The organism is Microbacterium croceum, assembly GCF_023091245.1.
GTDB classification, from domain to species: Bacteria; Actinomycetota; Actinomycetes; order Actinomycetales; family Microbacteriaceae; genus Microbacterium; species Microbacterium croceum.
Window position 1 is genome coordinate 1,695,221 of record NZ_JAHWXN010000001.1, and the last position, 227,937, is coordinate 1,923,157.

The window sequence follows — 227,937 nt, forward strand, 5'->3', positions numbered from 1 at the left end:
CTCGCGCGGCTCACGCTCGAGCTCGGCGGCAACGACGCGGGGATCATCCTGCCGGGCACCGACATCGAGGCGATCGCCGAGAATCTGTTCTGGGGCATCTTCATCAACACCGGGCAGACCTGCGCCGCACTCAAGCGCCTCTACGTGCACGACTCGCAGTACGAGCAGGTCGTCGACACGCTCGCCCAGCTGGCGCGCACCATGCCACTGGGCAACGGTCTCGACGAGGCCAACGTGCTGGGGCCGCTGCAGAACGAGAAGCAGTTCGACATCGTCGCCGCACTCGTCGACGATGCCAGGGCGAACGGCGCGCGCATCGTCGCCGGCGGCGCCGCGGCCCCCGAGCACGGTCCGCTCTTCTACCAGACCACGGTCGTCGCGGACATCGCCGACGGCGCGCGCCTGGTCGACGAGGAGCAGTTCGGACCGGTCATCCCGGTCATCCGCTACTCGGACGTCGACGACGCCGTGCGCCGGGCCAACGCCTCTGCACAGGGGCTCGGCGGATCGGTCTGGTCGCAGGACGTCGATGCCGCGACCGAGGTCGCCCGACGTGTGCAAGCGGGCACGGTGTGGATCAACCAGCACGGTGCGATCAACCCGCACGTGCCCTTCGGCGGCATCAAGGCGTCGGGTTACGGGCAGGAGTTCGGAGTCGCCGGGCTGAAGGCCGTCTCGGCGCCGAAGGTCATCCAGCGCTGAGAGGCGCAGGCGCGTGAGGGCGGAGGGATCGCTCCCTCCGCCCTCTCGCTGCACCCGCGCGATCCACACCGGGTCACTCCGCGGGGCGACGGTCGGTCGTCAGCGAGCGGCCGCGTACCTCGGCGACCACGTCGCCCGTGTCATCCGTGACCGTGATGTCGTAGACCCCGGCACGGCCGGTGACGGTGCGGCGACGCGCGTGTGCGGTCAGACGCTGCCCCGCGGTCGTCGATTTCACGAACACGATGTCGGCGCCGGCGGCGACCGTGACCCGCTCGTCTTCGTTGCAGGCGATCGCGAAGGCCGTGTCGGCGAGCGTGAACACGAAGCCGCCGTGCGTGATGGCGTGGCCGTTGAGCATGTCTTCGCGCACGAGCATCGAGACGACGGCCTCGCCCGGCTCGTCCTTCTCGACGGTCATGCCCAGCAGTGCCGACGCGCGGTCCCGCTGCATCATCGGACGCAGGGTCACGCTGCCGCTCCGGTCGAGGGCTGGGCGCCAGCGGGGGCGAGCTCCTTGGCGACCAGGGTGAGCACGTCGTACTCGGCCACCACCTCATCGCGTTCGTTGCGGATCACGGCGTCCCAGCGCACCTCGCCGTATTCGTCGGTCTCCCGCGGCGTGATCTGCTTCGCGGTCAGCGCCACCCGGATGCGGTCGCCCGGCGAGACCGGCGTGATGAAGCGCAGGTTCTCGAGCCCGGAGTTGGCGAGCACGGGGCCGGGAGCCGGATCGACGAAGAGTCCTGCCGCCCACGACACCAGCAGGTAGCCGTGCGCGACCCGACCGGGGAAGAACGGATTCGCGGCCGCCGCGGCCTCGTCCATATGGGCGTAGAACGTGTCGCCGGTGAAGTGCGCGAAGGTCTCGATGTCGGCGAGGGTGACCTCGCGCTCGGCGGAGTCGACGCGGTCGCCGATCCGCAGCTCGGCGAGCGACTTGCGGAACGGATGGGTGCCGGTCGCGTCGGCATCGGCGCCGGCGTGCCACACCCCGGTGATCGCGGTCAGCATGCGCGGGGAGCCCTGCACCGCAGTGCGCTGCATGTAGTGCAGCACAGCCCGGATTCCGCCCAGCTCCTCGCCGCCGCCCGCGCGGCCGGGGCCGCCGTGCACCAGGTGCGGCACGGGGGCCCCATGCCCGGTGGAACTGCGGGCGTCGTCGCGGTCGAGGAACAGTACGCGGCCGTTGAACGCGCCGATGCGCGAAATCAGCTCCGCGGCGGTCTGCGGATCGTGCGTCGCGACACTGGTCACGAGCGACCCTCCGCCGCGTCCGACCAGCTCAGCGGCCTCGGCGAGCGAGGAGTAGGTGAGCACGCTCGTGACCGGACCGAACGCCTCCACCTCGTGGGCGGCATCGGGGGCCGGGCCGTCGAAGCCGATCACGAGGGGGGAGAGGAAGGCGCCGTCCTCGGCCGCACCCACGGTGCCGTCGGCGCGCGTCACATCGGGGCGATCGGTCGAACCGATCAGCAGGGTGCCACCGGCATCCTGCAGCACGCCGACCTGGTGCAGCACCTCATCGCGCTGTGCGACCGATACCAGGGGGCCGAGGGTGACGCCCTCCGCGCGGGGATCGCCGATCACGACGCGCGCGTCCATGCTCGCCTGCAGCGCTGCGACCAGGTCGTCGCGGGATCCCACCGGCACGATCGCCCGGCGGATCGCGGTGCACTTCTGTCCGGCCTTGGTCGTGAGCTCGACCATCAGCTGACGCACGTAGGCGTCGAACTCGGGGGTGCCGGCGGTGGCATCCGGCGCGAGCACCGAGGCGTTGATCGAGTCCGTCTCGCTCGTGAACCGCACCGCCGGGTCGACCTGGCCACGCAGGCGCGCGGCGGTGGTCGCGCTGCCGGTGAAGCCGACCGTGTCGCCGAGCGTGAGCCGGCCGAGCAGATCGTGCACGCCGCCACTGATCAGCTGCAGCGAGCCGGCAGGCAGCAGTCCGGAGTCGACCAGGATGCGTACCCAGGCCTCGGCCACGTACGCGGTGGGCGTCGCGGGCTTCACGATCGACGGCACTCCGGCGAGGAAGGCCGGGGCGAACTTCTCCAGCGCCCCCCACATCGGGAAGTTGAACGCGTTGATCTGCAGCGCGACACCGGGCAGACGCGTGTAGATGTGGCGACCGAGGAACGAGCCGTCCTTCGACAGCGGCTCGATCGCGCCGTCGAGGTAGACCTGGGAGTTCGGCATCTCCCGGCGCCCCTTGGAGGAGTACGTGAACAGCACGCCGATACCGCCGTCGATGTCGTTGAGCGAGTCGCGCCTGGTCGATCCGGAGCGCGTCGACAGCTCGTACAGCTCCTCCTTGTGCGCCGTCAGCTCGATCGCGAACTGCTTGAGCAGCACGGCCCGCTGGTGGAAGGTCAGGGCGCCGAGGCTCTGCTGTCCGACCGTGCGCGCGTGGCGCAGTACCGCCTCGACGTCGAGACCGCGGGTGCTGATGGCGGCCACGGCCTCGCCGGTGGACGCATCGCGCACGACGGTGGCGTCGGGGTCGGTCTCGGGCGCCCACCAGGCGTCGCCGACATAGCTGGGCAGGATCGCAGTGGTCATCTCTCGTCACTCCAGTCGTAGAATCCTCGGCCGCTCTTGCGGCCCAGCTGTCCGTCGTCCACCATCCGGCGCAGCAGCGCGGGCGGAGCGAAGCGCTCGCCGAACGCGCGCTCCAGCTCCTCCGCGATGCCGAGCCGTACGTCGAGCCCGACGATGTCGGTGGTGCGCAATGGTCCGGTCGGATGCCGGTACCCGAGCTCCATGGCGGCGTCGATATCGGCGGCCGACGCAACGCCTTCCTCGAGCATGCGGATGGCCTCGAGCGCGAGCATCACGCCGAGACGGCTGGACGCGAATCCGGGGGAATCGCGCACGATCACCGCGGTCTTGCCGAGCTCCGCCACCCAGCCACGCAGCGTGTCGACGAGCGATGTCAGCGTCTGCGTGCCGATCACGACCTCGATCAGCGCGGAGGATGGCACCGGGTTGAAGAAGTGCATGCCGAGGAAGCGCTCGGGGAAGGAGAGCCCGCCGGCGAGATCGGTGATCGAGATCGACGAGGTGTTCGTGGCGAGCACCGCGTCACCCGCGACGACCGCCTCGATGCGCGACAGCGCCTCGGCTTTCAGCGCGCGATCCTCGGGAACGGCTTCGATGACCAGACCCGCCTGAGCGAAGTCGTCCACCGCTGTGCCGACCGTGAGCGCGGAGGTGAGATCGTCGAGAGACAGCGCGTCTCCGCTGCGCGCGACCGACCGCTCCAGGCTCTCGTGCACCCGGGTGCGTGCTGCATCCGCCGCATCCTGATCGCGCTCCACGACGTGCACGCGGGCGCCGGCGAGCAGGAACGCATGCGCGATCCCTGCGCCCATGCGGCCTCCGCCCAGTACCCCGATGTTCTGTGGAAGGCTCATCGGCTCCTTTTCCTCTCCAGGAACGCGGTCATCCGCTCGTGTTTGTCCGCACTGTCGAACAGCTCCGCCTGCACCTCTCCCACGATCCCGAGATGCTCGTCGGGCGGGGTGAGAAGCAGGCGCTTGGTGAGCGCGGTGGCGCGGGCGCTGTTCGCCGCGATGCGGTCGGCCAGGGCGTGCGCGGCGTCGAGCAGGGCGTCGGGGGCGTGCACGGAGGACAGCAGTCCCCAGTCCCGCGCCTCCGCGGCGTCGATCACCCGACCGGTCAGCAGCAGCTCGCTCGCGCGGGCGTGGCCCACGATCTCGGGCAGCCGCCAGGTCGCCCCCGCAGCAGCGATGATGCCCAACCCGGTCTCGGGGTTGCCGAGACGTACCCGGTCGGTGCCGATGCGGATGTCGGCCGCGTAGGCAAGCTCCGCGCCACCGCCCAGGGCGTAGCCGTCGACCGCGGCGATCACCGGCATCGGCAGACGGCGGATGCGGTCGAACACGGTCGCATTGATGCTCCTGCGCGCATCGGCCGATGTGCGGTCGCGCAGCTGCGCGATGTCGGCGCCGGAGGCGAAGACACCTCCGGCGCCGGTGAGGATCAGGATGCGCGGGGAGCGTTGGAGCGTCTCGCACAGCGCATGCAGTTCATCGACCATCGCCTGGTCGATCGCGTTGCGGACCTCGGGGCGATCGAGCGTCGCGACCACGCGATCGTTCCCCTCCTCGATGCGCACGGCCCGCTTCTCGGGTCCGGCGGTGTCAGGCATCGAGGCGCTCCACGATCATGGCCGAGCCCTGGCCGACGCCGACGCACATGGTCGCGAGACCGTAGCGGGCGTTCTCGCGAGCCAGGCGTCCGAGCAGCGTCACGATCAGGCGCGACCCGCTCGATCCGAGCGGATGCCCGAGCGCGATCGCCCCGCCGTCGGCGTTCACGATCTCAGGGTTCAGCCCCAGGCGTCGGATGCTGGCGAGCGACTGCGAGGCGAACGCCTCATTCAACTCGACGGCGCCGATGTCGCCGATCGTGAGCCCGCTCTTGGCGAGAGCCTTCTCAGACGCGGGTACCGGACCGAGTCCCATGATCTCGGGGGCGAGCGCGGCCGTCGCGGCCGACACGACTCGGGCCAGGGGGCGCAGCCCGTAGCGCTCGACGGCCGCAGCGCTGGCGACGATCACCGCCGAGGCGCCGTCGTTGAGGGAGCTGGAGTTGCCGGCGGTCACCACCTGACCACCGGCGACCACGGGGCGCAGACCGGCGAGCGCCTCGAGCGAGGTCTCGCGCCGGGGTCCCTCGTCGGTGTCGACCTGACCGCGCGGGGTGTCGACCGCCACGATCTCGTTGCGGAAGCGCCCCGCGTCGATCGCCGCGAGCGCCCGATGGTGACTGCGCAGGGCGAAGGCGTCGGCATCCGCACGGGTGATCCCGTCGAGGCGGGCGACCTCTTCCGCGGTCTCCGGCATCGAGAAGGTGGCCTTGTCGCGGGCCGCCAGGCGCGGGTTCACGAAGCGCCATCCGATCGACGTGTCGAACGCGGCGCCGGGCTTTGCCCACGCCCGTTCCGGTTTCGCCTGCACCCAGGGTGCCCTGGTCATCGATTCGACGCCGCCGGCCACGAGCACGTCGCCGTCGCCCGCGCGCACGGCTGTGGCGGCGAGGGCGATCGCCGTCATCCCGGAGGCGCACAGGCGGTTGACGGTGAGCCCCGGCACGGTGTCGGGGAGGCCGGCGAGCAGCACGGCCATGCGGGCAACGTTACGGTTGTCCTCGCCGGCCTGGTTGGCCGCGCCGAGGATCACCTCATCCACGGCCTCGCCGGGGATGCCCGCTCGGGAGACGGCATCGGCCACCACGAGGGCGGCGAGATCATCGGGCCGGACTCCGGCCAGAGCGCCGCCGTAGCGCCCCACCGGGGTGCGCGTTCCGGCGACGAGGTAAGCCTCGGACATCGTCATCCTCTCGTCCGCCCACATCGGCGGGTCTTTGCAGACCGATCGTTCAGGAATGATCGCAGATCGCGCCGCGCTTGGCAACCCGGCCCCGCGAGGGCAGCCGGTGCCAGACTGGGGGCATGGCTGCACACGACGACTCGCCCGCGCCCGCACGACGCGGACGACCGGGGTACGACCGCGAGCAGGTGCTGAGGGTCGCCGTCACGGTGTTCAACGAGCAGGGGTACGACGCGACATCGATCTCGGATCTCGCCGCGAAGCTCGGGCTGACGAAGTCCGCGCTCTACCACCACTTCGAGTCCAAGTCGGCGATTCTCGCCCTCGCTCTCGACGACGCCCTGGATGCCCTCGAGGCTGTGGTCGACGAGGCCGAGGCCGCGCACACCGAGGCGTCGGAGCGGCTGCGGTCGATCGTGCGTGGAGCGGTGCGGGTGCTCACCGCCAAGCTCCCCTCGGTGACGCTGCTGCTGCGGGTGCGCGGCAACAGCGAGGTGGAGCTGGCCGCACTGGACCGCCGCCGGGTCTTCGATCAGCGCGTGACAGCGATCGTGCGTGAGGCGCAGCGCGAGGGGCTGATCCGCGACGACATCTCGGCGGCGGTCGCCACCCGCCTGCTGTTCGGGATGATCAACTCCGTGGTCGAGTGGTACCGCCCCGGTGGTGCCGTGGATCCCGCAGAGCTCGGCGAGGACGTCCTGCGCGTCACGCTCGACGGGCTGCAGTCGCGCTGACCGACGCGGGGGTCCTGGCCGGCGGAATCGGAGCGTATGCTGTCCGTCACGCGATGAGGCGAGGAGGATGCATGCGCGACAGGACGAGTTCAGCCCTGGCCGATCGCGTCGTCATCGACACCGGTGCCGTGGCCTCGAGCGAGCGGTTCGAGATGTGGACGGATGCCGTCAACCGTAGTTTCGTTCCGCTGCGCGCCTGGTCGGCCGACCCCGAGACCAGGGCCGTGTTCGACGGTCGTCTGATCGCCCAGACCCTCGGACCGATGTCGGTCAGCAGCGTCGCAGGGTCCGCCGTACGCGTGAGCAGGACCCGGTCGGAGATCGCCCGCGATGACCCCGGGCACATCAAGCTCGGTGTGCAGCTGCGCGGGCACAGCACGATCATCCAGGACGGGCGCGACGCGGTGCTCGCGCCGGGGGACTTCGCACTGTACGACACCACGCGTCCGTACTCGCTCGACTTCGACTCCTCGTTCCGCATGCTGGTGGTGATGTTCCCGATCGAGGCGCTGCGCGTCGACCGCGGTAGGCTCCGCGGCCTGACCGCCTCGCGGTTCTCCGGGCAGAGCGGCTCGGGGGCGATCGCCTCCGCCCTGCTCCGCGCCTTCGACGGCACGCTGGAGGAGGGCACCCTGCAGAACCGGCTGCCGCTTTCGGACGCCGTGTTCGACATGGTCGCCGCCGCGCTCGGCGAGCGCCTCGACAGCGAGGGCGGTGTCGGTGAGGAGGCGCGGCGACGCTCGCTGCTGACGCGCGTCGAGCTGTATATCGCGGACCACCTCGGAGATGCCGAGCTCAGCGTGTCGCGGATCGCCGCCGCACACCACGTGTCGGTGCGCTACCTGCAGAAGCTGTTCGAGGAGAACCACGACACCGTCAGCGGCTGGATCCGCGCGCGTCGACTGGACGCCGCACGCCGGGACCTCGGCAACGTGGCGCAGAACGAGCGGCAGATCTCCGCGATCGGAGCGCGCTGGGGGTTCACGGATGCGGCCTCGTTCGCCCGCGCGTTCCGCCAGCAGTTCGGTGTCTCGCCGAGCGAGTTCCGCGCGCACTCGACTCCGGAGCGCTGACCGCGGGTCTGAGCCGATCGATCGCAGCGGGGCCGGACACATCCGTGCACGTGCGGCACATCGCCGTGCGCACCGGGGCGACCCGGACGGCGTCGCCGCACGGGATGCTGGCCTCGTCAGCGGGCGAATCCGACGCCTGCCGTTCGAGGAGGAACGAGATGACTGAGCTCACAGAGGTCGCCGACTACGTGATCGTCGGCGCTGGTTCGGCCGGCAGTGCGATCGCGCGACGCCTGGTGGATGCCGGCCGCACGGTGCACGTGATCGAGGCGGGATCGCCGGATGCCGACCCGAACATCCACTCGCCGCAAGGGTGGCCCGCGCTGCTGATGTCCGACGACGACTGGGCGGTGATGACCACCCCGCAGCAGCATCTGGGAGGGCGGGCACTGTACTGGCCACGCGGCAAGACGCTGGGCGGCTCGAGTTCGCTCAACGGCATGATCTACATGCGCGGCGACCGCACCGACTACGACGGCTGGGCCGAGGCCGGTGCGGAGGGCTGGTCGTAGGACGAGGTGCTGCCGTACTTCCGCAAGTCCGAAGATCACGCGGACGGCGCCGATGAGTACCACGGTGCGGGCGGACCGCTGCACGTCGAACGCATCCCCGAGGACCACCGCAACCCGGTCGCTGCGGCGTTCGTGGACGCCGCCATCGCCAGCGGCATCCCCTCCACCGACGACTTCAACCGCGACACCCTCGACGGTGCCGGGTTCAACCACACCACCACGAAGGACGGCAGGCGGGCATCGGCGTGGCAGGCGTTCGTCGCTCCGATCCTCGGCAGCACCGCGCTCGCCGTGACCACCGGCGCCCTCGTGCATCGCGTGCTCGTCGAGGGTGGCGCCGCGGTCGGGGTGGAGTATTCGGTGGACGGCATCGTGCACGTGGCCAGGGCGAACGCCGAGATCGTGCTGAGCGCGGGGGCGATCGGCTCGCCGGCCGTGCTGCTGCGCTCTGGCATCGGACCGCGGGCGCACCTCGACGAGCACGGCATCGACGTGGTCGCCGACCTCCACGGTGTGGGGGAGAACCTGCACGATCATCTGCTCGTCAGCGTGATGTACGAGTCGAACGATCCGGTGCCGGCCGGGCGCTGGAATCTGCTGGAGAGCCAGCTCTACGCGCGGTCCTCGCAGGTGGAGGGCACGGCGCCCGACCTGCAACCCCTGTTCATCCATGTGCCGTACCCGACCGACGGCGGCGCTGCTCCCGAGCAGGGGTATACGATCGCGGCCGGCATCGTGCGTCCCTACTCGCGCGGCACCATCCGTCTCGCCTCGCCCGACGCCGCCGTCCCTCCGCTGACCGATCCGAACGTGTTCGCCGACGAGCGCGACCTCGAGGCCATGGTCGACGCGATCGAGTTGGTGCGTGGAGTCGGCGCGCATGCGGCGTTCGCGCCGTTCCGTAAGGCGGAGTTCGCCCCGGGCCCGGAGGTGACGACGCGTGAGCAGCTGCGCGACTTCGCCCGACGCACGGTCGGCACCTACCACCATCAGGTCGGCACGTGCCGGATGGGCGTCGACGAGCTGGCCGTGGTCGATCCGCAGCTGCGCGTGCGCGAGGTGCGGGGACTCCGTGTGGCGGATGCATCGGTGATGCCGTTCGTGCCGAGTGCCAACACGAACGCACCGTCGATCATGATCGGCGAACGGGCGGCGGACTTCCTGCTCGCGCCGGCTGAACCTGCCGCGTGACCCGGGCCTGCCGTCCCGAGATGCGACCCGCCCGCCGGGGACGATTCAGTCCTCGGCGGGCGCCACGCGTGGCGGCCAAGACGTCGCCCCGAGCTCGCGGGAGATGTTGCGCGCTGTCTCGCGCAGCGCGTTGAGCACGGCGTCGGACGCGGGTGCCTGTGACGTCGGCAGCACCACCGCCACCGCGGCGACGATGTCGTTCGAGGCATCGGCGACGGGGGCGGCGACCGAGGACTCGCCCAGCACGGCCTCGTCCATCTCGCTCGCGCTGCCGCGTTCGGCGATCGCCGGCAGTTCCAGGATGAGTCGGGCGACATCGGTGATGGTGTCGCCGGTGAGGCTGCGCAGCGGCTGGTCGAAGACGCTCCGCTGGAAGTCCTGGTCGTAGGCGAGCAGCACCTTGCCCATCGCCGATGCGTGCGCGGGGATCGCGACGCCGGTCTCCAGCATCTGCTGGCTGTCGTCAGGGCGCAGGTCGTGATGGATCACGAGCACCTCGTGGAAATGCGGCGCGCCCAGGCGCACCGGCAGACTGGTCCGCCGCGCGAGCTCCTGCGTCCACCGCATCGCTCTGGCGCGCACATCGAGCGTGTCCAGGTAGACGTTGCTGAGGCGCAGCAGCGTGGGCCCGAGCATGTAACGCTGCCCGCCGCGTTCCTTGGCGACCAGTCCGTGCGCGCGGAGCGATTTGACGATGCCATGCACGGTCGACGGGGGAAGGCTCAGTGCTGCCGCGAGGTCGGTGATGCCGAGGTGGCGGGCGCCCTGTAGCAGTTCGAGCACCTTCGCGGCGCGGTCGATGGCCTGGATCACGGGGCCGTCCTCTCTTCCGGTTCGTCGTCGAGCCGGCGTCTGCGTCGGGCTTCCGGATAGATCTTGACAAGCCGACGAGCTCCGAGCATATTCGACATTAACGAATTGCTTTCGGATTTTCGCGAAAGAGATCAAAGGAGATCGCACGATGAAGAAGCTCATCAACGCCCCGGAGGACGTGCTGGTCGAGTCGCTGAAAGGCACAGCGCTCGCCCATCCCGAACTCTCGGTGGATCTCGAGACCCATGTGATCACCCGCGCCGTGCCCAAGGCACAGGGCAAGGTCGCCGTGGTCTCCGGCGGAGGATCAGGCCACGAGCCGCTGCACGGCGGGTTCGTCGGCCCCGGCATGCTCGACGCCGCCGTCGCCGGCGAGGTGTTCACCTCGCCCACACCCGACCGCGTGCAGGCCGCCACCAAGGCCGTCGATCGCGGGGCCGGGGTGCTGCACATCGTCAAGAACTACACCGGAGACGTGCTCAACTTCGAGATGGCGGCGGAGCTCGCGCAGATGGAGGGCATCGAGGTCGGCACGGTCGTGGTCGACGACGACGTCGCGGTGCAGGACTCGCTCTACACGGCCGGTCGCCGCGGCGTGGGCCTCACGGTGCTGCTGGAGAAGCTCGTCGGCGCTGCAGCGGAAGAGGGCCAGGATCTCGCCTCCGTCGTCGCGCTCGCACAGCGGATCAACGGTCAGGGGCGGTCGATGGGCATGGCGCTCACCAGCTGCACGGTGCCGGCGGCGGGCAAGCCCACGTTCGACCTGCCGGAGGATCAGATGGAGATCGGCATCGGCATCCACGGCGAGCCGGGGCGTCACCGCGAGCCGCTCGCACCGGCATCCGAGATCGCTCGCCAGCTGGTCGAACCCATTCTGGGCGACCTGGACTTCGCCGGTCCCGCGATCGTGATGGTCAACGGCATGGGGGCGACCCCGCAGATCGAGCTGTACCTGATGTACGGCGAGGTCGCGGCCCTTCTCGAGAAGGCCGGAGTGCAGATCGTGCGCAACCTGGTCGGCAACTACATCACCTCGCTCGACATGGCCGGATGCTCGGTCACCGTGCTGAAGGCGGATGACGAGCTGCTGCGGCTGTGGGACGCACCGGTGAACACCCCTGGCATGCGCTGGGGTGCCTGAAGAGAACACACGGACCCGTTCCGGTTGCGAGAGAGCACTCGTGCGGCGTCACGAGCGTCACTCTCCGCGCCCGGAACCGACAGAAGGACTGAACCTGCATGACTGACACCATCGGAACCACCACCCTGCTCGACTGGATCACGCGCTTCCGTGACGCCGTGGTCGAGAAGCGCGACTGGCTCACCGAGCTCGACTCCGCGATCGGCGATGCGGACCACGGGGCGAACATGGCGCGCGGTATGACTGCGGTCGTCGACAAGCTGGGTGGCGGCGTGCCCGCCACCGCCGACGAGCTGCTCAAGGGCGTCGGCATGACCCTGGTCAGCTCAGTCGGGGGCGCGAGCGGTCCGCTCTACGGCACGCTCTTCCTTCGCATGGGGATGACGGCGGGCGCGGTCACCGAGCTCGATGCGGCCGCTCTGGCCGCCGCGCTGCGGGCAGGGCTCGAGGGCATCGTCGCGCGTGGCAAGGCGGAAGCCGGGGACAAGACGATGTTCGATGCGATGTCTCCTGCGGTCGACGCCTTCGACGCTGCCATCGGCGGGGGAGCGGATCTGGCGTCGGCCTCTCGCCGCGCGGCCGAAGCGGCGGCGGCTGGGCGCGATGCGACCCTCCCGCTCGTCGCCCGGAAGGGGCGCGCGAGCTATCTGGGTGAGCGGAGCGCCGGTCATATCGACCCGGGCGCGGCCTCGACCGCGATCCTGTTCGACACGCTCGCCGCCGCGATCGCCGGCAGCTCCTGATGATCGGCATCGTCGCCGTCTCCCACAGTGCACGGCTGGGTGAGGCGGCCCTCGAGCTCGCCCTCCAGATGGTGCAGGGCGGCGGTGTGCGGGTGCAGGTCGCTGCCGGGGCAGGGACGGATGCCGACGGCACCCCCGTCCTGGGAACGGACGCCGTCGCTGTCGCTGCAGCGATCGATGAGCTGGCGGCAGACTGCGACGGGGTGCTGGTGCTGATGGACCTCGGGTCCGCGGTGCTCAGCGCAGAGCTGGCAGTGGAGCTGCGCTCCAGCGATGTGCCCGTGCGTCTGGCGCCCGCGCCGTTCGTCGAGGGGCTGCTCGCCGCCGTGGTGTCGGCCGCGGCTGGTGGTTCCCTTGACACGGTCGCCGCTGAGGCGTCGGCGGCACTCGGTGCGAAGACCGGTCAGCTCGACCCGGACGCGCCCGCTCCGGCCGCAGAGGTCCCGACGATCGCGCCGGGTGCGCGCGTGCGGCGCGTGCGGGTGAGAAATCCGCTCGGCATCCACGCGCGTCCGGCCGCCTTGATCGCGAAGGCGTCCGCGGGAACCGACGTGCGCCTGCGGCGTCTGCCCGACGGTCCGGAGGCATCGGCGGCGAGTCTCTCCCGTCTGCTCGTGCTCGGCGCGCGGCAGGGGGACGAGCTGGAACTCTCAGCGCACGGTCCCGATGCGGACGCGGCGCTCGATCGGCTCGCTGCCCTCTTCGACGACGGGTTCGGTGAGGGGACCGTGGCCGCTTCTGCTCCCGCCGAGTCGGTGTCGGTATCGGAGCCGGTGTCACACGCGGCCGCTGTGCCGCAGGAACCGCTCGCCGCGGGAACAGTCCTCCGCGGGCGCGGGGTGAGCCCGGGGAGCGTCGCCGCGCCGGTGCGGCACCTCGCCCCTGCGTTGCCGGAGCCGGACGCGGCCGTGACCATCCCGGTGGAAGAGCGCGAGACCGAGGCCTCAGCGATCGAATGGGCCGCCGTGACCGTCGCCGACCATTTGCGATCCCGCACCGCACAGGCGACGGGGGAGGCGCGGGCGATCCTCGACGCCTCACGGCTGCTGGCCTCGGACCCGGAGCTGGTGTCGGAGGCGACCGCACTGGTCCGCTCGAAAGGCCGGAGCGCGGCCAGGGCCGTCTGGGAGACGGCCGGCGCACACGCGAAGAGCCTTGCCGCGCTGGGTGGGCGGATGGCGGAGCGCGTCGCGGACATCCGCGATGTGCGCGACCGCATCATCGCCGAGATCCTTGAGATCGACATGCCGGGCGTGCCCGAGAGCGAGGAACCGTTCGTGCTGGTGGCTCCGGACCTCGCTCCTGCCGACACGGCTGCTCTGGAAGGCGGCCGGTGCGTCGCCCTCGTCACCGAGCAGGGCGGCCCGACCTCCCACACCGCGATCATCGCGCGATCCCTCGGGCTGCCGGCGATCGTCGGCGTCTCCGGTGCGACCGCAATCCCCGACGCGACCGTGGTGCTCGTCGACGGAGCTCGGGGCAGGGTCGAGGTCGACCCGGCGGAATCGAGTGTCGCTGCCGCACTCGCCGCGGCGACCGTCGTGCCGTTCGACGGCGAGGGACAGCTCGCCGATGGACACCCGGTGGCGCTGCTCGCGAACGTCGGCGGAGCCGCGGATGCGGTGAGCGCGGCGGCCGCGCACGCCGAGGGCGTCGGCCTGTTCCGCACCGAGTTCTGCTTCCTCGACCGTGTGGAGGCCCTGACCGTCGAGGAGCAGGTCGCGGCCTACCGCGGCGTGCTCGCGGCGTTCCCCGGTCGCAAGGTCGTGGTCCGCACGCTCGACGCCGGCAGCGACAAGCCTCTCCCATTCGCGAACGCAGATCATGAGGACAACCCCGCGCTCGGCGTGCGCGGTCTGCGCATCGCGCGACGTATGCCCGCGTTGCTCGACGATCAGCTCCGTGCGCTCGCGCGGGCGGCTGAGGCGGAATCCGCGGTGGTCGAGGTGATGGCCCCCATGGTCGCGACCGTCGAGGAAGCGGGGGAGTTCGCCGAGCGTGCGCGTGCGGCAGGGCTCACGCGCGTCGGCATCATGATCGAGACGCCGTCCGCTGCGCTGTTGGCGGCCGAGTTGTTCGACGTCGTCGACTTCGTCAGCCTGGGTACCAACGATCTGGCGCAGTACACGCTCGCGGCGGATCGACTGCTCAGCGAGCTCGGCGATCTCAACGATCCCTGGCAGCCTGCCGTTCTGCGCCTGATCGGCATGGTCGGTGAGGCGGGTCGTGCGGCCGGGAAGCCGGTCGGCGTCTGCGGCGAGGCGGGGGGAGACCCCGCGCTGGCTGCCGTGCTGGTCGGGCTCGGCGTCACGTCGCTGTCGATGACCGCACGGTCGCTGGGGCGCGTGGCCACGGCGCTGGCGGAGGTGACGGAGGATGACTGCCGGCGGGCGGCCGCAGCGGTCCTGGCAGCGAGAACGGGAGAAGAGACGCGTGCGGCGGCATCCGCCGCACTCCGCAACGCCTGAAGCGGCTGCTTGCCTTCGTCCGGTCGCGGGCTGAGGTCGTCCGAGCCGAGGCCGTCGTCGAGAATCCGCTCTCCGCATCGCGCCCTGCTCATCCTGGCGGTGCGCGTTCACCGGACGACCGGCCTTTGGCTGCTGACCGGTCGTCCGGTGCTCTTGTCATGGCCAGGACCGCAGCGCGAACCTGCGGCGGCCGGCTGCGGGCGTCAGACGGACAGATCGACGCCCTTCGTCTCCTTCACCAGCGAGACTCCGATGAGCGAGATCACGGCCGCCACGGCGATGTACACGCCGATAGTCCACGACGCCTGGAACTGGTTCATCAGCGCCTCGGCGATCATCGGCGCGAACGCTCCGCCGAGGATGGCGCCGAGGGCGTAGCCGATCGAGACGCCCGAGTAGCGTACGTGTGCGGGGAACATCTCCGCGTACAGTGCAGCCTGCGGGCCGTACGAGAGTCCGAGCGCGAACGTCATCACGAACAGCGCGACGAAGTACCACAGGACGTGTGCGGTGTCGATCAGGATCCACATGGGAATCGCCCACAACGCCAGCGCGACGTAACCGATCTGGAAGGTGCGGATGCGACCGAGCCGGTCAGACAGGTGCCCACCCCACAGCGTGAAGACGAGCCAGCCGAACGAGGCGAGCGTCGTCGCCAACAGCACAGGAGGGCGATCCATGCCGAGCGCCGTCACGGCGTAGGTCGCGAAGAAGGCGATGAGCAGGTACCCCGCTGCGTTGTTCGCGATGAAGATGACCGCGGTCAGGACGACCTGCTTGGTGTTCGTGTGGAACAGCTGACGCAGGGGCGCTGAGGCCTCCTTGCGTCGACGCACCAGATCTTCGAAGATCGGGCTCTCGTCGACGGCGCGACGGATGAGGTATCCGACGCCGATCAGTACGATCGACAGCAGGAACGGGACACGCCAGCCCCACTCGAGGAAAGCCTCGGGAGACATCGAACTGGTGAGTGCCCACAGGGTGAACGTCGCGAGGATCATGCCGATCGGGACGCCGATCTGCGGGAACGCACCGAAGAGACCGCGCCGTGCGCGCGGCGCATGCTCGACGGCCATCAGTGCCGCGCCGCCCCATTCTCCGCCGGCCGAGAAGCCCTGCAGGATGCGGAGCAGGATGAGCAGCACGGGCGCAGCGACGCCGATCGCCGCGTAGGTCGGCAGGACGCCGATCAGCGACGTCGACAATCCCATCATGATGAGCGTGAAGACGAGCATCTTCTTGCGCCCGAGCTTGTCGCCGAGGTGCCCGGCGACAATGGCGCCCAGTGGGCGGAAGAGGAAGGAGATGCCGATCGTGGCGAAGGAGAGCACCTGCGCGAGGCCGGGGGCCTCCTCGGCGATCGGCGCCAGGAAGAGCGGGGCGAGCACGAGTCCCGCTGCCTGGGCGTAGATGAAGAAGTCGTACCACTCGATCGAGGTGCCGACGAGTGTACCGGCGAGCACGCGTCGCTCCTCGGCGGGCATCCGCCGGGTCGGGGTGTGGCCAGAGACTGCTGACGTCATGCGAACTCCATTGTTCTGGTTCTGCGGAAGTGGACGGCGAAGCGTCCCGGGTCTTCATAACCGACTGTTCGGTCAGTAATTGCCGAGCGTACCGCATGACGAACACCGAATCGAGATCATGGTCAGCCCCTTCCGAGCGCGCGACGTGGATTCTCGTCCCGCTCGGTCCCACGATGAAGGACTTCCGCGGCGCACCCGTCACCGCAGATGCGGTGATCGAACATGAAGGAGAGCCGGGCGATTCGGCGCAGCCGCTCTGAACGTCGGGCCCGCCCTAGGCTGTGAATAACACGCGTCGATGGGGCGCGGACAGAGAAGCCGGGCAGTCGCTGTGGAGCGTCGGCGCACGTACTACCTCCTGGAAGGTCACGGACGCCGCGGACGCGCGGACGGGCTTCCTGCATGCGCTCGCTTTCGCGGACGAAGCGCAGGCACAGGCCCGGATGGACCAGCTCCTCGGGGCAGCGGAGCAGTGCGCGACATTCGATTACAACGGTCCCGCCACATTCGACGGCGTCGTTCGGGATCCCCGGGATGACGTTCGCGCGTTCTCGGGGACGGTGAGCGTCAATGATCTCGAGGGCGGGGGGAACACGTTCCACGCGTTCGCGTCGGTCGGCAACGTCATTGTGAACCTCTGGAGTCCGGTCGGAGACGGAACTGCCCCTGATGCCGACGCTGTCGCAATCCTCCTCCAGGATCGCGCGGAGCAGGCGCGCACGAGCCTGATCGACGAGCTCACGACGAACCCGCCCACGTCTGAGGATGTGCCTGAGGTCGACGCAGCGGCATCGTGGAGCGAGTGGGCCATCACCGGCGAAGGCGTCGGTCCGATCCTCCTCGGAGTCTCCATCGATGTCGCGCTCGCCGCGACTCCAGGTGCGCAGGTCGTCGATCCGGAGTACGACGGGGGCCCGTGGAAGGTCATGAGCGCTGACGGATCAGCCTCGCTGTCGATCACGGCCCAGGAGGAGGGCGGCACGACGGTCTCCGCCATCACGGTCGGGAACGATCGCTCGCTCGACGGCGCCCCGCAGGACGGCGTTGCTCTCCCCTCGCGAGGCGACGTGCGCGTCGGAGACCCTGTCTCCCAGGCTGTCGCAGCGTTCCCGGGTGGCACGTCGATCAGGATCGCGTCTTCCGGTGACCATTCGTACGAGACCGCCACGCGCGACGGGCGTCTGTTCCGGTTCCGCACCGACCGCGACGTCGCCGAGGCCGACGCCATGATCGTGGGGATCACCGTCGAGGACGCGACCGTGCGGCGGGCGCCCGACTTCGGCTGAGCCAGACGCGTCGCGCGACTCGACGTCGGCTGAGCGCCGCCGGGCGACTGCTGCTCACACCCTCCCGAACGCGCGAAGCGGATGCTCGATGAGTTCGGTCACGCGGCGGAGGAACCCCGCCGCGTAGCCGCCGTCGCACACCCGGTGGTCGAACACCAGGGAGAGCTGGGTGATGCGTCGGGCGACGATCGAACCGTCGACCACCCAGGGGCGTTCGATGATGCGGCCGATCCCGAGGATCGCGACATCGGGATGATTGATGATCGCGGCGGAGCCGTCGACGCCGAGTCCGCCGTAGTTGTTGAGCGTGAACGTGGATCCGCGCAGCCGTTCGGGTGGCATCGACCCCGAGCGCGCTGTCGCGGCGAGCTCGCGCAGACTCGCGTCGAGCTGTTCGATCGAGAGGGCATGCGCGCGCGGGATGACCGGCACCATGAGGCCGCGCTCGGTGTCGGCGGCGACCCCGAGATTGATGCCGTCGAAGGAGATGAGCTCGGCGCCGTCGTCGCTGAGACGCGAGGCGAGAACCGGGTACTCCTCGAGGGCGAGCAGCACGAAGCGGGCGATCAGCGCCGTCACCGACGGAGCCTTGCCGTCGACCGGTGCCATCTGCGCTCGCAGATCCCACAGCTCGGTGGCATCCACATCGACCCAGACCGTGGCCTCGGGGATCTCGCTCCGGCTGCGGCCGAGCTTCGCGCTCACGGCTCGCCGCAGCGGCGACATCCGCTCTCTCGTGCGCACGGTGAGCCCGTCGAGGATGTCGCCGGTGGGCGGGAGCAGGCGTGCGGCGTCGGTGTCGCGTCGATGTGCGGCGGCGCCGTCCACCGCATTGTCGACCGCGGCCCGCAGTACGTCGGCGCGAGTGATGGCGCCGTCGGCACCGGTGGCGGCGATCAGGTGCACGTCGAGGCCGAGATCGCGCGCCAGGCGCCGGACGAGAGGAGAGCGCACGGCCGCGGGGCGTCGATCCGCTGCGGGTCCGGTGGGAGTGGCGGCACCCTGCACCGTCGTGGTCGCGCCGGAGCCGATCCCTGTGGCTGCAGGTCGACGACGTCGTCCCTTCGACCTGCTCTCCGTGGTGCCGTAGCCGATCAGGACGTTGCCGGAGCCGGCGCGTTCCTCTTCGCGGTACGCCTCGTGCTCCACCTCGGTCGCAGGGACAGGCATCGGTGCGCCATCCGCCACCTCGAGTACCGGCGCGCCGACGTCGATCGTGTCGCCAGCCTCACCGTGCAGCGCCGTCACGGTGCCGGCGAAGGGCGAGGGCAGCTCGACGACGCTCTTGGCGGTCTCGACCTCGGCGATGGGCTGATCGGTCGTGATCGTGTCGCCGACCGCCACGAGCCACTGCACGAGTCCGGCCTCGGTCAGTCCCTCTCCGAGATCGGGCAGGCGGAAGACGTGCGTGGTGGTGCTCGGCGCGCTCATGCGTCCTCATCCCAGTGCAGGGTGTCGATCGCGTCGAGGACACGGTCGACGTCGGGCAGATACCAGTGCTCGAGTTTCGGCGGCGCGTAGGGCACATCGAAACCCGCGACCTTCCGCACCGGGGCCTCCAGGTACTCGAAGCAGCGCTCGAACACTCGCGCCTGGATCTCCGACGCGACGCTCACGTACCCCGGAGCTTCGGCGATCACGACAGCGCGGCCCGTGGAGCGCACCGCCGCAGTCACGGTCGCGTCGTCGAACGGGGAGAGTGAACGCACGTCGACGACCTGCACGCTGCGCCCTTCGGCGGCGGCGACCTCGGCGACCTCCAGCGCCAGCGGTACCGACGACCCGTAGGCGAGCAGCGTGACATCGGTGCCGTCGCGGGCGATGCGCGCGGAGCCGAGCGTGGCCGGGATCGAGGTGTCGACCTCGCCCTTGGTCCAATAGAGCTTCTTCGGCTCCAGGAAGATCACGGGGTCGGGCGAGGCGATCGCCGCTCGGAGCAGCGAGTACGCATCCTGCGGAGTGGACGGGCTGATCACCGTGAGCCCCGGCGTGTGAGCGTAGTAGGCCTCGGAGGAGTCGCAGTGATGCTCGACCCCGCCGATGCCTCCGCCGAACGGGATGCGGATCACCATCGGCACCCGCATCCCGCCCCGCGTGCGGTTGCCGAGCTTGGCGACATGACTGACCACCTGCTCGAAGGCGGGGAGCGCGAACGCATCGAACTGCAGCTCGACCACGGGGCGCATGCCGTTCATGGCCATCCCGACGGCGGTGCCGACGATGCCGGACTCCGCGAGGGGAGTGTCGAAGCAGCGGTCCTCGCCGAAGCGCGCGGTGAGTCCGTCGGTGATGCGGAACACCCCGCCGAGTGCGCCGACGTCTTCTCCGAACACCACCACGTCGGGGTCGTCAGCGATCGCATCGGCCAGAGCCAGGTTCAGCGCTGCGGCCATGCTGAGCGTGCTCACTTCTCGCTCTGCTCGGCCGGAGATGCGGATGTCGTCGTGTGCGATGGTCATCGGGGTCCTCCGGTCGCTGTCGATGCGGTCTCCGCGGTCTCGAGCCGTCCGCGCTCGATCTCTCCGCGCAGCAGGGTCCATTGCTCCTCCAGCTGGGGGGAGCGCGTCTCGGTGACGAAGCGGAACAGGTCTTCCGGGTCGAGATCCGTATCCGTGTTGAGGGCGGCGCGCATCGCGGCGGCGATCGTCTCGGCGCCGGCGGCGAACTGCCTCTCGGTCTCGTCATCGAGTGCGCCGATGCCGTCGAGGTAGGCGCGCAGGCGCACCAGCGGATCCCGTGCCATCCAGGCCTGCACCTCGTCACGCTCGCGGTAGCGGGTGTCGTCATCGGCGTTGGTGTGGGCCTGCATCCGGTAGGTGTGCGCTTCGACGAGCGACGGCCCGCCGCCGGCACGCGCACGATCGACGGCCTCGCCGAGCACGGCCAGCACGGCGGCGACGTCGTTGCCGTCGACCCGCTGGCCTGGCATCCCGTAGCCGATCGCCTTGTGCGCCAGCGACGGCGCCGCTGTCTGCCGGGACAGGGGCACCGAGATCGCGAACTCATTGTTCTGCACGAAGAAGACGACCGGCACGTGGAACACGGCGGCGAAGTTCATGGCCTCGTGGAAGTCGCCCTCGCTCGTCGCGCCGTCGCCGCAGAGCGCGAGCACGACCGTGTCCTCGCCACGATGCTTCGCGGCCTGCGCGAACCCGACCGCGTGCAGCAGCTGGGTCGCGAGCGGGGTGGTCTGCGGGGAGACGCGGTGCGCACGCGTGTCATAGCCGGAGTGCCAATCGCCCTTGAGGAGCACCAGCGCGTCGGCGGGGTCGACACCCCGGCCGATCACGGCGACCGAGTCGCGGTAGGTCGGGAACATCCAGTCGGTGTCGGCGATCGCCATCGAGGCTCCCACCTGGCATGCCTCCTGTCCGTGCGAGGAGGGGTAGACCGCCAGGCGGCCCTGACGCACGAGAGCGCCGGCCTGATCGTTGATGCGGCGGCCCTCGATCAGGCCGCGGTAGGCGCGCATCAGGGTCTCGGGGTCGGGCACGGCGTAGTGCTCATCCGCGACAGCGGTGCCGTGCTCGTCGATCAGACGCACCGGGGTGTCTCGTGGGAGCAGATCTGTGTGCAGCATCCGTTCGCCCTCCTTGCCGAACTCGATGGGGCAAGCTTGCCTCTCGCGCGACAGTCGTCCAAGAGGAAGCACGGAATACTGGATGAACAGTCGGGAATTGCTGTTTTTGCGGCCGAAGTGTCAGACTTCAGTGACAGAACGAGGGGGTTGCCATGGCGGTGCTGGACGAGGTCGACCACGCGATCCTCGAGGAGTTGCGCCGCGATGCGCGCGCCTCGATGACCGCGATCGCGGATGCTGTGCACATCTCGCGCGCCGGCGCGCACGCGCGCATCAAGAGGCTCACGGATGCCGGGGTCATCACCGGGTACTCGGTGCGTACGGATCCCGTGCTGCTCGGTCACCACGCCAGCGCCTACGTGACCCTCGCGATCGAACAGGCGACATGGCAGGACGTGAGCGCCCGGCTACGCGCCATCCCCGAGATCGAGCACATGGCATTGGTCGGAGGGGACTACGACGTGATCCTGCTGGTGCGCGCCAGCGACGCCCGCGACCTGCGCCGCATCGTGCTGGAAGACATCCAGGCCATCCCGTCGATCCGTTCGACCCGCACGATCCTGATCTTCGAGGACTTCACCCGGGCGTGAGGGTGTTGCGCTGTTGCGTTGGTGCCGAGTGCGCGGGTTGTTGCCGAGTGCACGGGTTGTGGCCGCGGATAAGCCGTGCACTCGGACGGATGCCGTGCATTCGGGGCTCTCGTGTGACAGGTTCGCGTGTCGGGTGGGTGGCTTGCAGGTGTCTGTCCGGGTCCTGTGGAGAGTCAGGTTCCGGGCGGCCCTGTGGAGAGGGAGTGAGCCAGGATCATATTCCGGAATACTCCTCTGATCTGGGGTGTTCTGCTTATTCGCGAGGGCGGAATGTCGGTGGCTGTCGGTTGAATGGGGGTATGAACCACCCCGTGGATGTGCTCGATCAGGTCGTGAGCGACCTGGACGGGGTGCTGCGTCCGGACACGGTGGCGGGGTTGTCGGATGCGGAGAAGCTGGAGTTGTTGCGCGCGGCGGGTGACGTGGTGCGGCGGGTGGAGGCGCTGGTGGTGGAGACGGTGGCGTCGGTGCCGGCACGACCGGCGGGGTCGGGTGATCCGGCGTTCTGCGGACAGTTCGGGTGCCGCAGCATGAGCGAGCTGTTGCAGCGGGTGCTGCGCACGGATGCGGCGGGTGCGGGGCGGGTGGTCAAGGCCGCCCGGCTGGTGCGCCGCGAGGTCGATATCAGTTCCGGGGGCTGGTTGCCGGCGTTGTGGCCGCAGTTGCGGGCGGCGTTGGTGGACGGGGCGGTCGGGATCACCGGGCTGTTGGCGGCGACAGGGCCGATCGAGCAGGCGCGCGGGCATGTCCCGGCGGCGGACCGACTGCGGGCGGATGCGGAGCTCGCGGCATGGGCGCGCGGGCTCGCCCACACTGAGCCCGGCGCCGACGCCGACGCCGACGCCGACGCCGACGCCGATGCCGTGTCGGATGCGCATGCAGACGGTCCGGACGCCGGGCCGGTGGCGACGCCGGAGGATCTGCGGATCCTCGCGCAACGGATCGTGATGTTCCTCGATCCGGACGGGGCGGAGCCGGTGGAGGAGATCGCGATGCGGGGGCGTGGGGTGATCCTGGGTCGGGCGAAGAACGGGCTGATTCCGATCCGCGGAGACCTGTTGCCGGTGACGGCGGGGCAGTTGCAGCGGATCTGGGACGCGTATCTGAACCCGAAAGTCGACGGGCCTCCCTTGCCGGGGGTCCGGTTCGTGCCGTCTGACGACGAGGATGCCGGGGACATGCAGGGTGCGCGGGACAGGGCGGATCGGGATGGTGGTGTGTTGCCGTCCGGGGATCCGGGTGGGCAGGTCGACACCCGCTCGCGGGCGCAGAGGCAGCACGACGCGTTGGCGGCGATGCTCGGCATCGCCGCCCGTCATGACGAGACACCGAAACTCGGTGGGGCCGCGCCGACACTGGTCGTGTCCGTGACCGCGGAGGACTACGCCACCGGGCACGGGTGGGCACACATCGACGGGGTCGACACGCCGACCACGATCGGCGCCGCCCGGCACACCGCGTGCGGAGGCACGATCCAACGGGTGCTGTTCGACCCCGAAGGTCGCATCATCGGCATCGGGAACACGGACCGCATCTTCACCACCCACCAACGGCGGGCGATCGCCCTCCGCGACACGGAATGCCTGATCCCCGGGTGCCATGTTCCGGCGTCGTGGTGCGAGATCCATCACGTGCAGGAACACTCCCGCGGCGGACCGACGCACACCGATAACGGTGTCACGTTGTGCTGGCACCACCACCGCACCCTGGACTCGTCCGGGTGGGAGATCCGCATGGACAACGGTCTCCCCGTCGTCCGCGGACCCACCTGGTGGGACCCCCACCGACGATGGCGCACACCACGACCATCGTCGACCTTCACGCGTAGGACCCGGCAGCCCACCGTACTCAGACGGTAGGGGTGCAGCGAGTGGGCACGCCTCAGACCCTGGGCGAGCGCGGCGTCCGGACAACCGCGGGCCGTGAGTTGCTGCGTGCTGGAGCATCCCTTCGCACTGGGACATCTGCGGCGCGCTCCTCGACAAGTGCGGGGGAAGGGTGCGATCGAGAATGAGAAGAAGACCAGTCTCTTCCCGCTGGCCGCACCCCGCTCGAAGGAGAGTCCCGATGTCCGAATCCGCCGCCTCCGCAGCTGCTGCGCTGCTCGACCGCATCCAGGCGCCGCAGGGCGCCGGACGTGAAATCCCGGATGCCGCGACGCGAGAGGTCATCGGTCGCGCGCCGGTGCACTCCGTCGCCGAGCTCGACGACGCCATCGCTCGCGCGAAGGCCGCGCAGCCCGCGTGGGAGGCGCTGGGCCATGCGAAGCGGATCGAGCTGCTGCTCGCCGTCGCCGATGCGATCGATGCGAATGCCGAGGGGCTCGCCTACCTCCTCTCGCGCGAACAGGGCAAGCCCCTGAACGGTCCGAATGCGCGGTTCGAGCTCGGCGCCTGCTCCGCCTGGCTGCGCACGAACGCCGCCACCGTGCTGGAGTCGCAGGTGCTTGTCGATGATGAGACCCTGCACGCCGAGCTCGTCTACAAGGCCGCCGGTGTCGTCGGTGCGATCGGTCCGTGGAACTGGCCGCTCATGATCACCATCTGGCAGATCGGTCCCTCGCTGCGGATGGGCAACACGGTCGTCGCGAAGCCCAGCGAGTACACGCCGTTGAGCGTGCTGGCCCTGCTCGCGGTGATGAACGAGCATCTGCCCGCCGACGTGCTGATCGGCATCTCGGGGGACCGCGAAGTCGGCGCTCGTCTGGCGGCGCACCCCGACATCGACAAGATCATGTTCACCGGATCGACCGCCACCGGGCGTCGCATCGTCGAGAGCTCCGCCGGCAACCTCGCCCGCCTCACGCTGGAGCTGGGCGGTAACGACGCGGGCATCGTGCTTCCCGGCACCGACGTCGCCGCCATCGCCCAGGACCTGTTCTGGGGAGCTTTCATCAACACCGGGCAGACCTGCGCCGCGCTCAAGCGTCTCTACGTGCACGACTCCGTGTACGACGAGGTCGTCGACGCGCTCGCGGAGATCGCGGCATCCGTTCCGATCGGCAATGGCCTCGACGAGGACAATGTGCTCGGGCCGCTGCAGAACCGCGCGCAGTTCGACATCGTCAGTCGCCTGGTCGACGACGCCAAGAGCCGCGGCGCGCGCATCGCGACCGGTGGCGAAGCCGCTCCCGAATTGGGTGAGCTGTTCTACCGTCCGACGATCGTCGCCGATATCGAGAACGACGCGGCCCTGGTGCAGGAGGAGCAGTTCGGTCCCGCGCTGCCCGTGATCCGCTACAGCGATGTCGATGAGGCGTTCGCGCTCGCGAACGCAGTCGACGTGGGCCTCGGCGCCTCGGTGTGGTCGAGCGACCCCGAGGCAGCGCGGGATGCGGCATCGCGCATGCAGTCCGGAACGGTGTGGATCAACTCGCACGGCGGCCTGCACCCGATGGTGCCGTTCGGCGGAGTGAAGAGCTCCGGGTACGGTTTGGAGTTCGGCGTCGAGGGGCTCAAGTCGGTCGCGGTCACCCAGGTCATCTCCGGTCCTGGCCGGAAGGCCTGACACCGCATCACGAACCTCCGACAGAAACCCCGCCTGCGAGTGCAGGCGGGGTTCTTTCGTGAGACAGCTCCGGGTGGAACGGCGTCGGCGCGTCAGGCGTCCCCGAACGTGGCGGGCTCGAGCTCCGGCGTGTGCAGTGTCGTCGAGAGCAGCCGCCCGTGCGCACCGAATGTGAAGTGCGTGGGCACCTCGCCGGTTTCGTCGAGCCCGAACAGCACACCGTGCGAGCGGATCGCGTTCACGTCGCGGTGGTCGGCGATCGTCACCGAGGCGCAGGGGATGACCTTCTCGCGCCACGCGAAGATGTAGATTCCGGGGCGCACCTCCCACACGCTGTTCTCATCGGTGTCGGCCAGGCCTCGCTCCGGCCCTGCCAGGCACTGCCACGAATACCAGCGTGGAGACAGGTACACGTGCTCGTAGGCGTGCTCGGCGCTGTAGACCCACTCGACGCGCCGCCCGATGAGCGTGGTGGCAGGCGCTGCCTCCCTGCCGGACACCTCGGCGCCCTCGATCACGCTCGGCGCGAAGACGTGCTGCACGCGGGTACGGCCCTTCTCCGGGGCGGGCAGGATGATCGAGAGGATCGCCAGTGCGCGTCCGTGGCGCAGGTCGACCACGAGCGAGACGGCTTCGTTCGGCAGGTAGCGGTGGTGGAACTGCACGAAGTACAGGTCCTCGTCGACCTCGAAGGCCTCGTAGTCGTCGGTGTCGGCGGCGGCCCCCGTCGGATCCTCGGCGCCGGGCTGATACTCCCAGGCGACCGTCGTGTCGGAGAAGCGGTGCACGATCCGTGTGCCTCTGGCGTCGACGACCGCGATCTCGCGACCGCTGAGCGCGGTGCTGTGCGGTGCCTTGTTGGCGTCGAAGCCGGGCGCGAGGCCCTCGAGTGGGAGCCAGGTGGACGTGTCGGCGGGGTTCAGCGTGGTCATGCGTGGTTCCTTCGGTCGGAGAAGACGGAGAGGTCGGAGAAGACGGAGAGGTCGGCGGGGTGGGATGCGGGGAGCGTCAGCGGTTGCTGAACTGCTCCAGGTCGGAGGAGAGACCTTCGTACACGGCCGGCTTCGCGCGCTGCAGGTAGACGCCGTAGACGATGCCGCCGATCACGGCCAGCACGAGCAGCAGCGGCATCAACCGGATCGCGAGCTCTTCGGACCCGGCGACGATGTTGAAGTTCACGATCGCGAGTACCGAGATCGCGGCGATGCCGAGGAAGCCGATGCCCGGCGCGATGAATGTGCTCCACCAGCGCGGGTCATGGGCACGGCGGAAGTGGACGACGATCGAGATAGCGGCCAGCCCCTGCAGGATCAGCACGCTCAAGGTGCCGAAGCCGAGCATGGCGGGCACAAGCGTCACGATCGGGTCGGCACCGGCGATCGCGAAGATGATCGCGACGATGCCGGCGAACGACGCCTGTACGATCCCGGCGAGCTGCGGGGCGCCGTTGGACCGGGTGCGGGCGAGTGACTGGGGCAGGATCCGTGCCCGTCCGAGCGAGTAGAGGTAGCGGGTGGCCGAGTTGTGGAACGCCAGCATCGCGGCGAACAGGCTCACCAGGAGCAGCACCATCATCACGGTCGTGAGCGGTCCGCCCAGGTACTGCTGAGAGAGCGTGAAGATCAGATCGCCCGTGGGCAGGTGTTCGAGCGCGGTCGCCTGCGCCTGCGCCACCCCGGTCGCGCTCACCACCGCCCAGGTCGTGACGCCGAGGATGATGCCGATCGCGATGATCGAGGTGTAGGTCGCCCGTGGGATCGTGCGCAGCGGCTGCTTGGCCTCTTCGCTGAACAGCGCGGTCGCCTCGAATCCGAGGAATCCGGTCGCCGCGAGGAGCAGTCCGATGGGGAGGGAGCCCGAGAACACGGCCTCAGGACTGAACGCGCCCAGGTCGTAGCCGGTCTGTACGAGCACCGAGACGTCGAACACGACCAGCATGAGCACTTCGAGCACGAGGCAGACCCCCAGCACCTTCGAGCTGAAGTCGACGCCGACGCGGGCCAGCACGAAGCACACGATGATCGAGAGCAGACCCCAGACGAGCCAGTGCACGTCGAGGCCGGTGAGGTCGCGGATGATCGTCTGCATGAAGAAGCCGCTGGTACCGATCGTGCCGACCACGAAGAAGTTGTAGCCGAGCGTGGCGATGAGCCCGGCGATCAGTCCGCCGGTGCGGCCGAGTCCCTTCACGACGAAGGCGTAGAACCCTCCGGCATTCACCAGCTGCTTCGACATCTGCGCGTAGCCGACCGCGAACAGCAGCAGGATCGCCGCGACCAGGAAGAACGACATCGGAGTGCCGCCGCCGTTGCCCAGCGCGATCGCGAGCGACGCCACGACGACGATGCCCGTCAGCGGTGCGACCGCCGCCAGCACGAGGAAGACGATGCCGGCGACGCCGAGGGCGCCCGGCCGGAGGGAAGTGTGGTTCTGCGTCGCGGACGCAGCTGTCGGGTCTGCCACGGCGGCTCCTTTGCTCGGTGACGGCCGTGCGTGCACGGCATCGACGACGAGGGGGATCGTCGATAGAGCGAGTCTGCTCGTGCCGGGGTGACCGCGCTTGACCCTGAGCGAAAGACGATGGTGTCAGCGCGCACAGCCCGCATGTGCCCGCTCGCCGCGGCCGGACCGAGGAGCAGGATGACGGAGAAGACACCGCCGTCCTCCCCACGCGTCATTCCGGCGCGGGCGTGGCGGTCGAAGGACACGATGGACCTCCACCTCACCGGTACGACCGCCCTCCTCACGGGCGCCGCCAGCGGCATCGGCCGGGCGACCGCGCTCGCGCTCGCCGCAGAGGGGGTACGTGTCGCACTGCTGGATCGGGATGCGCCGGCGCTGGAGCAGACGGCTGCGGCCGTGCGCGCACAGGGCGGTGCTGACGTGCTGCCGTTCGTCGTCGACCTCACCGCCGAAGAGGATGTGCAGGGCGCCGTCGATGCCGCGATCGCCGAGCTCGGGCACCTGGACGCCGTGGTGTGCTGCGCGGGGATCTCCGGGCCGGTCGGCCGGGGGATCGAGCAGACCGCGCTCGCCGAGTGGAACGCCGTGTTCGCGGTGAACGTCACCGCCGCGTTCCTCGTGCTCCGGCAGGCGCTTCCGGCCCTGCGTGCGGCAGCCTCGGCATCCGTGGTGCTGCTCTCCAGCGACTCGGCGTTCGTCGCCTCACCGGGCATGGCACCTTATGCCGCATCGAAGGCCGCGCTGGTGCAGTTCGCCCGCGCACTGTCGGTCGACCTCGGCGGTACCGGCATCAGGGTGAACACCGTGGCCCCATCGATCGTCGACACCCCGATGAGCCGCGGAGACCTCGGCGCCGAGGCATTCGACGCACCCGCGTTCCCCGTGCAGTCGGCGGACGAGGTCGCCGCGCACGTGGTCTACCTGGTGTCCCCACGCAGCCGGGCGATCTCCGGCACCACGCTCCTCAGCGACTTCGGATTCAGCGCGCGATCCGGATTCCCGGCCTAGCCGACAACGACCCCCTCGACCCCCGCGCAGACGCGGAAGAACAATACAAGGAGCAGACATGGGACTTGCGGTCGGATCGACGGTCTCCGGACGCGTCATCGTCATCACCGGAGGAGGCACGGGCATCGGCGCCGCTATCGCCGAGCGCTACGCGTCAGAGGGCGCGCACGTCGTGGTGGTCGGTCGGCGACCGGAGCCGTTGCAGGCCGTCGAGCGCGCCGTGGGCGCGCACCCTGTCGTCGCGGATGCGGCTGACTCGGCATCCGCGAAAGCCGCCGTCGCCGAGGTGCTGGCGACTTTCGGGCGCATCGACGTGCTCGTCGCCAACGCCGGAGGGCACGGCTTCTCGCCGGTCGCCGACACCGACGATGCGGGATGGGACGCCGCGATCCGTGCGAACCTCACGACAGCCTTCGTCATGGCCAGGGAGTCGCTGCCCGCGCTGCTCGAGTCCAAGGGGCAGATCGTGATCGTGTCGTCGCTCGCCGGGCTGTTCGCCGGCCCCTCGGTCGCGGGCTATACGGTCGGCAAGCACGCCCTGATCGGACTCACCCGCACGCTCGCGCGGGACTACGGCCGCCACGGGGTCCGCGTGAACGCGGTCTGCCCCGGCTGGGTGCAGACGCCGATGGCCGATGAGGAGATGGACGAGTTCGCCTCGCACGCCGGGCTCGACTCGCGCGAGGAGGCCTACGCGACGGTCACCGCAGATGTGCCGCTGCGGCGTCCGGCACGTCCGGCCGAGATCGCCTCGGTGGTGCGCTTCCTGGGGTCGGGGGAGTCGTCGTACGTCACCGGGGCAGTGATCGTGGCAGATGGCGGATCGCACGTCGTGGATGTGCCGACCATCGCCTTCGACCACGCCGGGATGTAGTGGCGTGGCTCAGCCGATCGCGAGTGCGAACCCGTCGCTGCGGGGAACCACGGCGACCTGCGTGAGGTCGTCCACGCGGTAGGTCGGGTTGTGCGCACCGGCGTGCGGTCCGACCCCGAGCACCCGCATGCCCGCAGCGAGGCCCGCCTGGATGCCGGCGCCCGAGTCCTCGAACACCACGCAGTCGGCGGGGTCGACGCCGAGCAGCTGCGCCCCGAGCAGGAACCCCTCCGGGTCTGGCTTCGACGCCGACACGTTCTCGGCCGTGACGGTGATGCCGGGCACGGCGAGACCGGCCGCCTGCATACGTGCGGTCATCAGCGCCACGTTCGCCGAGGTGACGATCGCGTGCGGGAAGGGCTGCAGTGCGTCGAGCACCGCGCCGGCCCCCGGGATCGTCACGACACCGTCGACGTCGCTCGCCTCGGTGGCCAGCATGAGGTCGTTTTCGCGCAGATTGATGGCGTGATCGCGTTCAGGGAGCATGATCGCCATGCTCTGGTGCCCCTGGCGTCCGTGGACCACGCTCAGCACGGTCGCCGGGTCGATCCCGTGCGGCTCGGCCCACGCCAGCCAGAGCCGCTCGACCACGGCAGTCGAGTCGACGAGTGTGCCGTCCATGTCGAGCAGGACGGCGCGGGCATTGATGGTCTGGGTCACCTCCTCAGGCTAACCCGCATGGATGCGGCGTCACGTCGCACGACATGCAGGAGAAGTCGCGGCATGCAGGACCATCCTCGGGAGATTGGTCCCGCAGGCCGCGCGTTCTCCTGCATCTGGCGCGCGTGGTCGAGCCGCGTCACGACAGCCGGTGATGCCCCCGTGGGACGGCGATCTCAGCGCGATGGTGATGTCAGCGGGCGGCGCGGTACTCGCTGGGGGAGACCCCGAACGCCGACTTGAAGGCGCGGCTGAAGTGTGCGGCATCGACGAAGCCCCAGCGTGCGGCGATCGCCGCGACGGGCCGATCGGCGAGCATGGGGTCGAGCAGATCGCGGCGGCACCGCTCCAGTCGCCGCGTGCGGATCCAGGTCGACACCGTCACACCCTGCTCCTGGAAGAGGCCGTGCAGGTGCCTCGTCGAGATGAAGTGCGCGGAGGCGATCGACGCGGGGCCGAGGTCGGTCGACGCGAGATTGCGATCGATGTAGGCGCGGATGCGCTGCACGAGGGCGCGGTGCGGATCGCCCGAGACCTCGTCGAGTCCGAGTTCGCGGGTGAACACGGTCGTCACCAGATCGAGCGCGCTGTGGGCGAGTCGTGCGCCAGTGGTGCCGGCGAGCTGATCGAGATTGCCGGCCAGCTGCGTGAGATACGGCACGACCATGCCGCCGAGGCCTTCGTGGCCCGAGATGCGCACCGCGGTGAGCTGGCCGATCATGTCGGAGGGCAGGCTGATCAGGTGCTTCGGGAACATCACGACCATGGTGCGGAAGTCCTCGTCGAACACGAGGGAATAGGGGCGGTCGGTGTCGTAGACGGCGAGATCGCCGGCCTGCAGCACGGCCTCGCGGTCGTCCTGGATCAGCAGCCCGGTGCCGGCGAGCATCAGGCTCACCTTGAAGTACGAGCGGTCGCCGCGGGCGATGAGCTCGGGGGTGCGCTCGACGACGTGGGAGGTCGCCCGCACCTCTGTCACGTGGACCTCGTCGACCGATGCGCCGCGGATCACTCCGCGGAAATGGTCGGGCCCGCCGCTGGACACCTGCAGCGGCACGAAGGACTCGGAGACAGCGGCACGGAACTCACTGATGTTGCGGGCGACAAGAGTGGATACCGATTCGGCGGGGGCAGCGGGTGCACCGTTCATGACTGATCACCTCGGGATGGTGGAACGACGACGTTGTATACGATCCGTTCCGCGATGGTATCACCGGGGGCGTCCGAGCGGGGCGACTTCTAGGATGTGGATCGGAAGGGTGGGCCATGAGAGCTTTCGGGGAGTGGGCCAGGCAGGTGCTGCGGCAGCTGCGGGGACCGGAGACGGCGGATGCCGTGTTCGAGGCGACCGCGCTGATCGTGGGCGCTGCATTCCTGGTGATCGGCGTGGCGATCGGCTGGCCGGTGTTCTGGGGTCATGAGATGGCGATCAGCGGCAGCGGATCCATCGGCGCCTTCGCGGCCTACGGGGGAGCAGTCACTGCCGCGGTCGCGTTCGTGCTCGGACGTTGGGCCGTGCGTCCCGAGGAGCGCGCTCCGGATGCCGTGCGCGATGGCTTCAGCGTGCCGGGCGACCGCCTGCGCTGGTACGACCTCGCGGCGATCGCATTCGCGCATGCCGCGATCGCGTACCTCGGCTGGCTCGGCGTCGCCAAGCTCCTCGAGAGCAGCTTCACGGATGCGCCGGTCTACCCGTTCCCCGGTGCGGTGCTGGTCGGGGTGGCCTTTGCGCTCACGGCCTACGTGTCATTCCTCAGCAGCGTCGCGCTCACGCCGATGGTGCTCTCACTCGTGCTCGCCGTGTTCCTCGTGGTCGGTGCCTTCGCGAGCATGCTCGCCTCGAACGATCCGCACTGGTGGCGCGACAACCTGTCGGCGCTCGGGATGAGCTCGAACAGCGCCTCGCTCGCCTTCAACGCCACCCTCGTCATCGCCGGAGTGATGGTCACGACGATCGCGCGCTATGCCACGGCGGGGCTCCCGGCCACCGCACCCGACGACCGCCGCGGTCGCTTCATCGTGCGCGGAGGTCTGATCCTGATGGGGATCTTCCTGGCCTGCGTCGGCATCTTCCCCGTGGACGAGTTCTTCCTGGTGCACAACACGGTCGCCACCGGGATGACCGTGGTGTTCGCCGTGGTCGTGATCGGACTGCCGTGGTTCGTGCGCACGATCCCACGGGTGTTCGTGGTGTTCGGCTGGGCGTACGTGCTGGTCATCATCCTGCTCGCCGCCTTCTTCGCCGTCGGCTACTACAACCTCACGGCGGTCGAGCTGATCGCGGCGATCCTGATCTTCAGCTGGATCATCGTGTTCCTCCGCACTGCAGGTTCGGTCGCATCACGGCCGGTGGGGGAGCGCGAGCAGAAGGCCATCGCCTGATCGGGAGGCGACGGCACCGGGCGACGGCTCAGTCGCGGCGGAGCGCCTGAGCGGCATCGGCCGTGCGCTGCAGGGCATGCACGGTGTGCGCGTGACGCTGCTGCGCAACCCCGACGAAGAGGCAGTCGACCAGGGCGAGCTGCGCGATCCGGCTGACCATGGCGCCGGCGCGGAAGCGCGATTCGCGCGCGTGGGTGAACAGCACGTGGTCGGCGACCGCTGCGAGTGCGGAGTCCGCCGCACTCGTGACACCGATCGTGGTCGTGCCTGCTGAACGCGCTGTCTGCAGGAACTGCACGGTCTCACTGGTCGTCCCCGAGTTCGAGAAGCCGATCGCGACCGTCTTCTTGGCGCCCAGTGCGGCGGCTGCACTGGCCTCATGGGCGTCGGAGAGCACGATCGCTGTGCGTCCGATCCGGAGCAGCTTGTGACCCAGATCGTCGGCGACCAGCCGGCTTGCACCGACACCGAACAGCAGGATCCGGTTCGCGTGGTCGATGGCCTCCACCGCGGTGGCAAGTACCCCGTAGTCGAGGTTGGCGACGGTCTCCTCGATCGCGAGCAGTTCGAGAGCCGCGACCTTTCCGACCGCTTCCCTGAGTGAGTCGCCCACCGCGATCTCCGAACCGAACCCGGACGGCGCACTGAACTGCACGGATTCGCGACCGAGCTCGGTGGCGAGGGCCATGCGCAGCGCCGCGTACCCGCGTAGGCCGATCGCCCGGCAGAAGCGCACGACCGACGCGACCGAGGTGTCGCACAGCGCGGCCAACTCGGAGATGGTGCTCTCGACCGCGGTCGTCGGGTTGTCGCGGATCACCCGGGCGATCCGCGCGAGCGAAGGGGGGAGAGTCTCGGCTGCGTTCGCTATGGTCGTCTGGACGCTCATACCTCTCCTTGTGATCTCGCGCAGGGCGTCTTGCGTTCCGCATCCGTGCGCACTTCTGATGGCAGCGGCCAAGACACCGGCTGGATGGACAATTGTTTCATGGATGCGCGGCGATGCGTAGACTATTTACATGAGTTCTCCGCACCGGGTCGTCGCGATCGACCTCGGCAAATCCCGTTGCCGCGTCGCCGTCGATGGTACGCGTCATGACGGCGTCGGTGCGCCCGGCCTGGCGGCGACCGGGGGAATCGCCGCGGCGCTCGCGGCGATCCGCCCCCTGCTCGACCGCATCGACGGTGACATCCCGCTGCTCGGCATCGGCGCCGCGGGTGCCTGGGCGGCACCGTCTGCGGCGCAGGAGCTCGCCGCCGCGCTCGCCGCATCGACCGGCGCCAGGGTCGCCGTCGCCTCCGATGTCGTGACCGCGCACGCCGGTGCGCTCGACGGTGGCGAAGGCGTGCTGCTCATCGCCGGTACGGGAGCCGCTGCCCTCGGCGTCGACGCGGACGGCGTGCGACTGGTCGACGGGTGGGGCCCGGAGCTCGGAGACTTCGGCAGCGGGTCGTGGCTCGGACGCGAGGCGTTGCGCGCTGTGCTGCGCCACTCCGCCGGCCTGTCTTCCGATACAGTGCTCACCGCGGCGATCGCGGACCGCGTCGGCGTCGCCTCCGAGGTTCCCGCCTGGCTCGCGCAGCCCGAACCTCTTGCCCGTCGCCTGGCGACGCTTGCGCCGCTCGTACTGGATGCCGCGGCAGACGGTGACCCGGTCGCCGGCGAGATCGCCACGGAAGCCGCGCGTCTGCTCGCCGCCTCCGCCGTCGCCGCCTCGTCGCGCACACTCGAGGTGGTGCTGCACGGCGGACTCACCGACCACGACTGGTTCCGTTCCGTCCTCGTCGCCGCACTTCAGGCGGCACCATCCGATTCGGCGCCGCGCCGTAGCGTACCTGCCGCCGGCGACGCGCTGGAGGGTGCATCGCTCCTCGCGCGCCGCACCGACCTCCCCCACGAAAGGTACGTGCACCGTGCTGAATGATGATGCGCTGAATGATGACACCCGCCTGACCGCTCTCCTCTCCGTGCTCGAAGGACTCGGTACGGAGGCATCGACCACCGAGCGCGGCGACCTCGATCTGTTCGGCACCGTCGAGCTGGTGCAGCGGATGAACGCGGAAGACGCGCGCGTCCCGCTGGCCGTCGCCGAGCGCACCGCTGAGATCGCGGCCGCAGTCGACGGCATCACCGCGCGCTTCCGTCGGGGCGGGCGGCTGATCTACATCGGCGCAGGTACCGCCGGCCGTATCGGCGTGCTCGATGCGAGCGAGTGCCCTCCGACCTTCGGCACCGATCCCTCGATGGTGATCGGGCTGATCGCGGGCGGTGAGACCGCCATCCGCTCTGCCGTCGAGAACGCCGAGGACGACGCAGACGCGGCCGAGGCCTCGCTGCGCGAACTCGCGCTCGCCGAGTGCGACACGGTCGTGGGGATCTCGGCATCAGGCCGCACGCCCTACGTCGTCGGCGGACTCGACTACGCGCGCAGCGTCGGCGCCCTGACGGTCGCGATCGCCTCGAACGCGGACTCCGCGATCGGTGCGGCGGCCGAGATCGCGATCGAGGTCGTCACGGGTCCCGAGTTCATCTCCGGGTCGACCCGCCTGAAGTCCGGCACCGCGCAGAAGCTCGTGGTCAACATGCTGACCACGCTCTCGATGATCAAGCTCGGCAAGACCTATCGCGGAGTGATGGTCGACCTGCAGGCGACGAACGAGAAGCTGCACGCGCGGTCGATCCGCACGGTCGCGCAGCTCGCGGGCGTCGGGGTCGACGAGGCCGCTGATGCACTGGCATCCGCCCGGGGATCGGTCAAGCTCGCCGTGCTGATGCTGGCGACCGGCGCGACGGCGGACGCGTCGGCATCCGCTCTCGCCGACGCCGACGGCATCCTGCGCGACGCGATCACCGCGCTGTCCTGAGCGCTTGCACCTGCGGTCAGTGGCCGCAGGCGCAGGTGCTCCCTCCGCCGCAGCATCCGTCTGACGTCGCGGATGCATGCGCCTGTGAGGACTCGGGGACGTCCATCGCGGGGTTCTGGTCGAGGAAGCCGTAGGGCTTGAACCAGAAGCCGGCGTAGTCGACGGGCATGATCGGCCAGTCCTCCGGGCGAGGGAAATGCGTGAGGCCGAAGGTGTGCCACAGCACGATGTCCTCGCCGTCGATCGACCGGTCGCCCGCGGTGTACTCGGGCAGGCCTGCGCCGCCTTGATGGGCGTTGGGGTAGCGTCCGGCCGGCCAGATCTGTCCCTGTTCGTGCTTCGTCGCCCAGAGGTGCTTGGTGGCGAACGCCGCGCGTGCAGCGACAGAGGAGGCCGGGTCGGCCATGAGCAGTGCGGTCGGCTCCGGTACCAGGTGGTAGGCGGTCGGGCGGCCGACGCGGTTGGTGCGCGAGGCGCTCTGCACCTCCCAGACACGCGCCACCGCGCTGTCGGCTTCGCGCTGCGCCTCCGACTCCGTGGCGAGGGTGGTCTCCGACCAGGTGAACGCGTTGCCGAACGGGTTGTCCGGGCCCATCGGCACGCGCTGGGCGTCGACCTCGACCAGGCGGTTGTCCTCGCCGTCGATCGCGACGTCGAGACGTGCGCAGAAGAGGTGCTGGTGCACGGGGGCGAAGACGCCGGGGGCGAGTTCGGTCGCGTGCTTCTGGCGGACACCCGGTTCTCCGGCGGCGGCGAACACGATGCCGGTGGCCTTCGCGACGACCTCGATCGATCCGTCCAGGTAGAAGTGCCAGTAGAAGCCGTAGTCGTAGTTGCCGATCGTGGAGAAGTACGACACCACGAAGCGGCGCGAGCGGCGCACATCGGCGCGTCCGGCCAGATCGGTGTGCTTCCAGAGGATGCCGTAGTCCTCCTCGTGCATGCAGATCACGTTGGGGATGCGCACCGGGTGGCCGTGGTCGTCGGCGACGTAGCCGTCGAGGTAGCGGATGACGCCCAGGCAGTCGCAGCCGAGCTCCAGGTGGTTGGCGTTCTTGCCCAGCAGGTATTCGCCGGCGTCGAAGTAGCTGATCCAGAAGCGGCCGGGGGCGGTGTCGCCGTAGGGAACGACCATCTCGGGCACGCTCGCGCGGCTCAGCACCGAGCGTCCGCCGAACGAGACGTCGTGCAGCACCAGGCCTTCGCGAGCGTTGAAGTCGACGCGCATCGACCAGCCCTCCCATTCCACGAGCGAGCCGGTGACGGCGAAGCTCGGACCCTCGGGCTGCGTGATCTCGATGGGCTTGAGGGTGGTGCGCGCCGCACCCTGGACTTCGGGGTAGTAGTTGCCGTGGCCGGCGGGAACCGGCACGTCGCCGTGATCCTCGACGCGGATCACGGCGTTCGCGGTGAGGTCGATGTGCACGATCAGACCCTCGACCGGGTGTGCCCACGGGGAGTCGTTCTCGTCGTACTTCAGGAACGTGAGTGAGCGGATGACGCGCCTCCCGACCTCATCGGCACGACCCGTGTAGCCGGGGGCGAGGGGGCCGCAGAACGCGAGCGCCATGTGCTCCTCGAGTCCGCGCCGTCGCATCGCGGCCTGCCATTCGGGCGAGGCCTTCGCGATGGTCTCGGCGCGCTCGTACTCCTCGAACAGGTACTGCGGCTGTCCGTACGGAGGGGCGTCGTTGGGCACGCGCTCGGTGCGGACGACTTCACCGCGGGAGATCGAGACGATGACCTCGGTGGCAACACCGGTGGCGGTGTCGAGCAGGGTCGCATCGATGCGGCGGTCGATCGGGGAGCCCGGCTGCCACGCGGCGAGCTCGTCTTTGGTCGGCTCATCGGGGAGCAGCATCGGTACGCGCACCGTCTCGGTGAGCAGGCCGGCGGCATCGAGCACCGCGCGGGCTGTCGCGATCTCGGCGCCGGTCAACGGGTCGAGCGGATGCGGGACCGCGATCTTATCGATCGACACGGGCTGCGGTGAGTGGTGGGACATCATCGACCTCACTGTTTTCGAGCGGGCGCTCAATAAAATTGGTTGGCACGATGGTACGACGGAACGACCGGGGTCACAAGAGCCGGATCGCGCCCCCGCGACGACGCGCGGTGGCGCGAGAAGGTGTGCTGTCAGACGCGCCAGGGGGCGAGGATGCCGTCGAGGACGGCGAGGTGCGCGACTGCGGGCTGCGGCTCCGTGACCTCGACCACCTGCTGTCCGTAGGTGATCGCGCGCAGCAGCGCCATCACGGCATCCTGTGGAGTATCGGGGCGGAGCTCGCCGTCGGTCACGGCCTCTTCGAGTGCCTCGCGGATGCTGTCCTGCCAGGTGGCGACGGTGGGTGCGCCGGCATCCGGTGTCGCGGCGAGGGTGGCGACGCGGCCCCAGAATCCGACGACGACGCGGGCTTCGGAGCGGGTGCGCTCATCGATGGGGAGGACTTCGCGCATGAGCGCGTGCAGGCGGGGGAGGCCGCGCAGTCCGACGGTGGCCTCGGCGATGCGGGCGTCGGTGCGACGGGTGACCTCGGCGGCGGCGGCGCGCACCACGTCGTCGAACCCGTCGAAGTAGTGCCACAGTGAGCCGGTGGCGACGCCGAGCTCCTTCGCGACCGCACGCGAAGACACGCTCTCGTGCCCGTCACGGGCCGCGACGGCGAGCAGCGCCTCGGCGATCTGCCGGCGCCGCTCATCATGGTCCACGATGCGGGGCATCTGCCCATCTTGTCGCATCCGCTCGGTGTGGCCGGTGCTTCTGAGGAATGTCTACCTATTTTGAGCGATTGATCAATATAATCCGATCCATGGGTGATCCCGCAGCGATGACGCTGATGGTCGCGAGTGCGATCATCACGGTCGCATGCTGCCTCGCGGCCGGACGCTCTGTGCCGTGGCAGGGGCGCCAGTCGGTGATCGTCATGGCGCTCGCGATGATCGGCATGGTCGTCGCGGACGGCGATCCGCGCATCTCTCTGCTCGCAGGAGTCGCACTGCTCGTCTCAGCGATGCTCGGCACGGCCGGGCTGCGCGGCGCGACCGCCGTGCGCGCGTGCTGCCACCGTGCGCTGGGATCGCTCGTGATGGCGGTGTGCGCGTTCGCAGGGGTTGCTCACGGGGCGGAGCCGGTCGAGGTCATGTCCGCACACGGCGCGCATCTGGGCACCGACGCCGTGGCCGTCGCCGCGACCGTCGGGGTGGCGCTGCTGCTGGCCTGGACCGTCGCCGACCGGCTCCGCCCGCACCCGCAGCGCGCTGCCGCTCGCCTGCTCGCCGTCGAGTCGTGGGCGATGACCGCGGGCGTGGTCGTGATGTGGGCGGGGCACTGATCCGAGACCCGGGACCGCCGTCTCCGGTACCGTGGCCGCATGCCCCTCGCTCTGATCACCGGTGCCGGGCGCGCCGACAGCATCGCCGCCGGCATCGTTCCTCGTCTGCGGGCGGCCGGCTGGACCGTCGTCACCAGCGACCTGCGCGACGCCGACCACCCGGCCGACCTCTCCACTCCCGACGGCCCGGAAGAGCTGATCGCCGCGGTGAACCGGGAGCACGGGACCATCTCGGCGCTGATCCTGAGTCACGCGCACGACGTGGAGTCCGGCATCCTCGACACCACGGCCGAGAGCTTCGACCTGCACGTCGCGGTGAACGCCCGCGCGAGCCTGCTGCTCATCGCGGCGTTCGCGCGGCAGGCGGGCGACGACGGCGGCGTGATCCTGGCGCTCACCAGCGACCACGTCACGGGCAACCTGCCGTACGGGGCCTCCAAGGGCGCGCTCGACCGGCTCGTGATCTCGGCGGCGCGCGAGCTCGGCCCGCGGGGGATCTCGGCGAACGTGCTCAATCCCGGTCCGATCGACACCGGCTGGATGGACGACGAGACGCGCACCGGCCTCGGCGACATGACCCCGCTCGGGCGTCTCGGCCGCCCCGCCGACGTGGCTGCGGTCGTGGAGTTCCTGGTCTCCGACGAGGGCCGGTGGATCTCGGGGCAGCTGCTCAAGAGCGACGGCGCGTTCTCAGCGCAGTACTGATCGGATTCGTCGAGAGTGATGCTCGGCTGAGGAACGCCTCGGTGGGGCACTCTAGGTTCTAGGGTGGCCGGTAGTGGGAGGCTCCCTGGAGCCGGGAGCACTGGTTGTCGGGCTAACGGATGGCCGGAGGTTGCAGTTCGCAGGGACCGTTACGCTGCGTCGGACCGCTCGTGCTCAGGCGCTCATCTTGAATGCGTGGACGAGTGGAATCGACGCTGACCGGTCTGCCCACCCGGCCAGCGGACCAGCTGCAGAGCGGGAAGCTCAGTGATTCCGCAGGAGTAAGCCCGCAGTGGCGACCAGCGTGGCCGTATGGAGGTAACGAAGCTTCTCGGAGCCGACGCTGGTGCGCACGCCGCGAATATTTGCGTAGGTGGGTCTCAGTGCCCGCCGCCGAACTCGATCATCGCGACGCCGGCCGCGATGAGGGCGACGCCGACGGCCATCAGTGCCGAGAAGTGGTCTTTGAAGATCACGCGTCCCAGCACCGCCGTCACCGCGACGCCCGCGGCCGCCCAGATGCCGTAGGCGACGCCCACGGGCATCCCCATCGCCAGGATCGTGCCCAGCAGGGTGAACGCGGCGAGGTAGCCGATGACGATCACCGGGATCCAGCGCTTGCGACGGAGCCCTTCCGAGGCGCGCAGGCTCAGGGTCGCGGTGACCTCGCTCGCGATCGCGAAGGCGAGCAGCAGCCAGGTCATGAGGCGACCTCCGGGGTGGAGGGCTGCGCGATCTCCCGCGTGCGCGAGCCCAGCTCGACCAGCAGCACGCCGACCACGATCACGCCCACGCCGATGATCTGCACCGGCCCCAGCAGCTCGCCGAAGAGCACGGTGCCGAGCACCGCCGTCGCCACGACGCCGATCGCAGACCAGATGCCGTACGCGACGCCCACCGGCATGCCGCGGTCGAGGACCACTGACAGCAACCACAGCGAGCCGCTGTAGCCGATCACCACGAGGATCAGCCACAGCGGATGCGTGAACCCCTCGGCGGCGCGCAGCGAGAGGGTCGCCATGACCTCCAGCGCGATCGCGACCAGGAGTGGCGGCCACGCCGAGCGGCGGGGGTGGTCTTTCATCGGGGGCCTTTCGGGATGCGTCCGTGAAGAGAACGTGTCGGATGCTCGCAGGATTCCCTGTCCGATGGGTGAACAGGCCGCGGTGGCTGTCGACTGGCGTTCGCAGACCGTGTCGCGCAGGCGCCTGGGGCATCTCTCGGCATGCCAGTATGCCGACATTTGTTCGAACATAGCTACGACACTCGGGGGTGGTCCGGGATAAAATGAGGTATGTCGAAACTGGTCGGGATGCACGAGGCGCTGGGTCGCCTCGAGGCGGCCTGGGCGGGGGCGGATGACGCGCAGGATCTGTCGCGGGAGCAGTTGGTCGCGGTCGCTGACGCGCTGGGCGTGCTGCGTCGGCACACGGATGCGGTGCTGGCGGAGGTCGCGGCGGGCATCGCCCGGGAGTCGCGGCCGGAGCTCGGCGCGGCGGGTCTGGCGAAGCAGCAGGGTTTTCGGAATCCGGCGGCGCTGATCGCGGCGGCGGCGGGGGTCTCGGCGGGGGAGGCGTCCCGGTTGGTGGCGGTGGGGGAGGCGACCGCGCCTCGGACGGATCTTCTGGGGGCGCGGTTGCCGGCGAAGTACCCGCGGGTGCGGGAGGCGCTGGTCTCAGGGGTGTTGAGCGCGCAGGCGGCTGCGTTGATCATCGGGGGTGTTGGAGCGGTGCCGGGTGGCCGCGGGGCCGGTGCGGATCGTTGAGGGGGAGCGGGTGCTGGTGGATGCGGCGGCCGGGCTGGCGGTGGATGCGGTGCGCAAGCTGGTCGTGCGGGCGGAGGCCTGGTTGGACCCCGATGGTGTCGCACCGCGCGAGGAAGAGGCGCGGGCGCGGCGGTCGGTGACGATGTTCGAGCGGGACGGGATGGTGCACCTGAATGCCCGCCTGGATGCGGAGAGTGCGGCGCCGGTGGTCACGGCGGTGCGGGGGTTCGTGTCGGCGGCGTTCGCGGCCCGCACGGACGCCCCGGACCCCGACGCCCCCGATGCGGATCAGCGCACGGTGGCGATGGTCCAGGCCGACGCGCTGGTCGCGTTCTGCGCGCACGTGCTCGGCTGTGAGGCGCGGGTGCCGGTGGCGGGGCGACGGTGATCGTGCGGATGACCCTGGACGACCTGGAATCCGGTACCGGGTCGGCGACGGTCGACGGGATCGAGACCCCGGTCAGTGTCGGGGCGGCGCGGCGGATGGCCGCCGGGGGTGGGGTGATCCCCTGGGTGATGGGCTCGGACAGCGAGATCCTCGACTGGGGGCGGGAGAAACGCCTGTTCACCCGAGCGCAACGGTTGGCGTTGGTGGAACGCGATGGCGGGTGTGCGATGTGCGGGTTGCCGCCGGAGATGACGAGAGTGCATCACATCCGATGGTGGCAGAGGGATGCGGGGCCGACGGACCTGTCCAACGGGGTGCTGCTGTGTGAGACGTGTCATCACCGCATCCACGACAACGACTGGGAGATCCGCGTCGACGGTACAGGGGTCACCGCCCGCGTCTGGTTCATCCCGCCCCGGTACGTCGACCCCGCCCGCACCCCGCGACTCGGTGGCCGAGGCCGCTTCGACATCGCCGCCTGAGCCTGTGTGGATCGATATCGCTGCCTGCGCGGCGCGCGGCTTCGCCGGCTGAACGTCCGGGTGGGCATCGACCGGGCGTGGGTCGGCAAATGTCGACGATTCGGATCACCGGGGCCTGCCCGCGTACGCTGGAGGCATCCCCCGAAGCTCACCCGGCAACCTGCGCGCCGGCGATCTCGGTGCGCGCTCACACATGCAAGGACGCAGATGAACGATTCCGCCGCACACGGCGACGACTGGACGACGCGAGAAGAACTGGCGGAGCGGATGATCCCGCTCATCGGCTCACTCAAGCGCGAGCACGACGTGGTCACGTCGCTGCACGGGCATCGGCTGCTGGGACTGTCGGCTACCGGCCTGGTCGAGGTGCACGAGCGGGTCGCCCAGCTCGGGCACGAGACGCTCCCGCTCGACGACACGCTCGCCGTGCTCGAAGCGATCCACGCGCTTGCCCCCGGGGCGTCGTCGCTCGATGTCGCGCGCCTGGCGGAGGGCCACGCGTCGAGCGATCTCCCGCTCGACGCCTATCTCGCGGAGGCGCTCGCCCCGGCGATCGGCGCTGTCGTGGCCGCGCCCACCGATGTCGTGCTCTACGGCTTCGGGCGCATCGGCCGCCTGCTCGCCCGCATCCTGATCGCCCACACAGGCGGCGGCAGCGGACTGCGACTGCGCGCGATCGTCGTACGCCGCGGCTCCGAGAACGATCTCGTCAAGCGCGCATCCCTCCTGCTGCGCGACTCGGTGCATGGCCGCTTCGCCGGCTCGGTCACGGTCGATGAGGAGGCCGAGCAGATCATCGCGAACGGCACCCGCATCCAGGTGATCTACTCGGCCGATCCCGCGACCGTCGACTACACCGCCTACGGCATCCACGACGCGATCGTCGTCGACAACACCGGACGTTGGCGCGACGAAGAGGGGCTCAGCCGTCACCTCGAGGCGAAGGGCGTCGCCCGCGTGCTGCTCACGGCTCCCGGCAAGGGGGCGCTCAAGAACATCGTGCACGGCATCAACGACGACACGATCGAGCCCGACGACCGCATCATCACCGCGGCCTCGTGCACCACGAACGCGATCACCCCTGTGCTCAAGGCGATCGATGAGGCCTATGGCATCGTGCGCGGCCACGTCGAGACCGTGCACTCCTTCACGAACGACCAGAACCTGATCGACAACTTCCACAGCGGAGATCGCCGCGGACGCTCGGCCGTGCTCAACATGGTCATCGCCGAGACCGGCGCGGCGAAGGCCGTCGCCCGGGCGCTGCCCGAGCTCGCGGGCAAGCTCACCGGCTCTGCGATCCGGGTTCCCACGCCGGATGTCTCGCTCGCAGTGCTGCACCTGAGCTTGGAGCGGCCGGCCCAGAAGGAGCAGCTCAACGACTACCTGCGCCGCGTGTCGCTGCACTCGAAGCTGCGCCAGCAGATCGACTATGTCGAGAGCCCGGAGGTCGTCTCCACCGACTTCGTCGGCTCGCACCGGGCGGGCATCGTCGACGGCCTCGCGACCATCGCGAACGACCGCGATGTCGTGCTCTATGTCTGGTACGACAACGAGTACGGATACTCCTGCCAGGTCATCCGCGTGCTCGAGGTCATGGCCGGCTCACACCCGGTCGTGCTCCCCGCCCGCCGTGAGGTCACGCTGCACAGCTGAGTTCCGCTGTGCGCCGGAAAACGCAGAGCGGATGTCGTCGGCGCGGCGTGCCGTGCCGTGCCGCCCCGGCGATGGGCTGATCGGTCTCCGTTTTCTCTCTCCATCGGATGCTCCGTGCATGATGGGGGCATGAAGAGCGCGACGCTGCTGTCCGAGCGACTCCGGTCGCACCGCCTCACGGCGCCGGCGCGCACCGTGACCGATGCGGCCGGGCACCTGCTCGCCGTGCAGAGCCAAGACTTCATCGCCGGCCGGTGGGCGCTGGCCGTGCGCACGCGCGGGGAACCGGGGCTGCGCGCGGTCGACCGCGCCTTCGACCACGGCGAGCTGGTGCGGGGCTGGACCATGCGCGGCACGCTGCACACGGTCGCGGCACGCGACCTGGGCTGGATCCTCGACGTCACAGCCGGTCGGCAGCGCCAGCAGGCGGCATCGCGTCACCGCGCCCTCGGGATCGACGACGAGATGGTCGCGGCGACCGTGCGCGCGCTGACGCCGGCGCTCCGCGGCGGCGGCCTGACGCGCGCCGAGATCTTCTCCCTGCTGGAGGACATCGGCATCGACCCCAGCGGGCAGCGCGGCATCCACCTGCTGTTGACGCTCACGATCGACGGGCTGATCTGCCAGGGGCCGGTGATGGTGCGCGACGGTGTGACCCGCGAGCAGCGCTTCGTGCTGGTCGACGAGCACATCCGCGAGCATGCGCGCCCCGACGATCCGCTGGCTGAGCTCTTCGTGCGCTACATCACCGGTCATGGGCCGGCCGGGGTCGCGGATTTCGCCTGGTGGTCGGGGCTCACGCTCGGCGTCTCGCGCGAGGCGGCCGCCCACGCCGCGCATCGCGTGGTCGAGGTCGAGACCGGACTGTTCGCGGCGACCACGCGCCCGCGTCGATCAGCGGATGCCCCGGCGGTCCATGCCCTCGGTGCCTTCGACGAGTACTACATCTCCTATGCCGACCGCACGGCCGTCTGCGCGCCGGAGCACCTCGCGACCATCGGCCCCGGCAAGAACGGCATGGTGCGACCGATCCTGCTCGCGCGAGGACGCGTGATCGGATGCTGGAGCCACGCCGGGGCCTCGCTCGGCGCTCCACCGGAGTTGTTCGAGGAGACGGACGACATCGACGCCGTCTCCGCGGCGATGGGACGCTTCACCCGGTTCCTTCAGAGCTGAGCTTCCGGCTACTCGCTGGCGTGACGTCCGAGGAAGTTGTAGACCTCGTTGTCGTCGACGCCGGGGAAGGCGCCGCGGGGGAGCGGCGAGAACATGTGCGTGTGCACGCGGGCGCTGGGCCAGGCCTTGCCGCTCCAGCGGTCCGCGAGCTCGGTCGATGGGCGACGGCAGCACGACTCGTCGGGGCAGGTCGACACGGCGCGGTCGCCGGTCTCGCGGCCGCGCCACCAACGTGCGTCGTCGAACGGCACGCCGACCGTGACCGAGAACTCGCCGTCGCTGGAGGATCCGGTCTGCGTCGAGCACCAGAACGTGCCGGAGGGGGTGTCGGTGTACTGGTGATGCTCGGTCGTGCGGTTCTGCTGCGTGAAGGCGCTGCGCGCCTGGAACTTGCGGCACACCCGCTGCCCCTCCACGGCGCCGGTGACGTCCATCGGCAGCGGTAGGTCGTCGTTCTCGTAGACCCGGGTGATCGCCCCGGTGGCATCGACGCGCAGGAAGTGCAGCGACATACCCAGGTGCTCGGTGAGCAGGTTGGTCATGCGCATGCCCGCTGCCTCGTGGGTCACCCCGAACGCGTCCCGGAAGTCCTCGACCGCGAGGTTGCGGTCCTTCTTGGCCTGCTGCAGGAACGCGACCGACGCCGCCTCCGGCATCAGGCACGCGGCAGCGAAGTAGTTGATCTCCAGACGCTGCTGCAGGAAGTCCGCGTAGTCGGTCGGCGGCGTGTGTCCGAGCAGTCGGTGCGCCATCGCCTGCAGCGCCATCGATCGCAGGCCGTGTCCGCCGGGGATGGAGGCCGGAGGCAGGTAGATGCGTCCGTTCTCCAGATCGGTGACCGATCGCGTCGAGTGCGGAAGGTCGTTGACATAGATGAGCTCGAAGCCGATCTTCTCGGCCATGATGCTGACCGTGCGATGCGTGAGCGCTCCCTGCACATGGCCCGCGGCGCGCAGGTGCTTCTCTGCCAGCTTCTCGATATCGGCCAGGTAGTTGTGCTGCGCGCGCATGCGCAGGCGCAGCTCGGTGTTCGCGCGTCGCGCCTCCTCCGGCGTGGCGATCGCCTCGCGCTCGCGTCGCTGCAGTTCGTTGTGCAGGCCGAGCAGTGACTCGATGGTCTCGTCGCTCATGCCCTTCGTGACGCGCACGGGGGCGATGCCGAGCTGACGGAACACCGGGCTCTCCTGCGCACGTTCGAGCTCGATCTCGAGTGCGGCGCGGCGGTTCGGCGGCTCTCCCGAGATGAGATCGGTGACCTCGGTGCTCGTGGCCTGCGCGATCGCCTGCAGCAGCGAGAGCTTCGGCTCGCGCTTGCCGTTCTCGATCAGGCTCAGCTGCGAGCCGGCGACCCCCACCAGCGCGCCGAGCTCGTCGAGCGTGTAGCCGTTTGCGAGTCTGTGGTGCCTGATGCGATGGCCGAGGGTCGTGAGGTGGATGCCGGAGGTCGCCATTCCTTGATCATAGCGAAAGAATCACACTTCTTAACGCAGAGAATGGCCGAAAGAGTCGCATAACCCGGAAGAAGATGGATGCAACGCCTCACTCGTCTAAGGAGCTGTCATGGCCATCGCTGAAGTCTTCGCCCCTCGCACATCCCCCGTCGCCGCTGCGCGTACGTTCGGTGCTGCGCCGAGCTACGACACCCCCGCGATGGCCGAGCTGGCTGCCTGGGTCGAGGAGATCCGAGCGCTCACCCAGCCGGACGCCGTGCACTGGGTCGACGGATCGCGCGCCGAGAACGACGCTCTGCTGCGCGACATGGTCGATGAGGGAAAGCTCATCAAGCTCAACCCCGAGTGGCGGCCCGGTTCCTACCTCGCCCGCTCGCACCCGAGCGACGTCGCCCGCACAGAGGGCCGCACGTACATCGCCTCTGAGCGCGAGGAAGACGCCGGTCCCACCAACAACTGGGCGGCCCCGACCGAGATGCGTGCCAAGATGACCGAGATCTTCGAGGGCTCGATGCGCGGACGTACGATGTACGTCGTCCCGTTCTCGATGGGCCCGGTCGGCGGTCCGCTGTCGCACATCGGTGTCCAGGTCACCGACAGCGCGTACGCCGTCGCCTCGATCGGCATCATGACCCGCGTCGGCGATGCCGTCACGCGCCGTATCGCCGACGGCGCCCCGTGGGTCAAGACGGTCCACTCGGTCGGCGCGCCGCTCGCGGAGGGCGAGCAGGACGTCGAATGGCCCTGCAACGACGAGAAGTACATCGTGCACTTCCCCGAGACGCTCGAGGTCTACTCCTTCGGCTCCGGATACGGCGGCAACGCGATCCTGGCCAAGAAGTGCTTCGCGTTGCGCATCGCCTCGGTGATCGCCCGCGACGAGGGCTGGCTCGCCGAGCACATGCTGCTCATCCGGGTGATCGACCCGCAGGGCAAGGCGTACCACGTGGCGGCGGCGTTCCCGTCGGCGTGTGGCAAGACCAACCTCGCGATGCTGCGTCCCACGATCCCCGGCTGGAAGGTCGAGACCCTCGGCGATGACATCGCCTGGATCCGTCCAGGCGAGGACGGTCGCATGTGGGCGATCAACCCCGAAGCCGGCTTCTTCGGCGTCGCCCCCGGCACGGGAGAGTCCACCAACGTCACCGCGGTCGAGACGCTGTGGGGCAACACGATCTTCACGAACGTCGCGCTCCGCCCGGACGGCGACGTGTGGTGGGAGGGCCTCACCGAGCAGGCTCCCGCGCACCTGATCGACTGGGAGGGCAACGACTGGACGCCCGACTCCGGACGCCCGGCCGCGCACCCCAACTCTCGCTTCACGGTGGCGGCGGCACAGTGCCCGCAGATCTCCGAGGATTGGGAGCAGGCGGTGCCGCTCGACGTCATCCTGTTCGGCGGACGCCGCGCCAGCAACGTGCCGCTCGTGGTCGAGGCGACGGATTGGACCCACGGCGTCTTCCTGGGCTCGAACATCTCGTCCGAGCGCACGGCGGCGGCTGAAGGGACGCTCGGCGAGCTGCGCCGCGATCCCTTCGCGATGCTTCCGTTCTGCGGCTACAACATGGCGGACTACTTCGGTCACTGGCTCAAGGTCGGGCGGGGGCTGCGCTTCGACCGCGCGCCGCGCATCTTCCAGGTGAACTGGTTCCGCCGTGGTGCCGACGGCCGGTTCCTGTGGCCCGGGTTCGGCGACAACTCGCGCGTCGTCGACTGGATCATCCGCCGCATCGCCGGCGACGTGCCCGCGGTCGACAGCCCGATCGGTCGCCTGCCCCGTCCCGAGGACCTCAACCTCGACGGACTCGACATCCCCGCCGCCGACCTCGAGGAGCTCTTCTCCGTCGATGCCGAGGCGTGGAAGACCGAGGCCGATCTGACCGAGGAGTTCTACGACACCTTCGGCGACAAGGTGCCGGCCGCTCTGCGCGCCGAGCTCGCGTCGCTGCGCTACCGCCTCGACAAGGCGTAGCCCCCAGACTGGCACCGGCTCGGGGGAGCCGGTGCCTTCACACCCGCGAAGGTGGGATGTCAGAGACGAACCCATGGCTGAGTGGTCTCCGGCATCCCGCCTTCGCGTTCCTTCTGGCCCCTGACTCCTGTCGCTGGGTCTCTGCGCGTACGGATGGGGCCCTGAGCGTACGGATGGGGCCCTGAGCCTGTCGAAGGGTGAGCCTCAGGCCAGCAGCTGATGGCGGGCGAGGTCGCGGTACAGCGGCGTCGACTCCACGAGCTCCGCGTGGGTGCCCTGCCCGACCACCACGCCGTCCTGCAGCACGACGATCAGGTCGCTGTCGACGACGGTCGAGAGGCGGTGCGCGATCACCACGAGCGTGCGGTCGGTGGAGACCGCATCGATCGCCTCGCGCATACGCTGCTCGTTCACGCCGTCGAGCGATGAGGTCGACTCGTCCAGCAGCAGGATCGGCGCGTCCGTGAGCAGCGCACGGGCGATCGCCAGGCGCTGGCGCTCGCCGCCCGAGAGCATCACGCCGTCCTCGCCGACTGGGGCGTCGAGTCCGAGCGGGCTGCGCTCGAGCACGTCACCCAGGTTCACGGCGCGCAGCACCTGCTCGCAGGCGGCGTCGGAGGCATCGGGGGCGGCGAGGCGCAGGTTGTCGGCCAGCGTGCCGGCGAGGGTCGGCGCATCCTGCTCGACGTAGCCGAACTGGGCCCGCAGCTCCTCGCGCGAGTAGGTGCGGGAATCGTGACCGTACAGGCGGATCGAGCCGCCCGTGGGGTCGTAGAAGCGCTCCACGAGCGAGAGGATCGTGCTCTTGCCCGCCCCGCTCGGCCCGACCAGCGCCACGCGGGCGCCGCGCGGCACGGCGAACGACACTCCGCGCAGCACCTCATGCGAGGTGACGGGTGTGGCGACATCGGTCTCCGCGCGATCCAGGTGCGCGTCGGCGAGCACTTCCTGCGCCTCCTTCGCGGCCGCACGTCGGGCGACCACGACGTTCTCCGGGTAGCGGAAGTGCACGTCGCGGAACTCGAGCGCGGGCGATTGCGGGTCCGGCTCGTCGCGGGTCACGGTCGCGGCGATCCTCTCGTCGTCCTGCGTCTCGGTGGGAAGATCCAGCACTTCTTGGATGCGGCCCAGTGCGCCGAGCGCCTGGTTCACCGAGGTGATGGCGCCGAAGGTGGAGGCCAGCGGCATCACGAGCAGGAACAGGAACATGATGAATGCGATCAGCGACGCGATCGTGATGGTGCCGGCCGCGACGCGGAAGCCGCCGACGCCCAGCACCACCAGCAGCGAGAGCTGCAGGGCGATGCCGGCGATCGGCACGACCAGCGACGAGATCTTCGCGATGCGCACCCCGATGCCATACGCGTCGGACGCGAGCTGCGAGACCGCGACGGTCTCGCGTTCGGTCGCACCCGAGGCGCGGATCGTACGGATGGATCCGACCGCGCGCTCGACGCCCGAGGCCAGCTCGCCGACCTTCTCCTGTTGCGCGGTCGACGCCGTGCGGATGCGTCCGCTCAGCGCCACGACCACCACGACCGAGACGCCGATCACGACCACGATCAGCAGCAGCAGGATCGGGTCGATCACCAGCATCGCGATGAGCGCGCCGAGGAACAGTACGACGTTGCCCACGGCATCCGCCAGGCCCTGCGTGAGCACGGCGTACAGGAGTGTGGTGTCGGTGCCGACCCGCGAGACGAGGTCGCCGGTGCGACGGGCGTCGAACTCGGACGTGGGCAGATGCAGGATGCGGGCGATGAGCTTGCGGCGGCTGGAGTACACCACCGCGGTGCCGGTGCGCTGCAGCAGGTAGTGCTGGAAGCCGGAGATGATCGACGATGCGATCACGAAAGCGACGAGGAGCCAGACCAGGATGCCGATGGTCTTCTCCGATTGCACGGCCTCGATGACCTGCCCGACCAGCAGCGGCTGCACGAGAGAGGTCGCCGCTCCGATGACGCTGAGCACAGCCACGACGACGAGCGTGCGCTTGTGCTCGAAGAGGAACGGGAGGAGCTGGCGGAACGTGGCGCGCGGACCTTCGTGCTGCGCGCCGCGTCCGCGTCGGCGGGGAGTCGCCGTGCGGGACATGGGTGACCTCGTTCTGGAAACAGGGGGTACTACGACCGTACTTCCTCTCCGCGCCCCGGTTCCCATCCGTGCGAGCTGCGGAGGGGCGGATGGCAGGTGCGCCGAGCCCGCGGATCAGGGGCCGTGGTCGATAGAATGACCGCACTGGGACACCGCGTGAACCCGCACGATCGGTGACCGGCCGCCTTCGCCGATGGAGCCTCCGTGGTCACGATCGACCCCCGACGTCTGCTGGTCCTGCGCGCCTTCGTGCTCTCGGATTCGGTCACCGCCACCGCTGCGGCTCTGCATCTCACCGCATCGGCCGTATCGCAGCAGCTCTCGGCTCTCGAACGCGAGGTCGGACAGGCGCTCGTGGTGCGCACCGGCCGCAAGCTCGCGCTCACCCCGGCAGGACGCATTCTGGCCGAGCACGCCGAGGAGATCAACACCCGGTTGAAGATCGCCGAGGCCGAGCTCGCCGCTCATTCGGGCGGACTGCTGGGGCAGTTGCGCATCGGCGCCTTCCCCACCGCGATCAGCTGGGTGGTGGCTCCGGCGATCGTCGAGCTGCGTCGCAACGCGCCGGGCATCGACGTGAAGGTCGTCGATGCGGAGGCGCACATGAGCCACCGCATGCTGATGCGTGGCGATATCGACGCGACCGTCAGCCTGGAGTACGAGTCCGACCCCGAACGCGATTCGCCCGACGTCGTGAAGTTCCCGCTCTACATCGAGCGGTTCAAAGCGGCCGTGCCGCACAGCCATCCGCTCGCGGGGTCAGACGGCGTGGAGCTGACCCAGCTCATCGAGGACGGCTGGATCATGCCCTCTCCCGGTAACCCCTCACGCACCATGGTGCTCCAGGCGTGCGCCGAACTGGGGTTCCACCCGACGATCTCGCACGTGTCCGACGACTACCGTGCCGCGGTCTCGCTGGTGGCGGCCGAGGCCGGCGTGTGCCTGGTGCCGGAGTCGGCGCTGTCCGCACGGGATACGGAGTGGGTGACGATCCTCCCGACGCGGGGGATCGCGCCGCTGCGCAAGGTCATCATGACCACGCGGCGCGACAACCAGGGCCACCCCGTCGTCCGCGCGGGCCTCGACGCGATGCGGACCGTGCTCGCCGAGCCCGACTCGGAGATCCACGGTCCGCTCGCGCGTTCCGACACGTTCAGCGTGGAGTGACGGCCCCCACCGAGGGAGCGTTCTCGCGCAGGAAGGCATCGACGTGCCGGTGGTATTCGACCGGCCGGTCTCGGCGCACGCAGTGGTGTGCGCCCTCGATCACGATGATGTCGAAGCCCGGAGCGACCGCGGTCAGGCGCTCGCGGGAGTGCTTGTCGACGATGACGTCGCCCGTGCCGGTGACCAGCAGCGCGGGCACCCCGGTCGGACCGACCGTGATCTGTCGTGCCGTCGGGGTCCAGATGCGACGCTTCTCGTGCACCCGCTGCTCCATGTAGGCGATATCGACCGCCTTCATGGCCTCGGCGAGCGGGCGGAGCTCCTCCTCCGGCCAGTGCGGCTTCTGCGCGCGCTGCATCTCGATGAGCTCGTCGACCGAGGCGGTGTCGGCGAAGTCGAAGGGATCCTTCTCCGTCTGCTCCACGCTGAGCCAGGGGTTGGGACCCGCCTCCGGCACCCACCAGGGCGGGTCCTCCAGCACGACACCGGCGACCAGGTGCGGTGCATCCGCGGCGACGAACGCCGCGATGCGGGCGCCCATCGAATGCCCGACGATCAACGTCCGACGGCCCGTCTCCTCGAGCAGGTCCTCCAGGATGTCGATCGCGTCCTGAACCATCACGTCGGTCGACGGCACGCCTTCGTGCTCGGGGAGGCGTCCGGGGGAGCGGCCGTGCCCCCGCGCGTCTGGCGCGACGATGTGGAAATCGTCCCCCCAGCGACGGATCGCGTCTCCGTAGCAGGCGCCGGACTCGACGGCGCCATGCAGGATCAGCACGACGGGTGCCTCGGCGGCATCCCGCCCGAACTCTCGGACGAACAGGTCAGTACCCACGTGTCCTCTTTCTGTCTCGTGCCGGGCCGGCTTCCGGCCGAACCACGGCGTCGTGGTCAATCGGTGAGTCATGGTCAAGATCGTCGCACGAGGGCGCACCTGCGCGCACGGGGACGCCATCATCAGTCGGGAGCTCAGCCTCCGGCGTCGCATCGACGAGCGACTGCGTGTACGGGTGCTGCGGGGAGCGGAAGATCTCATCCGACGGACCTGTCTCCACGATCCGCCCGCGGTTCATCACGGCGACGCGATCGCTGTAGAGGCGGATCACGGCGAGATCGTGGCTGACGTGCAGGAATGAGATGCCCTGATCGCGTTGCAGGTCGGCGAGCAGATTGAGGATCTGCGCCCGCACCGAGACATCGAGCGCCGAGGTGGGCTCGTCAGCGATGATCAGGTCGGGTCTGAGTGCCAGAGCCCGTGCGACGGCGACGCGCTGCAGCTGACCGCCGGAGGCCTCATGCGGATAGCGCTCGAGGTAGTCGGCCCCCAGCCCCACCGACGCGAGCAGGTCGATCAGCTCCGCCTTCGACGTCGTCTCGCCGTGCGCGCGGAAGACGTTCTCGAGTGTCTGCCGCACCGTCTGGCGCGGGTTCAACGACGCCAGCGGGTCCTGGAACACCATCGCGACGTTGCGCCGCAGCCCACGGAGCCCTTTCGCGCTGAGGCGTGCCACATCGTGGCCGTCGGTGACCACGGACCCCGAGGTCGGAGTGATCAGGCCGTTGGCCATCCGCGCCAGGGTCGACTTGCCCGAGCCGGACTCGCCGACCAGCCCCAGCGCTTCGCCGCGACCGACGTGCAGGGTGACATCGTCGACCGCGAGCACGGTCTTCTTGTCCCGACCGAACACACCGCCCGTGCGGTAGCGCTTGGTGACGTCGGTCATCACGAGGATCGGATCGCTCATCGCGCGGCCTCCTGCAGTTCGGGAAGGCGGTCGAGGTGGCAGGCGGCCCGGTGGATCGCTCCGCCGTCGTCCGCCCCGCGCAGGGTCGGCAGCGGGAGTTCGGTCTCGCAGCGCCCGTCGAGCTGCGCGGCGAAGGCGCAGCGCGGGGCGAAGGCGCATCCGGGGCCGGCATCCCGGAGCGAGGTGGGCACCCCGGGGATCGCGCGCAGTCGGGCCCGCTCGCCCTCTGCATCCAGTCGCGGTGTCGCGGCGCGGAGACCCGCCGTGTACGGATGGGCGGGGTGTTCGAAGATGTCGCGCAGGCTCCCGTATTCGGCCTCGCGACCGGCGTAGAGCACCAGGACGTCATCCGCCGCGCTCGCGACCACGCCGAAGTCATGACTGATCAGCAGCATCGCCATGCCGTACTCGTCCTGCAGGCTGCGCAACAGGGCCAGGATCTGCGCCTGCACGGTGACGTCGAGCGCGGTGGTCGGCTCGTCCGCGATCAACAGTGCCGGTCGGTTTACGAGCGCCATCGCGATCACGGCACGCTGACGCATGCCGCCGGAGAATTCGTGTGGGTAGCGGCGTGCGCTGTCGGCGGGGTTCGGGATGCCCACGCGATCCAGCATCTCCACGGCCCGTACGAGCGCGGCGCGCCGCGAGACCGAGGGATCGTGCAGCCGCACGGCCTGCACGATCTGCGCACCGATGCTGAGGTACGGGCTCAGCGCCGAGAGCGAGTCTTGGAAGACCATCGCGACGTCGGCGCCGCGGATGCGTCGCAGCGCCTTCTCGTCGGCGGTGAGCATCTCGCGCCCGGCGACGCGGATGCTGCCGCGGGCGCCCGCCGCTGGGGGCAGCAGGCGCATGATGGAGCGGCCGGTGATCGTCTTGCCCGAGCCGGATTCGCCCACCACGGCGAGCGTGCGGCCCTTCTCGACCGAGACAGAGACGCCGCGGACGACGTCGACGTCGGCGCCGCCCAGGGCGAAGGAGATGGAGAGGTCGTCGATCTGGAGCACGGGTTCAGGCACGGCGGATCCTCGGGTCGAGAAGCGGCATGAGCATGTCGGCGAGGAGGTTGCCGATGATGATGAGGAAGGCGGAGAACAGGGTGACCCCGACCACCAGGCTGAGATCCGACTCGTTCACCCCCGCGAGCAGGAGGTCGCCGAGGCCGTGCAAGCTGAACACCTTCTCGGCGATCACCGAGCCGCCCAGCAGCGCGGCGACGTCGAGGGCGAACATCGCCACGATCGGGATCATCACGCCGCGGACGGCGTGCGCGTTCACACGGCGGGGCGATGCGCCCCGCGCGGTCATCGCGACCAGGTGGTCGGAGGACAGCTCGCCGAGCAGCTGGGTGCGCGTCACCCTGATGTAGCCGGCCGCCAGGATGATCGACAGCACCATCCACGGGCCGATCAGATGCCAGGCCCACTCCCACGGCGACTCCGAGATCGGGACGAACCCTGAGTAGGGGAGCGCGTTCAGCATGAACCCGAACACCTGCACCACCAGCAGGCCCACGAGGAACGTCGGCACGGCGAGGCCGAACATCGCGAAGCCGGCGGAGAACCTGTCGATGAGGCCGCCCTTGCGGATGGCGGATGCCGCGCCGAGGCCGACGCCGACGAGGAGGCAGAGCACCGCGGCGCCGAACGTCAGCGACAGCGTCACGGGAAGGCGCTCGACGATGAGCGTCGTCACGTCGCTCTGGTTGGGGAACGAGTACCCGAAGCAGGGGGCGGCGCAGTGCACCTGCTGCGAACCGGAGCCGTAGGTGCGGCCGACGAACAGCCCCTTCACGAACTCGACGTACTGCCAGAGCACGCCCTTGTCGGTCTGCATGTAGGCGCTGACCTTGGCGAGGGTGTCGGCGGGGCAGGGCTTGCCGCACATGGCGCGAGCGGGGTCGCGCGATGCGCCGAAGAAGAGGGCGATCGTCACGAAGGCGATCGCGAGGAGCATGAACACCGCGGTGAACAGGCGGCGGGAGATGTAGCCGATCATGATGCGTCCTCCGTGCGCACATCGAGGACGTCGCGGAGCGCGTCTCCGGCGAGAGTGGCCCCGAATACGATGCAGAACACCACAGCGCCGGGGAAGACCATGTACCAGACGTCGGCGCCGCTGTAGATCCAGGGGAGGGAGTCGGACAGCAGCTTGCCGAGGTCGGGGACGTCGCCGCGCAGGCCGACGCCGAGGAAGGAGAGACCGGCGACCATGCTGACGTTCGCCGGGAGGGACATCGCGAACAGCACGACGACGAGTCCGAGGAGGTGGGGGAGCATCTCCCGGCGGATGATCTGCCAGGGCGGCGCACCGGTGGAGCGTGCGGCCTCGACGAACGCGCGGGCGTTCACGGCTCCGGCCTGGGCCCCGATGATCCGGGCCGGCACCGTCCAGCCGAAGAACGCGAGCACGAACACGAGCACCAGCTCCCGGGGGAACTCCGGGGGGACGATCACCATCACGGCGATCACGAACATCAGCCCGGGGAAGCCGAACATGAAGTCGATCACCCGTCCGGCGACCGCGTTGAGCCAGCCGCCGAAGTAGCCCATCGCGGTGCCGAGTGCGGCCGCGAAGACGATCGAGATGATGCTGGCCGCGAAGGCGATGAACAGCGAGGAGCGGATGCCGTAGACGATCTGCGCGAACAGGTCGATGCCGGTCACCGGGGCGACGCCGAGCCAGTGCTCGGCGCTTATGCCGCCGAGGGGGCCGAGCGGCCGACCGCCGTTCGGGTCGAGCAGCTCGGTGTGGAAGGAATACGGATCTTGCCCCTCGAGGGCGACCAGAGCGGGGGCGAACAGGCCGGCCAGGAGCGGGATCGCGAGCATCACCAGACCGATGACGGCCGAGCGCCTGCGGGTGAAGCGGCGGAGGACCGACGGGCGTCGGCCCTCCGCGCGCGTCTTCTCAATGGTCGACACAGGACTCACTCATCGATGCCGACGACCAGCTCGTTCGCGAACGGCGGGTAGGCGGGGATGAAGTAGTTCACGATATTCGATCCGGCGAGAGCCTGAGTGCGCTGCACCAAGATCGGGACGATCGGAGCATCCTCCATGATCTGCTTGTCGATCGCAGCCCACATCTCGCCAGCCTTGTCGAGGTCGGGCTCGGAGATGGCGGCGTCGATCGCCGCGTCGACCTCGGGGTTCGAGTAGTTCGAGGCGTTGCCGCCGCCGTTGCCGATCTCGCTGGATGCGAACAGCGGCTGGATCGTGCTCATGCCGCTGGGGAAGTCCGCGCCCCACCCGCTCGTGGTGAGGTCGTAGCCGTCGCCGCCGGACGAGATCAGCTCGTACCAGGTGTCGGAGTCGAGACCGTTGAGCTCGACGGTGATGCCGGCCTTGGCGAGCGAGTTCTTGATGCTCAGCGCCTCCTTCTCCTCGATCGCACTGGCATCGGCCGGGTAGGTCAGGCTCAGCGTGAGGTCCGTGACCCCGGCTTCGGCGAGGAGCTTCTTGGCCGTGTCGACGTCGCCCTTGTCGCCGCCGTCGTAGAGGTTGAACTCCTGGTACCCGGGCATGCCGGGCGTCATGATCGTGGAGCTGATCTCGCCGCCGAACTTCGGGCCGCCGTAGACGCTCTGCAACTCCGACTTGTTGAGGGCGAAGTTGAGGGCCTGTCGAACGCGCACATCCGCGAGCTCAGGGCTCCTCATGTTCAGCGCGATGTAGCGGAAATACCCGGAGGGACCGTTGGCGAGGCGGTCGGAGATCGATGTGTCCGACTCGATGCGCTGGAACTGCGACGGCGAGATGAGCGCATTGCTGATCGCGTCCTTGTCATCGCCCTTATCGTCGATCAGGCGCTGCACGATCGTGTCGTTGTTCAGGCCCATGTCGACGACGATCTTGTCGGGGCCGGCGAGGCGTACGTCGTCGGTCTTCTGGTCCCAGTGCGGGTTGCGTTCCAGCACGGCCTGCGAGCCCTTGGTGTACTTAGTGATCATGTACGGACCGCTCGCGACCGGGTGCTCGCCGTAGGTCTCCGGCTCCGTGTCGGCCGCCGCGGGCACGGGAGCGAACGCGGGCATGCTGACGATCCAGGGCCAGTTGCCGAACGGACGGTTGAGGTGGAAGACGATGGTGTGGTCGTCGACCACTTCGATCGAGTCCAGCTCCTCGCCGTCGTAGGGGCCTTCGTAGTCCTCCGCGCCGATGAGCAGGGTCTTGTGGTACCCCAGGCCGCCCTGGAACATCGGGGCGAACGAGCGCTCGACGCCGTACTTGACGTCCTCCGCCGTGATCGGGGTGCCGTCGGAGAATAGCAGGTCGTCCTTCAGGGTGAAGGTCCAGGTCTGTCCGCCGTCGTCCGTGGTGCCGGTGTCGGTGGCGAGGTCGGGGGTGAGGATCGTCTCCTTGTCGGGGAATGTCTGCCACGAAGTCAGCCCCCGGTGCACCCAGCGCAGTCGGCTCGTGGGGACCATCTGCGCGTTCGCGGTCTCCCACGACTCGTTCGCGCGGCGGGAGAGGTAGTGCAGCGTGCCACCGGTGGGGACGGACTCCATCGCCGTCGCCGTACCTTCGGACGTGGATTCCGTGGGGCCGGCGTTCGCGTTGCAACCGGACACCACGAGGGCGATGACGAGAGCGAGCCCTCCGAACAACACTTTCCGTGATCGATTCACCATTGATCGCGCTTCCTGTGAGGCGTGTCCCCCATCGGGTCGGGGGCGAGAGTGGTCTCTCAGGAATGCAGTCTGTCGGCGCGGCTGCGACGGCGTCCATCGAGCAGTTCTGCACGGGAAGTTTAAGAAGAACTTAACGATTGCAGGCGTTCGCCGAGATGACTCGAGGCGGGCGCCGCATGTGTGATCTGGTTCGCGTCCAATAATAATCGAACAAGCCCATATCCGCCAGGAGAACTGATCAGTGGCGGCCGAACCGGCGGTGCGCGGCTTGCTTAGACACGCCGAGTGCGCTGGCGATCGCCTGCCAGGAGTATCCGGCGTTGCGGGCGCGCCTGACCTGCACCTCTTCGGCGCGGGCGATGTCGATCCGGACTCCGGCGAGCCGGCTCAGTTCGGCGATCGGCTCGCCCTCCGGATCGACGGCTGATGCGGTGCGCATGTTCATGAAGACCTCCGTGCGTCAACATATATTGACACCTCTCGCGTTGTCAACATCCATTGACAATGCGCGGATCCATGTGGGGTCGAATGTGCTTCTCGCGCAGGCGCGGGGTCACAAAGGCATCCGCCGAGGCTGCGGCCGGTGCGCTTCTGGCCTCGCAAGGTGGCGCGTGCGGCTTGCGCCAGACTGGATGGATGCTGTCCGCACCGAAACTCCGTGCCGGCGATCGTGTCGCCGTACTGTCGCCCGCGTTCGCCGCGCCTGCTGTCGCCCCAGAGATCCACGAGCAGGCGCTGCGCAGACTCGCCGAGCTCACCGGACTCGTGCCGGTGGAGTACCCGACCACGCGCCTGATCGATGCGAGCCCCGAGGCGCGGGCGGCCGACGTCAACGCGACATTCGCGGACCCGAGCATCCGTGCCATCCTCGCCACGATCGGCGGCGACGACCAGATCCTCGTGGTGCCGCATCTCGATCCTGCGCTCGCGATGGCCGACCCTAAGCCCTTCCTCGGGTACAGCGACAACACCCACATGCTCAACTGGCTCTGGAGCTTCGGGATCACGGGCTTCTACGGCGGCTCGACAGCCGTGCACCTGGGTCCTGGACCGGGGGTCGACGACATCCATCTGCGGTCGCTGCGTGCCGCACTGCTCGATAGCGGCACGCACGAGATCACCGAGCCGGGGGAGTCGGAGGAAGTCGGGCGGCGGTGGACCGATCCGCGCGCCCTGACCGAGAACGGCGACCGCACGCCCCCGAACCATGGACCTGGGCGGGCCCGGCGCGACGGGTCGCCGGTCGTACCTGGGGTGGCTGCCTGGAAGTGGTCGACAGCCTCGCGCTCGCCGACCGGCTCCCCGCCGTCGCGGAGCTGGAAGGCGGCATCCTGCTGCTCGAGACCAGCGAGGAGCGCCCGTCGGCGAGCTGGGTGCGGCGCTGGTTGTGCGGGCTCGGGGAGCGAGGCGTGCTAGGTGCCGTCGAAGGCGTGGTGATGGCGCGGCCGCCGGTCAGCGACTTCGAGTTCCTGCCCTCCGCAGTCGAGGCAGCGTCGCTGTGTGCCGCCCAGCGCGACGCCGTGATCGACGTCCTCGCCCGGTACAACCCGGATGCGGTGGTCTGCGTCGGCGTCCCGTTCGGTCACACACGGCCGCAGTGGATCCTGCCCTACGGCGGGGGGCTGGTCCTCGACGGCGGCACGCGCACGATCACCGCCGACTACTGATCCGCGACCGGAACAGTCGGGTTCGGTCTACTCCTCGGTGTCGCCGAGCAGCAGTCCGGGCACGAGCTCCGCGTGCGGGGCGATCAGGTTCTCGAGCTCGAGCACCACGAGGCAGTTGTCGCCGGCTCGTGTCGCCGGAGACGGAACGAACAGCGTGCGCTGCGGGCCGTTGCGCCAGTAGCGTCCCAGGAAGAAGCCGTTCATGAACGCATAGCCCTTGCTCCAGGCTGCGGTGTCGAGGAACAGATCGCCGGGGGCGTCGAGCGGGATGTCGGCGACCCAGGCACTCGGTGCGGGGCCCGCCTCCGCGGCACCCGTGCGCGCCGCGACAGCCGCAGCGATCTCGGCGACGTCCAGCGGAGTCGAGCGCCAGCCCAGGAGCGGGGCGCCGTCGAGCGTGGGAGTGCCGATCAGCCCCTTCTCCTCGCCCAGACGATGGTCGTAGTTCACACGTCCCTGCTCTTCGACCAGGATGCTGAGGGTGCGTCCGGCCGGAATGCGCAGTGTGCGGTCGTGGCGCGTGCGCGAGAGCGTGCCGATCGGCTGTCCGTCGACCTGCACCCAGGCGAGGTCGCGCACCTCCTCGAGCGACAGCAGCCCGGGGCCGGCAGTCGGCGGTAGTTCGACGTCGTAGCGCACGAGCGCGCTGAGGTGGCCGAGCGCGTCGAAAGTCGCAGGGGCGTCGACCGCGACGGAGGATGCGGGGGCATCCGTCCACGCACCCACCGGGGTCAGCGGCACGGTGAGGGTCGGCGCCGGGCGAGCCGCGCTCGGCAGCTCCTCGGGAACCGTCGCGTACTTGGCGATCACCTCGCGGAACGCGAAGAACTTCGCCGTAGGGTTTCCGGCTTCGTCCAGCGGGGCGTCGTAGTCGTAGGAGGTGACGATCGGGAGGTAGCGGCCCTTGTGGTTGGCACCGTTCGTGAGCCCGAAGTTCGTGCCGCCGTGGAACATGTAGATGTTCACCGAGGCACCCGCTGACAGCAGCGCATCGAGGTCGGCGGCAGCGGCATCGACCTCGGTGGTGTGGTGCACACCGCCCCACCAGTCGAACCAGCCGTCCCAGAACTCCGAGCACATGAGCGGGCCGGTGGGCTGATGGATGCGCAGCGTCGCAAGCCGTTCGGGGGTACGGGAGCCGAAGGAGCCGGTCTTGTGGAGCTCGGGGAGGCTGCCGTCGGCGAGCATCTGGTCGACGGGCTGGTCGACCGTGGTGAGCGGTACCGTGATCCCGGCGTCCTTGGTGAGCGCGACCAGCGCTTCGAGGTACGCCTTGTCGGAACCGTAGGCGCCGTACTCGTTCTCGATCTGCACGAGCACCACCGGGCCGCCGCGGTCGATCTGCCGTGGCACGACGATCTCGTACACGCGGCGCAGGTAGGCGCTGATGTCGACCAGGAACTCCGGGTCGGACGAGCGCAGCGAGCGCTCGCCGGCGGTGAGCCAGTTCGGCAGACCGCCGTTGTGCCACTCGGCGCAGATGTAGGGGCCGGGGCGCACGATCGCGTCGAGGCCTTCGGCGTGTACCAGGTCGAGGAAGCGTCCCAGGTCGTTCCATCCGGTCGCGTCCCACTCGCCGCGGCGCGGCTCGTGCGCGTTCCAGGCGACATAGGTCTCGATCGTGTTGAGCCCCATCAGGCGCGCCTTGCGGATGCGGTCCTGCCACTGGTCCGGGTGCACGCGGAAGTAGTGGAGGGCACCGGAGATCACCTGATGCGGCTGTCCGTCGCGGAGGAAATCGGTGGCGCCGATGGAGAAGGAGGTCACGTCTGTGGGGTGCTTTCGATAGGGAGTGGCCGAGTCGGGTCCTGAGCTCTGGAAGTGGGTCCCTGAGCTTCTCGAAGGGCCCGACCCGGCCATCGGTGTTACTTGTTGACGGCGAAGCCCTGGGCGTTGCCGTACTCGACCAGCGCGTCCTGCCAGGCGGTGAGGCCGTCGTTCAGGTCGGTGCCGTTCTGGTAGGCCTGGCCCACGGTGTCTCCGAAGATGCTGTTGCCGTAGACCTGGTAGGGCAGGTAGCTCCAGCCTTCGACGACGTCGCCGGCAGCGGCCGCGAGGACCTCGTTGATCTTCTGGCCGCCGAAGTACTCGGGGGCGTCGGCGAGGAACTCGTCGCTCGCGAGCTCGGCGGTGGTCGACGGGAATCCGCCGCTCTCCAGGAACAGCGAGATGCTGTCCTCGGAGTTGTTCAGCCACCACAGGAATCCAGCCGACAGCTCCGGGTTCTTGCTCTGCGTGGTCACGGCCTGGCCGCCGCCGCCGTTCTCGGCGCTGGCGGGGGAGCCGTCGTAGGTCGGCATCGGCGCGACGCGCCAGTCGCCGGCGCCGTCAGGGGCACCGGAGATCAGGTTGCCGGGCATCCAGGCGCCGATCACGAGGGTCGCGATGCTGCCGTCGCCGAGGGCGCGGAACCACTCGTCGCTCCAGCTGCTGACCGGTGCGACCAGGTCCTCCTCGACGAGGCGGTTCCAGTTCTCGGTCCACTTCTTCGAGCCCTCGTCCTGCAGGTCGATGGTGACATCGGTGCCCGAGGTGCTGAACGGCTTGCCGCCGGCCTGCCAGATCATCGACGTGGCGAATCCGGCGTCACCGGTGTCGTTGGTGATGTAGGCGGAGGGGTTCGCGGCGTGGATGGCCTTGGCGGCCTCGTAGTACTCGTCCCACGTGGTCGGCACGTCGAGGCCCGCGGCATCGAAGACGGCCTTGTTGTAGAACAGAGCCATGGGGCCCGAATCCTGGGGGAGGCCGTAGATCGCGTCGCCGTCGGTGACGGAGTTCCAGGTCGAGGCGGTGTAGTCGTCCTCGAAGTCTGCGAAGCCGTACTGCGACAGGTCGACGAACGCGTCGGTCAGGGAGAACTGCGGGAAGGCGTAGTACTCGATCTGCACGACGTCGGGAGCGCCCGAGCCCGCCTTGATCGCGTTCTGCAGCTTGGTGTACTCGTCGTTGTTGGTTCCGGCGTTGACGACGTTGACCTTGACGTTCGGGTACTCCTTCATGAACGCCTCGGCCTGGGCCTCGGCCGAGGGGGTCCACGACCAGTACGTGATCTCGCCGCCCTTCTCGAGCGCGGCCTCGACCGAGTCGAACGACCCGTTGCCGGCGCCGGTGCTGCCGCCGTCATCGGTGGTTCCGGTGCTGCAGCCGGCCAGCGCGAGCGCGGCGACGGTTCCGGCTGCGAGCACCGTCAGGGTGCGGCGCGCAGCGGGGTGAGGGAGGTGCTTCATTGCTGTGTCCTTTCGGGGGTGCGGTCCAGCATCGGACCGACGGGGGTGGAACGGGGGCGACTACTGCTTGACGCTTCCCGCGGTGAGACCTGACTGCCAGAACCGCTGGAGCAGCAGGAAGGCGATGACGATCGGGATGATCGTGAGCAGCGAGCCCATGATCACGAGGTTGTAGATCGGCTGGGAACCTGCGCCGATCGCCTGCGAGCTCCACTGGTTCAGACCGACGGTCAGCGGATACCAGTCCGGATCCGAGAGCATGATCAGCGGCAGGAAGTAGTTGTTCCAGGTCGCGACCACGGTGAACAGTGCGACCGTCACGATGCCGGGTGCGAGCAGGCGCATCGAGATCGTGAAGAACGTGCGGAACTCTCCGGCGCCGTCGATGCGTGCGGCTTCGAGCAGCTCGGTGGGCACAGACTCGGTGGCGAACACCCATATCAGGTAGAGGCCGAACGGGCTGATCAGCGACGGGATGATGACCGCCCAGGGAGTGTTCGTGAGTCCGAGCTCGCTGAACAGCAGGAACGTGGGGACGGCGAGGGCCGTTCCGGGCACGGCGACCGCGCCGAGCACGATCGCGAACACCGCAGGGCGACCGGGGAAGCGGTACTTGGCCAGGCCGTAGCCGGCCATGGTCGCCAGCAGCGTCGCGCCGCCGGCGCCGACCACCACGTAGAGCAGGGTGTTGCCCAGCCAGCGCAGGAAGATGCCGTCGCGGTAGGCGAAGGTCGCTGCGAGGTTGTCGAAGAACGCGAAGTCGTCGGCGAACCACAGCCCGAACGAGCTGAACAGTCCGGACTGCGTCTTGGTCGAGCTGAACAGCAGCCAGACGAGAGGCACCAGCGTGTACAGCGCGTACACGACCATGACGATCAGCAGTGTCTTGGACGACCGCGGGTTCATCGGGTCGTTGCGGCGGTGCGAGGTGCGGGCAAGGGGGAGTGCCATCTCAGCGCACCTCCGACTTCGAGCCGCGCAGTTGCACGACATAGGCGATCACGGCCGTGATGACACCCATGATGATGGCGATCGTCGCGGCGTAGTTGAACTGTTGTCCCGCGAACGAGAGGTTGTAGGCGTACATGTTGGGCGTGAAGTACGTGGTGATCACGTTGGGGGCGAGCGGGCGCAGGATGTTGGGCTCGTTGAAGAGTTGGAAGCTGCCGATGATCGAGAAGATCGTCGCGATCACGAGGGCACCGCGCACCGACGGGATCTTGATCGAGAAGATCGTGCGCCACGCCCCGGCCCCGTCGAGGGAGGCGGCCTCGTACATGTCGGTGGGGATCGTCTTGAGCGAGGAGTAGAAGATCAGCATGTTGTAGCCGACGAACTGCCAGGTCACGATGTTTCCGATCGAGACCAGGATCCAGTCTCGGGCGAACGGCGTGAAGAAGTCGCTGCCGAGGAAGTCGTTGATGTTCGAGGTCAGCCCGAACTGGTCGCCGTAGATGTACCCCCACATCAGCACCGCCACGACCGCAGGCACGGCGTAGGGCAGGAAGATCAGGATGCGGAAGAATGAGGCACCGCGCAGGCGCGCGCTGTCGAGAGCGAGTGCGGCGCCCAGAGCGAGGGCGAGCATGATCGGGACCTGGACGACCAGGAACAGGATCACGCGGCCGAACGCCTCCCAGAACTGCGAGTCGCCGAGCGCGCGGATGTAGTTGTCGAAGCCGACGAACGACGTGCCGCCGATGAGCTTCTCCTGGAAGAAGCTCAGATACAGCGCGTAGGCGAGCGGTGTCAGGAACACCAGGGCGAACACGATCATGAACGGGCCCACGAAGGCCCATCCTCTCCAGTCGCGCTTCTCGCGGCGGCGGATGCCGGCGGTGCCGGGGGCCGCAATGATTTCAGTCGTCATCGACGAGACCTTCTCCAAGTCCAGGCGCTCACTGCGCCGTGTGTCTACGTCAACATATTCGATGCGCTGCTAGTGTGTCAACGTCAACACATGAATGGATGATGACCCGTGACCTTGGAACCTTCGACAGAGCAGTCGCAGCGCCGCAGAGAGCCCTCGATGGAGGATGTCGCCCGCGAGGCCGGGGTGTCCGGCCAGACCGTGTCGCGTGTCGTCAACGCCCGCGGCTATGTCGGCGCCGCCACCAGGGAACGCGTCGAAGAGGCTATGCAGCGCCTCGGCTACCGCCCCAACAGTGCGGCCCGGGCACTGCGGTCGGGCCGATTCCGCACGTTCGGCGTCGTGATGTTCTCCTTCAGCTCGTACGGCAACCAGCGCACGCTCGACGCGATCGCCGTGCGCGCGGCGCAGCTCGGCTACGCGCTCACCCTCATCCCCGTCGAATCCAGCGCCAAGGACACCGTGGTGGGCGCGTTCCGCCGGCTCGAAGAGCACGCGGTCGACGGCATCATCATCGTGATCGAGGCGCATCAGCTCGACGAGGCCGACATCGAGATCCCCAGCGGCCTCCCGGTCGTGTTCGTCGACTCGAACCGCACCGCCGAGCATCCCTTCGTCGACACCGATCAGGCACAGGGCGCACGACTGGCGACTGAGCATCTGCTCGAGCTCGGGCATGAGACGGTGTGGCATGTGACGGGCCCGGCGCAGTCTTACTCGGCCGAGCGCCGCCGCGAGGCGTGGCAGTCGACGCTCGAGGCTGCGGGACGCCGCGTTCCCGAGCCGATTCCCGGCGACTGGAGCGCCGCCTCCGGGTACGAGGCGGGTGTGGCTCTTCGCGAGATCGACGGGGTGACGGCGGTCTTCGCGGCCAACGATCAGATGGCGATCGGCGTGCTGCGGGCGTTCCGTGAGGTCGGACGGGCGGTCCCGGATGACGTGAGCATCGTCGGCTTCGACGGTCTGCCCGATGCGGCGCAGCTCTGGCCGCCGCTGACCACCGTGCAGCAGCACCCCGAGCGCGTCGGCGCCTTCGCCGTGGACGCGCTCGTGGCCGAGTTGGATCAGGGGGAGCGGCTGCAGACCCCGCTCGTGGGCACCGAGCTCATCGTGCGCGCGAGCACGGCACCGCCGCGGCAGCGCTGATCCGGCGCGCTCGCCCTCGGACGCGGAGGAGAACTCCTCGTGCGGAGGAGGGGCTGAACGGATTCCTCCTCCCGAGACGGTGACCTCCGCCCGAACTACGCCCCGGCGGCGCCGAGGCGTGACGAGAGCTCTCGCGCGGCGCGCGACACGAACACGCCGAGGGCGTCGAGGCGGTGCCCGATGCGCGCCTTGGGTGCGCTGACGTTCACCGCCGCGACGATGCGCCCCGTGAAGTCCGTGATCGGCGCCGACGCGGCCACCACGCCGAACTCCAGCTCCTCGTCGGAGAGCGCGTAGCCCTGCTCGCGGATGCGGGCGAGCTCGGTGAGGAGGCTGTCGAGATCGGTGACGGGGGCGTTGCCGGGGGGTGGGGCGTCGAGTACCGGGAACACCGAGGGGTCGGCCTGGTCGAATCGGCCGACCAGTGGCTGGTCCTGGCCGTGGTCCTCATACCAGCGGGCGAGCGACTCCTCGTCCCAGTCGCTCAGCAGGGCGCGGCCGGAGGGGGTACGCCACGCGGCGGTGGTGGTGCCGGCCCATCCGGTCGTCCGCACATCGTGGGGGCTGAGCTCGCTCAGCAGCGTGAGCACATTGCCGCCGCGCAGCACGCAGAGGTGGCTGGTCTCCCTTGTCGACTGCACCAATCGGCGCAGGATGCTGCGCGAGGCGTGCACCAGCGTGGTGCTGGCGGTGTGGGCGGCGAGTGCGTACAGCCGCGGTCCCAGCAGATAGCGCAGGGTGTCGTCGTCGCGTTCGACCAGGCCGCTCTCGGCCAGCGTCGCCAACGTGCGTGACACCACCGCCTTATCGCGCCCGGTCGACTGCGCGACCTGGGAGACGCCGAGCCCTCCCGATCGCAGCGCCTCGTCGGTGCCGAGCAGCTCGAGGATCTCGATGTCGCGCCCCAGACCGGAGGAGTTCCGTCGGGGCGTGGGGGGAGTCGTCGGGGTGTTCACGGGGCGAGTCTATCTCGACTGGTTGCCATATTCACAACACCCTTTGACGAAATGGATACAGAGGCTACGGTGAATGACATCCCGGTGCCGGCCTCAACGACGAGACAGGAGCCCTCTTGACCGGATTCAACTGGGAAGACCTCATGGTCTTCCTCACACGTCGCGCAGACGACATCCTTGAGCTCACCCGCGATCACCTCGTCGTCGTGCTCATCTCCGTCGCGCTGGCCGCCGCCATCGGGATCGGACTGGGCATCCTCGTCCGCAACCGACGCGTCGCCCGGACGACGGTGCTGACCGCCGCCGCCGTGGCGATCACCATCCCGTCGCTCGCACTCCTCGCCCTGCTCAGCCCCGTCCTCGGCCTCGGCTGGCTGCCGACCGTGGTCGCGCTCGTCTTCTACTCCCTGCTCCCGGTCGTGCGCAACACGGTCGTCGGTCTCCGCGAGGTGCCGGTCTCGGTGCTGGAGTCCGCACGGGGGATGGGGCTCAGCCCGGCGCGGGTGCTGTTCACCGTGCAGCTGCCGATCGCCTGGCCCGTGATCATGACCGGCATCCGCGTGGCCGCGCAGCTCACGGTCGGCATCGCGGCCATCGCCGCCTACGTCGCAGGGCCCGGTCTCGGCGAGTACATCTTCAAGGGCCTGTCCTCCCTCGGGTCGAAGAACGCCCTCAACTACGCGCTCACCGGCACCGTCGCCGTGATCATCCTCGCGCTCGTCCTCGACGGCATCCTCGTGCTCATCGCCCGCCTCACCACCTCAAGGGGTCTCCGTGCCTGACATCACCACGAACACCGGCGTTCTCACCTCTCTCGCCTCGCAGCAGGGCGGCGTCGACATCGTCCTCGATCACATCACCAAGCAGTACCCCGGGCAGTCGACCCCCGCCGTCGAGGACTTCTCGATGCGCATCGAGCCGGGCGAGCTGGTCATGTTCGTCGGCCCCAGCGGCTGCGGCAAGACCACCACGATGAAGATGATCAACCGCATCATCGAGCCCTCGTCGGGATCCATCCGCATCAACGGCGACGACGTCCTGTCGCTCGACGGCAACGAGCTGCGCCGCCACATCGGTTACGTGATCCAGCAGATCGGGCTGTTCCCGCACTTCACGATCGCCGAGAACATCGCGGTCGTCCCCAAGCTGCTCGGCTGGTCGAAGGCACGCACCGCGGCCCGTGTCGAGGAACTGCTGAACACCGTGCAGCTCGATCCCGGTGTCTTCGCCGACCGCTACCCTCGTCAGCTCTCCGGCGGACAGCAGCAGCGGGTCGGCGTCGCCAGAGCGCTCGCGGCCGACCCGCCCGTGATGCTCATGGACGAGCCGTTCGGCGCGACCGACCCGATCACTCGCGAGAAGCTGCAGGCGGAGTTCCTGCGGCTGCAGGCCGACATCGGCAAGACGATCATCTTCGTCACGCACGACTTCGAAGAGGCCATCCGGATGGGCGATCGCATCGCCGTGCTGAGCGAGCGCAGCCGGATCGAGCAGTTCGACACCCCGGCACGCATCCTCGCGAACCCGGCCAACGAGTATGTGCGATCGTTCATCGGCGAGGGGGCGGCGCTGAAGCGGCTCGCTCTCATCCCCGTCAGCGGCGCGACTGTCGGCTCACCCGACTCCAGCGCTCCTTCGGCCACGATCGACGAGGAGACCTCGTTGCGCGAAGCGCTCGACCTCCTGATTCTGACCGGGGCCCCGCGCATCAACGTGACGCGTGGGGGAGCCGTGGTCGGTTCGATCGATCAGGCGGCGATCTCCGCCGCGCTCGGAGCAGCCGCAACCGCGCGCCGCACGGAGGGCGAGTGACCATGCAGGCGCCCGACCTTGTGCCCTCCGCGACGACGGTCCTGCAGACGCAGCCGGCGGAGCGACGCGGCATGCCCGTGCTGCTGCGGCGCATGATGCCGCTGATCGTCGTAGCGGTGGTGCTGCTGATCACCTTCCTCTGGATCTCGACACTCGAGCTCGACTCGATCGAGCAGCGCACGCTCAACGCCGACTACATCACGGCACGCATCGGCGAGCATCTGATCCTGTCGATCACGGCATCGATCCTGGTCGCGGTGCTGGCGATCCCCGCCGGCATCGCGGTCAGCCGATCCTCGTCACGCGTCTTCCGCGGGATCGTGATCGGCGTCGCGAACATCGGGCAGGCGACACCCGCCATCGGCGTCGTGATCCTCCTCGCCATCGTGTGGCAGACCGGCTTCACGACGGCACTCGTCGCGCTCGTCATCTATTCCTTCCTCCCGGTGCTCCAGAACACGATCGCGGGCCTCGCCCAGGTCGACCCGAACATCCGGGAATCCGCGCGGGGCATGGGGATGACCTCCGGCCAGGTGCTGCGCCGGGTCGAGCTGCCGCTCGCCTCGCCCGTGATCCTCGCCGGACTCCGCACCGCACTCGTCTTCGCCGTCGGTGTGGCGACCGTGGCGACCTTCATCAACGCCGGCGGCCTCGGCGACATGATCATCAACGGTCTGAAGCTGCAGCGCTACCCGGTCCTCATCGTCGGAGCGGTCCTCGTCGCCGCGATCGCGGTGCTCATCGACTGGGCGGCCAGCGTCGTGGAAGACATCGTCCGCCCCAAAGGCCTCTGAATCAACGACCCTCGCACTCCCTCCCGAAAGGAATCTGCAATGACATCGCGCACCATCGCAACAGCAACACTCGCGGCACTCGCCGCCGGAGCCCTCCTCCTCACCGGCTGCACCGCAGGCGGTGCCGGCGGCTCCGGGGCGAAGGGCGACGAGCTCGAAGGTCTCACCGGCGAGATCGGCTCCAAGGACTTCTCCGAGCAGTACATCCTCGCCTACATGACCGCCGAGCTGCTCAACGCCCACGGCGCCGACGTCGAGGCGAACACCAAGCTCGTCGGCTCGGCGAACGTGCGCCAGGCACTCGAGAACGATCAGTTCCTGGGCTACTGGGAGTACACCGGCACGTCCTGGATCACCTACAACGGCAACACCGCTCCGGTGCAGGGCGCCGAGGCGCAGTTCGAGGCGGTGAAGCAGGCCGACGCCGAGAACGGCATCGCGTGGCTCGATCCCGCCCCCTTCAACAACACCTACGCGTTCGCCATCCGCCAGAGCGAAGCCGACGAGCTCGGCGTGACGACGCTCAGCGATGTCGCGAAGCTCCCCAGCGCCGACCAGACGTTCTGCATCGAGAGCGAGTTCTCGACGCGTGACGACGGATGGCCGGGACTGTCCGCGGCCTACGGGTTCGATGCCCCCGCGGCCAACGTCACCATGCTCGACACAGGGGTGATCTACACCGCGACCCAGAAGGGCGACGACTGCAACTTCGGTGAGGTGTTCCAGACCGACGGCCGCATCCCCGCGCTCGACCTGGTGGTGATGGAGGACGACAAGGAGTTCTTCCCGAGCTACCAGGGCGGCTTCACCCTCAAGCAGAGCACGCTCGACGAGCACCCCGCGATCGCCGATGTGCTGGCCGAGCTCAGCCCGCTGCTCACGACCGAGGTCATGCAGACCCTCAACGCGAAGGTCGACGTCGACGGTGAAGACCCCGAAGACGTCGCGATCGAGTGGCTCGAGGACCAGGGGCTCATCTGATGACCGCCGCGGTGCAGCTCGGCGAGAGCTTCGTCGGCGACGGCGTGAACGCCGCGCACATCAACACCGTCCTCGGCCACCGTGACGGGCCGGCGGGGACGGCGTGGGCCACCGCCCTCGCCACCCCCAGCCAGGGCCACGTGCCGTTCGTCGCCGTGCTGCGCCCCTCGCTGCCGGTCAAGCCGATGACGCTGTTCGTCACCAAGGCCGCGCCCGCCGGCGACGAGCACGGGCTCCTCATCTGGGGCCCCGCGCAGGCCGGGGTCGCCGCCGGCGTCGCGGATGCCGTCGCCGACGGCGTCATCCCGCGCGAGGCCGCAGACACCCACGCGGTGATCGCCGCGGTGTGGGTCAACCCGGCAGCCGACGATGCCGAGACGGTCTACCGCAACAACCGCGAGGCGACGCGCACGGCGCTCGCGAACGGGGCGGAATCCCTCCCCGCCGTCGACGAGGTGCTCGCTGCCCGCGAACGCCCCACCAATCCCTTCTTCACCCCGCTCTCCACCACGAAGGACACGTAAGACCCATGAGTTCCCCCACGCCTCCGCTCGCCGAGGCACTGCCCACCGTCGGGTTCATCGGACTCGGCAACATGGGATCCGGCATGACGAGGAACCTGCAGGCCGCAGGCTTCCCCCTCGTCGTCACCGATCTCCGCCGCGAGTCGGCAGCAGAGCTCATCGCCGGTGGCGCCCGGTGGGCCGAGACACCGCGCGAGGTCGCCGCCACGAGTGACCTGGTCATCACCATGCTGCCGACGCCGAAGCACGTCGCCGCTGTCGCGGCAGGGGCAGACGGCCTCGTCGCCGGGCTGCCGGACGGCGGCACCTGGGTCGACATGTCGACATCGGTTCCCGACGTGCTCGAGGTCGTGCGCATCGAGCAGGCGGGGCGCGGACTGCACTTGCTCGACGCGCCAGTGAGCGGGATGTCGGTCGGCGCAGCCGCCGGCATGCTGCAGATCTTCATCGGGGGAGACGCCGCCGATGTGGCCCGCCTCCGCCCGGTCTTCGAAGCGATGGGAGACCCGGAGCGCATCCTCCACGTCGGGGGACACGGCGCGGGATACGCCGTGAAGCTCATGATCAACCAGCTCTGGTTCTCGCACCTGGTGGCCACCGCCGAGGTGCTGTCGGTCGGCGTCGCCGCCGGGGTGGACCTGGGGGTGCTGCGCGACGCGCTCATCGCCAGCCCGGCCAACAGCACGTTCGTCTCGCGCGACGTGCTCTCGATCCTCGACAACGGGGACTACGACGAGGGGTTCGCGATCGCGCTGGCCTGCAAGGACCTGGGCCTCTCCGTCGACCTGGCGCGCTCGGTCGGGATGCCGGTCGAGCTCTCCTCGCTCGTCGAGCAGATCTTCCGTCGAGCACGGGCGCAGTACGGCGATCGTGCGGGGGAGATGACTCCGGTGCGGCTGTACGAGGAGCTCCTCGGACGCGACCTTCGTCGGGAGGTGGCCGCATGAGCGCCGCCCGTGAGGCCGAACTGCTCGCCTCCCTCCCCACCGGCCTGTTCATCGCGGGGCAGTGGCGCGACGCGCACTCCGGGGCCACCTTCCCGGTGCTCGACCCCGCCACGGGCGAGGTGCTGACGCACGTCGCCGACGCATCGCCGGAGGACGGTGTCGCCGCCCTCGACGCCGCCGCGGCCGCGCAGTCGGCATGGGCGGCGACCGCTCCGCGTGAGCGCGGCGAGATCCTGCGCCGGGCGTTCGAGCTGGTGACGGCGCGCGCCGAGGACTTCGCGCTCGTGATGACGCTGGAGATGGGCAAGCCGCTGGCCGAGTCCCGCGCGGAGGTGGCTTACGGCGCCGAGTTCCTCCGCTGGTTCTCGGAAGAGGCGCCGCGCATCTCGGGGCGCTATGCCACCGCGCCCGACGGCCGCAACCGCCTGCTCGTCGCCAAGCGCCCTGTCGGTCCGAGCCTGCTCATCACGCCGTGGAACTTCCCGCTGGCGATGGCGACGCGCAAGATCGCACCGGCGCTCGCCGCGGGCTGCACCTCGGTGCTGAAGCCCGCAGCCCTCACCCCGCTCACCGCCCTCCTGTTCGCCGAGGTGCTGCGCGAGGCAGGCGTCCCTGATGGCGTGGTCAACGTCATCCCGACCACCCGTGCCGGTGCCGTGACCGGGCCGCTCATCACGGACCCGCGGCTGCGCAAGCTCTCCTTCACCGGGTCCACCGAGGTGGGACGCCGCCTCATCGCCGATGCCGCGCACCAGGTGCTCCGCGTGTCCATGGAGCTGGGTGGGAATGCCCCGTTCCTGGTCTTCGAAGACGCCGATCTGGACGCGGCCGTGGAGGGCGCGCTGCTCGCCAAGCTCCGCAACGGCGGGGAGGCGTGTGTCGCGGCGAACCGCTTCCACGTGCACGAGAGCGTCGCCGAGGAGTTCACCGCGCGTCTGATCGGGCGCATGGCGGGCTACGTCACCGACCGCGGGACCGAGCCCGCCACCACGCTGGGACCGCTCGTCGACGAGTCCACGCGCGAGAAGGTCGCCGAACTCGTCGCCGGTGCCGTCGAAGACGGAGCCCGTGTTGCTCTGGGAGGTGTCGTACCCTCCGGCCGCGGTTACTTCTATCCGGCCACGGTGCTGGTGGATGTGCCGCAGGACGCGCGCATCCTCCGCGAGGAGATCTTCGGCCCGGTCGCCCCGATCACGACGTTCCGCGATGAGGAAGAGGCGGTGCTGCTGGCGAATGCCAGCGAATACGGCCTCGTCTGCTTCGTCTACACCCGTGATCTCAACCGCGCGCTGCGTCTCGCGGAACGCCTGGAGACGGGGATGCTCGGGCTGAACACCGGACTCGTGTCCAACCCGGCAGCACCGTTCGGTGGCGTGAAGCAGTCCGGGATCGGTCGGGAGGGCGGATTCGAGGGGATCGACGAGTACCTCGAGACGACCTACATCGGCATCTCCGATCCTTTCGCCTGATCACTCCGCACGTTCTGAAGGAGCTGCATTGCACATCACTGATTTCTCCCTCGACCACTTCTCCCTGCGGGGGCGGAGCGCGATCGTCACGGGCGGGAACACCGGACTGGGGCAGGCGTTCACGCTCGCCCTGGCCAAGGCAGGAGCGGATGTCTTCGTGCCGACGCTCTTCGACGACGGCGGCGAGACCGCCGACCTGGTGCGCGCGGAAGGCGGCCGCTACCAGGAGCAGACGATCGACATCACGGCGCCCGGAGCGCCCGCCCTGGCGGTCGACGCGTGCGTGGCGGCCCTGGGTGGAGTGGACATCCTCGTCAACTCCGCAGGCATCAGCCGCATCGCGGACGTCACGGAGTTCGGCCGGGAGGAGTGGGACCCCATGGTCGCCGTCAACCTCACCGCGGCATTCGACATGGCCCACGAGGTGGCGAAGCGGATGATCCCGCAGGGCGCGGGCAAGATCATCAACATCGCCTCGCTGTTCTCCTTCCTCGGCGGCCTCGGCTCACCCGCCTATGCCGCGACCAAGCACGGCATCGTCGGGCTGACCCGCGCCTACGCCGACGAGCTCGGGGGGGCCGGCATCCAGGTCAACGCGATCGCGCCGGGCTACTTCAAGACGCGCATCACCGAGGGATCCCGCTCCGACCCTGCGGTCAACGGCCGCATCATCGAGCACACCCCCGCGGGGAGGTGGGGCGATGTCGCCGACCTCATGGGTGCCACCGTGTTCCTCGCCAGCCCCGCATCCGACTTCGTCAACGGTCACGTGCTGACCGTCGACGGCGGCTATCTCGTGCGCTGACCCGCAGCGCTGCCCATCCACGAACGAACAGGACATCTCTCCCATGGTTGCTTCACGATCCGCCCTCACCCGCGCGGAGATCGTCGACCGACTCCGCGATCTGATCGGCGACGATCAGGTCGAGACCGACGCCCGCGAACTCCGCGAGGCGAGCGTCGACCGCTTCAAGAAGTACACGTCGGTGCACGGGATCTTCGACGGACCGATCCCCGCGGCGATCGCCTACGCCCGCTCCACGGACGACGTCTCGGCGATCCTGTCCTTCGCCGAGGAGAACCTGATCAACGTGGTGCCCCGCACGGGAAGGACCGCGACCGAGGGAGGCCTGGAGACGATCGTCGAGGACACGATCGTGCTCGATGGCTCGCGCATGGACGCGATCCTCGAGATCGACCCGATCGACATGATGGTCACCGCGCAGTGCGGGGTCCCGCTCCAGGTGCTCGAGGACACGCTGCGGGCGCAGGGGCTGACGACCGGCCACTCCCCGCAGTCCAAGCCGCTGGCGCAGATGGGGGGATTGGTCGCGACACGCTCCATCGGCCAGTTCTCCACGCTCTACGGCGGCATCGAGGACATGGTCGTCGGTCTCGAGGCGGTGCTCCCCGGTGGAGCGGTCACGCGCATCAAGAACGTGCCCCGTCGTGCCGCCGGCCCCGACATCCGGCACATCGTGATCGGCAACGAGGGCGCTCTCTGCGTGATCACCGAAGTGACGGTCAAGGTGTTCCGGTACCAGCCGGAGAACAACCGCTTCCTCGGGTATCTCGTCGACTCGCTGCCCGCGGGCGTCGCGGGACTGCGCGAGGTCATCGTGGCCGGGTATCGTCCCTCGGTCGCCAGGGCGTACTCCGAGGAGGACGCCGCGCAGCACTTCTCGCACTTCGCCGACGGCAGAGCCGTGGTCGTGGTCGTGGCGGAGGGGCCACGAGGGATCGCCGACGCGACCGCCGAGGGCGTCGAGGCGATCTTCGCCGGGATCCCGCACGAGAAGGTCGACCCCGCGCTGATCGAGCACTGGTTCGACAACCTCAACTGGGGTCAGGAGAAGATCGACGCCGAGAAGCGGGAGATGCTCGAGAAGTCGCATCTGGGGTACACCACCGAGGTCTCGATCGATTGGTCCGGCGTCGCAGAGCTCTTCGACTCCGTGATGCACAGGGCGAGGACCGAGTTCCCGCACGCGGCCGACCTCACGATGCTCGGTGCGCACTCGTCGCACAGCTACCAGACGGGGACCAACCTGTACTTCGTGTACGACTACGACATCTCGTGCGAGCCGCGGCAGGAGATCACGGAGTACCACGAGCCGCTCAACGCGATCGTCGTCGAGGAGGCGCTGCGGCTCGGCGGGTCGATGGTGCACCACCACGGCATCGGGAAGTACCGCACCCGCTGGACGCATGAGGAGCACGGCAGCGCTTTCGAGCTGCTGCGGGTGCTGAAGGACGGCATCGACCCCCACGGCGTGATGAACCGCGGCACGATCTATCCGCTGGATGCGGCGGAGACGGCGTCACCCGCGTGACTGCGTCGGCCGGCGGCTACGTCATCGCCATCGACAACGGCTCGCAGAGCACGAAGGTGCTGATCGTCGACGGCGACGGGGTCGTGCACGCCGGCTCGCGCGTCCCGCTCCGTCCGTATGCGACTCCGTCACCCGGCCGCTGGGAGCACCCGGATGACGACCTGTGGGACTCGGTCGTCGCCGCAGTCCGTGAGGCGCTCGGGCGCTTCGACGGCGATCCGTCGGAGATCCGCGGGGTCGGGCTGTGCACGATCCGCTTCTGTCGCGCGGTGCTGCGTGCGGACGGCTCTCTCGCGCAGCCGGTGATGAGCTGGATGGACGAGAGGCTGCCGCGCGCGTACGAGCGAGAAGTCGACGACGCCGCGTACGTCACGACATCCTCCGGACACATCGGGCATCGGCTCACCGGAGAACGTCGTGATGCGGCGGGCAACTACCAGGGCATGTGGCCCATCGACACCGAACGGTGGGCATGGAGCGGAGATGCCGCCGAGTATGCCCGCAGCGGCATGGATCCGCGGATGCTGTTCGAGCTCGTCGCACCGGGGGAGCCGCTGGGGGAGGTGACCGTGAAGGCGGCGCGGCTGACCGGCCTCCCCGCGGGCATCCCCGTGATCGCCACCTCGAACGACAAAGCCGTGGAGGCGCTCGGCGCCGGGCTCCGGGATGAGGGCGACGCACTGCTGTCGTTGGGCACCTACGTGGCCACGATGACGGTGGGGGACCGCCCGCTGGCCGCGAATGCGGACGTCTGGACCAACTTCGGAGCGGAGCCGGGTGCGTACCTCTACGAGAGCAACGGGGTGCGTCGGGGGATGTGGACGGTCAGCTGGTTCCGTGACCTGATCTCGTCGGCCGGGCACGGCGCGACCGAGGAAGAGCTGAATCTCGGCGCCGCGGAGGTGCCGATCGGCGCCGGCGGGATCGTCGCGGCGCTGGACTGGCTCGCGCCACCCGATGAGCCGTGGCGTCGGGGCGCGCTGGTGGGCTTCGATGGCACGCAGGGTCGCTTCCACATCTATCGGGCGATCCTGGAGGCACTCGCGATCGAGACCGCCGGGAGCGATGACCGCGCACGCGAGGTTCTCGGGAGAGGCCGTCGTGAGCTCGTGGTCACCGGGGGAGGAAGCAGCTCATCGCTGATGCTGCGGATCCTCGCGGCCGTGTACCGCGTGCCGGTGCGCACACCGCTGGTGCGAGATGCCGCAGGCATGGGGGCGGCGATCTGTGCCGCGGTCGGCGTCGGGATGCATCCGACATGGGACGGTGCGGTCGATGCGATGGTGCACGTCGGCGACCGCATCGAGGTGGACCCGGAGGCAGTGCATGCCTACCGGGAGGTGGCGAAGACGTACGCGACGGTGATCCCGCGCCTCCGTCGGCTGTTCAGCGAGACGGACTGAGCGCGCTCAGCGCCAGATCGCGGCGATCGCGGCGTTGGCCGCTGTCAGGATGCCGACGAGCCAGAACATGACGGGCGGGATGGCTGCTCCACGCTTCTGCCGCGCCGTGCCGATGCCGAGCAGCGCGCCGATGACCAGCAGCAGCACGAGCTTCACGCCGATCTTGACGTAGTTGAGTTCGTAGGAGAGGCCCCACGGCGCCGCGAGCGCGAGGCCGGCGACCGCTGCGATGGCCATGCCGACGCTCATCAGCCGGGTGAACTCCCGCTTGCCGCCGAAGGCCTGCACGGCCCAGGCGCCGAAGAGCACGGCGAAGCCGATCAGGTGGACGAACAGCACGATGTGGCGCAGGGTCTCCATGCCCTCACGCTATGATTCCCGCCGAATTTGCGCCAGCAAGGACAGGCTGACCTCAGCCATTCAGCGTGGACTCAGCCGCGCAGTTCCCGCACGACCAGTGCCGTGCGGAGGGCCGCGTCCGCTGCCTCCGCACCCTTGTCCTCCTTGGACCCCTCGAGTCCGGCACGGTCGAGACCCTGCTTCTCATCGTCGAGGGTGAGCACGCCGAAGCCGACCGGCTTTCCGGCATCCAGGGCGACGCGGGTGAGGCCGTCGGTGGTGGCGGCCGAGACGTACTCGAAGTGCGGAGTCCCTCCGCGGATGATCACGCCCAGCGCGACCACTGCGTCCGCTCCTCCAGCGAACGCCGCCTGCGCGGCGAGAGCGAGCTCGAACGACCCGGGGACGCGCACCAACCGGTGCGTGGCCTGCGCCTCGGTCAGCACGCGCTCGGCGCCCGCGATGAGTCCGTCGGTGATGACGTCGTGCCAGGTGCCGGCGACGATGACGACATGCAGACCCCGTCCGTCGATGTTGCCGGTGGCCGGTGCTCCTGCGCCGCTCATGCGTGGTCCTTTCCTTCTGCGAGAGCCTCTGCGAGCTCCTCCGCGCCGATGATGTGACCCATGCGGTCACGCTTGGTCTCGAGGTACTGATGGTTGTTGGGGCCGACGCCGACGATCAGCGGGACCTGCTCGACGACGTCGAGGCCGAGTTCGCGCAGCTGCTTCACCTTGTCGGTGTTGTTCGTGAGCAGTCGGACCTTCGAGACGCCGAGGTCGGTGAGGATCCCGGCTGCCGCCGCGTACTCGCGGGCATCCGCAGGCAGCCCGAGCGCGAGGTTGGCGTCGACCGTGTCGAGCCCCTCCTCCTGCAGGCTGTAGGCGCGCAGCTTGTTGATCAGACCGATGCCGCGTCCCTCGTGGCCGCGCATGTAGATGACGACCCCGCCGTCCTTCTCGATCGCGTCGAGCGCGGCGTCGAGCTGAGGTCCGCACTCGCACTTGAGCGATCCGAACGCCTCACCGGTCAGGCATTCCGAGTGCACGCGCACGAGGGCTGTCTCGCTGAGCTCGCCCGAGACGACCGCGATGTGGTCGGTGCCCGTCACGCGGTCCTTGTAGGCGAGGAAGCGGAACGTCCCGTGCGTCGTCGGCACGGTCGCATCGGCACGCAGGCTGACCCGGCGGTTCACCCGCGGGCCGGAAACGTCCTGGGGATCGATCTCGTTGAGGTGCGCGATGAGCTGCTCGATCGTGATGACCGGAACACCGTCGCGCGCGCCGAGCTCGATCAGTCCCGGCAGGCGCATCATGCTGCCGTCCTCGGCGACGACCTCGGCGATCGCTCCGACCGGCTGCAGACCGGCGAGACGCATCAGATCGACGGCGGCTTCGGTGTGACCGCTGCGCTCTCGCACGCCGCCGTCGACGGCACGCAGCGGCAGCACATGCCCGGGCCGGATGATGCTGGCCGCCGTGGACTGCGGATTCGCCAAGACGTTGAGCGTGTGTGCCCGGTCGTGGGCGCTGATGCCGGTCGTGACGCCCTCGGCGGCGTCGACGCTCACGGTGTACGCGGTGGAGCGGGCATCCTCGCTGGCGGCGACCATGGGCGGCAGGTTCAGGTTGTCGGCGAGGTCGGTCGGCATCGGGGCGCAGATGAACCCGGACGACCAGCGCACGGTCCAGGCGACCCATTCGGGTGTCGCGAGCTCGGCTGACAGGATGACGTCGCCCTCGTTCTCGCGGTTCTCGTCGTCGGCGACCAGCACGGGGCGGCCGGCGCGCAGCGCGTCCAGCGCCTCGGGGATGGTGGAAAGGCTCATCGCGAGCCTCCTTCCGGTGCGGCGCGGAACGCGAGCAGGCGCTCGACGTGCCGGGCGAGGATGTCGGTCTCGAGGTTGACGCGGTCGCCGACAGCGCGCGACCCGAGAGTGGTGGCGACGAGCGTCTCCGGGATCAGCGACACCTCGAACCAGTGCTCGTTCTGGGTCCCTGAGCCTTCGGCCTGGGTCCCTGAGCCTGTCGAAGGGCTGACCGCGCTGACGGTGAGCGAGGTGCCGTCGACCGAGATCGATCCCTTGTCGACGACGAGGGGGGCGAGATCGGTGGGGAGGCTGATCCGCAGCACGCTCCACTGCGCTCCTGGGCGCACTTCGAGCACCTCGCCGGTGCCGTCGACATGGCCCTGCACGATGTGTCCGCCCAGGCGGGCGCCGACGGGCATGGCCTTCTCGATGTTCACGCGCGTGCCGACCGTGGCGCCGCCGAGGGCCGCCACGTCGAGAGTCTGCTTCATCACGTCGGCGTCGAAGGTGTCGGGCGTGGAGCCCACCACGGTCAGGCAGACGCCCGAGACCGCGATGGATTCGCCGTGCACGGCATCCGCGGCGGCGCGGGGTGCGCGCACGGTGAGGCGCCAGCCGTCGCCGGCGGGCGCGATGGCGGTGATCTCGCCGATCTCCTCGATGATTCCGGTGAACATCAGACGGCTCCTTCGTTCTCGACCGCCGGGTGGGCGATCGCCAGCAGATCGGCGCCCAGCGGCACCCATTCGTCGACGGTGAGACGGTGCGCTTCTCCGATCGACGAGACTCCGACGTCGGTCAACGCGACCCGGCCTCCGCCCAGCAGTACCGGGGCGACGTACGCGAGCACGCGGTCGAACAGCCCGGCTGCGATGAAGGCGCTGGCCAGCGTCGGCCCGCCCTCGACGAAGACGCTCTGGAAGCCGCGGGCGTACAGGTCGGCCAGCACCGCGTGCAGATCGGCCGTCTCGTAGAAGAGCGGCTCATGCGGGTGGCGGCGCAGCGCGGCATGCTCGGGCGTCTGGCGCGTGCCGACCACGACGGGGACGGGTTGGTGCGGAAGCAGCGTGTCGCCGTCGCGAGCGGTCAGCGCGGGATCATCGGCCAGTACGGTGCCCGTGCCGACCACGATGGCGTCGGATGCAGAGCGTCGGCGATGTACGTCCGCCCGCGCCTCAGCGCCGGTGATCCACTGGCTCGTGCCGTCGTCGGCTGCGGCGCGGCCGTCGAGGCTCTGCGCCCACTTCACCGTCACGTGCGGTCGCCCCAGGCGCTGCGCGGTGAGCCAGCCGTCGATCAGCAGGTGCGCGGCATCGGCCTGTTCGCCCGCCTCGACGCTCACGCCTGCGCCACGCAGGCGCTCGGCTCCTCCGCCGGAGGCGACCCCTGGGTCATCGAGCGCGTAGACCACACGGGCGATACCGGCTTCCTGCAGCGCGACGGCGCACGGGCCGGTGCGGCCGGTGTGGTTGCAGGGCTCCAGGGTCACGACGGCTGTCGCGCCGCGCGCCGCGCCGGGGGCGAGTTTCGACAGCGCGTCGACCTCCGCGTGCGGAGTGCCTGCGCCGTGGTGCCAGCCCTCGGCGAGCACCTCGCCGGCGGGCGAGAGGATGACGGCTCCGACCTGCGGGTTCACTCCGCGGGGCCCGCGAGCGGCGAGCTCCAGGGCGCGAGTCATGGCCTGGCGCTCGGTCTCGGTCACTGCCATCCGTCGTCCTCCTGTGAGGCTCCGGGGGATGCAGAACGCGCGCACGGCGGCGCCTCGTGCTGCCTCCCTTCCGGACTAGCGAGGTCTCCCTCGCACCACCGTCGGTCCCGGAATTCCACCGGATCGGCACCGAGGTCTCCCTCGGCGCTCGCGGACTGTCACCGCCGGTTCGGATTCTCACCGACCCCGGAGCACGTTGATGCTCTGAGTGTACTCAACACATCTGTGGGGGATTCATTCCGCGTCATATACCCGTCACTTCAGCGAGCGCGCCGTCCAGCAACGCGCTCACTTCAACAGGCGGGAGAGACGGCGGTCGGCGAGCGGCTTGCCGCCGGTCTGGCACGTGGGGCAGTACTCGAGCGAACGGTCGGCGAAGAACACGCTGCGCACCGTATCGCCGCAGACCGGACAGATCTCGCCGCGCCGGGCGTGCACCTGCATGCCGCGGCGCTTGGCATCCTTCAGATCGGCAGGGGGTTTGCCCGACGCCTCGGCGACGGCTTCCGTCAACGTCTGCTGCATCGCCGCGAACAGGCGGTCGACGTCATCAGGGGAGAGCGTGGCGGCGATGGCATACGGCGACATGCGCGCGGCATGCAGGATCTCGTCGGAGTAGGCGTTGCCGATGCCGGCGATGACGGACTGGTCGCGCAGCAGGCCCTTGATCTGCGTGCGCCGCCCATCGAGCAGAGCGGCGAAGGCGTCGCGGTCGAACCCCTCGGCGAGCGGATCCGGACCGAGACGGGCGATGCCCGGCACGTCCTGAGGGTCGCGCACGACGTACACCGCGAGCGACTTCTTCGTGCCGGCTTCAGTCAGATCGAATCCGCTGCCGTCGTCGAGTGCCACCCGCAGGGCGATCGGCGTCTTGCCCGGCTTGATGAGCGTGGCGGGCAGCGCCTCGTACCAGCGCAGCCAGCCTGCTTTCGCGAGGTGGAACACGAGATGGAGGTCTTCTCCGCACGAGAGCACGATGAACTTGCCGAGTCGCGACGCCGCCGTGATCTCGGCACCGTGCAGCGCAGTGATCTGGGGGTCGTACGTCTTCAACGCGGCGATCGCGGCCACGCTCGTGCGCGTGATGGTTCGCCCCACGGCACGCTCGCCGAGGAACACAACGAGCCCCTGAACCTCTGGCATCTCCGGCATGAGGTCATCCTGCCACCGGCAGGCGACATCGTCACCCTCCGACCGGGGGTCAGAGCACCGGCCACTCCACGGGCGTCCGCTCATCGTCGCGCAGCAGCCCGCCGAACCATCCGTCGTCTCGACCGTGCGGGCTGGTCAGCGCCTGACGCTGCAACCCCTCGTACCGGAAGCCGAGTGCTCGCGCTGCGCGGGCGGACGGCACGTTGCCGGCGACCGCCCGCCAGCTGATGCGGACAAGGCCGAGCTGGCGGAAGCCCCAGTCGATCACGGCCTGCGCAGCCTCGACGACGTAGCCGTGGCCTCGCCCCTCCGCGGTCACCCAGAACCCGATCTCCGCATGGTCGCCGCTGTGGTGGCTGGTGATGTCGTGCAGGCCGATCATCCCGACCAGGTCATCACCGACTCGCATCGCCCAGACGGTCTCGGCTCGATCGGCCCACCACTGGTCGACGCGCCTCACGTAGTCCTCGCCGTCCGCCCGGCTGTAGGGGCTGGGAACCGTCGTCCACTTCGCGATCTCGGGATCCTGGCACGCCGTCGTGATCGCGTCGACGTCATCCGCTGTGGGCGCGGAGAGCGTCAGGCGGTCGGTTTCGAGTGTCACCTTCTCCATCGGGAGACCCTTTCGATCAGGTCAGCGTGCGTCGTCCTCGAGCGCCTGGGCGAGCTCGGCGAGCACGCTTCTCGCGGTTGCGTAGGCGGCGGCGCCGACCTTCGCGGCGTAGGCGGATTCCATGTCGGAGAGGATGACGAAGGCCTGGTCGAACGCGGTGCGGCCCTTGGCTGTGAACATGACGAGCCGTGCCCGGCGGTCTTTCGGGTCTCCGCTGCGCTGGACGTAGCCGCTCGATTCCAGCTCATCCACCAGCTCACCCATCGCCTGCGGGGTCATGCCGAGCTGGGCGGCCAGCGTCGTGACGCGGGCGCCCTCGGCGGGGAGTGCCTCGAACAACATGGAGTGGCGCATGCGGAGGTCGGTGTATCCGGCGTCGGCCAGGCGGCGGAAGAGGTCCGCTTCAGTCGCACGGTGCAGTCGCGTCGCCAGCATCCCGATCGGAATCGCCTGCTCCCTGTCCGTCATGCCCTCAGGTTAGCTGACGAGATATAGACAGGTTACCTGTATGACAGGTAGCCTGAATAAAGTCACATCGACCGAAGGAGCGTCACATGATCCAGATCGGATCCGTCCCCGCACTCGCGCTGCAGGACATCGACGGCGGCCCGTTCGCCCTTCAGGATCACCGCGGCTCCCGCGTGCTCCTGTACTTCCTGCGGGCGCCGTCGTGCGCGCAATGCAACGCCGCCGTGCGGAGCATGGCTGCCGACCGCGCGTCCTTCGCGGCGGATGACGTCGAGATCGTGATCGTCGTCCCCACCGATGCGGCCGAAGCCCGCGTATGGCGCGACAAGCACAAGGTGCCGTTCACCGTCGTGGTCGGGCGCGACGGCACGGCTCACGCCGAGGCCGGTCTGTTGCGCAAGGTGTTCGGCGCCATCCAGCAGTCGGGCAGCGTTCTCCTCGACCGCCAGGGAGTCGTGCGTCACACCCACATCGCGACGAACCCCGGCGCGAGCTATCGCAAGGCGGAGGTCGCCCAGGCGATCGCGTCACTCGCCTGACCCTGGGACGGATGGCATCGGGCGACGTCCCGCGCGCCGGGATGTCGGATGCCGCGACTAGGCTTGTCCGGTGACTGTTCCGGGGATTCTGCGCGCCTTGGACGAGGCGACTCTGTACCGCGATGCCCTCAGCTGGGCGCAGACCGATGCGGACCTCGGCCTCGTCGACGGCCTCGACGCACCCGTGCTCGCCGGCCTGCTCGAGAAGCGCGCGACATCGGGACATCCGGCGTCGCTGCTCATCGTGGTGCCCACGGGGCGCCGGGCAGAGAGCGTCGCCCAGGCGATCGGCTCGTACCTGCCGAGCGCCGACGTGCACACGTTCCCCGCGTGGGAGACGCTTCCGCACGAGCGGCTCAGCCCGAGCCCCGACACGGTGGGTCAGCGCCTGCAGACGCTGCGCCGCATCGCGGACTGGTCCGGCGACCATCCGCTGGTCGTCGTCGCCTCGGTGCGCGCGGCGCTGCAGCCGATCGCCGGCAATCTCGGCGAGATCGCCCCTCTCGAACTGGGCATCGGAAGCCGCGGCAACGACCTCGACGAGGTCGTCGAGCAGCTCGTGGAGCGCGCCTACTCCCGGGTCGACATGGTGTCGCGCCGCGGTGAGTTCGCGGTGCGCGGAGGCATCCTCGATGTCTTCCCTCCCACCTCCGAGCACCCGTACCGCGTGGAGTTCTTCGGAGACGAGATCGATCAGATCCGCGCATTCTCGGTCGCCGATCAGCGCTCGCTCCCCGGCGATGTCGCGGGAGTCGATCTGCCACCGAGCCGCGAGCTCCTGCTCACCGCCGACGTCCGCGACCGGGCGCGTGCGCTGATCGGCGGCTTCCCCGCGATCTCGGGCATGCTCGAGAAGATGGCCGAGGGAATCCCGGTCGAGGGCATGGAGTCGCTCCTGCCTGCGGTGTCAGGACCCCTCAAATCACTCGCCGACTACATGCCGGCCGGCAGCGCCACCGCGGTGGTCGACCCCGAGCGCTCGACGGCCCGCGCCATCACGCTCGGCGAGACGAACCGCGAGTTCCTCGACGCGGCCTGGAGTGCGGCTACCTCCGGCGCCTCCGCCCCGATCGACCTCGGTGCCGGGGACTTCCTCACGGTCGCCGAGCTGCGTGAAGCCGTGCGCGATCGCGGCGGCGTGTGGTGGCGGCTCAGCCCGTTCGGCGCGGGGCTGGGCGAGGGCGACGTCGAGGCGACCAATCTCGACGCCGCAGTGATCCCCTCGTTCCACGGCAACGTCGACGGTGCGATCTCCTTCGTCGAGGCCAAGGTCGCGGACGGCTGGAGAGTCGTCGTGATCGCCACCGGCAACGGCCTCGTGGATCGTGCTCGTGACGTGCTCGCAGACCGCGGCATCGCCGCGCGCGTCGTCGAGTCCCTCGTCGAGGCACCGGAGGGCGGGGTCGCGACGCTGATCGCCGGTGGGGTCGAAGCGGGCTTCCAGCTCGCCCAGGCCAAGCTCGCCGTCCTCACCGACAACGAGTTCTACGGCCGCACGATCGGCGGCGACCAGCGCGTCGTCAAGAAGCTGGCCTCGCGGCGCAAGAACGTCGTCGACCCGCTCCAGCTCAAGAACGGCGACTTCGTGGTGCATTCGACCCACGGGATCGGGCGCTTCGTCGAGATGACCCAGCGCGAGGTGTCGACCGGCGGACGCAACGCCACCAAGTCGGTGCGCGACTACCTGGTGCTGGAGTACGCGCCCTCCAAGCGCGGCTACCCGGGCGACAAGCTCTATGTGCCGACGGATCAGCTGGATCTGCTCTCGAAGTACGTCGGCGGTGAGGCGCCGACCCTGTCGAAGATGGGCGGGAGCGATTGGTCGCAGGCGAAGGGCAAGGCGCGCAAGGCCGTCCGCGACATCGCGGTCGAGCTGGTGAAGCTGTACTCCGCCCGGATGAGCGCGAAGGGCCATGCGTTCGGCCCCGACACCCCCTGGCAGCGCGAGCTGGAGGAGGCGTTCCCGTTCGCCGAGACCCCCGATCAACTGCAGACGATCGACGAGATCAAGGCCGACATGGAGCGGCCGATCCCGATGGACCGGCTGCTGAGCGGCGACGTCGGATTCGGCAAGACCGAGGTCGCGGTGCGTGCCGCGTTCAAGGCGATCCAGGACGGCAAGCAGGTCGCCATGCTCGTGCCGACCACACTGCTGGTCAAGCAGCACCTCGAGACGTTCACGGAGCGCTTCGCCGGGTTCCCGGTCAAGGTGCGGCCGCTGTCGCGGTTCCAGACCGACAAAGAAGCCAGACTCACCCTTCAGGGCCTGCTCGAAGGCTCGGTCGACATGGTCATCGGAACGCACCGCATCCTCACCGATCAGGTGATGTTCAAAGACCTCGGCCTCATGATCATCGACGAGGAACAGCGGTTCGGCGTCGAGCACAAAGACGCGCTGAAGAAGATGAAGACGAACGTCGACATCCTCGCCATGAGCGCCACGCCGATCCCGCGCACGCTGGAGATGGCGGTCACCGGCATCCGAGAGATGTCGACGCTGGCCACCCCTCCGGAGGACCGGCATCCGATCCTCTCGTTCGTGGGCCCCCGCAGCGACAAGCAGATGGCCGCAGCGATCCGTCGCGAGATCCTCCGCGAGGGGCAGATCTTCTTCGTGCACAACCGCGTGCAGTCCATTCAGCGCGTCGCGAGCGAGCTCGCCGAACTCGTGCCGGAGGCGCGCATCGCCGTGGCGCACGGGCAGATGGGCGAGCATCAGCTCGAGCAGGTCGTCGACGACTTCTGGGAGCGCAAGTTCGACGTGCTGGTGTCGACCACGATCATCGAGACCGGTCTCGACATCTCGAACGCCAACACGATCATCATCGACCGGGCCGACCGCTATGGTCTGTCGCAGCTGCACCAGCTGCGCGGACGAGTGGGCCGAGGGCGCGAGCGTGCCTACGCGTACTTCCTGTACGACGAGACGAAGCCGCTGAGCGAGACGGCGGCCGACCGGTTGCAGACGATCGCGGTGAACAACGAGCTCGGCTCGGGTATGCAGGTCGCCCTGAAGGACTTGGAGCTGCGCGGCGCGGGCAATCTGCTCGGCGCCGAGCAGGCGGGCCACATCGCGGGTGTCGGGTTCGACCTGTACCTGCGCATGATCGGTGAGGCTGTCGCCACCTTCCGGGGTGAGGAAGTCGAGACCGGGCAGGAGCTGCGGCTGGAGCTGCCGCTCGACGCGCGCATCCCCGAGGATTACATCGACAGCGAGCGTCTGCGCCTCGAGGCATACCAGAAGTTGTCGGCGGCGTCGGCCGCGACCGCGAAGGACGACGCGATCGACCTCGTGATCGAGGAGCTCACCGACCGCTACGGCACCCCGCCGTCCGAGGTGGAGGGGCTCCTCGCGATCGCGAGGCTGCGTCGTCGGGCGGCGCGCGTCGGCCTCACGGATGTCGTGGTGATGGGCTCGAACCTGCGCATCGCGCCCGCGCATCTGGAGGACTCGATCAAGGTACGCCTCCAGCGCCTGTACCCGAAGGCCAAGCTCGTGGCCGGGGGCGACGCTCTGGTCGTGCCGATGCCGACGGTCCCCGCCGCGGTGGGCGTGGGACTGGACCCGCTCCCGGATGCGGAGCTGCTGCAGTGGGTCGCCCAGCTCTTCACTGCGATCTTCCCGGAGCCGGCCAAGCCCGAGTAGTGGGGGTTCCGGAGTCGACCGTGCGACGACACGGTGCTGAGACCGGACGACACCACTATCCTGGCGTCATGTTGTACGAGCACCTCGGGGCTCGGCCCCGGATCCATGACACTGCCGTCGTCGCTCCCACCGCCGTGATCTCCGGCGACGTCGAGATCGGCGCGGGCTGCCAGATCCTGCACGGCGCCGTGATCACCGCCGAGGGTGGCCCGATCACCCTCGGTGAGCATGTGATCGTGATGGAGAACGCCCTGATCCGTGCGACCACCGTGAACGCGGTGCACGTCGGAGCGCACACCCTGATCGGCACCCTCACGAGCATCGCCGGCGCGACGGTCGGCGAAGAGGTGTTCTTCGCCTCGGGTGCCCGCGTCTTCAACGGTGCGCTGGTGGGGTCGCGTTGCGAGGTGCGCGTGAACGCCATCGTGCACCGACGCGCCGTGCTGCCGGAGGGCACGGTCGTGCCGATCGGCTGGGTCGCGGTCGGCGACCCCGTGCAGCTGCTGTCTCCGGACCGTGAAGCCGAGATCGCGGCCGCACAGCCCGACCTCGATTTCCCCGGGCACGTGTTCGGAGTGGACCGTGACACGCCGGACCTGATGGTGCAGCTCACGGAGCGGTACGGCAGCTCCCTCGCGCGGCACGCCGGTGACGTGCTCATCCCCGACACCCGCGAAGGTCGGTGAGGGTCGCATGACGGAAGGTATGGGCCTGGTGCGCCCTGATGTGGACGAGGCCGGCGCGGAGACGATCGCGCGCGAGTGCTACGGCCTGGTCGTGACGGCGAGCGAGCTCGGCAGCAACCAGGATCGGAATTTCCTGCTGACGGCTTCCGATGGCACGCGCAGCGTGCTCAGGATCGACAACCCGGTGTTCGGAGACGACGCCCGCGACGCGCAGCATGCCGCACTCGACGCCTACCGCAGTGTCGGTGTGGCGGTGCCCGCCGTGCTCCCCGGCCTCGACGGAGCGCTGACCCAGCGCTGGGGCGGGTTCGCGGCTCGGCGGAGCGAGTTCGCAGAGGGAGAGCCGCTGGTGGACGCCGGCTACCTCGCTCCCGTGGTGCTGGCGGAGTTCGGTGCGCTCGCAGCGGCATCCGTCAACGCCTTGGCGGGACTCACGCATCCCGGGCTGGACCGTGCCCAGATGTGGGACATGCGGGTCGCGCACGAGCAGACGCTCTCACTGGCTCGGGCGATCGCCGACGATTCGCTGCGCACGCGCGTGCTCGCCGCGGCGGAGGAGGCCCGAGTCGCGCTGGCGGAGGTCGCGGCGGAGCTTCCCGTGCAGCCGATCCACGGCGACCTCACCGATGACAACGTGATGGGACGCCGTGGCGCGGACTCGCGGCTGCACCCGCATTCCGTGCTGGATCTGGGGGACCTCGGCCTCGGATGGCGCGTCGCCGAGCTCGCCGTCTGCGCCTCGTCGATGCTGCACCACGAGCCGGAGCGTCCGCTCCGCGTGCTCGAGACGGTGGCCGCTTTCCATGCGGACGCGCCGTTGAACGACGCCGAGGCGCGCGCGGTGTGGCCGCTGGTCGTGCTGCGGGCGTCGCTGCTGGTCGCCAGCGGGTGGCGGCAGCTGGAGATCGACGGGGCGAACGATTACGCCAGGGAGCGGATCGCGGGGGAGCAGGCCATCTTCGACGCGGCCACACGGCTGCCGCTGGTCGAGATGACCGAGCATGTGCTCGCCCGACTCGGGATCGGTGCGCCCGCGTTCGCCGTCGACATCGCATCTGCGCAGGGTGAGCCCGTGTCCCTCGCTCCGCTGCTCCCGGGGCTCGCCGGCGATGTGGTCGCCGTGGATCTCGATGTGGAGTCGGAGGCACTCGATGAGGGGCGTTGGCTGGCTTCCGACGCCGAGGCCGCGCTGATCGCTGCACACCTCGACTACGGCGCCACTGTCGTGGTGCCCTACGGGCTCTTCCGTCTGACGCGCACGCGGGTCGACACCGCCGACGCGGCGGCGACCTGGCCGATCGACACCGAGGTCCACGTCGCTCCTGGGCCCGAGCTGCGCGTCACCGCTCCGATCGGGGGCGAGCTGCGCTCACACGATGCAACCCTCCAGGTGCACGTGTCGAGCGGATGGATGCTCGAGATCGGCGGTGCCAGGGGGAAGAAGCGCATCGTTGCCGCCGTGCAGCCGGGCGACACGATCGGCTTCCTCGCCGCCTCGGACGAACCGCGCACGCTGACGATCGGCCTGCGCCGCTCCGATGCCCCGACCGTGGCCCGCACCGACTCGGGCGCTGCGCTCGTGACGCCGGAACGAGTTCCGGCGTGGAGCCGTTTCACCGCCGACCCCGCCCCGCTGCTCGGGCTGCCCTCGTTCACGCAGCAGGACGAGGCGGCAGAGGAGGTCGAGCGCCGGAACCGCATCTTCGCCGCTGCGCAGGAGCGTTATTACGAGCACCCTCCGCAGATCCAGCGCGGATGGCGTCATCACCTCGTCGACACGACGGGCCGGGCCTACATCGACATGGTGAACAACGTCGCGGGCCTCGGGCACGGACACCCGAAGATCGCCGCGGTGGCGAACCGTCAATTGCGAACCCTCGCCACGAACTCGCGCTTCCTGTTCCGCGAGCTCGCCGAGTACAGCGAGGCGCTGCTCGCGCTGATGCCGGAGGACAGCGACCTCGACACCGTGCTGCTGGTGAACAGCGGCTCGGAGGCGGTCGACCTCGCGATCCGTCTCGCGCAGGCAGCCACCGGTCGGCGCACGGTCATCGCGCTGCGCGAGGCCTATCACGGCTGGACGATGGCGAGCGACGCGGTCACCACGAGTGCGTACGACAACCCGTTCGCGCTGGCCACACGTCCCGACTGGGTGCACGTCGCCGACGTACCGAACCGCTTCCGTGGCACCTATCGCGGCGAGGGCACGACCGCGCCGTACCTCGCCGACCTCGCGGACGACATCGAGGACCTGCAGCGGGACGACCGCGAGGTCGCCGCATTCCTGTGCGAGTCGATCCTCGGCAACGCCGGGGGAGTCCTGTTGCCCGAGGGGTACCTCGCGGGCGCCTACGCGCAGGTCAGAGCCGCCGGCGGCCTGTGCATTGCCGACGAGGTGCAGGTCGGTTTCGGACGCATGGGGTCGTCGTTCTGGGGCTTCGAGCAGTCCGGCGTCATCCCCGACATCGTGACGATCGCGAAGCCGATGGGCAACGGGTTCCCGATCGGCGGCGTCATCACCTCGAAGCGCATCGCCGACGCCCTCGCGACGCAGGGGCAGTTCTTCTCCTCTGCCGGCGGGAGCACCCTCAGCTGTGCGGTCGGGCTGGCCGTGCTCGACGCCATGGTCGAGGACGACCTGCAGCGCAACGCGCGCGACATCGGCGCCCGGCTCGCCGACGGGCTTCGCGGCCTGGCGGCGCGGCATCCGCTGATCGGCGTCGTGCACGGCGAGGGGCTGTATCTCGGCGTCGAGCTCGTGCGCGATCGGGAGTCCATGGAGCCGGCGGCGACCGAGGCGGCGGCGATCTGCGAGCGGCTGCGTGAGCTCGGCGTGATCGTGCTCACGACGTCGGAGCGATCCAACGTGCTGAAGATCAAACCGCCGCTGTGCCTGACAGCGCAGAGCGCGGATCACGTGGTCGCGATGCTCGATCGGGTGCTCTCGGAAGGGTGGTAGTCCGAGGGGTCGACTTCGAATTCCGCACCCTTTCACAATGTTAAAAGCGTATTTCGTACCCATTTTGGGGATTGCGCTGAGGAATGGACCGGGTACATAGTGATGCTCAGCGTCAGACGACCCGATGTCCGACCCATGCGCTGTTCCCCGAGGAGTACACATGGCCACGAAGACCAAACCGCTCGCCCAAGGAGGCGGGACGCTCAAGCGTAATCTCGGACTGTGGGCCATCGTCGGCCTCGGTCTGGGGTATATGACACCGACCGTCGTCTTCGACACCTTCGGCATGGTCGCCCGCGATACCGACAACGTGGTGCCGGCGGCCTACCTCGTGGCCCTGGTGGTGATGGTGTTCACAGCGATCAGCTACGGCAAGATCTCCAGCGCCATCCCGAGTGCCGGATCCGCCTACACCTACGTGCGCGAGTCGATCCACCCCAACCTCGGGTTCATGGTCGGTTGGACCTCGCTGATCGACTACGTGCTGCTCCCGATGGTCAACTGCCTCATCATCCGCAGCTACCTCGAAGCGCTGTTCCCCGATATCCCGGGTTGGATCTGGGTGGTGCTGTACTGCGTCCTCGTCACCAGCATCATCTACCTGACGATGCGCGGCACATCGAACCTCAACATGATCCTGCTGGTCTTCTCGATCGTCGTCATGATCGTGTTCGTCGTCCTGGTGATCGCGCAGCTGATGCGCGGCGAGGGGGCGGCGACCGTCGCCTCGATGACGCCGTTCTTCCATGACGGCGCCACCATGGGCGCCGTGCTCATGGGCGCGACCATCGTGTGCTTCTCATTCATCGGCTTCGACGCGGTCACGATGTACGCGGAAGAGGCGAAGGACCCCAAGATCATGCCCAAGGCGATCCTGCTGACGGTGCTCCTCGGCGGCGCGATCTTCCTGATCGCCGGCTACCTCTCGCAGCTGCGGTTCCCCGACTGGAACGAGTTCGCTCCGGACGGCGACATGCAGTTCGTCGAGGACTCCACGCTCCCCATCATCGGCAACCTGGTCGGAGGTCCGGTGCTGATGGCCGTGTTGACGGCCGCCGGCTTCTGCGCCACACTCGCCTCGGGTCTGGCGTCGCACGCCTCGGTGTCGCGCATGCTGCTGGTGATGGGTCGCAACAACGTGCTGCCGCAGAAGGCGTTCGGCTACATCAACCCGCGCACGCACACCCCGACGTTCAACATCGTGCTGGTGGGAGCGATCTCGTTACTCGCGATCCCGTTCACGCTCGAGCTGATCGCCGCGTGGATCAACTTCGGCGCCCTGATCGCCTTCACGTTCGTCAACATCTCGGTGATCGCCTGGTTCGCGGTCCGCAAGGGACGGCGCAAGACTCCTGCCGACATCTTCAACTTCATCGTGATGCCCGGCATCGGCATGGTCCTCACCGGACTCCTGTGGGCGAACCTGCACGAGGACGCCTTGCGCGGCGGCCTGGTCTGGACGGCGATCGGCATCGTCTACCTCGCTATCATCACGAGGGGTTTCCGCAAGAAGGTGGTCGCCTTCGACGAGAACCAGGCCGTGACCGGTTTCAACAAGGTCGTCAAGGTGCCCGTCGACGAGAGCTGACGCGACATCTCGAAACGAGAAGAGCCGCCTCCCGAGAAGGGAGGCGGCTCTTCCGCGTGAATCGGTCGCTGATCAGATGACGCCCTGGGCGAGCATCGCGGCGGCCACGCGCTCGAAGCCGGCGATGTTCGCCCCTGCCACGTAGTCACCCGCGACATCGTGACGCTCGGCCGCGTCGAAGGCGGCGCTGTGGATGTCGGCCATGATCTCGCGCAGCTTGTTCTCGCTGTCGCCGAAGGTCCAGCGCTGACGGGACGCGTTCTGGCTCATCTCCAAGGCAGAGGTCGCGACGCCACCGGCGTTGGCCGCCTTGCCGGGAGCGAAGAGCACTCCGGCCTTCTGGAACGCCTCGACGGCCTCGGGAACGCAGGGCATATTGGCGCCCTCGGAGACGGCGCGAACGCCGTTGGCGATGAGCGTCTCGGCGTCGGCCAGGCTCACCTCGTTCTGCGTTGCGGACGGCACGGCGATGTCAACCGGAACCTCCCAGACGCTGCCGCCCTCGACGAAGCGGGCGCTGGGGCGGCGGTTCGCGTACTCGACGATGCGAGCGCGCTCGACCTCCTTGAGCTGACGGAGCAGGTCGAGGTCGATGCCGGCGTCGTCGACGACGTAGCCGGAGGAGTCGGATGCCGTGACGGCGGTCGCCCCGAGCTGGGTCGCCTTCTGGATCGCGTAGATCGCGACGTTGCCGGATCCCGAGATGCCGACGCGCTTGCCCGCGAGCGAGTCGCTGTGAACCGCGAGCATCTCCTGCGCGAAGAACACCGCGCCGTAGCCGGTGGCCTCGGTGCGCACCTCTGCGCCGCCCCATCCGGTGCCCTTGCCCGTGAACATGCCGGACTCGTGACGGTTGGTGACCTTGCGGTACTGGCCGAAGAGGTAGCCGATCTCACGGCCACCGACACCGATGTCGCCCGCGGGGACGTCGGTGTGCTCGCCGAGGTGACGGTAGAGCTCGTTCATGAACGACTGGCAGAAGCGCATGACCTCGGCGTCGGACTTGCCGTGGGGGTCGAAATCCGACCCGCCCTTGCCGCCGCCGATGCCCTGACCCGTGAGCGCGTTCTTGAAGATCTGCTCGAAGCCCAGGAACTTGATGATCGAGAGGTTCACCGAGGGGTGGAAACGGAGTCCGCCCTTGTACGGGCCGAGCACCGAGGAGAACTGGATGCGGTAGCCGCGGTTGACCTGCAGCTTGCCGCTGTCGTCGATCCACGGCACGCGGAAGAGGATCTGGCGCTCCGGCTCGACCAGACGATCGAGGATGCCGCCGTCGACGTACTCCGGGTGTCGATCGAGCACCGGTGCGATGGAGTGCAGCACCTCGTGCACGGCCTGGTGGAACTCCGGTTCGTGCGGGCTGCGCGTCAGCACGGTGTCGAACACGGGTTGTACGGCGGTGGCGAGCGGATGGAAGGCGGAAGTCGTTGCGGTCACGCGGATGGTGCTTTCTGGAGGGGGATGATGGTGCAGGCGATCGTGTCGCGTGAGCGGGCGCCGGATCGGGCGCGACTTTTCACTCTAGCGGGAGCCTGAGGGAGGTCTGCTCGGACGGCCGGTTGTCACCCGGTGTTCTGCAGGCCGGCAGCGACTCCGCTGACCGAGAGCAACAGAAGCCGCTGTTGTTCGGCGTCCGCGCCGGAGCCGGTCGCTTCGGTGTCGCCGGCCGAGCGCAGGGCGCGAAGAGCGCGCAGCTGCAGAAGCGACAGGGCGTCGACGTAGGGGCTGCGCAACTGCACGGCCCGCTGGAGCACGGGCTTGTTGACCAGCAGTCCGTCACCACCGGTGAGCCTGATGACCCACTCGCGCGTCAGAGCGAGTTCGTCGAGCACCAGCGCGGCGAGGTCGTCGCGGTCGCCGAGCGCGAGGTACTGCCGGGCGATGCGCTCATCGGTCTTGGCGAGGCTCATCGCCACGTTGTCGATCATGGTGCGCAGCAGCGGCCACTCGCGGTACGCCTCGACGAGCAGCGCTTCGTCGCCGACGGCCTGGAGCGCAGTGCCCAGCCCGAACCAGCCGGCGAGGTTGATGCGTGCCTGAGTCCACGCGAACACCCATGGGATCGCCCGCAGATCCTCGAGCGATTCCACCGAGAGCCCACGGCGTGCGGGACGGGAGCCGAGAGCCAGCAGCCCGATCTCCTCGAGCGGGGTGACAGTGGCGAACCACGGAGCGAAGCCCTCTGCCTTCACGAGTGAGAAGAAGCGCTCACGCGATGCCGCATCCATGGTGGCCGCGACCTCGGCGTACCGGGCCGCTGCGCCGCTGGTGCGCGCCTCGACCGTCGGCGAGGAGGCCAGCAGCGTGGCGGCGGCGACCTGGTCGATGTGGCGCATCGCGATGGCGGGCTCGCCATAGCGCGCGAAGATGACCTCGCCCTGCTCGGTGAGCTTGAAGCGGCCGTCCACCGAGTGCGGGGGCTGCGCGAGGATCGCGGAGTTGGCCGGTCCGCCGCCGCGGCCCAGTGCGCCACCGCGGCCGTGGAACAGAGTGAGCTCGATGTCGGACTCCTGCGCCCACTGCGCGATCTTCTCCTGCGCTTCGTAGAGCGCGAGGTTCGCGGCGACGGGGCCGACGTCCTTCGACGAGTCGGAGTATCCGAGCATGACCTCCAGCTTGTTGCCGGTCTCGGCCATGCGCGCCCGGAACTCGGGGAAGGTCACGGCTTCGGCGAGGATCGCGGGCGCGGCCTGAAGGTCGGCGAAGGTCTCGAACAGGGGGACCACGTCGAGCACAGGGGCATCGTCACCGAGCGCGTGCTTCGCGAGCCGGTGCACATTCGCGAGGTCGGAGGCCGCCTGCGTGAACGAGACCACGTAGCGTCCGGCCGCACGCAGACCGCGGTCGCGCTGGATGTCGGCGATCACGCGGAAGACCTCCAGCACCTCCTCGGTCTGCGCACTGATCGCCGCTCCGGCCTCGAGCTCGGCGAGAGCCTTCGCGTGCACCTGGGAGTGCTGGCGCACTTCGAGCTCGGTCAGATGGAAGCCGTACGTCTCGACCTGCCAGATCAGATGCTGCACGCCGCCGAAGGCATGGCGCTTCGCACCCGCGGCGACGAGCGACGACTGCACGCTGCGCAGGTCGGCCAGAAGCTCCTCGGGGCCGGAGTAGCGCAGCTCGCCCTCTCCGATCCTGGTCGCGGCGATGCGGCGGGCGAGCACCAGGAGTGCACGGCGGTGCGGCTCGTCAGGGGAACGGGTGGCGAGCTCTCCGGCGATGCCGGGCTCCGCGGCGGCGAAGCGCTCCCACAGGGCGATCACCTCGGTGCTGGGAGGAGTGCCCTCGGCGTCCAGGGTCAGTGTGCGGCCGATGCGCTCGTGCGCGCGCTCGAGTCCGCGGAGCACGTGATCGGCCGCGATGTCCGACGCCTCACGCGTGACCGACGCGGTCACGAACGGGTTGCCGTCACGGTCGCCGCCGACCCAGGACCCGACGCGGACGAATGCCGGGACGATGGGTGCGCTGGATCCGGAGTCCTCGCCGCGGAGTGCGTCGTCGATGCGGCGGTACACATGCGGGACGGTGGTGAAGAGCGTCTCGTCGAAGACACCCATGACGGTGCGCACCTCATCCGTCGGAGAGGGCTTCTGGGAGCGCAGCGGGGCGGTACGCCACAGCGTGTCGATCTCCTCGAGCATGCGGCGCTGGGCGCGATGCGCTTCGGCTCCGCCGGCGCTCGCCGCGTCGTGCTGGGTCAGCAGGTCGGACAGGCGGCGGATGCTCGACGAGACTGCGCGACGCCGCGCCTCGGTGGGGTGCGCGGTGAAGACCGGGTGGAAGCGGAGACCCTCCAGCCGACGGAGGGCCTCGTCCTCTCCGACCTCGCTCTTCAGCCGCGCGTACGCGGTGGCGACCGTGTCTGCCGCATCCTCCCGGCCGGGCTGGCCCGCCCGCTCGCGCAGCACGCGCACCCTCTGGTGCTCCTCAGCGAGGTTCACCAGGTGGAAGTAGCAGGTGAAGGCACGGGCGACCTGGTCGGCCCGCGCGACCGTGAACGACTCCGCGATCGCGGCAGCGCGGTCGAAGGCGTCCGGAGTCTCCTCGTCGTAGGCCTGGATCGTCGCGAGTCGCAGGCGCTCGACGTCTTCGAACAGGTCGTCGCCGCCGGCTTCGCGCAGCACCTGTCCGAGCAGGACGCCGAGCATCCTGACGTCGTTGCGCATCGCATCGGGAATGCCGCGGCCGGCCTCGAAGCGGCCGATCACGCGGATGGCCTCGGTGTTCGTGGGCTCGGGGAAGGTGTGTTCGGGGGTCACGCTTCGAGCGTATCCCGGCTCGGAAGCGCGCATGACACGCATGACACGACGTGACAGCGTCTCGTCGACCCCGAAGGGTGCAGTGCGCGAATCGCCGTGACGTCGCGATGCTCTCCCGCGCGCCGACGCCGGCCGACCTAGCATGGAGACGATGCGCATCTCAGCGAACCCCCTCCGCGGGCAGCAGTTCCCCGCCGTCCTGCTGCTCCTGGCAGCGGGGGTCGGCCTGGTGCTCGCCAATCTGCCCACGCACGATGCGGTCGCCGCCGTCCTCGACTTCCACATCGCGGTGCCGGGTACCGGGCTCGACCTCTCGATCGCGCACTGGGTCTCCGACGGACTGCTCGCGGTGTTCTTCTTCGTGGTGGCGATCGAACTGCGCCACGAGCTGACGCATGGCGAGCTGGACTCGCCTCGCAAGGCGCTGCAGCCCGCCATCGCCGCGACCGGGGGCGTGCTGGTGCCGATCGCGGTCTATCTGCTGATCGCCGGTGGCGACGCGACCGTGCTCGGCTGGCCGATCCCCACCGCGACCGACATCGCGTTCGCGCTCGGCGTGCTGGCGATGTTCGGACGAGGACTCCCGTCTTCGGTCCGGGTGTTCCTGCTGGCGCTCGCGATCCTCGACGACATCATCGGCATCATCTTCATCGCGGTGCTCTTCGCGCACGACGTGCAGTGGCTGCTGCTGGCGATCGCCGTGGTGGCGGTGGCCGCGTTCGCCGTGCTGAGCCGGATCATCGCTGCGCGGGGCCGTCCGGTCCTCGTGGTCGCCATGATCATCATCGGCATCGTCGCCTGGGGGCTCGTCGCCGCATCCGGCATCCACGCCACGATCGCGGGTGTGCTGCTGGGGTTGGTGATGACGCCGGCCCCGGCGGAGCGCACGCGGCACGTGCTGGAGCCCCTGGTGAACGGGGCGATTCTGCCGGTGTTCGCGCTCGTGGCTGCATTCGTCGTGATCCCGGCGCTGTCTCCGGCTGAGCTGTCTCCGGCGTTCTGGGCCATCGTGGTCGCGCTCCCGGTGGGCAAGATCATCGGGATCACGATCTTCGGCTGGGTGGGGATGCGACTCCGGCCGAAGGGTTCAGCGCCCGCGCTGCCCTTCGGCGACCTGCTCGCGGCGGGAGCGCTGGGCGGCATCGGGTTCACGGTGTCGCTGCTCCTGGCCAACCTGGCGTTCGCATCGGACGCATCGATCCGCGACCAGGCGATCCTGGGTGTGCTGGTGGGTTCGCTCGTCGCGCTGGTCATCTCCGCGGTGCTGGTGTCGCTGCGGGCCCGTTCCTATCGACGTCTGGCGGGAGCGGTCTCATGACTGCGGCGTCAGAGCCGTCTCTCGAGCAAGGAGGATCCGTGTCGACGCAGGCGGAGAACGAACACGAGCATGATCCGCTCCGTGCGGCGGCCGAGACCATGCACGCCGTGCGCGAGAGGTGCGTGTGGTCGCAGCGCATCACGCACCGAGACCTGGTGCCGTATCTGATCGAGGAATCGCACGAGGTGATCGATGCGGTCGAGAGCGGAACGCGCGCCGATCTGCGGGAGGAGCTCGGCGATCTGCTCTGGCAGGTGCTGTTCCACGCGGCGATCGCCGCACAGGACCCGGACGATCCTTTCGACATCGACGACGTGGCCCGCACGCTGACCGAGAAGATGGTGCGCCGGCATCCGCACGTCTTCGCGGATGCCGTGGCGCGCACACCGGAAGAGGTGCTGGTGCACTGGAACGCCGCGAAAGCGGCGGAGAAGCGCACCAGGAGCAGCGTCCTCGACGGGGTGCCGCGGGGGATGCCGGCTCTTGCCCTCGCGCAGAAGCTCGTCGGGCGCGCCGCCGGTGTGGGCGTGGCGATGCCGGCGTCGACGACGGTGGCCGGGCCCGCCACCGAGGCCGAGCTCGGCGATGCCTTGCTCGCCCTGGTCGATCGCGCCCGCACGAACGGCTGGGACGCCGAGCGCGCCCTGCGCGAGCGGCTGCGCACCGTGGAGGCCGACGTGCGAGCGGTGGAGTCGAGCATCTGACCGCACGACACGGTGGCGTCGGCAGACCTGGGAAGATGGTTCTGTGGCTACTGTGAACCCGCCGCGCGGCATGCGCGACATCCTCCCCGCCGACAAGGCCCGCCGTGAGCGTGTGCTCTCCATCATCCGCGAGCGCTACCTCGCTCATGGATTCGATGAGATCGAGACCCCGGTCGTCGAGGAGTACAGCCGCCTGCACGCGGGGATCGGCGGAGACAACGAGAAGCTCGCCTACAACGTGCTGCGCCGAGGCCTCGACGCCGAGGCGATCCGCAACGCCGCCGATGATCCCGCGGCGCTCTCCGACCTCGGGCTGCGTTACGACCTGACCGTCCCGCTGGCCCGCTTCTACGCCAGCAACCGCGGTCAGCTGCCCGCCGTCTTCCGCTCGATCCAGATCGGGCCCGTGTGGCGTGCCGAGCGTCCGCAGAAGGGCCGCTACCGCCAGTTCGTGCAGTGCGACATCGACATCATGGGCGACGACTCCTCGCGCGCCGAGGCCGAACTCATGGTCGCGTCCCTCGACGCGGTCGATGCGCTCGGGCTCGACGGTGCGACCGTGCGGATCAACGACCGGCGTGTGCTGGACTGGATGCTCGACAGCTTCGGCTTCGCCGCAGAGGAGCGACCCGGCGTGCTCATCACGATCGACAAGCTCGACAAGATCGGGCCGGACGGTGTGGCGGCAGAACTGCGCGAGCGTGCCCTTCGTCAGGCTCAGGAACCGGATCTCCGGCCGGTCGACGCGTTCGAGGGCTTCCTCCGCCGCCCCCAGACCATGGAGTACCACCCGTTCGGGGAACGCCAGATCCGCACGGCACTGCCAGAGAACGCGCCGGACGAGATCGTCTCGCACCTGGTCGGCATCGGCGAGGCCGTCGCAGCGGGGCGCGGGCAGTCCGACATCCCGCTCGTCTTCGACCCGTTCCTCGTGCGCGGCATGGGGTACTACACCGGCACGATCTTCGAGCTCGCACACCCCTCCGTCGACTACTCGCTCGGTGGCGGCGGGCGCTACGACGGCATGATCGGTCGCTTCCTCGGCCAGCAGGTGCCCGCGGTCGGGTTCTCGCTCGGTTTCGAGCGTCTGGTCGACCTGGTCACCGCGGGGGCGGATGCCGAGGCGCAGGCGATCGTCCTGATCCACGATGCCGATGTGCCGGTCGCTGAGCTGCTGGCTCACAAGACTGCGCTGATCGGCACCGGCGCCCGGGTGCGACTGGAGCGTCGCACCAAGAACCTCAAGGCGCTGCTCGAGCGGGCATCCGCCGAGGGCTACACCGGTTTCGCGACGGTCAGCGCCGGCGCGGCCGACCTCGAGGTCAAGCCCTTGAGTTGACCGGGTCTCTGCTCGGTGCCGGCGCCCGGTCGTCGGCGCGCCCTGGCGCTGTGTCGGTGCGTGGTGCTTCGCGCCCCGTGCCCCGTGCCGAATGCAGGAGATCGTGCGACCTGCAGGATCATCTGACGGCGTTTCCTCCTGCATTCGGCGCTTTCTCTTGCAGGTCGCGCCGGATTTCGCGCGCCGGATGCCGGATGCCGGATGCCGAACGACGGATGCCGTTCACGGTGCGTTCACGCGGGCGCGGTCGAATCGGGGCATGGGTCGAACGCGCCTCGTGGTCACGGGAGCGGTGGTCGCGGTCTCCGGGCTGCTGCTCGGTGGGCGGACGCTGCTTGCGCGTCAGGCGGCGATCGCGCGCCGCAGGATCGGGAAGCCGCTCGGCGAGGACTCGCTCGACGCCGACCGGGTCTGGCGCCCCTCGTTCGAGGGGGAGCCGATCGAGCTGGTGCTGCTGGGCGATTCACTGGTCGCGGGGCTCGGCGCTGCGCGGCGCAAGGAGACGCTCGGAGGCCGCCTCGCCAAGGGGCTCGGCCGGCGGATGCACCGGCCGGTGCGGCTGCGCACTCTCGCGGTCGTCGGCTCGGAGTCGCCTGACCTCGACAACCAGATCGATGCGCTCGCCGCGGAGACGAAGGTGCACGTCGCAGTGATCGTCGTCGGCGGCAACGACGTGACGCACCGACTGCCCGTCGCGGTCTCGACGAGCCATCTGCACGCGGCGATCGCTCGGCTGCGGGAGCGCGGTGCGCAGGTCGTGGTCGGCACGTGCCCCGATCTGGGGGCGTTGCGGGCGGTGCCGCAGCCGCTGCGGCGGCTCGCATCGAGCATGTCGCGTCGTCTGGCAGCATCCCAGGCAGAGACGGCCCGGCAGGCCGGAGCCGCGCTCGTAGACCTGCGCCGCGCCGTCGGCCCGCTCTTCTTCGACGAACCGGAGGAGATGTTCAGCATGGACCGGTTCCACCCGAGTCCGCTCGGCTACCGGCGCACCGCCGAGGCACTGCTCCCGGCGGTGCACCGTGCCGCGGAGGCGGCGCTCAGCTCGTCGTTTCCGCCGGAGCCGCGTCCGTCGGAGCCGCGCTGAACGCTGCCGCCCACTCCGCGACGCGCCTCGCGCTCTCCTCGTCGGACAGGTCCTCCACTCGGGTCATGATCGACCAGCGCACCCCGAACGGGTCGCGGATGCTCGCGTAGCGGTCGCCCGACACGAAATGCGAGGGGGCCTCACGCACCGTGGCCCCGGCCTCGACGGCGCGTTCCACGACCGCATCGACGTCCGGCACGTACAGTCCCATCGAATAGCAGTCGTCGTCGCCCGCAGGGGAGGGGACGAGGTGGTACTCCGGATTCGGATCGCCGAGCTGCAGCATGCCGGTGCCGAAGTCGAGATCGGCATGGGCGACGACACCGCCGAACTCGGTGACATCCACGACGCGGGCGCCGAACACGTCGCGATAGAACTCGATGGCGCGCGCCGCATCGGGGATCGCGAGGAAGGGCGTCAGCGACGTCGCGCTGTGCGGACGCCCCGCGGTCGTGTGGGTGCCGGTGACGCCGGTGGTGGGGATCTCAGTGCTCATGAGCCCACGGTAGGACCGGGAGGATGCCGCGGGCTTGAAGATCCGCGACAGGCCTCACCCGCTGGTGAGGGGAGCGCGGATGTCCTCGGAGGACCCTACGCTGAGCGCATGGTGAACTCATCCGGCGGCGTGCTGTATCCGAAGCGCCTGCCGGAGTTCCACCGCCTTCCGGCGACCGGTGCTGCCGCGGAGCTCGTGGCGTGGTTCTGGATCCCGGAGTGGGATATCGAGCAGGGTGGCTTCTCGCGGCAGGAGATCGTCGGGTATCCCGCGCTCAATCTGGTGGTCGAGCACGAGGGAGTCGCGCTGTCGGGGCCGACGACCAGGGCGTCGCATCGCGATCTGCGCGGCCGCGGCTGGGCGGTGGGTGCACTCTTGCGGCCTGCGGCGGTGGCGGCCCTGACCGACGACCCCGCCGCGCTCGTCGACACCGCGCGCGCCCTGACGGAGCCGTCACTTCACGCCGAGATCGTTGCAGCGATGGCATCCGGTGCGGGGCATCGGGAGCGCGCCGTCGAGACGTTCTCGCGATGGCTCGTCGAGCGCGTCGGCCGTCTGGACGAGTCCGCCCGCCAGGCGAATGCACTCGTCGACGTCCTCGGGGGAGCGGAGGCCGCACTCACCCCCGTCGAGGCGGCGACACGGCTCGCCGTGTCGGTGCGCACGCTGCAGCGCATGGCTCATCGTTATGTGGGGGTCTCGCCGGCCGCGATGATCCGTCGCCGTCGTCTTCAGGAAGCGGCGCAGCTGGTGCGCGAGGATCCGCGGGCGGATCTGGCGGCGATCGCCGCCGAGCTCGGTTACGCCGATCATGCACACCTCACCCGTGACTTCCAGTCCGTGCTGGGTCTCGCGCCTCGCAGCTACCGAGCCGGACTGAGCGAGTAGGTCAGGTGCGCGGGCGCTGCACACGCATCCGCACCAGGCGATACACGACTCCGGCCACGATGACCCCGGTGCCCGCGAGCGAGGCGACGACGGGCAGCGTGTTCACCAGCAGCAGGCAGCCGAGCGCGCCGAGGACCTGCAGTGCGCGCGGGTACCGGCGGGCCGCACCCTCTTGCCGGAACGCCGCCGCGTTCGCGATCAGGTAGTACGTGAGCACGCCGAACGAGGAGAAGCCGATCGCTCCCCGCAGATCGGCCACCAGCACGATGGCGATCACGAGGAGGGCGATCGCGATCTCGGCTCGACGCGGCACCTGCCAGCGTTCGTCGACCTTCGCGAAGAAGGTCGGCACGTCACGCTCGCGTGACATGGCGAGGGTCGTCCGTCCGATGCCGGTGAGCAGAGCGAGCAACGCCCCGAGCGAGGCGGCAGCCGCCGCGATCCGCACGAGCGGCTCCAGTGGCGCCCATCCCACCGCCGCGACGACGTCGGCCAGCGGAGCCGTGCTCGTGGTTGCGCTCTCGCCGAGCACGGTCAGTACGGTGATCCCGACCAGCGTGTAGACGATCACGGCGCCGGCGAGGGCGAGGGTGATCGCCCGGGGGATGGTCCGCGCCGGATCGACCACCTCCTCGCCCATGGTGGCGATGCGGGCGTATCCGGCGAAGGCGAAGAACAGCAGACCGGCGCCCTGCAGCACGCCGTACGCCGTGGCGCTCTGCGGGCTGATCGGTGCCGCGGACGGGGATCCCGCGAGGCCGAACGCGACGACGACCGCGAGTCCGAGCAGTGAGCACGCCACGAGGATGCGGGTGAGCAGCGCCGTGCGGGTCACCCCGAAGCAGTTGACGGCGGCGAGGGCGGCGACGGCCAGCCCGGCCACGGCGGGCTGCCATCCGGACGGCGCGGCATAGGCGGCGAAGGTCATCGCCATGGCCGCGCAGCTCGCGATCTTGCCGACCACGAAGCTCCAGCCCGCGATGAACCCCCACCACGGTCCGATCTCCGCTCTGGCATAGGCGTAGGTGCCGCCGGCGACCGGATGCGCCGCCGCCAGCTGCGCCGATGCGGTGGCGTTGCAGTAGGCGACCACGGCGGCGATGGCGAGGGCGATCAGCACACCGCCGCCCGCGACGCCGATCGCCGGTGCCCACACCGAGAAGACTCCGGCGCCGATCATCGATCCGAGACCGATGGCCACGGCATCGCCGGTCTTCAGTCGTCGCGCGAGGGGCATCCCGCCATCGTGGCATGCGCCGGTGAACGGGAGGTGATCTTGTCGGCGGTGATGCCGGAGTGGATGCGCCCATCGGCCGATACGTGTTGAAGGCTGCGGTGGATCGGCAGGTCGAGGCGCTGCGTGAGGCCATACTCGCGCCTCAGGAGGCGAGCGCTGCGCTGAAGGCCACTCTTCCGAACATCACGGATCGGTATTCCGACCTCGATGTCGAGCTGACGGGCGAGGAGTAGCCGTGAGTCTCACTTCTCCGAACCGCGGATACCCGCTGGAGAGGATCGCGGGCGATGTGGGGACGATGTCACGTTGGGTGGACCAGTTCGAGCTCGTCGAGGCAGCGCACGCTCAGTGGGAGAAGCTGGGGCGGGCCGCCGACAGCGCCGGCCGTGGTGCGTTGGCGGCGTCGCGTCTCGATGACCGTGACGCACTTGAGAAGGCAGAAGACGAGGCGGCGGAATGGATTGGTGCGCGAGATCGATCCGAGCAGGCACTGAACGACCTGTGGGTCGAGTACGAGCGGCACTTCGAGGCATGGGATGAGGCGTACGATTCCGCAGTGCGGGCTCTGGTCCCGTCCGAGAGCGTGCCGGTGACACTCGAGGCGCGGGACTTCCTCGACGCACTCATGGCCGCCGATTCCCCACAGGCCGTACTACTACGACAAGGTGATCTCGCTGTCCGGGGCGGGGATGCCCGAGGCGTGGAAGCCTGGACGAGACACGACGTACATCGACTTCTCCTACAACGACATCCTGCAGTCCGGGCAGAACCTCGGAGTGGTGTGGGACGGGAACAACCCGCGGGAGCATCCGGCTTTCGACCACGGCGACTACTACGAAGGACCGCATGACGATGAACTGGCAGACACGGCCGTCGTCCCATCGAGCGGGCAACCGGCGGTGTATGTCCCGCTTGATGGCATCGGGGTGCTGATGGACAATCACAACCTGATCACCACCAACAGCGACGACAATGATGAAGCCTTGAGAGACATCGAGAGGAAGGTCTTGGAATGATTCGAAGAGTCGCGTACTTCGGAGTTCTGGCCGGATTGGTGGTGGCTGTGTGCGTTGGCTGTGACTCAGCGGAAAGAGGCGAGAAGGTGGATGAATCGCTTACGTGGGAAGACGCCAAGGCGACGACGCAAGATGTGATGAAGGAGATCGCGGATCTCGTGCCTGCCGACGTGGTCGTCGGGGTTGAGCACCAGGAGTCAGGACGCCTGTTCTCCTGCGATCCTGTCGGACACCGTTGGAAGGGGGTCGCGACTGTCACTATTCAGCCGGGCACGGATATCGATGCGGTGGTCCGGGAGATCGAACAGGCCTTCAATGACGACTCGCGATTCGAGATGAGCTCCAGGACTGACGGCGGCGGAGCCTACGAACTGCACCTCACCTCGTCTGAGTCGGCAGAGGGATATCTCGTCGGCGAACTGGGCGAAGAGACGATCCAGATCGATGGGGGTTCCGCGTGCTTCGTGCTTCCCGACGATGTCTACCCCGGTGGCAAGTTCTGACGACCGTCTCGGCGGTTCCTCGGTGTCGAGCGGTCAGCGTCGAGAAGCCGTGACGCGCTTCTTCTCGCGGATGTAGACCTCGCGGCGCACCCTCGCGACGATGTCGCCGTCGCGGTCGGTGATCACGGTCTCGAACCATTCGAGCACCTTGGCGCCGCCGTGAGCCCGTTCGCGGATCTCCTCGGCTCTCTCCTTCGAGACGGCGAACTCCGCCGTGAGCACTCCACGTCCCGGCTTGAGGAACTCGATCTCCCCGCGCGTGTCCCACACCATGTAGTCGCGCCCGAGCTGGTGCATCACCAGCATGAAGAAGTACGGGTCGGTCATGGCCGACATCGACCCGCCGAATGCGGTCTTGACGTAGTTGCGCGTGAACACGTTCACGTGCAGCTCCACTGTCGCGTGCGTCCAGTCCTCGCTGAAACGGCGGATGCGGATTCCGCTGAACAGGTTCGGGATCCACAGGCTCATGCCGACGGCGAGACGGCGGGGTGTGATGCGCATGGCGTCAGTGTGGCCCAACAGGTCGTCGCGGTGCAGTCGAGTGGAGGGTTGCCACAATTGTTCTAGTTTCACTAGAATTAAGCCAATTAGTGGAGGACCGATGCTGATCAAGGTCGACATGAGCAGCGGGGCCCCGCTCTACGAGCAGGTCGCGGCATCCGTGCGGGCCGACATCGTCGCCGGCCGCGTGTCGCCCGGCGATCGTCTGCCGTCCGCACGTGAACTCGCCGACGCCCTGGAGATCAACCTGCACACGGTGCTCCGCGCCTACCAGCAGCTCCGCGACGAGGGCCTGATCGACCTGCGCCGCGGTCGCGGTGCCGTGATCTCCGGATCGGCCGCCCCCCTGGCGGAGCTGTCGCAGGACATCTCCGCGCTGGTCGCACGCGCCGCCGCCCTCGGACTTTCCCCCGCCACTCTCGCCGCCTTGATCAAGGAGACATCCGCATGAACGCCGACATCCGCCGTGCCCGTCGCGCCTTCTGGTGGGTGGGGGTGATGATCCCTTCCGCCATGATCACGCTGTCGGCCATCGTCGTTCTGGTCTGGTTGCCGGAGATCCCTGATCCATCGGCCATCCACTGGGGCAGCGACGGCGTGGACGGCTACGGTCCCCGCTGGATCCACCTGGTCATCCTCATCGGCATCGGTGGCGGAATGCTCGCCCTGTTCGCTCTCATCGCCCTGCTCGCGCACAAGATGCCGAGGGGCGGCGGAGAGCCGACGCCGGACGGTCCGCAGTGGTCGGCGACAGCGCGCTTCCTCGGAGCGGCGAACCTCGCCTCCGCCGGCTTGATGTCACTCGTGGCACTCTTCTCGGTCGGCGTGCAGCGGGGGCTCGCGGATGCTGCCGACGCTCCCGACATCACCCCCTGGGTCTTCGCCGGCTTCGCCGTCATGCTCTGCCTGGGGGTCCTGGGATGGTTCCTCCAGCCGCCGTTCGCTCCGTCCGCGGGTCCGTCCGATGCTCCGGCGACGCCCATCCCGTTGGCGGATCATGAGCGCGCGGTGTGGATCGAGACGGTGACGATCGCGCGTTCCGGTCAGATCGTCCTGGGCGTCGGCGTCTTCATCAGCATCGCCATGGCCGTGCTGCTGCTTGCGCAGGGTGTCGCCGCCTGGTGGATCACCGCAGCTGTCGCCCTGTTCCTGGTCGGCGCGGTCGCGACCTCGCTGTCGTTCCGGGTGCAGGCGAGCGCCGCCGGGCTCCAGGTTCGCTCGACCGTGGGCTGGCCGAGGATCGTCATTCCCGCGGACCGGATCGTGAGCGTTCGCGCAATCGAGGTCGATCCCTTCGCCGAGTTCGGCGGCTGGGGATACCGCATCGGCACCGACGGTCGCCGCGGTGTCGTGTTGAGAAAGGGCCCAGGACTCGAGGTGACCCGCGCAGACGGACGCCGCTTCGTCGTGACGGTCGACGATGCACGGACAGGGGCGGCGGTCCTCGCGACCGCGTCTCGGAAGGACGGCTGACCCATGACCGATTCCCTCGAGAACACCGTTCGCCGTGTGCCCTGGTTCGCGGTGGTCGCGTTCGTCGTGCTCGCATGCGGATTGGCCTGGCTCGTCGCCCTTCCGTTCTGGCTCGGACACGGCCTGTCCGAGCCTCTCACGCCTGTGCTGCTTCCGGTCATGATGTGGACTCCGGCGGTCGCCGCGCTCATCGTCACCTTCGCGCTGCGGGTTCCCGCACGGGGCGCGCGTGCACGGTTCCTCGGAGTCTGGCCTCTGCGTCCCGCGAAGCGCGTGATCTGGATGCTCCTGCTCGCCTGGCTCGTGCCACCGCTGCTGGTCGGCGTGAGCATCCTCGTGGCTGCCGCACTCGGCTTCGTGACGCTCGATCCCACATTCGCGGGCCTGTCCGCGCAGCTCGCGAAGGCGCTGCCCGAGGGGACGACGATGCCGCCCATCGCGGTCGTCGTGGTCGCCCAGCTCGCGATCATCCCTGTCGGGGCGCTCTTCAACGGCATCTTCGCCTTCGGTGAGGAACTCGGCTGGCGGGGGTGGCTCGTTCCGGCATTGCGTCCGCTCGGCACCTGGCCCGCGCTGCTCCTCAGCGGGGTGATCTGGGGCGTCTGGCACAGCCCGGTGATCCTCCTGGGGTACAACTTCGGCCGCACCGACATCACCGGCGTGCTCTTCATGATCGGCGGCTGCGTGGCGTGGGGCATCCTGTTCGGCTGGCTGCGTCTGCGCTCGGCCTCGGTCTGGCCCGCAGTCATCGCCCACGGCTCGCTCAACGCGGCAGGCGGGCTCGTTCTGGTCTTCGCCGCGTCGCAGCCCGACATGGCGCTGGCGGGGCCGCTCGGAGTCGCCGCGTGGATCGTGATCGCCGTCGTGGTGCTGGTGCTGGTGGTGACCGGGCAGTTCCGCCCGCAGCCCGAATTGGCTGGTACCCGGGGTCGCCTGCTCTCACCTCCGCGCTCCTGACGGCGTCGACGGGACGGGCCTTGACGCTCCTCTCGTCGCGGGGTTTGCTGGGCTGATGGAACCCACCGCTGATGCCTGGTCCCTTACCGACGCCTACCTCGCCGAAGTCCTGGTCGGCCACGATCCTGCCCTGGAGGCCGCGCTCGCCGCGCAGCGCAACGCCGGGATGCCCGCCATCGAGGTCGCACCCGTCGCGGGAAAGCTGCTGAACCTGCTCGCGCGCATCAGTGGCGCGCGCCGCGTGCTCGAGATCGGCACGCTCGGCGGCTACTCCACGATTTGGCTCGCCCGCGCCGTGGGCCCGGAGGGGAGCGTCGTCACGGTCGAGGCGGAAGCGGCCAACGCCGCCGTCGCGCGGGCCAGCATCGATGCGGCAGGGGTCGGCGACCACGTCGACATCCGCATCGGACGGGCAGTCGACGTGCTGCCCACCCTGGTCGGCGGGTTCGACCTGGTCTTCATCGACGCCGACAAGGAGTCCAACACGATCTACCTCGACTGGGCCGCGAAGCTCGGACACCCCGGCACCGTGGTCGTGCTCGACAACATCGGCAGGGAAGGCGAGATCGTGCGCGACGACTCCGATGACGCGAAGGTGATCGGCACGAGGGACGGACTGCGAATGCTGGGGGAGGACCCGCGCTTCGACGCGACCGCCCTGCAGACCGTGGGCATCAAAGGGTGGGATGGCGTCGCGCTCGCCGTCGTCCTCTGAGCATCGATCCCGTCTCGCGGCGGCTACTCGATCCCCGCGCCGCGGTGGGGCCCTGTCTCCCAGGGAAGGTCCCTGAGCCCGTCGAAGGGTCGGGCTAGACTGGGCGCGGATCGACGACGCTCCACACAACGTTTTCCCTGAGCAAGGAGCACATCAGTGGCACTGATCGAGGCTGTAGGCGCACGCGAGATTCTGGACTCGCGCGGTAACCCGACCGTTGAGGTGGAGGTGCTCCTCGACGACGGCATCGTCCAGCGGGCGGCCGTCCCGTCCGGCGCGTCCACGGGCGCGTTCGAGGCGTACGAGCTGCGTGACGGCGACAAGGGCCGTTATGGCGGCAAGGGCGTGCTCAAGGCCGTCGAGGCCGTCATCGACGAGCTCGGCCCGGCACTCGAGGGCGTGGAGGCGAGCGAGCAGCGCATCGTCGACGAGATCCTCAACGAGGTCGACGGCACCGAGAACAAGAAGCGCGTCGGCGCCAACGCGATCCTCGGGGTGAGCCTGGCGGTCGCCAAGGCCGCCGCCGACTCGGCCGATCTGCCCCTGTTCCGTTACCTCGGTGGACCGAACGCGCACGTGCTGCCCGTTCCGCTGTTCAACGTCATCAACGGCGGAGAGCACGCCGACAACGGTATCGACATGCAGGAGTTCTTCCTCGCCCCGATCGGCGCGGACACCTACTCCGAGGCACTGCGCTGGGGCGTCGAGACGTACCACGTGCTGCGCGCCGAGCTCAAGGCCGCCGGCTACGCGACCGGCCTCGGCGACGAGGGCGGTTTCGCCCCCGACCTGCCCAGCAACCGCGAGGGCCTCGACTTCCTCGTCAAGGCGATCGAGAAGGCCGGCTTCACGCCCGGCACCGACATCGCGCTCGGCCTCGACGTCGCCGCCACCGAGTTCTTCAAGGACGGCGTCTACCGCCTCGACAACAAGGATTGGGACGCGGCGGCGCTCACCGAGTACTACGTCGGCCTGGTGAACGACTTCCCGATCGTCACGATCGAGGACGCCCTGGCCGAGGACGACTGGGACAGCTGGAAGATGCTCACCGACGCGCTGGGCTCCAAGGTGCAGCTGGTGGGTGACGACCTGTTCGTCACCAACCCGCAGCGTCTCGCCGACGGCATCAAGCGCGGCGTGGCCAACTCGCTCCTGGTGAAGGTCAACCAGATCGGCACCCTGACCGAGACGTTCGACGCGGTCAGCCTTGCTCAGCGTTCGGGCTACACGGCGATGCTCTCGCACCGTTCGGGCGAGACCGAGGACACCACCATCGCCGACCTGGCCGTCGCGACCAACGCGGGTCAGATCAAGGCGGGTGCTCCTGCGCGCAGCGAGCGTGTCGCGAAGTACAACCAGCTCCTGCGCATCGAGGAAGAACTCGGCGACGCCGCGGTCTTCGCCGGTCGTTCGGCGTTCCCGCGCGCCAAGGCCTGAGCGCAGCTGACACTGGAGCAGCCGCGTAGCGGCAAGATGAAGCCGCCATCGTAGCGGCATGACGAAGGAGGGGCCGTGGCACGACGACCGGCTCCTCCTTCGGCGTCTCCGGCGAAGGCTCCGACGGCATCCTCGTCAGCCCGGAAGCCCCGGACACGGACCGCAACAGCAGAGCCCCCTCGTGTCGACGTGCGCGAGTGGGCGTCCGGTATCCGCCTCTCGGCGTTCTCGGTCATCATGCTCTCGCTGGTCGTTCTGGGCGCCTGGGTGCTCGTGCCGACGCTGGGCACGTTCATCGACCAGCGGCAGAAGATCGCGGCCCTCGAGGCGTCCGTCCACGTGAGCGAGCAACAGATCGCCGCTCTCGTGCACGAGCGCGAGCGGTGGCAAGACCCCGCGTACATCACCACCCAGGCGCGTGAACGCCTGTACTACGTCAAGCCCGGCGAGGTCGTGTATCTCATCGACAATGACCTCGACCCCGCGGCATTGCCCCGTGAACAGGACCCGGTGAGCGACACCCTCGAGGAGAAGCCCTCCGACTGGATGCCGCAGCTGTTGCGAACCCTCACCTCTGCGGGGCTCAGCGACACCGCCGCGGTCGCGCGCTGACCGCGGCCTCGGAGCATCCTCCCGGCAGCCTCCCCTACGCTGGAGGGGTGACCACGCCGCCTTTCCCTGCCCCGACCTCCGCCGAGCTCGCCGTCGTATCCGCTCAGCTCGGACGCTTGGCCCGGGGTGTCGTCGGCATCGCCGCGCGGTGTGTGTGCGGCAACCCGACCGTGGTCGCGACGACCCCGCGCCTGCCGGACGGCACGCCGTTCCCCACGTTCTATTACCTGACCCACCCGGCGGCGACCGCCGCGATGTCGACGCTCGAGGCCACCCAGGTCATGCCGGAGCTCTCCGCGCTGCTGGCCGATGACGAGTCGGTCGCGGCGGCATACCTCGCGGCGCACCAGGCCTACCTCGCCGATCGTGCGCAGTTCGGCGAGGTCCCCGAGATCGACGGCATCTCCGCCGGCGGCATGCCGACCCGCGTGAAGTGCCTGCATGCACTCGCCGGCCACGCGCTCGCTGCGGGCCCCGGTGTGAACCCGATCGGCGATGAGGCGCTCGCGCGCTCGTCCTGGTCGCCGGAACGGTGCCGTTGCGACGACCCCGGTGCCGCTACGCGCGACGAGCCGGACGCATGATCCGGCGGCGGATGCTGCGCAGCGTCGTCGCCATCGCGGCGGTGACGGCATCCGTGATGCTGCTCGGGGCGACGGCGACGCCGGGGCCGGTCCCGGATGACCCGAGCGACCCGGTGCGCGCCTCGGAGTACTGGCTCGACGGTGCCCGCATCCGTGAGGCGTGGCAGACGACCCGCGGCGACGGCGTCACGATCGCCGTGATCGACACCGGTATCGGCATCGTGCCGGCGACCTTCGGCGACGCGGTCATCGGTGGGACCGACGTCTCCGGCACCGGAACCCCGGACGGTCGCACCCCTCTCGGCGCGATCGACGGCAACCACGGCTCCTGGGTGGCCTCGCTCGCTGCCGGACGCGGCGCTCCCGACGGCACCGGCATGATCGGAGTCGCTCCGGAGGCGAACCTCCTCTCGATCTCCGTCGGCTTCGGAGCGGCCGCCGCCGTTCCGTTCACGGAGCAGGTCGCGAAGGGTATGAGGTGGGCCGTCGACAACGGCGCCGACATCATCAACCTCTCCTTCACCACCAACACGCTCGACTGGGATGAGAGCTGGGACGACGCGTTCCTCTACGCCTTCGAGCACGACGTCGTGGTGGTCGTCGCGGCCGGCAACCGGGGGAGCGGCACGAGTATCATCGGAGCCCCCGCGACGATTCCCGGCGTTCTCACCGTCGGCGGCGTCGACCAGACCGGAACCGCGAGCGTGGAGGCGTCGACCCAGGGCATCACGATCGGGATCTCCGCGCCCAGCGAAGGACTGCTGGGAGTGTCGGCAGACGGCAAGCTGGCCTCGTGGAGCGGCACCAGCGGTGCGGCACCGATCGTCGCGGGTATCGCGGCCCTCATCCGCTCCGCGCACCCCGACATCAAGGCCATCGACGTCATCAACCGCATCATCAAGACGGCCATCCCGGTGGACGGCGCCGAGAAGCCCAGCGATCCGCTCTACGGTTACGGGCTGGTCGATGCCGCCGCCGCGATCGATGCGGACCTTCCCGCCGTCGACAAGAACCCGATGGGCGACCTCGCCGAATGGGTGCGCCTGTTCCGTCGCGCAGAGGCCGAACCGCAGACCGAAGCGCCCATCACGCCGGTGGAGATCCCGCCGCTGCCGGACGCCGACGCGCCGACCGAACCCGGTTCACCGCTGCTTCCCAGTGCTGATTCACTGCGCTACGGTACCCTGCCGCTCGTCGCGCTCACAGTCCCTGGTATCCTGATAGCGCTTGGCGTCACCGCTGCTGCCCGGCGCATCCGATCGGCGCGCTCTCTTCGTGCGCCAAAACCCTGACTCCAAGGAGTTGTCCCCCTGTGCCCAAGATTCTGATTGTCGGTGGCGGCTACGCCGGTTTCTACACCGCATGGAAGCTCGAGAAGCACCTCCGCAAGGGTGAGGCCGAGGTCACCATGGTGGACCCGCTGCCGTACATGACGTACCAGCCCTTCCTTCCCGAGGTCGCCGCCGGCTCGATCGAGGCTCGCCACTCCGTGGTCGCCCACCGTCGTCACCTCACGCGCACCAACGTGCTCACGGCGAAGGTGACCAACATCAACCACGCCGAGAAGACGGCGACGATCACGCCGCCTGTGGGCGATCCGTACGAGTTCGCGTACGACCAGATCGTCGTGACCGCCGGTGCCGTCTCGCGCACGTTCCCGATCCCGGGCATCGCCGACAACGCGATCGGTCTGAAGACGATCGAAGAAGCCGTCGCGATCCGCGACCGCGTCATGTCGAACTTCGACAAGGCCGCCTCGCTGCCCGCCGGTCCGGAGCGCGACCGCCTGCTCACGGTCGTCGTCGTCGGTGGTGGCTTCGCCGGCATCGAGGTGTTCGCCGAGCTCCGCTCGCTGGCCTCCTCGCTGGTGGGCAAGTACCCGCAGCTGCGCTTCGAGGACACGCACTTCCACCTCATCGAGGCGATGGGCCGCATCATGCCCGAGGTCTCGCTGCAGACGAGCGAGTGGGTGCTCAAGGACCTCGCCAAGCGCGGTGCCAACGTGCACCTTGACACGCAGCTCACCAGTGCGGTCGACGGCAACGTCGAGCTCTCCACGGGCGAGGTCATCCCGACCGACGTCATCGTCTGGACCGCTGGTGTCATGGCCAACCCGACCGTCGTCCGCGGCGGAGACCTTCCGGTCGAGGAGCGCGGTCGCATCCAGACCCGCGCCGACCTGCGCGTCGGAACCCCGGAGGCTTTCGTCGAGGGCGCCTGGGCCGCCGGTGACGTGTCGGCCGTTCCCGACCTGTCCGGTGGCGGCGTCGGCGGCTTCTGCGTGCCGAACGCCCAGCACGCCGTGCGTCAGGCGAAGCTGCTCGCGAAGAACCTCGTCGCCGTGCTCCGTGGAGAGGACCCCAAGGAGTACGTCCACAAGAACCTGGGTGCCGTCGCCGGTCTCGGCCTCTACAACGGTGTCTTCCAGTCCGGCAAGATCGCCCTCAAGGGCTTCGTCGCCTGGGTCGCGCACCGTGGCTACCACGGCCTCGCGATGCCCACGTGGGAGCGCAAGTTCCGCGTGATCTGGGGCTGGTGGAACAACCTGTGGCTCGGCCGCGACCTCGTGAACCTCGAGACCGTGCAGAACCCGCGCTACGTGTTCGAGGAGTTCGCCGCCCGTCCGCGTCCGGCTGCCGATGCTGCTCCGGCCGCCGCGAAGGCTCCGGCTGCGAAGAAGGCTCCTGCGGCCAAGGCGTCTGCTGCCGACAAGGCTGCCGCCGACACGGCCGAGGTCGCGGAGAAGGCACCGGCCAAGAAGGCTCCGGCGAAGAAGGCTCCTGCCAAGAAGCCCGTCGCCGAGAAGGCTGCCGCCAAGTAGTCCGCAGCGTCTCACATCGAAAGGCCCTCCCCGCGCGGGGAGGGCCTTTCGCGTTTCCGCGCGCTCGCGGTGCCCCTGCCGTCGTCCTGACGGGGTGGCTCCCGCCGGTCCGCTTCGCCCCACGAAGGTCGACTGCCTGGGGCGATCTCGGGCGTCGCGCGGCGCTGTTCGGCAGATGAACGCCCGAACACCTGAACGCCCCACTCAGCCGCGTCTTCTACCCTGTTCCCACAGCCCCTGACAGAGACGAGCCCTTCATGAGCCCCGCCGCTGCCGTCGCGACAGCCGCCGACCACGGTTTCACCGGACTGACCGGTTTTGCCGCCGATATCCTCACCGCTCTCGGAGACATCGGCGTCGGGGTGCTGGTGTTCATCGAGGTGCTGATCCCGCCCATCCCCAGCGAGGTGATCCTGCCGTTCGCGGGCTACCTGAGCCAGAGCGGCGATCTGCACCTCGGCTGGCTCATCTTCTGGAGCACGCTCGCCTCGTGGATCGGTGCGTTGCTGCTCTACGCACTGGGGCGCGCCATCGGAATGGAACGGGCCGTGCGGCTGCTCGCGGCCACCCGCCTGGTCAGCAGGTCGGATCTGGATCGAGGGGCGCACTGGTTCGCGCGCAGCGGCGGATGGACGGTGCTGGTCGGCCGGATGGTGCCAGGAGTCCGGAGCTTGATCTCGATACCGGCCGGTGCCTCGCGCATGGGCCTGGTGCGCTTCAGCATGTACACGATCATCGGCAGCGGTCTCTGGAACGCGATGCTCATCGGTGCCGGCGCCGCGCTCGGCACTCAGCACGAGAAGCTCGAGAGCTACCTCGGCTATCTCGACTACGTCGTGTACACCGCGATCGCGGGGGCGCTGATCGTGCTCGTCATCCGTCGTATCCGCGAGGCGAGCACACTACGCTCGCGCACAGCGCGGGCCGACGCAGCCACGATCGACGCCGCGGGAGAGTGAGCGTACCCCCGGTCGGACTCGAACCGACACTGAAGCGATTTTAAGTCGCCTGCCTCTGCCATTGGGCTACGGGGGCGTCGTCCTCGCCAGCCTATCGGGGGAGGAGGTGCTGCTACGGGGTGTCGTGAGACGTGATCCGGCGTACGGTCAGGCCGTAGGGTGGGGGAGTGCTCGATCTCACCGATGAACTGAGCCCCGTCGAGGGCGCCCTCGCTGTCGCTCCGGAGTGGCAGGATCCCGCCCGCTACTGGCCGCGACTGTCCGCCGCGACCGGCCATCTTCCTGCCCCGGTGGCGGTGATCGATCGGGAGGCGCTGCGCTACAACGCGATGGATCTGCTCGTCCGTTCGGGTGGGCTCCCCATCCGTGTGGCCTCGAAGTCGGTCCGCGTGCGGGCGGTGCTGGATGCGGTGCTGCGACTGCCGGGATACCGCGGCATCCTCGCGTTCACCCTCGCCGAAGCGCTCTGGCTCGCCGAGGACCATGACGACATCATGCTGGGGTATCCCACCGTCGACCGTGCGGGTCTCGGGCAGCTCTTCGCGGACGAGCGCGCTGCGCAGCGCGTCACTCTCATGATCGACGACCCCGTGCACCTCGATGTCATCGACAGCGTGGCCGGTCCGGCGGAGCGACCGGAGATCCGGGTCGCGATCGATGTGGACGCCTCCTGGCGGTCGGCCGTGCTCGGCCACATCGGCGTGCGTCGCTCTGCGCTCTTCAGCGCGGGCGAAGTCGTCGCCTTCGCCCGCAAGGTGGTCGCGCGACCGGGCTTCCGCCTCGTGGGCCTCCAGATGTACGACGCGCAGATCGCCGGCCAGGGGGATGATGCCGGACCGGATGCACCCCTGATCCGCCTCGTGCAGGCGCGCTCCCGTGCGGAGCTGCGGGAGCGACGGGCGGCCATCGTCGACGCGGTGAGCGGCGTCGCGGCGTTGGAGATCATCAACGGCGGCGGCACGGGTTCGCTCGAGTTCACCGGCAGCGACGAGTCCCTGACCGAAGCCAGCGCCGGAAGCGGTCTGCTCGGCGGCCACCTGTTCGACGGCTATCGCTCGTTCCAGCCGGCACCTGCCTCGGCGTTCGCGTTCGACGTCGTCCGGCGTCCTGCTGCCGACATCGCGACGGTGCTCGGCGGCGGATGGATCGCCTCCGGACCTCCCGTGGCGTCGCGTCAACCCCTGCCGGCGTGGCCGCAGGGATTGCACACCCTGCCGCGCGAGGCAGCCGGCGAGGTGCAGACTCCACTCCAGGGCAGAGCAGCATCGAGCCTGGGCGTGGGGGACCGGGTCTGGTTCCGGCACTCCAAGAGCGGTGAGCCCGCCGAGCGTATCGAGCAGTATCACCTGGTGTCGGGGGACGAGGTCATCGACGAACTGCCCACGTACCGCGGCGAGGGAAAGGCGTTCCTGTGACGAGGATCGGTGGGACGTGGCAGAACTGGGCACGCTCGGCATCGGTCCGACCGGTACGCGTGGAACGCCCGAGAAGCCCGGAGGGGGTGCAGCGCGCCGTCCAGGCCGCGGCGTCTCAGGGCCTCGCCATCAAGGCGGTCGGTTCCGGGCACAGCTTCACCGGGATCGCAGTCGCCCCCGGGGTACTGCTTGAGCTCGACGACCTGCACGGCCTGGTCTCCGCGGATGCTGCCACCGGTCGGGTCAGGCTTCTCGCCGGCACGCGGCTGCACCGCATTCCCGGACTGCTGGCGCCCTACGGTCTCGCGATGCAGAACCTCGGCGACATCGATCGACAGTCGATCTCGGGTGCGATCTCCACGGGCACTCATGGGACCGGCGCCGGCTACGGTGGTCTGGCGACCCAGGTCGTCGGCATCACCCTGGTCACCGCGGCGGGCGAGTTCCTGCGCATCGATGAGGAGCAGAACAGCGAGCTGCTGCCGGCTGTCGCCCTCGGCCTCGGCGCGCTCGGGATCATCGTGGAGGTGACGCTGCAGTGCGTGCCCTCGTTCGTCATGCACGCGATCGACGAGCCCGCACCCCTGGACGACGTGCTCGCGACGCTCGACGAGCGGGTGGCGGCGTCCGATCACTTCGAGTTCTACTGGTTCCCACACACCGACGTCGCTCTCACCAAGCGGCAGACGCGACTCCCGGAGTCCACGGTGCGGCAGCCGCTCCCGATCGTCGGAAAGTGGGTCGACGAGACCCTGCTGTCCAACGGCGTATACCGGGTGGTCTGCGCGGCGGGGCAGGTGGTGCCCGCCGTGACGCCGCCGTTCAGCCGACTGGCGGTGAAGCTCACGGGGAACCGCGAGTACACCGACCTGTCGAACCGGGTGCTGACGCAGAGCCGCACCGTGCGCTTCCGGGAGATGGAGTACGCGCTGCCTGCGGAGAACGTCGTGTCGGCGTTCCGCGCGGTGCAGGCGCTGATCGCGCAGCGCGGCTGGCGAATCGAGTTCCCGATCGAGGTACGGTTCGCCGCCGAGGACGACCGGTGGCTCTCGACCGCGCACGGCCGCGCATCGGGGTACATCGCCGTGCACCGCTACTGGCGTGCCGACCCCACGGTGTACTTCGAAGCCGTGGAGGAGATCATGCTCGCGCACGGCGGTCGTCCGCACTGGGGCAAGCTCCACACGCTGGACGCCGGGCAGCTGCGGGAACGCTATCCGCGGTTCGACGACTTCCTCGCACTCCGGGACCGGCTCGATCCGGAGCGCCGCTTCGGCAACCGCTACCTCGAGCGGGTGCTCGGAGCCTGAGGCAGATTCACAGCCGCGGCGTGCAGCGCGCCCAGTACACGTGCAGAGAGCGCCGATAGGATGAGACAAAACGAGGAAGGGTGGGCCTCTGATGGAATGGCTTGTGCCAGTACTGATCGTCGTCGGCGTGATCCTGCTGGTCGGGATCTACCTGTGGGCGACGTACAACTCGCTGGTGCAGCTGAACGTCAGAGTCGACGAAGCATGGAGCGGCATCACGGTGCAGCTGAAGCGACGAGCCGATCTCATCCCGAACCTCATCGAGACGGTCAAGGGTTATGCCTCCCACGAGAAGGCGGTCTTCGAGAACGTCACCCGTGCGCGTGCCGAGACTCTGAACGCCGGCAGCCCGGGCGCCGCCGGCATCGCCGAAGGGCACCTGCAGCAGGCGCTGCGCAGCCTGTTCGCGGTCGCTGAGGCGTACCCGCAGCTGCAGGCCAGCCAGAACTTCCTCCAGGTGCAGCAGGCGCTGGTCGACACCGAGGACAAGATCCAGGCGGCCCGTCGCTTCTACAACGGCGGGGTGCGGGAGCTGAACACCAAGATCAAGGTGTTCCCCAACAACCTGTTCGCCAAGAGCCTCGGCTTCACCGAGCGCGAGTTCTTCGAGGTCGCAGACAGCGGGGCGATCTCTGAGCCGCCGCGCGTCCAGTTCTGACGCCGACCGTCTGCGTCACCACGGCGCGAGGACGATGTTCGTCGCGGTGAAGGAGACGTCTCCGCGCACGAGCCAGGACTCGGTGCGGTACGTCGTCGTGCGCGGGCTGCCGTCCTGACCGGTGCCGGTGACCGTCGCGACCAGGACCCCGTCCGTCGCGTCGAAGTGCGTCGTGGTGAGCGTCAGTGACGGCGGGGCCTCGATGCGATACCGGATGTCGCTGACGGCGCGGAATTCCGTACCCCAGGGGATGCGGATGCCGCACCCGGCGGGAATCTCGGCCCCGCCGGTCGTGCACTCGGCGAGGCGTTCCTCCAACGCGGACTGCGCCGCCTCCGTCGCCTCGGGGAGCAGAGCCGCGTCGAGTGACACCTCAGCCGTCTCCCCGGGAAGCACGATCACCTCCGCCTCTCCCGAGAGCAGCTCCCGGGGCGCCGGCGCGACCGTGTAGACCGCGGGGAACAGAGCAGCGTCCTCGCCGATCGCGAAGGTCGCGTCGCCGATCATGAAGAAGGCCCCCGTTGACGCGTCGGCCTGCACGGACCCGCGGCCGGCGGCGTCGACCCGCCAACGGCCCTCGGTCCGCGACAGCGGCAGCGATGCCGTGCGCGTCTCGCCGGCGAGGACGAATGAGACCTCCGCTGTCGCCGTGTCGCCGCTCTGATCCACAGCGGTCGTCGCCGGGTCCTCGATGCGCTCGTCTGCCGCGGCGAATGCCGTCAGGGATGTCTCGGACGCCTTCGTGCTCACAGATGCGAGGGCAGCGGCGTCGCCGGACTCGAGCGCGCGCAGGTAGGAGAGCGCGGTGTCCTCTGCCGACGCAGGACGACTCGACACCTGCCAGATCCACAGTCCGGCCCCGATGAGCAGCACCAGCCCGGCTGCGCTCGCGAGGATCCACACGCGGCGGCGCGTCATCCGGTCTGCTCCCTCGAGTGCGTATGGCGCCGCACGGATGCCAGAGCGTCGCCGACGAGCGCGGAGTGAAGAGCATCCGCGGCGTCGCCCCATCCCGACACCGACACGTGCTCCAGGCCCTGCCAGGTCGCCGCGAGGGCGATCTCGCGCGCGATCCGCTCCGCATCCTCCGGCCGTGACTGCGGCTCCCACCAGGCCGACTGCACCTGGAGGGTCGCGGCGGCGCGGTCCGCCTTGAGATCGACACGGGCGACGATCCGGTCGCCGACGAGCACGGGGAGCGAGTAGTAGCCGTAGCGGCGCTTCTCGGCCGGCACGTAGATCTCGATGCGGTAGTCGAGGTCGAAGGCACGCAGAGCGCGGTCGCGGAACCAGACCACCGGATCGAACGGGGTCAGCACGGCGGCCGCGTCGACACGGCGGGGGAGCACCGCGTCGCGATGACGCCAGGCGGGCAACGGACGCCCCCCGCGCTCCCACCCGCGCACCTGCACGGGGAGCAGCTCTCCGGACGCGGCGAGATCCGCGATCGCCTGCGTGACTCCGGCCCGATCGCGGATCCGGTAGTAGTCGGCGAGATCGGACTGCGTGGCGACGCCGGAGGAGCGTGCGGCGCGGGCGATCAATGTGCGGATGGCCTCCTGGCGCGGGATCTGCTGCCGACGGATGTGCTCCGGGATCACCTGCTCGGCGAGGGCGTACGTGCGCTCGAAGCCCTTGCGTCCGCTGATCGCGACGTCGCCGGTGCGCCACAGATGCTCCAGGGCGAGCTTGACGTCATCCCAATCCCACCAGGTGCCCCGTTCGCGCGGGGCGTCAGCGCGGAGATCCGCGGGGCGGAGAGGTCCTCGTGTGCGCAGTTCGTCCTGCACCCATTGCAGCGTGCGGGCATTGCTGCTCATCCAGGAGCCCTCTACGGACCATCGACGGCGGAAGTCGTCCATCCGGAACTGCCAGAGCGGCCAGTCCTCGATCGGGATGAAGGTGGCCTCATGCGCCAGATACTCCACATAGTGCGTCGTCCGGGACAGGAAGACCTTGTCGAGCAGCGCGGGATCGTAGGCGCCGAGCCGCGACAGCAGCGGGAGGTAGTGCGAGCGGGCGAAGACGTTCACGGAGTCGATCTGGAGCACCCCGATCCGATCCATCACGCGATGGATGTGCGCCGCGGTGACCGACGCGGGACGCGCCCGTGTGAAGCCCTGAGCCGCCAGTGCCATTCGTCGCGCGTGGGCGGGAGCGAGAGTGTCTGTCACGCCGTCAGCGTATCGCCGGCCGCCGACATCCGCCGTGCGGCAACGTGTGCGTCTGCGATCGCCGTAGACTTGGGCGATGAGCGACGAGCAGCGGCCCAGGCTGAGGGATCTCTTCCGTCCGCGCCCGGTCACGACCGACCGCACGGTGACGACCGAAGCCGACGAGGCGGTGCCGATCACTCTGCGCGTCGCAGCGGGCTACGCGTGGAGGCTCCTGCTGATAGCCGCGGCGATCGGCGTCTTCATCTGGCTGGTCATGCTGCTCAAGCTGCTCGTGATCCCGCTCATGGTGGGCATCCTCATCACGGCGCTGCTGTGGCCGGCATTCGAGTGGATGCTGCGCCATCGGTTCCCGAGGTGGGTGGCGATCCTCGTGTCGTTGCTGGGAACCGCCGCGATCGTCGGCGGACTGCTCTGGCTCGTGATCTGGCAAGTGCGGGTCGAGCTGCCGGATGTGCAGAAGAGCTCGACGGAGGCCTTCGAGCAGTTCCAGGTGTGGCTCCATGACGGACCCCTCAACCTGTCGGACACACAGATCGCGAACTACCTTCAGCAGGGCTTGGACATGCTCAACGAGCAGGCGCAGGTGCTCTGGTCCGGCGCGCTCGCGATCGGCACCACCGTCGGTCATGTGGCGACGGGCGCCGTGCTCGCCCTCTTCATCCTCATCTGCCTGCTGGCCGACGGCGCAGGCATCTGGCGCTGGACGCTCAAGCTCTTCCCGCGCAACGGGCGTCAGGCAGTCGACGGTGCGGCGCGCAACGGCTGGAAGACCGTCGTCAACTACGCGCGGACGCAGCTCTTCGTCGCCACGATCGACGCCGTCGGCATCGGCCTCGGCGCCTTCCTGCTGCAGGTGCCGCTCGCGTTGCCCGTGGCGGTGCTGGTGTTCCTCGGATCGTTCATCCCGATCGTCGGCGCCGTCGTCACCGGCGCTGTCGCCGTGTTCCTCGCCCTCGTCTACAACGGTCCCTGGATCGCATTGTGGATGCTCCTCGTCGTGCTCGCAGTGCAGCAGCTCGAAGGACACATCCTGCAGCCGATCCTGATGGGCTCTGCCGTGAAGGTCCACCCTCTGGCCGTCGTCCTCGTCGTCGCGGGTGGCGCCATGATCGCCGGCATCCCCGGCGCTCTCTTCGCCGTGCCGTTGGCGGCGTTCATCAACGTCGCCGCGGTGACGTTGAGCACCGGGTCGTGGCGAACAGGCGTGGACCCCAGCGGAGATCTGATCTGGAGCACAGTACCGCGTGAGCGGAGACGGAGGAATCAATGAGCGAAGTCCCCAGCCTGGCCGAGTTCGAGTACGCAGCTCAAAGTCTGGCTGAGGTGATCTCGCACACGCCGACGCTGCCGTCGCGAGCCCTCTCCGACATCCTCGGCGCGCCGGTCGTGCTGAAGATGGAGAATCTGCAGCGCACCGGGTCCTTCAAGATCCGCGGCGCGGCGTACCGACTGTCCCGCCTGAGCGCCGAGGAGCGCGCGCGCGGTGTCGTGGCGGCGTCGGCCGGCAACCACGCACAGGGCGTCGCCCTCGCGGCGCAGGAGCTCGGCATCTCGGCCACGATCTTCATGCCGCTGGGTGTTCCTGTTCCCAAGCTGCTCGCCACCCGTGGCTACGGCGCCGACGTCGTGCTCGAGGGCGAGACGGTCGCGACCTCCCTCCGACTCGCCGCCGAGTTCGCCGAACGAACCGGCGCGGTGCTGATCCCGCCGTTCGACCACCGCGATGTGGTGATCGGCCAGGGTACGCTCGGGCTCGAACTGCTGCAGGACGCACCCGACGTCGAGACGATCGTGCTGGGTATCGGCGGTGGAGGGCTCATCGCCGGCGTCGCCGCCGCGGTCAAGGCCCGCGCCGCGGAGCTGGGCCGCACGGTCCGCATCATCGGCGTGCAGGCGGAGAACGCCGCTGCCGTGCCGCCGTCGCTCCAGGCCGGGCACCCCGTCGACATCGTCACGCGCCCCACGATCGCCGACGGCATCCTCGTCGCCCGTCCCGGAGCGATCCCGTTCGACATCATCAAGGAGTACGTCGATGAGGTCGTCACGGTCTCGGACGACGATCTGGCCCGCGCCATCCTGGTGCTGCTGGAGCAGGCCAAGGTCGTCGTCGAGCCCGCCGGTGCGGCCGGCGTCGCGGCGATCCTCGCCGGCAAGGTACCGAGGACGGGCAAGACCCTGGCGGTGTTGTCCGGCGGCAACATCGATCCCCTCCTGCTGCAGCGCGTCGTCTCGCACGGGCTCGCCGCTTCCGGTCGCTACCTGACGATCCGAATCCCGCTTCCCGACCGTCCTGGACAGCTGGCACGCGTGTCGGAGCTGATCGCGGAGGCCGGAGCCAACGTCATCGAGGCGATGCACACGCGCCACGGCCACGGGCTGCAGATCAGCGACGTCATCCTCGAGCTCAGCGTCGAGACGCGCGGGCCGGAGCACTCCGAGCACACTCTCGACACGCTCCGCGCTGCCGGGTTCGAGCCCATCCTCGTCCCGGATTGAGTCGCACGGCGGCAGCATGCAGAACGCCCCTCGGACCACGGTCGGAGGGGCGTTCGTGCGTTCAGGGGCAGATCAGCCGGTGTAGGTCTCGACGTTCACGATCTCGACGGCGATCGAGCGCCCGTTCGGAGCCTCGTACGACGACTTCTCGCCGACCTTGAGGCCGAGGATCGCCTGTCCGAGCGGGCTGGCCTCGCTGTAGACGTCGAGGTCGCTGCCGGCGGCGATCTCGCGGCTGCCGAGCAGGAAGACCTCTTCGCCGCCCGCGACGACGGCCGTGACGACGGTACCGGGCTCGACGATGCCGCGGCTGGCCGGAGCCTCGCCCACCTTCGCGGTCTTCAGCAGACCCTCGAGGGTGCGGATGCGGGCCTCCTGCTTGCCCTGCTCATCCTTCGCAGCGTGGTAGCCGCCGTTCTCCTTGAGGTCGCCTTCTTCGCGGGCGGCCTCGATGCGCTTGGCGATCTCCTCGCGACCGAAGGTCGACAGGTGCTCCAGCTCGGCGACGAGACGGTCGTACGCTTCCTGCGTGAGGAAGGGAACCTGAGCGTCGGTTGACATGACGAAGCTCCTTCTTTCGGTATCCCGGCCACGGACTGCGGGGGATATGCCAAGACGCCCCGGCACGGTGCCAGGGCGTCGTCTGTCTGCGATGAGTCTAAGCGACCCAGCAGGTGTTCACCAAACCTGTGGTGGCTGCGGCAACGGTCGGCACGGTGGCGGAGACGGCCGTCGAATGGCTGTCTCCCGCGGCGATGTCGACCAGCTTCCAGCCCACGACACCGAACTCCTCGTCGAGGGCCTCGACGATGCACACCACATCTTTGCCCTGCACCCCCGTGACCTGGAAACGGACCTCCACGGAGTGCTCGTCGACCAGATCGAAGCCCAGATCGTCGGCGTCCACCGACGACATCGACTGGTTCACGGTCATCCACCCGAACGCCCCGACCGCGAGTGCAGCGATGGCGATCCCCACGATCCAGGGTCCCCGCCGCCGGCGGGTACGGCCGTATCGGTCGTCGAGCTGTGCTGCTGTCGTCACGGGAGGGGTCTTCCGGTCGTTAGTCTGGTAGTTCCAGGTTATGCGACCTGCGCACGAAAGGCCGACACATGCTCGCTCTGACCGAGACCCCGATGCCGACGCCCACCATGACGGTGGCACCCGAGGCGGTCACCCCGGGGTTCGTCGGTTTCGCGGTGATCGTCTTCATCGTGATCGCGGTCATCCTGCTGATCTGGGACATGAACCGCCGTATCCGCCGGGTGCGCTACCGCGAAGAGGTGCGCGACGAGCTCGATGCGGAGGAGGCCGCGCGCGCCGCCGACGAGGCCACTGAGACGGATGCCGACCTTCCGATCGTCCGTGAGGGTGACGACGGCGACGAGCGCGCGTGACGCGACAGGAGTGACGATGCTGTTCAGTGCATCGTCATGCCGCCGGTGACGTTGAGTCCCTGCCCCGTCATGTAGCCGGCGAGATCGCTAGCCAGGAACAGGGCGACTCCGGCCACGTCCTGCGGGGTCCCCGTCCGTCCGAGCGGGACTTGGGAACGATCCTCTGCGGCGACCTCCTCGGCGGACATCCCACGGATGGCACCGCCTTCGATGCGCTCGCGGTGCTTCATGGGCGTTTCGATGATCCCCGGGCATATCGCGTTCACGAGGATGCCGCGCGGAGCCAGCTCCACCGCCATGCTCTTCGTCACCCCGAGCACGGCGTGCTTCGACGCCACGTACGCGGTCATCCCGCGATAGCCGTTCTTGCCGGCCTGAGAGGCGATGAAGATGATCCGTCCCTTCCGATCGGCGGCGACGAGGCGCGTGGCCACGTGCTTGGCCACGAGGAACGAACCCTTCGCGTTGACGTCGAGGTTGCGATCCCACTCCTGCTCGGTGGTCTCCGTCGCGAAAGCCAGAGTCGAGGTCCCCGCGGCCGTCACGACGACGTCGACGGGGCCCACGTGCTCCTCGATCGAGTCCAATGCGGCGACGACGGCGTTCTCGTCCGACACGTCGAGACGCACCGTCCATTCCCGCTCCCGGCCCTCGTGCAGTCCACCCTCCGCAGCGCTGAGGTCCGCTCCGATGACGGTCGACCCGGCCGCGAGGAACGCATCGACGATGCCGGCCCCGATGCCGCTCGCCCCGCCGGTGACCAGGACCACGCGTCCGCGCAGCTCCTCGAACACGTCAGACGCCCACGCGGGAGAAGGCGTCCAGGCTGATGCCCTGGGAGAGGATCCGCTTCGACCATTCGCGCGCGCTGTGCAGGCTGTGGTCGCGGTAGTTCCCGCAGCTGATCTCATCGACGCCGGGGACCTGCTCCCACGTGATGTCGGTGGCGATCGCCGTGAGGCTCTCGCGCACGGCATGCGCGACGTCGGCGACAGCCGGCTCCCCCCAGGTGATGAGATGGAATCCCGTTCGGCAGCCGAACGGGGAGATGTCGATCACACCGTCCAGGTGGTCACGCAGCAGGCTCGCCAACAGGTGCTCGATGGTGTGCAGACCCGCCGTCGAGATCTCGCCCTCGTTGGGCTGCACGAAACGGACGTCGAAGTTCGAGATCGCATCCCCGCGCGGACCCTTCTCGACCGCGATCAGGCGGATGTAGGGCGCGAGGACCGCGGTGTGGTCGAGGGTGAAGCTTTCGACTTCGGCCATGGGGATGTTCCTTTCAACGGGGGCGAGGGATGGTGCGCGAGCACGACGCTGTCGAGCCGGGACTGACGGTCTTCGAGGGCGTGCAGGGTGGCGATGAGCTCGGCGGCCGACGGCGACGGATCGAGGAGATGCACGCTCGAGTGCGCTCCCGTCGCGATCTCGGCGATCGTGCCGAGCGTTACGGGGTCCTCTGCCGAGAGGCCGAGGTCCGCCAGTGAACGGGGGAGGCCCAGAGCCGCGTACAGCTCGTTCATACGGTCGATCTCCTCCCATCGGCGTTCGTAGGCGAGCTGTACGAGGATGCCATACGCGACCTTCACTCCGTGCAGGAGGTCGCGCGTCTGCGCGAAGGCACTGAGTGCGTCACCGATCGGGTGCGCGGCGGTGGCGCTGCCGGCTTCGGCGCCGAGCGCGCCGACGAGGCCCGCCGTGATCACACACGCTTCCGCGAGCATGGTCCACGCATCGCTGCGGACCCCTCGGCGCATATCGTCGACGGCCACGATTCCGTGGCGGGAGACCAGTTCTCCGCAGCGCGCGGCGGCCAGCCCGCCGAATGCCGTCAGCGTGTCGGCGGCATCGGCCCGATCGAACGCCGCGCGGGTCTCCACGTGCTTGGCGATGGTGTCGGCGATGCCGGAGACGAAGAGTGCGACGGGTGAGTCGAACACGATCCGCGGGTCCAGCAGGAGCCCGCGGGTCGGGGTCTCCCAGATCTCGTGGCCGAGGTGACGGTGCTCCTCGTCGTAGTAGACGCTGACCGCGGACCATCCGGAGCAGGTGCTGACGAGCGTCGGCGCGAGGTATACGGGCAGGGCGAGCGGATGCCCTACCGCCTTCGCGGTATCGAGCACCTTTCCGCCGCCGACCCCGAGCACTGCCTCTGCGCCTCTGCTCGTGGCGACCTCCCGAAGGCGGGTGATCTCCGCGGGGCTGCACTCGCTCGTGAATCCGGCGTCGATGATCTCGATGGCGTTCAGGTGCGGGAGAAAGGGTGCGGCGGCGCGATGAGCGCGGGCGCCATGCACCCGCAGCACGCGGGTGATGCCGTCTCGGTGCAGCAGCTCGGGCAGCTCGTCGATCGCGCCGATGCCGGAGTGCACGATCGCAGGCCCCGGTCGCACACGTGCACGCGTCATCGCCAGCCCTCCTTCGCCGCGGCGAGTCGCTCGACGAGCTCGTGGAGGCGCTCCCGTGGATGCACGAGGCTGATGCGGATGAACCCCGCGCCACCCGCGCCGAAGCCGCTGCCCGGGGCGACGGCGACGCCGTGTTCGGCGAGCAGACGCTGCGTGAAGGCGACATCGTCGTCTCCGCCGATCCCCACCCAGACGAAGAAGGTCCCTGCGGGGGCGACCAGGTCCCATCCCTGGGCGCGGAGCCCATCCACGACGAGGTCGCGGCGGGCGAGGTAGGTCGCCACGAGCTCGTGTGCGCCCTCCTGGTCCCCGGCGAGAGCCGCGGCCGCCGCCTCCTGCGTCGCCCCGAAGATGGTGCTGAACGCGTGTGCCTGGTATCGCCGCATCGCCGCGATGAGAGGGGCGGCGCCGGCAGCGAAGCCGATCCGCCATCCGGCCATGTTGTAGGTCTTGGAGAGCGTCGAGACCTCGACCGTCCTGTTGGTGTCGACGGTCAGGGCGGAGAGGGGGCGTGCGTCGTATCCGAGCGACGAATAGGCGAAGTCGTTGATGAGGGCCGCCCCGAGTCGGGTGCTCTCCGCGATCGCGTCGTCGAACGTGGATGCGGTGGCGACCGCTCCGGTGGGGTTGTGAGGGTAGTTGAGCAGGATCGCCGCCGCGTCGTCGAGATCGCGCAGCGCGGCGAAGTCCGGCTGATACCCACACGCTCGGTTCAGCGGAACGGTACGAAGGTCGGCGCCCGCGAGCTCTGCCGCTGTCGCATAGGCGGGGTACCCGGGATCGGGCACCACGAGCGTGCGCCCCGTGTCGACGAGTCCGAGGATCGCGGCCATCAGAGCCTCATGCGAGCCGTGGAACGCGGCGATCTGCGTATCCGGATCGAGCAGCACGCCGTGGTCCTCCCGGTACCGTGCGGCGATCGCCTGCGCGAGCGCGGGGCGCACGCGATACGCGGGATATCCGTGGTTGGCGGGATCGGCCACCGCGGCCTGCATCGCCGCGACGATGTGTGCCGGGGTCGGAAGATCGGGGTTGCCCTTGGACACGTCGATGACGTCCCCGCCCGCGGCGCGCGCCTGCGCGACGGCGCCGTCGAGCGCGCCGAAGAAGTTCGGAGGCAGGTTCTCGACCCGTGCCGCCGCGCGCAGCGCCGTCATCGACGTCGCAGCTTCCGGGCGAGGCGGGTGCCGAACAGCTGGATGAGCTGCACGATGACGACGAGCGTCACCACGGTCACGAGCATCGTGATCCCATCGAATCGCTGATAACCATACGAGATCGCGAGATCTCCGATCCCGCCGGCGCCCACTGTTCCCGCCATGGCGGTCGCATCCAGCAGACCGATCGTCGCGGTCGTCAGGGCGAGCACGAGAGAGCCCCGTGCCTCCGGCAGGAGGAACCGAACGAAGATCTGCACGGGCGTCGCACCCATCGACTTGGCGGCTTCCACGATCCCCTCCGGGACCTCGAGGAGGGAGTTCTCGACGAGTCGTCCGATGTAGGGCGCGACCATGAGGATGAGGGGTACCAGCGCGCCGTTCACCCCGATGGAGGTTCCGACGATCATCCGGGTGAACGGCAGGATCGCGACGAGCAGGATGATGAACGGGAGCGACCGTACGACGTTGATGAACGCGTTGAGCACGAAGGAGACCACCGCGTTGGGGAGCACTCCTGCCGGGCGGGTCACCACAACCGCGATACCGAGGAGGATGCCGAGGATCGACCCGAAGAAGAGCGAGATCCCCAGCATGTAGAGCGTCTCGCCGAGCGCTTCGAGGAAGAGCTCGGGAGTGAGCAGCGTGTCGATCACAGGACGACCTCCTCGACGCTGACGATCCTGTCGACCAAATAGCGGAAGGCCGCCGCGCACTGACTTTCGTCGCCCTCGACCTGGATGACCATATGGCCGACCGTGCGGTCTTGGATGTCGGTCATATCGGCGTGCAGGATGTTCACCCGCAGGCCGAAGTCGGAGATGAGAGCGCCGACGATCGGACTCGTCACCTCCTCGTCGAGGAATCTCAGCCGCCACAGCGGGTGGCCGCCGACGGCACGACGCACCCGGTCCGGCAGCTCCTGCGGGATGACGGTTCCGACGAAGGCCTGTGCGGTGGCCGTCTGTGGGCGTACGAAGACGTCCATCACCGCGCCCTGCTCGATGATGCGTCCGCCCTCCATCACTGCGACGGAGTGGCAGAGATTCGTGATCACGTCCATCTCGTGCGTGACCACGAGGATCGTCGTTCCGTACTCTCGGTTCACTCTCTTGAGGAGGTCGATGATCTGCAGGGTCGTCGAAGGGTCCAGGGCGCTCGTTGCCTCGTCGCACAGCAGCACGGCCGGATTGCGGATGATCGCACGTGCGATGCCGACGCGCTGCTTCTGTCCGCCGGAGAGCTGACCGGGGTAGGCGCCGAGCCGCGCACCGAGCCCGACGAACTCCAGCGCCTCGGTGGCGCGATCGCGGGCCTCGCGTCGTCCGATGCCGTCGAGTCGCAGCGGCAGGGCCACGTTGTCCAGGACCGTGACCGTGTCCAGCAGCTGGAACTGCTGGAAGATCATGGCGGTGTGCTTACGGGCCGCACGCAGCTCCGCGGTCGACAGCGAGGCGAGATCGACCCCGTCCACCTGGACGATCCCGGACGTCGGTGCCTCCAGCGCGTTGACCATCCTGATCAGGGTGCTCTTGCCGGCGCCGCTGTGCCCGATCACACCGAAGATGTCTCCTCGACGAATCTCGACGGTCACATCGTCGAGGGCGGTGAGCTGTTCACCGCCGCGACCGTACCGACGCGTCACGCCTTCCAGCCTGACGGCGGTCGTCAGGACGGACCCCGTGGTGCCGAGCTCATGACCCGACGCGGTCATCAGCGCTCCAGGGCGGTCGGGAGGTGGTAGCCGTCGTACTGAGAGTTCGATGTGATGTAGTCGGCGAAGGCATCTGACTCGTATGCCGCCTCGATCGCCTTCGCCCAGTCGCTGTCGAGGTTCTTCTCATCGACCGCGACGACGACGGAGAACTCGTCGGTCAGATCCTCGAGCTGCAGCGCATCGGTGAGCTTCAGGCCTCCGGAGACGACGAAGTTGCCCTGGATCACGCTGTAGTCGACGTCTTCCAGCGCAGGAACCTGCTGCGCGTTCTCCATCTCGACGAAGGAGAGATCGTGGGGGTTCTTCACGACGTCGGCCAACGAGGTCGTGGCCGGATCGATGTCGTCGGAGAGGGTCACCCAGCCGACGGCCTCGAGCACCTTGAGCGCACGGTACTGATTCGCGGGCTGGTTCGGCACGGCGACGGTGGCTCCCTTGCCGACTTCGTCCAGGGTGGCCTTCTTACCGCCGAACAGTGCCATCGGCGGTCCCGGCACCTGCACCAGCGCGGCGTTGGAGAGGCCCTCCTGCTGGTTGATCGCCTCGAGATAGACAGGGTGCTGCATGATGTTCGCGTCGATCTCTCCATCGCTGAGCGCGACGTTCACGATGACGCCGTCGGTGAAGTCCTTCGTCTCCACCGTGTAGCCCTCCTCTTCGAGGATCGGCTCGATGCCCTCGGTGAACATCTCGAGGTACGGCCCGGGGTTGAAGCCGATCGTGATCGTCTTCTTGTCCGCGGCGGTCGAGCCGCTGTCGGCCGACGTCGACGGCGTCGAGGAGCAGCCGGCTGCGAGGACGGCGACGAGGGCAGTGGTTGCGGACAGGGCGATGACGCGGCTGGTGCGACGCATGGGAGACTCCGGGGAGAGAGGATGGGCGGGCCTCTCGAACCTAACGGCCGAGATGACCGGCGACGACATCCTGTTACGAACCGTGTCGACGCGATCCGACCGGCCGGCCCCGGCGTCGAAGGACCGCTAGAGAGGCACGCCCAAAGAGGGAGACAGCGGGGCGAGTGCGATGAGCAGGCAGGCGGTCCAGTGACAGAGGAAGGCCAGCACCGTGCAGACGTGGAAGATCTCGTGGAAGCCGAAGTGCCCGGGCCACGGGTTGGGCTTCTTGAGCGCGTAGACGACGGCGCCGCCGGTGTAGAGCAGCCCTCCGACGATCACCAGGATCATCATGGCGACGTTGGCCGCGAACAGGTCGGCCATGAACATCACAGCCGCCCAGCCCATGAGCAGGTAGAGGGCGACGTACAGCCAACGCGGGGCATGGATCCAGAAGACGCGGAACAGGATGCCGACCACGGTGCCGCCCCACACGAGGCTCAGCAGCAGCGTGCCCTTCCCCGGAGGGAGGGCGAGCGTGGCGAGCGGCGTGTAGGTCCCGGCGATCAGCAGGAAGATGTTGGCGTGATCGATCCGTTTCAGGATCAGCTTGACGCGGGGCTTCCAGTCGAAGCGGTGGTACAGGGCGGAGTTACCGAAAAGCAGCAGCGAGCTCGCCATGAACACCGCGGCCGACCACTTCGCCGCGCCGCCTTGGGCGACGATGATCAGCACGATGCCCGCCACGATGGCAACAGGGAAGGTGCCCGCGTGGATCCAGCCGCGCCAGGTCGGACGGATCTCCGCTGTTGCGTCGTCGACGGCGGCGGCATCGAGGAGCGGCAGCTGAGGGAGGTCCGCGCCGGCGGATTCGGGTGTGCTCACAGCCTCACTCTAGGTGGGTGCGCATGCCCGGAGCCGTACATATCCTCAGCTTCCCGGGGGTCGGCACGGTAGCGTAGGGAGGTGATTTCACGCGACAGCCAAGGGCGAGGGCCGCTATACCGGCTCTACAGCAATCGGCTACGCCGCCAGCTGGATTCCGCCTCGGTGCCGCACCACGTCGCCATGATGATCGACGGCAATCGTCGATGGGCTCGGCAGCTCGGCTACGCCACGCCGGCGGAGGGACATCGGGCCGGTGCGGCCAAGATGCATGAGTTCCTCGGATGGTGCGACGAGCTCGGGGTGCGCGTCGTCTCGCTGTACCTGCTCTCGAGCGACAACCTGCGCAAACGCGACTCTGCGGAGCTGGCCGATCTGATCGAGATCATCGCGGAGCTCGCCGAGGCGCTTTCGCGAGAGGGCAACTGGCGCGTCCAGCATGTGGGCCGCGCCGACATCCTTCCGCCCGAGCTGGCCCGGGTCCTCGCTGCCGCGGAGGAGCGCACCAAAGGACACACCGGACTCCACGTGAACCTGGCCGTCGGCTACGGAGGCCGCAACGAGATCGTCGATGCGGTGCGCAGCATCATCGTCGCGCACGAGGCGTCCGGCGGCACGCTGGAAGACCTGGCGGCGCATCTCACGCCGGAGATGATCGGTGAGCACCTGTATACAGGCGGACAGCCCGACCCCGATCTCGTCATCCGCACGAGTGGTGAGCAGCGGCTCAGCGACTTCCTGCTCTGGCAGAGCGCTCACAGCGAGTTCTACTTCGTCGAGGCCCTGGGCCCGGACCTTCGCCAGGTCGACTTCCTGCGCGCGATCCGAGACTACGCGGATCGTGATCGGCGCTTCGGACGCTGAGTCGCCACACGCGCGGCGGTGTCGTGGTGACGGCACGGGGAGCGTCCGTGCGCCGGTATGGATCAGGTCACGGTCGCGTTCCTCGGTGAGACGTTGACGGTGTCCGGCAACGAGACGTTCATCAGGTCGTAACGAATCGCTGGCGTGTCTACGCACTGATATGTCGGTGACTGGTCGTACCTTCTAGGCATCGGGCAAGGAGCCCGGTCGAGTCGGCCTTCAGGTTAGCGACTCGTGGCCCCTGGTCGACTCGTTTCGAATAGCCGGGAATTCTCCCGGGTCGGGAGTGGGTCGTGACCTCACGTACAGCGCAGCAGTCCACCAGCACCGCGCAGCAGTCCACCCGTAAGACGACGGCAAGGCGAGCAGCCTCCGCAGAGCCTGATCAGGACCTGCGGACCTACGTGCTCGACACGTCCGTCCTGTTGAGCGATCCGCAGGCGTTCTTCCGCTTCGCAGAGCATTCGGTCGTGCTCCCGGTCGTCGTCATCTCGGAGCTCGAGGGCAAGCGCCACGATCCGGAGATCGGCTACTTCGCCCGGCAGGCGCTGCGGCACCTCGACGACCTGCGTATCGAGCACGGCCGACTGGACTTCCCGGTGGAGGTCGGCGAAGGCGGCACGCTGCGCGTCGAGCTCGCCAACACCGACTCCTCCGTCCTCCCCGCCGGCATCCGGCTCAGCGACAACGACACCCGCATCCTCTCGGTCGCGATGCACCTCGCCCAGGACGGACAGGACGTCACGATCGTCTCCAAGGACCTGCCGATGCGCGTGAAAGCGGCCTCGCTCGGTCTGCGCGCGGAGGAGTACCTCGCCGAGCAGGCGGTTGACTCGGGCTGGACGGGCATCACCACGCTCGATCTCTCCGGAGACGACATCAGCGACCTCTACGAGAGCGAGGTCGGGATCAGTGAAGATGCGCGGGGACTCCCGATCAACACCGGCCTCATCATCCACTCGGAGCGGGGCTCGGCGCTCGGACGCGTGACAGGGGACGGCGAGTACCGCCTGGTGCGCGGCGACCGCGACATCTTCGGGATGCACGGGCGCTCCGCAGAGCAGCGCATCGCCATCGACCTGCTGCTCGATCAGGAGGTCGGCATCGTGTCGCTTGGCGGGCGCGCCGGCACCGGCAAGTCGGCGCTCGCCCTGTGCGCCGGCCTCGAGGCGGTGCTGGAGCGGCAGCAGCAGAAGAAGATCATCGTCTTCCGCCCGCTCTTCGCGGTCGGCGGCCAGGAGCTCGGCTACCTCCCCGGCGACCAGGGCGAGAAGATGGGGCCCTGGGGGCAGGCGGTCTTCGACACGCTCGGTTCCGTGGTGTCCGGCAACGTCGTCGAGGAAGTCATCGAACGGGGCCTGCTCGAGGTGCTGCCGCTGACGCACATCCGCGGACGCTCGCTCCACGACGCCTTCGTGATCGTGGATGAGGCGCAGTCGCTGGAGCGCAACGTGCTCCTCACGGTCTTGAGCCGGATGGGGCAGAACTCCCGGGTGATCCTCACACACGATGTCGGCCAGCGCGACAACCTGCGCGTCGGACGCCACGACGGCATCGCCAGCGTGATCGAGACCCTCAAAGGACACGACCTGTTCGGACATGTGACGCTGATGCGCTCGGAGCGCTCGGCGATCGCAGCCCTCGTCACCGAGCTGCTGGAGGGCGGAGAGCTCAGCTGACGCCGGGAAGGGGACAGCGGATGCCGTGCACTCGGCATCCGCTGTTCTGCATTCGCGGCGATACAGGCAGGCCGACGCAGACGGAAACGGCGGATGCCGCGAGGAACGAGTCCGCGCGGCATCCGCCGTGTGTCATGCGTCGAGGATCAACCGGGGTGGGTCATCGACAGCAGGTCGAGCTTCTCGTCGAGCTGCTCGAGCGTGAGGTCGCCGCGCTCGACATAGCCGAGGTCGATCACGGCATCGCGCACCGTGATGCCCTTGGCGACGGAGTGCTTGGCGATCTTGGCCGCCGCCTCGTACCCGATGAGCTTGTTCAGCGGGGTCACGATCGAGGGGCTCATGCCGGCGAATGCCGCGGCGCGCTCGAGGTTGGCCTGCAGGCCGTCGATCGTCTTGTCGGCGAGCACGCGCGAGGCGTTCGAGAGCAGACGGATCGACTCCAGGAGGGCGGTGCCCATCACCGGGATCGCGACGTTCAGCTCGAAGGAGCCGGACGCGCCGGCCCAGGCTACGGTTGCGTCATTGCCGATGACCCGGGCGCACACCATGAGCACGGCCTCCGGGACGACCGGGTTGACCTTGCCGGGCATGATCGACGAGCCGGGCTGCAGGTCGGGGATGTGGAGCTCACCCAGGCCCGTGTTGGGGCCGGAGCCCATCCAGCGCAGATCGTTGTTGATCTTCGTCAGCGACACCGCGATCGTGCGGAGTGCTCCGGACGCCTCGACGAGGGCGTCGCGGTTCGCCTGCGCCTCGAAGTGGTCCTTCGCCTCGGTGATCGGCAGCTCGGTCTCGGCGGCGAGCAGCGCGATGACCTTCTGCGGGAAGCCGAGGGGAGTGTTGATCCCGGTGCCGACCGCGGTGCCGCCCAGCGGAACCTCGGCGACGCGGGGGAGAGCGGACTGCACGCGCTCGATGCCGAGACGGAGCTGGCGGGCGTAGCCGCCGAACTCCTGGCCGAGCGTGACGGGGGTGGCGTCCATCAGGTGCGTGCGCCCGGACTTGACGGCGTCCTTCCACAGCTCCGCCTTCGCCTCCATCGCCACCGCGAGGTGGTCCAGAGCGGGGATGAGCGTATCGATGAGGGCCTGCGTCACCGCGATGTGCACAGAGGTCGGGAACACGTCGTTCGAGGACTGCGATGCGTTCACGTGGTCGTTGGGGTGCACGTTGGCGCCGAGGATGCGGGTGGCGAGCGTCGCCAGCACCTCGTTCATGTTCATATTCGACGAGGTGCCGGAGCCGGTCTGGTACGTGTCGACCGGGAACTCGCCGTCGTGGGCACCGGAGGCGACCTGGTCCGCGGCCTGTGCGATCGCATCCGCGATGGCGCCGTCGAGGGTGCCGAGCTCCTTGTTCGCGAGCGCCGCTGCCTTCTTGATGCGGGCGAGGGCGGCGATCTGCGTTGACTCCAGCCCCTTGCCCGAGATCGGGAAGTTCTCCACGGCGCGCTGCGTCTGCGCTCCGTAGAGCGCGTTCACGGGCACGCGCACCTCACCCATGGTGTCGTGCTCGATGCGGTATTCGCTGTCGGTCATTCCGATGCCTCCTGAGATTCGGGGTCGATCCCCACAGTGATGACGGGCACGGCCGTGCCCTCGGCCAGACGGTAGTTGGCGCCGACGATGCCGAGACGGCCTTCGGCGACGGCGTTGCTGATCAGCTCGGATGACTGGAGCAGGTCGGCCACGGTGTTGCGCAGGTGCTCCTGGCCGACGAGCTCGGCATCGATCTCGTCGACCGTGGTGCCGCCGTTCTCGACCAGCACCTTGCGGGCGGCGGGAACGATCGGGGAGATGAGCTTCCAGATGTGCGGCGGGAGCGGAGCGGCGTCGATGGCGGTGCCGTCGATCGCTGCGCGCACCGCGCCGCAGGAGTCATGGGCGAGTACGACGATCAGGGGGACGTCGAGCACCGCGACCGCGTACTCGAGGCTCGCGACGATCGACTCGCCGATCACCTGACCGGCGTTGCGCACGACGAAGAGGTCGCCGAGGCCGAGATCGAAGATGATCTCGGCGGCCAGACGCGAGTCCGAGCAGCCGAAGAGCGTCGCCACCGGGTTCTGCGCGGCGGCCAGGTCTTTGCGGCGGGCGACATCCTGGTTCGGGTGTCGAGGTTCGTCTGCGACGAACCGACGGTTGCCGTCTTGCATCTGCTGCCAGGCTGCTGCCGGGGTGAGGGCGTGCGTCATTGTGCCTCCGAGAGTGCGCGGATCTGCGGAACGAGGGACTCGGCGAGATCGGCGGTGGATGCCGCCGATCGTGCGCCGTAGAGAAGGACGTAGTCGTCGCCGGCCTGCGTGCCGATGGCGTAGGTGATGTTCTGCTCCGCTCCGGCCCCGCCTGGCTGATAGACATCCCAGTCCAGGCCGTCGATGCGGACGGTGTCCGTCGGAGCGATGCCGTTCAGCCGCTGCGGAGCCCAGCTCGAGTCGGCGTCGAACGCCTGAGCGAGGCGGATGTACCCACGCTCGTCTTGGTCTGCCGGTGCCAGAGTCACATCCCACACGACCGTCGCCCCGCTCGTGAGATTCGCCGCGTTGACGCGCCAGAAATCCCCGAGCTCCGGGACGATCACCGGGCTTCCCATGGTCGATTCGACGTCGGCGGCGATGCCTGCGAGGTCGATCGCCTTGGCTTCGGTGGGCTCGCCGCGGGGAACCGCGAAGATGATCACGGCGACGACGGCCACCGTGACCAGAAGCGCAGCGATCAGGTTTCGCATCGTCTGGCTCGAGCGATACGCCTTGCTGGACGCGGCCTTGCGAGCTGCGGTCTCCTCGGGCGTCTCGGGGCGGCCCAGCTCGGCGACGATAGGGGCCGGCTTGTTCATGACTCGTCCTCATCGGATGCGGCGGCGCGAGCGGCGTCGAGGCGGCGCTTCGCACCCAGGAGCCACTCCTCGCACCGGGCCGCGAGGGCCTCTCCGCGCTCCCAGAGAGCGAGGGACTGCTCGAGTGTGGGAGCACCCTGCTCGAGTTCGGCGACGACCTTGACCAACTCGTCACGGGCTGCCTCGAACGACAGCGTCTCCACAGGGGTGTCGTTCAGAGCGCTCACTCCTCCATCCTACGGCGTGCGGCTGACAGTCACGCCGGTCGGAGGGCGGGGTGCCGCCGGCTCAGGAGTCCTCGGCGATCTCGCCCTCGGAGCGCGCGGCCACGGATCCTCTGTCGAGCGTGATCGTCAGGGCGGTGCCGGACGGCGCATCTGCAGCATCGCGCAGGATCACACCGCCGTCGAGGTGCGCGATCGCGTAGCCACGGGCCAGTGTGGCCGCGGGCGAGAGCGCGCGCAGAGATGCGCGGAGCTCGCTCGTGCGACGGCCCGCGGCGTCGAGGTGCCTGGTCATGGTCTCGCGTCCGCGGGAGAGCAGCAGCCACAGCTCCTGGGCCCGCGCGTCGATGATCGGGGCGGGGGAGCGCAGCACCGGGCGCGAGCGCAGCTGCTCCAGCTGGGCGATGTCATGTGACAGGCGCTGCGTGATGCGCGTGGTCGACCGCGAGCGCAGCTGGGCGATCAGCGCGCGTTGCTCGCCCACATCCGGCACGACCCGCTTCGCCGCGTCTGTCGGGGTGGACGCACGCAGGTCGGCGACATCGTCGAGCAGGGGGTGATCGTTCTCGTGCCCGATCGCGCTGACGACGGGAGTGGATGCCGCAGCGACCGCACGCACCAGGCGTTCATCGCTGAATCCGAGCAGCGTCTGCGGGTCGCCGCCGCCGCGGGCGATGACGATCACGTCGACCTCGGGGTCGGCATCCAGGCGGGCGAGAGCGGCGAGGGTGTCCGGAACGCAGCGGTCGCCCTGCACCGCCGCGTACTCGGTGCGGAAGCGCACCTGGGGCCAGCGCAGCTCGGCGTTGCGGTGCACGTCTTTCTCAGCGTCCGACCGTTCGCCGGTGATGAGTCCGATGACGTGCGGGAGGAACGGCAGCCGCTTCTTGCGTGAGGGGTCGAACAGGCCTTCCTTACGGAGCTGGGCGCGCAGCTTCTCGAGCCGCTCGAGCTGGTCGCCCAACCCGACGTGCTTCATGGCCGACACCGTGAAGCTGAAGTCTCCGGCCTTGATGAAGTAGTCCGCCTTGACGGCGGCGACGACGTGATCGCCGATGCCGAGGTCGGAGGGGATGCGCCCACGCACGCTCGACCACACGCGGATCGAGATCTGCGCGTCGGACTGCGTGTCCTTCAGGCGTGCGAAGACGTTGCCGCCGCGCACATTCCATGAGGTGATCTCGCCTTCGACCCAGACGGTGTTCCAGCGTGCGATGAAGTCACGGATCGTCCCGTTGAGACGGGCGACCGAGGTCGGCGCCTCCGCTGTGGAATCGCGCGGAGCGACCGCATCCGCGGGGGGAGCTTCGCCCGCACCCTGCGCGGCTTCGAACACTGTCATGTGCTGCCTGTTCTCCTGCCGTTGGTCGTGGTGTCTGTGCGTCCGGGGGAGCGGGATGGCGCCCAGGCCTTTCCAGGCGAAGCGCCGGTAGAATCGAAGCGTGACCTCGACTGTCGTTCATCTCCCTGCCCCGCGCATCCCACGAGTGCGGGCATCGTCCGGGCGGCTTCAGGATAACCCGGTCGTCGGACAGAAGCGGGTGCTGCTCGCCGCCCCTCGCGGATACTGCGCCGGTGTCGACCGCGCCGTGGTCGCCGTCGAGAAGGCTCTCGAGCGCTACGGCGCTCCGGTGTATGTGCGCAAGCAGATCGTGCACAACATCCACGTCGTGACCGAGCTCGAGGCGAAGGGCGCGATCTTCGTCGAGGAGGTCGACGAAGTGCCCGAGGGGGCTCACGTCGTCTTCAGCGCGCACGGCGTCTCGCCGGCTGTCGTCACCGCGGCATCCGATCGCGGTCTGCATGCGATCGACGCGACCTGCCCGCTGGTCACCAAGGTGCACCGCGAGGCCGTGCGCTTCGCCCGCGACGACTTCGAGATCCTGTTGATCGGCCACGAAGGACACGAAGAGGTCGAGGGGACGGCGGGAGAGGCCCCGGATCACGTCACGATCGTGAACTCTCCCGATGAGGCCGATACCGTCCAGGTGAAGGACCCGTCCAAGGTCGTCTGGCTGTCGCAGACCACGCTCTCGGTCGACGAGACCATGGAGACGGTGAACCGGCTGCGCACGCGTTTCCCCGAGCTGCACAATCCACCGTCCGACGACATCTGCTACGCCACCCAGAACCGTCAGGTCGCGATCAAGAAGGTCGCCGCTGCGGCCGATCTCGTGATCGTCGTCGGTTCGTCGAACTCGTCGAACAGTGTGCGGCTCGTCGAGGTCGCGCTGGAGTACGGCGCGAAGGCGGCCTACCGCGTCGACTACGCCGAAGAGGTTCAGCAGGAGTGGCTCGACGGCGTCGAGACGGTCGGCGTGACCAGTGGCGCTTCTGTGCCGGAGGTGCTGGTGCGCGAGGTTCTCGACGCGCTCGGCGACGCCGGGTATCGTGACGTCGAAGAGGTCAAGACCGCGGAGGAGGACCTCATGTTCTCTCTGCCGAAGGAGCTGCGTCATGACGCCTCCGGACAGCGTGACGATCGTGCGCTCGGGGGACGCGCGACCGGAGGAGGCGCATAGCGGTGAGCGCCGCGGAGGCGGAGCCGACCCTCATCGGGTCCGTGCAACGCGCACTTCGCCTCGTGGACATCGTCGCGAATTCTCCTCGTCCGCTTCCCGTCAAGATGCTCGCGGCCATCACGGGTCTCACGCCGGGCACGACCTACAACCTCGTTCGGACGCTGATCCACGAGGGGTACCTGACGTCCGAGCCGGACGGTCTGGTACTGGGTACTCGATTCCCGGCATTTCAGCACGACACCGATGCGCGCGGTGTCTTCCTCGCCCGGGTGCGCGCGGCGCTGCGTGACGTCACGGACGAGCTGGGGGCGACCGCATATCTGTCCCGCTTCGCCGACGGCGAGATGCATCTGGTCGACATCGTCGACGCGGTGCACAATCCTCGCGTCGAGCTGTGGGTCGGGCTGCAGGCCAGCGCGCACGCGACGGCGCTGGGCAAGCAGATCCTGGCGGATCTCTCGGACGAGGATCGCCTCGACTACCTCTCGCGCCACCGCCTGGAGCAGCTGACCCCGCGCACGATCAAGGATCGGCGCACGCTGCTGACCCAGCTCGAGCATTCTCCAGGGTGGACGGTCGACCAGGAGGAGTATGTGATCGGCGCCACCTGTGTCGCGGTCCCGGTCATCGCTCCGAATGTCACGGCCTCACTGGCCATCTCGCTGCCGTCCGATCGGGCGATCGTCGATCGCACCCTGGTGACCACGCTGCAGAGCACGGCGCGTCGTCTGTCGCTGCAGCTCGGCGCCGATTCTCTGGACGGAGCGAGCTCTCCGAGCGAGTTCACTATCTGAAGAAACCGCCCTGGTGTTCTTTGAATTGCTTTCCTATGATCGGGAGAGTAGTCGTCTGTGCAAACGGCACTACGGGTCTGCGGATTGTCCCCAGCTCTCCGAGACCCAGTTGGACGTGGAGCGTCCCCAGCGTTCCCCGTCCGCGGCCCCGAGAGTCCCCAATTCTTCGGGGCCGCCATCGTTTTCGTCCCGCTCGACTGGCAGCCCGCTCACACGCGCGGCGATTAGCATGGCGGGATGAGCGACCTACGGCCCCAGTACGGCGAACTCGCGACCCCGGAAGAGCAGCGACATGCCGCCGGTCTCCCCCCGCTGAGCGCGGTGCAGCCTGCCGCCGCCGTGCCTGAGGCGGCTCCGGAGCCTGTGGCGGTGGAGCCTGCCCGTCGCCGTCCCGTGGATCGTTTCGTGACCGTCGCGTTGCTGGCCTATGGGCTCATCAATGTGGTCCTGACTGCGATGTCGTATCTCGACCTCCCGGCGTCGATGAACCAGACCATGAAGATGCTCGGGATCGATGGTGAGTTCACCAACTTCGCGCAGGGGCGTCTCTGGGGGACCATCGCGGCGATCGTGCTCGTGATCGGCTGGTGTGTCACGGCCGCTCTGTCGATTCGACGGCTGCGTCGCTCGAAGCTGTCCTGGTGGGTGCCGATCGTGGGTGCGACGGTGACCCTCCTCATCACGTCCGTCTGCATCGCCGTGCCGATGATGGGCGACCCCGCATTCATGGCCTACGTGAACTCCATCGGTCAGTAGCCGTCCGCTGGGGTCGGTACTGTCGAAGCGTGCTTCAGAACAGTTTCGGCGTCCACCTCTCCTACGCATCGGTCGATCGAGGCGACGGGTCCGACCCGAGGCCCGCGGCGATCGGCATTCTCGAACGGCTGAGGGTGCCTGCCGGTCTGCGCGAAGCGACCGGTGAGTGGGGCGGCCAGCAGGAGGCCGTTCTCGCGATTCCGGTGACCGACGACGGTCGTGTGCTCACCCTCAGCGCGGACGACCGGGTCGAGCAGACGTTGACGGCCACCGAGCTGCGGGCCGCCTTCCGTGAGCAGCACCTCACACTCTGGCTCGATGCGGACGGCGATCTCGCGATGGTGTCCGACGACGATGTCGACAGGGATGACGATGCGCAGGCGGTCGACGAGTCGACTCTGCCGACGGAGGCCGCGCCGGACGCCGCGCTCGAGGCCGGAATGTTCGACGTGCCGGCCGTGCGCGTATCGACGTTCTCGCATCGCGGACCAGCCGTCGCGCGGATCCTTGCGACGGCGCTCGGGGTGCCCGTCGACCACCACGAATCCGGCGACTGGTCCTTACAGCAGCTGGAGACGTCGGACCCGACCGGGTACTGGGTGACCTCCCGCGGCGACCTCCCGCTGGTCGAGTTGAACCGTGCCGGATCCGCCAGCTGGTTCATCGTCTCCATCGATGGGGCGGGAGGCACCGTACCGTTCTGGACCGACGCGGAAAGAGACACGCGCGCGGTGCTCGACATCGACGCCATCACGGTTCCCGAGACAGCGGAGATCTACCGCCGGCTGCTCACAGAGGGCGACGGCAGCAAGGACGAGCTCTGGCAGGTCGCGGCGCGGGTCGCGCTGGACGTCGACGCCGCGCACCGTGCGCTGATGCCCGAGTCGATGGGAGGCGTGGTCGGGGAGCGAGAACGACAGCGGGCCTTCATCGCGGCCTTCGGCGTGCCGTCCGACCTGATCGACGCCGCCTTCGAGGACTCAGGTGCACCTGTGGGGCGACGCTTCGTGCCGGTCGGCTGGTGGACCGCAGCGCGGGAGACGGCCATCGCCGGGATGGGAGAGGTCATCTCGCTGACCCGTCGCCGCCGACCGCTCGCGCGCCTCGTCGAGGGCGTGCGCCGCCGCCCCGCGTGGGGGCTCGCGCTGACGCTCGGCGAACTCGGGGCCGGCATATGGGCGATGTCACGCACGCGCGGAGCGGCCAAGGGCCTGGGGGTGCTTCTGGTGATCGACGCGCTGGTCGACACCGCGATCTGGGTCACCCGCATCCGCAGGAGTCGCCGCGGATAGTCACCCGTGGCCGACACTCCCCACCGACGACAGATGCCCCGACCATCCGGCCGGGGCATCTGTCGTAGGTGTGCGCGGTGTCAGCTCTGCGACTTGCCGTGCGAGCCCAGCTGGCGGGTCGACTCGACCACGCGGGCGGCCATCGCCGTCTCGGCGACCTTGCCCCACGCGCGGGGGTCGTAGAGCTTCTTGTTGCCGACCTCGCCGTCGACCTTCAGGACGCCGTCGTAGTTCTTGAACATGTAGTCGGCGATCGCACGCGTGTATGCGTACTGCGTGTCGGTGTCGATGTTCATCTTGATGACGCCGTTGGCGACGGCGAGGGCGATCTCCTCGTCCGTCGAGCCCGAACCGCCGTGGAAGACGAGGTCGAGGGGCTTCGCACCCGTGTTGTACTTGGCGGCGACCTGCGCCTGGATCTCGCCGAGGAGCTCCGGACGCAGCTTCACGCCACCGGGCTTGTAGACACCGTGTACGTTGCCGAAGGTCAGAGCGGCGATGTAGCGGCCCTGCTCGCCGAGACCCAGAGCCTGGACGGCCTGGTCGACATCGGCGAAGGTCGTGTAGAGCGCCTCGTTCGAGCCCTCGTGCGCGACGCCGTCCTCTTCGCCGCCGACGACGCCGATCTCGACCTCGAGGATGGCGTTGATGGCCTTCATGCGGGGGAGGAGGTCCTTGGCGATCTCGATGTTCTCCGCGAGCGGCACGGCCGAGCCGTCCCACATGTGCGACTGGAAGATCGGGTTGCGACCGGCCTTGACCTCTTCTTCCGAAGCGGCGATCAGCGGCTCGACGAAACCGGCGAGGGCGTCCTTCGGGCAGTGGTCGGTGTGCAGAGCCACGGTGATCGGGTAGTTCTTCGCGACCTCGGTTGCGTAGCGCGCGAAGGCGAGGGCGCCCGTGGCACGAGCCTTGACGGTGTGACCGGCGAAGTAGTCGGCGCCGCCCGTGGTGACCTGGATGATGCCGTCGGAGCCGGCTTCGGTGAGGCCCTGCAGGACCGAGTTGATCGTCTGCGAGCTGGAGACGTTGAAGGCGGGGTACGCGAAGCCGCCGGCCTTCGCGCGGTCGAGCATGTCAGCGTACTGATCCGGGGTGGCGACGGGCATGAGAACTCCTGCGATTGGTGAGCCGGGACAGCAGTCACTCTATCGGGGCGCGCGGGCGGATGCCGAAGGCGGGAACGGCTCGCGGCACCCGAGCATCTACTGTTCTGTTAAGAATCGAGATTCCTTCGTCGTAACGGCGGCGAAAGGAGGCCATTCTGCGCACGTCGCTGGCTAGGCTGACCGCATGGTGAGTCTGACTGCTGATCTGAGCCCGCTTCGTCCCGACCGCAACCTCGCGATGGAGTTGGTGCGCGCCACGGAGGCGGCAGCGATCCGGGCCGTGCCGTTCATCGGTCGCGGAGCGAAGGAGGCTGCCGACGGCGCGGCTGTCGACGCGATGCGCGCGTTCCTCGGCACGGTCGACTTCCAGGGCCGCGTGGTGATCGGTGAGGGGGAGAAGGACAATGCCCCGATGCTCTTCAACGGGGAGGTCGTCGGCACCGGCCAGGGGCCGCTGTGCGACATCGCGGTGGACCCGATCGATGGGACCTCGCTGACCGCGGCCGGGCGCCAGAACGCTCTCTCGGTGATCGCGGTCTCCGACCGAGGCACGATGCTCGACGCGTCGACCGTCTTCTACATGGACAAGCTCGTCACCGGGCCTGCCGGGGTGGGGGTGGTCGACATCCGCCTCCCGATCGGTGAGAACATCCGCAAGCTCGCCGGCGCGCTGGGCAAGCCTGTCGACGAGATCGTCGTCTCGGTGCTGAACCGTCCGCGTCACGAGAAGCTGATCCAGGACATCCGTGACGCCGGCGCCGGCACCCGTCTGATGAGCGACGGTGACGTGGCAGGCGGCATCAACGCCGCACGGCACGATGCGCGCACCGACATGTGCGTCGGCGTCGGCGGCAGCCCCGAGGGAATCGTCACCGCCTGCGCCATCAAGGCTCTCGGCGGACACATCCAGGGGCAGCTGTGGCCGCGCGATGACGAGGAGCGTCAGCGCGGGATCGACGCCGGTCTCCAGATGGACCACGTGTACGAGGCCGATGACCTGGTGCAGGGCAACAACACGATCTTCGTTGCGACGGGCGTCACCGACGGCCAGCTGGTCGCGGGAGTCCGTCGCGAGCGCGGCTACGTCTACACGGAGAGTGTCGTGTTGCGCGGTGCCTCGGGCACGCTGCGTCGCATCGCGTCGGAGCACCTCGTCTCCAAATGGCTGTAGTGGAGTAAGACGCCTCTTCCTGCCGTCGCCGCGCGGACGAGGCGCTCCCGAAGTGCTTGCCCCGTGCGTGCGCGGGCGGTGCCGTCTCTGTCATCGTTACCGACCCGGTACCGCACGCCGTGCTGCTCGTCCCTGGTTTGCAGGGGCGCCGTGTCACAATTGTCACTGGGTTTGTCGCCGTCGACGGAGCCGCCAGGCACCGCAGGCACAGGAGGGCGAGCACATGGCAATTCATCAGCACAACGGTCCCGGGGCCGCAGCGACGAAGATCGTCACCACGAACACCGGCCGTATTCTCCGGGTGAGCGCGGATGTCGATCCGGGCGGTGCCGCGGCTCCGGTCGCGCCTGCCGCTGCTGCCCCTGCTGTCATCGACCCGGCGCGCCGCGCGGATGTGCTCTTCCGCAAGCGCCGTGACGAGGGGCACGAGCTCAGCTCCTGGTGGATGATCGGGGCCTTTCTCGCCACGAGCGGGCTCGTCATCCTTCTGCTGAGTGGTGTTCCAGGCGCTGCCTGATAGCCAGCCCCGGGTAACTTCCGGATCAGCTCCTGGTCGGTTCAGCGGCTGTCTTGCTGCAGCCGTGCACGCACTTCGCCGACATCGGCGCGCAGCGCATCCGCATCCGGCTCGTCTGCGGTTCCGACCAGTTCGGGCGCGGTGAATCGTCGCGCCGATGCGGTGACGACCTGCGGGGTGGCGTCGAGCGTCGAGGCATCGATCCCCGGGAAGTGTCGCGCCGTGACCAGTACACGGTTCTCGAGCGAACCGGCGAACTTGTTGTAACTGTCGACCGTGCGCTCAAGGGCTCGGCGCAGGTCATCGGCGTGACCGGCGAGGACGCCGAGTCGGTCGTACAGCTGCGTGCCGAGATTGAGCAGGCTGCGGGCCTCGGTGGATACCTCCTGCTGCGTCCAGGTGTAGGCAACGGTCTTCAGCACGGCCCAGAGGTTCACGGGAGACGCGAGGGCGACCCGCTTGCTGAAGGCATAGTCGAGCAGCGTCGGGTCTTCGTCGATCGCCGCGGCGAGCAGCGACTCGCTGGGGAGGAAGCAGATTACGAACTCAGGACTCGCGTCGAGTCCCGACCAGTAGGCCTTCTTCGCAAGGGCGTCGATGTGCGCGCGCACCGCCTTGACGTGCTTCTGCATGTATGCGCGACGCTGCGGCTCGTGGGCGTCGCCGCCGGGCAAGGCAGAGGCCTCGAGATAGGCGTCGAGAGGGACCTTCGCGTCGACGGGCACCGAGGTGCCTCCCGCGAGGCGGATGACCATGTCGGGGCGTCCTTGGCCATGGTCGGAGGAGACGGTCGTCTGCAAATCGAAGTCCACGTGCCGCGTGAGACCCGCGGCTTCCACGACACGGCGCAGCTGCGTCTCGCCCCACACGCCGCGCGTGGCAGTGGAACGAAGCGCCCCGGCCAGGGACTCGGTCGTCGCGCGCAGCGCCTCATCGGACTCCTGGGCGCGTCGCAGCTGCTCGGCGAGCGTGCCGAACTGCGCCTGCCGCTCCTGCTCGATCGCGGTGACCTTGCTCTGCATCTGCTGCAGGCTCTCGCGAACCGGTGCGAGCGCCGTGAGCACCGCGTTCTGCTGCTGCACGCGCTGGGCCTCGGCGCGCTGTTCGGCGCGGGCGTGCTCGACCGCGTCGCGATAGAGGTCGTACTGGCGGTCGCGGTCGTCGCGCGCCGCCGCGAGCTCCGCTTCGGCGCGGGCGAGGGCGGCGGCGCCACGGCCGGTGTGGAGCGCCCATCCCAGCGCACCGCCGGTCACGAGCGCCGCGAGGACGAGAAGAACGATCAGCGGGGCATCCATATCCTCATGGTGCCGCAGGGGTCGGACATTCCGGCGTAGCGCGCCAGAGGACGAGGTCAGGCGACAGCGCGCTCGGGGACCGCGGCCGGCGTGGTGACGCGCAAGCCGAGTGCGTCGGCCAGAGCGTCCACATCCGCAGCACCCGCACGCCACGCGGAATCGATCACGATCTGCGCACACGCGCGGGCATCCGCCAGGGCATCATGGTGCGAGAACTCCGCGAAGCCCGCCGCGGCCGCCGCCACCGGTAGCCGGTAGGAGTCGAGCTGATACGTCTTGCGCGCGACCTGGAGGCTGCACAGCGAGCGATACGGCGGGCACACCTCTCCGGTCGCCTCCGAAGCGCGGCGCAACACGTTGAGGTCGAATCCGGCATTGTGCGCGACCAGCACGTCGGCACCGGCGAAGGCGCACAGGCGGTCGAACTGCTCCGACCACGTGGCCGCGGAGCACACGTCCTCCGGTCGGATGCCGTGGATCCGCACGTTCCATTCCTGGAACTCGTCGTGACCGGCCGGGGGCTGGATCAGCCAGCCGGCGGTGGCGACGACCTCGCCGTCGCGAACGCGGACGAGTCCGACGGAGCAGGCCGAGGCGGGGCTGGAATTCGCCGTCTCGAAGTCGATAGCGGTGAAGTCCAGGGGCACGTCATCCACTCTCTCCCGATGACTCGGCGGCGCCCGGAGGACTCGCCGTAGGCTGGCGACATGACTGATGAGCGCGCGACATCCTTCGGTGCACAGGCGGGCAGCTACGAGGTCGGACGGCCCGAGTATCCGTTCGACGCCGTCGCATGGATGCTCGAGCGGATGCCCGAGGGGTCTCGGCGGATCGCCGACGTCGGCGCGGGGACCGGCAAGCTCACGCGCGCGCTCGTCGCGGCACCGGAGGCCGAGGTCGTCGCTCTGGACCCCGATCCGGCCATGCTCGCCGCGCTGCGCGAGGCGATCCCCGGCGTCCCGACGTTCGTCGGATCCGCGGAGCGGCTGCCGTTGGCGGATGCGAGTCTCGACGCCGTCGTGCTCGGCCAGGCCTGGCACTGGGTCGAACCTGCCGCGGGGTCGGTCGAGATCGGTCGCGTCGTCCGCTCCGGCGGGGTGCTGGGGCTCATCTGGAACATCCGTGACGAGCGGGAGGGGTGGGTGCGGCGGATGACCGAGATCATGCACGGTAGTGCAGCCGAGGAGATGCTGGCCGCCGGCGACCCCGTCATCGACGCTCCGTTCGGACCCCTCCAGCAGGAGCTGTGGGAGTGGACGCGACCCATGACGCGCGCTCAGCTGCACAGCATGGCGACATCGCGGAGCTACGTCATCACGGCGTCGGCAGACGAGAAGGACCGGATCCGACGCGACATGGATGCGCTGTTCGACGAACTCGGACTCGATGACGCCGGCGTGATCGAGCTGCCATACGTCACCAGGGCATTCCGCGCCGTCCGCTCCTGAACACTGCCCCGGCGTTACCGGAAGCCTCGACCGGTAGACTCGTGACCCGTGGCTCTTACTATCGGAATCGTCGGCCTGCCCAATGTCGGCAAGTCCACCCTCTTCAACGCACTCACCAAGAACGACGTGCTCGCAGCGAACTACCCGTTCGCGACGATCGAGCCCAATGTCGGCGTGGTGAACCTGCCTGACCCCCGTCTCGAGAAGCTCGCCCAGATCTTCGGCAGCGAGCGCATCCTGCCCGCTGCGGTGTCGTTCGTCGACATCGCCGGCATCGTTCGCGGCGCCAGCGAGGGGGAGGGTCTCGGCAACAAGTTCCTCGCCAACATCCGCGAGGCCGACGCCATCGCGCAGGTCGTCCGCGGTTTCGCCGATGACGACGTCGTGCATGTCGATGGCGCGGTGAACCCCGCTTCCGACATGGAGACCATCAACGCGGAGCTCATGCTCGCCGACCTCGAGACGGTCGACAAGGCGATCGCCCGATACGAGAAGGAAGTACGCGGCAAGAAGATCGAGCCGGTCGTGCTCGAGACCGCGATCGCCGCCAAGGATGCGCTGGAGCGCGGCGTGCTGCTGTCTGTCTCGGGCCTCGATCTCGCCCCGATTCGTGAGCTCGGCCTGCTGACCTCGAAGCCCGTCATCTTCGTGTTCAACGTCGACGAGGGCGTGCTCACGGATGACGCGCGCAAGGAAGAGCTCGCCGCTCTCGTCGCCCCGGCCAAGGCGATCTTCCTCGACGCCAAGATCGAGTCCGAGCTGATCGACCTCGACCCCGAGGACGCGGCTGAGCTGCTCGCCTCGACCGGTCAGGACGAGTCCGGGCTGGACCAGCTCGCCCGCATCGGTTTCGACACCCTCGGACTGCAGACGTACCTGACGGCCGGACCCAAGGAGGCGCGCGCCTGGACGATCCCGAAGGGAGCGAAGGCTCCGCAGGCGGCGGGGGTCATCCACACCGACTTCGAGAAGGGCTTCATCAAGGCGGAGGTCGTCTCGTTCGACGACCTCGTCGAGACCGGCTCTGTGATCGAAGCCCGCGCGAAGGGCAAGGCCCGCCTCGAGGGCAAGGACTACGTCATGCAGGACGGCGACGTGGTGGAGTTCCGCTTCAACAACTGACGCACGCGTCGAGCGGCGGGGCGGTCAGTATGTCGGACGCCCCGGCTACGGTCGACGCATGACCGTTCATCTCGAAGGCATCACCGTTCTCGCCGATGATGTCGCGACTCTTGCCGATTTCTACGAGCACGCGCTCGGCTGGGTAGCGGAGGTTCGCGAAGAAGCGTACGTCGCGTTCGGCGGACACGGGGTGCGCGTCGCGATCTTCTCACGTCAATCGATGAGCGGGATCACCGGGCATCCGGCATATGCCGTGCCGTTCACAGGCCAGGCATTCGAGCTGAACCTTCAGTGTGAGAGCGCTGATGAGGTGGAGCGGCGCTACGATCAGCTGGTCGCTGCGGGGGCGACGCCGACGGGTCGACCCGCGTTGCGGGAGTGGGGCCAGTTCGCCGGCTTCTTCGCGGATCCGGAAGGGAACATTCACTCTCTGTTCGCGAACGTGTAGCGATTGTCGCATCCTGCGCGCTCCATGGTCCGACATGCCTAACTCGTTGACTGCACCGCCAACACTGATGTAGTCCGGCGGAGTTCCGCTTCGGCGTCTGATCGGTTCAGCCTCGAGCTTCCACTCCCGCGAGCAGCTCGACGAGCGCGTCACCATGCGTCAACTGCGGATGATGTCCGGCCCCAGGCACGGTGACCAGCTCGACGTGCGGAATCACGCCGAACTCGTCAGCGATGATCGGGTCGAGAGGATCGTCGCTGCCCGTGATGATGCGGATCGGGCCGCGGAACCGCTTGAGCGCTCCCTGGAGGTCGGCGCGCCAGCGTCGTGAACCCGCGAGGGCGAGATGCTCCGCCACCCGCGTGGCGGTTCTGCGGGTGAGGTCGTTCACGCTGGACTCGAGAGCTGCAGCGCTCGCCTCCGAGCCGGTCAGATGGCGGGACAATCGCGTCGGGGTCGTGTGCCGCAGGTAGCTGCGGGTGAGCGGACGCAGCCTGGTCGCCGTCCGCGCGGGGGCTTGGAGGAAGAACGGCGCGATCAGCGTCAGGGACCTGACCTGCGCCGGGAGCCGGTCGGCCGCGACCGTCGCGGCTGCCGCGCCGATGGAATGGCCGATGATGTCGACCGCTTCGTCGCCCACTGCCGCCGGCAGCCAGCGGTGCCAGTCCTGCACGCCAGCGCCGCTGCTCAGGCCGAGCCCGGGCAGGTCGACGACACGTGCGCCGATGCGGGACGCGAGGTCTGCCCAGGTGTCTGCGTTGACCGGCAGGCCGGGAAGGATCACGCGGTCGGATCGGTGTGCGCCGAGCTCGAACGTCCGCACTCCGCCGAGATCGAGGATTCGACGGTCTCCCGTCGCGACCGCGCCGAACCGACGCGCCACTAGATGGTCGGCCCACCGTTCGAGGGACGCGCGCACGTCGGGCATCTCGAGTCCGTGTCTCTCCGCGAACTCGATCGCGGAGTCCGTCGGATAGCGGTCGGCTGACATGAAGGTGAGGGTCTCGGGGTCCGCCTTGGTGATTCGCCTTGGGAGGCGCGCGATGACGTTGACGGGCAGCCGTACCCGGGGAACCTTCACACCGATATGGCGGCCGACGTGAGTGAGCAGGTCCGCCAGGGGGGGAGTGGCGTCGTCGAGAATCCAGTAGGCCTGACCGGCAGCGGCCGGGTCGGCTGCTGCCGCCGCCATGAATGCCGCCAGATAGTCCACCGTCACGACCGGGAGGAACGTCGTCTCGTCTCCGGGCAATGCGCCGAGGCTGCCGTCCCAGAGCTGTTCGATGCTGGTGGACAGCCCGATGTGCTGATCGGACTCCCCGGTCACGCTGTCGCCGATCACGCTGGACGGATTGACGATGGTCCACGGGATGCCCCGGTCCGTCGCGAGCGCCTGGAAGATGGCGTCCGACTCGACTTTCGAGGCTTCGTAGGCGCCCAGTTCCTCGTACATTGCGGCGCGGTGGCTGTCGGGCCAAGGGATGGTGGCGGGGTCTTGCCCTCCGACGCGGTAGCCCGAGACATGGACGACGCGCTCCAGGCGGGGGAGGTGCTGGGCGAAGTCGATCAGCTTCTCGACGATGCCGACGTTCGCTTTTCGCGCCTCGAGGGCGGTCATCCCGAATCGGTAGGAACCGGCGCAGTTGTGGATCTCCGTGATGGTCAGGAATGCCGACGGATCGCCCACAAGGAGCTCGGATGTCTCGAAGTCGACGACCGCGATGCTGATGCTGCGGGCCAGGCCGTGCTCGCTGAGCCATCGGTGGACGCGCGCTCCCGACTCGGCGGACCGGACTGCTGCCGTGACGTTCGCGCCGGCGTCGGCGAGGGCGAGGAGCAGGTGCCGGCCGACCAGCCCCGAGGCTCCGACGACCAGGGCATGACGGGCGTCAGCGGGCGAGCTCATCGCGTCGACTCCGCCAGCTGGCACCGCAGGTCGATGAGCTCCGCCACGACATCGGCGGCAGCGACCAAGGGTTGGGTGCTGCGCATGGCGCGTGAGAGGATCACCGCCCCCTCGATGGTGGATACGACGACGGTCGCGAGAGTGCGGGCGCTCTGGGCGTCGATGCCGCTGCCTTCGAGGAGGGCCGTGGTCGGGGCGATCCACGACTCGAAGGCGGTGGCGCACGCCTGTCGCAACGATTCGCTCTCGGCACCCATCTCCAGAGTCACAACCGAGACCGGGCAGCCCAGCCGATAGTCGCTCTCGCTGACGATGCGTGTCAGCGCCTCGATCGCGAGACGGGCCGCGTGAGCCGCGCCCCCGGCGGATGCGGCAGCGTCGGCGATCAACGTCGCGAACTGTTTTGCGGCGAGGTCGACCGCGGCGACCCCTAGCCCTTCCTTCCCATCGGGGAAGTGGAAGTACATGGATCCTTTCGGGGCAGCGGAGTGCTCGAGCACGGCGTTCAGCCCGGTTCCGCTGTAGCCGCCGGTCTGGATCAGCACGAGCATGGATTCTGTGAGCTGCGCCCTGGTCCGCTCTCCCTTGGATGTCATGGTTAAAGAATAGACCGGTCTATATATTTTGTGCAAATGGTCAACGCAGAACTCGGATTTCTGCCGAGTTTCGGAGCAGGATCAGGCGTGGCGTCCGAAGCCTTGTAGATGTCCGGTTGCCCGCGAACCTACGAGGACTGCGCCCGAATGAGCGCGTCCAGCGCATCCTTGGCTGCCGATTCGACGCGCTCGGCTTCGGCGAGGTGACCGACGGCTGAGGCTTCGCTCTCGGCCGTCGCGGCTGCAGCCGTGCGTGCGCGCTCGGCCTCCGTCCTCGTCTGCGCGAGCTCCGCTTCGAGCTCTACCACTCGCGCTTCCAACGACTGCATACGGGCCGCCGCGTCCCGGTGCGCCTTCTCGGCCTGCATCTGCGTGTGCTCGGCACGCTCCCGTGCCTGCTCGGCATCGCGGAGCGCACGTTGGGCGGCCCGGCGCTCCCGGCGGGCGCTGACCTCGTCGGCAGGAACGGCCGGCGGGGCGGGGGCTTCAGGCGTGCCGCCCCCGACGGCGGCGCCCAGATCCACGGACTCAGACGGATCGAGCTCGCGGACCAGCCGCCCCGACGCGACCGCCGCCGCGGCGTCCGGGTCGAAGAAGGCCGCGGAGATCGTCCGTTCGACCGCGTCCAGCGTGGAGGCGCTGATGCGCTCGCCGCGTGACGTCGCGAGCTCGACGGCGTTCTGCGCGAGACGGCGGGTGAGCGTGCGCCGCTCACGCCCGAGCTTCGCGAGCGTGGCGGCATCGAGGTCAGCCTGGGCCTTCCGCAACTCCTCGGCCAGCCGGAGGGCCTCCGCGAGCTGGGCCGTGCGCTCCTGCGCGAACAGGTTGACCACCCACGCCGCGACCGACGGCTTGCGCAGCGCCTTGATCTGCGCGGCCAGTTCGCCGCCATCCGCGGCCTTCACCCGTGCGTCGCGCGCGGAGATGAAGTTGCACGGCAGCTCGGCGTAGAGCGTCGCCGCGATCGTCGAGAGTGCGGTGTCGGTCATCCGCCATCCCTTCGCCGATCTGAACGCCATGCTGAGGCCACGAGTCTAGGCGCACGCGGCATCGGCAGCGTCGCGTGGGGCGGAGGAGTTCGCGTGGGCCTCGGCTCGTGTGGCAGGGCTCCTCCCGAAACGCTCTCGACGCTGCCCGACCGAGAACTTCCGGATGCGGTTCGCAACAGGGGCGGGATACGCTGGACAAGGTGCGTCTGGCCTGCGGGTAACCGCGCAGACGCCCGCCGAACCGCTGGAAAGGGCCAGATCGGGTCCTTCGCGATTCGAGAGCGGCCGTTCCGTGCGGGGCACCTGAGACTTCGGGGGCGCAGACCGAGCGCACCTGACAACGACACCGCGAGGAGACTGCTGAGAATGGTCGACACCCAGATCTTCGAACCCGATGGACGCGCGATCCCCTTCGTGGACGAGGGCGACGGCCCCGTCAAGCTGGTGCTGATCCAGGAGCAGGGGCTCGCCGCCGACGTGCTGAGCGTCGCCGCCCACTACCTCGCCGAAGAGGCGGGTTTCCACGTGCTCCGTGTCGGCCACCGCGCCGACGGTGAGGCGACGCTCGACGAGCGCGTCGCGGATGTCCTCGCCGTGATCGACCACGTCGGCATCGAAGACACCTGGGTCGGGGGCCACGGCTTCGGCGGCACGATCGCGCGTGCGCTGGTCGCCGCGCACGTCGACCGGGCCAATGGCCTGCTGCTGCTCGGCGTCGAAGACGTGGACATCGCGGTGGCTCCGGCCATCCCCGTGCTGATCGTGCAGGGAACTGAAGACGTCGACACCCCCGCCGCCAACGCCGAGCGTCTGCAGGCCACGGTGCCTGACCGGTCGAGCATCAAGACGATCGCCGGAGACCACCTCTTCCCGATGCATCACCCGATCGAGACCGGAGTGATCATCGAGGAGTACCTGGACTGGGACTGACGACGGTGGCGGCACCGGAGCGCACCGTCGTCCTCGCCATCGACCTGCAGGCCGGAGTGACGCCGGGATGCTTCGACGAGCACGGCGTGCTGGCGCGCGCAGCGGCGCTGGTCGAGCGCGCCCGCGCATCCGACGTCCCCGTCGTCTGGGTGCACCACGACCCCGTGGGCGTGGGCACGCCGGCGTGGGAGCTCGCGGCACCGCTCCAGCGCACCGAGGGTGAACCTCTCGTCCGCAAGAGCTATCGCGACTCCTTCGCCGACACGACGCTGGGCGAGACGCTGGATGCGCTGGGCGCGACGCGCCTCGTGATCACCGGTGCGCAGTCGGACTTCTGCGTGCGCACCACGACGCAGCGCGCGGCGGCGGAGGGGTACGACGTGACGCTGGTGAGCGATGCGCACACCACGGTGGACACGGAGTGGGACGGCGTCGTGATCTCCGGCGAGCAGATCGTCGCCCACACGAACATGTACTTCTCCGGACTCCGCTATCCGGGCCAGGAGTTCGCGATCGCGACCCACGACCGCGTGCGCCTCTGACGTACCCCGGGCGTTCGGGCGGTCACGGCGCCTGAGAAGATGGTCTGATGACCGCAACGCTCGTCGCTCAGAACCTGGCCGGTGGCTACGGTCATCGCATCCTCTTCGACTCCGTCGATCTTACGGTCGCACCGGGCGATGTCGTCGGCGTGGTGGGAGCGAACGGTGCGGGCAAGTCGACGCTGCTGCGGTTGCTGGCCGGTGTGGATGCCCCCGCGGCCGGATCGGTCTCACTGGCTCCGTCGGATGCGTTCGTCGGATGGCTGCCGCAAGAGCATGAACGCGTCGCCGGCGAGACGGTCGCCGCATACATCGGCCGTCGCACCGGATGCGCGCAGGCGACGAACGACATGGATGCCGCGGCGGCAGCACTCGCCGACCCATCGCTGGCTGCCGAAGGCACGGATCCCGCAGACGTCTATTCGACGGCGCTGGACCGCTGGCTGGCCAGCGGCGCAGCCGATCTCGAGGAGCGGATCCCGGTCGTGCTGGCGGAGCTCGGACTCGAGCTCGATGCCGAGAGCGCTCAGATGACGGATCTCTCCGGGGGACAGGCCGCCCGGGTCGGACTCGCCGCGCTGCTGCTGTCGCGCTTCGACATCGTGCTCCTCGACGAACCGACGAACGACCTTGATCTGGACGGCCTCGAACGCCTCGAAGCCTTCGTGCGCGGACTGCGCGGCGGCGCAGTGCTGGTCAGCCACGACCGCGAGTTCCTGGCGCGAGCCGTGACGCGCGTGCTGGAGCTGGATCTCGCCCAGGGGTCGAATCGGGTGTACGGCGGAGGCTACGAGGCCTACCTGGAGGAGCGCGCGACCCTGCGCCGCCACCTGCGCGAGAAGTACGACGAGTTCGCCGACAAGAAGGCCGACCTCGTGGCGCGCGCCCGTACGCAGCGGGAGTGGTCGAGCCAGGGCGTGCGCAACGCCATGAAGAAGTCGCCGGACAACGACAAGATCAAGCGCAAGGCGTCAGCGGAGTCGAGCGAGAAGCAGGCGCAGAAGGTGCGCCAGATGGAGAGCAGGATCGCTCGGCTGGACGAGGTCGAGGAGCCGCGCAAGGAGTGGCAGCTGGAGTTCACGATCGGCAGTGCGCCCCGTTCGAGCTCCGTCGTGTCGACGTTGAGCTCCGCCGTGCTGAACCAGGGGTCGTTCACGCTCGGCCCCGTGTCGCTGCAGGTCAACGCGGGGGACCGGATCGGGATCACCGGGCCGAACGGTGCCGGCAAGTCCACGCTCCTGCGCGCTCTGCTCGGGCGTCAGACGCCGGACGAGGGCAGCGCGAGCCTGGGGGCCAGCGTCGAGATCGGCGAGATCGATCAGGCGCGCTCGCTGCTGGTGGGGAGCGCGCCGCTCGCCGACGCCTTCGAGGCGCTGGTGCCGGAGATGGCGTCCGGGGAGGTGCGCACGCTGCTGGCGAAGTTCGGTCTGCGCGCCGACCACGTCACGCGTCCGGTCGGCGAACTGTCTCCGGGGGAGCGGACCCGCGCGGCCCTGGCACTGCTGCAGGCCCGCGGCGTCAACCTGCTGGTCCTGGACGAACCGACCAACCACCTCGACCTCCCGGCGATCGAACAGCTGGAACAGGCTCTCGAGTCGTATGAGGGGACGCTGCTGCTCGTCACGCACGATCGCCGCATGCTCGACACGGTCCGGATCGATCGCCGCTGGCAGGTCGAGCAGGGCCGGGTCACGGAGCGCTAGACGGTCAGCGACCCTGACGCTTCTTGTAGGGCTTGGGCTGGCCTTTGACGATCGGCGCACGCCCACGGCCCTTCGAGGCCTTGGCCTTGCCGCCGGCCGGGGCGACGGTCTTGGGCGCGGGCGGCGGTGCAGCTGCCACGGTGGTGCGCGCCTCTTCGAGGAACAGCTCGCCGACGGGGGTCAGCCGCGGGGTCCCCTCACGATGGATCAGCGCATGCCCGAGTTCCTCCTCGAGCTTGTCGAGCGACGTGTAGAGCGACGCGAGCGGGATGCCGAGCTGCTCGGCGGCGCGAGGGAAGTGCAAGGTGTCCGCAAGGACGACATAGCGGCGCAGGAGAGCGATCTTCACGGGGACCCTTCAGCGCCTCGCGCGGTACGAGGCAGTCTCCAGGGTACGCGGACGCGCCCTCGCACGCCGACCAGGGCGCGGCGGCGACGGGTGGACGGCGAGCACGCCACGAACCCGCACCGACGCGTCGGCGAGCATCCCGCTCGCGGAGCCGAGCGCACCGCTGGTGTGATCGGGGTCAGATGTCGCTGAAGTCGTTCGCCGGAACCTGGATCTGCGTCACCACGTCGCCGTCCAGGGCAAAGAGGAGATACTCGATCCCGACGGATCCGGGGTGCGTGAGCGAGATCGTGTCCGGTACCTCGCGACCGTCGAGGCCGAGATACTCCGCGGTCGCGGTGTCCTCTTCGTCGACCAGTGCCCAGGCGCCGGCATCGACGAGTTCGCTGCGCGTCGCTCCGACAGCGAGACCCTCCGTGGTGGCGACGGGGATGCCGTCTACCTCGGCGGCGAGCACGGCGATGCTGGCGGGTCCGTCGCCCGATTCGTCTGCGGTGACGCGCAGTCCGTCCCAGTCGTAGTTCACGAGGGTGAAGCCGTACCCGTCGGGGGCGTCGATGGGCTCGGGCTCAGGGAGTTCCCCCGTGGCCTGCTGCAGCAGTGCGAGGAGAGCGGTGCCGTCATCGAAGGACGCGGTGACCGTGCCCGAGGCGTCGGTGAACGAGATCCCGTCCAGCGCGACGACGAGGTTCGCGACGACCTCCGGAGTGGGTGCGGCGGAGAGCGGGGGCGTCGCCGACGGTGTGGCGGAAGGCGGAGTCGCCGTGGTGCAGCCGGCGAGGATCACAGCGGCGGCGAGGGCGGTCGTCAGGGCGAGAGGGAGTCGTCGCATGCTCCGAGGCTAGGGCATCGGGGCCGACATCGCGACACAGCACGGATGCCGCGACCCCAGAGGGCCGCGGCATCCGGAATCCTGTGTCAGGCCACCTTCGGAAGCACGGCGAAGGACACGGAGCCCTCGTCATCGACGCCGGCATCGAGGATCTTGTCCTCCAGCGCGGCAGATGCGGCCTCGTCGAGGAAGAGGCGGGTTCCGGAGACCTCGACGATCTGATCCTCGGGCTCCGGGGTGGTCGTCACGAGCACCGCGAGCCGGGCGCCGCCATCCGGCTCCTGCGCGGCGGTCGAGTGAATACGGAGTCCGGCATCCGGTGCCTCGCTCTGTCGGGTGACGAGCGTGGTGACGATGGCGGTGGCGTTGTCGGTGAGGGTGAGCACGAGACTCTCCTTCCGGTTGGGGCATGCCACGGTCGCGACATGTCCGGGCCACGATTCCCGAGAGTGCGCCCGGATTCAACCGAATCCAGTCGATTCCTATGGTTCTCCCACCGCGAGTGGATGCGGGCGGCCTGTGGCGCCGGTCACGGTCGAAGACGCTTGCGCATGAACACCTGCTCTGTACCGTCGCCATCCGGAACGCGCTCGCTCACCGCATAGCCGCAACTCTCATAGAGACGGATGTTCGCTTCGCTCAGGCTTCCGGTGAACAGCTCGGACTGGGCGGCACCGCTGCGCTGTTCCGCCGATTCGAGCAGCAGCCGTCCCACGCCCTCGCCCTGCTGGTCCGGGGCGACCGCGATGCGGCCGATGAGGAGGGTGTCGCCGTCGACGCGGAAGCGGATCGCTCCGACGAGCCGGCCGTCGCGTCGCGCACCCAGCGCATCGCCGTCGCGGAGCTCAGCGGCCACCTGCTCCAGGGTCTGGGTCAGCGGCGGCATGTCGGCGCTGCCATAGATCTGGGCCTCCGAGACGAACGCGGCGCGCTGCAGGGTGAGGACCTCGCCCGCGTCGGCGTCGTCGAGCTTCTCGATGGTGATGTGCGGTCGGAAGTCAGATGTGTTCACCTGCGCAACCTTCGGCCCCACGGGCGGAGCGTGTCAACCCCCTCTGCGTGGCAGAGACGTCGGCCTAGAGTGCCCCCAGGAGGCAACATCATGGCTGATACCAGCAAGACCACGAAGACGACTGCTGCGAAGCGCGGAGCGAAGACCACCCGGCGTCAGAACGCCGAGAAGGGCTTCACGGCGTCTGCCTCGTTGGCGGCCAACCTGCAGTCCGTGCTCGTCGATCTACTGGAGCTCGCACTGCAGGGCAAGCAGGCGCACTGGAACGTGGTCGGGCGGAACTTCCGCGACACCCACCGCCAGCTCGACGAGATCATCGACGATGCCCGCGCCTTCAGCGACACGGTCGCAGAGCGGATGCGCGCGCTGCATGCGGTGCCGGACGGCCGCAGCGACACCATCGCCCAGACGACATCACTTCCCGAGTTCCCCGCAGGGGAGGTGTCGACGTCTGACACCGTCGACCTCATCACCGAGCGGCTCGAGGCCGCCATCGCGACGATGCGCGACGTCCACGATGCCGTCGACGAGGAAGACCCGACCTCCGCCGACATCCTGCACGCGGTGATCGAACGCCTCGAGCAGTTCGCGTGGATGGTCAGCGCCGAGAACCGCACACCGGCAGGACGCTGACGGCGGCGACCATGTCCGGCCGCGTCGGAGATCCGTTCACTGCGGCGGCACGTCCCGCCGCAGGGAACGGCGCACTGCTCGCGGCAGCGCCAACCACAGTGCTGCGATGACCACGACGGCTGTGATCAACGCCACGATGCCCGCGGTGCGGTTCACCGTGAAGTCCACGATGAGCGTGGTCACGCCCACGGTCAGGGCGGCGATCACGACCAGGTCGATCTTGACGATGCGCGCCGCGACGCGCACGAGGTCGGGCTTGCGGCGGCGGCCGAACAGCGCGCGGTGCAGCCCGACCGGGGCGAGCGCCAGGATCGTGGCGATGGCGGCGAGGGCGACGAGGACGACGTACAGGTCGCGTTGCAACTCGTCCATATCGGTGAAGCGGGGCTGGAAGGCGACGGCGAGCAGGAATCCGGTGAGGATCTGCGTGCCCGTCTGCATGACGCGGAGCTCCTGCATCAGTTCGTCCCAGTTGCGATCGGCCCGTTCATTCGGGGTCTCGTCGCGCCCGTCGACACGATCGTCGCGGAGGGGCGGTTCCGGCTCTCGGCCTTCGACTGTCATGAGCCCAGTCTCGTGCGCGTGCTTCCGTGCTGTCCAGCCGCCTGCTTTACCAGAACAGAGGAGATGACATGACCCTTCCCCCCATCCACGAATGGTGGCCGCACCTGTCGATCGACGCGCGACACGAGGTGGTGGACAGCGGGTCCGCGCACCTGACCGAGAAGGTGCGCGCAGAGATCCGCGAGATCACCGGAGCGGTGGTCGGCATGCAGGAGACGCTGTCCGACGAGGACCTTGACTTCGCACGCACCCAGAGCGAGGCCGTCGACTGACGGGAGAGAGGTTCGGGGGCGGTCAGGCCTGATCCGGAGCACTCGGTTTCGCGGTCTCCTCACGCAGTCGCGGGACCGTGCGGCGCTCGGGGCGCAGGCCGGCTTTGTCGGCGTAGAAGGCGCGGATCCTGTCCATGTCGCTGCCGACGTCACCGGTCAGCGCGAGCGTCGGGCCGAGCCCGGTCGTCATGGTGGTGCGGTCGACGAAGCCCAGCGTCACGGGCATCCCGGTCTCCCGGGCGATCCGGTAGAAGCCGGACTTCCAGTACGCGTTTCCGCCGCGGGTCCCGTCCGGGGTGATCACCAGACCGAAGACGTCTCCGGCATGGACCTGGCTCACAACCTCTGCCACGACCCGGCCCGGGTCGGCGCGGTCCACCGCGACGCCGCCGAGTGCGCGCATGATCGGGCCGCGCCACCCCCGGAACAGGCTCTTCTTGCCGAGCCAGTGCACGTCGATCCCGAGTCGCCAGGAGATCGCGAGCATGAGTACGAAGTCCCAGTTGGACGTGTGCGGGGCCCCGATGAGGATCGTGGGTCTGGTCGGCACCGCATCGTGGCCGACCAGAGTCCAGCGGCTGAGTGCCCAGTAGAGGCGGGCGAGGGATCGTCGGAGCATCCCTCAACCGTAGGCGATCAGCTTTGCGGAGATCCGCTGTTCAGAGCCGGACCTCTGGGACAGGCGTACGATCGAGGGATGAAGAAGACGCAGCAGCCTGTGACGGAGCAGGAAGCACCCCTCGGGTTGCAGCCGCTCCCGGACGCTCTGAACCTTCTCGACGCCGATGCCGTCGGCTACTGCAGCGGTGGCGTCTGCCACTTCCCTGCGCCGAAGACGCAGTAAGCAGCAGCCGCCACCGCGGGCCGCCGGACGGGCGGTCAGTGGCCGCCGTGGAAGTCGCCGGCGTTGTCTGCGGGCTTGCGGACGAACGGGCTCAGCGCGACGGCCGCGAGCGAGATGATCGCCGCGATGAGGAACGCCATACGTGCGCCCGGCGCTCCGGCCGTCGCCGTCGTGAGTCCTTCGTTCTCGCCTGCATGCAGGATCGCCGCGTAGGTGACCGTGAGCAGTGCGACACCCGCGGCCCCGCCGACCTGCTGCAGCGTGTTCAGCACGGCGGAACCGTGCGAGTAGAGCGAGCGCTGCAGGGATCCGAGCGACGCGGAGAACAACGGGGTGAACGACATCGCGAGTCCCACCGACATCGCGGCCTGCACGATGATCAGCACCCACCACACGGTGTGCTCGCCGACCGTCGAGTAGTAGAACAGCGCCGCAGACACCAGGATCGTGCCGGGGATCAGCAGCGGGCGCGTGCCGCGCGCGTCGTAGACGCGACCCATCACGGGGCCGAGCAGACCCATCAGCACGGAACCCGGAAGCAGGATCAGACCCGACTGAAGCGGGTTGAGGCCGGCGACGTTCTGCAGGTACTGCGGGAGCAGCGTCAGAGTGCCGAACATCGACAGCGCGAGAATCGTCATGATGATGACCGAGAACGTGAAGTTCCCCGAGCGGAACACGCGCAGGTCGAGCAGAGCGTCGTCCACGCGCTGCAGCAGCAGCTGCCGCCACACGAACAGGGAGAGCGATACCGCGCCGACGGCCAGGGCGATGATGCCGGTGGTCTCTCCCGACCCGCCTTCGCCGCCGAACTGGCTGAGACCGAACACGATGCCTCCGAAGCCGAGGGCCGCGAGCGGGATCGACAGGATGTCGAGCGGGACCTGGCGCGTCTCGCCGAGGTTCGTCATCCACTTCACACCCATGAAGAGGGAGACCAGCGCGATGGGCAGGATGATCGCGAACAGGGCGCGCCAGTTCAGCGTCTCGAGCACCGCACCCGCGAGAGTCGGACCGAGCGCAGGAGCGAGCGAGATCACGAGGCCGACACGGCCCATCATGCGTCCGCGCGACTGAGGGGGGACGACGTTCATGATCGTCGTCATGAGCAGTGGCATCATGATGCCGGTCCCGGCCGCCTGGATCACGCGACCGACCAAGAGCACCGCGAACCCGGGCGCGATCAGCGCCACGAGTGTGCCCAGCGAGAAGGCGACCATCGCGGCGATGAACACCTGACGGGTGGTGAAGCGCTGGAGTATGAAGCCGGTGGTCGGGATGACCACGGCCATCGTCAGCATGAACGCGCTGGTCAGCCACTGTCCCAGCTCGGGCGGGATACCGAGATCCGCGTTGAGGTGCGGAATCGCGATCCCCATCGTGGTCTCGTTGAGGATGGCCACGAAGGCGGCGACCAGGAGGAGCCAGATCACGCGCATGTCGGAGCGCGAGATCGTTCCTCCCGCCGGGGTGGGGGTCGTTATCGAACCGGTGTCGACAGCGGACATGCGGCCTCCTAGGCACAGAAGAGAGGGAGGAAGGTGCGCGAGGGTTCGCGGGAGTCTTTCAGCGTAACCATAGGGTCCGACATTTCATTCCAGATCTCCATGATTCCGCTGCCGGTTGGGACGAGAACCCCCGGGTCGGGGGGCGTGACTACGCTGGCGACATGAGCATGGGTGGCGGAATGGGCGGCGGCCGCGGCGGGTTCCGCGGAGTCGACGAGAGTGCGCAGCGCAGGCTGAATGCCGAGGCGCCACGCATCAGCGGTCTCGGCGGGCGTGTGATGGCGCTGTTCCAGCCGTATCGCACCCGGATCCTGTTCACGGGCGTGCTGGTCATCGTCGGTGCGGCAATCGCAGTCGTCCCGCCGCTCATCGTGCAGCGGATCTTCGACGACGCCCTGTTCCCCATCGCGGGCGGCGGCCCGCATATCGACCTGCTGATCGTGCTGGTCGTGGGAATGGTCGCGCTCTTCCTCTTCTCAGCGGCACTCGGCGTCGCCCAGACCTGGCTCACCTCCACGGTGGGCAACAGCGTCACGGGTGACCTGCGGGTGCGACTGTTCGAGCACCTTCAGGCGATGGAACTCGGGTTCTTCACGCGGACCAAGACCGGCGTCATCCAGTCGCGTCTGCAGAACGATGTGGGCGGTGTATCCGGTGTGCTCACGAACACCGTGACCAGCATCCTCGGCAATGTGGTCACCGTCATCGCCTCTCTCGTCGCGATGATCCTGATCGATTGGCGTCTGACTCTCATCGCCGTCATCCTGATGCCGTTCCTCGTCATCGTGCAGCGTCGTGTCGGGCAGGTGCGCGCACGCATCGCCGGCGAGACGCAGGAGTCGCTCTCCGAGCTCACCTCGATCACGCAGGAGACGCTCAGTGTCTCTGGCATGCTGCTGTCGAAGTCGTTCAACCGGCAGCGCACCGAATCCGAGCGCTATCAGGCTGAGAACCGCAACCAGGTGAAGCTGCAGGTGCGAAGGGCGATGAGCGGCCAGGGGTTCTTCGCGGTCGTCCAGGTGCTGATGGCGAGCGTCCCCGCTGTGATCTACCTGGTGTCGGGGTACCTGATCGCCGGCGGGGCCGGAGCGATCACCGCCGGCACCGTGGTCGCGTTCACCACGGTGCAGGCGCGACTGCTGCAGCCGCTGATGGGGCTGATGCGCGTCTCGCTCGACCTGCAGACCTCGTCGGCGCTGTTCGCCCGCATCTTCGAGTACCTCGACCTGGTGCCGGAGATCGAGGATGCGCCGGATGCGATCAGCGTGCGCGATGCGCCGGGGCCTCGCGGGCGCATCGAGTTCGCCGACGTCGTGTTCCGGTATCCCGACGCATCGCCCGACGCGCGCCCGACCCTGCAGGGAGTGACCTTCGTCGCGGAGCCGGGGCAGCACGTCGCGTTCGTCGGTCCCTCCGGCGCGGGGAAGACCACCGTGCTCTACCTGGCGCCGCGGCTGTACGAGGCGCACGGGGGAGCGGTGATGTTCGCCGGAGCAGATGTGCGCACCCTCACGCAGGAGTCGATCATCGACGACGTGGGCATCGTGTCGCAGGAGACCTATCTGTTCCACGCCACCATCCGCGAGAACCTGCTGTACGCGAAGCCGGCGGCGACGGAGGAGGAGCTGATCGCCGCCTGCACCGCCGCGAACATCCACCACATCATCGCGGGTTTCCAGGATGGCTACGACACGATCGTCGGTGAACGCGGATACCGTCTGTCCGGCGGTGAGAAGCAGCGCATCGCGATCGCGCGGGTGTTGTTGAAGGACCCGCCCGTGCTCCTTCTCGACGAGGCGACCTCGGCGCTGGACACGGTCTCGGAGCGCGTGGTGCAGGTCGCCCTCGACGAGGCGGCGCGCGGGCGTACCACCCTGTCGATCGCGCATCGATTGTCGACCGTGATGGGCGCCGATGTGATCCACGTGCTGGAGGCCGGACGGATCGTCGAATCCGGCACGCACGCCGAGCTCCTCGCGCACGGCGGGCTGTACGCCGAACTGGCGGCCGAGCAGGTGGCGGCGTCGCAGGTGCTCGCCACCGAGACCGCTGCGCAACAGGCGGCGACGGGAGGTGAGGCCACGGCGCTCGCGGAGCGTCGGGCAGACCGGGCTCCCGTGGACTCGGCCGGCGCCGACGCGGTGGCCGCACTCACGGCTCCGCTGCCGCTGCTGAACACGCCCCGTACGGATGCCCGCGTGTACCCCGACGAGAGCTGACGCCGGCGACCGTGCGGCTCAGTGCACCGACAGGCCGCCGTCGACGAACAGCGAATGACCGGTGACGTAGCTCGATCCGGCTCCGGCGAGGAACACCGCCGCGCCGGCGAAGTCGCTCGGCAGCCCGTTGCGACCGATCATGGTGCGTGCGGCCAGTGCCGCGATCTTCTCCGGATCCTCCTGCAGACGTGCGTTCAACGGAGTGAGCACGAAGCCGGGAACCAACGTGTTGCTGGTCACGCCTGTGCCGCCCCAGGCCTCGGCCTCAGAGCGCATGAGGGACTCGACGGCCCCTTTCGACGCACCGTAGATGCCGCTGGAGACGAACGCGCGGTGCGCCTGCTGCGAGCTGATGTGGATGAGCCGGCCGAAGCCGCGCTCCGCCATGCCCCGCGCATACCGCTGCCCGAGCAGGAAGGGGGCGAGCGCGTTCACGGTCATCGTCGCGTCCCAATCCTCCTCGGTGATCTCGGTGTAGACGGGGCGGATGTTGATGCCTGCCGAGTTGACCAGGATGTCGGGCTCGCCGAACGGTTCGGCCGCGGCCTCCGCCACGGCGTGGATGCCGGCGCGCGTGCTCAGATCGCCGACCACGCCGGCCGCGCGGCAGCCGTGCTCCCGCAGCTCGCGTACGGTGTCCGTGATGCGGTCCTCGCCGCGGGCGACCACGACGGTCGCGGCGCCGGCGCGGGCGAGGGCTGTGGCGATGCCGCGGCCGATCCCGGAGCTGCCGCCGGTGACGACCGCGATGCGGCCCTCGAGCGAGAAGAGGTCGGTCAGGTAGTCGTTCATCGATCTCCTCGAAGGGGGGAGCGGATGGGAGGTGGCGGGTCGGTCACCAGGAGAGGGCAGCGGCAAGTGTCGGATCCGGCGAGGAGTCGGCGTACTCCGGGAGGTCGCGGAGCTCATCGAGGAAGGCGTCGACCTCTGCCGCGTACGCGGGGTCGTCGTGCGTCACGGCGATCTCGAGCAGCGGGGGGACGTCCATCGCGATGATGAGGTCGAGCCGCGCGGTGACGGCCGCGCTCGCGCCGGCGTCGCGCAGCACGTGGATGCCGCCGCGCAGCGCGGCGAGATAGTCGCGCAGCACCGGCAGCTGCGCCTTGCCCTGCGTGATCGAGGTGCCATCGGCGCGGATGCGCCAGTGCACGACGATGTCGGGGATGACGTCGAAGGTGCGTGCCCGGGTGTACATCAGCTGGGCCACGATCTGGTCCTCGTACGCGACGCCCTCCGGGAAGCGCAGGTCGTCCCAGAAGCCGGTGCGGCTCAGCTTCGACCAGGCGACGATGTTCGCCGAGGCGTTCGGGTGCTGCAGGATCGTCGTGCGGCGTCGCTCCGGATCGGTCGCCGCGGCCACCCAGGGCTGCACGCGTCCGGCGACGTACGTGTCGTGGTGCGGGCGCGAGCGCACGTACGCACCTGCGACGAAATCGCTGCCGGTCTCCGCCAGGGTGTCGGTGAGCCGCGCGAGTGCCGTCGGGGTGAGCTCATCGTCGCCGTCGAGGAAGCCCAGATAGGGGGTGTCGACCAGCTCGAGCGCAGCGTTGCGGGCTGCTCCCAGACCTCGCGAGGCCGGGTGCCGGATCACCGTGAACCGCGCATCGGCGTCGGCGGCCTCAGCGAAGACCGATCCGGTCGCATCCGTCGAGCCGTCGTCGACCAGGACCGCGCGCCACCGCGGCTCGGTCTGCGCCCGCAGCGACGCGATCGCGGCGGGGGCGAACGGGGCGATGTCGCGTCCGGGAACGATCATCGTCACGAGCGGATCGGATGCAGTCACCAGCCGATTCTATGGCCGTATCGTCAGCCCGAGACCGCCCGCACGGCGTCGGCGACGAGTGCAGCGAGATGCTCGGGCGCATCCGTCGGCAGTGCGGCGCGGCCGAACGTGAACCGCACCGAGGTCTGGGCGACCTCCGGCGCGATGCCGCAGGCCAGCAGCACGTGCGACGGCTCGTCGCTGCCCGCAGCGCAGGCGGATCCGCTGGATGACACGATGCCGCGTCGCTCGAGCTCCAGGAGCACCGCTTCACCGCTCGTCCCGGCGAACGTGAAGCTCGCCGTCGCGGGGAGCCGATGGCGCGGGTCGCCCGTGAGCGTCGCAGAGGGTATCCGGGTCTGCACGGCAGCGATGAAGCGCTCGGTCGCGGCGCCGACGCGTGCGGCGACGGCGGCGCGCTCCGCCTCGGCGAGTTGCAGGGCGGTGGCGAGTCCGACCGCGCCCGCCACGTTCTCGGTTCCCGAGCGCCGTCCCCGCTCCTGGCCGCCGCCGTGCAGCAACGGCTCCAGCGGCACCCTGCCCCGCACCGCCAGAGCGCCGATGCCCTTGGGGGCACCGAGTTTGTGTCCGGCGATCGAGATCGCGTCCGCTCCGAGATCGCGCAGATCCAGCCATCCCGCCGACTGCACGGCATCGACATGCAGCGGCACGCCGGTGGCACGGGCCACGGCGCCGAGTGCCGCGACGTCCTGAACGGTCCCGATCTCGTTGTTCGCATGCCCGAGCGACACCAGCGCCGTGTCGTCGCGGAGCGCGGCACCGAGGGCGTCGGGGGAGATGCGTCCGCGGGCGTCGACGGCGACCTGCGTGACGGACACCGCATGGAACCGCCGAAGATACTCCGCCGACTCCAGGATCGACTCGTGCTCGACGGGCGACACGACGAGGTGGCGCCTGTCACGGACGAGCGCCGCCAGGGTGATCCCCTTGACCGCCAGGTTGTTCGCCTCGGTGCCCCCCGCCGTGAAGACCACATCGCCGGTACGCATACCCAGCACTGCGGCGACGCGCGCGCGGGCGTCGTCGAGCGCGTTCGCCGCGGCCTCGCCCGTGGTGTGGTGACTGGACGGATTGCCGAACACCTCGGTGAGGTAGGGGCGCATCGCCTCCAGCACCTCCGGACGCACCGGAGACGTCGCAGCGTGGTCGAGGTAGAGCACTAGGAGATCCGCACGTCCAGCCCGAGGTCCAGAGCCCGTGCGGAGTGCGTCAGGGCGCCGACCGAGATGACGTCGACGCCGGTGCGGGCGATGTCGCCCACAGTGTCGAGGGTCACGCCACCCGAGGCCTCCGTGGTCGCGCGTCCGTCGATCAGGGCGACTCCTGCGCGCAGATCCTCGAGCGAGAAGTTGTCGAGAAGCACGGTGTGCGCTCCGCCGTCGAGCACCGCGGGGATCTGGTCGAGGCGGTCGACCTCGACCACCACGTGCACGGTGTGCGGGAGGCGGGAGAGGGCGTCGCGCAGCGCCGTGGCCAGATCGGCACCGGATCGGGCGATCACGGCGAGGTGGTTGTCCTTCGCCATCACGGCATCCGACAGGGAGTAGCGGTGGTTGTGACCACCGCCCGAGACCACGGCATGACGCTCGAAGGCGCGCAGGCCGGGCGTCGTCTTGCGTGTGTCGACGATGCGCGCCCGCGTGCCATCGACCGCCGCGACGTACGCGGAGGTGACGGTCGCGATGCCGCTCATCCGCTGCACGAAGTTGAGTGCGACGCGTTCTGCGGTGAGGATGCCGCGGGCCGACCCCGAGACCGAGGCGAGCACGTCGCCGGGAGCGAAGTGGTCTCCATCCCCGACGTGCTGGTCGACGGTGACCGATGCATCGGTCAGGGCGAATGCGGCGGCGAAGACCTCGCCGCCGCTGAACACCCCGGTTTCGCGGGCGACCAGGTCGGCCGCGGCCGTGGCGTCCGCGGGGAGCAGCGTCGTGCTGGTGAGATCGCCCCAAGGGGCGTCCTCCTCCAGCGCAGCGCCGACGACGCGGGTGAGGGTGGCGACGGTGAGCATCAGACTCCGATCAGAGCGGGTTCGCGGAAGTGGGCGCCGACGGACTCGGTGCGGCGGAGAGCCGCCGACACCGTCTCTTCGGCGAGCAGCAGCAGGTTGGCGTCTTCGTGGTCAGCCACATCGCGCGGGGCGGGTCCGTTCGCGCGCCACGAACGGATGACGTCGAGAGCATGCGTCAGCCCGTCGTCGGTGCGGAGCAGACCGACGTGGTCCCACATCAGCTGCTGCAGCGCGGGGCGGGAGAAGGGGGAGGTGGTGGCGCGGCCGGGCAACGGGTCGTCCTCGCGACTCGTCGGCGCCGGCAGCGGGGCAGACGCGGGCATGCTCAGGGCAGCCGCCGCCCTGGCACCGAACACGGCGCCTTCGAGGAGCGAGTTCGATGCGAGACGGTTGGCACCGTGCACGCCGGTCCTGGCGACCTCTCCCACCGCGAAGAGGCCGGGGATGCTGGTGCGGCCGTCGAGATCGGTGACGATCCCGCCCATTAGGTAGTGCGCGGCGGGCGTCACGGGAATCGGGTCATGAGCCCAGTCGAACCCCCGTTCGCGGGTCACGCGGTCGATGGTCGGGAACCTGCTCGCCAGCGTGGCCGCCCCCAGCATCGTGGCATCCAGTCGCACCGGCGAGCCCTGCGCCGCCGCCTGCCGGGCGATCGCGCGCGACACCACATCCCGCGGAGCGAGCTCACCGTCTGGGTGCACGTCGAACATGAATCGATGTCCGTCGGCGTCGATCAGGGTCGCCCCCTCGCCACGCACGGCTTCCGAGATCAAGAACGCGGGAGGGGCGTCGAGGATCGTGGGGTGGAACTGCACGAACTCCAGATCGGCGACCGCGGCGCCGGCGCGGACGGCCGCGGTGATCCCGTCGCCCGTGGTGCCCACCGGGTTGGTCGTGTGGGCGTAGAGGTGTCCGGCGCCGCCGGTCGCCAGGATGATGCCGGCGGCGCGGAGTTCGCTGTGGGTGCCGTCGACCAGCATGCGGATGCCGCAGGCGACGCCGCCCACGACCACGAGGTCGACCAGGAACGCGCCGTCGACGACCGTGATGCCGGTCTCGCGCACAGCGGCCGTGAGGGCGCGCGAGATGGCGGCCCCGGTCGCGTCGCCTCCGGCGTGCACGATGCGCGCGTGGCTGTGCGCCGCCTCGCGTCCGAGCAGCAGCCGTCCGTCGGGGGAGCGGTCGAACGCCACGCCCCGTGCGATCAGCTCGGCGATCCGTGCGGACCCGTCGGCGACCAGCATCGACACCGCTGCGGGATCGGACAGCCCGGCGCCGGCATCCAGGGTGTCCTGCGCATGCTGTTGCGCGGAGTCGCCCACGCCGTACACGCCGGCGACGCCACCCTGCGCGAACCCGGTGCTGCCGTCACCGAGCGCGCCCTTCGTGACGAGGGTGACGGCGTGGCCGGACTCGTGGGCGTGCAGCGCCGCGGTGAGCCCGGCGATGCCCGACCCGACGACGATCACGTTCATCGCGCGCTCGCCGCGGCCGCGGTCCGGGTGGTGTCGACGACCGGCGGCTTCGCGGCCAGCATCCGCTCCAGCGCCACACGTGCGGGATCGGCCACATCTGCCGACACCGTGATCCGATTGGGGGTGCGCCCGGCGACCAGCTCCTCCAGCGTCCACGCGAGATAGCCGGGGTGGATGCGGTACATCGTGGAGCACGGGCATACGACAGGGTCGAGGCAGAAGATCTCGTGCTGCGGATACTGCGCCGCGAGCCTGCGGACGAGGTTGATCTCGGTCCCGATCGCGAAGGTGGTCGGCTCGGTGGCGCCGTCGATCGCGCGGCGGATGTAGTCGGTCGATCCGGCCTCGTCGGCGGCGTCCACGACCTCCATCGGGCACTCCGGGTGCACGATCACGCGCACTCCGGGGTGTTCGGCCCGGGCCTGGTCGATCTGGCCGACTGTGAACCGACGGTGCACGGAGCAGAATCCGTGCCAGAGGATCACGCGGGAGTCCTGGATCTCTGCGGCCGTGGAACCGCCCAGCGTGCGCCGAGGGTTCCACATCGGCATCTGCTCGAGCGGAACGCCCATCGCCTTGGCGGTGTTGCGGCCGAGGTGCTGATCGGGGAAGAACAGCACCCGGCGTCCGCGGGCGAACGCCCACTCCAACACGGTCTGCGCGTTCGACGAGGTGCAGACGATGCCACCGTGACGGCCGACGAAGCCCTTGATCGCGGCAGAGGAGTTCATGTACGTGACCGGGATCACAGGCACGCGCCCGTCCGCGTCGACCGCGTCGAGATCGCCGAGGACTTCGGCCAGCTGCTCCCAGCATTCCTCGACCTGATCGATGTCGGCCATGTCGGCCATGGAACAGCCCGCGGCGAGGTTCGGCAGGATCACGGACTGCTCGGGTCCGGACAACAGGTCGGCGGTCTCGGCCATGAAGTGCACGCCGCAGAACACGATGGCTTCGGCGTCGGGTCGTCCCTTGGCCGCGGTGGCGAGCTGGAACGAGTCGCCGACGTAGTCCGCGTGCCGTACGACCTCTTCGCGCTGGTAGAAGTGGCCGAGGATGACGACGCGATCGCCGAGGGTCGCCTTCGCCGCGCGGATGCGCTCGTGGAGCTCCTCTTCCTCGGCCTCACGGTAGGTCGAGGGCAGCTCGCCCTGGCGGGGGGCTCCCGTCGGGATGACGTCGCCCATCGACGATCCGGGGCCGTACCCGGGGCGCGTGTCGAAGTCCCAGGGTCCTACAGCGAGGTCGGTGCTGCAGGTCGCGTCGGTCGATGCTCCGCTGACGATCGCCTGGATCGCGTGATCGACCGAGGCGTCGATCGCAGGAACCGCGGGAGTCGGGACGAAGGTGATGCTCATCGGGTGCTCGTTTCTTCGGAACCGAGCGGGCCGCGGTCGGCCAACTCGACATCGGTGTTGTAGCGGTACAGACGTGCAGGGCGGTGGCTTCCCGTGCGGAAGCGGCCGGTGGGGAGGAGGTTGCCGGTGGACTCGACCTGGCGGCGGAAGTTGGCCGGGTCGAGATGCTTGCCGAGTATGGCTTCGTATGCCTCGCGGAGGTCGGCGAGCGTGAACTCCGCGGGGAGGAACCCGTGCGCGACGCGGCTGTAGCCGACTTTGTTGCGGAGGCGCCAGAGTGCGTACTCGATGATCTTCGCGTGGTCGAAGGCGAGTGGCGGCAGTGCGTCGATGTCGAACCACTGCACGTTCTCGGGGGCGTGGCCGGAGGCGAGGTGCGCAGCGCCTTGAGCGACGACGTCGTCCTGTCGCAGCAGAGCCCAGTAGACGAGCGAGACGACCCGGGTGGGGGAGCGGTCGACCGCTCCGAACGCGTAGAGCTGCTCCAGGTAGCTCGGCGCGAGTCCGGTGGTCTCGGCCAGCGTGCGCGCGGCGGCGTCGACGGGAGATTCCGTGTGAGTGAGCCAGCCTCCCGGCAACGCCCAGCGATCCGCGAACGGCTCGCGAGTGCGCCGTACGAGGGGCAGCGCGAGCACCGGCTCCTCATCCGCCGCGGCGCGCAGCGTGAGGATGACCGTCGAGACGGCGACACGGATATCACTGGTTCGGGTCATTGGTACCTTAACCTCCGAGATCGATCTTAGTGTCGCGGTGACCATTAGTGCACCTTCATGACGCCGATCGACGTCGAGGCCGAAACGTTATCTCCCCGGGTGGACGGGGCTTGTTCCCTCGTTCCGGGTTTGTTAGGTTACTGTCCTAACAAACCCCTCCACGGCGTCCCGACAGGCGCCCAGCGGAGGGGTACCCGATCGCCACCCTGGAGACCGGCCTCCTTCGGGAGATATCCCTCCTGCAGTGCAGCACCGAGAGGAAACACAAGAATGATGCGTAACGGCAAGCGCAAGATCGCGCTCACCGCAGTCGCGGGGGCCTCCGTCCTCGCGCTCGGGCTCACCGCCTGTGGCACCGGCGGCAGCGGCGACAACGGGGATGCGAGCGGTGATCGCGCCCTTCGCGTCTGGGCGGGCAGCCAGACTCCCATCACCGCGAACTACAACCCGTTCGCGCCGACCGTGCTCCACGGCGCGCTCGGCCCGATCCTCGAGCCGCTGTTCTTCTTCAACAAGACGGCGGACTCCGAGCCGGTCGGCCTCATCGGCGACTCGTACGAGTACAGCGATGACGGCACCCAGATCACCGTCACGATCAAGCCCGATCTGAAGTGGAGCGACGGAGAGCCGTTGACCGCGAAGGACGTCGCGTTCTCCTTCAACTACGAGGGCAACAACCCGGAAGGCAACGGCCTGACCTCGGCGGAGGCAACCGACGACACGACCGTCGTGCTGACCTACAGCAGCCCGCAGTTCACGACCACGTTCGCTCGTCTCGGCTCCACCTACATCCTCCCGGAGCACGTCTGGGCCGACGTCAGCGACTTCGCGAACTTCGCGAACGAGGAGCCGGTGGGCTCCGGCCCGTACGTGGTCGACAAGACCACGAGCGAGTCCTACACACTGGTCGCCAACGAGAACTTCCGCGACGCCGACAAGCTCGGCGTCAAGAAGGTCCAGTACATCGCCGTCGACAACAACCAGACCGCGCAGGACCTGCTCGCCGCAGGCAAGCTCGACTGGACGGGCATGTTCATTCCGAACCCGGATGATGTGACCTCGAACGGCGCGATCGACTGGATCAACACGCCGCAGGACCCGACGGTGCTGTACACGTGCTCGAACGCCGACCTGGGCTGCACCGGCCCGCAGACCGACGTCGCCGTGCGCCAGGCGCTCAACGCCGCGATCGACCGCGGCACGATCAAGGAGAAGGCGTTCGTCGGCCTGACCGGTGACATCTCTCCGACCTTCGCGCTCCTTCCGCGTGACGAGAAGTGGGTCGCCGACAAGGCCAACGAGGTCAGCCCGCAGGAGGCCGACGTGTCCGAGGCCGGCAAGATCCTCGAAGCTGCCGGCTACATCAAGGACGGCGACTTCTACGCGAAGGACGGTGTTCCGCTCGAGCTCAACCTGATCTCGGTCGATGGCTGGACCGACTACAACGACGCGGCGAAGCTGATCGCCGAGCAGGCGGCAGCGGCCGGCATCAAGGTCAATGCCTCGACCGTGCAGTGGCAGGAGTTCTCCGACGCACGTCAGGGCGGCGACTTCCAGCTGATCGTGGGCGGTGTCATCGGCACCTCGGTCGCCGACCCGTTCCAGATCTACCGCGACTGGTTCGGCGGCACCACGGTGGAGTCCACCAGCCCGGTCGGCGAGGAGATCCCCGCCGGCCGCTGGAACTTCAGCCGCTACAGCAACCCCACGGTGGACGCCGCGATCCAGGCGGCCATCAGCACGGACGACGAGGCGGAGAAGAAGGAGCTCTACGGCACGATCCAGACCGAGATCGTCCGGGACCTTCCCTACATCCCGCTGGTGATCAACGCGACGCAGACCTTCTACAACACGAAGGACTTCACCGGGTGGCCGACCGAGGACGACCTCTACGCCTTCCCGCCGTCGTGGGGTGCGATTGCGGCAGGGTACGTCCTGACGCAGCTGCAGCCGGTCAAGTAGTCCGACGGCAGTCGGGGAAGCAGGAAGTCCAGGAACGTACATGAAGTTCTATGCACGAAGAATCGGGTTCTACGCGTTCACGCTGTGGGCCGCGATCTCCATCAACTTCCTGCTTCCCCGGCTCATGCCGGGGAATCCGGCGGACATCATGATCGCCAAGATGCAGCGGGCGGGCGGCGAGGTCTCCGAGACCACGATCCGCAACATCAAGCTCCTGCTCGGCGGCGACGACTCCTCTGTCTGGGAGCAGTACCTGGCCTACTGGGGGCGGATGTTCCAGGGAGACCTGGGCGTCTCGGTGACGAAGTTCCCGACGCCGGTCGCCGAGCTGATCGGGCAGGCGCTGCCGTGGACGCTCATCCTGGTCGGCACCGCCACCGTCATCTCCTTCCTCCTGGGTGTCGTGCTCGGCGCCTGGGCGGGCTGGAAGCGCGGAACCTGGGTCGACCACCTGATCCCGGCCACCACGGTGCTGCAGTCGATCCCGTATTTCTGGATGGCGCTGCTCCTGGTCGCGATCTTCGCCGTCGGTCTGGGGTGGTTCCCGATCTTCGGCGGGTACGACGTGTTCGACTTCCCCGACGGCCCCGAGCCGACCTGGGCCTTCTTCACCAATGCGGTGTCGCACGCGATCCTCCCGGCTGTCACCATCGTGATCAGCTCGGTCGGAGGCTGGCTCTTCGGCATGCGCAACATGATGGTCTCGACTCTCGCCGAGGACTACGTGCTCACGGCGGAGGCGAAGGGCCTGCGCCCGCGCCGCATCCTCACCACATATGCCGCGCGCAACGCCGCGATCCCCTCTATCGCAGGGTTCTCCATCACACTCGGCTTCGTGGTCGCCGGATCCATCGTGATGGAGCAGGTGTTCACCTATCCCGGCATCGGCAAGCTGATGTTCCAGGCGGTCACCAACAACGACTACGCCCTCATGCAGGGGCTGTTCCTCGTCATCACGATCACGGTGCTCGCCGCCAACTTCATCATGGATCTCGTCTACGGATTCATCGACCCGAGGGCTCGCCAGAATGTCTGACACCGAGAACACGACCTCGACCCTGATCGTGAAGGATCAGCCGACCACGTCTCCCGCCAGCACCATCACGCTGGCGACGCGCAAACCGCGCAAGGGGCGCGGGTTGCTTCCGAGCCGCTCGCCCAAGTTCATCGTCGGCGCGATCCTGGTGCTCGCCATCGTGCTGTTCGCGATCATCGCGCCGATCTTCTCGCAGGACCCGCGCAGCACGGACAACCCGGCGCTGCAGCCTCCATCCGCCGAGCACTGGCTGGGCACCACCAAGCTCGGCAATGACATGTTCGCGCAGCTCGCGATCGGCGCTCAGGGCTCGCTCCTGGTGGGCCTGGTCGCCGGCGGCATCGCGATCGTGCTGTCACTGATCTTCGGCGTCCTCGCCGGCTACCTCGGCGGATGGCGGGAAGACGGCCTCGCACTCATCACCAACGTGATGATCGTGATCCCGGGTCTCCCTCTGGTCATGGTCATCGCCTCGTTCGTGCCGCAGCGCAGCTGGCAACTGGTCGCTTTCGTGCTCGGCATCACCTCGTGGGCCGGTGCCGCCTACGTATTGCGCCTGCAGACCCGCTCGCTGCGCACCCGCGACTACGTGTATGCCGCGAAGGTGGCGGGCGAGCGGTCGTTCCGGGTCATCCTGGTCGAGATCATGCCGAACCTGCTGCCGCTGCTGACCGCGCAGTTCCTGTTCGCGATCATCTTCGCGATCCTCGGCGAAGCGGGACTGTCGTATCTCGGCCTCGGCCCGAACTCCTCCATCACCTGGGGGACCATCCTCAACGACGCGCAGTCGGGACAGGCGCTCGGACGCGGAGCCTGGTGGTGGTTCGTGCCGCCGGGCGTCATGATCGCGATCCTCGGCGCCGGACTGGCCCTGATCAACTTCGCGATCGACGAGATCATCAACCCGAAGCTCCGCAACGCACCCGATGCCGCACGCCGCCTGCGCAAGGCCGCCAAGACGAAGGGAGTGACGGCATGAGCGACCCCGTTCTCACTGCACGGAACGTCTCGATCGAGTACGAGGTCGACCCGCCGGTGAAGGCCGTCCGCGATGTGTCGCTCACCCTGCACCGTGGGGAGATCCTCGGCCTTGCCGGCGAATCGGGCTGCGGGAAGACCACACTCGCGTACGGGATGAACCGGCTGTTGAAGGCGCCCGCGCTGATGACAGGCGGTGAGATCGTGTTCCACGATCGCGACGGTCACGACATCGACATCGTCGGTCTCGATGGTGAAGGGCTCCGCGCTTTCCGCTGGGACAAGATCTCGATGGTGTTCCAGGGCGCGATGAACTCGCTGAACCCGGTGATCAGCGTGAAAGCCCAGATCTTCGACATCTTCGACACCCATCGCCCCGGCATGAGCAAGAAGGACAAGACAGCCAGAGCGGAGGAGCTCCTCACGCTCGTCGGCGTCGACCCGTCCCGTCTGACGAGTTTCCCGCACGAGCTGTCGGGCGGTATGCGGCAGCGCATGATGATCGCGATGGCACTGGCGCTCGATCCGCAGGTCATGATCATGGACGAGCCCACGACGGCGCTCGACGTCGTCGTGCAGCGGGGAATCATCCGGGAGATCATGCGGCTGCGGGAGCGACTCGGGTTCGCGGTGATCTTCATCACGCACGATCTGCCGATGTTGATCGAGATCAGCGACCGGATCGCGGTGATGCTGCAGGGACAGATCGTGGAAGAGGGCACGGCGGAGGAGATCTACCGCACGCCTCGGCACGAGTACACGAAAAAGCTGCTGTCGAGCTTCCCTTCGTTGAAAGGCGAGCGGGGCGACTTCGTCCGCACCGGTGAACAGCAGAGTCAGGAGCAGGTCCGATGAGCCCGAAGACGCATGCCGCGGTCGCCACGACCACGCTCGAGGCGCGCAACCTGGTGAAGGACTTCACGCTGCGCTCGGGGCTCAAGACCGCCACGCTGCATGCGGTGAAGGATGTGTCCTTCACGTTGGAGCCGGGGAAGACGGTTGCCCTGGTGGGGGAGTCCGGGTCGGGGAAGTCGACGATCGCGCGGATGCTGATGAAGCTCGAGACGCCGACGAGCGGGGAGATCCTGCTCGACGGCAGGCCCTCGGGCACGCGGGGCAACGCGCTGGCACGGTATCGGTCGGAGGTGCAGATGGTGTTCCAGGACCCGTTCGCGTCATTGAATCCGTTCCACACGATCGCGCATCACCTGGAGCGTCCGCTGCGTCTGCATCACCCGAAGTGGTCGGGGGCGCAGGTGCGCGCGCGTGCGCTCGAGCTGCTCGATCGGGTGAAGCTCTCCCCGGCCGCGAGCTTCGCCGATCGGCGTCCGCACGAGCTGTCGGGTGGGCAACGGCAACGCGTCGCGATCGCACGGGCGCTGGCCCCCGGCGCCCGGTTCATCGTCGCCGACGAACCGGTGTCGATGCTCGACGTGTCGATCCGCCTCGGCGTGCTGAATCTGCTCGCGGAGCTGCAGCGCGAGGAGAACCTGGGCGTGCTGTACATCACTCACGATCTGGCGACCGCGCGGCACTTCTCCGATGAGATCATGGTGCTGTTCCACGGGGATGTCGTCGAACGCGGCCCCGCCGACGAAGTCATCCTGAATCCGCAGCACGAGTACACCAGGACCCTCCTCGGTGCCGCGCCGGAGCCCGACAACCTCGGACGCCTGCGCGACGAAGTCCGTGCGGAGCTCGCAGGGCGCTGAGCAGCAGTGTCGGGAGTGTGCTCTCATCCGGGCGAGGCATCCGGCTAGACTGATCGCACAACTGAAGACAGGCCGAATGACCCACGCGGGAGAGCCCTGGCGAACGCAGCCGGGCACCGAAGGAGCAAGCCTCCCCGCCAATCTCTCAGGTAACGCGTACCGCGCGGTTCCGGCCACTCTGAAAAGCGATTCCGCCCTTCGTCTCGGGCGCGCTCCGCGCGTCCTCGCTCAGGAACCACGGGATCCGCCGACGGTGAAAGCTCGTGCTCCGTGCACAGGTGAAGCTCTCAGGCCCATGACAGAGGGGGAGTTCCTCGGATCGGCGATGCCGCCGCTCCGCCCGCCCACATCCGGGAGAACTCCATGTCCGATCCCCGCTATACCCCGCTCCGCGAGCGCCATGAGGCTCTCGGCGCGTCGTTCACCGACTTCGGCGGCTGGCAGATGCCGGTGCGCTACACGTCCGACCTCGCCGAGCACCACGCCGTGCGACAGGCCGCCGGGCTCTTCGACATCTCGCACATGGCCGAGTTCCTGGTCACCGGTGAGCACGCTGCCGACTTCCTCGACTTCGCCCTCGCCGGGCGCATCTCCGCGATGCCGGTCGGGAAGGCGAAGTACTCGCTGGTGCTGGCCGACGACGGCGGGATCATCGACGACGTGATCGCGTACCGGCTCGCCGAGGATCGTTTCCTGGTGATCGCCAATGCCGGCAACCGCGGATTCGTGGACTCCGCGTTCGCCGCGCGGGTCCGGGACTTCCCCTCGATCCCCGAGCGCGAGCTGCCCGCCCGCGCGGAAGGCGAGGAGCGCAGCTTCGCCGGGTTCCTCGGCGATCGCGGCGTCGACGTCGAGGACGTCTCAGACTCGTACGCGCTGCTCGCCGTGCAGGGGCCAGCCGCCGCTGCCATCGTCGCCGCGACGGAGGGCATCACCGACGTCAGCACGCCGTGGGCGGAGCAGAAGTACTACGCCTGGGCGGACGCCACTTTCCTCGGCGAGCCGTTGCTGATCGCCCGCACCGGATACACCGGAGAAGATGGATTCGAGCTCCTCGTCCGCGCGGAGGACGCCGGCGCCCTGTGGGATGCCGTGTCGGCAGCGGGGGAGGGGCACGGCCTCGTGCCCGCCGGGCTCGCGGCCCGTGACACGCTGCGTCTGGAGGCGGGCATGCCGCTGTACGGCCACGAGCTCAGTCGCGAGACGAAGCCTTCGCAGGCCGGTCTGGGCCGCGTCGTGGTCGCGGACAAGGAACGGTTCGTCGGCAAGGACGCCGCACCGGCGGCTGCCGATGCCCCGGTCCTCATCGGACTCGTCGCCGAGGGCAAGCGCGCCGGCCGCGCCGGCTACGCCGTCGTCGACGAAGACGGCACCGTGCTGGGGGAGATCACCAGCGGCGCCCTCAGCCCCACTCTCGGCCACCCGATCGCGATGGCCTACGTGACCCCTTCTTCCGCAGAAGAGGGAACCGCAGTATTCCTGGATGTGCGGGGGACGAAGATCCCCGCGACCGTGACCGCCCTGCCTTTCTATCGGAGGACCAAATGACCGACCTCACCGCACTGCGCTACACCGAAGAGCACGAGTGGATCGCCGCCGACGCTTCGGCGGGCTCAGGAACCCAGATCGTGTCCATCGGGATCACCGACTACGCCGCCGAGAAGCTGGGCGACGTCGTGTTCGTCGAGCTGCCCGCCGTCGGCACCGAGCTCACCGCCGGTTCTGTGGTCGGGGAGATCGAGTCGACCAAGTCGGTGGGCGAGCTGTACGCGCCCGTCGCGGGGACCGTCGTCGAGATCAACGACGCGGTCGTCGACGACCCCTCACTCGTCAACGCAGAGCCCTTCGCAGGCGGATGGCTGATCAAGGTCTCCGTCGCCGCGGGTGCGCTCGACGGGCTGCTCGACCGCGACGCGTACGTCGCACTCACGGAGGGCTGATCCGCCAGTGGTCTCCTTCGCCGATCGTCACATCGGACCCACCGATGCCGCCCAGCGCACGATGCTGGACGCGCTCGGGGTCGCCTCCTCGCTCGAGGACTGGAGCCCGGTCGACGCGCTGATGCGCCAAGCCGTGCCGTCCTCGATCTACACCGACGCAGGGGACTCCGTGATCCCCCGCGCCGCCAGTGAGACCGAGGCGCTCGCCGAGCTCCGCGCGCTCGCCTCGCGCAACGCGGTGAACCGGCCGATGATCGGCCTCGGGTACTACGGCACGATCACCCCGCAGGTGATCCAGCGCAACGTGCTCGAGAACCCGTCCTGGTACACGGCCTACACGCCGTACCAGCCGGAGATCTCGCAGGGACGCCTGGAAGCACTCATCAACTTCCAGACCATGGTGTCCGAGCTCACCGGGCTCTCGACGGCGAACGCCTCGATGCTCGACGAGTCGACCGCGGTGGTCGAGGGGATGCTGCTCGCCCGCCGGGCCTCGAAGTCGACGTCGAACGTGTTCGCGGTCGACACCGACGCCCTCCCGCAGACCAAGGCACTGCTGGCCACTCGCGCCGACGCCGTGGGCATCGAGCTCGTGGCGGTCGACATCGCGGCAGGCGAGGAGCTCCCTGCGGAGCTGTTCGGCGTCTTCGTGCAGTACCCCGGCGCATCCGGCAACGTGTGGAACCCGTCGGCCGTGATCGACGCCGCGCATCTCGCGGGCGGTCTGGCCGTCGTCGCCGCCGACCTGCTCGCGCTGACGCTGATCGCCTCGCCGGGCTCGCTCGGGGCCGACGTCGCGGTCGGTACGACGCAGCGCTTCGGCGTGCCGATGGGCTTCGGTGGCCCCCACGCCGGCTACATGGCGGTGCGCTCAGGACTCGAGCGTCAGCTCCCCGGTCGCCTGGTCGGGGTGTCGGTCGATGCCGACGGCAAGCCGGCCTACCGCCTCTCGCTGCAGACGCGCGAACAGCACATCCGCCGCGAGAAGGCCACGTCGAACATCTGCACCGCCCAGGTGCTGCTTGCCGTGATGGCATCGATGTACGCGGTCTACCACGGGCCCGACGGCCTGCGCGAGATCGCGCGACAGGTGGCCGACAAGGCACTCCGGCTCCGCGACTGGCTCGTCGAGGCCGGTGTCGAGGTCGCGCATGACGCGTTCTTCGACACCGTGCAGGTGCGCGTGCCCGGACGCGCGGCGGAGTACGCCGCGCAGGCGCACGACGGCTACGGCATCCTGCTCCACGTCGCGGATGCCGACACGATCAGCATCGCGGTCGACGAGACCACCACGTTCAGCGAGCTGCACCAGGTCGCCATGGTGTTCGGAGGCCAGCAGCAGCGGGCCTTCGGTTGGTTCGAAAGCGGTTCGCACGGGGCGCTGCCCGAGGCCCTGCTGCGTCAGGACGAGTACCTGACCCACCCGGTCTTCCACGCGCACCGCAGCGAGACCGCCATGATGCGCTATCTCAAGAGCCTCGCCGACCGCGACTATGCCCTCGACCGGGGCATGATCCCGCTGGGGTCGTGCACCATGAAGCTCAACGCCGCGACCGAGATGGCGGCGATCACGTGGCCCGAGTTCGCGGGCATCCACCCGTTCGCTCCGGCATCCGATGTGGCGGGCTATCTCGAACTGATCGATCAGCTCGAGAGCTGGCTCGCCGAGGTCACCGGGTACGACGCGGTCTCGCTGCAGCCGAACGCCGGCTCCCAGGGTGAGCTCGCCGGACTCCTCGCGATCCGCGGCTACCACCTCGCGAACGGCGACGCGCAGCGCACCGTGTGCCTCATCCCGTCGTCCGCCCACGGCACGAACGCCGCCTCGGCCGTGCTCGCGGGCATGAAGGTCGTCGTGGTCGCGTGTGACGAGCTCGGCAACGTGGACCTCGCCGACCTCCGTGCGAAGATCGCCGCGCACGCCGAGTCCCTCTCCGCGCTGATGATCACCTACCCGTCCACCCACGGCGTGTACGAGCAGGACGTGGTGGAGATCACCTCGGCCGTGCACGACGCCGGGGGACAGGTCTATGTCGACGGTGCGAACCTCAACGCGCTGCTCGGCTACGCGCGGTTCGGCGACCTCGGGGGCGACGTGTCGCATCTGAACCTGCACAAGACGTTCGCCATCCCGCACGGCGGCGGTGGCCCCGGTGTGGGCCCGGTGGCCGCCAAGGCCCACTTGGCGCCGTTCCTGCCGGCGCATCCGCTCGCTCAGCGCGCGGAGCACGCCGGTGGTTTCGTGTTCGAGGGCGGCGCCGTATCGGCCGCTCCCTACGGCTCCGCCGGCATCCTGCCGATCTCCTGGGCCTACGTGCGGATGATGGGCGCCGACGGTCTGCGTCGGGCCACAGCCGCAGCGGTGCTCTCGGCCAACTACATCGCGGTGCGGCTCGGCGAGCACTACCCGGTGCTGTACGCCGGCGAGGACGGACGCGTCGCGCACGAGTGCATCCTCGATCTGCGTCCGCTCAAGGAGGCCACAGGCATCACGGTCGACGACGTCGCGAAGCGCCTGATCGACTACGGCTTCCACGCTCCGACCATGTCGTTCCCGGTCGCGGGCACGCTGATGGTCGAGCCGACCGAGTCCGAGGACCTGGCCGAGATCGAGCGGTTCATCGAGGCGATGATCATGATCAAGGCCGAGGCGGATGCCGTCGCGGCCGGCCGTTGGCCCGCCGACGACAACCCGCTCGTACACGCGCCGCACACGGCTGTCTCGCTGATCGCGGGGGAGTGGGACCACGCCTACACCCGCGAAGAGGCCGCCTACCCGGTGCACGCTCTCGTCGCCGGCAAGTACTGGCCACCCGTGCGTCGCATCGACCAGGCCTACGGCGACCGCAATCTGGTGTGCGCGTGTCCGCCGATCGAGGCCTTCGCCTGACGCGCACGATTCGAGCCATGACGGCGCCGGCCACCCGAGGGTGACCGGCGCCGTTCTGCATCGCCGGAGGTGTTTCGTGCATGTCACATGTTGGTCACCACTCAGTAACGAATGATTAGCCGAGTACGGGTCTCGGCGAGGCTCGGGTTACGCTCGACTATCCCTGCCTGTGCGATGGAGCGCGGGCAGAAACATGTTCGAGTCCACAGGAGGACAAAAGTGAAGCGCAACAAGATCGCCCTTGCGGGCGTCGCGCTGTTCGCGATCGGCGCCATGGCGCTCGCGGGCTGCGCAAGTGGTTCCGGCGACAACGGTTCCGAGAAGCCCAGCGGCGACGCCACCGCAGTCATCACCGCGAACGGGTCGGAGCCGGAGAACCCGCTGATCCCGACCAACACCAACGAGGTCGGTGGCGGCAAGATCCTCGACTCGATCTTCGCTGGACTCGCCTACTACGACGGCAAGGGTGCGCTCGTCAACGACATGGCCGAGGAGATCACGGTCGACAGCCCCACGCAGCTCACGGTCAAGCTCAAGAAGGACCAGAAGTTCACCGATGGCACCGATGTGCTGGCGGACAACTTCATCAAGGCGTGGAACTACGGCGCGCTCCTCTCGAACAAGCAGCTCAACCAGTCCTGGTTCAGTGACATCGTCGGCTTCAGCGACACGGCCGACGCGGAGCTCACGGGTCTGAAGAAGGTCGACGACCTCACCTTCACGATCGAGCTGACCTCTCCGGTGGCCACCGACTTCGCGACCCGCCTCGGCTACTCGGCGTACTACCCGCTGCCTGACGTCGCTTTCGACGACATGGCCGCGTTCGGCGAGAACCCGATCGGCAACGGACCCTACAAGCTCGACGGCGACGGCGCGTGGAAGCACAGCGTCAGCATCGCTCTCGTCAAGAACGACGACTACCAGGGTGGCCGCGAGGTCGCCAACGGCGGTCTGACCATCACGTTCTACAGCTCGCTCGACGCGGCGTACGCCGACCTCCTCTCGGGCGAGCTCGACGTCCTCGACGCGATCCCGGACACGTCGATCGCCACGTTCCAGGACGAGCTCGGCGACCGTGCGGTCAACCAGCCCGCTGCGATCTTCCAGTCGTTCACGATCGGTGAGCAGGTTGCTCACTTCGCCGGTGAAGAGGGAAAGCTCCGTCGCGCGGCGATCTCCATGGCGATCAACCGCGATGAGATCACCGACAAGATCTTCAACGGCACCCGCACCCCGGCCAGCGACTTCACCTCTCCGGTGATCGACGGCTGGAGCGACTCGCTCAAGGGCGCCGATGTGCTCTCGTACAACCCGGATGAGGCGAAGAAGCTGTGGGCCGAGGCCGACGCGATCTCGCCGTGGTCCGGCACCTTCCAGATCGCGTACAACGCGGACAGCGCCCACCAGGCCTGGGTCGATGCGGTGTCGAACTCCATCAAGAACACGCTCGGCATCGAAGCGTCCGGTGCTCCGGTCGTCGACTTCGCGACCCTTCGCGCACAGGTGAACGAGCGCGGTGCTGACGGCAAGCGCACGATCCAGACGGCGAACCGTTCGGGATGGCAGGCCGACTACCCGGGTCTGTACAACTTCCTGTTCCCGCTGTACTCGACCGGCGCGTCGTCCAACGACGGCGACTACGCGAACCCCGAGTTCGACGACCTGCTCGCCAAGGGCGCCTCGGCGAGCGACCAGGCAGACGCGATCAAGGACTACCAGCAGGCTCAGGAGATCCTGCTCAAGGACCTTCCGGCCGTGCCGCTGTGGTACCAGAACGTGTCCGGTGGATTCGGCGAGTCGGTGGACAACGTCACCTTCGGCTGGAACTCCGTCCCGCTCTACTACGAGATCACCAAGACGAAGTAATCCCTCTCGTGGGACACTGAGCTACGAGGCGGCGACGCACAGACGTCGTCGCCTCGTAGCTGTGTCTCGTGGGGATGTCACCTCCATGAAAGGAGAGGGATGTTCTCGTACATCATCCGACGACTGCTGCAGCTGATCCCCGTGTTCTTCGGGGCCACTCTGCTGATCTACGCGCTCGTCTTCCTCATGCCGGGCGACCCCATCGCGGCGTTGTTCGGAGACAAGCCACCTGCGCCGGCGCTGCTCGAGGCGATCCGTGCGCAGTACCACCTCGATGAGCCGTTCCTGGTGCAGTACTACTACTACATCCTCGGCGTCTTCCAGGGCGACATGGGCACCACATTCTCGGGACAGTCCGTGAATGAAGTGCTCTCTCGCACTCTTCCCGTCACGGGACGTCTTGCGATCATGGCCATCGGGATCGAGTTCCTGCTCGCCATCGTGATCGGGACCTTCTCCGCTCTGCGCAAGGGCAAGCTGTTCGACAACGGGGCGCTCGTGGTCTCGCTGATCTTCCTGTCGATGCCGATCTTCGTCGTCGCGTTCCTGGCGCAGTACTTCCTCGCCATCAAACTCGGGTGGTTCCGGGCGACGGTGGGTGGGGAGAACGACTGGGGCGACCTCTGGTTGCCTGCGATCGTGCTCGGGCTGAGTCTGTTCGCGACGAGTATGCGCCTGATGCGTGGGTCGGTCCTCGACACTTTGAACCAGGATTGGGTGCGCACCGCCTACAGCAAAGGGCTCTCCCGCGGTCGTGTGATCCCCGTCCACGTGCTGCGCAATTCGCTCATCCCCGTCATCACGAACTCGGCGACGAACTTCGGTGTGCTGCTGGTCGGTGCGACGGTGACGGAGTTCATCTTCAACATCCCCGGCGTGGGAAACACCCTGTTCCACGCCACGTTGAAGCACGAGGGCCCGACCATCGTGTCGTTCGTGACCGTGTTCGTGATCATCTACGTTCTCGTCAACCTGGCCGTGGATCTGCTCTACGGCCTGCTCGACCCGAGGATTCGCTATGTCCGCTGAAAACAAAGATCACTACGTCGCCCCGGTCACCAAGACCGCGGTCAAGACCGATGCGGTCGTCGTATCCGGAAAACCTGCCAGCCTCTGGCGCGATGGATGGTACGACCTGCGTCGTCGCCCCATGTTCTGGATCTCGCTCGCGATCATCGCGGTCATCCTCCTGATGGCTGTCTGGCCGACGCTGTTCACGCAGACGGCTCCCAACGACGGTTGTTACCTCGAGAACTCGAACGGTGCGCCGGCGCCGGGTCACCCGCTCGGGTTCACGTTCCAGGGATGCGACATCTTCTCGCGCATCGTCTGGGGCGCGCGCACGTCAGTGAGCGTCGGTCTGATCTCCACCCTGATCAGCTCCGGTCTCGGACTGATCATGGGGGCGTTCGCCGGATACTACGGCGGATGGGTCGATGCGGTGCTGTCGCGCATCGGTGACATCTTCTTCTCGATTCCCTACGTGTTGGCGGCTGTGGTCGTCATGACGGTGTACTCGGACTTCCGGAACGTCCTCACCCTTTCGATCGCGATCGGTGGATTCGCGTGGGCATCGACTGCCCGCGTGGTGCGTGCCGAGATCCTCCGCGTGCGGCAGGCGGACTTCGTGACGGCATCCAGCGCGCTGGGCCTGTCGCGGTTCCGCACGCTGCTCGCGCATGTGATTCCGAACGCGCTCGCGCCCTTGCTGGTGCTTGCGACGCTGGCGCTCGCGGGCGCGATCGTGGCGGAGGCGACGTTGACCTTCCTCGGTGTCGGGCTGGGCGGCGGCGCCGCCGGCGACGTCATGTCGTGGGGCAGGGACATCAGCGATGCGCAGAGAACTCTGCGCATCGCACCCATGTCGCTGATCTACCCGTCCATCGCGCTCACGGTCACCGTGCTCGCGTTCATCATGCTGGGCGAGCTCATCCGAGACGCTCTCGACCCGAAGGCGAGGGCACAGCGATGAGCATCACCTCACAGCGTCCCACGGAGCCGATCCTGAGCGTGAAGGACCTGAAGGTCTCCTTCCGCGGGCAGGACGGTGAGCGCGAGGTGCTTCACGGCATCTCGTTCGATGTTCACGCCGGTGAGACCGTCGCGATCGTGGGGGAGTCGGGCTCCGGCAAGTCCACGTCCGCGGCGGCGATCATCAATCTGCTTCCCGGTACCGGCAGGATCACCGGCGGCAGCATCACCCTCGAGGGGCGCGAGCTGACGAAGCTCACCCGCCATGAGATCGAGGACGTCCGTGGAAAGGACATCGGCTTCGTTCCGCAGGATCCGATGGCCAGCCTCAACCCGGTCTGGTCGATCGGATTCCAGGTCAAGGAGGCGGTCCGTGCGAACGGACTGGCTTCGGGCCGGGGCCAGGTGCGCGATCGCGCCGTCGAAGTGCTGAAGCAGGCCGGGCTCGCCGACGCCGAAAGGCGTCTGCACCAGTACCCGCATCAGTTCTCGGGCGGTATGCGCCAGCGCGCGCTCATCGGCATCGGTCTCGCGGCCGATCCGAAGCTGCTGATCGCAGACGAGCCCACAAGTGCGCTGGACGTCACAGTGCAACGCGTGATCCTCGATCACATGGCCTCGCTCACCCGCGACCGTGGCACTGCGGTGCTGCTCATCACCCACGACCTCGGCCTCGCGGCCGAGCGTGCGGAGAAGATCATCGTGATGAACGGCGGCGACATCGTCGAGGCCGGGCCCAGCCGTGCGATCCTCGAGAACCCGCAGCACCCGTACACGAAGCGGCTGGTCGGCGCTGCGCCGAGCATCGCCTCGCAGCGGATCCAGGCCGTCGTGGAGGATCGGGGCGTCAAGACGGTCGACGACCTCAGCGACGCGGCGCCCACGGTGCGGGTCGCAGGGCTGACGAAGGACTATCGAATCCGGCAGGGCGGCTTCCGCAGCGAGGCCTTCCGGGCGGTCGACGACGTGTCGTTCGAGATCCCGAAGGGCAAGACGCTGGCGCTGGTCGGCGAGTCGGGGTCCGGCAAATCGACCGTTGCGAAGATGCTGCTCAAACTCGAGGAGCCCACGTCCGGACTCATCGAGATCGACGGCCAGGACGTCTCGCACCTCTCCGGTGCCCAGGCGTTCGGGCTGCGACGGCGGATGCAACCGGTGTTCCAGGACCCCTATGGGTCGATGGATCCCATGCGCAACATCGGCAACACGATCGCGGAGCCGCTGAACATCCACGGCATCGGCGACCAGTCGTCGCGGCGCGACCGAGTTCATGAGCTGCTCGATCAGGTGTCGTTGCCGCGGGAGCTGTCGACAAGGTACCCGAACGAACTCTCCGGAGGGCAGCGGCAGCGCGTCGCGATCGCGCGCGCTCTGGCGCTGAAACCCGACATCGTGATCCTCGACGAGGCGGTTTCGGCGCTCGACGTGCTGGTGCAGGATCAGATCCTGAAGCTGCTCGCCGAGCTGCAATCGGAGCTGGACCTCACCTACCTGTTCATCACACACGACCTCGCGGTCGTGCGAGTGTCCAGCGACTTCGTCTGCGTGATGGAGCGCGGCAAGCTCGTCGAACAGGGCACGGTGGATGAGATCTTCGCCAACCCGCAGCAGGAGTACACGGACCGGCTGCTCAAGGCGATTCCGGGGGTCTCGATCGCTCTGGGCGGCGCCGGATCGTGACAGCTGTTCCCACCCCTGAGGGCGCACGGACACTCCGTGCGCCCTCAGGGGTCATCACCATGGTCCTGACCGGGCTGCTGGCGCTGTTCCTCCTCGGAGACGCCGTGGCCCGAGGCGGCTGGGGGCCGATGCTGCTTCTGGCGCCATGGGTGCTGCTCGGCCTCTGGGTCATCTACGAACTGAGCTTCGTCTCGTACGTGCGAATGGATGACGACGGAGTCGTCGTCCAGAACATGCTTCGCCGCACGTCGTTCGGATGGAGGCGCGTACGCGACATCGACATGCGCTGGCAGCTGGTGTTCTCACTCGAGGACAGTACGGATGTCACGTGCTTCGGCGGTCCCGCACATGCGCGCCAGCGTCGTAGTCGGATGCGGGAGGAACACGAGCAGAAGGCGCCCGCCGGCCTGCGCGAGCTCACGGACATCCGCGACCGCTGGCAGGCGTCCGGCCCCACAGCGAACGGTCAGATCAGTCGCTCTTGGGATGGTCGGGCGCTCGTGGCGCTCACGGTCATCATCGTCTGGGCGACGATCTCCGTCCTTCTCGTCGCCAACGGTTGACCGTAGCGACCAGGACGACGAGCGCGCCGAGCGGCTGATCAGCCGGGCAGCCCGAACAGCGCGGGCCAGGTAGCCGCGGCCCACGGGTAGCCGACGAACACGGTCGCGTCGATCAGGAAGTGCGCCACCAGGAACGGCAGGAGTCGGCCGCTGCGGTGGAACAGCCAGCCGAACAGCAGTCCCATCGCGAGGTTGCCGATGAACGCACCGGGGCCTTGATAGAGGTGGTAGCTCGCACGCAGCACGGAGGTCGCCACGATGATCGTCCAGGGGCTCCAGCCCAGCTGTTTCAGCCGCGCGAACAGGTACCCGAGCACGACGAACTCTTCCTGCAACGCGGCGCGGGCGGCCGCGAGCAGCAGGATCGGCACGGTCCACCAGTGCGTATCGAGCCCCGTGGGGTTCACCGCCACGAACAGGCCGAGTGCGCGCCCGACCAGGTAGAGCGCGAGGCCGGGGATACCGATGGCGAGCACCAGCAGTACTCCGCGGCCGGCATCGCGACCCATGCGTGTCCCGTCCAGCCCCAGACGGCCCAGGTGCGGACGCGACGTCTGCCACAGCAGGAAGCAGACGAGCACGACCGGCACCAGCGAGAACCCGATCGAGAGGATCTGGTAGATCAGGTCGAAGATCTCGCGGTCGCTGCGCGAGGGATTCAGTGTCGCGGTCTGATCGGCGAGCGGCGTCTCATCGGTCAGCCGGTATGCCAGCTGGACGATCGCGTACACGGCCGACTGACCGAGGCCGAGCGCCAGCACGATCGCGATCTCCCACCACAACCGCGCGCGCGAGGGCGGTGCGGTGAGCAGGGCGTTGTCAGCCGGGAGGGAGGTCACGATCTCGATGCTACGGCCTGTGTTCAGGAACAGTCTCCGTGCGTGCGCTATCCTGGAACGTCGGTTTCCCGGCGCTTCCCACCATCTTTTAGGACTCCTGCATGGCGCACGCCCTCCGCTCTGACCTCCGCAACGTCGCTATCGTCGCGCACGTCGACCACGGCAAGACCACGCTCGTCGACGCGATGCTCCGCCAGACCGGCTCGTTCGGCGAGCACGCCCACATCGACGAACGCGCGATGGACTCGAACGACCTCGAGCGTGAGAAGGGCATCACGATCCTCGCCAAGAACACGGCGATCACCTACAAGGGCAAGCACGCCGATGGCAAGGAGATCACGATCAACGTGATCGACACCCCCGGTCACGCCGACTTCGGTGGCGAGGTCGAGCGCGGCCTGTCCATGGTCGACGGTGTGGTGCTGCTCGTCGACGCCAGCGAGGGCCCGCTGCCCCAGACCCGCTTCGTGCTGCGCAAGGCGCTCGAGTCGAAGCTCCCCGTCATCCTTCTCGTCAACAAGACCGACCGCCCCGACGCCCGCATCGCGGAGGTCGAGGAAGAGGCGCACGACCTGCTTCTGGGTCTCGCGTCCGACCTGGTCGACGATGTGCCCGACCTCGACGTCGACGCGCTCCTCGACGTGCCGGTGGTCTACGCCTCCGGTCGCGCCGGCGCCGCATCGCAGAACCGTCCCGCCGACGGCTCGCTGCCCGACAACGACGACCTCGAGCCGCTGTTCGAGGCGATCCTCCAGCATGTTCCGGCCCCCTCGTACGACGACGAGGCGCCGCTGCAGGCCTGGGTCACGAACCTCGACTCCAGCCCGTTCCTCGGCCGTCTCGCGCTGCTGCGCGTCTTCAACGGCACGCTGAAGAAAGGCCAGACGGTGGCCTGGGTCCGCGCCGACGGCACCCACCAGAACGCTCGCATCACCGAGCTCCTGAAGACCCGCGCCCTCGAGCGCTACCCGGCAGAGTCCGCCGGCCCCGGAGACATCGTCGCCATCGCCGGCTTCGAGAACATCACGATCGGCGAGACCATCGCCGACCCCGAGGATGTGCGTCCGCTGCCGGCCATCACGGTCGACGACCCCGCCATCTCGATGACGATCGGCACCAACACCTCGCCGCTCATGGGCAAGGTCAAGGGGCACAAGCTCACCGCTCGCATGGTCAAGGACCGTCTCGACAAGGAGCTCATCGGCAACGTGTCGCTCAAGGTCGTCGACATCGGACGTCCGGATGCCTGGGAGGTGCAGGGTCGTGGCGAGCTGGCTCTGGCCATCCTCGTCGAGAACATGCGCCGCGAGGGCTTCGAGCTCACCGTCGGCAAGCCCCAGGTTGTCACGAAGAAGATCGACGGCAAGACCTACGAGCCGTTCGAGCACCTCACGATCGACACTCCCGAAGAGCACCTCGGCGCGATCACACAGCTCCTGGCGAACCGCAAGGGCCGTATGGAGAACATGACCAACCACGGCACCGGTTGGGTGCGCATGGAGTTCATCGTGCCGTCGCGCGGCCTCATCGGCTTCCGCAGCGAGTTCCTGACCACGACCCGCGGCACCGGCATCGCCAACGCGATCTCGCACGGCTACGAGCCGTGGGCCGGCTCCATCACGACGCGTCAGAACGGCTCGATCGTCGCCGACCGCCAGGGTGTCGTCACCCCGTTCGCGATGATCGCTCTGCAGGAGCGCATGTCGTTCTTCGTGCAGCCCACGCAGGAGGTCTACGAGGGCATGGTCATCGGCGAGAACTCGCGCGCCGACGACATGGACGTGAACATCACCAAGGAGAAGAAGCTCACCAACATGCGTGCAGCCAGCTCCGACACGTTCGAGTCGATGACGCCGCCGCGTCAGCTGACGCTCGAGGAGAGCCTCGAGTTCGCGCGTGACGACGAATGCGTCGAAGTGACCCCCGAGGTCGTCCGCATCCGCAAGGTGAACCTCGACGCGAACACGCGTGCGCGTGAGACGGCCCGCATGAAGCGTCAGGACGCCGGCGCCTGATCTGCGCTGTCCTGAAGAGGGCCTCCTCCCATCGATTCGATGCGGAGGGGGCCCTCTTCTCATGAAATGTCCAGGTGAGGGATTGTTTTCATTCAGGTTGGCCGTGCAGACTCGGTGACTTGCGCCCGGCGAGTCGGCTCCCATGAGTCGCCCTGCCCCTGCAGGTCCGGGTGGACGACGACCCGAAAGTCGAATCCTTGCTTCACCTTCACAACACCCGTGCGTCCCGGCGCGCCGCTGCGGCGCTCCAGGCCCATTCCGCTGTCCGCGCCCGTCGCCCCCTGCTGGTCCTCGGCACACTCACCGGTGCCCTGCTCGGCATCACCCTCACGGTCGGGGTCGTCTCGGCTCCCGCCGCCGGCGCCGAGAACCCCGCCACCGCAGACCTTGCCGCCGCGGCTGTCGCCAGTGGCCCTCAGCCTCTGCGAGAGATCGCGGATGACGCGAGCGAGGCATACGCCGAAGCCACCGACGCTGTCGCAGCGGCCGAAGCGCTCACCGCCGAGGTCGCGGCCTCCGGTCTCGATCTGGGCGACACGGTCGTCTCGATCGACACTGCGGAGCTGCAGGCGGATGCGCAGGCGCTGGCCGGCCGTGCGCTCGTCCCCGCACTCCTCCTCGAGGATCTGACCGCCGATGCCGTGGCCGACACGCAGGCGGTCGTCGCGCTCACCACCGACCTGCGCGAGACCTACACGGCCGCGCAGGAGAAGAAGGCAGCAGCGGAAGCTGCGGTGGCGGCGGAGAAGGCGGCGGCGGAGAAGGCGGCGGCGGAGAAGGCCGCACTCGCCGCGGCGAACACGGTCGACGGTGCGAAGGCGACCGCACGCGAGATGGCGTCCAGCCGATACGGGTGGGGGGATGACCAGTTCTCCTGCTTGAGCTCTCTGTGGACCAAGGAGTCCGGCTGGAACTACCAGGCGTACAACGCAGACGGCGGGGCGACCGGCATTCCGCAAGCGCTCCCCGGCAGCAAGATGGCCTCCGCCGGCAGCGACTGGCAGACGAACGCCGCCACCCAGATCGCCTGGGGGCTCGAGTACATCGCCGGCTCCTACGGTTCGCCCTGCAGCGCGTGGTCGCACTCGCAGGCAATGAACTGGTACTGACCACCGTATTACGACGGAGAAGGCCCGACCCTCCTGCGGGGTCGGACCTTCGCTGCGTCGTCAGCGCAGTTCGGAGATGAGGACGGCGCTGGTGCCCGCGACGGTCGCCTCGAAGATGTGCGGCACGTCGCCGGCGTAGGAGAGGTAGTCGCCGGGGTGCAGGAGGACAGGTTGCTCGACCGGCCCGATACGCGCTTCGCCGGCGATCAGGATCACGTGCTCGGTGGTGCCGGGATGGTGAGGATCGGAGCGCCGGGGATCCCCGGGTTCCGCCTGGATCAGGTACAGGTCACGGCGGGCGCCCGGGGGGCTGGCCGACAGCAGCGAGGCGCTGTAGGCGGCAGCGGATGACGGCACTCCGGCCAGGTCATCGGCGCGGATCAGCGTCGGCGCGTTCGCCTGCTGGTCGACGAGCACGGCGAACGGCACTCCGAGCGCGACCCCCAGTGCCCACAGCGTCTCGACGCTGGGATTGCCCGAGCCGCCCTCGAGCTGGGAGACGGTGGCCTTGGAGATGCCGGCTCTCCGCGCCAGTTCCGACACCGAGAGGGATGCGGCTTCGCGTTCGCGGCGGAGCGTGCGGGCGATGCGAGTGCGGAGTTCCTCCATGTGTTCATCATGCCAAACGATCGTTCGCTTGACTATCCGATCGTGCTTGTTCAGAATGATCAGCATGTGTTCAGTGGATCGAACGATCGGTGAGGTCCTCCCGTGACGCCCGAGCGGGAAGTGTGGCGAGAGGCGCTCGGCGTCGTGGTGGCGACCAGCGCCTACGGCGTCTCGTTCGGTGCGCTCGCGGTCGCCTCTGGACTCGATGTCTGGCAGACCTGCGTGCTGAGCCTGCTGATGTTCACCGGCGGCTCGCAGTTCGCGTTCGTCGGTGTGTTCACGGCCGGGGGAGTCGCTGCCCTGCCCTCGGCCATCGCCTCCGCGGTGCTGCTGGGCGTGCGCAACGTGGCGTATGGCATGCGGATGTCGCCGATCGTCGGGGGAGGACCGGTCCGCCGCGCGGTAGCCGCGCACTTCACGATCGACGAGTCCACGGCTGTTGCGATCTCTCAGGGCGATCCGCGTCTGCGCCGGGTGGGGTTCTGGGTCACGGGAATCGGGATCTTCGTGGGGTGGAACATCACCACGCTGATCGGGGCGCTCGTGGGCGATGTGCTCGGCGATCCGCGCACGTGGGGACTGGATGCCGCCGCTGCGGCCGCGTTCCTGGCGCTGCTGTGGCCGCGGCTGCAGCAGCGGCAGGCGATCGCGGTCGGCATCGCCGCCGCAGTCGTGGCCGCCGCGCTCACTCCGTTGCTGATGCCGGGCATCCCCGTGCTGATCGCCGCCGTGGTCGCGATCATCGTCGGGTGGTTCAACCTGTTCGCTAACCGTCCGTCCACTGGCGCGGCACCCGCATCGTCGGGGGGTGCGTCGTGAGCGTGTGGAGCGCGATCCTGCTCGCCGCGCTCATCTGTGTCGCGCTGAAGGCCGTGGGGTACCTGGTCCCGCCGAAGGTGCTCGAGGCTCCGCGACCGGCGCGCATCTCCGATCTGCTGACCGTGGCTCTGCTGGCGGCGCTCGTCGCGGTGCAGACGCTCGGCGCGGGGCAGGCGGTCGTCGTCGATGCGCGGGTGCCGGCTCTTCTGGTCGCTGCAGGACTGCTGTGGCTGCGCCAGTCCTTCCTCGTCGTGGTGTTCGCTGCCGCCGCGGTCGCCGCCGTCCTGCGGCTGCTCGGGCTGGCGGTCTGACGGTGTGATGTCATCGGATGCTCACAACGCGCGCGGGTAGGATCGACTGGTGCGCGTCAAGTGGGTGTCGAGAGTGTTGTCGTGGGTCGCAGCGGCCCTGGTCGGCGGCGTGTACGGCATCGCCGGCACGATCGGCCACAGCCTGACCTGGGGCGTCATCCCGGTCGGCCTCATCGTCGGTGGCATCGCCTGCGCCGCGATCCTGGTCGCCATCCGCGCCCTCACGCATGATCGGGGCGCCGCACTCGCCGCCGGGCTCGGGATGATCGGGATGCTGATCCTGATCTCCGGGGTCGGTCCTGGGGGATCCGTGGTCGTGCAGGACTCTCTGGCCGGCCGCATCTGGACGTATCTCGTGGCTGGTCTCGTGCTGCTCGTCGTCGCGTGGCCTTCGCTCTCGCGACTGCCGGTGCGGACCACGACCGCGACAGCGGATGCTCCGGTCACCGATGCCGCGCTGATCACCTCGGTCCCGCACCACGCGGCCGCCACGCAGGAGACCGGCCCCCGCGAGTCGTAGACTGGAGGGGTGACGTATGTGATCGCCCTGCCGTGTGTTGATGTGAAGGACCGCGCCTGCATCGACGAATGTCCCGTGGACTGCATCTACGAGGGCGAACGGTCGTTGTACATCCATCCGGATGAGTGCGTGGACTGCGGCGCCTGCGAGCCGGTGTGCCCCGTCGAGGCCATCTACTACGAGGATGACCTGCCTGATGAGTGGCAGGACTACTACAAGGCGAACGTGGAGTTCTTCGAGGAGATCGGTTCTCCCGGCGGTGCGGCGAAGGTCGGCGTGTACTCGTTCGACCATCCCATCGTCGCGGCGCTGCCGCCTCAGGGCGAGTAAGTCGCGCCCGTGAGCGTCCGCGACCTCGCCGACTACCCCTGGGACGCCGTGATCCCCTACCGAGAGCGTGCGGCCCAGCACCCGAGGGGCCTGGTGGATCTGTCCATCGGCTCTCCCGTCGATCCGACTCCCGACATCGTCCGACGAGCCCTCGCCGAGGCGACGGACGCCCACGCGTACCCGCAGACCGTCGGCACGCCCGCGGTGCGCGAGGCGATCGTCGACTGGTACGCGCGGCGCAGGGGAGTATCGGACCTCACGGTCGACAACGTGCTTCCGACGATCGGTTCCAAGGAGCTCGTGGCGTTGTTGCCCACGCTTCTCGGCCTCGGCGACGGCGACATCGTCGTGCACCCGCTCGTCGCATACCCGACCTACGAGGTGGGTGCGCGCATCGCCGGTGCCACCCCGCTCGCCGCAGATGATCCGGCGAACTGGCCAGAGGGCACCAAGCTCATCTGGATCAACACCCCGGGCAACCCAGACGGTCGCACCTGGACGACCGACGAGCTCGCCGCGGCTGTCGTGCGCGCCCGCGAGCTCGGCGCCGTCCTTGCGAGCGATGAGTGCTATGCGGAGCTGGGCTGGGATGGGCCGTGGGCGACCGAGGCGATCCCGTCGATCCTCGACCCGCGGGTCACCGGCGGCACGCGGTCGAACCTCCTGAGCGTCTACTCGTTGAGCAAGCAGTCGAATCTCGCGGGCTACCGTGCGGCGTTCGTCGCGGGCTGCGCGCGGATCGTGGCAGAGCTGCTCACCGCGCGCAAGCACCTCGGACTGATGCCGCCGGCGCCGATCCAGCACGCGATGGCGGTCGCACTCGGCGATGACGAGCACGTCGCCGCGCAGAAGGAGCTGTACCGCGGTCGGCGCGATACGTTGCGTCCGGCCCTCGAAGCTGCGGGATTCCGCATCGACGGCTCCGAAGCCGGGCTCTACCTCTGGGCGACCGAGGGTCGCGATGCCTGGGAGTCGATGGCGCGCCTCGCCGACCTCGGCATCCTCGCCGGCCCTGGGCCGTTCTACGGCGCGCATTCCCCGCAGCACGTACGGCTGGCGCTGACGGCGCCGACCGAGCGCATCGCCGAGGGTGCCCGTCGTCTGCACGAAGGTCTGTAGGTTCCCTTCATCTCTGTGCAGTCTGTTTGGCGGATGTCACAGTAGGCCGGAGTCCCTACTAGGCTGTAAAGGCGATTCGGTCGTGATCCGACCAGGCGTCTTTGCGCCGCGAGATCGCCAGTTCCGGCTTGATCAAGATCTTGGCTGATTCCGACGCGACAGGCGTACGGGCAGACACAACGAGGAGGCCCGCGTGAGCGCAGCGGCAGACCAGCAGGCGACAGCGAAGCTGACCATCGGTGACACCACCGCAGAATTCCCCCTCGTGCATGGCACGGCCGGGCACGACAGCATCGACTTCTCCACCCTGACTCGCCAGACCGGCTACACAGGACTCGACTACGGGTTCGTGAACACGGCGTCGACGAAGTCGGAGATCACCTTCATCGACGGCGACAAGGGCATCCTGCGCTACCGCGGATACCCGATCGAGCAGCTCGCCGGCAGCACCAGCTACCTCGAGGTGGCATGGCTGCTCATCTACGGCGAGCTCCCCTCGGCGTCGGAGCTGGCTGAGTTCGACGAGAAGATCCGCCGGCACACCCTGCTGCACGAAGACCTCAAGCGGTTCTTCTCGGCGCTGCCGCACACCGCGCACCCGATGTCGGTGCTCTCCTCGGCCGTGGCCGCGCTGTCGACCTACTACGAAGGTCAGACCGACCCGCACAACCCCGAGCACGTCGAGCTCAACATGATCCGCATGCTGGCCAAGCTGCCGGTCATCGCCGCCTACGCGCACAAGAAGAGCGTCGGCCAGGCCTTCCTGTACCCCGACAACTCGCTCAGCTTCGTCGACAACTTCCTCAAGCTGAACTTCGGCGTGCACAGCGAACCGTACGAGGTCAACCCCGTCATGTCGAAGGCGCTCGAGCTCCTGCTCATCCTGCACGAGGACCACGAGCAGAACGCCTCCACATCGACCGTGCGTCTGGTCGGCTCCACGGGCGCGAACCAGTTCGCCTCGGTGTCCGCCGGCATCCAGGCCCTCTCCGGCCCGCTGCACGGTGGCGCGAACGAGGCCGTTCTCACCATGCTCGGCCAGATCCGTGACTCGGGTCAGAGCGTCGCGCGCTTCGTGGAGCGGGTGAAGAACAAGGAAGAGGGCGTGAAGCTCATGGGCTTCGGGCACCGCGTGTACAAGAACTACGACCCCCGCGCCAAGCTCGTCAAGGACGCCGCAGACGAGGTGCTGGCCTCGCTCGGCGTGACCGACCCGCTCCTTGACCTCGCCAAGGAGCTCGAGGAACTCGCCCTCGCTGACGACTACTTCCGCGAGCGGCGCCTGTACCCGAATGTGGACTTCTACACCGGCGTCATCTACAAGGCCATGGGCTTCCCGACGCGGATGTTCACCGTGCTCTTCGCGATCGGCCGCCTGCCGGGATGGCTCGCGCAGTGGCGCGAGCTGCAGAACGACCCGCAGACGAAGATCGGTCGCCCGCAGCAGTTGTATGTCGGCTCGCCGGAGCGCGCGTTCCCGACCTCGCGCTGACCTGCGTCGGCTTCATGGCCGCACTGACCCGAGAGAACCCCCGTCGACTGCCCGCAAGGGTGACAGGCGGGGGTTCTTCGCGTCGGCGCGGCCTGCGAAGCCGGGGCACGAGAACGGCCTGCCCTCCCGAAGGAGGACAGGCCGTGTCGAGGAATGCGGGTCAGCGCCCCTGAGTGCTCCGGCCACCCTGGCGCTGGCCGCCCTGGCGCGCGGAGAACCCGGCCTGCCCCTGGCCGCCACCCTGTCCGCCAGAGCGGGGGCGACGACGGCGTGCGGGGGGAGTGGAGGCGCCTGCGCGCTCGCCACCGGCGGGGCGCTGCTTCGCCTGGCGCTGCGGCTGCTGCGGCTGCACCGGAGCAGGACGCACGTGCGGGGCGCGCTCGGGCACCAGACCCGTCACCGCGGCTGCCGTGGCGCTCTCCAGCGGAGCCGTGATGGCCGCCTTGCGCAGGAGGTCCTTCACATCGCGACGCTGCTCAGGGAGCACGACCGTGACAACCGTGCCGGCAGCACCGGCACGAGCGGTGCGGCCGGAGCGGTGCAGGTACGCCTTGTGCTCCATGGGCGGGTCGACGTGGACGACCAGGTCGACGTTGTCGACGTGCACGCCGCGGGCGGCGACATCGGTCGCGACGAGCACGCGCACGCCGCCGTCGGTCGGATCGGACGAGAAGGCGTTCAGGTTGCGCTCGCGCGCGTTCTGCGACAGGTTGCCGTGCAGGTCGACCGCGGGGATGCCCGCGGCGGTGAGCTGCTTGGCGAGCTTCTTGGCCTGGTGCTTCGTGCGGGTGAACAGGATGCGGCGACCGGTGCCGGACGCGAGGTCGCGCACCAGGGTCGTCTTGTCATCGGTCGATTCCACGACCAGCACGCGGTGCGTCATCTCGCCGACCGGCACGCTCTCCTCGTCGACCTCGTGGCTGACGGCGTTGGAGAGGAAGCGGCGCGCGAGCGTGTCGATTCCACGGTCCAGCGTGGCGCTGAACAGCAGACGCTGGCCGCCGGCCGGGGTTGCGGTGAGGATGCGGGTCACACCGGGCAGGAAGCCGAGGTCTGCCATGTGATCGGCCTCATCGAGAACGGTGACCTCGACGGCGTCGAGCTGCACGATCTTCTGCTTCATGAGGTCTTCGAGGCGACCGGGGCACGCGACGACGATGTCGACGCCGCTGCGCATGGCCTGCTCCTGGGGGCGCTGGCTGACGCCGCCGAACACGGTGGTGACGCGCAGGCCCTTGGCCTCGGCGAGCGGGGCGATGGTCGCGGCGATCTGGGTGGCGAGCTCGCGGGTCGGAGCGAGCACGAGACCGCGGGGGTGGCCGGCGCGGCTCTTGCGCGTCGACGCGGCGATGCGCGAGACGAGGGGAAGCGCGAAGGCGATCGTCTTTCCGCTGCCGGTGCGACCGCGACCGAGGAGGTCGCGACCTGCGAGCGAGTCGGGAAGCGTGTCGCGCTGAATCGCGAACGCCTCGGTCTTGCCGTCCTGTGCGAGGACGGCGGCGAGATCGGCGGGCACGCCGAGATCGAGGAAGGAAGTCATGAAGTATCTCCGAGAATGCACGCGCGAACAGTTGGCCGGGTGCGGGAAGGTGGGCGACGGCGCGGGATCGCGCATCGTTTCGCCGTTCGAAATGGCCAGAACCAGGCTAGTGGCGCGGGAGCGTGTCGACGACGCAGACGCTTCGCAGAGCGAGGAGCGTCACGCCGACAGTATCACGCACAGCAGGGGAGAGCCTGTGTGACGCCCCGGCGAGCTCTTGCAGGTGTGGCGCCGAAGGCGCCGTCAGGCGTGCAGCGCCTCGTTCAGGGTGACGCCGACACCGGCGCGGCGGACGGCCTCGACCGCGCCGCTGAGGGAGTTCCGCCGGAACAGGAGTCCGTCCTGCCCGGAGAGCTCGGCGCCCTTGACGGTCTTCCTGCCGCCATCCGCGGTCGTCGGACCGTCCGCCAGGACGATCTTGGTGCCCGCCGTGACATACAGCCCCGCCTCGACGACGCAGTCGTCTCCGAGAGAGATGCCGATGCCGGCGTTCGCGCCCAGGAGAGTGCGCGCCCCGATCGAGACGCGGTGCGTGCCGCCCCCGGAGAGCGTGCCCATGATCGAGGAGCCGCCGCCGATGTCGCTGCCGTCGCCCACGACGACACCCTGCGAGATGCGGCCCTCCACCATCGACGCTCCGAGTGTGCCGGCGTTGAAGTTGACGAACCCCTCGTGCATCACGGTGGTGCCGGGGGAGAGGTAGGCGCCCAGGCGCACGCGCGAGGCATCGGCGATGCGCACGCCGGCCGGCTGCAGGTAGTCGGTCAGGCGGGGGAACTTGTCGAGCCCCTGCACCTGGATGCCGGCGCGCTGGAGCGTCGGACGCAGGCGGGCGGCATCAGCAGGGTGGACCGGCCCGGCGTTGGTCCAGGCGACGTTCGGGAGGTGACCGAAGATGCCGTCGAGGTTCAGCTCGTTCGGGCGTACCAGGAGGTGGGAGAGCGCGTGCAGCCGCAGATACGCATCCGCGGTGGAGGCCGGAGCAGCATCGAGGTCGATCTCGAGCTGGACGACCTCGACGGTGACGTTGCGGCGCTCGTCGGGGCGTGCGCTGTCGTTCAGCGCGGCGACGGCCGCTGCGGACTCCTCGGCGGGAGCGGCGCCCCCCATGCCGAGTGCGGAGTACCACGCGTCGAGCACGGTGCCGTCACCGGCGATCGTGGTGAGTCCGACACCCCAGACGCTGCGCGTTTCAGTCATGACTCCACGGTACCGGGAACAGGGGCCCCCTCCCGTCCTGATGACATCGCTGCGGACACACGGGACGCAAGGGTGGTAGGTCATAGGCTGGGGTCATGGTGCTCGATCTGACTGCGTCCTCCCTCGACCTCACGCGTGTGATCTGCGACATCCCGAGTGTCTCGGGCGAGGAGCAGACGCTCGCCGACGCGATCGAGGCGGCCATCACCCCGCTGGCGCACCTCGAGGTGATCCGCCACGGCAACACGATCGTCGCGCGCACTGCTCTCGGCCGCAGCCAGCGCGTGGCGATCGCGGGGCACATCGACACCGTGCCGATCAACGACAACCTCCCCACCCGCGATGTCGAGATCGATGGCGAGGCCTATCTGTGGGGGCGCGGCACCGTCGACATGAAAGCCGGCACGGCGGTTCAGCTGAAGCTCGCAGCCGAGATCACCGATCCTTCCGTCGACATCACCTGGATGTGGTACGACAACGAGGAAGTCGAGGCGTCCAAGAACGGCCTCGGACTGCTCGCCGCCGTGCGCCCCGATCTCTTCGAAGCCGATTTCGCGATCCTGGGCGAACCTTCCAACGGCGAGGTCGAGGGCGGATGCAACGGCACGCTGCGCGCGATCGTGCGCACCGCAGGCGTGCGTGCCCATGCCGCACGGGCCTGGATCGGGGAGAACGCGATCCATCGGGCTGCTCCGATCCTCACCCGGCTCTCCGAGTACCGTGCACGCGAGGTACTCGTCGAGGGGCTGCTGTACCGCGAGAGCCTGAGCGCCGTGCGCATCACGGGCGGTGTCGCGGGAAACGTCATCCCCGATGCCTGCGAGGTCGAGATCAACTACCGGTTCGCTCCGAGCAAGACTGCGGCCGATGCCGAGGCTCATCTACGCGGCGTGCTCGCCGGCTTCGACCTCGAGGTCACCGACGCCGCAGAGGGCGCGCGCCCCGGTCTGGATGCGCCGATCGCACAGCAGTTCGTCGAGGCGGTCGGTGCGCAGGCGCGGCCCAAGTACGGGTGGACCGATGTGGCGCGCTTCTCGGCGCTCGGCATCCCCGCTGTCAACTACGGCCCCGGTGACCCGCACCTCGCCCACCATGACGAGGAGCGAGTGCCGGTCGCGCAGATCGACGCGGTGGAGCGGGGCCTTCGCGCATGGCTCACGTCGCGCTGACCCTGACCCGTCGGTGGGCGCTGACTCCCGTCGCGCTCCGCATCGCCGTGATCTATCTGACGGCGCGTGTGGTCACCACGCTCTTCTTCGTGCTGGCGGCATCGATGTCGACCTCGCTCTCGCGCTTCGGGGCTGGCGCCGGCGTGGCGGACTTCGTGCTCGGATGGGATGCCCAGTGGTACTGGCTCATCGCCGAGAACGGCTACCCGAGCGAGCTGCCTCTGACCGATTCCGGTGATGTCGCCGAGAACGCCTGGGCCTTCATGCCGGTCTTCGCTGTCGTCGCCAAGGTCGTGGGTCTTCCGTTCGGCTCGTGGGGAGCGGGCGCCTTCCTGGTCTCGCTGGTCGCCGGCTACTTCGCGTGCCTGGCCCTGCATCGGCTCCTGCGCGACCGGATCGGCGCATCTGCTGCGATCTGGGCTGTGATCTTCTTCGCTGCAGGCCCGCTGGCGGCGCTGTTCCAGGTCGGGTACGCCGAGACGCTGTTCCTGCTCCTGCTGTTCCTCGCGCTCGACGCCGTGGTGCGGCATCGCTATGCCTGGCTCTATCTGCTGATCCCCGTGATGGCGTTCACACGGCCGGGCATCCTCGCCTTCGCCCTGTTCCTCGCGCTGCACGGGATTGTGCGCTGGGTGCGGCGACGCGAGGATCCACTGACGACGCGAGAGATCGTGCACATCCTCGTGCTGGGGGCGCTCGCGACCGTCGCCGGCTTCTCCTGGCAGTGGATCGCCGGGTTCGTCACCGGCGATCCCGGCGCGTATCTGGCGACCGAGCTCGCCTGGCGGCGGCACTGGGTCGTCGGCGGCGTCGACGGCTTCGTGCCTTTCGAGGGATGGATTCAGGCGTCGCAGTTCTGGTTCGCCCAGTGGGGGCTGCCGACGTGGGGCGGACCGGTCGCCCTGATCCTGCTCGTGTCAGCGGCAGGGCTGGCGCTGCTGCGCTCGCCGCAGGTCAGGGCCGTCGGCGACGACCTGCGGCTGTGGAGCGCGAGCTATCTGCTCTATCTCCTCGCCGTGTTCTTTCCGCAGTCGAGCACCTTCCGTCTGCTGATCCCACTCACCCCGTTGGGGGGAGCGCTTGCGGTGCCTCGCTCCCGCGTCTGGCGGCTCGCCGTGCTCGTCGTCGGGCTGCTGGGGCAGTGGCTGTGGATCTATCACGTGTACGCCCTCGGCAACACCTTCTGGCAGGTGCCGTGAATGTAAAGGATCGGTGCATTTCTTCACAGGTGACGTCCAGGCCCGATCCCACCCGATAAACTCATTCCATACCACCGAGGAAAGGGGCCACGATGGCAGCGATGAAGCCGAGGACCGGAGACGGACCCATGGAAGCCGTGAAAGAAGGGCGACTCATCATCGTGCGCGTTCCGCTCGAAGGCGGCGGCCGCCTGGTCGTCTCTGTGAACGACGCCGAAGCGAAGGAGCTTCACGACGTGCTTGCCGGCGTCGTGGCACCTGCCTGAACGAGCAGATCCGTTTCCACACGGACGAAGAAGAAGGCGACGGATCATCGATCCGTCGCCTTCTTGGTCTATCGGGTCGCTGGAGTCAGGCCCGCTCGGAGATGTTGACCAGCTGCAGCAGGCCCTCTGCGGCGGGGGAGACGGTGGCCAGCACCGCCGAGGATTCCTGCGTCTCCTGGACGAGCGAGCGATAGGCCGACGTGACCTCGTCTCGCTGCACCGGATCGGCAGCGCGCCCGCCCACGAGCACACGCGGGACCAGCACGATGCCTCCGTCGCGCACGAGCCGCAGTCCATGGGCGACGTAGGCGATGACGTTCTCGGGGTCGGCATCGACCAGCACGATGTCGTACGACGCCTCGTTCATGCGGGGAAGCACATCGGATGCGCGGCCGGTGATGAAGCGCGCCTTGGTGGAGGGGACCTTCGCGTCGGAGAACGCCTGCCGTGCGGCGGCCAGGTGCTCGGGCTCGTTGTCGATCGTCGTGAGCACGGCCTGCGGGGCACCGCGCAGCAGCCAGAGTCCGGAGACCCCGGCGCCGGTGCCGATCTCGACGATCGACCTCGCGTTGGTGGCGGCTGCGAGCACGGCGATCTGCGAGCCGACTGCAGCGCTGATCGGTGTGGCGCCCAGTTCCACCGCGTGGGCACGCGCGCGGGCGATCGCATCCGGTTCCACGATGGACTCCCGGATGAAGCGTGCGTTCGCGTCGTGCTCGCTCATGCCCTTGTTCTCCCTGCCTGCATATGAGTGCTCCTAGGATATTCGCTCCGCGTACACCCGCAGCGTAGGCGCGACGGTAGCCTGGACAGATGGAATTCGGGCTCACCTTCGAGAAGCTGCTGCTGATCGGTCTCATCGTGGTGCTCATCGTGGGCCCCGACCGGCTTCCTGCCGTGGCCGAGGGCTTCGCGAAGTGGGTTCGCAAAGCGGGCGAGTACGTGCGCGACACCAAGTCCAGGATGCGCGACGAGATGGGTCCGGAGCTCGATGACGTCGACTGGCGCAAGCTCGACCCTCGTCAGTACGACCCGCGTCGCATCATCCGCGAAGCTCTTCTGGAAGACTCTGCACCGGCCGCTGCTGCCGCCGCGACCAAGACGGTCATCGCAGAGCCCGCAGCGCCGCGCGTCCCGCACGAGTTCAGCGCCACGAACAAGCCGCCGTTCGACGCCGAAGCCACGTGACCTCTGCCGCCCGCTGGGGCCGGCTGAACGATCGCGACCGGCTCGCCCTCGGGGCAGCGCTCACGTCCGTCGTCGCCGGTGCGCTGATCTGGCTGCTCTGGGTGCTCCCTGTCGCCACCTCCGTCGACAGGGCCGCTGCGCATCCGCTGGGAGAGCCTGCCATCGTGGAACTCGATGCCGGGCAGCGGGTCGGCATCTGGGGGAGCGGGATCTCGGCGAACCTCGGCACCATGGCCTGCACCGTGAACACGGCCGAGGGGGAAGACGTGGCCACGCGCGGTGGCCCTGCACTCGTCTGGAGCGACACCCTGTGGTGGATGACGCCGAAATGGGGGTTCGAGCAGAGCGTGCAGTTCACCGCTCTCGAGGCCGGGATGTATCGGGTGAGCTGTGCGGACTCCCTCGACACCTATGACGGTGAGTTCCTCGTCGCGGGGGATTCCTTCGGCGGCGGCAGCGTCGGTCTCGGTCGTCACGGCGGCAGTGACTTCGCGGTCGGGTCCGTGCTCGCGTTCGGCGCTGTCTTCTGCCCGCTCTTCGCGGTTCTGCTTCCGATCGTCATCGGTATCCGTCTGGCGATCTCGAGGCGACGGGCGAGCAGCGGCTCCCGCTAGCCCGCGATCGCGAGCCACGTCGCCTCACGCCTCAGCGCAAGGACATCGGCAGAGGACGTCCGGAGAGGCCTCTGCCCTGGCGCACGAGGCTCGCCGCGAGGTCGTGGATCGCCCGTGCCGCCGGGTCCTCGGGTTCGCTCAGCACGACGGGATGTCCGGCGTCTCCCCCTGCCCGGAGGCTCGGGCTCAACGGGATCGCGGCGAGCAGCGACACCGGGTCTCCCGCCTCCGAGAGCGCCTCGGCGACCGCTGTCCCGCCTCCGTTGCCGAACAGATCCACCACGGTGCCGTCCGGCAACGAGAAGGCACCCATGTTCTCGACGACGCCGATCACGCGCTGTCCGGTCTGCCGGGCGACGAGGCCGCTGCGGATGGCCACCTCCGAGGCGGCGGTCTGCGGTGTCGTGACGACGAGCACCTCCGCGTGCGGAAGGAGCTGTCCGATCGAGATCGCGATGTCACCCGTGCCTGGTGGCATGTCGATCAGGAGCACGTCGAGGTCTCCGAAGAAGACGTCGGTCAGGAATTGCGAGACGGTGCGATGCAGCATCGGTCCACGCCAGGCGACCACGGCCTCGCCGTCACGCAGGAACATGCCGATCGAGATGGTCTTCACCCCGTGAGCCACCGGCGGCAGCATCAGGTCGTCGATACGGGTCGGCTGGGTGCCTGCGGGGATCCCGAGCAGACCGGGGATGGAGAATCCGTGCACGTCGGCATCCACGAGTCCGACAGCGAGCCCCTGCTCGGCGAGAGCGACGGCGAGGTTCGCGGTGACCGTGGACTTGCCCACTCCGCCCTTGCCGCTGGAGACCAGGATGACGCGCGTGAGGGAGTCGGGTCCGAACGGCATCTGCCTGGCAGGCCTGCCATCACGGAGCTTCTCGGTGAGCGCCTTGCGCTCGGCCGGGGTCATCACTCCGACCTCGACATCGACGTGAGAGATCCCGGCGACGGAGGCGGCAGCGGCGCGCACATCGGACTCGATGCGCGCTGCGGCAGGGCAGCCGACGATCGTGAGGACGATGCCGACATGCGCGCTGTCGCCATCGACCGTCACCTCGCGGACCATGTCGAGGTCGCCGATGGGGCGGCGCAGCTCCGGGTCGGTGACCGCCGCGACCGCCGATCTGACGTTCTCGGCCGCGGTCATGACGTGGCGCCGGCGGCGTCCGGCTTCTCATCGTGCTCGCCGAGCTCCGCGAGCAGTGCCTTGAGCTCCTGTCGCAGCACGTCGCGGGTCACCGCCTGTGCGTTGCGTTCCTCGAGTGCCATGCGCAGCGCCACGATCTCTCTCGCGAGGTACTCGGTGTCGGCGAGATTGCGCTCAGCGCGCTGGCGATCCTGCTCGATCTGCACGCGGTCGCGGTCGTCCTGGCGGTTCTGCGCGAGCAGGATCAGGGGAGCGGCGTAGGACGCCTGCAGCGAGAGCATCAGGGTGAGGGCGGTGAAGCCGAGCGCGGCGTCGTCGAAGCGCAGCGGGACGGGCATGAGGGTGTTCCAGACGATCCACAGCACGCAGAACAGCGTCAGGATGACGAGGAACGCCGGGGTGCCCATGGCGCGGGCGACCCACTCCGTGAAACGACCGAACCGGTCGCGCGAGGTCGGGCGCGTGCGGGTGGTGCCTCTTCCCAGAGGTGCGTCGAGGCGAGCGGACCGGGCCATCAGCGCACTCCCTTCGACGGTTCGGCGGCGTCGTCGCTGTCGTGCGAGCGCCAATCGTCGGGAAGCAGGTAGTCGAGCACGTCATCGATGCTGATCGCGCCGACCAGCCGGTGCGCGGCATCGATCACGGGGAGCGAGACGAGGTCATAGCTGGCGAGCATCCTCGCGACCTCGGCCGCCGACGCCGTCACCGATACGGGCTCCATGCTGTCGTCCACGATCGCGCCGAGGCGCTCGTGCGGCGGGTAGCGCAGCATCCGCTGGAAGTGCACGACGCCGAGGAGCCGCCCGGTCGGGGTCTCGAACGGCGGCAGGGTCACGAAGACCGCGGCCGCGAGTGCCGGGTGCAGCTCGTGGCGGCGGATCAGCGCCAGGGCCTCGGCGACCGTGGCATCGGCCGAGAGGATGATCGGCTCAGGGGTCATCAGGCCGCCGGCGGTGTCAGGACCGTACCGCAGCAGCATCCTGACGTCCTCGGCCTCCTCGGGCTCCATGAGCTCCAGCAGCTGCTCAAGGCGGCCAGGCGGCAGCTGTGCGAGGAGGTCGGCGGCGTCATCCGGCTCCATCTGATCCAAGATGTCGGCGGCACGTTCATCGCCGAGCCGATCCAGGATGTGCACCTGCTCGTCCTCGGGCATCTCCTCCAGCGCATCGGCCAGCCGGTCGTCCGAGAGCTCCTCCGCGACCTCGATCATGCGCTGCTGCGGAAGGTCGAGCAGGGTGTTCGCGAGGTCGGCTGCGTGCAGCTCGGAGTATGAGGCGACGAGCTGCTCCGCGGACTGCGACTCACCTGGCGTGTGCTGCTCGGTGACCTCGCTCCACGCGGCGAACGTCGTCGGGCCCTTGGCGAAGGGCGAGGCGCTGGTCTTCGGACGCCGGAGGAACAGCTGGCTGATCGCCCACTCGCCCAGCCGGTTCGGCTCGATGGCGACGTCTTCGATGACGGCGGTGCCGCTGCCATCCACGAAGCTCATGCGACGTCCGAGCATCTCCGCCAGCACGCGCACCTCACCGGCACGAGGCGAGAATCGCCGGACGTTGATCAGACCGGTGCTGATGACCTGACCGGAACGGATCGAGGTGACGCGACCGATCGAGAGGAAGACCTGGCGTCGGCCGGGGATCTCGACGACGAGGCCGATCACGCGCGGCGCCGCCGTACTTCGGTACACGATGACGACATCACGGACTTTGCCGAGCCGGTCGCCGACGGGGTCGAAGACGGCGCACCCGGCCAGGCGCGCGGCGAAAACCCGTTGTGTGCTCACTCTCACCAGCGTAGTGCGCGAGGGTCGACGACAGCTCCCCTCCTGCATTCCCCGCGCCGCCATAGCAGCGCGTGGAAGAATGGTCGGATGAGTATGTTGAACCGACCAGCGAACAGCGCCGACAGCGGCGAGATCGTCGCGTCGATGCGCGACTACGAGAGCGCACAGAAGACGGTGTCGAAGCTGATCGCCGCGGAGGTTCCTGCCAGGGACATCGCGATCGTCGGGCAGAGCGTGCGCACCGTGGAGCGCGTCACCGGAAAGCTCGGCTACGCCGCCGCTGCACGCTCGGGCGCCGTCAACGGCGTGCTGATCGGACTCTTCCTCTCCGCCATCCTGGTGCTCGGCAACCCTGAGGTGCCGATCCAGCTCTTCGTGGGCTTCGTCTTCATCGGTGTCGCCGTCGGCATGCTGTTGAGCCTGATCACCTACGCGATCGTGCGTCGACGTCGCGACTTCGCGAGCATCACGCAGTTCGCCGCCGACCACTACGAGGTCACCGTGATGCCCGCGTCGCTGGCCAAGGCGCGGCAGGCGATCGGTGCGGCACGGCCGGAACCGACGCGCCCTCCGGTCAACCTCGACGAGCCGCCGCGGTACGGCGAGCGGATCGTGCCCGTCGGTGCCGCTCCGGCCCAGCCCGTTTCCGCGACCGCAGGCGAGCCGGTCATCCCGCCCCGCCCGGCGGATCCGGTCGATGCACCCGCCGAGCCCTCCGCGCAGTCGTCGGACGACGCGCCGTCGGCCGATCCGGACGCGGCATCGAGCGAAACACGATGACGTCGCCTTCCGAGCCGCAGCAGCCCGGAGCCATCCCGCCCGCTCCGCCCGCGCACCCGCCTCTTCCGCAGGCGCCCGCCGCAGCAGCCCCTCCGTACCCGCCGGCGGTGCATCCGGCACCCCCGTACCCGACGCCCGGGTACCAGGCGGCGCCTCCGGCTGCCGGCTTCCCGGTTCCCGGCCCCGGCTATCCGGCCGTCGCGCCCGCCGCGCCGCCGCGCGGTCTGCTGCCGTGGGTCCTCGGATTCCTGATCGTCATGCCGTTCCCGTTCGTGGGTGGGATCGCCTCGGGCATCGCGATGGCCGTCAGCGGCGGAGCGTCTCGCCGCGCCGGCGGCGTCGCTCGCGAGAACGCCCGCGCGGCGCTCAACTGGGGGCTCACGTACCTGTTGATCTCCACGTCGCTCATCGTGCTGCACTTCGTCATCCTGTTCGCCCTCACCGCCGACAGCCCCGCCACCGGGTTCTACCCGATCGGCATCCCGTTGACGATCTATGCCGCGATCTCGCTCCTTCACCTGGTCCTCGTCATCGTCGGCACGATCCGGTCCTCGTCGGGCACGGTCATGCGCGTGCCGTTCGCGATCCCGTTCGTTCGCGCGTGACGATTCGGATCCCCGTCGAGCTGCCCGCCGGTGCGGTGACGGTGACGGGTGACTGGACGGACGCGCGTGGCGGTGACGTCGTGATCATCGCCCACGGCGCCGGAGCGGGCAAGGATCATCCCTTCCTGGTCGGTCTCGCCGATGCGCTCGGCGCACAGGGCTTCTCGACCCTGCGATTCAACTTCCCCTACGTCGAGCAGGGACGACGGATGCCGGGGCCGGCCGCCCACGCCACCGCCACCTGGCGCGCCGTCGTCGGCTGGGTGCGCGCACAGGACCCCTCGGCGCGCGTCTGGGCGACGGGCAAGTCCTACGGCGGCCGCATGGCGTCGATGGCGGTCGCCGAAGGACTCGTCGTCGACGGGCTCGCGTACCTCGGCTATCCGCTGCACGCACCGGGCAAGCCCGAGAAGCCGCGCGCCGAGCATCTGCCGGCGATCGCGATCCCTCAGCTGTTCCTCGAGGGCACGAACGATCCGTTCATCCAGCCGCTGGAGCAGTTCGAGGCGGTCGTCGACGCCTGTCAGAACGCGAGAGTGGTCTGGACAGACGGCGGCGGGCACTCCTTCGAGGTGAAGGGACACAAGCGACCCGCCGCCGAGGTCGGGGCATCGTTGGCCCCGGCGATGGCCGAGTTCATCGGCGGCTGAGGCTCAACGGGCGCAGCGGTCGGGCGGGCGTCAGCCCTGGACGCGCGCGATCCAGGCCTCGACCTCGTCGGCCGTGCGGGGGATGCCCGCGGACAGGTTCACGGGGCCGTCTGCGGTCATCAGGATGTCGTCCTCGATGCGCACGCCGATGCCGCGCAGGTCGACCGGCACCGTGAGATCGTCGATCTGGAAGTACAGGCCGGGCTCGATCGTGAACACCATGCCCGGGGCGAGGATGCCGTCGTAGTACATCTCGCGGCGGGCCTGAGCGCAGTCGTGCACGTCGATGCCGAGGTGGTGCGAGGTGCCGTGGACCATGTAGCGGCGGTGCTGGCCGCCGGCGTCCGCGTCGAGAGCCTCTTCCGCCGTCACGGGCAACAGACCCCACTCGGCGACGCGCTCGGCGATGACCTTCATCGCGGCGCCGTGCACATCGCGGAACCGCACACCGACCTGAGCAGCGGCGAAAGCGGCATCGGCCGCCTCGCGAACGGTCTCGTAGACCCGGCGCTGCACCTCGGTGAAGGTACCGGAGACCGGGAGCGTCCGGGTGATGTCGGCCGTGTACAGGCTGTCGGCCTCGGCACCCGCGTCCACCAGGATCAGATCACCCGGGACGACGGTGCCGTCGTTGCGCGTCCAGTGCAGGTAGCAGGCGTGCGGTCCGGAGGCGGCGATGGTGTCGTAGCCCTCACCGTTGCCGTCTTCGCGCGCGCGACGGTGGAACACGCCCTCCACGACGCGTTCGCCGCGGGCATGCGCGACGGCGGAGGGGAGCTCGCGGATGATGTCGTCGAATCCGGCGGCCGTGATCTCCACAGCCTTGCGCATCTCGGCGATCTCGAAGTCGTCCTTGATCAGACGCAGCTCGGAGACGGCGCGGGTCAGCTCCTCGTCATCGTCGAGGATCAGCTCGCCGTCGACGGGCAGGAAGGCGGAGAGATGGTCGGTGGCGATGTCGAGGTCGGCGGCGACCCCCGCCAGGGACGGGCGCGGGCCGATCCAGAACTCTCCGACGGTTGCGTCCGCATAGAACTCGGTCGTCGTGCGGTCGGCACGTTCGCGGAAGTACAGGGTCACCTCGTGTGCGCCGTCGACCGGTTCGAAGACCAGGATCGAGTCGGGCTCCGCATCCGATCCCCAGCCGGTGAGGTGGGCGAACGCGGAATGGGCGCGGAAGACGTAGTCGGTGTCGTTGCTGCGCTGCTTGAGCGAGCCGGCGGGGATCACGAGGCGTTTGCCGGGGAAGGCGTCGGAGAGAGCGGCGCGGCGAGCAGCGGCGAACGAGGCCTGGGGGCGCGGCGCGGGAAGGGTCTCGGGGCGTTCCGCCCACCCGGTGGAGATCGTGTCCAGGAAGCCGCGGGGGAAGGGCTGCTTGCGGTTCGTGGTGCTGTTCTCGACGGCGGGCTCTGCGATCGTGTCGCGTTCTGCGGTGCTCATCCCTCCAGTCTGTCACCTGCGGCTCGAGCCCGGGAGCTCAGCCGGCGGGCTCGAGCTGGACCACGAGCGCGCGGTGGTCGCTGCCACCGGCGTCGTCGAGGACGACCGATCCGGAGGGGGTCCAGTTGGCGGAGGCCATGACATGGTCGATGGGTGCTCCTGCGAGCGCGGGGAGCGAGCTCGGCCAGGTGCCGGTGAGGCCGTTGCCGGTGCGGGACGCGACATCGCGGCAGTAGCCCATGTCGCCGCCGTCGACGCCGAGCGATGCCATGTGGTCGATCGTCGCATTGAAGTCGCCCGCGAGGATGACGTCACCGGCGGGGCACTGATCGGCGATCCACTGCAGGTCGGAGCGCCACTGCTGCATCTCCTCCATGCGGGGGGCGACGGCATGCACGGCGACGATCGTGGGGCCGCTGCCGTCGATCGGCATCAGCACGACGCTCGGCACGGAACCGGTGTTGCTGGAGCCGTCTTCGGACGACTGGATGACCGAGTACTCACCGAGTTCGGGGGAGACCAGCACCGTGGTCTGCCAGGACTGCGGACCATTGGGAACGTCCGGCCGGAACTGCACATGGTGCACCCACATGGGGTGTCCCTGCTCGCGCAACATGATCGCGATGCGCTCGCCGACCGCCTCGGTCGTCTCGGGGAGGGCGACGATGTCAGCGCCCTGATCCAGGATTCGCTGCGCGATGGTCTCGGCGGAGACCGCCTCGCCCGCCGTGTTCCAGGTGAGCACGCGCACGCTGCTGTCGGTCTTCTCCGGGAGCGCCGTGGTGCCGAAGCCGCGCATGGCGCCGATGATCCCGGTGGCACCGGCGCCGAGGAGGGCGACGATCAGCACGGAGGCGGCGAACCCCCGAAGGGGACGGATGAACAGCAGCAGCAGTGCGAGCACGGCGACGACGAGGAAGGCGCCCAGCACCAGGCCTCTGGCCGACACCAGCTGCGTGAACGGATAGGTCTGCTCCAGCCGGAAGAACTGCGGCCACACGACGATCGCCGCGGCGATCGCGAGCAGCACGGTGAACAGAATCCCCAGTAGTCGAAGCATCCCGACAAGCGTAGAAGAGCAGGCTGTGAAGTCCCTGCCCCGGTGGTGCGTGCGCGACCGCGACCCGCTCTGCTCGGTACGCTCGAAGGATGGCCGATCATGACCCCCTCAGGTTCGCGAGTCCCGCAGACCTGCACCTGCACTCCCACCATTCCGATGGCACGGAGACGCCGGCCGAGGTGATGCGTCAGGCGCACGCGCACGGGGTGCGCACCGCCGCTCTCACCGACCACGATCGCACCTCCGGGTGGGATGAGGCGGGCCGTGCCGCCGTCGCTCTGGGCATGACCTTCATCCCCGGCATGGAGCTCTCGGCCAAGCACGAGTGGCGCAGCGTGCATGTGCTCGGCTACCTGTTCGATCCCGACGATGTCGCGCTGAACGCGGAGACCGCCCGGATCCGCGACGACCGGATCGGACGCGCTGAGCGGATCGTGCGCCACATCGGACGCGACTACGACCTGCACTGGAGCGATGTGGTCGCCCAGACCGTCGCGGATGCCACGGTCGGCCGCCCGCACATCGCCGACGCGCTGGTCGCGCGCGGCATCGTTCGCGATCGGACCGAGGCTTTCGACGGCATCCTGCACCCGCGTGCGGGCTACTACGAGCCCCACTATGCGCCGGATCCGCTCACAGCCGTACGACTGATCACTGACGCCGGGGGAGTGGCCGTGATCGCCCACCCGGCGACGTCGGGCCGTGATCGCATGATGCCGGTGTCCTTCATCGAGCAGCTGATCGCCGCGGGTCTCGGCGGATTCGAGATCGATCATCGCGAGAACACCGCTGCGGGCAAGAAGCTGTTGCACGAGATCGCGACGGCGCACGATCTCATCGTGACGGGCTCGAGCGACTACCACGGCAGTGGCAAGCCCAATCGCCCCGGTGAGAACACCACCTCCGAGGAGATGGTCGCCCGTCTCATCGCACGCGCGAGCGGCGCGGAACCGCGATACCCCTGACGCGTGCCGGGCATTCTGTCGGGATACTCCCGGCACATTCGCCAGCGGTGTTGATACCTTCCTCCGCATGCGTCAAGCGACTTCTGTGGAGCGCCGCGTCGATGCGTTCGCTCATCGTCTGCTGCAGGAGGCTCCCGCCGACGGCATCCGTGCCGCTCTCGTCGAGGTCGCGGTGTTCCTCCTCAAGCAGGCGTGGGCCTGCATCTTCGGGGCCGCCCTCCTCGTCGTGATCGTGGCGGCGCGGCTCTGGTATCCCGACGACGCGGTGATCGCGCGCAACGACGCTCTGACGATCGCGGCCGTGACCATTCAGATCGGCATGCTCGTGTTCCGGCTGGAGAGCGGCCGCGAACTCTGGGTGATCGTGCTGTTCCACCTCACAGGCACGGCGATGGAGCTGTTCAAGACCGACGTCGGCTCGTGGATGTATGCGGCGGACGGCATCCTCCGCATCGGAGGGGTACCCCTGTTCAGCGGGTTCATGTACGCCGCGGTCGGCTCGTACATGGTGCGCGTCCATCGACTCTTCGATCTGGGCTTCACGCGCTACCCCCGTCGGCTGCTGACCTCGGTGGTCGCGCTGGCGATCTATGCGAACTTCTTCACGCATCACTACTGGTGGGATGCCCGCTGGGTGCTGCTCGCGGCCGTCGTGCTGCTGTGGATGCCCACCGTGATGCATGCGCGGGTCTGGCGCCGGACGCTCCGGCTGCCGCTGCTGGCGGTCTTCGCGGGAGTGTCTGTGTTCATCTACCTGGCGGAGAACATCGGCACCTGGGCGGGTGCGTGGATGTACCCGGATCAGGCGGACGGCTGGCAGCCGGTGTCGGCCAGCAAGCTCGTGTCATGGTTCCTGCTGATGATCATCTCGGTGGTGCTGGTCACCTGGGTCTACCCGCCGCGTCCACCCGGGATGACGGCGGGGGCGGATGCCGCTGTCGCAGCATCCGCCCCCGCCGAGATCGATCAGGCGCCGGCCGGAGCCGTTCCTCCGCCCGAGCCGCCGCGGCGGCGACGACGACGACGGGCCGGAGCCGGCTTGCCGTCGTGATGCTCCTTGCCCGCGCCGTCGTGCGTGCCGGCACCCTCGGCGCTGCGGTCGACAGGCGCGGTCTGCGCGTCGGCTCCCGACGGCTGCTCCGCACCTTCGGCGAAGGTCGAGCCGACCGGGGCTGAGCCCCGACGGCGACGGCGGCGGCGGGTGCCGCCCTCTTCCGTGCCTTCGGCGGCGGCATCCGCGGCACGCTCGGGGCGACGTGTGCGCTCCGTCTTCACCGACTGGGTCTTCGGTGCGGTCGTGAGACGGCCCTTGGTGCCCTGGGGGATGTCGAGGTCGGAGTACAGGTGCGGGCTCGACGAGTAGGTCTCGACGGGCTCCGGCTGGCCGAACTCGAGCGCGCGGTTGATGAGGGCCCACTTGTGCAGGTCCTCCCAGTCGACGAAGGTGACGGCGATGCCGGTCTTGCCCGCGCGACCGGTGCGTCCGGCGCGGTGCAGGTAGGTCTTGTCCTCGTCCGGGATCGTGTGGTTGATGACGTGGGTGACATCGTCGACGTCGATGCCACGCGCCGCGACATCGGTCGCGACGAGGACATCGCGCTTGCCCGCCTTGAAGGCGGCCATCGAGCGTTCGCGCTGATCCTGGCCCATGTCGCCATGCACACCGCCGACGTTGAAGCCGCGGTCGCTCAACTCATCGACCAGGCGCTGTGCAGCCCGCTTGGTGCGGGTGAAGATCACGGTCTTGCCGCGGCCCTCGGCCTGGAGGATGCGCGCGATGACCTCGTCCTTGTCCAGGGAGTGCGCGCGGTACACCAGGTGCTTGATGTTCGCCTGCGTGAGGCCCTCGTCCGGGTCGCTTGCGCGGATGTGGATCGGATTGTTCATGAAGCGGCGCGCGAGCGCCACGATCGGCCCGGGCATGGTCGCCGAGAAGAGCTGCGTGTGGCGCACGGCGGGCACCTTCTGGAAGATCTTCTCGATGTCGGCGAGGAAGCCGAGGTCGAGCATCTTGTCGGCCTCGTCGAGCACGACCTCGGTCGCGTTCGACAGGTCGAGCAGACGCTGCCCTGCGAGGTCGATCAGACGACCCGGCGTACCGACCACGATCTGCGCGCCGGCCTTGAGCTGGTCGATCTGGCCCTCGTACGCCTTGCCACCGTAGATCGCGACGACGCTGGTGGAACGGTTGCTCGTGAGCAGGTCGATGTCCTCGTACACCTGCACCGCGAGCTCGCGGGTCGGCACCACGATGAGCGCCTTGACGCCGTGCTCGGGGTTCACACCGAGGCGCTGCACGACCGGGATGCCGAAACCGAAGGTCTTCCCGGTTCCGGTCTTGGCCTGTCCGATGATGTCCTGGCCGGGCAGGCCGAGCGGAATGGTCTGCTCCTGGATGGGGAACGCGTCGACGATGCCCTTGGCGGCGAGTGCGTCGACGATGTCCTGATCGATACCGAGATCAGAGAAAGTTGTCACTTGTTCAATTGCCTGTCCGGCGATCGTTCGCAGATCACCACGTAAACGGATCCACGCCGTCTCTTGTGCCACAGGCGCGGGGGCCCGCTCCAACGGCGGGACACGCCCAGCCTACCCGAGCAGGTGCGAACAGCTGGTAGAGGTCGGCCACGCGGGTATTGTGAACGTCGTGGCGAACTGGGTAGGGAGTCCCCGTGGTTAAGTGGTTCTGGCAGCGCGATGCCGCCCCGCGGCGTGCGCTGACACTGCGCAGCCGAGGTGATCAGGGCGACGCGACCCGCGTCGACTTCGCGGAACTCGCCCCCGAGCTCCCGCGCTTCCTCGGGCAGGCGGCCTATCTGCAGCTCGGCTACTTCGAGACGCTCACGCGCCTCATCCGCGCCACACCGGAGCTCTCCGAGAAGGAGTCGCTCTCGCGGGCGGCCGGGGCCACGCTCACCAAGCACCGCGCGATCGTCGAGCTGATCGTCGAAAGCGGAGACGACCCGACGCAGTTGATGCTCCCGTTCCGGGAGAACCTCGACGCCTTCCGACGCAAGACGATCGGTGCGCGTCCCCGCGAGACCCTCCTCGCCGTCTACATCACCGCCGGCATGCTCGACGACTTCTATCTCGCCCTTGCGTCCAGCTACGGCGATGCGGGCCGTCGGGTCGCCGACATCCTGCGGGAGGACGATGCGCGGCACGAGATCGTCGCGATCATCCAGGAGACGATCGAGAGCGATGAGGAGTGGCGTTCGCTGCTGTCGATGTGGGCGCGGCGTCTGGTCGGCGACACGATCCTGGTCTGCCGTTCCGCGCTGCGCCCGGAGTTCCTCGCGGCGGATGACGAGCGCATCGAACCCGTGTACACCGAGCTCATGGGCGCGCACGCGCGCCGGATGGACGCGATGGGGCTCGCCTCCTAGCGATCCGGGTGGAGTTCGAGCCGGCGGGTCAGACGCCAGGCGATGGCGAGTGGGATCACGCCGATCACGCCGAACGACATGTCGATCAGCTGCCAGCCGAGCGGGATGCCCCGGATGCTCCCTGCGATCAGGGCGAGCGGGATGATGCCGGCGCAGGCGATGACGCCGAACTGGATCACCCAGATGTTGCGCACCGGGTTGACGAGCGGCCCGAGGAAGAGCACCGCCAGCACGAGGTGCGCGTAGGCGAGCCAGTCCGTGCCGTAGGCGATGAACGGATAGCGTGCGCCGACGTCCGTCAGCGCGTGAGATAACCGGTCCACCCAGGCCACCGCGTCGGGGAACCAGGTGGACGCCGGGGTGGCATGCAGGAGGTTCGACCCGAGAGCGAGCTCCTCGCGGAGCGGGAACGCGGTCACGCCGCTGACGAACAGCCCGAAGATGAGGACCCCGATGCAGATGCGGATCGACAGCAGCGTGCGTCGGGCGGTCACCGGGCGTCAGATCCCGAGCGCAGCCTTCGCCGTGGCATCCGAGCGGCGGCGAGCAGCCACGAGCGCCAGCGTCGCGAGTGCTGCCACGGCGACCGCTCCGACCACGCTCGCCAGCCACAGCCAGACGCTGTCCTCGCCGACGCCGGCCCATTGCAGCCCGGTGTACACGAGCGCGGAGGTCGCGGTCGCGATCGCCGGCGTGAGCGCGACGCCGCGCAGCTCACGGCCGCCGATCAGGAAGTGCGCGGCGATGCCGAGGACGCACGCTCCGATGAGTGCGAGGAGGATGTACACGACGGATCAGGCGACGAAGCCGACGCGACGCAGTTCCTCGGTGCCCAGTTCGATGTAGCCGAGGTTGGCGGTCGGGACGATGTAGGAGTTGCCCTTGACGTCGGAGAAGTTCAGGTGCGACGCGCTCTGCTCGAGCGCTGCGGCGACCTGGCTGCGGATCTCGTCGGCGCTCGCGCCGGTGTCGAAGCTCAGCTCGCGGCCGGTGTTGATGATTCCGATGCGGATTTCCACGCGTGCTCCTTGCGTTACGGAACGGCCGGGCGTCGCCAGACGCCGCCGTTCGAGGACTCGCCCAACTCTACCCCGGGCGCTCGGGGCGGGATCGGCGCCGGCGCTCGGTTTCGCCGTGAGCGCACATCCGGGCCGGGGCGGTCGGGCGGCGATGTCGGCGCGTCCGGCTAGCGTGGAGGGCATGACAGGGGATGCTGCGCAACGAGCCGTCGTGACGGCCGAGACACACGCATCGGGGGTCATCATCGGAGCGCCGGGCACAGGCAAGACCCGTGCGCTCGTCGACCGTGTGGTGCAGCTGCTCCACGTCGAGCGGCTCCGCCCGGAAGAGGTGCTCGTGCTCACGCCCAGCCGGCAGGCGGCGACGGCTCTGCGCGACCGGATCGGCGTGCGCATCGGGCAGGCCACGCCCGGTCCACTCGCACGGTCGCTGGGGTCTTTCGCGTTCCAAGTGGTGCGCGGTGCGATGGTCCGTGCCGGTGCAGAGCCCCCGGCGCTGCTCACCGGCGCCGACCAGGACCGGATCATCGCGGAACTGCTCGCGGGCGACGCGGAAGACGGCGTGATCGACTGGCCGGAGGCGCTCAGCCCCTCGGTGCGGGCGTCGAAGGGCTTCCGATCGGAGCTGCGGGCGTTCCTCGCCGAGTGCACGGAACTCGGCGCCCGGCCCGGCGAACTCCGCGACGCCGGCGACCCGGTCTGGGCTGCCGCCGCGGAGTTCCTCGAGGAGTACCGCTCGGTGCTCGACGCCCTCCGGTCGGCGCATCGTGACGCCGCCGACCTGCTCAGCGAGGCCAGCGCGATCCTGGAGGTGGCCGATCCCGCCACCCTCGGACCTCTCGCCCCGCTGCGCGTCGTGCTGATCGACGATGCCCAGGAGTTGACGCGCGGCGGGATCGCCGTGGTCCGCGCCCTTCGCGCGCGCGGCGTGGCCGTGCATGCGTTCGGAGACCCCGACATCTCATCGGGTGCTTTCCGCGGCGCGAGTCCTGAGCTGTTCGCGCAGCTCGCAGGGGCGCTCGGCGAGGTCCATGTGCTCGATGAGCCCCATCGGCAGAAGCCTGCGCTCACCACCCTCACTCGCACGATCACCCAGGCGATCGGCGTCTCCGGCCGTGTCGAGCACCGCCGCGCTCCCTGCCCCGTCGAGGGGGCTGACGCGGACGCGGCATCGGTCGTGTCGACGTTCGTCGCCCCGTCGCCGCATGAGGAGCTCGACAGGATCGCCGGTGTGATGCGCGAGTGGCACCTCGCCGACGGGATCCGCTGGGACCGGATGGCGGTCATCGCGCACGACACGCGGCAGGTGACGCAGCTGGAGACCGAGCTCGCGGCGCGGGAGATCCCGACCAAGGCCGCGGGCGTGCAGCGTCCGCTCGGCAGCGAGGGCATCGTGCGCGACATCGTCGGGATCGTGCGACTCTCGCTGACCCCGGTCGAGGAGCGCACGCCGTTGGCGCTGGAAGAAGCACTGCGGACGCCGTTCGGGGGGATGGACGCGATCGGTCTGCGTCGATTGCGCGCGCGCCTGCGACACATCGAGCTGGAGCAGGGCGGTTCCACCCCTGCGCGCGAACTCCTGCGGCAGGCCATGGCGAAACCGGCGCACTTCGCTCTCATCGATGCGCCGGAGTCGCGCACCGCCGCGCGGTTCGCCGAGACGATCGCCGCCCTCGCGGAGGCCGCCACCTCCGGAGAGACCGTGCACGACCTGCTCTGGAGGGTGTGGGACCAGGCGCGCGCTGTCGACGGTCGTCGGCTCCACGTCGCCTGGCGCGAGATCTCGCTGCAGCCGACCGGGGCAGAGACGGCCAGGGCCTTGGACGCTCTCGTCTCCCTGTTCGATGCGGCGAAACGATCGGTCGAGCGCACGCCGAACGAGCACCCGGAGGTGTTCGTGCGCGACATCCTCGACAGCGAAGTGCCAGAGGACTCGCTCTCGACGCCCGACCGACCGGGCAGGGTCACGTTGCTCACGCCGGCGACCGCGCTCGGCACCGAGTTCGACGCGGTCGTGGTGGCGGGGGTGCAGGACGGCGTCTGGCCGAACGTGCGTCTGCGCGGGGGACTGCTCCAGACCTGGCGGCTCGCCGATGCCCTCACGGCGAGCCGTACCGGGGTGCCCATCGAGGCGCCGACGCCGCTCGACCGCCGCCGCAGTGCGCTGCACGATGAGTTGAGGTTGTTCGTCCGCGCCGTCTCCCGGGCGCGCGAGCGTCTGCTCGTCACGGCGGTGGATGACGACGATATGACTCCGAGCGCCTTCTTCGGCTTCCTCCCGCCGCCGGATCCGCCCGAGCGACACGCCTCGGCGGAGCACCCGCTCACGCTGCGCGGTTTCGTGGCTCGCAACCGGCGTCTGCTCACGACGTCCCACGCCGAGCCGGTGCGTCAGGAGGCCGCCGAGCAGCTCGCGGTCCTGGCGCGCGAGGGCGTCGCCGGCGCCGACCCTGCGGACTGGTACGGGGTCGTGCCGCTCTCGACGCAGGCTCCGTTGCGGGATCTCGAGGTCGACGGCGCGCGGGTGTCCCCGTCGAAGATGGAGTCCTACGAGGAGTGCGGTCTGAACTGGGTGGTGTCGGCTCTGGGCGGCGACACCGTGATGCCGCCGACCGCCGGCATCGGCACGATCGTCCATGAGGCGATGGAGAAGGTTCCGGACGGCGACCTCGAACTCATGCGCGCGATCGTGGCGGAGCACTGGCCCGAGCTGGATTTCGAGACCGAATGGATCGGACGCAAGGAGCGTCGACGCGCCGATCTGTTCGTGGACCGCCTGCACACCTACCTCGGCGAGGTCCGCGCGGACGGGGGGCGGGTGATCGGCAGCGAGTCCCGCTTCGACTTCGCCGTCATGCTCGGCGATGACACCATGGTCCCGCAGGTGCACCCGGTCGATGCGGAGGACATCGGACCGCGTGCCATCGTGAGCGGATACATCGATCGTGTCGAGGCCTACCCCGACGGGCGGGGTGAGCATGCGCACGCGCGCGGACGGGGGTGGGTCGAGATGTCTGCTGGCGTCGACGGCGAACGGACGGTCGTCGTCGACCTCAAGACAGGCAAGACCGATCCGGAGTCCGACTCCGGGGTGCTCGAGCACGCGCAGCTCGCGGCCTACCAGGTCGCGGTGCAGCAGGGACTGATCGACGGTGCGGCGCCTGCCGCCCTCGCGGGTGCGCGGCTCGTCATCGTCTCCAAGACCCTGGCCAAGAGCGACTACCGCATCGCGCACCAGCATCGGCTCGATGAGGAGGCGCGGGCTGCTTTCCTCCGCCGCGTGGCGGACGCGGCGCGCGGAATGTCGGCGTCGAGCTTCACGGCGCAGGTCGAATCGCACTGCGCCGACACGCAGCGGCGTGTGCATCCGTGCCGCATCCATACGGTCCCGGCGGTGAGCGCGTGACGGGCTGGGAGGGGACCTACGGCATCTCCGCGACCGACGTCGCCGCCGCGCTCGGGCAGCCCTCGCCGACAGAGGCGCAGCAGCGCGTGATCGAGGCGCCGCCGGAGCCCGCGCTCGTCGTGGCGGGAGCCGGCAGCGGCAAGACCGAGACCATGTCGGGTCGCGTGGTCTGGCTCGTGGCGAATGGCCATGTGCGTCGCGACGAGATCCTGGGGCTCACCTTCACGCGCAAGGCGGCGGGGGAACTCGCGGAGCGGATCGGGGCACGCCTCGCACTGATCGACGAGTACGGCCGTCGAGGTCTGCTCCCGCATCTGTCGGAGATCGTGCGCTCCGGAGCATTGCGGCGTGTCGACGACGCCGCGCCGGGGCGGCAGCGTGACGTGGTGCGGGCGCAGGTGCTCGACGAGCTGGCGGCCGTGCACGGCACCAACTGGAACCCTGCAGCGGCGCGCTCCGCAGAGGACCTGATGATTCGACCCCGGGTCTCGACGTACAACGCCTTCGCCGACGGCATCGTGCGCGAGCATGCCGCACGGATCGGGCGCGATCCCGACGTGGCGATGCTCAGCCAGGCTGCCTCCTGGATCCTGGCGCGCGACGTGGTGCTGCGCTCCGACCTGCCAGAGCTCGAAGGCATCGACTATGCGCTCGGCACCGTGATCGACGCGGTGCAGCGCCTGGCCGGTGATGCGCTCGACCACCGGGTGGATCTGGATCATGCCGAGCGGATCGCGCGCGAACAGGCGCAGGCGTTCGAGCCGTATCGGGGGAACAACGACGTCGACAAGGCGGCGACCAACCTGCTCAGCCTCCCCGTGATCACCCATCTCGTGCGCGACTACATCGCCGAGAAGCAGCGCCGTGGCGTGCTCGACTTCGCCGACCAGGTCGGCGGCGCCTACGACATCGTCGAGTCCGCGACCGATGTGCGGGCGGAGCTACGGGAACTGCACCGCGTCGTCCTCCTCGACGAGTATCAGGACACGTCGGTGATCCAGACCAAGTTCCTCGCCGAGCTCTTCCGTGATGCCGCAGTGATGGCCGTGGGCGACCCGCACCAGTCCATCTACGGCTGGCGGGGGGCGAGCGCCGACAACCTCTACGCCTTCTCCCGGTCGTTCTCGAGCCGCGGTGAGGCCCAGACTTACAGCCTGATGACCAGCTGGCGCAACGACCGCAGCATCCTCGACATCGCGAACGGCGTGCTGGCACCCCTGCAACGGCCGGAGCTCGACGTGCCGCCCCTCGATCCCCGGCCGGGGGCCGACGTGGGCGCCGTGACCGTGCGGTATCCCTTCACGGTCGACGAGGAGGCCTCCGACGTCGCCGAGTGGTTCGCCGAACGCCGCGCCGCACACGAAGCGGACCCGGCGCGCACGCGCCCGCACACCGGGGCGATCCTGTTCCGTTCCAAACGGCACATGCAGACCTTCGCCGCAGCGCTCGCCGCGCGCGGTATCCCGCACCGCATCCTCGGGCTGGGCGGTCTGCTGGCCACACCCGAAGTGGTCGACGTGGTCTCGGTGCTGCGGGTGGTGCATGACCCGACCGCGGGCTCTGCGCTGATCCGACTGCTCACCGGACCTCGCTTCGGCGTGGGCGTGGCCGACATGGCGGCGCTGTACGATCTAGGCCGCACGCTGGCCGAGCGCGATACGGCGATGATGCCGCTTCCGGACGAGGTGCGCGCACGGCTCCGCTCTTCGCGTGGCGCTGATGAAGCGGTGTCGATCGTCGACGCGGTCGATGTCGTCCGCGCGGTGCGCGACGACTACCGCATGCTCGAGGGGATCACCCCGGACGGGCGTCAGCGCATCCGCGCGGCCGGAGAGATGCTCGAACGGCTGCGGCGCGCGTCGTCGCAGCCGATCCCGGAGCTGATCCGTCTGATCGAGCTCGAGCTGCGTCTCGACATCGAGCTGGCGGCGAATGAGACGCGCGGACCGGCGCGTATCGCGGCGACGCAGCTGCGCGCGTTCTCCGACGAGGTGCGGGCCTTCCTCGCCGCCGACGATCGAGGGACGATCGGCAGTCTGCTCGCCTGGCTCGCCAAGGCCGAGAGCACCGATGAGCTCATGCCCCGCCCCGAGCCGCCGGAACCCGGTGTGGTGCAGTTGCTCACGATCCACGGCTCCAAGGGACTCGAGTGGGATGCCGTGGCGGTCGTCCGGCTGGTCGTCGATGAGCTGCCCGGCCGCGTCTCCGACACCTCCGGGTGGTTCGGTTTCGGCGTGGTGCCGTTCGCGCTGCGTGGCGATCGCGATGCGCTTCCCACCTTCACCTGGGATCCGGAGTCGGCGATGGAGGGGGAGAGCGACCCCAAGAAGAGGCAGGCGCTGGCGCAGGCGTCGCTGTCCGGCGGCGTGACCAAGGCGAACCCGCACGGTGGCGCGCTCAAGCGCTTCAAGGATGCCTACCGGCAGTACCAGCAGCAGGAGGAGCGCCGGCTGGCGTACGTGGCCGTGACCCGAGCGCGCACGGACCTGCTTCTCAGCGGTTCGCACTGGGCCGGTCAGAAGTCCCCGCGCATGCCCAGCCCGTACCTGGTGGAGGCGATGGAGGTCCTCGGCCTCGAGGCCATCGAGCCGGTCGACCCGGAGGAGAACCCCTATGACGGGCCGGGATCGACGCTCAGCTGGCCTCTCGACCCCCTGGGCAGCAGACGGGCCGTGGTCACGACAGCGGCCGAAGCCGTCCGACGCGCTGCGACGCGGGGGGAGGATCTGCGACCCTCACCCGAACTGGCACGGCTGCTCGCCGAGCGGGAAGCGCGTCTGCGGGGGGCGGACGCCGTCGCCCCCACCCGGGTCCCTGCCTCCCGCTTCAAGGACTATGTGACGGACTTCTCCGGCACGCTGTCGTCGATCGTGCGACCGATGCCCGAGCGTCCGTATCGGCAGACGCGTCTGGGCACCCTGTTCCACGCGTGGGTGGAGCGTCGCTCCGAATTGGTCGGCGTCGGCAATCGTGTCGATGAGGCGCTGTGGGAGATCGATGAGGACGAGTCGTCCGCATCCGCACTCGATGCGTTCTCGAACGAACCCTCGGTCACGGCATCGGATGAGGCAGACCTCGCGGCGCTGCAAGCGACGTTCGAGCGCAGCGAATGGGGTCCGCTGCTGCCGATCGCCGTCGAGATCGAGATCGACTTCGCGCTGGGGGCGGGGATCCCTCACCTCGAGGCCGACCCGGAGCGTCGCGCCCATATCGTGATCTGCAAGCTCGACGCCGTATATCGCCGCGAGGATCGCGGCGGCCGCATCGAGATCGTGGACTGGAAGACGGGGAAGGCGCCGAAGACCCCACAGGAGCACGAGGAGCGCATGCTGCAGCTCGCGTTGTACCGGCTCGCGTATCACCGTCGCTTCGGCGTTCCACTCGATGAGATCGACGTCGCGCTCTACTACGTCGGCGACGACCTCGTCATCCGTGATGATCGGATCTACTCCGAAGAGGAGCTCTTCCAGCGCTGGAGCGCGGCCCGCGCTGCGCGCTGAGCCTCCTCGTCGTCCGTCGGCGTGTCGCCTGCGTCGGAGGCGTCGGCGGCGGGAGAGCGCAGCGGATGCGAATCCTCACGCACCCCCGCGGCGCCCGTGGTGCCGGCGAACAGCCCGCTCACCCCCGAGAGGTCCTCGGTCTCGATTGTGAGCATCTCCGCACGGCGGGCCGCGTTGGTGTGGTCGTCGCTGCCGATGTCGCGCGCGGTCGACGACAGCGGCTCCACAGGGCCGGTCTTGTCGGGGTCCGCGTCTGCATTCGTATCGAGCCACAGCTCGTCGGGATTGTAGGCGTCCGTCTGCATCGAGGTGTCGATCGCCGGGCCGGCCTCGACGGGCACGCGATCCAGCGCGTCCATCGCCGAGTCCACCCCCGTCCTGCGCGCGGCGATGACACTGAGGTCGTCGTCGCGCAGTCCGTCGGCAAGGGACTCCAGGAGCGCGGCCGCGTCGTCGACGATGTCGCTGCGGCGCATCGAGTCGCCGTGGACGAGCCAGCGTGCGAACTCCAGTTCCGCGAGCAGGCGCGCGCGTACCTCGAGAGCGGCGTCGGGAACCCGGTCCAGGCCGCTCGAGTAGGCGGCGTGCACGTCCGCCGCGGCATCCGGGGCAGCTGACAGCCAGGCAAGGTCGAGAGCGGGGTCTCCCACGGCGAGTCCGTGCCAGCCGACCAGTCCGGTGACGTGGGGGCCGCGCTCGGGATGATCGTCGAAGAGGAAGGACGTCGCTTGGACCCCGCCGAGCACCACGGTGGACTCGAAGCGCCAGAGGTCGTCATCGCCGACCGCCTGTCGCCAGCGCACCGTGAGGCGTGCGGGCACCCGCCCTGTCGCCGCGGCCTGGTCGATCAGACGGGCCAGCTCTTCCCTGCTCTCTTCCGCCGACTTCGAGACGAGGCCGGCGCTGCGCACGACGGAGGTGGGCAGCCCGTGCACCGCCGCGATCGCTGCGCCCATGGATTCGGCAGCCCCTCGGCCGGCCGGCACCATCGCCGGCTCGATCTGGAAGCCAGGGAGAAGGCCGGTCACGAGTGCCCGCCCTTCGCCGACGCGGGTCTCGCCGATGTACTCCGGCGCGCTGAACGGCAGCATGGCGCGCGCTCCTGTGGTGAGCGCGCGGAGAGCCAGTGCTTCCGCCGCCAGCTCCCGCGCGGTCTCGTCGTCGTCGGCGATGCGGATCGCGAGCTCTCGGCCGTCGGCCAGCGTGGCCACAGCGGAGTCGAAACGTCCGTCGGCGTCGGCCGTCAGTGCGCGAGCGCCCGTGACCTCCGCCCCGGGCAGTGCAGCCGTCACTGCCGCGGCTAGAGTGAAAGGAGAGCGTCCCATCCCCTTAGGGTAGGTCGGCTCAGGGGCGGTCCCGCCTCCGCCACGCCCGTGAGAGAGGGAGTCGATGACCATTCGCCGTTCATCTCTCGACCGCGCCGCCGAGCTCCGTGAGGAGTCCGGGGTGCTGGATCGACTGCGCAGCGACACCGAGACCCGCACGATCGTCGTGCGCGACGGGCGCGTGCGCGTCGTCGATTCCGCTCTGCTGAGGGTCTCGCCGAACGACGTCGGCGAGGCGACGTGGGCGCTGCTCGGGCGCGACGACGACGGTGCTCCGCTGCTGCTCGCTGCCGTCCCGCCGGAGACCGAGAGTGTCGACACGGCGCCGGACGAGATCTGGCTCGGTCTGCGCGACCTCGGAGGCCGCATCGACGCGGGAGAGACCGAACTTCTCGTCGAGGCCATCGCCGTGGCGGGCTGGCTCCGTGATGCGCAGTTCTGCCCCACCTGCGGCGGAGGCACCGAACTGCGCCAGGCCGGGTGGTCGCGACGCTGCCTCTCGTGCGGGCGCGAGCACTTCCCTCGTACCGATCCCGCGGTGATCGTGGCGGTCGAGAGCGCCGATGGTGAACGGCTGCTGCTCGGCGCGAACGCCAATTGGCGTGGGCGCATGTACTCGTGCTTCGCCGGATTCGCGGAGGCGGGGGAGTCTCTCGAATCGACGGTGCACAGGGAGATCGAAGAGGAATCCGGCGTCCGTCTGGCCGAGCTCCGTTACGTCTCCTCTCAGCCCTGGCCGTTCCCGCGCTCTCTCATGATCGGGTTCCGGGCCGTCGTCGACGACGAGTCCGCCGCCCGTGCCGACGGCGAGGAGATCATCGACGTCCGGTGGTTCACCAGGGAGGAGATCCGCACGGCACTCCTCGGCGATGGCCCCGTCGGACTTCCCGGACCCGCCTCCATCGCCCGAGCGCTGATCGTGGACTGGCTCGAGGATCGGGCGTGAGCGCGCTCGACGCACTCGATGAACGGCAACGGCAGGCAGCATCGGTGCTCCGCGGTCCTGTCGCCGTGCTCGCCGGCGCCGGAACCGGAAAGACCCGGGTGATCACGCATCGCATCGCACACGGAGTCGACACCGGCGCCTACTCCCCGGGGCGCGTCATGGCCGTCACCTTCACGGCCAAGGCGGCGGGCGAACTACGCGGGCGCCTGCGAGCGCTCGGTGTCGAGGGCGTCGCTGCGCGAACCTTCCATGCGACAGCGCTCGCCCAGCTCAACTTCTTCTGGCCGACTCTGGCCGGCTCTCCCGCCCCGTCGATCATCGACAACAAGGTGCGGATGCTCGGCCAGGTCGCCGATGGGCTCCGCCTGCGGCGCTCCACCGCGACGCTCCGTGACATCGCGTCGGAGATCGAATGGCGAAAGGTCTCGATGCTCTCGATCGAGAAGCATGCCGAACTCGGTCGCACCGTGACGGGTGTCGACGCCACGCAGCTGGTCGAGCTGCAGCGCGGATACGAGGCGCTCAAGGACGAGCGCCGCCAGCTCGACTTCGAGGACGTGCTCCTGGCGTGCGCCGGTATGCTGGAAGCGGAGCCCCGTGTCGCCGCGTCCGTCCACGAGCAGTAC

The 227,937-nt window shown here is 68.9% G+C and carries 216 protein-coding genes, 1 tRNA gene, 2 pseudogenes and 2 riboswitches (2 of these 221 only partly in view); of the genes and pseudogenes, 120 read left to right on the top strand and 99 right to left on the bottom strand.

Going from position 1 to position 227,937, the window contains the following annotated elements; all coding sequences use genetic code 11:
• A protein-coding gene (locus KZC51_RS08000; RefSeq protein WP_247629468.1) for an aldehyde dehydrogenase family protein crosses the window boundary here: on the top strand, positions 1–702 show its 3' end. The gene continues 708 nt to the left of window position 1, outside the view; the window shows 702 of its 1,410 coding nt (coding positions 709–1,410); its start codon lies beyond the left edge, outside the window; the stop codon is at positions 700–702.
• 73 nt (positions 703–775) lie between these two features.
• On the opposite strand, the gene paaI is transcribed toward KZC51_RS08000, so the two are convergent.
• From paaI to KZC51_RS08025, 5 genes are read right to left on the bottom strand one after another with little or no spacing between them, the layout of a single operon-like run.
• The gene (paaI, locus tag KZC51_RS08005; RefSeq protein WP_247629469.1) at positions 776–1,159 is read right to left on the bottom strand and encodes a hydroxyphenylacetyl-CoA thioesterase PaaI; all 384 of its coding nucleotides are present in this window, start codon (positions 1,157–1,159) and stop codon (positions 776–778) included.
• Between the two features lie 11 nt (positions 1,160–1,170).
• Positions 1,171–3,264 carry a phenylacetic acid degradation bifunctional protein PaaZ gene (gene paaZ, locus KZC51_RS08010; RefSeq protein WP_247629470.1) on the bottom strand — a complete coding sequence of 698 codons (2,094 nt, stop codon included), beginning with the start codon at positions 3,262–3,264 and terminating at the stop codon, positions 1,171–1,173.
• The gene (locus KZC51_RS08015; protein ID WP_247629471.1) at positions 3,261–4,118 is read right to left on the bottom strand and encodes a 3-hydroxyacyl-CoA dehydrogenase family protein; all 858 of its coding nucleotides are present in this window, start codon (positions 4,116–4,118) and stop codon (positions 3,261–3,263) included. The genes paaZ and KZC51_RS08015 overlap by 4 nt, the downstream gene beginning before the upstream one ends.
• A complete protein-coding gene (locus tag KZC51_RS08020) occupies positions 4,115–4,876 on the bottom strand; it encodes an enoyl-CoA hydratase/isomerase family protein (protein ID WP_247629472.1) in 762 nt (253 codons plus the stop codon). Before KZC51_RS08020 ends, KZC51_RS08015 begins: the two co-directional genes overlap by 4 nt.
• On the bottom strand, positions 4,869–6,059 hold the full coding sequence (locus KZC51_RS08025) for a thiolase family protein (RefSeq protein WP_247629473.1): 1,191 nt from the start codon (positions 6,057–6,059) through the stop codon (positions 4,869–4,871). The genes KZC51_RS08020 and KZC51_RS08025 overlap by 8 nt, the downstream gene beginning before the upstream one ends.
• A gap of 122 nt (positions 6,060–6,181) precedes the next feature.
• Here KZC51_RS08025 and KZC51_RS08030 point away from each other — a divergent pair, with 122 nt between their 5' ends.
• From KZC51_RS08030 to KZC51_RS17955, 3 genes and pseudogenes are all read left to right on the top strand, one after another.
• Positions 6,182–6,793 (top strand): TetR/AcrR family transcriptional regulator, encoded by a 612-nt coding sequence (locus KZC51_RS08030; protein ID WP_247629474.1) that lies wholly within the window; start codon positions 6,182–6,184, stop codon positions 6,791–6,793.
• A 71-nt stretch (positions 6,794–6,864) separates the two neighbouring features.
• Positions 6,865–7,866, top strand: coding sequence for an AraC-like ligand-binding domain-containing protein (locus KZC51_RS08035; RefSeq protein ID WP_247629475.1), 1,002 nt, complete (start codon positions 6,865–6,867; stop codon positions 7,864–7,866).
• A gap of 158 nt (positions 7,867–8,024) precedes the next feature.
• Positions 8,025–9,569 (top strand): annotated as a pseudogene (locus KZC51_RS17955) (GMC family oxidoreductase).
• Between the two features lie 45 nt (positions 9,570–9,614).
• Here KZC51_RS17955 and KZC51_RS08050 read toward each other — a convergent pair.
• A complete protein-coding gene (locus tag KZC51_RS08050) occupies positions 9,615–10,382 on the bottom strand; it encodes an IclR family transcriptional regulator (RefSeq protein WP_247629476.1) in 768 nt (255 codons plus the stop codon).
• Between the two features lie 148 nt (positions 10,383–10,530).
• On the opposite strand from KZC51_RS08050, the gene dhaK reads away from it, so the two are divergent.
• The 3 genes from dhaK to ptsP all read left to right on the top strand — a co-directional run bounded on the left by dhaK (position 10,531) and on the right by ptsP (position 14,734).
• Complete coding sequence (gene dhaK, locus KZC51_RS08055) at positions 10,531–11,523, top strand: dihydroxyacetone kinase subunit DhaK (RefSeq protein WP_247629477.1); 993 nt, start codon at positions 10,531–10,533, stop codon at positions 11,521–11,523.
• Between the two features lie 98 nt (positions 11,524–11,621).
• The gene (dhaL, locus tag KZC51_RS08060) at positions 11,622–12,266 is read left to right on the top strand and encodes a dihydroxyacetone kinase subunit DhaL (RefSeq protein WP_247629478.1); all 645 of its coding nucleotides are present in this window, start codon (positions 11,622–11,624) and stop codon (positions 12,264–12,266) included.
• Positions 12,266–14,734, top strand: coding sequence for a phosphoenolpyruvate--protein phosphotransferase (gene ptsP, locus KZC51_RS08065; RefSeq protein WP_247629479.1), 2,469 nt, complete (start codon positions 12,266–12,268; stop codon positions 14,732–14,734). The genes dhaL and ptsP overlap by 1 nt, the downstream gene beginning before the upstream one ends.
• A 203-nt stretch (positions 14,735–14,937) precedes the next feature.
• Here the strand turns inward: ptsP and KZC51_RS08070 are convergent, their stop codons facing one another.
• Positions 14,938–16,257: an MFS transporter gene (locus KZC51_RS08070; RefSeq protein WP_247629480.1), complete on the bottom strand. Its 1,320-nt coding sequence runs from the start codon at positions 16,255–16,257 to the stop codon at positions 14,938–14,940.
• Positions 16,258–16,817: 560 nt separating this feature from the next.
• Between KZC51_RS08070 and KZC51_RS08075 the strand changes: the two genes are divergently transcribed.
• Positions 16,818–17,543 carry a hypothetical protein gene (locus tag KZC51_RS08075; protein ID WP_247629481.1) on the top strand — a complete coding sequence of 242 codons (726 nt, stop codon included), beginning with the start codon at positions 16,818–16,820 and terminating at the stop codon, positions 17,541–17,543.
• A 54-nt stretch (positions 17,544–17,597) separates the two neighbouring features.
• Here the strand turns inward: KZC51_RS08075 and KZC51_RS08080 are convergent, their stop codons facing one another.
• Genes KZC51_RS08080 through pdhA form a run of 3 tightly spaced genes read right to left on the bottom strand, consistent with a single transcriptional unit; the run spans position 17,598 to position 21,123 of the window.
• A complete protein-coding gene (locus KZC51_RS08080) occupies positions 17,598–18,974 on the bottom strand; it encodes a dihydrolipoamide acetyltransferase family protein (RefSeq protein ID WP_247629482.1) in 1,377 nt (458 codons plus the stop codon).
• Positions 18,971–20,002 carry an alpha-ketoacid dehydrogenase subunit beta gene (locus tag KZC51_RS08085; RefSeq protein WP_247629483.1) on the bottom strand — a complete coding sequence of 344 codons (1,032 nt, stop codon included), beginning with the start codon at positions 20,000–20,002 and terminating at the stop codon, positions 18,971–18,973. Before KZC51_RS08085 ends, KZC51_RS08080 begins: the two co-directional genes overlap by 4 nt.
• Positions 19,999–21,123 carry a pyruvate dehydrogenase (acetyl-transferring) E1 component subunit alpha gene (gene pdhA, locus KZC51_RS08090; RefSeq protein ID WP_247629484.1) on the bottom strand — a complete coding sequence of 375 codons (1,125 nt, stop codon included), beginning with the start codon at positions 21,121–21,123 and terminating at the stop codon, positions 19,999–20,001. Before pdhA ends, KZC51_RS08085 begins: the two co-directional genes overlap by 4 nt.
• Before the next feature lie 152 nt (positions 21,124–21,275).
• Here pdhA and KZC51_RS08095 point away from each other — a divergent pair, with 152 nt between their 5' ends.
• The 3 genes from KZC51_RS08095 (at position 21,276) to KZC51_RS08105 (ending at position 25,220) form a co-directional block, all read left to right on the top strand.
• Positions 21,276–21,713 carry an Lrp/AsnC family transcriptional regulator gene (locus KZC51_RS08095; protein WP_247629485.1) on the top strand — a complete coding sequence of 146 codons (438 nt, stop codon included), beginning with the start codon at positions 21,276–21,278 and terminating at the stop codon, positions 21,711–21,713.
• A 299-nt stretch (positions 21,714–22,012) separates the two neighbouring features.
• Positions 22,013–23,572 carry an HNH endonuclease signature motif containing protein gene (locus tag KZC51_RS08100; RefSeq protein WP_247629486.1) on the top strand — a complete coding sequence of 520 codons (1,560 nt, stop codon included), beginning with the start codon at positions 22,013–22,015 and terminating at the stop codon, positions 23,570–23,572.
• A gap of 208 nt (positions 23,573–23,780) precedes the next feature.
• Positions 23,781–25,220 (top strand): aldehyde dehydrogenase family protein, encoded by a 1,440-nt coding sequence (locus KZC51_RS08105; protein WP_247629487.1) that lies wholly within the window; start codon positions 23,781–23,783, stop codon positions 25,218–25,220.
• A gap of 92 nt (positions 25,221–25,312) precedes the next feature.
• Here KZC51_RS08105 and KZC51_RS08110 read toward each other — a convergent pair whose 3' ends face one another.
• Positions 25,313–26,152 carry a molybdenum cofactor biosynthesis F family protein gene (locus KZC51_RS08110; RefSeq protein WP_247629488.1) on the bottom strand — a complete coding sequence of 280 codons (840 nt, stop codon included), beginning with the start codon at positions 26,150–26,152 and terminating at the stop codon, positions 25,313–25,315.
• A 76-nt stretch (positions 26,153–26,228) separates the two neighbouring features.
• Complete coding sequence (locus KZC51_RS08115) at positions 26,229–27,683, bottom strand: APC family permease (RefSeq protein WP_247629489.1); 1,455 nt, start codon at positions 27,681–27,683, stop codon at positions 26,229–26,231.
• 177 nt (positions 27,684–27,860) lie between these two features.
• On the opposite strand from KZC51_RS08115, the gene KZC51_RS08120 reads away from it, so the two are divergent.
• Together KZC51_RS08120 and KZC51_RS08125 are read left to right on the top strand one after the other, a co-directional pair.
• Complete coding sequence (locus KZC51_RS08120) at positions 27,861–28,691, top strand: SDR family NAD(P)-dependent oxidoreductase (protein WP_247629490.1); 831 nt, start codon at positions 27,861–27,863, stop codon at positions 28,689–28,691.
• Positions 28,692–28,749: 58 nt separating this feature from the next.
• Positions 28,750–29,565, top strand: a complete 816-nt coding sequence (locus KZC51_RS08125) for an SDR family NAD(P)-dependent oxidoreductase (protein ID WP_247629491.1) — start codon at positions 28,750–28,752, stop codon at positions 29,563–29,565.
• 9 nt (positions 29,566–29,574) lie between these two features.
• Here KZC51_RS08125 and KZC51_RS08130 read toward each other — a convergent pair whose 3' ends face one another.
• Positions 29,575–30,225, bottom strand: a complete 651-nt coding sequence (locus tag KZC51_RS08130) for an HAD-IA family hydrolase (RefSeq protein WP_247629492.1) — start codon at positions 30,223–30,225, stop codon at positions 29,575–29,577.
• A gap of 193 nt (positions 30,226–30,418) precedes the next feature.
• Positions 30,419–31,375, bottom strand: coding sequence for an AraC-like ligand-binding domain-containing protein (locus KZC51_RS08135; RefSeq protein ID WP_247629493.1), 957 nt, complete (start codon positions 31,373–31,375; stop codon positions 30,419–30,421).
• 116 nt (positions 31,376–31,491) lie between these two features.
• Between KZC51_RS08135 and KZC51_RS08140 the strand changes: the two genes are divergently transcribed.
• On the top strand, positions 31,492–32,607 hold the full coding sequence (locus KZC51_RS08140) for a DUF998 domain-containing protein (RefSeq protein ID WP_247629494.1): 1,116 nt from the start codon (positions 31,492–31,494) through the stop codon (positions 32,605–32,607).
• A 28-nt stretch (positions 32,608–32,635) separates the two neighbouring features.
• Here KZC51_RS08140 and KZC51_RS08145 read toward each other — a convergent pair whose 3' ends face one another.
• Positions 32,636–33,496: a MurR/RpiR family transcriptional regulator gene (locus KZC51_RS08145; RefSeq protein WP_247629495.1), complete on the bottom strand. Its 861-nt coding sequence runs from the start codon at positions 33,494–33,496 to the stop codon at positions 32,636–32,638.
• 130 nt (positions 33,497–33,626) lie between these two features.
• Between KZC51_RS08145 and KZC51_RS08150 the strand changes: the two genes are divergently transcribed.
• Both KZC51_RS08150 and murQ read left to right on the top strand, forming a co-directional pair.
• Complete coding sequence (locus KZC51_RS08150) at positions 33,627–34,532, top strand: N-acetylglucosamine kinase (protein ID WP_247629496.1); 906 nt, start codon at positions 33,627–33,629, stop codon at positions 34,530–34,532.
• Positions 34,522–35,472, top strand: coding sequence for an N-acetylmuramic acid 6-phosphate etherase (gene murQ, locus KZC51_RS08155; protein ID WP_247629497.1), 951 nt, complete (start codon positions 34,522–34,524; stop codon positions 35,470–35,472). The genes KZC51_RS08150 and murQ overlap by 11 nt, the downstream gene beginning before the upstream one ends.
• Positions 35,473–35,488: 16 nt before the next feature.
• On the opposite strand, the gene KZC51_RS08160 is transcribed toward murQ, so the two are convergent.
• Entirely contained in the window at positions 35,489–37,480 is a 1,992-nt protein-coding gene (locus KZC51_RS08160; protein WP_247629498.1) for a primary-amine oxidase, read from the bottom strand.
• Between the two features lie 128 nt (positions 37,481–37,608).
• On the bottom strand, positions 37,609–38,193 hold the full coding sequence (locus tag KZC51_RS08165) for a TetR/AcrR family transcriptional regulator (RefSeq protein ID WP_247629499.1): 585 nt from the start codon (positions 38,191–38,193) through the stop codon (positions 37,609–37,611).
• An 89-nt stretch (positions 38,194–38,282) separates the two neighbouring features.
• Here KZC51_RS08165 and KZC51_RS08170 point away from each other — a divergent pair, with 89 nt between their 5' ends.
• Both KZC51_RS08170 and KZC51_RS08175 read left to right on the top strand, forming a co-directional pair.
• A complete protein-coding gene (locus tag KZC51_RS08170) occupies positions 38,283–38,804 on the top strand; it encodes a hypothetical protein (protein ID WP_247629500.1) in 522 nt (173 codons plus the stop codon).
• 39 nt (positions 38,805–38,843) lie between these two features.
• A complete protein-coding gene (locus KZC51_RS08175) occupies positions 38,844–39,509 on the top strand; it encodes an SDR family oxidoreductase (protein ID WP_247629501.1) in 666 nt (221 codons plus the stop codon).
• Between the two features lie 380 nt (positions 39,510–39,889).
• On the opposite strand, the gene KZC51_RS08180 is transcribed toward KZC51_RS08175, so the two are convergent.
• Positions 39,890–40,213, bottom strand: a complete 324-nt coding sequence (locus tag KZC51_RS08180; protein WP_247629502.1) for a DMT family transporter — start codon at positions 40,211–40,213, stop codon at positions 39,890–39,892.
• Positions 40,210–40,593, bottom strand: coding sequence for a DMT family transporter (locus KZC51_RS08185; protein ID WP_247629503.1), 384 nt, complete (start codon positions 40,591–40,593; stop codon positions 40,210–40,212). Before KZC51_RS08185 ends, KZC51_RS08180 begins: the two co-directional genes overlap by 4 nt.
• A gap of 210 nt (positions 40,594–40,803) precedes the next feature.
• Between KZC51_RS08185 and KZC51_RS17660 the strand changes: the two genes are divergently transcribed.
• The 5 genes from KZC51_RS17660 (at position 40,804) to KZC51_RS08205 (ending at position 44,976) form a co-directional block, all read left to right on the top strand.
• Positions 40,804–41,274 (top strand): DUF222 domain-containing protein, encoded by a 471-nt coding sequence (locus KZC51_RS17660; protein WP_281731729.1) that lies wholly within the window; start codon positions 40,804–40,806, stop codon positions 41,272–41,274.
• Complete coding sequence (locus KZC51_RS17665) at positions 41,261–41,662, top strand: DUF222 domain-containing protein (protein WP_308194292.1); 402 nt, start codon at positions 41,261–41,263, stop codon at positions 41,660–41,662. Before KZC51_RS17660 ends, KZC51_RS17665 begins: the two co-directional genes overlap by 14 nt.
• Positions 41,663–41,670: 8 nt before the next feature.
• Positions 41,671–42,144, top strand: a complete 474-nt coding sequence (locus KZC51_RS17670) for an HNH endonuclease (protein WP_281731730.1) — start codon at positions 41,671–41,673, stop codon at positions 42,142–42,144.
• A gap of 207 nt (positions 42,145–42,351) precedes the next feature.
• On the top strand, positions 42,352–43,800 hold the full coding sequence (locus tag KZC51_RS08200; RefSeq protein WP_247629504.1) for a glyceraldehyde-3-phosphate dehydrogenase: 1,449 nt from the start codon (positions 42,352–42,354) through the stop codon (positions 43,798–43,800).
• Positions 43,801–43,929: 129 nt separating this feature from the next.
• On the top strand, positions 43,930–44,976 hold the full coding sequence (locus KZC51_RS08205; RefSeq protein ID WP_247629505.1) for a winged helix DNA-binding domain-containing protein: 1,047 nt from the start codon (positions 43,930–43,932) through the stop codon (positions 44,974–44,976).
• 8 nt (positions 44,977–44,984) lie between these two features.
• On the opposite strand, the gene KZC51_RS08210 is transcribed toward KZC51_RS08205, so the two are convergent.
• Entirely contained in the window at positions 44,985–46,427 is a 1,443-nt protein-coding gene (locus KZC51_RS08210) for an XRE family transcriptional regulator (RefSeq protein WP_247629506.1), read from the bottom strand.
• A gap of 109 nt (positions 46,428–46,536) precedes the next feature.
• Between KZC51_RS08210 and KZC51_RS08215 the strand changes: the two genes are divergently transcribed.
• A complete protein-coding gene (locus tag KZC51_RS08215; protein ID WP_247629507.1) occupies positions 46,537–48,399 on the top strand; it encodes a phosphoenolpyruvate carboxykinase (GTP) in 1,863 nt (620 codons plus the stop codon).
• 204 nt (positions 48,400–48,603) lie between these two features.
• On the opposite strand, the gene KZC51_RS08220 is transcribed toward KZC51_RS08215, so the two are convergent.
• The gene (locus KZC51_RS08220) at positions 48,604–50,493 is read right to left on the bottom strand and encodes an ABC transporter ATP-binding protein (RefSeq protein ID WP_247629508.1); all 1,890 of its coding nucleotides are present in this window, start codon (positions 50,491–50,493) and stop codon (positions 48,604–48,606) included.
• A gap of 204 nt (positions 50,494–50,697) precedes the next feature.
• Between KZC51_RS08220 and KZC51_RS08225 the strand changes: the two genes are divergently transcribed.
• Positions 50,698–51,660, top strand: a complete 963-nt coding sequence (locus KZC51_RS08225) for a LysR family transcriptional regulator (protein WP_247629509.1) — start codon at positions 50,698–50,700, stop codon at positions 51,658–51,660.
• Here KZC51_RS08225 and KZC51_RS08230 read toward each other — a convergent pair.
• The 7 genes from KZC51_RS08230 to KZC51_RS08260 form a co-directional block, all read right to left on the bottom strand.
• Positions 51,647–52,495 (bottom strand): alpha/beta fold hydrolase, encoded by an 849-nt coding sequence (locus tag KZC51_RS08230; RefSeq protein WP_170198117.1) that lies wholly within the window; start codon positions 52,493–52,495, stop codon positions 51,647–51,649. The genes KZC51_RS08225 and KZC51_RS08230 overlap by 14 nt on opposite strands.
• Positions 52,485–53,405 (bottom strand): ATP-binding cassette domain-containing protein, encoded by a 921-nt coding sequence (locus KZC51_RS08235; RefSeq protein WP_247629510.1) that lies wholly within the window; start codon positions 53,403–53,405, stop codon positions 52,485–52,487. The genes KZC51_RS08230 and KZC51_RS08235 overlap by 11 nt, the downstream gene beginning before the upstream one ends.
• Complete coding sequence (locus KZC51_RS08240) at positions 53,402–54,424, bottom strand: ABC transporter ATP-binding protein (protein ID WP_247629511.1); 1,023 nt, start codon at positions 54,422–54,424, stop codon at positions 53,402–53,404. Before KZC51_RS08240 ends, KZC51_RS08235 begins: the two co-directional genes overlap by 4 nt.
• Complete coding sequence (locus KZC51_RS08245) at positions 54,417–55,403, bottom strand: ABC transporter permease (RefSeq protein WP_105676139.1); 987 nt, start codon at positions 55,401–55,403, stop codon at positions 54,417–54,419. The genes KZC51_RS08240 and KZC51_RS08245 overlap by 8 nt, the downstream gene beginning before the upstream one ends.
• Positions 55,400–56,329 (bottom strand): ABC transporter permease, encoded by a 930-nt coding sequence (locus KZC51_RS08250; protein WP_247629512.1) that lies wholly within the window; start codon positions 56,327–56,329, stop codon positions 55,400–55,402. Before KZC51_RS08250 ends, KZC51_RS08245 begins: the two co-directional genes overlap by 4 nt.
• A gap of 5 nt (positions 56,330–56,334) precedes the next feature.
• The gene (locus KZC51_RS08255) at positions 56,335–58,038 is read right to left on the bottom strand and encodes an ABC transporter substrate-binding protein (RefSeq protein ID WP_247629513.1); all 1,704 of its coding nucleotides are present in this window, start codon (positions 58,036–58,038) and stop codon (positions 56,335–56,337) included.
• Between the two features lie 238 nt (positions 58,039–58,276).
• Complete coding sequence (locus tag KZC51_RS08260; RefSeq protein ID WP_247629514.1) at positions 58,277–58,483, bottom strand: AsnC family protein; 207 nt, start codon at positions 58,481–58,483, stop codon at positions 58,277–58,279.
• Between the two features lie 191 nt (positions 58,484–58,674).
• Between KZC51_RS08260 and KZC51_RS08265 the strand changes: the two are divergent.
• Positions 58,675–59,705 (top strand): annotated as a pseudogene (locus tag KZC51_RS08265) (S66 family peptidase).
• Positions 59,706–59,732: 27 nt separating this feature from the next.
• On the opposite strand, the gene KZC51_RS08270 reads toward KZC51_RS08265, so the two are convergent.
• From KZC51_RS08270 to KZC51_RS08285, 4 genes are all read right to left on the bottom strand, one after another.
• Positions 59,733–61,472, bottom strand: coding sequence for a glycoside hydrolase family 35 protein (locus tag KZC51_RS08270; RefSeq protein ID WP_247629515.1), 1,740 nt, complete (start codon positions 61,470–61,472; stop codon positions 59,733–59,735).
• Positions 61,473–61,570: 98 nt separating this feature from the next.
• Positions 61,571–62,932, bottom strand: coding sequence for an ABC transporter substrate-binding protein (locus KZC51_RS08275; protein ID WP_247629516.1), 1,362 nt, complete (start codon positions 62,930–62,932; stop codon positions 61,571–61,573).
• Between the two features lie 60 nt (positions 62,933–62,992).
• Positions 62,993–63,838 carry a carbohydrate ABC transporter permease gene (locus tag KZC51_RS08280; RefSeq protein ID WP_247630613.1) on the bottom strand — a complete coding sequence of 282 codons (846 nt, stop codon included), beginning with the start codon at positions 63,836–63,838 and terminating at the stop codon, positions 62,993–62,995.
• Positions 63,839–63,884: 46 nt separating this feature from the next.
• A complete protein-coding gene (locus KZC51_RS08285) occupies positions 63,885–64,802 on the bottom strand; it encodes a carbohydrate ABC transporter permease (protein ID WP_247629517.1) in 918 nt (305 codons plus the stop codon).
• A 159-nt stretch (positions 64,803–64,961) separates the two neighbouring features.
• Between KZC51_RS08285 and KZC51_RS08290 the strand changes: the two genes are divergently transcribed.
• A complete protein-coding gene (locus KZC51_RS08290) occupies positions 64,962–65,948 on the top strand; it encodes a LacI family DNA-binding transcriptional regulator (RefSeq protein ID WP_247630614.1) in 987 nt (328 codons plus the stop codon).
• Positions 65,949–66,043: 95 nt separating this feature from the next.
• Here the strand turns inward: KZC51_RS08290 and KZC51_RS08295 are convergent, their stop codons facing one another.
• Positions 66,044–66,904 (bottom strand): IclR family transcriptional regulator, encoded by an 861-nt coding sequence (locus KZC51_RS08295; RefSeq protein WP_247629518.1) that lies wholly within the window; start codon positions 66,902–66,904, stop codon positions 66,044–66,046.
• Positions 66,905–67,020: 116 nt separating this feature from the next.
• On the opposite strand from KZC51_RS08295, the gene KZC51_RS08300 reads away from it, so the two are divergent.
• Genes KZC51_RS08300 through KZC51_RS17840 form a run of 10 tightly spaced genes read left to right on the top strand, consistent with a single transcriptional unit; the run spans position 67,021 to position 77,167 of the window.
• Positions 67,021–67,686, top strand: coding sequence for an ABC transporter permease (locus tag KZC51_RS08300; RefSeq protein ID WP_247629519.1), 666 nt, complete (start codon positions 67,021–67,023; stop codon positions 67,684–67,686).
• Entirely contained in the window at positions 67,679–68,716 is a 1,038-nt protein-coding gene (locus KZC51_RS08305; protein WP_308194293.1) for an ABC transporter ATP-binding protein, read from the top strand. Before KZC51_RS08300 ends, KZC51_RS08305 begins: the two co-directional genes overlap by 8 nt.
• A 2-nt stretch (positions 68,717–68,718) precedes the next feature.
• A complete protein-coding gene (locus KZC51_RS08310; protein ID WP_247630616.1) occupies positions 68,719–69,510 on the top strand; it encodes an ABC transporter permease in 792 nt (263 codons plus the stop codon).
• Positions 69,511–69,549: 39 nt separating this feature from the next.
• Positions 69,550–70,491 carry a glycine betaine ABC transporter substrate-binding protein gene (locus tag KZC51_RS08315; protein WP_247629520.1) on the top strand — a complete coding sequence of 314 codons (942 nt, stop codon included), beginning with the start codon at positions 69,550–69,552 and terminating at the stop codon, positions 70,489–70,491.
• Complete coding sequence (gene fae, locus KZC51_RS08320) at positions 70,491–71,015, top strand: formaldehyde-activating enzyme (RefSeq protein ID WP_247629521.1); 525 nt, start codon at positions 70,491–70,493, stop codon at positions 71,013–71,015. Before KZC51_RS08315 ends, fae begins: the two co-directional genes overlap by 1 nt.
• Before the next feature lie 5 nt (positions 71,016–71,020).
• A complete protein-coding gene (locus KZC51_RS08325; RefSeq protein ID WP_247629522.1) occupies positions 71,021–71,962 on the top strand; it encodes an NAD(P)-dependent oxidoreductase in 942 nt (313 codons plus the stop codon).
• On the top strand, positions 71,959–73,431 hold the full coding sequence (locus KZC51_RS08330; RefSeq protein ID WP_247629523.1) for an NAD-dependent succinate-semialdehyde dehydrogenase: 1,473 nt from the start codon (positions 71,959–71,961) through the stop codon (positions 73,429–73,431). Before KZC51_RS08325 ends, KZC51_RS08330 begins: the two co-directional genes overlap by 4 nt.
• Before the next feature lie 28 nt (positions 73,432–73,459).
• Entirely contained in the window at positions 73,460–74,236 is a 777-nt protein-coding gene (locus tag KZC51_RS08335) for an SDR family oxidoreductase (RefSeq protein WP_247629524.1), read from the top strand.
• A gap of 43 nt (positions 74,237–74,279) precedes the next feature.
• Positions 74,280–75,764, top strand: a complete 1,485-nt coding sequence (locus tag KZC51_RS08340) for an FAD-binding oxidoreductase (protein ID WP_247629525.1) — start codon at positions 74,280–74,282, stop codon at positions 75,762–75,764.
• Entirely contained in the window at positions 75,761–77,167 is a 1,407-nt protein-coding gene (locus tag KZC51_RS17840; RefSeq protein WP_247629526.1) for an FGGY-family carbohydrate kinase, read from the top strand. The genes KZC51_RS08340 and KZC51_RS17840 overlap by 4 nt, the downstream gene beginning before the upstream one ends.
• A gap of 6 nt (positions 77,168–77,173) precedes the next feature.
• Here KZC51_RS17840 and KZC51_RS08350 read toward each other — a convergent pair whose 3' ends face one another.
• From KZC51_RS08350 to KZC51_RS08385, 8 genes are all read right to left on the bottom strand, one after another.
• Entirely contained in the window at positions 77,174–77,527 is a 354-nt protein-coding gene (locus KZC51_RS08350) for a Fe-S protein (protein WP_247629527.1), read from the bottom strand.
• A 71-nt stretch (positions 77,528–77,598) separates the two neighbouring features.
• Positions 77,599–78,072 carry a 6,7-dimethyl-8-ribityllumazine synthase gene (gene ribH / locus KZC51_RS08355; RefSeq protein WP_247629528.1) on the bottom strand — a complete coding sequence of 158 codons (474 nt, stop codon included), beginning with the start codon at positions 78,070–78,072 and terminating at the stop codon, positions 77,599–77,601.
• Positions 78,069–79,334, bottom strand: coding sequence for a GTP cyclohydrolase II (gene ribA / locus KZC51_RS08360; protein ID WP_247629529.1), 1,266 nt, complete (start codon positions 79,332–79,334; stop codon positions 78,069–78,071). The genes ribH and ribA overlap by 4 nt, the downstream gene beginning before the upstream one ends.
• Positions 79,331–79,993: a riboflavin synthase gene (locus KZC51_RS08365; RefSeq protein ID WP_247629530.1), complete on the bottom strand. Its 663-nt coding sequence runs from the start codon at positions 79,991–79,993 to the stop codon at positions 79,331–79,333. Before KZC51_RS08365 ends, ribA begins: the two co-directional genes overlap by 4 nt.
• Positions 79,993–81,024 (bottom strand): bifunctional diaminohydroxyphosphoribosylaminopyrimidine deaminase/5-amino-6-(5-phosphoribosylamino)uracil reductase RibD, encoded by a 1,032-nt coding sequence (gene ribD, locus KZC51_RS08370; protein WP_247629531.1) that lies wholly within the window; start codon positions 81,022–81,024, stop codon positions 79,993–79,995. Before ribD ends, KZC51_RS08365 begins: the two co-directional genes overlap by 1 nt.
• 53 nt (positions 81,025–81,077) lie before the next feature.
• Positions 81,078–81,222, bottom strand: a riboswitch (FMN riboswitch).
• A 90-nt stretch (positions 81,223–81,312) separates the two neighbouring features.
• A complete protein-coding gene (locus KZC51_RS08375) occupies positions 81,313–82,176 on the bottom strand; it encodes an Fpg/Nei family DNA glycosylase (RefSeq protein WP_247629532.1) in 864 nt (287 codons plus the stop codon).
• Between the two features lie 49 nt (positions 82,177–82,225).
• Positions 82,226–82,789, bottom strand: a complete 564-nt coding sequence (locus KZC51_RS08380; protein ID WP_247629533.1) for a GNAT family N-acetyltransferase — start codon at positions 82,787–82,789, stop codon at positions 82,226–82,228.
• A gap of 21 nt (positions 82,790–82,810) precedes the next feature.
• Positions 82,811–83,257, bottom strand: a complete 447-nt coding sequence (locus tag KZC51_RS08385) for a MarR family winged helix-turn-helix transcriptional regulator (protein WP_247629534.1) — start codon at positions 83,255–83,257, stop codon at positions 82,811–82,813.
• A gap of 86 nt (positions 83,258–83,343) precedes the next feature.
• On the opposite strand from KZC51_RS08385, the gene KZC51_RS08390 reads away from it, so the two are divergent.
• From KZC51_RS08390 to KZC51_RS08410, 5 genes are all read left to right on the top strand, one after another.
• A complete protein-coding gene (locus tag KZC51_RS08390; protein ID WP_247629535.1) occupies positions 83,344–83,796 on the top strand; it encodes a peroxiredoxin family protein in 453 nt (150 codons plus the stop codon).
• 70 nt (positions 83,797–83,866) lie between these two features.
• Entirely contained in the window at positions 83,867–87,442 is a 3,576-nt protein-coding gene (gene mfd / locus KZC51_RS08395; RefSeq protein ID WP_247629536.1) for a transcription-repair coupling factor, read from the top strand.
• Between the two features lie 68 nt (positions 87,443–87,510).
• Positions 87,511–88,128: a gamma carbonic anhydrase family protein gene (locus KZC51_RS08400; protein ID WP_247629537.1), complete on the top strand. Its 618-nt coding sequence runs from the start codon at positions 87,511–87,513 to the stop codon at positions 88,126–88,128.
• A gap of 7 nt (positions 88,129–88,135) precedes the next feature.
• Positions 88,136–91,087 carry an aminotransferase gene (locus KZC51_RS08405; RefSeq protein WP_247629538.1) on the top strand — a complete coding sequence of 984 codons (2,952 nt, stop codon included), beginning with the start codon at positions 88,136–88,138 and terminating at the stop codon, positions 91,085–91,087.
• 160 nt (positions 91,088–91,247) lie between these two features.
• Positions 91,248–92,675: an APC family permease gene (locus KZC51_RS08410; RefSeq protein WP_247629539.1), complete on the top strand. Its 1,428-nt coding sequence runs from the start codon at positions 91,248–91,250 to the stop codon at positions 92,673–92,675.
• 72 nt (positions 92,676–92,747) lie between these two features.
• Here KZC51_RS08410 and gdhA read toward each other — a convergent pair whose 3' ends face one another.
• Together gdhA and KZC51_RS08420 are read right to left on the bottom strand one after the other, a co-directional pair.
• A complete protein-coding gene (gdhA, locus tag KZC51_RS08415; RefSeq protein ID WP_247629540.1) occupies positions 92,748–94,115 on the bottom strand; it encodes an NADP-specific glutamate dehydrogenase in 1,368 nt (455 codons plus the stop codon).
• Between the two features lie 125 nt (positions 94,116–94,240).
• The gene (locus KZC51_RS08420; protein ID WP_247629541.1) at positions 94,241–96,937 is read right to left on the bottom strand and encodes a phosphoenolpyruvate carboxylase; all 2,697 of its coding nucleotides are present in this window, start codon (positions 96,935–96,937) and stop codon (positions 94,241–94,243) included.
• 151 nt (positions 96,938–97,088) lie between these two features.
• Here KZC51_RS08420 and KZC51_RS08425 point away from each other — a divergent pair, with 151 nt between their 5' ends.
• From KZC51_RS08425 to KZC51_RS08440, 4 genes are all read left to right on the top strand, one after another.
• Positions 97,089–98,255, top strand: a complete 1,167-nt coding sequence (locus tag KZC51_RS08425; protein ID WP_247629542.1) for a Na+/H+ antiporter NhaA — start codon at positions 97,089–97,091, stop codon at positions 98,253–98,255.
• A 98-nt stretch (positions 98,256–98,353) separates the two neighbouring features.
• Entirely contained in the window at positions 98,354–98,959 is a 606-nt protein-coding gene (locus tag KZC51_RS08430) for a nucleoside triphosphate pyrophosphohydrolase (protein WP_247630617.1), read from the top strand.
• Positions 98,960–99,029: 70 nt separating this feature from the next.
• The gene (locus KZC51_RS08435) at positions 99,030–100,298 is read left to right on the top strand and encodes a histidine--tRNA ligase (protein ID WP_247630618.1); all 1,269 of its coding nucleotides are present in this window, start codon (positions 99,030–99,032) and stop codon (positions 100,296–100,298) included.
• Between the two features lie 259 nt (positions 100,299–100,557).
• Complete coding sequence (locus KZC51_RS08440; RefSeq protein ID WP_247629543.1) at positions 100,558–101,382, top strand: SGNH/GDSL hydrolase family protein; 825 nt, start codon at positions 100,558–100,560, stop codon at positions 101,380–101,382.
• On the opposite strand, the gene KZC51_RS08445 is transcribed toward KZC51_RS08440, so the two are convergent.
• Positions 101,336–101,878 carry a VOC family protein gene (locus tag KZC51_RS08445; RefSeq protein WP_247629544.1) on the bottom strand — a complete coding sequence of 181 codons (543 nt, stop codon included), beginning with the start codon at positions 101,876–101,878 and terminating at the stop codon, positions 101,336–101,338. The genes KZC51_RS08440 and KZC51_RS08445 overlap by 47 nt on opposite strands.
• Before the next feature lie 108 nt (positions 101,879–101,986).
• On the opposite strand from KZC51_RS08445, the gene KZC51_RS08450 reads away from it, so the two are divergent.
• Positions 101,987–102,766, top strand: coding sequence for an AraC family transcriptional regulator (locus tag KZC51_RS08450; RefSeq protein ID WP_247629545.1), 780 nt, complete (start codon positions 101,987–101,989; stop codon positions 102,764–102,766).
• Between the two features lies 1 nt (position 102,767).
• Here KZC51_RS08450 and KZC51_RS08455 read toward each other — a convergent pair whose 3' ends face one another.
• Entirely contained in the window at positions 102,768–104,003 is a 1,236-nt protein-coding gene (locus KZC51_RS08455; protein ID WP_247629546.1) for an APC family permease, read from the bottom strand.
• 59 nt (positions 104,004–104,062) lie between these two features.
• Between KZC51_RS08455 and KZC51_RS08460 the strand changes: the two genes are divergently transcribed.
• From KZC51_RS08460 to KZC51_RS08470, 3 genes are all read left to right on the top strand, one after another.
• Positions 104,063–104,236, top strand: a complete 174-nt coding sequence (locus KZC51_RS08460; protein WP_247629547.1) for a hypothetical protein — start codon at positions 104,063–104,065, stop codon at positions 104,234–104,236.
• A 432-nt stretch (positions 104,237–104,668) separates the two neighbouring features.
• The gene (locus KZC51_RS08465; RefSeq protein WP_247629548.1) at positions 104,669–105,019 is read left to right on the top strand and encodes a hypothetical protein; all 351 of its coding nucleotides are present in this window, start codon (positions 104,669–104,671) and stop codon (positions 105,017–105,019) included.
• Positions 105,016–105,522 (top strand): hypothetical protein, encoded by a 507-nt coding sequence (locus tag KZC51_RS08470; protein WP_247629549.1) that lies wholly within the window; start codon positions 105,016–105,018, stop codon positions 105,520–105,522. Before KZC51_RS08465 ends, KZC51_RS08470 begins: the two co-directional genes overlap by 4 nt.
• A gap of 33 nt (positions 105,523–105,555) precedes the next feature.
• On the opposite strand, the gene KZC51_RS08475 is transcribed toward KZC51_RS08470, so the two are convergent.
• Complete coding sequence (locus KZC51_RS08475) at positions 105,556–106,026, bottom strand: PaaI family thioesterase (protein ID WP_247629550.1); 471 nt, start codon at positions 106,024–106,026, stop codon at positions 105,556–105,558.
• A 100-nt stretch (positions 106,027–106,126) separates the two neighbouring features.
• Between KZC51_RS08475 and KZC51_RS08480 the strand changes: the two genes are divergently transcribed.
• The 10 genes from KZC51_RS08480 (at position 106,127) to KZC51_RS08525 (ending at position 115,584) form a co-directional block, all read left to right on the top strand.
• The gene (locus tag KZC51_RS08480) at positions 106,127–106,477 is read left to right on the top strand and encodes a GntR family transcriptional regulator (RefSeq protein WP_247629551.1); all 351 of its coding nucleotides are present in this window, start codon (positions 106,127–106,129) and stop codon (positions 106,475–106,477) included.
• Positions 106,474–107,499 (top strand): DUF1648 domain-containing protein, encoded by a 1,026-nt coding sequence (locus KZC51_RS08485; RefSeq protein ID WP_247629552.1) that lies wholly within the window; start codon positions 106,474–106,476, stop codon positions 107,497–107,499. Before KZC51_RS08480 ends, KZC51_RS08485 begins: the two co-directional genes overlap by 4 nt.
• Before the next feature lie 3 nt (positions 107,500–107,502).
• Complete coding sequence (locus KZC51_RS08490; protein ID WP_247629553.1) at positions 107,503–108,456, top strand: CPBP family intramembrane glutamic endopeptidase; 954 nt, start codon at positions 107,503–107,505, stop codon at positions 108,454–108,456.
• 55 nt (positions 108,457–108,511) lie between these two features.
• The gene (locus KZC51_RS08495) at positions 108,512–109,171 is read left to right on the top strand and encodes an O-methyltransferase (protein WP_247629554.1); all 660 of its coding nucleotides are present in this window, start codon (positions 108,512–108,514) and stop codon (positions 109,169–109,171) included.
• 156 nt (positions 109,172–109,327) lie between these two features.
• A complete protein-coding gene (gene eno / locus KZC51_RS08500) occupies positions 109,328–110,608 on the top strand; it encodes a phosphopyruvate hydratase (protein WP_247629555.1) in 1,281 nt (426 codons plus the stop codon).
• A gap of 189 nt (positions 110,609–110,797) precedes the next feature.
• Positions 110,798–111,220 carry an FtsB family cell division protein gene (locus KZC51_RS08505; RefSeq protein WP_247629556.1) on the top strand — a complete coding sequence of 141 codons (423 nt, stop codon included), beginning with the start codon at positions 110,798–110,800 and terminating at the stop codon, positions 111,218–111,220.
• Positions 111,221–111,267: 47 nt separating this feature from the next.
• Positions 111,268–111,804: a DUF501 domain-containing protein gene (locus KZC51_RS08510; protein WP_247629557.1), complete on the top strand. Its 537-nt coding sequence runs from the start codon at positions 111,268–111,270 to the stop codon at positions 111,802–111,804.
• On the top strand, positions 111,801–113,096 hold the full coding sequence (locus tag KZC51_RS08515) for a S8 family peptidase (protein WP_247629558.1): 1,296 nt from the start codon (positions 111,801–111,803) through the stop codon (positions 113,094–113,096). The genes KZC51_RS08510 and KZC51_RS08515 overlap by 4 nt, the downstream gene beginning before the upstream one ends.
• A 20-nt stretch (positions 113,097–113,116) precedes the next feature.
• Entirely contained in the window at positions 113,117–114,625 is a 1,509-nt protein-coding gene (locus KZC51_RS08520; RefSeq protein ID WP_247629559.1) for an NAD(P)/FAD-dependent oxidoreductase, read from the top strand.
• Between the two features lie 257 nt (positions 114,626–114,882).
• Positions 114,883–115,584, top strand: coding sequence for a DedA family protein (locus KZC51_RS08525; RefSeq protein ID WP_247629560.1), 702 nt, complete (start codon positions 114,883–114,885; stop codon positions 115,582–115,584).
• A gap of 3 nt (positions 115,585–115,587) precedes the next feature.
• On the opposite strand, the gene KZC51_RS08530 is transcribed toward KZC51_RS08525, so the two are convergent.
• A tRNA-Leu gene (locus tag KZC51_RS08530) sits at positions 115,588–115,660 on the bottom strand.
• A 91-nt stretch (positions 115,661–115,751) separates the two neighbouring features.
• Between KZC51_RS08530 and KZC51_RS08535 the strand changes: the two genes are divergently transcribed.
• The 3 genes from KZC51_RS08535 (at position 115,752) to KZC51_RS08545 (ending at position 118,967) form a co-directional block, all read left to right on the top strand.
• Positions 115,752–116,999 carry a type III PLP-dependent enzyme domain-containing protein gene (locus tag KZC51_RS08535; protein WP_247629561.1) on the top strand — a complete coding sequence of 416 codons (1,248 nt, stop codon included), beginning with the start codon at positions 115,752–115,754 and terminating at the stop codon, positions 116,997–116,999.
• The gene (locus tag KZC51_RS08540) at positions 116,996–118,309 is read left to right on the top strand and encodes a D-arabinono-1,4-lactone oxidase (RefSeq protein WP_247629562.1); all 1,314 of its coding nucleotides are present in this window, start codon (positions 116,996–116,998) and stop codon (positions 118,307–118,309) included. Before KZC51_RS08535 ends, KZC51_RS08540 begins: the two co-directional genes overlap by 4 nt.
• A gap of 91 nt (positions 118,310–118,400) precedes the next feature.
• Positions 118,401–118,967 (top strand): LemA family protein, encoded by a 567-nt coding sequence (locus KZC51_RS08545; protein WP_247629563.1) that lies wholly within the window; start codon positions 118,401–118,403, stop codon positions 118,965–118,967.
• A gap of 15 nt (positions 118,968–118,982) precedes the next feature.
• Here the strand turns inward: KZC51_RS08545 and KZC51_RS08550 are convergent, their stop codons facing one another.
• Both KZC51_RS08550 and KZC51_RS08555 read right to left on the bottom strand, forming a co-directional pair.
• Complete coding sequence (locus KZC51_RS08550; RefSeq protein WP_247629564.1) at positions 118,983–119,885, bottom strand: hypothetical protein; 903 nt, start codon at positions 119,883–119,885, stop codon at positions 118,983–118,985.
• A complete protein-coding gene (locus tag KZC51_RS08555) occupies positions 119,882–121,141 on the bottom strand; it encodes a winged helix-turn-helix domain-containing protein (RefSeq protein WP_247629565.1) in 1,260 nt (419 codons plus the stop codon). Before KZC51_RS08555 ends, KZC51_RS08550 begins: the two co-directional genes overlap by 4 nt.
• A gap of 76 nt (positions 121,142–121,217) precedes the next feature.
• Between KZC51_RS08555 and KZC51_RS08560 the strand changes: the two genes are divergently transcribed.
• Both KZC51_RS08560 and ilvA read left to right on the top strand, forming a co-directional pair.
• Positions 121,218–122,414 (top strand): AI-2E family transporter, encoded by a 1,197-nt coding sequence (locus KZC51_RS08560; protein WP_247629566.1) that lies wholly within the window; start codon positions 121,218–121,220, stop codon positions 122,412–122,414.
• Entirely contained in the window at positions 122,411–123,640 is a 1,230-nt protein-coding gene (ilvA, locus tag KZC51_RS08565) for a threonine ammonia-lyase (protein ID WP_247629567.1), read from the top strand. Before KZC51_RS08560 ends, ilvA begins: the two co-directional genes overlap by 4 nt.
• A gap of 72 nt (positions 123,641–123,712) precedes the next feature.
• On the opposite strand, the gene greA is transcribed toward ilvA, so the two are convergent.
• Positions 123,713–124,201, bottom strand: coding sequence for a transcription elongation factor GreA (gene greA, locus KZC51_RS08570; RefSeq protein ID WP_247629568.1), 489 nt, complete (start codon positions 124,199–124,201; stop codon positions 123,713–123,715).
• Positions 124,202–124,298: 97 nt separating this feature from the next.
• Positions 124,299–124,685, bottom strand: a complete 387-nt coding sequence (locus KZC51_RS08575; RefSeq protein WP_247629569.1) for a DUF4307 domain-containing protein — start codon at positions 124,683–124,685, stop codon at positions 124,299–124,301.
• A 68-nt stretch (positions 124,686–124,753) separates the two neighbouring features.
• Here KZC51_RS08575 and KZC51_RS08580 point away from each other — a divergent pair, with 68 nt between their 5' ends.
• A complete protein-coding gene (locus KZC51_RS08580) occupies positions 124,754–125,038 on the top strand; it encodes a hypothetical protein (protein WP_247629570.1) in 285 nt (94 codons plus the stop codon).
• Between the two features lie 23 nt (positions 125,039–125,061).
• Here KZC51_RS08580 and KZC51_RS08585 read toward each other — a convergent pair whose 3' ends face one another.
• The 8 genes from KZC51_RS08585 to trhA form a co-directional block, all read right to left on the bottom strand.
• The gene (locus tag KZC51_RS08585) at positions 125,062–125,832 is read right to left on the bottom strand and encodes an SDR family oxidoreductase (RefSeq protein WP_247629571.1); all 771 of its coding nucleotides are present in this window, start codon (positions 125,830–125,832) and stop codon (positions 125,062–125,064) included.
• A 1-nt stretch (position 125,833) separates the two neighbouring features.
• A complete protein-coding gene (locus tag KZC51_RS08590; protein WP_247629572.1) occupies positions 125,834–126,307 on the bottom strand; it encodes an S-ribosylhomocysteine lyase in 474 nt (157 codons plus the stop codon).
• Positions 126,244–127,446: an iron-containing alcohol dehydrogenase family protein gene (locus KZC51_RS08595; RefSeq protein ID WP_247629573.1), complete on the bottom strand. Its 1,203-nt coding sequence runs from the start codon at positions 127,444–127,446 to the stop codon at positions 126,244–126,246. The genes KZC51_RS08590 and KZC51_RS08595 overlap by 64 nt, the downstream gene beginning before the upstream one ends.
• The gene (locus tag KZC51_RS08600) at positions 127,443–128,603 is read right to left on the bottom strand and encodes a pyridoxal phosphate-dependent aminotransferase (RefSeq protein WP_247629574.1); all 1,161 of its coding nucleotides are present in this window, start codon (positions 128,601–128,603) and stop codon (positions 127,443–127,445) included. Before KZC51_RS08600 ends, KZC51_RS08595 begins: the two co-directional genes overlap by 4 nt.
• Positions 128,600–129,259 carry a methionine ABC transporter permease gene (locus KZC51_RS08605; protein WP_247629575.1) on the bottom strand — a complete coding sequence of 220 codons (660 nt, stop codon included), beginning with the start codon at positions 129,257–129,259 and terminating at the stop codon, positions 128,600–128,602. The genes KZC51_RS08600 and KZC51_RS08605 overlap by 4 nt, the downstream gene beginning before the upstream one ends.
• Complete coding sequence (locus tag KZC51_RS08610) at positions 129,256–130,317, bottom strand: methionine ABC transporter ATP-binding protein (RefSeq protein WP_247629576.1); 1,062 nt, start codon at positions 130,315–130,317, stop codon at positions 129,256–129,258. The genes KZC51_RS08605 and KZC51_RS08610 overlap by 4 nt, the downstream gene beginning before the upstream one ends.
• Positions 130,317–131,174 carry a MetQ/NlpA family ABC transporter substrate-binding protein gene (locus KZC51_RS08615; RefSeq protein WP_247629577.1) on the bottom strand — a complete coding sequence of 286 codons (858 nt, stop codon included), beginning with the start codon at positions 131,172–131,174 and terminating at the stop codon, positions 130,317–130,319. Before KZC51_RS08615 ends, KZC51_RS08610 begins: the two co-directional genes overlap by 1 nt.
• Positions 131,175–131,300: 126 nt before the next feature.
• Positions 131,301–132,038 (bottom strand): PAQR family membrane homeostasis protein TrhA, encoded by a 738-nt coding sequence (gene trhA, locus KZC51_RS08620; protein WP_247629578.1) that lies wholly within the window; start codon positions 132,036–132,038, stop codon positions 131,301–131,303.
• Positions 132,039–132,122: 84 nt separating this feature from the next.
• On the opposite strand from trhA, the gene KZC51_RS08625 reads away from it, so the two are divergent.
• Both KZC51_RS08625 and phoH2 read left to right on the top strand, forming a co-directional pair.
• The gene (locus tag KZC51_RS08625) at positions 132,123–132,902 is read left to right on the top strand and encodes an isoprenyl transferase (RefSeq protein WP_247630619.1); all 780 of its coding nucleotides are present in this window, start codon (positions 132,123–132,125) and stop codon (positions 132,900–132,902) included.
• A 293-nt stretch (positions 132,903–133,195) separates the two neighbouring features.
• Entirely contained in the window at positions 133,196–134,581 is a 1,386-nt protein-coding gene (phoH2, locus tag KZC51_RS08630; RefSeq protein ID WP_372491764.1) for an RNA 5'-3' helicase PhoH2, read from the top strand.
• A 146-nt stretch (positions 134,582–134,727) separates the two neighbouring features.
• Here the strand turns inward: phoH2 and KZC51_RS08635 are convergent, their stop codons facing one another.
• The 5 genes from KZC51_RS08635 to xseA all read right to left on the bottom strand — a co-directional run bounded on the left by KZC51_RS08635 (position 134,728) and on the right by xseA (position 138,985).
• A complete protein-coding gene (locus KZC51_RS08635; protein WP_247629579.1) occupies positions 134,728–136,122 on the bottom strand; it encodes a class II fumarate hydratase in 1,395 nt (464 codons plus the stop codon).
• The gene (locus KZC51_RS08640) at positions 136,119–136,778 is read right to left on the bottom strand and encodes a carbonic anhydrase (RefSeq protein ID WP_247629580.1); all 660 of its coding nucleotides are present in this window, start codon (positions 136,776–136,778) and stop codon (positions 136,119–136,121) included. The genes KZC51_RS08635 and KZC51_RS08640 overlap by 4 nt, the downstream gene beginning before the upstream one ends.
• Complete coding sequence (locus KZC51_RS08645) at positions 136,775–137,419, bottom strand: DUF4245 family protein (RefSeq protein ID WP_247629581.1); 645 nt, start codon at positions 137,417–137,419, stop codon at positions 136,775–136,777. Before KZC51_RS08645 ends, KZC51_RS08640 begins: the two co-directional genes overlap by 4 nt.
• Entirely contained in the window at positions 137,416–137,646 is a 231-nt protein-coding gene (locus tag KZC51_RS08650) for an exodeoxyribonuclease VII small subunit (protein WP_141872605.1), read from the bottom strand. The genes KZC51_RS08645 and KZC51_RS08650 overlap by 4 nt, the downstream gene beginning before the upstream one ends.
• Positions 137,647–137,707: 61 nt before the next feature.
• Entirely contained in the window at positions 137,708–138,985 is a 1,278-nt protein-coding gene (gene xseA / locus KZC51_RS08655; RefSeq protein WP_247629582.1) for an exodeoxyribonuclease VII large subunit, read from the bottom strand.
• A gap of 100 nt (positions 138,986–139,085) precedes the next feature.
• On the opposite strand from xseA, the gene KZC51_RS08660 reads away from it, so the two are divergent.
• From KZC51_RS08660 to KZC51_RS08675, 4 genes are all read left to right on the top strand, one after another.
• Complete coding sequence (locus KZC51_RS08660) at positions 139,086–140,165, top strand: 4-hydroxy-3-methylbut-2-enyl diphosphate reductase (protein WP_247629583.1); 1,080 nt, start codon at positions 139,086–139,088, stop codon at positions 140,163–140,165.
• A 2-nt stretch (positions 140,166–140,167) separates the two neighbouring features.
• Positions 140,168–140,959 carry an IclR family transcriptional regulator gene (locus KZC51_RS17845; RefSeq protein WP_247629584.1) on the top strand — a complete coding sequence of 264 codons (792 nt, stop codon included), beginning with the start codon at positions 140,168–140,170 and terminating at the stop codon, positions 140,957–140,959.
• Between the two features lie 237 nt (positions 140,960–141,196).
• Complete coding sequence (locus KZC51_RS08670) at positions 141,197–141,715, top strand: DUF6264 family protein (protein ID WP_247629585.1); 519 nt, start codon at positions 141,197–141,199, stop codon at positions 141,713–141,715.
• A gap of 29 nt (positions 141,716–141,744) precedes the next feature.
• Positions 141,745–143,007 carry a hypothetical protein gene (locus KZC51_RS08675; protein ID WP_247629586.1) on the top strand — a complete coding sequence of 421 codons (1,263 nt, stop codon included), beginning with the start codon at positions 141,745–141,747 and terminating at the stop codon, positions 143,005–143,007.
• Between the two features lie 80 nt (positions 143,008–143,087).
• Here the strand turns inward: KZC51_RS08675 and fbaA are convergent, their stop codons facing one another.
• On the bottom strand, positions 143,088–144,116 hold the full coding sequence (gene fbaA, locus KZC51_RS08680) for a class II fructose-bisphosphate aldolase (RefSeq protein WP_247629587.1): 1,029 nt from the start codon (positions 144,114–144,116) through the stop codon (positions 143,088–143,090).
• 184 nt (positions 144,117–144,300) lie between these two features.
• Here fbaA and glpX point away from each other — a divergent pair, with 184 nt between their 5' ends.
• Positions 144,301–145,287, top strand: coding sequence for a class II fructose-bisphosphatase (gene glpX / locus KZC51_RS08685; protein ID WP_247629588.1), 987 nt, complete (start codon positions 144,301–144,303; stop codon positions 145,285–145,287).
• Between the two features lie 223 nt (positions 145,288–145,510).
• Complete coding sequence (locus KZC51_RS08690) at positions 145,511–145,804, top strand: hypothetical protein (protein ID WP_247629589.1); 294 nt, start codon at positions 145,511–145,513, stop codon at positions 145,802–145,804.
• A gap of 41 nt (positions 145,805–145,845) precedes the next feature.
• On the opposite strand, the gene KZC51_RS08695 is transcribed toward KZC51_RS08690, so the two are convergent.
• A complete protein-coding gene (locus KZC51_RS08695) occupies positions 145,846–147,099 on the bottom strand; it encodes a DNA recombination protein RmuC (RefSeq protein ID WP_247629590.1) in 1,254 nt (417 codons plus the stop codon).
• A 56-nt stretch (positions 147,100–147,155) separates the two neighbouring features.
• Complete coding sequence (locus KZC51_RS08700) at positions 147,156–147,746, bottom strand: 3'-5' exonuclease (RefSeq protein WP_247630620.1); 591 nt, start codon at positions 147,744–147,746, stop codon at positions 147,156–147,158.
• A 60-nt stretch (positions 147,747–147,806) separates the two neighbouring features.
• Here KZC51_RS08700 and KZC51_RS08705 point away from each other — a divergent pair, with 60 nt between their 5' ends.
• From KZC51_RS08705 to KZC51_RS08715, 3 genes are read left to right on the top strand one after another with little or no spacing between them, the layout of a single operon-like run.
• Entirely contained in the window at positions 147,807–148,547 is a 741-nt protein-coding gene (locus KZC51_RS08705; protein WP_247629591.1) for a class I SAM-dependent methyltransferase, read from the top strand.
• A 48-nt stretch (positions 148,548–148,595) separates the two neighbouring features.
• Positions 148,596–149,669, top strand: a complete 1,074-nt coding sequence (gene ychF, locus KZC51_RS08710) for a redox-regulated ATPase YchF (RefSeq protein WP_247629592.1) — start codon at positions 148,596–148,598, stop codon at positions 149,667–149,669.
• Positions 149,670–149,727: 58 nt separating this feature from the next.
• On the top strand, positions 149,728–150,117 hold the full coding sequence (locus tag KZC51_RS08715) for a VOC family protein (RefSeq protein WP_247629593.1): 390 nt from the start codon (positions 149,728–149,730) through the stop codon (positions 150,115–150,117).
• A gap of 106 nt (positions 150,118–150,223) precedes the next feature.
• Here KZC51_RS08715 and KZC51_RS08720 read toward each other — a convergent pair whose 3' ends face one another.
• From KZC51_RS08720 to KZC51_RS08730, 3 genes are all read right to left on the bottom strand, one after another.
• The gene (locus KZC51_RS08720; protein ID WP_247629594.1) at positions 150,224–152,023 is read right to left on the bottom strand and encodes an alpha/beta fold hydrolase; all 1,800 of its coding nucleotides are present in this window, start codon (positions 152,021–152,023) and stop codon (positions 150,224–150,226) included.
• Positions 152,020–152,619 (bottom strand): TetR/AcrR family transcriptional regulator, encoded by a 600-nt coding sequence (locus KZC51_RS08725; protein ID WP_247629595.1) that lies wholly within the window; start codon positions 152,617–152,619, stop codon positions 152,020–152,022. Before KZC51_RS08725 ends, KZC51_RS08720 begins: the two co-directional genes overlap by 4 nt.
• A 128-nt stretch (positions 152,620–152,747) precedes the next feature.
• The gene (locus KZC51_RS08730; RefSeq protein ID WP_247629596.1) at positions 152,748–153,608 is read right to left on the bottom strand and encodes a transposase; all 861 of its coding nucleotides are present in this window, start codon (positions 153,606–153,608) and stop codon (positions 152,748–152,750) included.
• Positions 153,609–153,974: 366 nt separating this feature from the next.
• Between KZC51_RS08730 and KZC51_RS08735 the strand changes: the two genes are divergently transcribed.
• From KZC51_RS08735 to abc-f, 3 genes are read left to right on the top strand one after another with little or no spacing between them, the layout of a single operon-like run.
• Complete coding sequence (locus KZC51_RS08735; RefSeq protein WP_247629597.1) at positions 153,975–154,538, top strand: alpha/beta fold hydrolase; 564 nt, start codon at positions 153,975–153,977, stop codon at positions 154,536–154,538.
• 5 nt (positions 154,539–154,543) lie between these two features.
• A complete protein-coding gene (locus KZC51_RS08740; RefSeq protein WP_247629598.1) occupies positions 154,544–155,080 on the top strand; it encodes an isochorismatase family protein in 537 nt (178 codons plus the stop codon).
• Between the two features lie 47 nt (positions 155,081–155,127).
• A complete protein-coding gene (abc-f, locus tag KZC51_RS08745) occupies positions 155,128–156,783 on the top strand; it encodes a ribosomal protection-like ABC-F family protein (RefSeq protein WP_247629599.1) in 1,656 nt (551 codons plus the stop codon).
• Between the two features lie 4 nt (positions 156,784–156,787).
• On the opposite strand, the gene KZC51_RS08750 is transcribed toward abc-f, so the two are convergent.
• From KZC51_RS08750 to KZC51_RS08765, 4 genes are all read right to left on the bottom strand, one after another.
• A complete protein-coding gene (locus KZC51_RS08750; RefSeq protein WP_247629600.1) occupies positions 156,788–157,132 on the bottom strand; it encodes a LysR family transcriptional regulator in 345 nt (114 codons plus the stop codon).
• 178 nt (positions 157,133–157,310) lie between these two features.
• Entirely contained in the window at positions 157,311–157,964 is a 654-nt protein-coding gene (locus tag KZC51_RS08755) for a hypothetical protein (protein ID WP_247629601.1), read from the bottom strand.
• 86 nt (positions 157,965–158,050) lie between these two features.
• Positions 158,051–158,350, bottom strand: coding sequence for a Fe-S cluster assembly protein HesB (locus KZC51_RS08760; protein WP_247629602.1), 300 nt, complete (start codon positions 158,348–158,350; stop codon positions 158,051–158,053).
• Positions 158,351–158,493: 143 nt separating this feature from the next.
• Positions 158,494–158,976: a GNAT family N-acetyltransferase gene (locus tag KZC51_RS08765; RefSeq protein ID WP_247629603.1), complete on the bottom strand. Its 483-nt coding sequence runs from the start codon at positions 158,974–158,976 to the stop codon at positions 158,494–158,496.
• A 90-nt stretch (positions 158,977–159,066) separates the two neighbouring features.
• On the opposite strand from KZC51_RS08765, the gene KZC51_RS08770 reads away from it, so the two are divergent.
• Entirely contained in the window at positions 159,067–159,609 is a 543-nt protein-coding gene (locus tag KZC51_RS08770) for a Dps family protein (RefSeq protein ID WP_247629604.1), read from the top strand.
• A gap of 36 nt (positions 159,610–159,645) precedes the next feature.
• On the opposite strand, the gene KZC51_RS08775 is transcribed toward KZC51_RS08770, so the two are convergent.
• On the bottom strand, positions 159,646–160,173 hold the full coding sequence (locus tag KZC51_RS08775; RefSeq protein WP_247629605.1) for a DUF6328 family protein: 528 nt from the start codon (positions 160,171–160,173) through the stop codon (positions 159,646–159,648).
• A gap of 68 nt (positions 160,174–160,241) precedes the next feature.
• On the opposite strand from KZC51_RS08775, the gene KZC51_RS08780 reads away from it, so the two are divergent.
• Entirely contained in the window at positions 160,242–160,445 is a 204-nt protein-coding gene (locus KZC51_RS08780) for a hypothetical protein (protein WP_247629606.1), read from the top strand.
• Between the two features lie 22 nt (positions 160,446–160,467).
• Here the strand turns inward: KZC51_RS08780 and KZC51_RS08785 are convergent, their stop codons facing one another.
• Positions 160,468–161,064, bottom strand: a complete 597-nt coding sequence (locus tag KZC51_RS08785) for a 1-acyl-sn-glycerol-3-phosphate acyltransferase (RefSeq protein ID WP_247629607.1) — start codon at positions 161,062–161,064, stop codon at positions 160,468–160,470.
• A 78-nt stretch (positions 161,065–161,142) separates the two neighbouring features.
• Between KZC51_RS08785 and KZC51_RS08790 the strand changes: the two genes are divergently transcribed.
• The gene (locus tag KZC51_RS08790) at positions 161,143–161,289 is read left to right on the top strand and encodes a hypothetical protein (protein WP_170198113.1); all 147 of its coding nucleotides are present in this window, start codon (positions 161,143–161,145) and stop codon (positions 161,287–161,289) included.
• A gap of 35 nt (positions 161,290–161,324) precedes the next feature.
• Here the strand turns inward: KZC51_RS08790 and KZC51_RS08795 are convergent, their stop codons facing one another.
• Complete coding sequence (locus tag KZC51_RS08795; protein ID WP_247629608.1) at positions 161,325–162,797, bottom strand: MDR family MFS transporter; 1,473 nt, start codon at positions 162,795–162,797, stop codon at positions 161,325–161,327.
• 167 nt (positions 162,798–162,964) lie between these two features.
• On the opposite strand from KZC51_RS08795, the gene KZC51_RS08800 reads away from it, so the two are divergent.
• Positions 162,965–165,016, top strand: a complete 2,052-nt coding sequence (locus KZC51_RS08800; protein WP_247630621.1) for an ABC transporter ATP-binding protein — start codon at positions 162,965–162,967, stop codon at positions 165,014–165,016.
• A gap of 18 nt (positions 165,017–165,034) precedes the next feature.
• On the opposite strand, the gene KZC51_RS08805 is transcribed toward KZC51_RS08800, so the two are convergent.
• Genes KZC51_RS08805 through KZC51_RS08835 form a run of 7 tightly spaced genes read right to left on the bottom strand, consistent with a single transcriptional unit; the run spans position 165,035 to position 172,356 of the window.
• Positions 165,035–165,808 (bottom strand): SDR family NAD(P)-dependent oxidoreductase, encoded by a 774-nt coding sequence (locus KZC51_RS08805; RefSeq protein WP_247629609.1) that lies wholly within the window; start codon positions 165,806–165,808, stop codon positions 165,035–165,037.
• Positions 165,809–165,851: 43 nt separating this feature from the next.
• Entirely contained in the window at positions 165,852–166,799 is a 948-nt protein-coding gene (locus tag KZC51_RS08810; protein ID WP_247629610.1) for a glycosyltransferase family 2 protein, read from the bottom strand.
• Positions 166,800–166,822: 23 nt separating this feature from the next.
• A complete protein-coding gene (locus tag KZC51_RS08815) occupies positions 166,823–167,959 on the bottom strand; it encodes a cysteine desulfurase family protein (RefSeq protein ID WP_247629611.1) in 1,137 nt (378 codons plus the stop codon).
• Positions 167,959–168,810: a carboxylating nicotinate-nucleotide diphosphorylase gene (gene nadC, locus KZC51_RS08820; RefSeq protein WP_247629612.1), complete on the bottom strand. Its 852-nt coding sequence runs from the start codon at positions 168,808–168,810 to the stop codon at positions 167,959–167,961. Before nadC ends, KZC51_RS08815 begins: the two co-directional genes overlap by 1 nt.
• A complete protein-coding gene (gene nadB, locus KZC51_RS08825; protein WP_247629613.1) occupies positions 168,810–170,285 on the bottom strand; it encodes an L-aspartate oxidase in 1,476 nt (491 codons plus the stop codon). The genes nadC and nadB overlap by 1 nt, the downstream gene beginning before the upstream one ends.
• Positions 170,282–171,643, bottom strand: a complete 1,362-nt coding sequence (nadA, locus tag KZC51_RS08830) for a quinolinate synthase NadA (RefSeq protein WP_247629614.1) — start codon at positions 171,641–171,643, stop codon at positions 170,282–170,284. Before nadA ends, nadB begins: the two co-directional genes overlap by 4 nt.
• A complete protein-coding gene (locus KZC51_RS08835) occupies positions 171,640–172,356 on the bottom strand; it encodes an NUDIX hydrolase (protein WP_247629615.1) in 717 nt (238 codons plus the stop codon). The genes nadA and KZC51_RS08835 overlap by 4 nt, the downstream gene beginning before the upstream one ends.
• A 270-nt stretch (positions 172,357–172,626) precedes the next feature.
• Between KZC51_RS08835 and KZC51_RS08840 the strand changes: the two genes are divergently transcribed.
• The 13 genes from KZC51_RS08840 (at position 172,627) to KZC51_RS08900 (ending at position 188,954) form a co-directional block, all read left to right on the top strand.
• Positions 172,627–174,318, top strand: coding sequence for an ABC transporter substrate-binding protein (locus KZC51_RS08840; protein WP_247629616.1), 1,692 nt, complete (start codon positions 172,627–172,629; stop codon positions 174,316–174,318).
• Positions 174,319–174,358: 40 nt separating this feature from the next.
• Positions 174,359–175,354: an ABC transporter permease gene (locus KZC51_RS08845; protein WP_247629617.1), complete on the top strand. Its 996-nt coding sequence runs from the start codon at positions 174,359–174,361 to the stop codon at positions 175,352–175,354.
• Complete coding sequence (locus KZC51_RS08850) at positions 175,347–176,333, top strand: ABC transporter permease (protein ID WP_247629618.1); 987 nt, start codon at positions 175,347–175,349, stop codon at positions 176,331–176,333. Before KZC51_RS08845 ends, KZC51_RS08850 begins: the two co-directional genes overlap by 8 nt.
• Positions 176,330–177,187 (top strand): ABC transporter ATP-binding protein, encoded by an 858-nt coding sequence (locus KZC51_RS08855; RefSeq protein ID WP_247629619.1) that lies wholly within the window; start codon positions 176,330–176,332, stop codon positions 177,185–177,187. Before KZC51_RS08850 ends, KZC51_RS08855 begins: the two co-directional genes overlap by 4 nt.
• Positions 177,184–178,044: an ABC transporter ATP-binding protein gene (locus KZC51_RS08860; RefSeq protein ID WP_247629620.1), complete on the top strand. Its 861-nt coding sequence runs from the start codon at positions 177,184–177,186 to the stop codon at positions 178,042–178,044. The genes KZC51_RS08855 and KZC51_RS08860 overlap by 4 nt, the downstream gene beginning before the upstream one ends.
• Before the next feature lie 76 nt (positions 178,045–178,120).
• A riboswitch (glycine riboswitch) is annotated at positions 178,121–178,216 on the top strand.
• A 191-nt stretch (positions 178,217–178,407) separates the two neighbouring features.
• Complete coding sequence (locus tag KZC51_RS08865) at positions 178,408–179,592, top strand: glycine cleavage system aminomethyltransferase GcvT (RefSeq protein ID WP_247629621.1); 1,185 nt, start codon at positions 178,408–178,410, stop codon at positions 179,590–179,592.
• Complete coding sequence (gene gcvH, locus KZC51_RS08870; protein ID WP_247629622.1) at positions 179,589–179,984, top strand: glycine cleavage system protein GcvH; 396 nt, start codon at positions 179,589–179,591, stop codon at positions 179,982–179,984. Before KZC51_RS08865 ends, gcvH begins: the two co-directional genes overlap by 4 nt.
• A 61-nt stretch (positions 179,985–180,045) precedes the next feature.
• On the top strand, positions 180,046–182,874 hold the full coding sequence (gcvP, locus tag KZC51_RS08875; protein ID WP_247630622.1) for an aminomethyl-transferring glycine dehydrogenase: 2,829 nt from the start codon (positions 180,046–180,048) through the stop codon (positions 182,872–182,874).
• Between the two features lie 219 nt (positions 182,875–183,093).
• Entirely contained in the window at positions 183,094–184,740 is a 1,647-nt protein-coding gene (locus KZC51_RS08880; protein WP_247629623.1) for a peptide ABC transporter substrate-binding protein, read from the top strand.
• A 99-nt stretch (positions 184,741–184,839) separates the two neighbouring features.
• Positions 184,840–185,769, top strand: coding sequence for an ABC transporter permease (locus tag KZC51_RS08885; protein WP_247629624.1), 930 nt, complete (start codon positions 184,840–184,842; stop codon positions 185,767–185,769).
• A complete protein-coding gene (locus KZC51_RS08890; protein WP_247629625.1) occupies positions 185,759–186,712 on the top strand; it encodes an ABC transporter permease in 954 nt (317 codons plus the stop codon). Before KZC51_RS08885 ends, KZC51_RS08890 begins: the two co-directional genes overlap by 11 nt.
• On the top strand, positions 186,709–188,391 hold the full coding sequence (locus KZC51_RS08895) for a dipeptide ABC transporter ATP-binding protein (RefSeq protein ID WP_247629626.1): 1,683 nt from the start codon (positions 186,709–186,711) through the stop codon (positions 188,389–188,391). Before KZC51_RS08890 ends, KZC51_RS08895 begins: the two co-directional genes overlap by 4 nt.
• Before the next feature lie 59 nt (positions 188,392–188,450).
• A complete protein-coding gene (locus KZC51_RS08900) occupies positions 188,451–188,954 on the top strand; it encodes a PH domain-containing protein (protein ID WP_247629627.1) in 504 nt (167 codons plus the stop codon).
• Positions 188,955–188,992: 38 nt separating this feature from the next.
• On the opposite strand, the gene KZC51_RS08905 is transcribed toward KZC51_RS08900, so the two are convergent.
• Positions 188,993–189,793, bottom strand: a complete 801-nt coding sequence (locus tag KZC51_RS08905; RefSeq protein WP_247629628.1) for a CPBP family intramembrane glutamic endopeptidase — start codon at positions 189,791–189,793, stop codon at positions 188,993–188,995.
• Between the two features lie 101 nt (positions 189,794–189,894).
• On the opposite strand from KZC51_RS08905, the gene typA reads away from it, so the two are divergent.
• Positions 189,895–191,808: a translational GTPase TypA gene (gene typA, locus KZC51_RS08910; protein ID WP_247629629.1), complete on the top strand. Its 1,914-nt coding sequence runs from the start codon at positions 189,895–189,897 to the stop codon at positions 191,806–191,808.
• Positions 191,809–192,005: 197 nt separating this feature from the next.
• Entirely contained in the window at positions 192,006–192,917 is a 912-nt protein-coding gene (locus tag KZC51_RS08915; protein ID WP_247629630.1) for an aggregation-promoting factor C-terminal-like domain-containing protein, read from the top strand.
• A 60-nt stretch (positions 192,918–192,977) separates the two neighbouring features.
• Here the strand turns inward: KZC51_RS08915 and KZC51_RS08920 are convergent, their stop codons facing one another.
• Positions 192,978–193,526 carry a helix-turn-helix domain-containing protein gene (locus KZC51_RS08920; protein ID WP_247629631.1) on the bottom strand — a complete coding sequence of 183 codons (549 nt, stop codon included), beginning with the start codon at positions 193,524–193,526 and terminating at the stop codon, positions 192,978–192,980.
• Positions 193,527–193,628: 102 nt separating this feature from the next.
• Here KZC51_RS08920 and KZC51_RS08925 point away from each other — a divergent pair, with 102 nt between their 5' ends.
• The 6 genes from KZC51_RS08925 (at position 193,629) to KZC51_RS08950 (ending at position 198,117) form a co-directional block, all read left to right on the top strand.
• The gene (locus KZC51_RS08925) at positions 193,629–194,345 is read left to right on the top strand and encodes an AzlC family ABC transporter permease (protein ID WP_247629632.1); all 717 of its coding nucleotides are present in this window, start codon (positions 193,629–193,631) and stop codon (positions 194,343–194,345) included.
• Positions 194,342–194,656: an AzlD domain-containing protein gene (locus KZC51_RS08930; RefSeq protein ID WP_247629633.1), complete on the top strand. Its 315-nt coding sequence runs from the start codon at positions 194,342–194,344 to the stop codon at positions 194,654–194,656. The genes KZC51_RS08925 and KZC51_RS08930 overlap by 4 nt, the downstream gene beginning before the upstream one ends.
• Positions 194,657–194,705: 49 nt before the next feature.
• Positions 194,706–195,176, top strand: coding sequence for a histidinol dehydrogenase (locus KZC51_RS08935; protein WP_247629634.1), 471 nt, complete (start codon positions 194,706–194,708; stop codon positions 195,174–195,176).
• Between the two features lie 9 nt (positions 195,177–195,185).
• A complete protein-coding gene (gene fdxA / locus KZC51_RS08940) occupies positions 195,186–195,506 on the top strand; it encodes a ferredoxin (protein WP_141872556.1) in 321 nt (106 codons plus the stop codon).
• A 9-nt stretch (positions 195,507–195,515) separates the two neighbouring features.
• Positions 195,516–196,625: a succinyldiaminopimelate transaminase gene (gene dapC / locus KZC51_RS08945; protein WP_247629635.1), complete on the top strand. Its 1,110-nt coding sequence runs from the start codon at positions 195,516–195,518 to the stop codon at positions 196,623–196,625.
• Between the two features lie 193 nt (positions 196,626–196,818).
• On the top strand, positions 196,819–198,117 hold the full coding sequence (locus KZC51_RS08950) for a citrate synthase (protein WP_247629636.1): 1,299 nt from the start codon (positions 196,819–196,821) through the stop codon (positions 198,115–198,117).
• Positions 198,118–198,277: 160 nt separating this feature from the next.
• Here KZC51_RS08950 and KZC51_RS08955 read toward each other — a convergent pair whose 3' ends face one another.
• Together KZC51_RS08955 and dapD are read right to left on the bottom strand one after the other, a co-directional pair.
• Positions 198,278–199,657, bottom strand: coding sequence for a DEAD/DEAH box helicase (locus tag KZC51_RS08955; RefSeq protein ID WP_247629637.1), 1,380 nt, complete (start codon positions 199,655–199,657; stop codon positions 198,278–198,280).
• Between the two features lie 243 nt (positions 199,658–199,900).
• Complete coding sequence (gene dapD, locus KZC51_RS08960) at positions 199,901–200,857, bottom strand: 2,3,4,5-tetrahydropyridine-2,6-dicarboxylate N-succinyltransferase (RefSeq protein ID WP_247629638.1); 957 nt, start codon at positions 200,855–200,857, stop codon at positions 199,901–199,903.
• Positions 200,858–200,952: 95 nt separating this feature from the next.
• Between dapD and dapE the strand changes: the two genes are divergently transcribed.
• The 3 genes from dapE to KZC51_RS08975 all read left to right on the top strand — a co-directional run bounded on the left by dapE (position 200,953) and on the right by KZC51_RS08975 (position 203,491).
• On the top strand, positions 200,953–202,026 hold the full coding sequence (gene dapE / locus KZC51_RS08965; protein ID WP_247629639.1) for a succinyl-diaminopimelate desuccinylase: 1,074 nt from the start codon (positions 200,953–200,955) through the stop codon (positions 202,024–202,026).
• The gene (locus KZC51_RS08970) at positions 202,008–203,225 is read left to right on the top strand and encodes a hypothetical protein (RefSeq protein ID WP_247629640.1); all 1,218 of its coding nucleotides are present in this window, start codon (positions 202,008–202,010) and stop codon (positions 203,223–203,225) included. The genes dapE and KZC51_RS08970 overlap by 19 nt, the downstream gene beginning before the upstream one ends.
• 92 nt (positions 203,226–203,317) lie before the next feature.
• Positions 203,318–203,491 (top strand): DUF3117 domain-containing protein, encoded by a 174-nt coding sequence (locus tag KZC51_RS08975; RefSeq protein ID WP_141872549.1) that lies wholly within the window; start codon positions 203,318–203,320, stop codon positions 203,489–203,491.
• 85 nt (positions 203,492–203,576) lie between these two features.
• Here the strand turns inward: KZC51_RS08975 and KZC51_RS08980 are convergent, their stop codons facing one another.
• Positions 203,577–204,215 (bottom strand): O-methyltransferase, encoded by a 639-nt coding sequence (locus KZC51_RS08980; RefSeq protein WP_247629641.1) that lies wholly within the window; start codon positions 204,213–204,215, stop codon positions 203,577–203,579.
• A gap of 89 nt (positions 204,216–204,304) precedes the next feature.
• Between KZC51_RS08980 and KZC51_RS08985 the strand changes: the two genes are divergently transcribed.
• Entirely contained in the window at positions 204,305–204,679 is a 375-nt protein-coding gene (locus tag KZC51_RS08985) for a twin-arginine translocase TatA/TatE family subunit (protein WP_247629642.1), read from the top strand.
• A complete protein-coding gene (locus KZC51_RS08990) occupies positions 204,676–205,293 on the top strand; it encodes a type II secretion system protein M (RefSeq protein WP_247629643.1) in 618 nt (205 codons plus the stop codon). Before KZC51_RS08985 ends, KZC51_RS08990 begins: the two co-directional genes overlap by 4 nt.
• 31 nt (positions 205,294–205,324) lie before the next feature.
• Here the strand turns inward: KZC51_RS08990 and KZC51_RS08995 are convergent, their stop codons facing one another.
• The 3 genes from KZC51_RS08995 to KZC51_RS09005 are packed head-to-tail and all read right to left on the bottom strand — an operon-like array spanning position 205,325 to position 208,229.
• Complete coding sequence (locus KZC51_RS08995) at positions 205,325–206,446, bottom strand: Mrp/NBP35 family ATP-binding protein (RefSeq protein ID WP_247629644.1); 1,122 nt, start codon at positions 206,444–206,446, stop codon at positions 205,325–205,327.
• Entirely contained in the window at positions 206,443–206,961 is a 519-nt protein-coding gene (locus tag KZC51_RS09000; protein ID WP_247629645.1) for a DUF1003 domain-containing protein, read from the bottom strand. The genes KZC51_RS08995 and KZC51_RS09000 overlap by 4 nt, the downstream gene beginning before the upstream one ends.
• Positions 206,961–208,229 (bottom strand): magnesium transporter MgtE N-terminal domain-containing protein, encoded by a 1,269-nt coding sequence (locus KZC51_RS09005; protein WP_141872543.1) that lies wholly within the window; start codon positions 208,227–208,229, stop codon positions 206,961–206,963. Before KZC51_RS09005 ends, KZC51_RS09000 begins: the two co-directional genes overlap by 1 nt.
• Before the next feature lie 87 nt (positions 208,230–208,316).
• Between KZC51_RS09005 and KZC51_RS09010 the strand changes: the two genes are divergently transcribed.
• Genes KZC51_RS09010 through KZC51_RS09020 form a run of 3 tightly spaced genes read left to right on the top strand, consistent with a single transcriptional unit; the run spans position 208,317 to position 210,264 of the window.
• Positions 208,317–209,009 (top strand): general stress protein, encoded by a 693-nt coding sequence (locus tag KZC51_RS09010; protein WP_247629646.1) that lies wholly within the window; start codon positions 208,317–208,319, stop codon positions 209,007–209,009.
• On the top strand, positions 209,006–209,614 hold the full coding sequence (locus KZC51_RS09015; RefSeq protein WP_247629647.1) for a DUF4870 domain-containing protein: 609 nt from the start codon (positions 209,006–209,008) through the stop codon (positions 209,612–209,614). Before KZC51_RS09010 ends, KZC51_RS09015 begins: the two co-directional genes overlap by 4 nt.
• Positions 209,611–210,264: an alpha/beta hydrolase family protein gene (locus tag KZC51_RS09020; protein WP_247629648.1), complete on the top strand. Its 654-nt coding sequence runs from the start codon at positions 209,611–209,613 to the stop codon at positions 210,262–210,264. Before KZC51_RS09015 ends, KZC51_RS09020 begins: the two co-directional genes overlap by 4 nt.
• Positions 210,265–210,294: 30 nt before the next feature.
• Here the strand turns inward: KZC51_RS09020 and KZC51_RS09025 are convergent, their stop codons facing one another.
• A complete protein-coding gene (locus tag KZC51_RS09025; protein WP_247629649.1) occupies positions 210,295–211,704 on the bottom strand; it encodes an aminopeptidase P family protein in 1,410 nt (469 codons plus the stop codon).
• 37 nt (positions 211,705–211,741) lie between these two features.
• Positions 211,742–212,764, bottom strand: coding sequence for an endonuclease/exonuclease/phosphatase family protein (locus tag KZC51_RS09030; RefSeq protein WP_247629650.1), 1,023 nt, complete (start codon positions 212,762–212,764; stop codon positions 211,742–211,744).
• 89 nt (positions 212,765–212,853) lie between these two features.
• On the opposite strand from KZC51_RS09030, the gene KZC51_RS09035 reads away from it, so the two are divergent.
• Both KZC51_RS09035 and KZC51_RS09040 read left to right on the top strand, forming a co-directional pair.
• Positions 212,854–213,729 carry a PHP domain-containing protein gene (locus KZC51_RS09035; RefSeq protein WP_247629651.1) on the top strand — a complete coding sequence of 292 codons (876 nt, stop codon included), beginning with the start codon at positions 212,854–212,856 and terminating at the stop codon, positions 213,727–213,729.
• A 67-nt stretch (positions 213,730–213,796) separates the two neighbouring features.
• Positions 213,797–214,780, top strand: a complete 984-nt coding sequence (locus tag KZC51_RS09040) for a DUF817 domain-containing protein (RefSeq protein ID WP_247629652.1) — start codon at positions 213,797–213,799, stop codon at positions 214,778–214,780.
• On the opposite strand, the gene KZC51_RS09045 is transcribed toward KZC51_RS09040, so the two are convergent.
• Positions 214,696–216,207, bottom strand: coding sequence for a DEAD/DEAH box helicase (locus KZC51_RS09045; protein ID WP_247629653.1), 1,512 nt, complete (start codon positions 216,205–216,207; stop codon positions 214,696–214,698). The two genes, KZC51_RS09040 and KZC51_RS09045, sit on opposite strands and share 85 nt — an antisense overlap.
• Positions 216,208–216,401: 194 nt before the next feature.
• On the opposite strand from KZC51_RS09045, the gene KZC51_RS09050 reads away from it, so the two are divergent.
• Entirely contained in the window at positions 216,402–217,115 is a 714-nt protein-coding gene (locus KZC51_RS09050; protein ID WP_247629654.1) for a ferritin-like fold-containing protein, read from the top strand.
• On the opposite strand, the gene KZC51_RS09055 is transcribed toward KZC51_RS09050, so the two are convergent.
• The 3 genes from KZC51_RS09055 to KZC51_RS17850 are packed head-to-tail and all read right to left on the bottom strand — an operon-like array spanning position 217,112 to position 218,134.
• Positions 217,112–217,609, bottom strand: a complete 498-nt coding sequence (locus tag KZC51_RS09055) for a hypothetical protein (RefSeq protein ID WP_247629655.1) — start codon at positions 217,607–217,609, stop codon at positions 217,112–217,114. The genes KZC51_RS09050 and KZC51_RS09055 overlap by 4 nt on opposite strands.
• Positions 217,610–217,615: 6 nt before the next feature.
• Positions 217,616–217,903 carry a hypothetical protein gene (locus tag KZC51_RS09060; protein WP_247629656.1) on the bottom strand — a complete coding sequence of 96 codons (288 nt, stop codon included), beginning with the start codon at positions 217,901–217,903 and terminating at the stop codon, positions 217,616–217,618.
• Positions 217,904–217,909: 6 nt separating this feature from the next.
• Positions 217,910–218,134: a DUF3107 domain-containing protein gene (locus KZC51_RS17850; protein WP_247629657.1), complete on the bottom strand. Its 225-nt coding sequence runs from the start codon at positions 218,132–218,134 to the stop codon at positions 217,910–217,912.
• 181 nt (positions 218,135–218,315) lie between these two features.
• On the opposite strand from KZC51_RS17850, the gene KZC51_RS09070 reads away from it, so the two are divergent.
• Both KZC51_RS09070 and KZC51_RS09075 read left to right on the top strand, forming a co-directional pair.
• The gene (locus KZC51_RS09070; protein ID WP_247629658.1) at positions 218,316–221,540 is read left to right on the top strand and encodes an ATP-dependent helicase; all 3,225 of its coding nucleotides are present in this window, start codon (positions 218,316–218,318) and stop codon (positions 221,538–221,540) included.
• Positions 221,537–225,040, top strand: coding sequence for an ATP-dependent helicase (locus KZC51_RS09075; protein ID WP_247629659.1), 3,504 nt, complete (start codon positions 221,537–221,539; stop codon positions 225,038–225,040). Before KZC51_RS09070 ends, KZC51_RS09075 begins: the two co-directional genes overlap by 4 nt.
• Here the strand turns inward: KZC51_RS09075 and KZC51_RS09080 are convergent.
• On the bottom strand, positions 224,986–226,365 hold the full coding sequence (locus KZC51_RS09080; protein WP_247629660.1) for a phosphotransferase: 1,380 nt from the start codon (positions 226,363–226,365) through the stop codon (positions 224,986–224,988). The genes KZC51_RS09075 and KZC51_RS09080 overlap by 55 nt on opposite strands.
• A 64-nt stretch (positions 226,366–226,429) precedes the next feature.
• Here KZC51_RS09080 and nudC point away from each other — a divergent pair, with 64 nt between their 5' ends.
• Positions 226,430–227,311 (top strand): NAD(+) diphosphatase, encoded by an 882-nt coding sequence (nudC, locus tag KZC51_RS09085; protein ID WP_247629661.1) that lies wholly within the window; start codon positions 226,430–226,432, stop codon positions 227,309–227,311.
• Positions 227,308–227,937: the 5' end (the start) of an ATP-dependent helicase gene (locus tag KZC51_RS09090; RefSeq protein ID WP_247629662.1), read on the top strand. 1,092 nt of this gene lie beyond the right edge of the window; 630 of the gene's 1,722 nt are visible here — the first part of the coding sequence; it begins with the start codon at positions 227,308–227,310; its stop codon lies off the right edge, out of view. Before nudC ends, KZC51_RS09090 begins: the two co-directional genes overlap by 4 nt.

Bases quoted from the DNA above. Each gene is read 5' to 3' on its own strand.
- KZC51_RS08145 (WP_247629495.1), bottom strand. From the start codon at position 33,496: ATGAGCGTCCAGACGACCATAGCGAACGCAGCCGAGACTCTCCCCCCT.
- KZC51_RS08805 (WP_247629609.1), bottom strand. From the start codon at position 165,808: ATGAACGACTACCTGACCGACCTCTTCTCGCTCGAGGGCCGCATCGCG.
- KZC51_RS08550 (WP_247629564.1), bottom strand. From the start codon at position 119,885: ATGACGCGCCGCCGCGTGTGGATCCTCGCGAGCGCAGCCGGGCTGGTG.
- KZC51_RS08690 (WP_247629589.1), top strand. From the start codon at position 145,511: ATGGCAATTCATCAGCACAACGGTCCCGGGGCCGCAGCGACGAAGATC.
- KZC51_RS08205 (WP_247629505.1), top strand. From the start codon at position 43,930: ATGAAGAGCGCGACGCTGCTGTCCGAGCGACTCCGGTCGCACCGCCTC.
- KZC51_RS17660 (WP_281731729.1), top strand. From the start codon at position 40,804: ATGTCGAAACTGGTCGGGATGCACGAGGCGCTGGGTCGCCTCGAGGCG.
- KZC51_RS08330 (WP_247629523.1), top strand. From the start codon at position 71,959: ATGAGCGCCGCCCGTGAGGCCGAACTGCTCGCCTCCCTCCCCACCGGC.
- KZC51_RS08885 (WP_247629624.1), top strand. From the start codon at position 184,840: ATGTTCTCGTACATCATCCGACGACTGCTGCAGCTGATCCCCGTGTTC.
- KZC51_RS08180 (WP_247629502.1), bottom strand. From the start codon at position 40,213: ATGACCTGGCTGCTGCTCGCCTTCGCGATCGCGAGCGAGGTCACCGCG.
- KZC51_RS08245 (WP_105676139.1), bottom strand. From the start codon at position 55,403: ATGATCGGCTACATCTCCCGCCGCCTGTTCACCGCGGTGTTCATGCTC.
- nudC (WP_247629661.1), top strand. From the start codon at position 226,430: ATGACCATTCGCCGTTCATCTCTCGACCGCGCCGCCGAGCTCCGTGAG.
- KZC51_RS08035 (WP_247629475.1), top strand. From the start codon at position 6,865: ATGCGCGACAGGACGAGTTCAGCCCTGGCCGATCGCGTCGTCATCGAC.
- ribA (WP_247629529.1), bottom strand. From the start codon at position 79,334: ATGAGCCTTTCCACCATCCCCGAGGCGCTGGACGCGCTGCGCGCCGGC.
- KZC51_RS08380 (WP_247629533.1), bottom strand. From the start codon at position 82,789: ATGGAGAAGGTGACACTCGAAACCGACCGCCTGACGCTCTCCGCGCCC.
- KZC51_RS08485 (WP_247629552.1), top strand. From the start codon at position 106,474: ATGAACGCCGACATCCGCCGTGCCCGTCGCGCCTTCTGGTGGGTGGGG.
- KZC51_RS08425 (WP_247629542.1), top strand. From the start codon at position 97,089: ATGCGCATCTCAGCGAACCCCCTCCGCGGGCAGCAGTTCCCCGCCGTC.
- KZC51_RS08590 (WP_247629572.1), bottom strand. From the start codon at position 126,307: ATGGCCGAAGTCGAAAGCTTCACCCTCGACCACACCGCGGTCCTCGCG.
- KZC51_RS09030 (WP_247629650.1), bottom strand. From the start codon at position 212,764: ATGCTTCGACTACTGGGGATTCTGTTCACCGTGCTGCTCGCGATCGCC.
- KZC51_RS08315 (WP_247629520.1), top strand. From the start codon at position 69,550: ATGACATCGCGCACCATCGCAACAGCAACACTCGCGGCACTCGCCGCC.
- KZC51_RS08705 (WP_247629591.1), top strand. From the start codon at position 147,807: ATGACTGATGAGCGCGCGACATCCTTCGGTGCACAGGCGGGCAGCTAC.
- KZC51_RS08645 (WP_247629581.1), bottom strand. From the start codon at position 137,419: ATGAACAAGCCGGCCCCTATCGTCGCCGAGCTGGGCCGCCCCGAGACG.
- KZC51_RS08795 (WP_247629608.1), bottom strand. From the start codon at position 162,797: ATGTCCGCTGTCGACACCGGTTCGATAACGACCCCCACCCCGGCGGGA.
- KZC51_RS08635 (WP_247629579.1), bottom strand. From the start codon at position 136,122: ATGACCGACAGCGAATACCGCATCGAGCACGACACCATGGGTGAGGTG.
- KZC51_RS08235 (WP_247629510.1), bottom strand. From the start codon at position 53,405: ATGAGCGATCCGATCCTCGTGATGACCGACGTCACCAAGCGCTACCGC.
- ribH (WP_247629528.1), bottom strand. From the start codon at position 78,072: ATGAGCGGCGCAGGAGCACCGGCCACCGGCAACATCGACGGACGGGGT.
- abc-f (WP_247629599.1), top strand. From the start codon at position 155,128: ATGACCGCAACGCTCGTCGCTCAGAACCTGGCCGGTGGCTACGGTCAT.
- KZC51_RS08855 (WP_247629619.1), top strand. From the start codon at position 176,330: ATGAGCGACCCCGTTCTCACTGCACGGAACGTCTCGATCGAGTACGAG.
- KZC51_RS08390 (WP_247629535.1), top strand. From the start codon at position 83,344: ATGATCCAGATCGGATCCGTCCCCGCACTCGCGCTGCAGGACATCGAC.
- KZC51_RS08200 (WP_247629504.1), top strand. From the start codon at position 42,352: ATGAACGATTCCGCCGCACACGGCGACGACTGGACGACGCGAGAAGAA.
- KZC51_RS08385 (WP_247629534.1), bottom strand. From the start codon at position 83,257: ATGACGGACAGGGAGCAGGCGATTCCGATCGGGATGCTGGCGACGCGA.
- KZC51_RS08850 (WP_247629618.1), top strand. From the start codon at position 175,347: ATGTCTGACACCGAGAACACGACCTCGACCCTGATCGTGAAGGATCAG.
- KZC51_RS08015 (WP_247629471.1), bottom strand. From the start codon at position 4,118: ATGAGCCTTCCACAGAACATCGGGGTACTGGGCGGAGGCCGCATGGGC.
- KZC51_RS08670 (WP_247629585.1), top strand. From the start codon at position 141,197: ATGAGCGACCTACGGCCCCAGTACGGCGAACTCGCGACCCCGGAAGAG.
- gcvH (WP_247629622.1), top strand. From the start codon at position 179,589: ATGACCGACCTCACCGCACTGCGCTACACCGAAGAGCACGAGTGGATC.
- KZC51_RS08285 (WP_247629517.1), bottom strand. From the start codon at position 64,802: ATGACGACTGAAATCATTGCGGCCCCCGGCACCGCCGGCATCCGCCGC.
- KZC51_RS08920 (WP_247629631.1), bottom strand. From the start codon at position 193,526: ATGGAGGAACTCCGCACTCGCATCGCCCGCACGCTCCGCCGCGAACGC.
- KZC51_RS09000 (WP_247629645.1), bottom strand. From the start codon at position 206,961: ATGGCCCGGTCCGCTCGCCTCGACGCACCTCTGGGAAGAGGCACCACC.
- KZC51_RS08735 (WP_247629597.1), top strand. From the start codon at position 153,975: ATGGTCGACACCCAGATCTTCGAACCCGATGGACGCGCGATCCCCTTC.
- KZC51_RS08350 (WP_247629527.1), bottom strand. From the start codon at position 77,527: ATGGAGACCCTGCGCCACATCGTGCTGTTCGTCCACCTGATCGGCTTC.
- KZC51_RS08185 (WP_247629503.1), bottom strand. From the start codon at position 40,593: ATGAAAGACCACCCCCGCCGCTCGGCGTGGCCGCCACTCCTGGTCGCG.
- KZC51_RS08440 (WP_247629543.1), top strand. From the start codon at position 100,558: ATGGGTCGAACGCGCCTCGTGGTCACGGGAGCGGTGGTCGCGGTCTCC.
- fbaA (WP_247629587.1), bottom strand. From the start codon at position 144,116: ATGCCCGTCGCCACCCCGGATCAGTACGCTGACATGCTCGACCGCGCG.
- KZC51_RS08865 (WP_247629621.1), top strand. From the start codon at position 178,408: ATGTCCGATCCCCGCTATACCCCGCTCCGCGAGCGCCATGAGGCTCTC.
- KZC51_RS08400 (WP_247629537.1), top strand. From the start codon at position 87,511: ATGTTGTACGAGCACCTCGGGGCTCGGCCCCGGATCCATGACACTGCC.
- KZC51_RS08255 (WP_247629513.1), bottom strand. From the start codon at position 58,038: ATGGTGAATCGATCACGGAAAGTGTTGTTCGGAGGGCTCGCTCTCGTC.
- KZC51_RS08150 (WP_247629496.1), top strand. From the start codon at position 33,627: ATGAGTTCTCCGCACCGGGTCGTCGCGATCGACCTCGGCAAATCCCGT.
- KZC51_RS08525 (WP_247629560.1), top strand. From the start codon at position 114,883: ATGAGCCCCGCCGCTGCCGTCGCGACAGCCGCCGACCACGGTTTCACC.
- KZC51_RS08275 (WP_247629516.1), bottom strand. From the start codon at position 62,932: ATGAAGCACCTCCCTCACCCCGCTGCGCGCCGCACCCTGACGGTGCTC.
- KZC51_RS08340 (WP_247629525.1), top strand. From the start codon at position 74,280: ATGGTTGCTTCACGATCCGCCCTCACCCGCGCGGAGATCGTCGACCGA.
- KZC51_RS08445 (WP_247629544.1), bottom strand. From the start codon at position 101,878: ATGAGCACTGAGATCCCCACCACCGGCGTCACCGGCACCCACACGACC.
- KZC51_RS08170 (WP_247629500.1), top strand. From the start codon at position 38,283: ATGGGTGATCCCGCAGCGATGACGCTGATGGTCGCGAGTGCGATCATC.
- KZC51_RS08770 (WP_247629604.1), top strand. From the start codon at position 159,067: ATGGCTGATACCAGCAAGACCACGAAGACGACTGCTGCGAAGCGCGGA.
- KZC51_RS08560 (WP_247629566.1), top strand. From the start codon at position 121,218: ATGAGCGACGAGCAGCGGCCCAGGCTGAGGGATCTCTTCCGTCCGCGC.
- KZC51_RS08955 (WP_247629637.1), bottom strand. From the start codon at position 199,657: ATGACTTCCTTCCTCGATCTCGGCGTGCCCGCCGATCTCGCCGCCGTC.
- KZC51_RS09070 (WP_247629658.1), top strand. From the start codon at position 218,316: ATGACAGGGGATGCTGCGCAACGAGCCGTCGTGACGGCCGAGACACAC.
- KZC51_RS08755 (WP_247629601.1), bottom strand. From the start codon at position 157,964: ATGCGACGACTCCCTCTCGCCCTGACGACCGCCCTCGCCGCCGCTGTG.
- glpX (WP_247629588.1), top strand. From the start codon at position 144,301: ATGGTGAGTCTGACTGCTGATCTGAGCCCGCTTCGTCCCGACCGCAAC.
- KZC51_RS08210 (WP_247629506.1), bottom strand. From the start codon at position 46,427: ATGGCGACCTCCGGCATCCACCTCACGACCCTCGGCCATCGCATCAGG.
- KZC51_RS09080 (WP_247629660.1), bottom strand. From the start codon at position 226,365: ATGGGACGCTCTCCTTTCACTCTAGCCGCGGCAGTGACGGCTGCACTG.
- KZC51_RS08020 (WP_247629472.1), bottom strand. From the start codon at position 4,876: ATGCCTGACACCGCCGGACCCGAGAAGCGGGCCGTGCGCATCGAGGAG.
- KZC51_RS08480 (WP_247629551.1), top strand. From the start codon at position 106,127: ATGCTGATCAAGGTCGACATGAGCAGCGGGGCCCCGCTCTACGAGCAG.
- KZC51_RS08785 (WP_247629607.1), bottom strand. From the start codon at position 161,064: ATGCTCCGACGATCCCTCGCCCGCCTCTACTGGGCACTCAGCCGCTGG.
- fae (WP_247629521.1), top strand. From the start codon at position 70,491: ATGACCGCCGCGGTGCAGCTCGGCGAGAGCTTCGTCGGCGACGGCGTG.
- KZC51_RS08085 (WP_247629483.1), bottom strand. From the start codon at position 20,002: ATGACCATCGCACACGACGACATCCGCATCTCCGGCCGAGCAGAGCGA.
- KZC51_RS08610 (WP_247629576.1), bottom strand. From the start codon at position 130,317: ATGACCGCGTCGGGTCATGAGCTCGGCACCACGGGGTCCGTCCTGACG.
- KZC51_RS08800 (WP_247630621.1), top strand. From the start codon at position 162,965: ATGGGTGGCGGAATGGGCGGCGGCCGCGGCGGGTTCCGCGGAGTCGAC.
- ptsP (WP_247629479.1), top strand. From the start codon at position 12,266: ATGATCGGCATCGTCGCCGTCTCCCACAGTGCACGGCTGGGTGAGGCG.
- KZC51_RS08895 (WP_247629626.1), top strand. From the start codon at position 186,709: ATGAGCATCACCTCACAGCGTCCCACGGAGCCGATCCTGAGCGTGAAG.
- KZC51_RS08260 (WP_247629514.1), bottom strand. From the start codon at position 58,483: ATGAACATGCGCACCGCATCAGCCGTCGATCCGGAGGGCGAGCCGATC.
- pdhA (WP_247629484.1), bottom strand. From the start codon at position 21,123: ATGCTGCACACAGATCTGCTCCCACGAGACACCCCGGTGCGTCTGATC.
- KZC51_RS08325 (WP_247629522.1), top strand. From the start codon at position 71,021: ATGAGTTCCCCCACGCCTCCGCTCGCCGAGGCACTGCCCACCGTCGGG.
- KZC51_RS08140 (WP_247629494.1), top strand. From the start codon at position 31,492: ATGAGAGCTTTCGGGGAGTGGGCCAGGCAGGTGCTGCGGCAGCTGCGG.
- KZC51_RS08120 (WP_247629490.1), top strand. From the start codon at position 27,861: ATGACGGAGAAGACACCGCCGTCCTCCCCACGCGTCATTCCGGCGCGG.
- KZC51_RS17670 (WP_281731730.1), top strand. From the start codon at position 41,671: ATGACCCTGGACGACCTGGAATCCGGTACCGGGTCGGCGACGGTCGAC.
- KZC51_RS09010 (WP_247629646.1), top strand. From the start codon at position 208,317: ATGAGTATGTTGAACCGACCAGCGAACAGCGCCGACAGCGGCGAGATC.
- KZC51_RS08160 (WP_247629498.1), bottom strand. From the start codon at position 37,480: ATGATGTCCCACCACTCACCGCAGCCCGTGTCGATCGATAAGATCGCG.
- nadB (WP_247629613.1), bottom strand. From the start codon at position 170,285: ATGAACGTGATCGTCGTCGGGTCGGGCATCGCCGGGCTCACCGCGGCG.
- KZC51_RS08730 (WP_247629596.1), bottom strand. From the start codon at position 153,608: ATGACCGACACCGCACTCTCGACGATCGCGGCGACGCTCTACGCCGAG.
- dhaL (WP_247629478.1), top strand. From the start codon at position 11,622: ATGACTGACACCATCGGAACCACCACCCTGCTCGACTGGATCACGCGC.
- KZC51_RS08840 (WP_247629616.1), top strand. From the start codon at position 172,627: ATGATGCGTAACGGCAAGCGCAAGATCGCGCTCACCGCAGTCGCGGGG.
- KZC51_RS08985 (WP_247629642.1), top strand. From the start codon at position 204,305: ATGGAATTCGGGCTCACCTTCGAGAAGCTGCTGCTGATCGGTCTCATC.
- KZC51_RS08430 (WP_247630617.1), top strand. From the start codon at position 98,354: ATGCACGCCGTGCGCGAGAGGTGCGTGTGGTCGCAGCGCATCACGCAC.
- paaZ (WP_247629470.1), bottom strand. From the start codon at position 3,264: ATGACCACTGCGATCCTGCCCAGCTATGTCGGCGACGCCTGGTGGGCG.
- KZC51_RS08860 (WP_247629620.1), top strand. From the start codon at position 177,184: ATGAGCCCGAAGACGCATGCCGCGGTCGCCACGACCACGCTCGAGGCG.
- KZC51_RS08980 (WP_247629641.1), bottom strand. From the start codon at position 204,215: ATGAGCGAGCACGACGCGAACGCACGCTTCATCCGGGAGTCCATCGTG.
- paaI (WP_247629469.1), bottom strand. From the start codon at position 1,159: ATGATGCAGCGGGACCGCGCGTCGGCACTGCTGGGCATGACCGTCGAG.
- KZC51_RS08515 (WP_247629558.1), top strand. From the start codon at position 111,801: ATGATCCGGCGGCGGATGCTGCGCAGCGTCGTCGCCATCGCGGCGGTG.
- KZC51_RS08615 (WP_247629577.1), bottom strand. From the start codon at position 131,174: ATGCGTCGCACCAGCCGCGTCATCGCCCTGTCCGCAACCACTGCCCTC.
- KZC51_RS08405 (WP_247629538.1), top strand. From the start codon at position 88,136: ATGACGGAAGGTATGGGCCTGGTGCGCCCTGATGTGGACGAGGCCGGC.
- KZC51_RS08215 (WP_247629507.1), top strand. From the start codon at position 46,537: ATGGCCATCGCTGAAGTCTTCGCCCCTCGCACATCCCCCGTCGCCGCT.
- KZC51_RS08100 (WP_247629486.1), top strand. From the start codon at position 22,013: ATGAACCACCCCGTGGATGTGCTCGATCAGGTCGTGAGCGACCTGGAC.
- KZC51_RS08435 (WP_247630618.1), top strand. From the start codon at position 99,030: ATGCGCGACATCCTCCCCGCCGACAAGGCCCGCCGTGAGCGTGTGCTC.
- KZC51_RS08175 (WP_247629501.1), top strand. From the start codon at position 38,844: ATGCCCCTCGCTCTGATCACCGGTGCCGGGCGCGCCGACAGCATCGCC.
- KZC51_RS08220 (WP_247629508.1), bottom strand. From the start codon at position 50,493: ATGTCCCGCACGGCGACTCCCCGCCGACGCGGACGCGGCGCGCAGCAC.
- KZC51_RS08490 (WP_247629553.1), top strand. From the start codon at position 107,503: ATGACCGATTCCCTCGAGAACACCGTTCGCCGTGTGCCCTGGTTCGCG.
- KZC51_RS08595 (WP_247629573.1), bottom strand. From the start codon at position 127,446: ATGACGCGTGCACGTGTGCGACCGGGGCCTGCGATCGTGCACTCCGGC.
- KZC51_RS08640 (WP_247629580.1), bottom strand. From the start codon at position 136,778: ATGACGCACGCCCTCACCCCGGCAGCAGCCTGGCAGCAGATGCAAGAC.
- KZC51_RS08165 (WP_247629499.1), bottom strand. From the start codon at position 38,193: ATGCCCCGCATCGTGGACCATGATGAGCGGCGCCGGCAGATCGCCGAG.
- KZC51_RS08695 (WP_247629590.1), bottom strand. From the start codon at position 147,099: ATGGATGCCCCGCTGATCGTTCTTCTCGTCCTCGCGGCGCTCGTGACC.
- KZC51_RS08280 (WP_247630613.1), bottom strand. From the start codon at position 63,838: ATGAACCCGCGGTCGTCCAAGACACTGCTGATCGTCATGGTCGTGTAC.
- KZC51_RS08580 (WP_247629570.1), top strand. From the start codon at position 124,754: ATGCTCGCTCTGACCGAGACCCCGATGCCGACGCCCACCATGACGGTG.
- KZC51_RS08365 (WP_247629530.1), bottom strand. From the start codon at position 79,993: ATGTTCACCGGAATCATCGAGGAGATCGGCGAGATCACCGCCATCGCG.
- KZC51_RS08455 (WP_247629546.1), bottom strand. From the start codon at position 104,003: ATGCCCCTCGCGCGACGACTGAAGACCGGCGATGCCGTGGCCATCGGT.
- KZC51_RS08110 (WP_247629488.1), bottom strand. From the start codon at position 26,152: ATGACCACGCTGAACCCCGCCGACACGTCCACCTGGCTCCCACTCGAG.
- dhaK (WP_247629477.1), top strand. From the start codon at position 10,531: ATGAAGAAGCTCATCAACGCCCCGGAGGACGTGCTGGTCGAGTCGCTG.
- xseA (WP_247629582.1), bottom strand. From the start codon at position 138,985: ATGACAGTGTTCGAAGCCGCGCAGGGTGCGGGCGAAGCTCCCCCCGCG.
- KZC51_RS09035 (WP_247629651.1), top strand. From the start codon at position 212,854: ATGGCCGATCATGACCCCCTCAGGTTCGCGAGTCCCGCAGACCTGCAC.
- KZC51_RS08900 (WP_247629627.1), top strand. From the start codon at position 188,451: ATGGTCCTGACCGGGCTGCTGGCGCTGTTCCTCCTCGGAGACGCCGTG.
- nadA (WP_247629614.1), bottom strand. From the start codon at position 171,643: ATGAGCATCACCTTCGTCCCGACTCCCGCGGTTCCTGCGATCGACGCC.
- greA (WP_247629568.1), bottom strand. From the start codon at position 124,201: ATGTCAACCGACGCTCAGGTTCCCTTCCTCACGCAGGAAGCGTACGAC.
- KZC51_RS08310 (WP_247630616.1), top strand. From the start codon at position 68,719: ATGCAGGCGCCCGACCTTGTGCCCTCCGCGACGACGGTCCTGCAGACG.
- gcvP (WP_247630622.1), top strand. From the start codon at position 180,046: ATGCTGGACGCGCTCGGGGTCGCCTCCTCGCTCGAGGACTGGAGCCCG.
- KZC51_RS09025 (WP_247629649.1), bottom strand. From the start codon at position 211,704: ATGAGCACCGCAGAACGCGACACGATCGCAGAGCCCGCCGTCGAGAAC.
- KZC51_RS08025 (WP_247629473.1), bottom strand. From the start codon at position 6,059: ATGTCCGAGGCTTACCTCGTCGCCGGAACGCGCACCCCGGTGGGGCGC.
- KZC51_RS08835 (WP_247629615.1), bottom strand. From the start codon at position 172,356: ATGACCCGAACCAGTGATATCCGTGTCGCCGTCTCGACGGTCATCCTC.
- KZC51_RS09015 (WP_247629647.1), top strand. From the start codon at position 209,006: ATGACGTCGCCTTCCGAGCCGCAGCAGCCCGGAGCCATCCCGCCCGCT.
- KZC51_RS08375 (WP_247629532.1), bottom strand. From the start codon at position 82,176: ATGCCGGAGATGCCAGAGGTTCAGGGGCTCGTTGTGTTCCTCGGCGAG.
- dapD (WP_247629638.1), bottom strand. From the start codon at position 200,857: ATGACTGAAACGCGCAGCGTCTGGGGTGTCGGACTCACCACGATCGCC.
- KZC51_RS08725 (WP_247629595.1), bottom strand. From the start codon at position 152,619: ATGACATCCAAGGGAGAGCGGACCAGGGCGCAGCTCACAGAATCCATG.
- KZC51_RS08600 (WP_247629574.1), bottom strand. From the start codon at position 128,603: ATGACGGCGCTGCGCGCGGCGGCACGGGTCGAGAACCTGCCTCCGAAC.
- nadC (WP_247629612.1), bottom strand. From the start codon at position 168,810: ATGCTCACCGTCGCCACCCTCACCCGCGTCGTCGGCGCTGCGCTGGAG.
- KZC51_RS08080 (WP_247629482.1), bottom strand. From the start codon at position 18,974: ATGAGCGCGCCGAGCACCACCACGCACGTCTTCCGCCTGCCCGATCTC.
- KZC51_RS08780 (WP_247629606.1), top strand. From the start codon at position 160,242: ATGACCCTTCCCCCCATCCACGAATGGTGGCCGCACCTGTCGATCGAC.
- KZC51_RS08995 (WP_247629644.1), bottom strand. From the start codon at position 206,446: ATGACCGCGGCCGAGAACGTCAGATCGGCGGTCGCGGCGGTCACCGAC.
- KZC51_RS08070 (WP_247629480.1), bottom strand. From the start codon at position 16,257: ATGACGTCAGCAGTCTCTGGCCACACCCCGACCCGGCGGATGCCCGCC.
- KZC51_RS08715 (WP_247629593.1), top strand. From the start codon at position 149,728: ATGACCGTTCATCTCGAAGGCATCACCGTTCTCGCCGATGATGTCGCG.
- typA (WP_247629629.1), top strand. From the start codon at position 189,895: ATGGCGCACGCCCTCCGCTCTGACCTCCGCAACGTCGCTATCGTCGCG.
- KZC51_RS08475 (WP_247629550.1), bottom strand. From the start codon at position 106,026: ATGCGCATCACACCCCGCCGTCTCGCCGTCGGCATGAGCCTGTGGATC.
- KZC51_RS08720 (WP_247629594.1), bottom strand. From the start codon at position 152,023: ATGAGCTCGCCCGCTGACGCCCGTCATGCCCTGGTCGTCGGAGCCTCG.
- KZC51_RS08975 (WP_141872549.1), top strand. From the start codon at position 203,318: ATGGCAGCGATGAAGCCGAGGACCGGAGACGGACCCATGGAAGCCGTG.
- ribD (WP_247629531.1), bottom strand. From the start codon at position 81,024: ATGGCAGTGACCGAGACCGAGCGCCAGGCCATGACTCGCGCCCTGGAG.
- KZC51_RS08290 (WP_247630614.1), top strand. From the start codon at position 64,962: ATGGAGGATGTCGCCCGCGAGGCCGGGGTGTCCGGCCAGACCGTGTCG.
- KZC51_RS08125 (WP_247629491.1), top strand. From the start codon at position 28,750: ATGGGACTTGCGGTCGGATCGACGGTCTCCGGACGCGTCATCGTCATC.
- KZC51_RS08845 (WP_247629617.1), top strand. From the start codon at position 174,359: ATGAAGTTCTATGCACGAAGAATCGGGTTCTACGCGTTCACGCTGTGG.
- KZC51_RS08095 (WP_247629485.1), top strand. From the start codon at position 21,276: ATGGCGGTGCTGGACGAGGTCGACCACGCGATCCTCGAGGAGTTGCGC.
- KZC51_RS08890 (WP_247629625.1), top strand. From the start codon at position 185,759: ATGTCCGCTGAAAACAAAGATCACTACGTCGCCCCGGTCACCAAGACC.
- KZC51_RS08030 (WP_247629474.1), top strand. From the start codon at position 6,182: ATGGCTGCACACGACGACTCGCCCGCGCCCGCACGACGCGGACGACCG.
- dapE (WP_247629639.1), top strand. From the start codon at position 200,953: ATGGTGCTCGATCTGACTGCGTCCTCCCTCGACCTCACGCGTGTGATC.
- KZC51_RS08970 (WP_247629640.1), top strand. From the start codon at position 202,008: ATGGCTCACGTCGCGCTGACCCTGACCCGTCGGTGGGCGCTGACTCCC.
- KZC51_RS08105 (WP_247629487.1), top strand. From the start codon at position 23,781: ATGTCCGAATCCGCCGCCTCCGCAGCTGCTGCGCTGCTCGACCGCATC.
- KZC51_RS08775 (WP_247629605.1), bottom strand. From the start codon at position 160,173: ATGACAGTCGAAGGCCGAGAGCCGGAACCGCCCCTCCGCGACGATCGT.
- KZC51_RS09040 (WP_247629652.1), top strand. From the start codon at position 213,797: ATGCGTCAAGCGACTTCTGTGGAGCGCCGCGTCGATGCGTTCGCTCAT.
- KZC51_RS08470 (WP_247629549.1), top strand. From the start codon at position 105,016: ATGATTCGAAGAGTCGCGTACTTCGGAGTTCTGGCCGGATTGGTGGTG.
- ilvA (WP_247629567.1), top strand. From the start codon at position 122,411: ATGAGCGAAGTCCCCAGCCTGGCCGAGTTCGAGTACGCAGCTCAAAGT.
- KZC51_RS08450 (WP_247629545.1), top strand. From the start codon at position 101,987: ATGGTGAACTCATCCGGCGGCGTGCTGTATCCGAAGCGCCTGCCGGAG.
- KZC51_RS08495 (WP_247629554.1), top strand. From the start codon at position 108,512: ATGGAACCCACCGCTGATGCCTGGTCCCTTACCGACGCCTACCTCGCC.
- KZC51_RS08790 (WP_170198113.1), top strand. From the start codon at position 161,143: ATGAAGAAGACGCAGCAGCCTGTGACGGAGCAGGAAGCACCCCTCGGG.
- KZC51_RS08410 (WP_247629539.1), top strand. From the start codon at position 91,248: ATGGCCACGAAGACCAAACCGCTCGCCCAAGGAGGCGGGACGCTCAAG.
- KZC51_RS08135 (WP_247629493.1), bottom strand. From the start codon at position 31,375: ATGAACGGTGCACCCGCTGCCCCCGCCGAATCGGTATCCACTCTTGTC.
- KZC51_RS08545 (WP_247629563.1), top strand. From the start codon at position 118,401: ATGGAATGGCTTGTGCCAGTACTGATCGTCGTCGGCGTGATCCTGCTG.